General features: G+C 37.6%; 154 protein-coding genes, 1 tRNA gene, 1 riboswitch and 1 other annotated feature (1 of these 157 running past the window's edge). Of the genes, 37 read left to right on the forward strand and 118 right to left on the reverse strand.

Annotation, left to right across the window (positions count from 1 at the left end):
* The 3 genes from AB3I12_RS07095 to AB3I12_RS07105 form a co-directional block, all read left to right on the forward strand.
* Positions 1-517 carry the 3' portion of an Rgg/GadR/MutR family transcriptional regulator gene (locus AB3I12_RS07095; RefSeq protein WP_063626589.1) on the forward strand. Its footprint begins 326 nt before the window's first position, so only the last 517 of its 843 coding nucleotides appear in the window; its start codon lies beyond the left edge, outside the window; the stop codon is at positions 515-517.
* A gap of 221 nt (positions 518-738) precedes the next feature.
* Positions 739-2,091 carry a Mur ligase family protein gene (locus tag AB3I12_RS07100; RefSeq protein ID WP_063626587.1) on the forward strand — a complete coding sequence of 451 codons (1,353 nt, stop codon included), beginning with the start codon at positions 739-741 and terminating at the stop codon, positions 2,089-2,091.
* Positions 2,084-2,776 carry a type 1 glutamine amidotransferase gene (locus tag AB3I12_RS07105; protein WP_034699589.1) on the forward strand — a complete coding sequence of 231 codons (693 nt, stop codon included), beginning with the start codon at positions 2,084-2,086 and terminating at the stop codon, positions 2,774-2,776. Before AB3I12_RS07100 ends, AB3I12_RS07105 begins: the two co-directional genes overlap by 8 nt.
* A gap of 400 nt (positions 2,777-3,176) precedes the next feature.
* On the opposite strand, the gene AB3I12_RS07110 is transcribed toward AB3I12_RS07105, so the two are convergent.
* The 20 genes from AB3I12_RS07110 to AB3I12_RS07205 all read right to left on the reverse strand — a co-directional run bounded on the left by AB3I12_RS07110 (position 3,177) and on the right by AB3I12_RS07205 (position 26,897).
* Positions 3,177-4,229 carry a hypothetical protein gene (locus AB3I12_RS07110; protein WP_063626585.1) on the reverse strand — a complete coding sequence of 351 codons (1,053 nt, stop codon included), beginning with the start codon at positions 4,227-4,229 and terminating at the stop codon, positions 3,177-3,179.
* A 50-nt stretch (positions 4,230-4,279) separates the two neighbouring features.
* Positions 4,280-4,780, reverse strand: a complete 501-nt coding sequence (locus tag AB3I12_RS07115; protein ID WP_063626583.1) for a hypothetical protein — start codon at positions 4,778-4,780, stop codon at positions 4,280-4,282.
* Positions 4,781-4,821: 41 nt separating this feature from the next.
* Positions 4,822-6,732 carry a peptidoglycan amidohydrolase family protein gene (locus tag AB3I12_RS07120; protein WP_063626581.1) on the reverse strand — a complete coding sequence of 637 codons (1,911 nt, stop codon included), beginning with the start codon at positions 6,730-6,732 and terminating at the stop codon, positions 4,822-4,824.
* Positions 6,725-9,175: a VirB4-like conjugal transfer ATPase, CD1110 family gene (locus AB3I12_RS07125; protein WP_063626579.1), complete on the reverse strand. Its 2,451-nt coding sequence runs from the start codon at positions 9,173-9,175 to the stop codon at positions 6,725-6,727. Before AB3I12_RS07125 ends, AB3I12_RS07120 begins: the two co-directional genes overlap by 8 nt.
* Positions 9,114-9,491 (reverse strand): PrgI family protein, encoded by a 378-nt coding sequence (locus AB3I12_RS07130; protein ID WP_010720014.1) that lies wholly within the window; start codon positions 9,489-9,491, stop codon positions 9,114-9,116. The genes AB3I12_RS07125 and AB3I12_RS07130 overlap by 62 nt, the downstream gene beginning before the upstream one ends.
* Positions 9,492-9,524: 33 nt before the next feature.
* On the reverse strand, positions 9,525-10,367 hold the full coding sequence (locus AB3I12_RS07135) for a hypothetical protein (protein ID WP_010720015.1): 843 nt from the start codon (positions 10,365-10,367) through the stop codon (positions 9,525-9,527).
* Between the two features lie 4 nt (positions 10,368-10,371).
* Entirely contained in the window at positions 10,372-10,575 is a 204-nt protein-coding gene (locus AB3I12_RS07140; protein ID WP_010720016.1) for a hypothetical protein, read from the reverse strand.
* 1 nt (position 10,576) lies between these two features.
* Positions 10,577-12,274, reverse strand: coding sequence for an immunoglobulin-like domain-containing protein (locus tag AB3I12_RS07145; protein WP_063626577.1), 1,698 nt, complete (start codon positions 12,272-12,274; stop codon positions 10,577-10,579).
* Positions 12,275-12,350: 76 nt separating this feature from the next.
* The gene (locus AB3I12_RS07150; protein WP_063626575.1) at positions 12,351-15,383 is read right to left on the reverse strand and encodes a SpaA isopeptide-forming pilin-related protein; all 3,033 of its coding nucleotides are present in this window, start codon (positions 15,381-15,383) and stop codon (positions 12,351-12,353) included.
* Between the two features lie 96 nt (positions 15,384-15,479).
* Entirely contained in the window at positions 15,480-15,680 is a 201-nt protein-coding gene (locus AB3I12_RS07155; RefSeq protein WP_010720019.1) for a hypothetical protein, read from the reverse strand.
* A gap of 339 nt (positions 15,681-16,019) precedes the next feature.
* Positions 16,020-16,280 (reverse strand): hypothetical protein, encoded by a 261-nt coding sequence (locus AB3I12_RS07160; protein ID WP_010738415.1) that lies wholly within the window; start codon positions 16,278-16,280, stop codon positions 16,020-16,022.
* Positions 16,281-16,403: 123 nt separating this feature from the next.
* Positions 16,404-17,285 (reverse strand): ribose/proton symporter RbsU, encoded by an 882-nt coding sequence (locus tag AB3I12_RS07165; RefSeq protein ID WP_010720021.1) that lies wholly within the window; start codon positions 17,283-17,285, stop codon positions 16,404-16,406.
* 23 nt (positions 17,286-17,308) lie between these two features.
* The gene (rbsD, locus tag AB3I12_RS07170; RefSeq protein WP_010720022.1) at positions 17,309-17,704 is read right to left on the reverse strand and encodes a D-ribose pyranase; all 396 of its coding nucleotides are present in this window, start codon (positions 17,702-17,704) and stop codon (positions 17,309-17,311) included.
* Between the two features lie 17 nt (positions 17,705-17,721).
* Entirely contained in the window at positions 17,722-18,630 is a 909-nt protein-coding gene (gene rbsK, locus AB3I12_RS07175; protein ID WP_010720023.1) for a ribokinase, read from the reverse strand.
* A gap of 322 nt (positions 18,631-18,952) precedes the next feature.
* On the reverse strand, positions 18,953-19,912 hold the full coding sequence (manA, locus tag AB3I12_RS07180; RefSeq protein ID WP_063626574.1) for a mannose-6-phosphate isomerase, class I: 960 nt from the start codon (positions 19,910-19,912) through the stop codon (positions 18,953-18,955).
* A gap of 38 nt (positions 19,913-19,950) precedes the next feature.
* Complete coding sequence (locus AB3I12_RS07185) at positions 19,951-20,976, reverse strand: serine hydrolase (RefSeq protein ID WP_010720025.1); 1,026 nt, start codon at positions 20,974-20,976, stop codon at positions 19,951-19,953.
* 589 nt (positions 20,977-21,565) lie between these two features.
* Positions 21,566-22,414, reverse strand: coding sequence for a VOC family protein (locus AB3I12_RS07190; protein WP_010738419.1), 849 nt, complete (start codon positions 22,412-22,414; stop codon positions 21,566-21,568).
* Positions 22,415-22,623: 209 nt separating this feature from the next.
* On the reverse strand, positions 22,624-24,513 hold the full coding sequence (locus AB3I12_RS07195; RefSeq protein ID WP_063626571.1) for an ABC transporter ATP-binding protein: 1,890 nt from the start codon (positions 24,511-24,513) through the stop codon (positions 22,624-22,626).
* Complete coding sequence (locus AB3I12_RS07200) at positions 24,510-26,237, reverse strand: ABC transporter ATP-binding protein (protein WP_034699574.1); 1,728 nt, start codon at positions 26,235-26,237, stop codon at positions 24,510-24,512. Before AB3I12_RS07200 ends, AB3I12_RS07195 begins: the two co-directional genes overlap by 4 nt.
* 15 nt (positions 26,238-26,252) lie before the next feature.
* Positions 26,253-26,897, reverse strand: a complete 645-nt coding sequence (locus AB3I12_RS07205) for a TetR/AcrR family transcriptional regulator (protein WP_010720029.1) — start codon at positions 26,895-26,897, stop codon at positions 26,253-26,255.
* A gap of 218 nt (positions 26,898-27,115) precedes the next feature.
* Between AB3I12_RS07205 and AB3I12_RS07210 the strand changes: the two genes are divergently transcribed.
* A complete protein-coding gene (locus AB3I12_RS07210) occupies positions 27,116-27,736 on the forward strand; it encodes an NAD(P)H-dependent oxidoreductase (RefSeq protein ID WP_063626569.1) in 621 nt (206 codons plus the stop codon).
* Positions 27,737-27,909: 173 nt separating this feature from the next.
* On the opposite strand, the gene AB3I12_RS07215 is transcribed toward AB3I12_RS07210, so the two are convergent.
* A complete protein-coding gene (locus tag AB3I12_RS07215; RefSeq protein WP_010720031.1) occupies positions 27,910-29,064 on the reverse strand; it encodes an AI-2E family transporter in 1,155 nt (384 codons plus the stop codon).
* An 8-nt stretch (positions 29,065-29,072) separates the two neighbouring features.
* On the reverse strand, positions 29,073-29,426 hold the full coding sequence (locus AB3I12_RS07220; RefSeq protein WP_034699568.1) for a PTS glucitol/sorbitol transporter subunit IIA: 354 nt from the start codon (positions 29,424-29,426) through the stop codon (positions 29,073-29,075).
* Positions 29,427-29,562: 136 nt separating this feature from the next.
* On the opposite strand from AB3I12_RS07220, the gene AB3I12_RS07225 reads away from it, so the two are divergent.
* Both AB3I12_RS07225 and AB3I12_RS07230 read left to right on the forward strand, forming a co-directional pair.
* Complete coding sequence (locus AB3I12_RS07225; RefSeq protein ID WP_063626566.1) at positions 29,563-30,594, forward strand: lactonase family protein; 1,032 nt, start codon at positions 29,563-29,565, stop codon at positions 30,592-30,594.
* A 1-nt stretch (position 30,595) separates the two neighbouring features.
* Positions 30,596-30,757, forward strand: coding sequence for a hypothetical protein (locus AB3I12_RS07230; protein WP_010720034.1), 162 nt, complete (start codon positions 30,596-30,598; stop codon positions 30,755-30,757).
* A 404-nt stretch (positions 30,758-31,161) separates the two neighbouring features.
* Here the strand turns inward: AB3I12_RS07230 and AB3I12_RS07235 are convergent, their stop codons facing one another.
* The 6 genes from AB3I12_RS07235 to AB3I12_RS07260 all read right to left on the reverse strand — a co-directional run bounded on the left by AB3I12_RS07235 (position 31,162) and on the right by AB3I12_RS07260 (position 38,962).
* Positions 31,162-31,596 (reverse strand): hypothetical protein, encoded by a 435-nt coding sequence (locus tag AB3I12_RS07235; RefSeq protein WP_063626564.1) that lies wholly within the window; start codon positions 31,594-31,596, stop codon positions 31,162-31,164.
* 93 nt (positions 31,597-31,689) lie between these two features.
* Positions 31,690-33,540 carry an LTA synthase family protein gene (locus AB3I12_RS07240; RefSeq protein ID WP_196763509.1) on the reverse strand — a complete coding sequence of 617 codons (1,851 nt, stop codon included), beginning with the start codon at positions 33,538-33,540 and terminating at the stop codon, positions 31,690-31,692.
* A gap of 538 nt (positions 33,541-34,078) precedes the next feature.
* On the reverse strand, positions 34,079-34,903 hold the full coding sequence (nadE, locus tag AB3I12_RS07245; RefSeq protein WP_010720037.1) for an ammonia-dependent NAD(+) synthetase: 825 nt from the start codon (positions 34,901-34,903) through the stop codon (positions 34,079-34,081).
* 12 nt (positions 34,904-34,915) lie between these two features.
* The gene (locus AB3I12_RS07250) at positions 34,916-36,388 is read right to left on the reverse strand and encodes a nicotinate phosphoribosyltransferase (protein WP_010738428.1); all 1,473 of its coding nucleotides are present in this window, start codon (positions 36,386-36,388) and stop codon (positions 34,916-34,918) included.
* Between the two features lie 422 nt (positions 36,389-36,810).
* Complete coding sequence (locus AB3I12_RS07255; RefSeq protein ID WP_231105532.1) at positions 36,811-37,533, reverse strand: toxin Cry1Ac domain D-VI-related protein; 723 nt, start codon at positions 37,531-37,533, stop codon at positions 36,811-36,813.
* A gap of 1,060 nt (positions 37,534-38,593) precedes the next feature.
* Complete coding sequence (locus AB3I12_RS07260; RefSeq protein ID WP_063626561.1) at positions 38,594-38,962, reverse strand: DUF1827 family protein; 369 nt, start codon at positions 38,960-38,962, stop codon at positions 38,594-38,596.
* Positions 38,963-39,159: 197 nt separating this feature from the next.
* Here AB3I12_RS07260 and AB3I12_RS07265 point away from each other — a divergent pair, with 197 nt between their 5' ends.
* Positions 39,160-39,918 carry a MerR family transcriptional regulator gene (locus tag AB3I12_RS07265; protein ID WP_034699548.1) on the forward strand — a complete coding sequence of 253 codons (759 nt, stop codon included), beginning with the start codon at positions 39,160-39,162 and terminating at the stop codon, positions 39,916-39,918.
* A 226-nt stretch (positions 39,919-40,144) separates the two neighbouring features.
* Here AB3I12_RS07265 and AB3I12_RS07270 read toward each other — a convergent pair whose 3' ends face one another.
* From AB3I12_RS07270 to groES, 4 genes are all read right to left on the reverse strand, one after another.
* Entirely contained in the window at positions 40,145-41,068 is a 924-nt protein-coding gene (locus AB3I12_RS07270) for a LacI family DNA-binding transcriptional regulator (RefSeq protein WP_063626559.1), read from the reverse strand.
* A 16-nt stretch (positions 41,069-41,084) separates the two neighbouring features.
* On the reverse strand, positions 41,085-41,357 hold the full coding sequence (locus AB3I12_RS07275; RefSeq protein WP_010720043.1) for a hypothetical protein: 273 nt from the start codon (positions 41,355-41,357) through the stop codon (positions 41,085-41,087).
* A gap of 703 nt (positions 41,358-42,060) precedes the next feature.
* Positions 42,061-43,686, reverse strand: a complete 1,626-nt coding sequence (gene groL / locus AB3I12_RS07280; protein WP_010720044.1) for a chaperonin GroEL — start codon at positions 43,684-43,686, stop codon at positions 42,061-42,063.
* 39 nt (positions 43,687-43,725) lie between these two features.
* Complete coding sequence (groES, locus tag AB3I12_RS07285) at positions 43,726-44,010, reverse strand: co-chaperone GroES (RefSeq protein ID WP_010738436.1); 285 nt, start codon at positions 44,008-44,010, stop codon at positions 43,726-43,728.
* A 238-nt stretch (positions 44,011-44,248) separates the two neighbouring features.
* Between groES and AB3I12_RS07290 the strand changes: the two genes are divergently transcribed.
* Positions 44,249-44,920: a CPBP family intramembrane glutamic endopeptidase gene (locus AB3I12_RS07290; protein ID WP_010738437.1), complete on the forward strand. Its 672-nt coding sequence runs from the start codon at positions 44,249-44,251 to the stop codon at positions 44,918-44,920.
* Positions 44,921-45,847: 927 nt separating this feature from the next.
* Entirely contained in the window at positions 45,848-46,456 is a 609-nt protein-coding gene (bacL2, locus tag AB3I12_RS07295; RefSeq protein WP_063626555.1) for a BacL2 family protein, read from the forward strand.
* 508 nt (positions 46,457-46,964) lie between these two features.
* On the opposite strand, the gene AB3I12_RS07300 is transcribed toward bacL2, so the two are convergent.
* From AB3I12_RS07300 to AB3I12_RS07340, 9 genes are all read right to left on the reverse strand, one after another.
* A complete protein-coding gene (locus tag AB3I12_RS07300) occupies positions 46,965-47,444 on the reverse strand; it encodes a hypothetical protein (protein WP_063626554.1) in 480 nt (159 codons plus the stop codon).
* A gap of 241 nt (positions 47,445-47,685) precedes the next feature.
* Positions 47,686-48,495, reverse strand: coding sequence for an MBL fold metallo-hydrolase (locus AB3I12_RS07305; RefSeq protein WP_010720049.1), 810 nt, complete (start codon positions 48,493-48,495; stop codon positions 47,686-47,688).
* Between the two features lie 50 nt (positions 48,496-48,545).
* Entirely contained in the window at positions 48,546-49,418 is an 873-nt protein-coding gene (locus AB3I12_RS07310) for a two-component system regulatory protein YycI (protein WP_010720050.1), read from the reverse strand.
* Complete coding sequence (locus AB3I12_RS07315; protein WP_368015649.1) at positions 49,419-50,732, reverse strand: YycH family regulatory protein; 1,314 nt, start codon at positions 50,730-50,732, stop codon at positions 49,419-49,421.
* Positions 50,729-52,564, reverse strand: a complete 1,836-nt coding sequence (walK, locus tag AB3I12_RS07320; protein ID WP_010738440.1) for a cell wall metabolism sensor histidine kinase WalK — start codon at positions 52,562-52,564, stop codon at positions 50,729-50,731. Before walK ends, AB3I12_RS07315 begins: the two co-directional genes overlap by 4 nt.
* Positions 52,565-52,567: 3 nt before the next feature.
* Complete coding sequence (gene yycF / locus AB3I12_RS07325) at positions 52,568-53,272, reverse strand: response regulator YycF (protein WP_010720053.1); 705 nt, start codon at positions 53,270-53,272, stop codon at positions 52,568-52,570.
* A gap of 243 nt (positions 53,273-53,515) precedes the next feature.
* Positions 53,516-54,205: a hypothetical protein gene (locus AB3I12_RS07330; RefSeq protein ID WP_010720054.1), complete on the reverse strand. Its 690-nt coding sequence runs from the start codon at positions 54,203-54,205 to the stop codon at positions 53,516-53,518.
* A 581-nt stretch (positions 54,206-54,786) separates the two neighbouring features.
* The gene (locus AB3I12_RS07335) at positions 54,787-55,644 is read right to left on the reverse strand and encodes a DegV family protein (RefSeq protein ID WP_063626552.1); all 858 of its coding nucleotides are present in this window, start codon (positions 55,642-55,644) and stop codon (positions 54,787-54,789) included.
* The gene (locus tag AB3I12_RS07340; RefSeq protein WP_010720056.1) at positions 55,634-56,200 is read right to left on the reverse strand and encodes a DUF1836 domain-containing protein; all 567 of its coding nucleotides are present in this window, start codon (positions 56,198-56,200) and stop codon (positions 55,634-55,636) included. Before AB3I12_RS07340 ends, AB3I12_RS07335 begins: the two co-directional genes overlap by 11 nt.
* Positions 56,201-56,514: 314 nt before the next feature.
* On the opposite strand from AB3I12_RS07340, the gene AB3I12_RS07345 reads away from it, so the two are divergent.
* The 3 genes from AB3I12_RS07345 to AB3I12_RS07355 all read left to right on the forward strand — a co-directional run bounded on the left by AB3I12_RS07345 (position 56,515) and on the right by AB3I12_RS07355 (position 58,798).
* The gene (locus tag AB3I12_RS07345; protein ID WP_063626550.1) at positions 56,515-57,459 is read left to right on the forward strand and encodes a tocopherol cyclase family protein; all 945 of its coding nucleotides are present in this window, start codon (positions 56,515-56,517) and stop codon (positions 57,457-57,459) included.
* Between the two features lie 248 nt (positions 57,460-57,707).
* A tRNA-Lys gene (locus AB3I12_RS07350) sits at positions 57,708-57,780 on the forward strand.
* Positions 57,781-58,198: 418 nt separating this feature from the next.
* Complete coding sequence (locus AB3I12_RS07355; protein WP_063626548.1) at positions 58,199-58,798, forward strand: SOS response-associated peptidase; 600 nt, start codon at positions 58,199-58,201, stop codon at positions 58,796-58,798.
* Positions 58,799-59,066: 268 nt separating this feature from the next.
* Here the strand turns inward: AB3I12_RS07355 and AB3I12_RS07360 are convergent, their stop codons facing one another.
* The 6 genes from AB3I12_RS07360 to AB3I12_RS07385 form a co-directional block, all read right to left on the reverse strand.
* Positions 59,067-60,794: an ABC transporter permease/substrate binding protein gene (locus AB3I12_RS07360; protein ID WP_063626546.1), complete on the reverse strand. Its 1,728-nt coding sequence runs from the start codon at positions 60,792-60,794 to the stop codon at positions 59,067-59,069.
* Positions 60,787-61,980 (reverse strand): glycine betaine/L-proline ABC transporter ATP-binding protein, encoded by a 1,194-nt coding sequence (locus tag AB3I12_RS07365; protein ID WP_010720061.1) that lies wholly within the window; start codon positions 61,978-61,980, stop codon positions 60,787-60,789. Before AB3I12_RS07365 ends, AB3I12_RS07360 begins: the two co-directional genes overlap by 8 nt.
* Before the next feature lie 199 nt (positions 61,981-62,179).
* Positions 62,180-62,812 (reverse strand): GntR family transcriptional regulator, encoded by a 633-nt coding sequence (locus AB3I12_RS07370; RefSeq protein ID WP_010720062.1) that lies wholly within the window; start codon positions 62,810-62,812, stop codon positions 62,180-62,182.
* A gap of 192 nt (positions 62,813-63,004) precedes the next feature.
* Positions 63,005-63,127 (reverse strand): hypothetical protein, encoded by a 123-nt coding sequence (locus AB3I12_RS07375; RefSeq protein ID WP_053765766.1) that lies wholly within the window; start codon positions 63,125-63,127, stop codon positions 63,005-63,007.
* On the reverse strand, positions 63,128-65,263 hold the full coding sequence (gene feoB / locus AB3I12_RS07380; RefSeq protein ID WP_063626544.1) for a ferrous iron transport protein B: 2,136 nt from the start codon (positions 65,261-65,263) through the stop codon (positions 63,128-63,130).
* A 3-nt stretch (positions 65,264-65,266) separates the two neighbouring features.
* Positions 65,267-65,767 (reverse strand): ferrous iron transport protein A, encoded by a 501-nt coding sequence (locus AB3I12_RS07385; RefSeq protein WP_010720065.1) that lies wholly within the window; start codon positions 65,765-65,767, stop codon positions 65,267-65,269.
* Between the two features lie 408 nt (positions 65,768-66,175).
* Here AB3I12_RS07385 and nrdH point away from each other — a divergent pair, with 408 nt between their 5' ends.
* From nrdH to nrdF, 3 genes are all read left to right on the forward strand, one after another.
* Positions 66,176-66,400: a glutaredoxin-like protein NrdH gene (gene nrdH, locus AB3I12_RS07390; RefSeq protein WP_010738447.1), complete on the forward strand. Its 225-nt coding sequence runs from the start codon at positions 66,176-66,178 to the stop codon at positions 66,398-66,400.
* 146 nt (positions 66,401-66,546) lie between these two features.
* Positions 66,547-68,706 carry a class 1b ribonucleoside-diphosphate reductase subunit alpha gene (gene nrdE, locus AB3I12_RS07395; RefSeq protein WP_010720067.1) on the forward strand — a complete coding sequence of 720 codons (2,160 nt, stop codon included), beginning with the start codon at positions 66,547-66,549 and terminating at the stop codon, positions 68,704-68,706.
* A 54-nt stretch (positions 68,707-68,760) separates the two neighbouring features.
* Positions 68,761-69,729 (forward strand): class 1b ribonucleoside-diphosphate reductase subunit beta, encoded by a 969-nt coding sequence (nrdF, locus tag AB3I12_RS07400; protein ID WP_010720068.1) that lies wholly within the window; start codon positions 68,761-68,763, stop codon positions 69,727-69,729.
* Between the two features lie 223 nt (positions 69,730-69,952).
* Here the strand turns inward: nrdF and AB3I12_RS07405 are convergent, their stop codons facing one another.
* The 5 genes from AB3I12_RS07405 to AB3I12_RS07425 are packed head-to-tail and all read right to left on the reverse strand — an operon-like array spanning position 69,953 to position 74,571.
* A complete protein-coding gene (locus tag AB3I12_RS07405) occupies positions 69,953-70,657 on the reverse strand; it encodes an SIS domain-containing protein (RefSeq protein WP_063626543.1) in 705 nt (234 codons plus the stop codon).
* A gap of 44 nt (positions 70,658-70,701) precedes the next feature.
* A complete protein-coding gene (locus AB3I12_RS07410) occupies positions 70,702-71,496 on the reverse strand; it encodes a PTS system mannose/fructose/sorbose family transporter subunit IID (RefSeq protein WP_010720070.1) in 795 nt (264 codons plus the stop codon).
* On the reverse strand, positions 71,480-72,289 hold the full coding sequence (locus AB3I12_RS07415; protein WP_010720071.1) for a PTS sugar transporter subunit IIC: 810 nt from the start codon (positions 72,287-72,289) through the stop codon (positions 71,480-71,482). Before AB3I12_RS07415 ends, AB3I12_RS07410 begins: the two co-directional genes overlap by 17 nt.
* A 9-nt stretch (positions 72,290-72,298) precedes the next feature.
* Positions 72,299-73,258 carry a PTS mannose/fructose/sorbose transporter subunit IIAB gene (locus tag AB3I12_RS07420; RefSeq protein WP_063626542.1) on the reverse strand — a complete coding sequence of 320 codons (960 nt, stop codon included), beginning with the start codon at positions 73,256-73,258 and terminating at the stop codon, positions 72,299-72,301.
* The gene (locus AB3I12_RS07425; RefSeq protein WP_063626541.1) at positions 73,255-74,571 is read right to left on the reverse strand and encodes an alpha-L-fucosidase; all 1,317 of its coding nucleotides are present in this window, start codon (positions 74,569-74,571) and stop codon (positions 73,255-73,257) included. Before AB3I12_RS07425 ends, AB3I12_RS07420 begins: the two co-directional genes overlap by 4 nt.
* A 188-nt stretch (positions 74,572-74,759) precedes the next feature.
* Here AB3I12_RS07425 and AB3I12_RS07430 point away from each other — a divergent pair, with 188 nt between their 5' ends.
* The 4 genes from AB3I12_RS07430 to AB3I12_RS07445 are packed head-to-tail and all read left to right on the forward strand — an operon-like array spanning position 74,760 to position 79,458.
* Complete coding sequence (locus AB3I12_RS07430; protein ID WP_081248804.1) at positions 74,760-76,217, forward strand: rhamnulokinase family protein; 1,458 nt, start codon at positions 74,760-74,762, stop codon at positions 76,215-76,217.
* Positions 76,204-77,985: an L-fucose isomerase gene (locus AB3I12_RS07435; RefSeq protein ID WP_063626540.1), complete on the forward strand. Its 1,782-nt coding sequence runs from the start codon at positions 76,204-76,206 to the stop codon at positions 77,983-77,985. Before AB3I12_RS07430 ends, AB3I12_RS07435 begins: the two co-directional genes overlap by 14 nt.
* A 21-nt stretch (positions 77,986-78,006) precedes the next feature.
* Positions 78,007-78,645, forward strand: a complete 639-nt coding sequence (locus AB3I12_RS07440; RefSeq protein ID WP_010738454.1) for an L-fuculose-phosphate aldolase — start codon at positions 78,007-78,009, stop codon at positions 78,643-78,645.
* 54 nt (positions 78,646-78,699) lie between these two features.
* On the forward strand, positions 78,700-79,458 hold the full coding sequence (locus AB3I12_RS07445) for a DeoR/GlpR family DNA-binding transcription regulator (RefSeq protein WP_063626539.1): 759 nt from the start codon (positions 78,700-78,702) through the stop codon (positions 79,456-79,458).
* Positions 79,459-79,654: 196 nt separating this feature from the next.
* Here the strand turns inward: AB3I12_RS07445 and alsE are convergent, their stop codons facing one another.
* The 10 genes from alsE to AB3I12_RS07495 all read right to left on the reverse strand — a co-directional run bounded on the left by alsE (position 79,655) and on the right by AB3I12_RS07495 (position 87,957).
* Positions 79,655-80,371: a D-allulose 6-phosphate 3-epimerase gene (gene alsE / locus AB3I12_RS07450; protein WP_010720078.1), complete on the reverse strand. Its 717-nt coding sequence runs from the start codon at positions 80,369-80,371 to the stop codon at positions 79,655-79,657.
* A 70-nt stretch (positions 80,372-80,441) separates the two neighbouring features.
* Positions 80,442-81,539, reverse strand: coding sequence for a PTS fructose transporter subunit IIC (locus AB3I12_RS07455; protein ID WP_010720079.1), 1,098 nt, complete (start codon positions 81,537-81,539; stop codon positions 80,442-80,444).
* Positions 81,540-81,557: 18 nt separating this feature from the next.
* Positions 81,558-81,881 carry a PTS fructose transporter subunit IIB gene (locus tag AB3I12_RS07460; protein WP_010720080.1) on the reverse strand — a complete coding sequence of 108 codons (324 nt, stop codon included), beginning with the start codon at positions 81,879-81,881 and terminating at the stop codon, positions 81,558-81,560.
* Between the two features lie 21 nt (positions 81,882-81,902).
* Positions 81,903-82,355: a PTS sugar transporter subunit IIA gene (locus AB3I12_RS07465; protein WP_010720081.1), complete on the reverse strand. Its 453-nt coding sequence runs from the start codon at positions 82,353-82,355 to the stop codon at positions 81,903-81,905.
* Between the two features lie 19 nt (positions 82,356-82,374).
* Positions 82,375-82,686 carry a PTS fructose transporter subunit IIB gene (locus AB3I12_RS07470; RefSeq protein ID WP_010720082.1) on the reverse strand — a complete coding sequence of 104 codons (312 nt, stop codon included), beginning with the start codon at positions 82,684-82,686 and terminating at the stop codon, positions 82,375-82,377.
* Positions 82,683-83,123: a PTS sugar transporter subunit IIA gene (locus tag AB3I12_RS07475; RefSeq protein ID WP_010720083.1), complete on the reverse strand. Its 441-nt coding sequence runs from the start codon at positions 83,121-83,123 to the stop codon at positions 82,683-82,685. Before AB3I12_RS07475 ends, AB3I12_RS07470 begins: the two co-directional genes overlap by 4 nt.
* A complete protein-coding gene (locus tag AB3I12_RS07480; protein WP_063626538.1) occupies positions 83,113-84,597 on the reverse strand; it encodes a PRD domain-containing protein in 1,485 nt (494 codons plus the stop codon). The genes AB3I12_RS07475 and AB3I12_RS07480 overlap by 11 nt, the downstream gene beginning before the upstream one ends.
* Before the next feature lie 341 nt (positions 84,598-84,938).
* On the reverse strand, positions 84,939-86,078 hold the full coding sequence (locus AB3I12_RS07485; protein WP_034699501.1) for an AI-2E family transporter: 1,140 nt from the start codon (positions 86,076-86,078) through the stop codon (positions 84,939-84,941).
* 318 nt (positions 86,079-86,396) lie between these two features.
* The gene (locus AB3I12_RS07490; protein WP_010720086.1) at positions 86,397-87,110 is read right to left on the reverse strand and encodes an MgtC/SapB family protein; all 714 of its coding nucleotides are present in this window, start codon (positions 87,108-87,110) and stop codon (positions 86,397-86,399) included.
* 145 nt (positions 87,111-87,255) lie between these two features.
* A complete protein-coding gene (locus tag AB3I12_RS07495; protein WP_063626537.1) occupies positions 87,256-87,957 on the reverse strand; it encodes a glucosamine-6-phosphate deaminase in 702 nt (233 codons plus the stop codon).
* Positions 87,958-88,386: 429 nt separating this feature from the next.
* Between AB3I12_RS07495 and AB3I12_RS07500 the strand changes: the two genes are divergently transcribed.
* A complete protein-coding gene (locus tag AB3I12_RS07500; protein ID WP_063626536.1) occupies positions 88,387-89,916 on the forward strand; it encodes an ABC-F family ATP-binding cassette domain-containing protein in 1,530 nt (509 codons plus the stop codon).
* Positions 89,917-90,257: 341 nt separating this feature from the next.
* Here AB3I12_RS07500 and AB3I12_RS07505 read toward each other — a convergent pair whose 3' ends face one another.
* From AB3I12_RS07505 to rplK, 10 genes are all read right to left on the reverse strand, one after another.
* Positions 90,258-90,584, reverse strand: a complete 327-nt coding sequence (locus tag AB3I12_RS07505; protein WP_063626535.1) for a type II toxin-antitoxin system PemK/MazF family toxin — start codon at positions 90,582-90,584, stop codon at positions 90,258-90,260.
* Positions 90,585-90,818 carry a hypothetical protein gene (locus tag AB3I12_RS07510; protein ID WP_063626534.1) on the reverse strand — a complete coding sequence of 78 codons (234 nt, stop codon included), beginning with the start codon at positions 90,816-90,818 and terminating at the stop codon, positions 90,585-90,587.
* A gap of 403 nt (positions 90,819-91,221) precedes the next feature.
* Positions 91,222-92,406, reverse strand: a complete 1,185-nt coding sequence (locus tag AB3I12_RS07515) for an MFS transporter (RefSeq protein WP_010720091.1) — start codon at positions 92,404-92,406, stop codon at positions 91,222-91,224.
* Between the two features lie 176 nt (positions 92,407-92,582).
* Complete coding sequence (locus AB3I12_RS07520) at positions 92,583-93,260, reverse strand: TVP38/TMEM64 family protein (protein ID WP_010720092.1); 678 nt, start codon at positions 93,258-93,260, stop codon at positions 92,583-92,585.
* A gap of 395 nt (positions 93,261-93,655) precedes the next feature.
* The gene (locus AB3I12_RS07525) at positions 93,656-94,027 is read right to left on the reverse strand and encodes a hypothetical protein (RefSeq protein WP_231105531.1); all 372 of its coding nucleotides are present in this window, start codon (positions 94,025-94,027) and stop codon (positions 93,656-93,658) included.
* A 389-nt stretch (positions 94,028-94,416) separates the two neighbouring features.
* On the reverse strand, positions 94,417-94,632 hold the full coding sequence (locus tag AB3I12_RS07530) for a Spo0E family sporulation regulatory protein-aspartic acid phosphatase (RefSeq protein ID WP_063626533.1): 216 nt from the start codon (positions 94,630-94,632) through the stop codon (positions 94,417-94,419).
* A 145-nt stretch (positions 94,633-94,777) separates the two neighbouring features.
* The gene (gene rplL, locus AB3I12_RS07535) at positions 94,778-95,146 is read right to left on the reverse strand and encodes a 50S ribosomal protein L7/L12 (protein WP_010720148.1); all 369 of its coding nucleotides are present in this window, start codon (positions 95,144-95,146) and stop codon (positions 94,778-94,780) included.
* 52 nt (positions 95,147-95,198) lie between these two features.
* Positions 95,199-95,702, reverse strand: coding sequence for a 50S ribosomal protein L10 (rplJ, locus tag AB3I12_RS07540; protein ID WP_010720149.1), 504 nt, complete (start codon positions 95,700-95,702; stop codon positions 95,199-95,201).
* Between the two features lie 178 nt (positions 95,703-95,880).
* Positions 95,881-96,006: a sequence feature (ribosomal protein L10 leader region), on the reverse strand.
* Positions 96,007-96,085: 79 nt separating this feature from the next.
* Positions 96,086-96,775, reverse strand: coding sequence for a 50S ribosomal protein L1 (gene rplA / locus AB3I12_RS07545; RefSeq protein WP_010720150.1), 690 nt, complete (start codon positions 96,773-96,775; stop codon positions 96,086-96,088).
* 103 nt (positions 96,776-96,878) lie between these two features.
* Complete coding sequence (rplK, locus tag AB3I12_RS07550) at positions 96,879-97,301, reverse strand: 50S ribosomal protein L11 (RefSeq protein ID WP_010720151.1); 423 nt, start codon at positions 97,299-97,301, stop codon at positions 96,879-96,881.
* A 530-nt stretch (positions 97,302-97,831) separates the two neighbouring features.
* On the opposite strand from rplK, the gene sdaAB reads away from it, so the two are divergent.
* The 3 genes from sdaAB (at position 97,832) to AB3I12_RS07565 (ending at position 101,752) form a co-directional block, all read left to right on the forward strand.
* Positions 97,832-98,500 carry an L-serine ammonia-lyase, iron-sulfur-dependent subunit beta gene (gene sdaAB, locus AB3I12_RS07555; protein WP_010720152.1) on the forward strand — a complete coding sequence of 223 codons (669 nt, stop codon included), beginning with the start codon at positions 97,832-97,834 and terminating at the stop codon, positions 98,498-98,500.
* A 13-nt stretch (positions 98,501-98,513) separates the two neighbouring features.
* Positions 98,514-99,380: an L-serine ammonia-lyase, iron-sulfur-dependent, subunit alpha gene (sdaAA, locus tag AB3I12_RS07560; protein ID WP_063626532.1), complete on the forward strand. Its 867-nt coding sequence runs from the start codon at positions 98,514-98,516 to the stop codon at positions 99,378-99,380.
* Between the two features lie 326 nt (positions 99,381-99,706).
* The gene (locus AB3I12_RS07565; RefSeq protein ID WP_063626531.1) at positions 99,707-101,752 is read left to right on the forward strand and encodes an EndoU domain-containing protein; all 2,046 of its coding nucleotides are present in this window, start codon (positions 99,707-99,709) and stop codon (positions 101,750-101,752) included.
* 19 nt (positions 101,753-101,771) lie between these two features.
* On the opposite strand, the gene AB3I12_RS07570 is transcribed toward AB3I12_RS07565, so the two are convergent.
* From AB3I12_RS07570 to rpmG, 6 genes are all read right to left on the reverse strand, one after another.
* The gene (locus AB3I12_RS07570; protein ID WP_063626530.1) at positions 101,772-102,752 is read right to left on the reverse strand and encodes a hypothetical protein; all 981 of its coding nucleotides are present in this window, start codon (positions 102,750-102,752) and stop codon (positions 101,772-101,774) included.
* Positions 102,753-102,958: 206 nt separating this feature from the next.
* On the reverse strand, positions 102,959-103,939 hold the full coding sequence (locus AB3I12_RS07575) for a hypothetical protein (protein WP_063626529.1): 981 nt from the start codon (positions 103,937-103,939) through the stop codon (positions 102,959-102,961).
* Between the two features lie 419 nt (positions 103,940-104,358).
* Complete coding sequence (locus tag AB3I12_RS07580) at positions 104,359-105,243, reverse strand: alpha/beta fold hydrolase (RefSeq protein ID WP_063626528.1); 885 nt, start codon at positions 105,241-105,243, stop codon at positions 104,359-104,361.
* Between the two features lie 243 nt (positions 105,244-105,486).
* A complete protein-coding gene (gene nusG, locus AB3I12_RS07585; RefSeq protein WP_010720157.1) occupies positions 105,487-106,032 on the reverse strand; it encodes a transcription termination/antitermination protein NusG in 546 nt (181 codons plus the stop codon).
* A gap of 99 nt (positions 106,033-106,131) precedes the next feature.
* Entirely contained in the window at positions 106,132-106,302 is a 171-nt protein-coding gene (secE, locus tag AB3I12_RS07590; protein WP_010720158.1) for a preprotein translocase subunit SecE, read from the reverse strand.
* 18 nt (positions 106,303-106,320) lie between these two features.
* Positions 106,321-106,473 (reverse strand): 50S ribosomal protein L33, encoded by a 153-nt coding sequence (gene rpmG, locus AB3I12_RS07595; RefSeq protein ID WP_002294578.1) that lies wholly within the window; start codon positions 106,471-106,473, stop codon positions 106,321-106,323.
* 160 nt (positions 106,474-106,633) lie between these two features.
* Between rpmG and cbpA the strand changes: the two genes are divergently transcribed.
* Positions 106,634-107,275 carry a cyclic di-AMP binding protein CbpA gene (cbpA, locus tag AB3I12_RS07600; RefSeq protein ID WP_010738510.1) on the forward strand — a complete coding sequence of 214 codons (642 nt, stop codon included), beginning with the start codon at positions 106,634-106,636 and terminating at the stop codon, positions 107,273-107,275.
* 465 nt (positions 107,276-107,740) lie between these two features.
* Here cbpA and AB3I12_RS07605 read toward each other — a convergent pair whose 3' ends face one another.
* Positions 107,741-108,244 carry a QueT transporter family protein gene (locus AB3I12_RS07605; RefSeq protein ID WP_010720160.1) on the reverse strand — a complete coding sequence of 168 codons (504 nt, stop codon included), beginning with the start codon at positions 108,242-108,244 and terminating at the stop codon, positions 107,741-107,743.
* Positions 108,245-108,257: 13 nt separating this feature from the next.
* A riboswitch (PreQ1 riboswitch) is annotated at positions 108,258-108,304 on the reverse strand.
* A 366-nt stretch (positions 108,305-108,670) separates the two neighbouring features.
* Between AB3I12_RS07605 and AB3I12_RS07610 the strand changes: the two genes are divergently transcribed.
* Positions 108,671-109,648, forward strand: coding sequence for a diacylglycerol kinase family protein (locus AB3I12_RS07610; RefSeq protein WP_063626527.1), 978 nt, complete (start codon positions 108,671-108,673; stop codon positions 109,646-109,648).
* Positions 109,649-109,848: 200 nt separating this feature from the next.
* Here the strand turns inward: AB3I12_RS07610 and AB3I12_RS07615 are convergent, their stop codons facing one another.
* The 4 genes from AB3I12_RS07615 to AB3I12_RS07630 all read right to left on the reverse strand — a co-directional run bounded on the left by AB3I12_RS07615 (position 109,849) and on the right by AB3I12_RS07630 (position 114,953).
* Complete coding sequence (locus tag AB3I12_RS07615) at positions 109,849-112,431, reverse strand: ATP-dependent RecD-like DNA helicase (protein ID WP_063626526.1); 2,583 nt, start codon at positions 112,429-112,431, stop codon at positions 109,849-109,851.
* Positions 112,432-112,450: 19 nt separating this feature from the next.
* Positions 112,451-113,107: a histidine phosphatase family protein gene (locus AB3I12_RS07620; protein WP_010738514.1), complete on the reverse strand. Its 657-nt coding sequence runs from the start codon at positions 113,105-113,107 to the stop codon at positions 112,451-112,453.
* A 263-nt stretch (positions 113,108-113,370) separates the two neighbouring features.
* The gene (gene trmL, locus AB3I12_RS07625; protein ID WP_010720164.1) at positions 113,371-113,874 is read right to left on the reverse strand and encodes a tRNA (uridine(34)/cytosine(34)/5-carboxymethylaminomethyluridine(34)-2'-O)-methyltransferase TrmL; all 504 of its coding nucleotides are present in this window, start codon (positions 113,872-113,874) and stop codon (positions 113,371-113,373) included.
* 221 nt (positions 113,875-114,095) lie between these two features.
* Entirely contained in the window at positions 114,096-114,953 is an 858-nt protein-coding gene (locus AB3I12_RS07630; RefSeq protein ID WP_010720165.1) for a methyltransferase domain-containing protein, read from the reverse strand.
* A 140-nt stretch (positions 114,954-115,093) separates the two neighbouring features.
* On the opposite strand from AB3I12_RS07630, the gene AB3I12_RS07635 reads away from it, so the two are divergent.
* Positions 115,094-115,732 carry a copper homeostasis protein CutC gene (locus AB3I12_RS07635; RefSeq protein ID WP_010720166.1) on the forward strand — a complete coding sequence of 213 codons (639 nt, stop codon included), beginning with the start codon at positions 115,094-115,096 and terminating at the stop codon, positions 115,730-115,732.
* A gap of 103 nt (positions 115,733-115,835) precedes the next feature.
* Here the strand turns inward: AB3I12_RS07635 and mgtE are convergent, their stop codons facing one another.
* From mgtE to AB3I12_RS07655, 4 genes are read right to left on the reverse strand one after another with little or no spacing between them, the layout of a single operon-like run.
* Positions 115,836-117,197 (reverse strand): magnesium transporter, encoded by a 1,362-nt coding sequence (gene mgtE / locus AB3I12_RS07640; protein WP_034699476.1) that lies wholly within the window; start codon positions 117,195-117,197, stop codon positions 115,836-115,838.
* 17 nt (positions 117,198-117,214) lie between these two features.
* Positions 117,215-118,114, reverse strand: a complete 900-nt coding sequence (locus AB3I12_RS07645; protein WP_010720168.1) for an RluA family pseudouridine synthase — start codon at positions 118,112-118,114, stop codon at positions 117,215-117,217.
* A gap of 1 nt (position 118,115) precedes the next feature.
* Positions 118,116-118,913 (reverse strand): NAD kinase, encoded by a 798-nt coding sequence (locus AB3I12_RS07650; RefSeq protein WP_010720169.1) that lies wholly within the window; start codon positions 118,911-118,913, stop codon positions 118,116-118,118.
* Entirely contained in the window at positions 118,891-119,592 is a 702-nt protein-coding gene (locus AB3I12_RS07655) for a GTP pyrophosphokinase family protein (RefSeq protein ID WP_010720170.1), read from the reverse strand. Before AB3I12_RS07655 ends, AB3I12_RS07650 begins: the two co-directional genes overlap by 23 nt.
* 130 nt (positions 119,593-119,722) lie before the next feature.
* On the opposite strand from AB3I12_RS07655, the gene AB3I12_RS07660 reads away from it, so the two are divergent.
* Positions 119,723-120,298, forward strand: a complete 576-nt coding sequence (locus AB3I12_RS07660) for a CYTH domain-containing protein (RefSeq protein WP_063626525.1) — start codon at positions 119,723-119,725, stop codon at positions 120,296-120,298.
* 117 nt (positions 120,299-120,415) lie between these two features.
* Positions 120,416-121,087 carry a ClpXP adapter SpxH family protein gene (locus AB3I12_RS07665; RefSeq protein WP_034699468.1) on the forward strand — a complete coding sequence of 224 codons (672 nt, stop codon included), beginning with the start codon at positions 120,416-120,418 and terminating at the stop codon, positions 121,085-121,087.
* 897 nt (positions 121,088-121,984) lie between these two features.
* On the opposite strand, the gene AB3I12_RS07670 is transcribed toward AB3I12_RS07665, so the two are convergent.
* From AB3I12_RS07670 to AB3I12_RS07715, 10 genes are all read right to left on the reverse strand, one after another.
* Positions 121,985-122,497: a type 1 glutamine amidotransferase domain-containing protein gene (locus AB3I12_RS07670; protein WP_063626523.1), complete on the reverse strand. Its 513-nt coding sequence runs from the start codon at positions 122,495-122,497 to the stop codon at positions 121,985-121,987.
* 116 nt (positions 122,498-122,613) lie between these two features.
* A complete protein-coding gene (gene pheA, locus AB3I12_RS07675) occupies positions 122,614-123,459 on the reverse strand; it encodes a prephenate dehydratase (RefSeq protein WP_034699462.1) in 846 nt (281 codons plus the stop codon).
* Positions 123,431-123,961, reverse strand: coding sequence for a shikimate kinase (locus AB3I12_RS07680; protein WP_063626522.1), 531 nt, complete (start codon positions 123,959-123,961; stop codon positions 123,431-123,433). The genes pheA and AB3I12_RS07680 overlap by 29 nt, the downstream gene beginning before the upstream one ends.
* Positions 123,958-125,244: a 3-phosphoshikimate 1-carboxyvinyltransferase gene (gene aroA / locus AB3I12_RS07685; RefSeq protein ID WP_034699459.1), complete on the reverse strand. Its 1,287-nt coding sequence runs from the start codon at positions 125,242-125,244 to the stop codon at positions 123,958-123,960. The genes AB3I12_RS07680 and aroA overlap by 4 nt, the downstream gene beginning before the upstream one ends.
* A gap of 4 nt (positions 125,245-125,248) precedes the next feature.
* Complete coding sequence (locus AB3I12_RS07690) at positions 125,249-126,328, reverse strand: prephenate dehydrogenase (RefSeq protein WP_034866089.1); 1,080 nt, start codon at positions 126,326-126,328, stop codon at positions 125,249-125,251.
* A gap of 12 nt (positions 126,329-126,340) precedes the next feature.
* Positions 126,341-127,504 (reverse strand): chorismate synthase, encoded by a 1,164-nt coding sequence (gene aroC, locus AB3I12_RS07695; protein ID WP_063626521.1) that lies wholly within the window; start codon positions 127,502-127,504, stop codon positions 126,341-126,343.
* Entirely contained in the window at positions 127,505-128,569 is a 1,065-nt protein-coding gene (gene aroB, locus AB3I12_RS07700) for a 3-dehydroquinate synthase (protein WP_010738524.1), read from the reverse strand. It abuts the gene before it with no gap.
* A 15-nt stretch (positions 128,570-128,584) separates the two neighbouring features.
* Positions 128,585-129,604, reverse strand: a complete 1,020-nt coding sequence (gene aroF / locus AB3I12_RS07705; RefSeq protein ID WP_010738525.1) for a 3-deoxy-7-phosphoheptulonate synthase — start codon at positions 129,602-129,604, stop codon at positions 128,585-128,587.
* Between the two features lie 638 nt (positions 129,605-130,242).
* Positions 130,243-131,547, reverse strand: a complete 1,305-nt coding sequence (locus AB3I12_RS07710; protein ID WP_063626520.1) for a DUF438 domain-containing protein — start codon at positions 131,545-131,547, stop codon at positions 130,243-130,245.
* Positions 131,544-131,777 (reverse strand): DUF1858 domain-containing protein, encoded by a 234-nt coding sequence (locus tag AB3I12_RS07715; protein ID WP_034699449.1) that lies wholly within the window; start codon positions 131,775-131,777, stop codon positions 131,544-131,546. Before AB3I12_RS07715 ends, AB3I12_RS07710 begins: the two co-directional genes overlap by 4 nt.
* A gap of 384 nt (positions 131,778-132,161) precedes the next feature.
* Here AB3I12_RS07715 and AB3I12_RS07720 point away from each other — a divergent pair, with 384 nt between their 5' ends.
* The 3 genes from AB3I12_RS07720 to AB3I12_RS07730 are packed head-to-tail and all read left to right on the forward strand — an operon-like array spanning position 132,162 to position 134,315.
* Complete coding sequence (locus tag AB3I12_RS07720) at positions 132,162-133,550, forward strand: Y-family DNA polymerase (protein WP_063626519.1); 1,389 nt, start codon at positions 132,162-132,164, stop codon at positions 133,548-133,550.
* A complete protein-coding gene (locus AB3I12_RS07725; RefSeq protein ID WP_063626518.1) occupies positions 133,513-134,010 on the forward strand; it encodes a hypothetical protein in 498 nt (165 codons plus the stop codon). The genes AB3I12_RS07720 and AB3I12_RS07725 overlap by 38 nt, the downstream gene beginning before the upstream one ends.
* 59 nt (positions 134,011-134,069) lie before the next feature.
* Positions 134,070-134,315, forward strand: coding sequence for a hypothetical protein (locus tag AB3I12_RS07730; RefSeq protein WP_034699443.1), 246 nt, complete (start codon positions 134,070-134,072; stop codon positions 134,313-134,315).
* A gap of 264 nt (positions 134,316-134,579) precedes the next feature.
* Here the strand turns inward: AB3I12_RS07730 and AB3I12_RS07735 are convergent, their stop codons facing one another.
* From AB3I12_RS07735 to AB3I12_RS07755, 5 genes are all read right to left on the reverse strand, one after another.
* The gene (locus AB3I12_RS07735) at positions 134,580-136,160 is read right to left on the reverse strand and encodes a family 78 glycoside hydrolase catalytic domain (RefSeq protein ID WP_063626517.1); all 1,581 of its coding nucleotides are present in this window, start codon (positions 136,158-136,160) and stop codon (positions 134,580-134,582) included.
* Between the two features lie 18 nt (positions 136,161-136,178).
* Complete coding sequence (locus tag AB3I12_RS07740; RefSeq protein ID WP_063626516.1) at positions 136,179-137,510, reverse strand: MFS transporter; 1,332 nt, start codon at positions 137,508-137,510, stop codon at positions 136,179-136,181.
* Between the two features lie 302 nt (positions 137,511-137,812).
* Entirely contained in the window at positions 137,813-138,784 is a 972-nt protein-coding gene (locus AB3I12_RS07745) for an AraC family transcriptional regulator (RefSeq protein ID WP_010720188.1), read from the reverse strand.
* Positions 138,785-138,895: 111 nt separating this feature from the next.
* Positions 138,896-140,236 (reverse strand): MFS transporter, encoded by a 1,341-nt coding sequence (locus AB3I12_RS07750; RefSeq protein ID WP_010720189.1) that lies wholly within the window; start codon positions 140,234-140,236, stop codon positions 138,896-138,898.
* A gap of 17 nt (positions 140,237-140,253) precedes the next feature.
* On the reverse strand, positions 140,254-142,245 hold the full coding sequence (locus AB3I12_RS07755) for an amylo-alpha-1,6-glucosidase (RefSeq protein ID WP_063626515.1): 1,992 nt from the start codon (positions 142,243-142,245) through the stop codon (positions 140,254-140,256).
* A gap of 462 nt (positions 142,246-142,707) precedes the next feature.
* On the opposite strand from AB3I12_RS07755, the gene AB3I12_RS07760 reads away from it, so the two are divergent.
* Positions 142,708-143,673 carry an AraC family transcriptional regulator gene (locus tag AB3I12_RS07760; protein WP_063626514.1) on the forward strand — a complete coding sequence of 322 codons (966 nt, stop codon included), beginning with the start codon at positions 142,708-142,710 and terminating at the stop codon, positions 143,671-143,673.
* A 180-nt stretch (positions 143,674-143,853) separates the two neighbouring features.
* On the opposite strand, the gene AB3I12_RS07765 is transcribed toward AB3I12_RS07760, so the two are convergent.
* The 15 genes from AB3I12_RS07765 to AB3I12_RS07835 form a co-directional block, all read right to left on the reverse strand.
* Positions 143,854-145,233, reverse strand: coding sequence for an FAD-dependent oxidoreductase (locus AB3I12_RS07765; RefSeq protein WP_010738534.1), 1,380 nt, complete (start codon positions 145,231-145,233; stop codon positions 143,854-143,856).
* A 222-nt stretch (positions 145,234-145,455) separates the two neighbouring features.
* Positions 145,456-146,622 carry a pyridoxal phosphate-dependent aminotransferase gene (locus tag AB3I12_RS07770; RefSeq protein ID WP_034699425.1) on the reverse strand — a complete coding sequence of 389 codons (1,167 nt, stop codon included), beginning with the start codon at positions 146,620-146,622 and terminating at the stop codon, positions 145,456-145,458.
* Positions 146,623-146,651: 29 nt separating this feature from the next.
* A complete protein-coding gene (locus tag AB3I12_RS07775; protein WP_063626513.1) occupies positions 146,652-147,761 on the reverse strand; it encodes a M20 family metallopeptidase in 1,110 nt (369 codons plus the stop codon).
* Positions 147,721-149,070, reverse strand: a complete 1,350-nt coding sequence (locus AB3I12_RS07780) for an aspartate kinase (protein WP_053765847.1) — start codon at positions 149,068-149,070, stop codon at positions 147,721-147,723. The genes AB3I12_RS07775 and AB3I12_RS07780 overlap by 41 nt, the downstream gene beginning before the upstream one ends.
* Positions 149,067-150,068: an aspartate-semialdehyde dehydrogenase gene (locus tag AB3I12_RS07785; protein ID WP_053765848.1), complete on the reverse strand. Its 1,002-nt coding sequence runs from the start codon at positions 150,066-150,068 to the stop codon at positions 149,067-149,069. The genes AB3I12_RS07780 and AB3I12_RS07785 overlap by 4 nt, the downstream gene beginning before the upstream one ends.
* A 14-nt stretch (positions 150,069-150,082) precedes the next feature.
* Entirely contained in the window at positions 150,083-150,778 is a 696-nt protein-coding gene (gene dapD, locus AB3I12_RS07790; RefSeq protein WP_063626512.1) for a 2,3,4,5-tetrahydropyridine-2,6-dicarboxylate N-acetyltransferase, read from the reverse strand.
* Positions 150,779-150,792: 14 nt separating this feature from the next.
* Positions 150,793-151,500, reverse strand: a complete 708-nt coding sequence (gene dapB / locus AB3I12_RS07795) for a 4-hydroxy-tetrahydrodipicolinate reductase (RefSeq protein ID WP_034699411.1) — start codon at positions 151,498-151,500, stop codon at positions 150,793-150,795.
* On the reverse strand, positions 151,497-152,378 hold the full coding sequence (gene dapA / locus AB3I12_RS07800; RefSeq protein ID WP_063626511.1) for a 4-hydroxy-tetrahydrodipicolinate synthase: 882 nt from the start codon (positions 152,376-152,378) through the stop codon (positions 151,497-151,499). Before dapA ends, dapB begins: the two co-directional genes overlap by 4 nt.
* Positions 152,371-153,177 carry a diaminopimelate epimerase gene (gene dapF, locus AB3I12_RS07805; protein ID WP_063626510.1) on the reverse strand — a complete coding sequence of 269 codons (807 nt, stop codon included), beginning with the start codon at positions 153,175-153,177 and terminating at the stop codon, positions 152,371-152,373. The genes dapA and dapF overlap by 8 nt, the downstream gene beginning before the upstream one ends.
* A complete protein-coding gene (gene lysA, locus AB3I12_RS07810) occupies positions 153,174-154,421 on the reverse strand; it encodes a diaminopimelate decarboxylase (protein ID WP_063626509.1) in 1,248 nt (415 codons plus the stop codon). Before lysA ends, dapF begins: the two co-directional genes overlap by 4 nt.
* Positions 154,422-154,795: 374 nt before the next feature.
* Entirely contained in the window at positions 154,796-155,443 is a 648-nt protein-coding gene (locus AB3I12_RS07815) for a hemolysin III family protein (RefSeq protein ID WP_025480259.1), read from the reverse strand.
* A 98-nt stretch (positions 155,444-155,541) separates the two neighbouring features.
* Positions 155,542-156,369 carry a class C sortase gene (locus AB3I12_RS07820; RefSeq protein ID WP_063626508.1) on the reverse strand — a complete coding sequence of 276 codons (828 nt, stop codon included), beginning with the start codon at positions 156,367-156,369 and terminating at the stop codon, positions 155,542-155,544.
* A 33-nt stretch (positions 156,370-156,402) separates the two neighbouring features.
* Entirely contained in the window at positions 156,403-158,280 is a 1,878-nt protein-coding gene (locus AB3I12_RS07825) for a SpaH/EbpB family LPXTG-anchored major pilin (protein WP_063626507.1), read from the reverse strand.
* On the reverse strand, positions 158,277-159,686 hold the full coding sequence (locus AB3I12_RS07830) for a SpaH/EbpB family LPXTG-anchored major pilin (RefSeq protein WP_063626506.1): 1,410 nt from the start codon (positions 159,684-159,686) through the stop codon (positions 158,277-158,279). The genes AB3I12_RS07825 and AB3I12_RS07830 overlap by 4 nt, the downstream gene beginning before the upstream one ends.
* Entirely contained in the window at positions 159,686-163,192 is a 3,507-nt protein-coding gene (locus AB3I12_RS07835) for a vWA domain-containing protein (protein ID WP_063626505.1), read from the reverse strand. Before AB3I12_RS07835 ends, AB3I12_RS07830 begins: the two co-directional genes overlap by 1 nt.
* A 354-nt stretch (positions 163,193-163,546) precedes the next feature.
* Between AB3I12_RS07835 and AB3I12_RS07840 the strand changes: the two genes are divergently transcribed.
* Positions 163,547-165,037 (forward strand): helix-turn-helix domain-containing protein, encoded by a 1,491-nt coding sequence (locus tag AB3I12_RS07840; protein WP_063626504.1) that lies wholly within the window; start codon positions 163,547-163,549, stop codon positions 165,035-165,037.
* 53 nt (positions 165,038-165,090) lie between these two features.
* On the opposite strand, the gene efp is transcribed toward AB3I12_RS07840, so the two are convergent.
* Positions 165,091-165,654, reverse strand: coding sequence for an elongation factor P (efp, locus tag AB3I12_RS07845; protein WP_010720208.1), 564 nt, complete (start codon positions 165,652-165,654; stop codon positions 165,091-165,093).
* 358 nt (positions 165,655-166,012) lie between these two features.
* On the opposite strand from efp, the gene AB3I12_RS07850 reads away from it, so the two are divergent.
* The 4 genes from AB3I12_RS07850 to AB3I12_RS07865 all read left to right on the forward strand — a co-directional run bounded on the left by AB3I12_RS07850 (position 166,013) and on the right by AB3I12_RS07865 (position 169,445).
* Positions 166,013-166,930: a PLP-dependent cysteine synthase family protein gene (locus AB3I12_RS07850; RefSeq protein ID WP_063626503.1), complete on the forward strand. Its 918-nt coding sequence runs from the start codon at positions 166,013-166,015 to the stop codon at positions 166,928-166,930.
* Between the two features lie 55 nt (positions 166,931-166,985).
* Entirely contained in the window at positions 166,986-168,134 is a 1,149-nt protein-coding gene (locus AB3I12_RS07855) for a cystathionine gamma-synthase (protein WP_063626502.1), read from the forward strand.
* Positions 168,135-168,297: 163 nt separating this feature from the next.
* Positions 168,298-168,756 (forward strand): S-ribosylhomocysteine lyase, encoded by a 459-nt coding sequence (locus AB3I12_RS07860; protein WP_010720211.1) that lies wholly within the window; start codon positions 168,298-168,300, stop codon positions 168,754-168,756.
* Between the two features lie 218 nt (positions 168,757-168,974).
* Positions 168,975-169,445, forward strand: coding sequence for a glutathione peroxidase (locus AB3I12_RS07865; protein WP_034699391.1), 471 nt, complete (start codon positions 168,975-168,977; stop codon positions 169,443-169,445).
* The last annotated feature ends 11 nt before the right edge of the window (positions 169,446-169,456 follow it).

Genomic DNA, 169,456 nt, shown 5'->3' on the forward strand with positions numbered 1-169,456 from the left:
CGCTTTAACTAAAATTGGCCATGATCAATTGAGCGACCATCAAATAGACAATGAGACCTTGGAGTTCCTTGTTGATTATTTGAAATCCATCGAAACATGGACACTACAAGAAATCAAAATTTATACCAACACCTTGAATTACTTTTCAGAAGAACAGCAACAAATTTTCTATAAAAATTCATTAAAAAAAATTCAGATCTATCAAGAATATCCCGTTGGCAAAAAAATTTATTTGACGTTGCTTCTTAATAGTTGCGGTCATTTTATTTCCTATGGGAATTTCTTTTTAGCAAAAGATGCGCTTAGTCATTTAAAGGAATTAACCACCGGAACTGAAGATGCAATCTTTAAATTATATCGTATTTATTTTGAGAACATTCTGATTTACTGTACAGAAGAAAAAAGCAAAAGTGAAACAATGATCCACTTTATTATCGAAACCTTAGACAAACTGGATTATTCTTTTTTAAGCGAACAATGTACACTCTTTTTTCAGACGATCAAAAACAACTATTAATCCACTATAGTTATTCCTAAAAAATCAACTGTTATCCGTTGGGGCTATTCTTAGACTAAACGAAACTTCAAATAAACAATCAAGCCTAGTACCAATCGTTGTTAGACAAGAGAATCGCAACCATTTCTTAAAAAAAAGAAAAGCAATTTAACCTTTTTTTGAACATATGGTATGATTAATTGAATTTACTCGTCGTTAAGACGTTTTATGGAGGTTACATAATGGGAGTACGCAGTCAATTTGCGATTGCTGTTGGTAAAACATCACAATGGGCATTAAAAACCTTCTTTAAAGGAGGATCAAGTTTACCGGGTAAACTTGCACTTAAAATCGACCCACACATTTTAGACAGTCTTGCAAAAGATTATCAAGTGGTTGTCGTTACTGGAACAAACGGAAAGACATTGACAACTGCTTTGACATTTAATATATTACGGCAACAATTTGATGAAGTATTAACCAACCCAACTGGGGCAAATATGGTTCAAGGAATCGTTTCTACTTTTTTGCAAGCCAAACCTAAAAAAGGGCAAAAAAAATTCGCTGTTTTAGAAATCGATGAAGCAAGTTTGAGTAAAGTAACTGAATACATGAAGCCTGAACTATTTTTATTTACAAACATTTTCCGTGATCAAATGGATCGTTATGGAGAAATCTATACCACCTACAAAATGATTGTAGACGGAGCAGCGAAATCACCTGATGCCACAATTATCAGTAATGGAGATTCGCCAATCTTCAACTCTGTGGAAACAATCAATCCTCGCCAATATTATGGGTTTGATCATGAAGAAGACCATGAACAAATGGCTCATTATAATACGGATGGTGTGCTCTGTCCTAAATGTCATCATATTTTACATTACAAGATGATCACGTATGCAAATTTAGGGAAATACTATTGTCCAAACTGTGACTTTAAACGTCCTGAACTTGATTATCGACTAACGGATATGTTGCGCATGGACAATGTCTCAGCTGATTTTACGATTGATGGTCATAACTATGGAATTGAAGTTGGCGGGATGTACAATGTCTACAACGCGTTAGCTGCCACAGCGGTAGCTGAATATTTTGGGGTAACCCCTGAAAAAATCAAGCAAGGTCTAGGATACGACGAAAAAATATTTGGTCGTCAAGAAATCATTGATATCAATGGTAAAAAATGTACACTCGTACTTGTTAAAAATCCTGTTGGAATCAATCAGGTCATCGATATGATCGGCTTAGCCCCTTATCCATTCTCATTAGTTGCTTTATTAAATGCAAACTATGCAGATGGAATTGACGTTAGTTGGATCTGGGACGGGAATTTTGAACATTTTGCTGATATGGATATTCCTGCAGTGATCGCTGGTGGGGATCGTCATACCGATATGTCGTTACGTCTAAAAGTTGCAGGAATCCCTGAAGATAAGATCATCGAAACAAAGGAACTGAATGAAGTCATTAAAAATATCAAACAATTACCGACCGAACACGTCTACATCCTAGCTACCTATACAGCAGTTCTTCAATTACGAAAAGAATTAGCGAATCAAGGATTTATCAAAGGAGGGATGAATCATGCCTAATTATGAATTGAATATCGCCCATCTCTACGGTAATTTGATGAATACTTATGGAGACAACGGCAATCTATTGATGCTTAAATATGTCGCTAAAAAATTAGGTGTGACCTGTCATACCGAAATTGTCAGTCTGCATGAACCATTTGAAGCAGATAAATATGATCTAGTCTTTTTTGGTGGCGGACAAGATTATGAGCAACTGATCATTTCAAAAGATATCCAAGAAAAAAAAGCAGCACTAACAAACTACATTGAAAATGATGGTGTGATGTTAGCTATCTGTGGCGGGTACCAATTCCTTGGACACTATTATGTGGGTGCCAATGGAGAAAAAATCCAAGGAATCAGTGCATTAGACCATTACACCTTAAGTCAAGAAAATAATCGTTTTATCGGCGATATCGTTATCTATAATGAAGAGTTTAATGAAACCTATTATGGCTTTGAAAACCACAATGGGCGGACATTCTTAGGGGAAGGCGAACGACCTTTAGGAAAAGTCGTTCAAGGTCACGGAAATAATGGTGAAGACCAATCCGAAGGCGTCATTTATAAAAATGTTTTTGGCTCTTATTTCCACGGACCGATTCTTGCCCGAAATGAGAATCTTGCGGAACGATTGATTCGTTTAGCACTCAAACAACGTTATGGAACAGAACTTGACTTACCAGTCGAATCTTTAGCATAAAACATAACTTTTGTTACCATAAATATTTGCTGGATTGTGATTGTAAATGAATCAATAGTAACAAGCGCAACACCACAACAGAAATAGCAAACTTTAATAATTGAGCCAAAGAATACGAAAATCACTGCTCTGATTTCTGATATTCTTTGGCCTATTTTTGATCAAGTAATGATTATTACCTTGGGATACGATTGGAAAAGCAAATGACTTCACTGACGATAAGAAAGAATCGTTTGAAAAAACGAACTAACTTTTCTGCCGTTACCTCTTTTCATTAACACTTCAACACTATCTTTTAACTAATGATTTTAGCTAATTTGCCAATCAGTTTTTCTTTTTTATTATTTTATTCCCCTTAATTAGTTACCCTTCGACAAATAACAACTGAATCCAAGACCACTCATTCCCTATCATTGATATCTGATTGACCAATCATTTCTAATCGTTGTTCCCACAATAATTGATTTTCCGGATCTTCATTTTGCTGGTATAACTCAATAAAATCAATAATGATGGAAGCTTGTTCGATATAAGTTTGTAATATTTTTTTCACTTTTTCCTCTTGGATCAATTCTAAATGTTTCGTTGTTTCTGCAATCTTCTTCTGTTTTAAAAAAAACAGCCCTTTCTGTAAATAATTTTGGTCTAACTTTTTTGATAGTTCTTCACTTTCTAAATATTTATTTAATATCTCTGCTTCGGTCAATTGTTCTAATTCAATGTAAGCAAATGCAAGCATCACTTTTCTTTTGTCAGATAAATTTTCTGGGGACGTTTCAATAACTACTTCCCAATTTTTTTCAAAAAAAGCTAAATCAAATTGTGCATCTGCGGTGGGGTAATATTCATTGATCTCTTTCAACCATGTAAATTCTTGTTGCTCTGTCAAATAGTCGATCAATTCATGACGCTTTTCTGGATATTCCGCTGCTGCTTGAAGATAGGCTTGCGCTTCGATTAATTTTGCCCATTCCTGCTCCTCTGTCGTGGTAATTTCTTTTTGATCTACTTTCGTAATAAAATGTGGCCACATTACGCTAATGCCTATGAAAAGACTGAAAACAATCACCACAATAAACCAGATCCTTTTGATCGTGGGAATCAAAGATAGTAATTTTCCTTTGGTTGATCTGCTAGGTTCACCATACTTAATTGCTTTTTTCGTGCGTATTGCTGCTTTACTTTTTGTCGTCTTCTTTTTACTTCGGACTATCTGATATTGCCCACTGATTATTTCTTCTATGGCATCCTTTAACGGAAATTGTAATTCCATTGAATGAAGAAGGTGATTTTTATGATTGTAAATCCGAATACGACAACTACCTATGCTTTTATTAAGGATCGTTTGTTTATTGACCTCTTCTAATAAAATGAGGGCCTCGAAAATCGGTAGACGCTCTTCTTCGATTTCTAGCCTTTTGACATGATCAATCAGTACAGTTTCTCTTGCCATAGATAGACATCCTTTTCATTTACCAAAAGTGATGGACAAAACCGGTATTTTCATTCTTCGTATTCTTTCGATTCCTTTTCAGCTATCTCTATTGGTTGAAACCTTTCCACCAAAAAGTGTTTTGTAGCTGAATCAAACACATACCAAATTTGAAACAGCCCTTCATTCTCAAGTGTTTTAGTAGACTTACCTTCTTGATTCAAACTATCAATCCTCCTTGTGACGTTGGCAATCACTTCAATTTGTTGGTCATTCACGTGACGTATAAAATTCTTACTTTTTATAAAACGAGAATGACCAAAAAATTGTGGAAAAAAATCGCTTTGCTTTCTGCTTTCTTCTTCAGCAATTTTCGCTTGTTTTGCTAAAAATTTCTCATAATTCAAATAATTATCCCCGTACTCTGTGAAAGTAAAATACGAGCGTAAAAAATCATTGACCTGTTGTTCCGAGAAATGAGCAACAGGTATACGGTTATTTGCTTCTTGTTGTGTGTTCTTTTTACCAACAGTATATCCAATACTTACGGCTATACTGCTGCTGATAACCAAACAAGCAATCGTTGTAAATAATTGATGTTTATTTCTGATTTTTACCCGCTCCCTACGATTCGATAAAAGTAAACTGGTGCCAGTTGTGGATCACCATAATACCCTACAAATGGAGTAATGACGACATCACCATTTTGACTAAATCCTTTTTTCGTAGCAGGTGTACAGTGAATAATCGTTTTTCCACCAGCATCTAAAAAGAATCCTGTATGCCCAAAATCGCCCGACGAATTACCTTTTTCTCCCCAAATAAATAAGTCACCTGCTTGTACTTCGGAATAGTTGATCGGATAGAGAAGTTGTCCTTCCAAACCATAAAGTGTTTCTGTATTTCCCAACGGTACATTTAGTCCCATTTCATTCAACACCCAAATTACGTAAGACGAGCAATCGTGATAAGGAAATACGCCTCTTTGGTTTCCCTGAGAATAATACACACCTTTTTGATGAAGACTTTGTGCTTTAGCTAAAAGAGCCTCATGAAAGTCAGAGAATCGCTCCCACAGCAATCCCATCTCTTGCTTTCCACCCAATTGCACCATTAATTGTTTGATCGCAGGCACCCAATAACGATTGAGCCCCATGGGATCATTTGTCGCATCAATCGGGCAATAGACCGCTCCTAATTGTTCGACAGTTACTCGTTGCTGGTCAATAATCAGCTTTTTAAGTGTTCGACCAGTTGCTTCGATTCCTTCGTCTAACGTACGATATGAAATTAAACCTTGATCATTCATTAGACCAGCTGGGTTATTTTTTTCTAGGATTCCTTTACTAGTCCCCCAAGCACTTTCGTGAATCATGATCGCCGCTAAGATCACCGGTGAGATGCCGTTTCTTTTTGCTTCTTGTAAAATTTTATCTGCTCGATCGCTAAACGCATGACACTTAAGCAGAATTAATTGCCGAAATGTCCATTCATCAAATGACGTGTTTTGATTACCAGAGTCTAATTGGAATGTTTCCGAATATGCTACTTCTTCAAAATAAAAACTTGGATTTACTGATTGTCCATTTTTGGAATATTCAATGGTTAATTCATTTTCTTTCGCTACAGTTCCAATCAATTCTCCCGAAACGACTTCTTGGTCATGATTGACTAATGGTGAAACATTCTTTAAGACAAGCTGTCGATTATTGAATTGGATCACGATTGACTGATCAGTCACAGTCGTTTTCCCAGCCATCGGAGCATATAATTCTATATTTTTCTCAGCTTGTAATTGGATTCCCTGAAATAGCTTTTTTTCTTGGCCATCGAGAAAGTAACCATATCTTTGATTGACCATTAATCGATGATCTTCCTTAAATGGCGATTGTAGTTCCATCAATTGACGATAACGACCAATCGTTGAACCAGCATTCAATCGTTCTTTCAATTCTTCTGTCCATTCAATGATCTGAGTAAAATATTTTGTTGTTAATGTTGCTTCGTTCCCTTTTGCATGAAGGGACCATAAGTTATCATGGATCTCATGGATTTTCGCTTTGATTACTGGATTTTCGAGTTCCACATTCTCATAACAAATACCCAAATAAGACAATACTTCATCAATATTAGAAACCAAATTCATGTCTTGTGTCATCCCCATCTGTCCGTTGATTTTAATAATGTTATGCTGCTGACGAAGCACTCGATTTTTTTCAACATCCAAATGAGTCATGTACGTCCAAATATTTGTTAATTCAAATTCATTGATATTGGGTACACTCGAATAAATGACGCTGGTTATCCCTATCGTCAGTAAGAATAGTAATACACAACTAAGAACCATGAGTGATCTAAAAAAATGCCATTTATTGGGCTGAACAGCTAAGAACTTACGACGCTTTTTTCTGAAGGGAACTAACATTTTATTTGTAACGCTCCGTTTTATCGATTGATTCAAGCTACTTGATAGAAAAATTTTCCGATACTCGTTGTCTCGTTTGTTCCAATTAGATTTATTCATCGGATTGTTCCTGTTTTCTTTTTATCCGTTCCTCGGGATCAGTCGTGATTAATTCATATAATCTTGTGGTTGAATCAACGGTATTAGAAAAAGGCACGATTGCATGACCTGCACGTATCAACCCTGCACCTTTTGGCGGATGGATCAAGTGTTTTTGTTGTTGAGTAGAAAGACGAAAAAGAGTAGAAAGTTCGTCCAGATCACTTTTAGCCTGTTTTAGCATAATGATAAATTCAGTGTTGCTTAGCATCCTCCGTGCTTTATCTGAAAGCAGTAACGTCTCCACATTTTGCGTGATCCCTGTAGGAATTGCTCCCCACTTTCGGATACGACTCCATAATTCAAAAAAATAATTTTCACAGTAAGGATCATTTAGCATCAACTGCATTTCATCAATGTAAATCCACGTAGTGATCCCTCGATCCCGATTACGTACCACCCGATTCCATACTTGTTCTAAAACCACCATCATCCCAAATGTTTTTAACTGACTTCCTAACTCTTTGGTGTTGTAGATGATAAAACGCTTATTTAACTCAATATTTGTCGTATGGGAAAAAATCGCTAAAGAACCTTCAATATATAATTCTAAGTCTAATACTAGTGCCTGCGCTTCTTTTTCCGGCTGTTCTTTGAGCAACGTAAACCATTCCTTCGCTAATGTTGGCATTTGCTTGTCCTGAGAATGAAAATAGTTAAAATAAGTCAAGCGAGTCACACGATCAATGATGGAACGTTGTGCGGAATTCAAACCCGATTGTCCACCGATCAAAGCTTCAAATGCTGTTAACAAAAAGTCGGATTTTAATTTTACTGGATCAACTTCCCCACTTAAATCATCTGTGATATCCAATAGATTGATAAATGTATCGGTGTTTGGTGCAATTTTAACAATTTGCGCATCAAAAGTTTGCCCAATTAATGTATCTTCATCTTCAGGATCAATCGAGATGATTTCGTCTGTTGGATTTTTTAGTAGTGTAGTAATTTCTTCATATTTTTTGGCTACCCCTTTTCCTGAGCCTGAACTACCTAAAATCATTCCACTTGGGGTATTCAACCGTTTCCGATTGATCCGAACTACATTTTTCGTTAGCTCATTCATTCCATAGTATTTACCCTCCTCGTGGTCAAGTTCTTGCGCAGTAAATGGAATAAAGATAGCTGCACTTGCTGTAGTCAATGTTCGGCGAGTTGTTATCCAATTTTTTCCAAATGGAAGGACGGAATTCATCCCTTCTAGTTGTAGATAATCCAAATAATGAAAGCCACAACCATTTTTTCTGGCAATACTCAAAATTCGTTCGGCTATATCAGTCAATTTTTCTTTTGTGTTTGTTCTGAAATAGACAAAAACCGAAACGAAAAATAAGTTCTGTCCTTCTTTTAACAAATCATCTAATAATAAATTAGCTTCATTGATACTATTGGTTAATTCATATGGAATACTTGTATAAGGATCGTAGCCTTTTTGAGTTGCTTTTCTTTGAGCAGCAACTTTGTCTCCTTCCATATAGGCTTTTTTTATTTGAACTAGATGATTGGCTTGCTCAGCCCCGACTGGATCAATGTGGATCGATAACGTGATTTCTTCAGGTATTTCCATCAATTCTGCCATGAGTTTATCTGACAATCTAGCTGGATAGTCTTTTAGGTAAAGAATCTGGGCATATTCCTCATTGATTTCAAAATAGTTTTTCTTTTTAAAATTAAAACTGGAAGGAGCAATCACAGCTTTTGTTGAAAGATGATTAAAGACTAAATCGGAATAGTTAAATTGAAAGTGTTCCGATGATTTCAACAACTGATTGACCAATTTTAGACGCTTTAAACCGTCTAATGGGTCAACCGTTGAGCCAATTTCTTCCAAATTTCCGATTAAATTCTTTTCGATTCGTCCCAATAATTGTTTTGCCTGCTCTAAGTGATTGGCTGGAGTACTGAAAGTCAAATAGTTTTCTTTTGTAAAACGATTCTCCCCTTCATTGATTTTTTGAAGAAGCATCTGATTGACTTCTTCACGATAGCTATCATGTTGATCGCCTTTACTCTCATAAAAAAGCCTATCCGTCATCTCATCAAGCTCAACTCTTTTTTTTAAGATCGTGATTGTTAGATGGATCGTATCATCAAGACTGTTCAATAGTTCGCCATATTTTTGGAAAATCAACAATTGTTCGTCTTGTAGAGCAATTTGATAATTCACATCTGAAAATCGAACACTTTTGGAATAATAATTAGGCACAATTTCACAAATGCCACTTTCAAACATTTTTTCATAACGCAACAAATCTTGGACATTACGCTTTGGCGCTAACTTTTTTTGATATTGCCCTCTTTTTTTCTTTTGTTTTTGCATCAAACGAATAAATTTTTTATTATTAGTTTCCGTACTCAACTTGTTTTCTTTCGGCACGCTTACTCCTTTGACCCACCATGGCATTTGAATACAACTCCTCTACAATAGGATAAGTATAATAATTCGCCAACTGAAAATAATTCCATCGAATCTGCACATACTTTTCTAAAGGTAAGTGATTAGGTGTCAGCCAGCCCACTGACAAGATAGGGGCACTGAGTACCATAAAAACGATCCCGATATCATCAATCGGATACTTCCAACTGACATAATTTAAAATGCCCAGAGGAACGATCAAAAGCAACGTTACAACAGCAGAGATAAATTGTCTTAACGAAACGCCAAAAAACAATTTTTCTTGGTAGGTTAAAATTTCTTTTCGAATTGGTACTTCAATCATCGATTTTATTTCCCTCCAGTTAAAAATGATTCTCTAGGCAGTTGCAAGAATGATTTTTGCCCATTTATTGGTATAAAATAAACTAGCACATAATGTTAGACAATTCCCTGATATCCCACTGATCACTGCAATCATTCCCTGTTTTTCATCAATTGAAAACACAGAATGTACGAGCAGTGGATAAAAACTTAATATAATAAATAAGAGGATTCCTTGCAGGGAGGAAGCACAAACTAATTTCAAAAAATTTTTTCCAATCGAACTAACTTCTTCATTAAGAAACGTCACAAGAGGTAATGGAGAAATGCTAAAATACAAATAAATTTCAAAAAAACGCATGAAAATAACCAGTTTTGTTAGCACACTTGTTAGTACGGATAAAATCAACGGGATCAACAAAATAATTAACAACGTAAGTTTTTCAAAAAAGCCCCAATGGTAGATTCCTTCAATCAATGAAAGAACATCAACAGCCTTACTTCCACCTTCTCGAATCCCAATTTGACTGATACCATTACTGATTGTTGTACTAATTTCAACGATCATATGGATAAATATTGTTAAATGGCGCATGATCAACAGGCTTACTCCTAATTTAAGAAAGAGCGGAAGGAACAACTCCATGCCACCAAAACCGGAATAATTTCCATAAATCTTTTGTGCCATTTGTTGAAACTCCAGCAATAGTAAAAAGCCTAGTACAGAATAAGCAATTGGTTTGATCACTCCATTCATAATTAACTCACTGTATTGATAGATATCAGGTAGATAGGTTTCTAGATTTTGTAGTAGCATATTTTTAGGGTCGTTTGAAAAATTTAATTGATCAGCAATTGTTTGTAGTAAAAATTTGATTGCACCGTCCAGCTTAGCCACTTCCTTAGATTGAAATAGTTGCTACCCAAGCGCCAGCTGCAACGATAACAGCCCCACCAACGATCTGAAAAAGAGCATTTTGCATTCCGGGACCATTATGTTCTTTGATAGCCGCACCGAGTTGAATAATCCCCCATACAGTGAGCAGACTGCCAGAAGCAAGTACTCCTTTTGAAAACAACGACATCGCTTGCTCAAAATAGTCCATACTATTCTTTCTCCTTTTCTATCGCTTGTTGATTCATAACGGTTACTTGATAACTAGCATGTACCCGCTCAAAAGAATCACTGATACTCAAACTGACAGTGTAAGTTCCTGGTTTGTTGACATCGACGTTTTCAGTCACTTCGACATCTGTTAAAGATAATGTTTCTTCTTTGTCGTAAACCTCAATTCCGGCTAGCGGATCAAACGCCTCTCCAATAGTTAGCACCTTATCGGCTATGCCTATAAATCGTGGTGGTTCATTGATGACCGTGATTTTCCCATAACCACTGGTTGTTTTGCCATTTGTATCAGTGACTTTAAGAGGAAGCAAATATTTTCTTAATTTAGATGTATCGATCCGATTCCATGCTGCTTCATCTATTTCAATATTTAATCGTTCTAACGGATCTTCTCGATCTGAAACAACCAGTTGTGCAAAATAATCTTCTTTCTTCAAAGCAGAGAAAACATTGACTTGAAGATCCGCCTGGATGATTTTAGGGGCTTCATTCGTTACTTGTACGAGAAGTCGTCTCTCCTCTGCATATTTTCCATATCGATCTTGCACATTGCCAATTCTAAAGAAATATTTTCCTTCTTTATTGGAATCAAAATTAGTTTCCAAGATATTGGTTTTAGTTAATGAGATATCTCCGTCTTCTCTATCCCAAGCTTTCACATAGTCGAAAATATTCAACTCTTGATTTATCTGATGGTCAATCCATTCGGGTATATGGATTACCGGTGCATCATTTTCAATTTTGATAAACGCTTTCGTTTTCGCTTGAGCCCCATGTCGATCATTGACAGAATAAAGCACCTCATAGCTTCCTTCTTTGTTGATATCAAGATTTGTTTCGACTTCAATCTTTGCGGTTAAATCCCCATCTTCTTGGTCCATTGCGGATACTCCTGCTAACAAATCAACTGGTACACCGATCTGCTGGTACATTGTCGTCTGCTTCAAGTTGATTTTCGGTAAGCTATTAACAAAAAAGTAGATGGTGGCATCTGTAAACATTCCTGCCGAGTCGGTGACACGGATCGTAAATTTTTGCTCGCCTAGCTTCGACGTGTCAATAAAATTATGTTTGACTGTGGGAAAAGCGTCGTTACCCGTAAGAATCTCAAAATAGTCTGTTGGTTCAAATTTACTGTATTGCTCAATGACCATGTAAGTGGATGCTAGTGAAATTTGTGGTCTCTGCCAAGTCGTTTGGTCACTCTCACGATTCTTTTCTTTTTCAACAGAAACTGGAGGGGCCTCATAGACTGGGGCTTGTTTACTATCCGCTCTTTCTTTTGAAGTTTCTAAAGTTGTGACTTCTGTTTTCTTTTTTTCTTTAGCAAAGGCAACGACTAATTGCGCTACCTCATGCTCTAGTTGTTGAAGTGGCAATTCCGTTCCCTCAGTTTTAGAACTAAAATAGTCAAATTGTTCCATGACTGCGATTGCCGGATCATGATCCTCTTTAAGAAAATAATGAGTGGGTATTTCTTCTTTTTCTATGTTTTTTGTATCAATGATATTTGCTACTTGTTTTTGTTTACTTGCTACTGTTTTTTCCTGATTGTGACTTAGGTAGATGCTAGTAATTCCTGTGATACTTCCACTGATAAAAAGGAACAAAAGTCCATATTTTATCCTGCCTAGATTCTTTTTCGATAACTGATCTATAACGATTGAACGTTTCACCATTCTTTAGACCATCCTTTCTTTTATCTTCTAAACACTTTGATCATACTTTTAGTAAAAATAATCGAAATCAATTTTTTCACAACTTTACATGTTTCTGCTTTTTTTGAAGATAAAGATAACTGCTAACGATAATAATCAAGCTCAATCCAAGAAGAACCATCTCTAGCGAACGTCGTTCATTCGTTTTTGGCAATATGCTTTGCTTTAATAATAATTTTTCTTTTTTTAATGTAATTGTCTGATCTTTGTTCCTTAAATCATCCTCACGTCCTACTTCATTTTTTTGCTCTTCTTCGTAATATAAGACGTGGGTCGCTGTTAATTGATCACCATCTTTGAGGATATTTGCCTTCAACTCAAGAAATACTTCAAATGTATCTTCTTCGTTCTTTGGAGTATAAGTTGACGTTGATTCACTGACCACTTCTCCTGTTTTTGTATTCTTATATTGCGTAAAAACAGTATAAGTGTGTCCGATTTCGATTGCCTCGCCTTTGATCCACACCACATCTTTCAACTGATTGTCTACTGTTGGATCAAGTGTTTTTTCGCCAGCAATATCGGTAAATAAAGAGGTCAACTCTAATGGTTCCCGTTCATTGTAGGCTTCAAGAACAAGTAGCTCGCCATCCTTTTCAACCGTGACAGAAAAATCCATTGGTTCTTCTAATGGTAAATAGCCTGCCAAAGGTTCCACTTCAACAAATTTATAGTTGCCATAAGGTAGTGCCTCTACATTGATTTTCCCTTCTTTATCAGTCAAATATTTTTCAATTAAGGTTTCAGTCAATTCTCCATTTTCATCCGCTACTATGTTGTATAAATGAAATGGGACATTTTCTAATGGTTGTTCATTCAACCGATCTCGCTTGATCAATTGAATATTTTGACGAGCTAAACGGTTCGGAACTTCTAGGCGAATCAAGGCGCCAGCATTCTCTTCTGTGACACTAAAAATGAGTGGTTCTTCTAGTGGTACATATCCTTCTGGTGCTTTGATCTCATGGAGTTCATAGCGATCCACACCCCAAGGCAAACTTTCTGTGGTAATGATTTCGCCTTTGTCATTGGTTTCAAAAATATTGGTCTGCTCCGTGTCATTGGGTCGTACCATCGAAACAAATTCGCCTTCTCCTTCATTTGCCCAAGTATCAAAAATTTTGAACTGAGCGCCTGCGTAAGGTATGTTCTCGCCTGTTTCTTCATCCACTTTGATGATATGCAATCGAGATTCAATCACTTTATCTTCCAATAAAAAGAAATGGGTATAGCCGTCTTCCGTGATCGTCACTTCAAATGGTTCGATCAATAAATAGCCATCCACACCTTTGGTTTCTTCAATGGTATAAGTGTCATAAGGTAGATTCTCAAACTTGAAATACCCGTTCTTACCAGTGACTTGGACATATTCTTGTCCAGTGGTGTGGGAAGTAGCTGTCAGTTCAACACCTTCTAAAGGTGGCTTTAGCTCCTGTTGCTCTTTTTTCAGTCTGGCAATTACTTCAAAAACGGTTTGAGGAATCAAGGGGCGTGAACCAAACTTATAGCCTTCTACATTTCCTTTGATGACTCGATCAGTCACCGTTTTACTGTGAAGCGCTACGGTTTCATTTTGTCCAGCATACGTGAGATTAACGGTATGTTTTGTATCATCCAAATTGTAGCCTTCTGGCGGTTCGATTTCTTGGAGATAATAGGTTCCCAGCTTTAATCCTTTCACCTCTGCTTGTGCTACGCCATTGACATCTTGTATGGTTAGTTTACTAACAGAAGCCCCATTCTTATCGGTTAACTCGTAAACAGCTCCTACCAATTGAGAAGCCCCTTGTGGTTTACTGCCTGTTTCTTCATCTTCTTTGATCACTTTGAGATTTGCTAGTTGCTCTTTATTATCTAAACTGATCGTGGTGGTCTCATTGGCTTTGATGGTTACTGTCTGAGGTGTGGCATTGAGGACATATCCATTCGGTGCTTTGATTTCCTGGATCGTTACTTTTGTGTCGACTAACAAATCATTCCAGGCAGCATAGCCATCAGAACCTGTAGTGATTTCTTTGGTTTTTCCATCAGAAGTAGTAAAACGAAAAACGGCACCTGCCAATGGTTGCTTGGTCGTTTCATCTACTTTGCGTACACGGGCATTGCCGTTTTTTAAAACAGTTATGGTTAAAGAAATTTTTCTATGTTCATTTAATCTGCCAACTATCATATTTTGGGTATATGGGTGTTGATAAATTAGCGGAACACCTTGAAAAGTAGAGGCAATATCATAGTCAAATTCAACTCGACTAGTCGCTTCTGCATTTTTGTTGGCAAGAATCGTTAATTGATTTCCTTTTTTAGAAATACTTAGTCCTTGTGAGACGAAAGATGGTAATGACTGATAATTACTAAAGGCATGGGTCGTGTCAGTTAAGGTGATACTTTCTCCAACTTTTAAGTTTATCGTTTGTTTGTCAAAAGAAGGTGATGTATAAAAATAATTGACATTTTTCATGACAGCAGATTTAAAGGTTTGATAGTCCGTCATCGAAAATACCCCTGAAATACTCAACGGTGTAATCCCTTGTTGTTCCCATGCCAAAATTTGAGTCATCAATTCTTTTTTCAACGTGTGGCCCGAAACCATCAGCCCGTAATACTTAATCAAAGAAATTTTTTTCATCTGTTCAGTATTTCGCTCAGCGACTGTATAGCCAGAGTTATTTCCAAGATTAAGTGCAGCACCTGGTTCTATGCACAAGGCAATTTCATTGTTGATCCGTTTACCGTACCAGCCATATTCACGTACACCGTTCGATAAGCGAATATCAATATTGGAGATATGAGCATTGGGGTCAACATAAATCGTTTGATTGTTTCGTTGGTGGGTTTGAGTTTCTCCTAAAGCAGCATGAATCGAGTGAGTGATGTAATTCGAAGGAGTTGTCGTATATAATTTGCCGTCTTCAGTTTGAATCAACTGATTCTCTTGAAGAAAACTTATCTTACGATCGTCTTGATCTGTATTTTCTAAATTTCCTGCTAAAACAACAAGTGGTCGGCAAAACGAAACGGATAATAAATGAATGATCAAAAATATGCGTACAACTAACTGGTATTTTTTCATCGAAATTCTCCTGTTTTTTGATAATAAACCTGCTTATCTACAAAAGTTCTCTCATAAACATAGAATTACTACTGACACTAAAAATCAAAATATTCGCTACTGAATCAAGCGAATCACATATTCATTTTTAGTGCGGTCATACCTTAAAACGCCACTTTTTTGTATCTGATTGATCAATTTTGCTTTGTCTCCATTTGTCCATCCATCTTGATGAACAAGCTGTTCATATTCACGCAAAGTAATCTGTTTTCTTTTACTACTACGCATAAAAGTTAATAATCGCTGGAGTTCTGTCATCAAGTTGTCACTCCTTAAAAATTTTAAGGCCACACCATTTTTAGGATAAATGGAAACCTGACTTTTTTAGGAAAAAGCCAACCCATATCCTCACGGTCCTCGGAAAAAACATTACGTAAGAAATTTTTCTTCAAACCATTAATCACAGTTATTGGTTCCGTCCTCCGTAAGAGATTCTAGTCATACTTTTGCTGTTAGCATGCCAACACTAACAGGACTGTCATTTAGTTGAGCATCGATAAAGATTGACAGCAAATCATCGTTATCAGTTAGATTGCTAACCAGTAATGATGCTCACATATAACGTTTTCAACGAACAAATATGTTTTTTTGCAACGACTAAACTTGCCAAGCTTTTACTTTCATTGGTCGTTCCACGTACTGTAAGTTTTGTTTTGTGTTCCTTCGTTTAGCAAAGATAAGACCGCCAGAAGAAACGGCTGTTTTTATTTGTGGATAAATCTTGTAGTCAGGTAATTCTTTTTTTGTCTCTTGATTGATAAACTGTCCATTCCCTAAATTAGCCCACGTAGAACCATCAAATAATCGAATCGTTAGTGCTTTACTTCGAATTGCTTTTTTTGAACAGATTCGTAACACGTAAATCCCTCCTCACTCTATAATTACGATTTATTTGCGATTCTTCCAAAAAAAATAAAAGACATTGATCAACTTAAGTCAATCAATGTCTTTCAGTTCAGCTTATTTTGTTTTGGGGAAGAGTTAGATCATTACAGTGATCGTAGCAGCAGCTAAAATCAAGACTAGTCCAATAACTGTAACAGTCATTTCTTTCTTGGTTTTCTTTTGTCCTAGGAACCAAATACCAGTCAGTGTCGCTAATACTACGGATGTTTGAGAAAGAATAAACCCTGTTGCTAACCCATTCATATCTGGTTGAGCTGAAATTAAATAAGTTAAAGCAGCGAAGGCAAAGAAAAATCCTGAAAAAATATGTTTATAAGAGACAACTTCGACAAACGCTGATTTTTCTTTAAAACTTAAAACAGCTGAATAAACAACAGCAACGATTACCATACCAATTGCTTGAGGTAAAAAGGCATGCATTCCATCAATTGAAGTTGCTTGAGGAGCTGCGGAATAAGCCCAGTAGCCGATTTCACCTACTGCTAACAAAAGGACCGCTTTTTTCAATAAGTTACTGCCTTCTGTATTTTTCTTTTCAGTCCAAACAGTCATCCAAGCACCTAAAATAATCAAAACTAAAGCAAAGGCACCCAAGACTTTCGCAGTAGCGCCAGGCCAATTTCCTAAAGCAAACACGCCCCACAATGAAGCCCCTAATAATTGAAAAGCAGTAGTAATAGGCATTGCACGAGAAGAACCAATCAAGGTAAAGGATTGGAATGTAATGATTTGGGCGATTGCCCAACCAACACCAGATAAGATTGAAAAAGTCAGGTCAGATCCTGTTGGTAACTCCATTCCTTTATATAAAGCAAAAACAATTGCAAAAATCAATGTTCCTAATGTTGAACCTAAAATTTGATTGACCGGACGTCCCCCGATCTTAGATGCGATCGTAGGATATAACCCCCAACCAAGTAGTGGGCCTAAGCCAATTAAAAGCGCGGTAGTATTCATGGTAGACTATTCCTCCTTCTTTTTTAAAAAACGACGCCGCTTTCTAAAATAATATTAGCATAAGGTGTCATTTCCCCCGTGCGAATAAACGCATGACACTGATTCAAATCAGCTTTCATTTTACTATGAGGGATAAAAGTAATAGGTGTTTCAGGTAGCCGTTGTTGAATTTCCGATAATACTTTAGGGTTTTCTGACTTGATTTCTTCAGCTAAATAAATACGTTGAACTTCTAACTCTTCAAGCACATTGTTCAAGACTTCCATAAAGCTTGGAATACCATTATCTACAGCCAAATCGATTTTTTCAGTTGTCATCGGCACGGGCATACCTGCATCACCGATACTTAATGTGTCAAAATGTCCCATTTGTGCGATTACACGAGAGATATCTGAATTGATTACTTTTGATTTTTTCATAATAAAAACGTCCTTTCTTAATTCAATTCTTGTTTATATGGAATAGAAGGTTGTGCGCCAAAACGTTGAACAGTCAAAGAAGAAGCTTTATTTCCATAGGTAATTGCTTCCTCTAAATTACTAAAATCAGTTGCTAACATGCTACTCATCGCACCAATGAATGTATCACCTGCAGCTGTCGTATCGACTGCATTCACTTTGAACGCTGGCACGATCCCATTTTTGCTGTTTTTAATCGAGTAAAATGCGCCTTTACTTCCGATCGTGATAATTACAACTTCGATTCCTAATTGATGTAAGTGAGCTGCAGCCTGTTTTAAGCTTTCTTCGTCCGTAATCGAAATCCCTGTTAAAATTTCTGTTTCTGTTTCATTAGGAATAATCATATCTGTTACTTTCAATAACTCTTCAGGCACATTTTCTAATGCTGGGGCAGGATTCAAAATTGTTTTTACTCCAACTTCTTTTGCTAGGTTAAAAGCTTCAATCGTACTTTCTATAGCGCTTTCAAACTGTGCGATGATAAAATCACTTTTTTCGATGATCGCTTTGTTTTGTCTAACTTGTTCTGGTGTAAACGCATTGTTCGCTCCGGCATGGATCATAATACTATTTTCCCCAGCATCATCAACGATGATGTAAGCTTGACCAGTCGCTTGGTTTTCAAGAGTTGCTACACCTTGTAAATTGATTTCTTCTTGTTCTAAAAGCTCAGCCATTGTTTTGCCAGCTTCATCGGTACCAATCGCTCCAATAAAATGAGTAGTAGCTTCTGAACGTCTTGCAGCAACTGCTTGGTTTGCTCCTTTTCCTCCGCCAGCTGAAAATGTTTCTTTCGTGTGTATCGTTTCTCCTGGCTTAGGCATATGTTTGACTCGGATGGTCCGATCTAAATTAATGCTACCGATAACTGTTACAGTGTTCATTCCTTCATCACTCCATATTACGTATTAATTGAATCAAACGCCATTCATCAATAATTAAAACGTTTTAACTCTACACCGAAAATATACCACAGATTGAAAGCTATTTCAAGAACCTATTTTTCCTAATTTTTTATTAGCAATCAGCAGCTTCATTTTTACCAGCATTCTAAAACAAAAAAGCTGAACACTTGTGCTGACTTGCTTCAGTTAGATCTTGGTCTAACTTAAGACATTCACAACACAAGGCTCAGTTTTTTTTATTTCACAACACCAATCAGAAAAAATAACCATCTGCAAAGTTAACTAATAAATCACTGATTCTTTATTTCGATGCTTTACCTGGTTCAGAGGCAATGATTGATAACTCTCCTTGAACCGTCCATTCTGTCACATCATTTGGTAAAATAAAACTTGCCCCTTTAGTTAATGGGTAAATTTTTTCATTAACAACTAACTCTCCTGCTCCATCGATTACTGTCGCTAATGTATAAGGTGCTTGTTTTTTAAATGATGTAATTCCTTTGATATCCCATTCATAAACATTAAAAAACTCGGTCTCTAAATACGTAACGATCGAAGAATTCCCTTTACGTACTTCTTTCATTTGAATCTGTGGCGTAATAGCTGGAACAGTTGTCACATCAATTGATTGTTGGATATGCAATTCACGCGTATTGCCATTGGCATCTTTACGGTCATAATCATATACACGATAAGTCGTGTCCGAGCTTTGTTGCGTTTCTAAAATCATGATCCCTTTACCAATTGCATGGATCGTTCCACTAGGGACATAGAAAAAGTCGCCTTTTTTAACTGGGACTTTTTTCAACAAGTCATCCCAACGACCCTCTTGGATCATCTCAGCAAGTTCTTCTCTTGTTTTTGCATGATGGCCATAAATGATTTCTGCTCTAGGTTCAGCATCAATGATATACCAACATTCTGTTTTTCCTAACTCACCTTCGTGCTTCATTCCATAAGCATCATCTGGATGGACTTGTACTGATAATTCATCTTCTGCATCTAAGATTTTAATTAATAATGGAAAGACAGGCTCAGTTGGGTTGCCAAACAATTCCTTGTGGTTTTGCCATAACTCGTCTAATTTTTGTCCTTGGTATTCACCGTTTTCAACGACACTTACACCATGTGGATGTGCGCTGATCGCCCAATCTTCACCGATTTTATCATTAGGTATATCAAATCCAAATACTGATCTTAAACGGCTGCCTCCCCAAATTTTTTCTTGAAAAACTGGTTTTAAAAACATAGGTTCTTGCATAGTTCAAACTCCTCTCAATGTTCATAGTTATTATAGCATCATTTTTTTAATAACGCTTTCTCTTTCAAAAATTTTTCAACAATTTCATCACGACAACGAATATAAGCTTCACGATGATCAGTTGGATGGATACGGTTTGATAAGAAAATAAATGCTTCTTGTTCAATAATGTCAATTAGTAAGAACGTGCCCGTATAACCAGTATGAAAAAGAATTGGTTGCTGTTGTTCTAATCCTTTTTTTAAATCCCATCCTAAGGAACGATTGCCTTTTTTCGTTGGCGTATGATCTTGTAAAAGTGAGCGAATCGTTTGTTCTTCTAAAAAACGCCCATTTTCAGCTTTCCCTAAATTCAAATACATTTTTACAAAGGTAATACTGTCCTCTAAATCAAGAAACAACCCAGCATTTCCTGCATGCTCAGCGAGTACTCTCGCTTTAGGATCATGTGTAACGCCCCGCAAAACCTCACCTGAAGCGAGTTGTTGTGTGGGAACAATTCTTTTAGAAGGATAAGGTAAAAACGTACTGTGCATCATCCCTAAAGGCGCTAATACTTGTTCTTCAAATAATTCTGTGGCTGGCTCTTGGAAAATCTCTTCAAGCATCAATCCTAATAAAATCGTGCCTGCATCTGTATATTTCACTAATTTCCCTAACTGATCACCAGGTTGAAGCTTTAAATAGGCTTCGATCAGCTGTTCTTGAGAGAGTTGATCTCGATTAGGAATCCAAGTTTCAATATTTGATGTATGAGTCAGTAAATGTCGTATCGTGATTGTTTCATTTTCAAAAGCCGGTAAATAATGGTGTAACGGTTTGTCTAAGTCGATTTTACCATCTTCCCACAAGCGTAACACTAGACTGGTGGTAGCGATCACTTTTGTTAAAGAAGCCACATCAAATAATAGATCTGCTGTCATTGGTTGGGTTTCAGGTACGATCTGTGCATGACCTGCTGAAAAAGTTTCAACATGCTTATGCTTAATAAACGCACCAACAACACCAGGATAATAACCTTCTTCAAGTTTATTTAAAATCAACTGTTTCGTTTCTGGGTACATTTTATTCTCCTTCTCTGTCGAAGAAATCAATTTTTGTTCATCATGCTAAGTCAAATCATATAGCTTTCTCTAAGAGGATGCAAGTAGATAAAGGTCGTGAAAACATCGGGTAGCTCCGATGACAATAAGAAAGAATTTTTTGAAACAGCTCCTCATGTTTTGAAAAATTCAGGCTTATTTCAAGGAGCTGATGTTTGAACGCCGTGGATAAAGGTCGTGAAAAGAGCGTTTTGCCCTGAGTAATAAGGAGGAAAATCTCGAAACAGCTTTCCATGTTTTGAGATTTTTTGACTTATTACCGAAGGGCAGCTCTTTGAACACCGTGGATTAGGTCGTGAAAGAAGCGGTCAGCTCCAATGACAATAAGAAAATTTTTTAAATCAACTTTTCTTCTATCCTCTTGTATCTTAGAGAAACTTCTTTAGTTGAAGAGTTGTTTCTGGTATCTCTTTATATATTGAACAAAAAATCAGCTTTCGATTTCCGTTGTTGCTTGTGATGCGCTTTTCCAAAAATGAACAAAAGCAAAAGCCCCTAAACATCAAATCGTTAGGAGCTATTTCTACCTATTCAATTATTTGTCTTCGCTTTATTTTTTGGCTTTTTTTGTATCGATCACAAACCACCATTCGATACCAATCGCATCATAAATTGTTAACACAGTATGTCTTTGATCGATAAAGAAGTCAACTGCAGTTTCATTTAAATGCTGAATCAACTGTTCCATGCTTTCTTGATCAATCACGAATTTCAAGAAATCTAAACCTAATACTTCATGAGTCGGCAATGCTAATGCCTCACTATTTGCTTCTGAGATTCCTACATGGAAGTTCCCTTCATTTAAAACATGTAATCCGTTCTTTTCTTCCCGAACTTTTAGTCCCAGTAAATCACTTAAAAAACGGCGTTCTTCTTCGCTATCAAAAACGTTTAAATGGATTTTTTCAAAGTAAGAATTAGCGGATAATTTTTTGTAACGCTCTTCTGACTTACGTAATAATGACTCTTGATCCATTGCTTCTGGTTGATTTCGTTCTTGAACATTGTCCTCTTCGTGATAAATTTCTAATTCGTTACCTTCTGGATCCTTAAGTAAGATCCCCATGCGCCCTTGATCTTCTAACGCATCTTCAATTGGATAGTTTGTTTTACGGATACGGGAAAGGATATCAGCCATTTCTGCTACCGTTGGAATAATCAATGAAAAACGTTTCAGTTTTTTGATTTCCCCAATGTAATCATGCGCTCTAGGACTTTCTTCTAGCAATAGCATCTCACTATTTTGCTCTTGTGTCCCTAAAATAGCTAATTCATTTTCTTCCCGTTTCAAATCAAAACCGATCGTATTTTTGTAAAAATCAATCATTTTATCTCTATCTTTAACCCGGATTGCTACACTTTTTAGGTAAGTAGTAGACCCCAATTTAAATTCTTTCATTTTTCTTGCTCCCCTCTACGTCCAGCTTTATTTTAACGATGCTTCACATTTCTTTCAAGCAATAAATGGGTTTTTATTAAAAAAAATGTGAGAATTTTCGCATTTTCCACGCAATACTGCAATTATTTTTAAATAACATTCATTATAATAAATAAAACGCATGGAACGCTTCAGATGCTCTTTCCATGCGTTTTACTATTAATGAATTGTTAAGAAACAGCTTCTTCGGAAAACTGGCTATTATATAAATCAGCATAAAATCCATCTTTTTCCATCAATTGATCATGATTTCCTGTTTCAACAATTGAACCATGGTTCATGACAATAATGTTATCGGCATCTCGAATGGTTGACAGACGGTGAGCTACTACAAAGCTTGTTCGATTTTCTAATAAACGATTCATCGCTTTTTGGATCAAAATCTCTGTCCGAGTATCCACACTAGAAGTTGCTTCATCAAGTATCAATACATCCGGATTAGCTAAAAATGCCCGAGCAATCGTGATTAACTGTCGTTGCCCTTGGGAGATGTTGCTGGCATCTTCATTTAATACCGTTTGATAACCTTCAGGCAGTTTGCGAACAAAGTCATCAACATGGGCAGCTTTGGCTGCTTCAATCACTTGTTCGTCAGTTGCATCATCGTTTCCGTATTTGATATTGTCGTAGATGCTACCTGTAAATAGCCATGTATCTTGCAGAACCATTGAAAATTGAGCACGTAAGTTATCTCGAGATAAATCTCTCGTATCTACCCCGTCATAACGGATACTTCCGCCAGAAACATCATAGAAACGTTCTAACAAGTTGATCAAGGTCGTTTTACCAGCACCAGTTGGACCAACAATTGCCACCATTTCTCCAGGTTTCACATCCAGATTAAAATCTGTCATCAATAGTTGATCTTTGGTATAACCGAATTGAACATTTTCAAAACGAACTTTATATGGTGTGTTCTCTTCAACAGGTAACCCAGATTTTTTATCAGACATTTCCTCTTCATCCAGCACTTCAAAAACCCGTTCCGCAGATGCAACAGTTGACTGGATCGTATTCATTAAACTTGCAAGTTGAGTAATCGGCTGTGAGAATTGTGTCGTATATTGTAAGAACGCTTGAACGTCCCCAAGTGTCATATTCCCATTTGCAACTTTGACCCCACCTAATACAGCAACAAATACATAGCCAAGATTTTTAACGAAGTTCATCAAAGGCATAATGATGGCAGAGATAAACTGGGCTTTCCACCCTGCAGCATATAACTTATCGTTTTCTTCTTCAAAAACTTCTTGGTCTTTGGCTGTATGATTGAAAGTTTTGACGATCGTATGACCACCATAGGTTTCTTCTACTTGGTTGTTTAAGAGACCTAAACTTTTTTGTTGCTCTGCAAAAAAGACTTGGGATTTTGGTGCAATGATCATCACGACGATCAAACTCAATGGAATCATCAGTAAAGCCACTAACGTCAATTGCCAACTAATAGAAAGCATCATAACGATGACACCGATCAAAGTAACTGCACTTGTTACAAACTGTGTTAAGTTTTGTTGAAGGGTACTGGCAATATTATCCATATCATTGATTGCACGAGACATGATGTCTCCATTTGTATGTGTATCATAATAAGAAATCGGTACACGATTCATTTTTGCTTCTAGATCATGACGTAACTCATAAACTGTTCGTTGCGATACTCGTGTCATAATAAATTGTTGCAAGAAATTGAATACTGCAGAAATCAAATACATCACAATAACCGTGGCGATGATTTGAGCAATTTTATCAAAATCAATTGGGAATTTAGAAATTTGTTGCCCCGCTTGCATTTGTTTTGCTCCAGCCATCACCCCATTAAAAATCTCAGTAGTTGCTCTCCCTAATACTTTTGGTGTTTGGATCTGGAAAATGACTGCTGCGATCGCTAATACAAATACAGCAATGATCGCAACCGAGCGTTTTGACATATAGCCAAATAAACGTTTCACTGTGCCCCAAAAATTCTTTGGTTTTTCTCCTTTTGCTCCAATGTTTCGACCGGGTCCGTGACCGCCGCCAGGCATTGGTCGTTGAGAAGGTTTGGTCGTTCCTTTACTCATGCTAGATCCTCCTCTCTTAATTGTGAATGAACGATTTCCTGATAGGTTTCATTCGTTTTAAGAAGTTCATCGTGTGTGCCTTTGCCAACTAGTTTTCCTTCATCAAGGACTAAGATCATATCCGCATCCATTACTGTACTTACTCGTTGTGCAACTAAAACCGTAATACTTTCTTTCATATTTTGTTTTAAAGCTTGACGTAATTTTGCATCTGTTTTAAAGTCCAAAGCCGAGAAAGAATCATCAAATACATAAATGTCAGCTGGTTTGACTAATGCTCGAGCAATCGCCAAACGTTGTCTTTGCCCACCAGAAAAATTTCCTCCGCCTTGTTCAACATGGCTGTCTAAGCCCTCTTCCATTTCTGAAACGAAGTCTTTGGCTTGGGCGATTTCTAACGCTTTCCAAATCATTTCATCAGTAGCATCTGCTTTGCCGTACTGCATGTTTTCTCTGATCGTGCCAGAGAACAACATGGCTTTTTGTGGAACAAAGCCCATCAATTCACGCAAATTATACTGAGTCATATCGGTAATACTTACACCATCAATCTTGATTGTTCCTGATTCGACATCGTATAGTCGTGGGATAAGGTTGACTAAAGTAGATTTACCCGAACCAGTTCCACCAATAATCGCAACAGTTTCGCCTGATTTTGCTGAAAAATCAATATCTTCTAATGCCAGCTTCTCAGCTCCATGGTACCGGTAGTTGACATGTTCAAATGAGATTGTGGCAGCTTTACCTGCAGGAGTCACCTCAGTTGGGTTCTCAGGATCTGAGATACCTACTTTTTCATCTAATACTTCATTGATCCGATCAGCAGAAGCTTGCGCTCGAGGGACCATGATAAAAATAGCTGAAAGCATCATAAAGCTAATTAAAATTTGCATAGCATACGTCATAAATGCAATTAGGTTTCCGACTTCTAACGTCATATCTGCTATGTAGTGTCCACCAAACCAAGTAATTGCTACGTTGGTTCCACTCATAATCAAAGTCATCATCGGCATCATCAATGCAACGATCGTGTTGACTTTAATTGCTGTATTTGTATAATCTTTGTTCGCTAAATCAAAACGATTTTCTTCAAAACGTGTCTTATCAAACGCTCGGATTACCCTTACCCCTGTTAATCCTTCACGAAACACTAGGTTCAAACGGTCTGTCTTCTTTTGCATGCTCTTGAATAGTGGTACCGCAAAAAACATGATTCCGCCGATCACCACTAGCATGATTGGAATAACTACTAAGAAAATTTTGGTTAATTGATGATCTTTTTGATAAGCAAGAAAGCTTGCGCCAACCAATGTGATCGGTGCATTGATCATCATTCTTAAAAACATTTGCGTAACCATCTGGATTTGTGTCACGTCATTAGTTGTACGGGTAATCAAGGATGCTGTACCATATTTGTCAAATGCATCTTTTGTTAAACTTTCAGATTTTTTATAAACATCGGTACGTAATTGCTTTCCTAATTTTTGTGACTCACGTGTAGCAAAAAAGGTATTTGCGATTGCTGCGATGATACTAATCAAAGAAAAACCGATCATAACAAAACCTGTTTGCCAAATATAATCAACATCACCTCGTGCTACACCTTTATCAATGATATTTGATGTGAGCGTCGGCAAATAAAGATCTGATAAAACTTGGATAACCATGAACAACGTGGCTGCAATAGCTGAAGTCAGTGAAATCCGTTTGACGATTTTTAGCATGTAATTCCCCTCTTTCTATTGATATACGCCGTCTTTCAACCATGATAGTTTTAATTTAAATTCTTTAATGGCATGATCCACGGAGTAATTTTCGTTTTTTGAAAATGATTTATAGGCATGAGCAATCGTAGTAAAGACGATATTCATGATCAATTGGATCAGTAGTTCCAGTTCATGATCATCGTTTACTTTCAGTGTCGTTCGATCAATCAATCCAATTAATTCTTTTGCCTCTTTTTGATGTTTTGCATGTGAATGACGCTGATCATCTTTTGTATGCGGCACGACTTTACGAGAAGCACGATAGTCCAAGTTCATGAAAAGATTACGATAAAAAGAAGCATTTTCCCCGACTAAAATCTCCCGAATGATTTTAGTAAAATAAAGCTCGAATCCTTCGAATAAATCCCCATCGACATCTTTTATCAGTTGGAACATATCTTTTGAACTATCACGTCGAACAGTTTCAAAATAATAATAGTAAAGATCCTCTTTGTCTTCAAAATACTGATAAAAACTACCTCTAGGGATTTCTGCGATCTTCACGATATTTGCGATGGAAGCATCTTTTAATGGTACTCTAGAAAATTCAATCCTAGCTGCTTCTAATAAACGTTTCTGCTTTTCCTCTGGTAGATGAAAAAAAGTTTTCGTAGGCATCTTTTTCCTCCTTCCTAAAATGACACTCTGTCACATGACACTATGTCATTATAACACCAAGAAGATGTTTTGCAATGCTTTTCCATATTTTTTTCATGAAAAGACTAAAAAAATTCATAATTAAAAATCGAACCTTAAAAAAACTTGATAGCCTTTTCTCTTTCAAGTAAACTAGCTATGTTAGTCAGATAACAAGTCAGCTTAAAGGAGAGAATATTATGGCATCAGTTTTAGTAGTAAAAGGGCACCCATTAACTGCACAGGAATCACGTTCAGTTAAAGCATTAACAACTTTTTTAACTAGTTACAAAGAAAATCATCCGGAAGATGAAGTGACTGTTTTAGAGCTTTATCGTGATGATATCCCAGAAATCGATGAAGAATTACTTTCAGGATGGGAAACACTTCGGGCAGGTGCTGAGTTCTCTACTTTGTCTGAAAGTCAACAACAAAAAATTGCTCGTTTCAATGAATTGACCGACCAATTTCTTGCTGCAGACAAGATCGTTATTGCGAATGCTTTATGGAACTTGAATATCCCAACAAAATTAAAAGCTTGGTTTGACACCGTCAATGTCGCTGGCAAGACATTCCGTTATACTGAAAACGGACCAGAAGGATTAGTTTCTGGTAAAAAAGCTTTGCACATCCAATCCAACGGAGGCATTTATAACGGTCAAGACTTCGCTTCTCAATATGTCAAAGGCATCTTAAACTTTGTCGGTATCGATCAAGTGGATCAATTATTTATTGAAGGTATCGACTATACCCCTGACCGTGCAGAAGAATTGATGCAATCAGCTTTAGATAAAGCTGCAGCATTTGGTCAAACGTTCTAATAAAAGCTACTTGCAGGTTTACTATAAAGTTAGTCCCTTACTAACTTTGATTGCTGCATAGCGAGTACCTAAAAATTTCTTAAAAAATTAAAAAAAAACGAAGAATCTCGAAAATAGTTAAACTATTTTCGCTTTCTTCGTTTTTTAGTCATGTGTTTTTAGTGCACAATTGGTTAGTCACTTTGTTTTTCTTCATATAAACTAGAGATAGTTGTATACCATTCAAAAACATGTGAGATAACCACTTTTGCTGCAGCATATACTGGAATACCTAAAATCACACCGACGATTCCAAACAGCTTCCCAGAAGTTAATAAAACTAATAAGATCGTGACCGGATGGATCGCCAATTGATTCCCTAAGACTAATGGAGAAATCAATCGTCCTTCAATCGTTTGTTCTAAAGCAAATACGATCAATACTTTGATCAACATGATCGGTCCCGCCACGATTCCTAAGAATACGGCCGGAATCATTGCTAAAAATGAGCCTAGATAGGGAATCAAATTTAAAAAACCGGCAATGATCCCTAAGGTGACTGCATAATCGAGTCCAATGATCGCAAATCCAATCATAAACATGATCGCTACTGCAAAAGCCACCGTCAATTGTCCACGGATATAAGAAGAAACTTGATCGTTCATTTCACTTAATACTTTCAAAGTTGGTTTTCGCATACGTGTTGGTAGGAAATTCACAAAATAAGGGGCAAGTTGCTTGCCATCTTTCAATAAGTAGAAAAGGATAAACGGCATAGTTAGCAAAGCAACAATAATCGTAGCAACTGCTCCCACAAAACTTCCTAAACTTTGAACCGTACTTTTTGAAATATCTTGGAGCATATCACCTGCTGAACTCATGAACTTATCGCCAGTAGCTTCCAATTGTTCCCTAAATTGGTTGAATAGAGGATCTCTTAGTATTTCTGTCAATTTATTATCGATCGTATCCACATATTGAGGAAAATGATTGATAAAACTCACGGTTTGCTCTTGGATTTTAGGAATGATTACCACTGTTCCCCAAGCAATCAGTGCCACGACTAATACAAATAACCCGATGATGCTATAGAGCCTTGGAACTTGGCGCTTTTCCAAATAGTCAACAACTGGATTCATCAAATAATACAAAATTGCCGCTAAAATAATGGGTAAGCCAACGATCGCCAGGAATTGCCAGATCGGGGCAAATAGATAGGACACCTTAGTAAATAAAAAAACGATCAATAAGATCAAAAGTACTACTAATAACGCAGTAACGACTTGATTATTTAAAAACCATCGCCAAAACCAAGAGACTGGTTTTGATCGCTTGTTTTTTCCTTCCATAATCTCACCTACTTGTATTTGATTTGTGTACCGACATGAATCTCAGGTAACTGATGTGGTGTTAAGTAAAGACCGTTCACAATACTATTTTCCTCAGAATAATGATCAAAGATCAGCGTAACATGCCCTACTGTGTTTAAATTTTCATTTGCTAATCTTCCCACATGTTCAATCTGATATTCTTGTTGATCAAAAAAAAGTGAATCCCCTTTTTTTAATGAAAATTTTTCGGTAGAAGTAATCTTTTGGATCACTGAATAGTTACGTAGTGTAGTTGTTGCTGTTCGATCAAATAAAATCAAGATCGGTTCTTGTTCACTTACTGCATTTTCTCCGATTTCTTTGATGGTTGCATGAATCATTTTATTCTCTCCTTTGTTACAAATTCTGTCGCTCAATTCTATATTCAGTATAACATATTCTCATTGTTTAACTCTCCTGTTTGAAATGTGCTAAAATAAACAAGGAACCTATTTCATACATTCTAGGAGGGATAAAATGAAAGAAAAAATCATTTTAGGGACGTACACAAGACGTGTGAGTGAAGGAATTTATACTATTGAATTAGATACAGAAAAAGCAGAAGTCTCAGGATTGAAGCTAGCTGTAAGAGAAAATAGTCCAACTTACTTAGCAAAAAGTGAAGCTGGTAATCTTTATAACGTCACAAGTCTGGACGGTTTAGGTGGGATTGGGGCTTACGATCAAGAATTCCATTTTTTGAATGCGGTAACAGAATCAGGCGCTCCTTTATGTTACGTTGCAGTTGATGAATCTCGTCAATTAGTATATGGTGCTAATTATCATAAAGGTGAAGTCAATGTTTATCGTATTCTAGACGATGGAGGTCTCGAAGCAACTGATGCCGTTTTTCATCAAGAAGCAACTGGTCCTCATAAAAATCAAGACCATGCACATGTCCATTATACTGATTTAACTCCAGACAACCGCTTAGTGGTTTGTGACCTAGGAACGGATCGGGTCTATACGTACGATGTATCTGATCAAGGAAAATTAACTATAGTTTCTGAATTTGTGGCAGAACCTGGAACTGGTCCCCGCCACCTTGTCTTCCATCCTGCAAATGAAACCATTGCTTACCTATTTGGTGAACTTGATAGTACTGTTCGTGTGCTTTCGTATAATAAATCCCAAGGCAGCTTTGAAGAAAAACAAAAAATTAGTACACTACCAGATGATTTTCAAGGAGAAAATGGTGGTGCTGCAATTCGTATTTCAGATGATGGTCGATTTGTATATGCTTCCAATCGTGGCCATAACTCAATTGCAGTCTTTGCAGTTTCTGAAAAGGATCAACTGTTGGAATGTATCCAAATTATTTCTACTGAAGGCGATTTCCCTAGAGATTTCGCTTTAGATCCTACGAACGACTATGTCTTATGTGCCAATCAAAATACCGATAATCTTACGCTTTTCGCGCGAAATAAAGAGACTGGTTTACTAGAATTACGCCAAAAAGACATCTATGCACCAGAATGTGTCTGTGTTTATTTTGAAAAGGAGCAGTAACATGAACAAAGATGAAGTATTGGATCGATTACGGGAAGAGTTAGAAATCCCTTTTTTCCAAGGAAAGTTAGAAGAAAAAGAATATAGTGAAGCAGATTATCAAAAATTAAAACAAGATTTACTTCAATATTTTGATGATTATGTCAGAAATGTTGAAAATTAAATAAATAATCGGAAAAGTACTACTTGATTTGATCATGAAGAAAAAACTCGAAACAACTTTTTCACGTTTCGAGTTTTTTGGCTTAGTGCTGAAACTCCGCTGGGTATATTATTTGTTCATCTGAACTACATTGTTTTCGGTGAACGATTTGTTGAGAGCAGCCTCTATAAGTTGAACTTGAATATGGAGGGATTGAGTTGAACTGAGACAAACGATCGGTAAATAGCAAAAACCGTCAAGTTGGTTAGGCTTGACGGTAAAAGTGAATTATTCGATCGAGTAATTCAAAATTGTTGTTGGTATAGGTTACTTTCATATAATAAGTGATTGACTGATTTTTATCATAAAAAACATATGATAATTAAATTAAAACACTCTATTTTTCAATGAAACTTTATACTGTTTTATTTTTTCAACAATAAATTTGTCATTTTTTGGATGGCTGAAGAAATATTTTCTGTCGCTTGATCCTGTTTTTCTTCAGAAACATCAAATAAATCATGGTCAACTCCAGACTCTGGTTGGATACTTTGAGTCATTTCTTCACAACCAGCCACGTAGGAAGTATAGGCTTTTTCAAAACTTTTATGAATACCCATTACTTTTGCTGGTGGTCGCAACTGACTGATTTTTTTCAATATCACACGATATTTTTTTGTTCCTTCTTCAAACAAATGAACGATTTCAGCTAACTCTTCTGGAGACAAGTCTTCTGTTTTTTTCTGATCAATCGCTTCTCTGATCACTTGATATTTTGGATGCATCTGTTCACCGATCTCTTCCGTCTCTTTGACCATTCGATCGACTGATTGTACATAATAACCAATATTCGGTAACATTCTTTCTCCTACTTTCGATTTTATTTCTCTTTTATTTTACCTTTTTTTAGCACAATTGAATAGGCTTTCTACCCAGAGTAATAAAGTCATATGTTATTTTTCAAAAAAATTTGTTTGTAAACTGTATTTTTCCCCAGAAACAATATCATATTGAATCATCTCATAAGCTTGATAAAGTTCTGCTTGTTTTTTGTTTAATTGTGCTTCTCGATGCCATTGCCCCTCTTGGTAGTATAGTTCTCGCTCAAATGCTGGTAATTCATTTTGAAGTGCCAACAATAATTGATAAAAACCAGTTGTCTGTTGATTAGTCTGATTCATCAAGTCAGCAGCAAAATAAAAAGGACTTGTAACAGGAGCTTCGGTTTTTTCTAATTCTCCTTGACTATCAAACATCAAAAACTGTGTTTCGTGTAAGGTGTGTTTCTCATTACTATTTTGAATGGTGTCAGAATAGATCCCTGGTAAATGATCTCCCCAGAAAACAACTAGTGTTCTTCTTGATAACTTCTTCAGTTCTTCCGTGAACGCTTTTAAGGATTGGCTACTATACGAAATATCTTGAAGATAATTTTCTAAACTACTTATCCCACTATTATCCTCTGTTTTGGCTGTATATTCGAGCTGCTGATATTTTCCATCATAAGGCATATGGGTTTGCATCGTCACAAGATGGATAAATTGGGGTGTATCGTCCTCTTTTAAAAGATCCATCACTTCTTGATAAGCAGAAGCATCAGAAATGTAGGGATTATCTTCAATGGTGTCTGTATACGTCATCGTATTTTCACTAATAAATTCATCAAAACCTAAAACCTCGTAAACATCTTTTCTTTTGTACATCGAGGTGTTATAAGGATGGATCGCAGTCGTATGATAATTTTGATCTTTCAATGTTGAAACGATCGAAGGTAATTGATTCATTTTGGGTACTAGCATTGTGTAGGGTGTTGTTAATTGAGCATTGAATAGTCCCATTGAAAAACCTGTTAATGCTTCAAATTCGATATTGGCTGTTCCACCACCATAATTTTGAGAAAGCATCTGACCACTATAAGTCTGATCAGCAACCGCATAATAATCTGCTAAAGGATCACCGGTAATTTCCACCCCATTCAAACGACTAGGATCTGAAAAACTTTCGCTCATCACATAAACGATATTCGGTTGTTCTTCTGAGGCAGTTTTATTTTTTTCATCTGCCAGCTTTTGATAGTGTGATGTAATTTCCTTGATTTTTTCTTCAGAGTACCCTTTTGGTTTTTCCATTGGATCGATTTTTAAATTGTATAAGAAACCACCAATAAAACCTGTATTATAATAATTCATCTTTTGACTATAAGGAATCCACAAAGCCGTTTTGTTATATGCTTTACGTAATAAATTATTTGGGTTATTGAAATGACTAATATAAATAAGCGCAAAGATCGTAGTAAATAATGTAATCACTCGGATGGCTTGAAATTTCTTGTCTTTCTTAAAACTCCGATAGATAGCCCAGCAACCACCTGCTACCACCAATAGGATCATTCCTGCTAATAAATAAAACGAGATTGTGCCTGTCATATCTTTTAATAAACCAAACTCTTTGATCATCTTTAGGTCGTCGGGATAAATCGGTTCTTGTCGATAGGTCATTTTTAAATAGTTTGCGTAACCTAATATTCCAATGCCAACAAGATAAAAGAATGTTCCAAAGAGAAAAGAACCTAATACTGCCACTAAAAAAAGGAAGATCATTAATAACACTAAACAAGCTAATAAAAATTTTTCCGTATGCCACGAGAAAGCAAATTTTACAGCTAAATCAAAAGAAAGATCGTTTTGACACCATTGTAAATACAAATTACTTAGTCCAACGACAAAAACGATACTTATCGCCACTAATGTATATTTTAACCAATTTTTCTGTTTGACAGACAATTGATTGAGACTATCTTTTATATGTCTTTTCAAATGGATACTCCTTTAATTCATTTATTATTCGATACCGCTTTCCTTATTTTAATGATTTCCAGATAACAAGTAAAGAACTGTCTGCAAACCCTTATCTTTTTTTATTCGTTGTCCGATTTGATTGCTCACAAATTGTCGACCGTTCAATATCGTATTGTAAAAGCATAACAATAGTATGCAAGTAGCGACTTATAAAAAAGGCGTTAAAAAATCCTCCATGCGTTTATAATCTTAATTAATAGTACTTCATTGACGTACTACTACAGAATAGAACTGAAACCCAATGAATAGCTATTTTTAATCTTTTGTCTTAAATCTTGAAAAAGAACATGCGGTTCATATTCTCTTGATAATAGAAATAACCCGCTATATCCAGAAAATGCGAGAAGCTGTTTTCGGATATAGCAGGTTATTTTTCCATCTGAACTTTACTATGACAACCTTATTTTTTACTAAATGACGAGTTCATTAAAAACAAGCAATGCTACTTCATTCATTGGTGTGATCTTCAACAAAGTTTTTAGGCTTATTTCCAAAAATCATCTAACACTGAGATAGGTAAGTGTCGTTTATGCTGCGTTTTGTTCCACCAAGCTTCAATTTTTTGTTTGGCATCTGTTGGAACTTCTTTACCTTCTAAATAATCATCAATCTCAGTGTAAGTAACACCTAAAGCAACCTCATCGGCGATCAACGGCTTGCCATCTTCCAAATCAGCTGTTGGGATTTTGGTATAAAGTTTCTCAGGTGCCCCTAGTTCTTGTAATAATTGTTTTCCTTGACGTTTGTCCAAGCGGAATAATGGTAATAAATCGGCGCCACCGTCGCCATACTTTGTAAAGAAACCAGTAATGTTTTCAGCTGCATGATCCGTTCCCAGGACTGCGCCTGCATGCCCACCTGCAATTGCATACTGTGTAATCATCCGTTGACGAGCTTTGATATTTCCTTTATTGAAGTCACTGACTTCGATCCCTGCAGCGACTAATTCAGCAACTTGCGCATCGACAGCAGGTTTGATATTCACTCGTAGGCGAACGTCAGGCTGGATAAATTCAACTGCAGCTTTCGCATCCTCTTCGTCTACTTGTTCGCCATAAGGTAAGCGTACAGCGATAAATTGATAACGATCGTCTTGTGTTTCTTCACGCATTTCTTCCATTGCTAATTGAGCCAAACGTCCCGCTAACGTAGAATCTTGTCCCCCACTGATTCCTAAAACAAAAGTTTTTAAGAAAGGATATTTCTTTAAATAAGCTTTCATGAAATCAATACTAGTTCGAATCTCACCTTGTGGATCAATGGTTGGTTTGACACCTAATTCTTGGATAATCTCTTCTTGTAAGCTCATTCTTTTTCCTCCTTAATATTCATTGTATAAAGTAGCTACGTTTTTCTTCATCCGTTCCATCGTAGCCATTTTATGATTCCAACAATCTGTTGATAAATCAACTGGGTATTTTTGTGGATTAAGGTCACGTTTGTACTCTTCCCACAGTGAATCAAGGTTATCACGTGTATATGCTTTGATTTCATCTAAAGTTGGTAATTCATAGACCCGTTCGCCCTTCACGAAAATATCTTGTAAGATAGGTCGAGCTGTAAAGTCACGCACCGTTTTATTGATAAAGGTATGCACAGGATGAAACATAAAAATCTCTGCTTCCTCTCTAGGATCTTCATCCCAAAGCGTAACGTAGTCTCCTTCTGATTTGCCATCAAAATTGCGAGTGATTCGCCACACTTGTTTCTTGCCAGGAGTTGTTACTTTTTCTGCATTGCTGGAAAGCTTGATTGTATCGATCATTTTGCCCTCTTTATCTTCAATTGAAACCAATTTGAAGACTGCACCAAGCGCAGGTTGGTCATAGGCTGTAATCAATTTCGTTCCTACACCCCAAACGTCGATTTTAGCTTTTTGCATTTTTAAATTTAAAATCGTTGCTTCATCTAAATCATTTGAAGCATAAATTTTAGCCTCAGTGAAACCAGCAGCATCTAATTGTTCACGAACACGTTTCGAAATATACGCCATGTCGCCACTATCGATACGAACCCCAAGGAAATTGATTTTATTGCCTAATTCTTTTGCTACACGGATCGCACTAGGCACACCAGATTTCAAGGTGTCGTAAGTATCAACTAAGAACACGCAGTCTTTATGAGTTTTCGCATAAGCCATAAACGCTTCATAATCATTTCCATAAGATTGAACAAGTGCATGCGCATGCGTTCCACTTGCAGGAATCCCAAAGATTTTCCCAGCTCTGACATTACTAGTAGCATCTGCTCCACCGATGTAAGCAGCTCGAGTTCCCCAAACAGCAGCATCCAATTCTTGCGCTCTTCTAGTACCAAATTCTAACAATGGATCATCGCCGATCACTGATTTGATTCTTGCTGCCTTCGTAGCGATCAACGTTTGAAAGTTCACCATATTCAGTAGGGCTGTTTCAATCAATTGACAATGTGCTAACGGACCTTCCACTTGGATCAATGGTTCATTGGCAAACACTAATTCACCTTCACGCGCCGAGCGGACAGTAGCTTTAAATTTAAATTCTTTTAAATATGTTAAAAAACCTTCTGGGTAGATGTCCATTTTGCGTAAGTATTCAATGTCTGACTCACTAAACGTCAAATTTTCTAAATATTCCACAAGACGTTCTAATCCTGCAAACACGGCATACCCATGGTTAAATGGCATATCACGGAAATAGCATTCAAAAACAGCGTGGAGATCCGCACGACCTAATTCCCAGTACGTTTGCATCATGTTGATTTGGTATAAATCAGTATGCAACGTCAAACTGTCATCTGGGTAAATTTTATTCATCTTTATATTACTCCTCTTGGCAAGTTTTCATTTCTTATCCATTATAACAAAAAAACGCTAGAGTAGAAGAAATCTTGATTATTTTCTGAAAAAGGACAAATGAAAATAAATTTATAACCTAGCACAATAATGAACCAACCTCAAAAAATTTAGACTAAAAAGTGACCTTTTTGGTGGTCGATCTTTTTATGGTTACAGACAATTTTGAAGTGAAATTAAAAGTTGTCCAATCTTCCATGATTTTTCCGAAAAAACTGACTTTAATCACCGCTTCTCTCATAAAAGACTACAGACATTAGGCTGTTCGCCCTCCGTACAGCGCAGAGAACAAACAGCCTATGTCAATTTGTTTACTTCCCACTTTTAGGTGTCGTGCCTATAGGAATATTTCAAGAAGTGAAAGGTTATAAACTTTCTATTTTTTATAAATGAACAGATAGTGCTAATAAACTTTCCGCCTTCTTGCATAAATTACTTAAATGAACGATGTCGCATTTTCCTACAGCCTTAAGAATCAGCGTTCTAGATTCTTTGATCGTTTCAGTTGTTGTGTTTGGAGATAATGTGGTATATGTATTGTCGGTAAATAAATGATTTACAGCCTCTACAGCATTTTGGACAGCTGAATCTACTGAATTAGTACTTTCTAATAACAAGCTTTCTGCCTTCTTGCATAAATTACTTAAATGAACGATGTCACATTTTCCTACGGTCTTAAGAATCAGCGTTCTAGCTTCTTTGATCGTTTCAGTTGTTGTGTTTGGAGATAATGTGGTATATGTATTGTCGGTAAATAAATTGTTTACAGCCTCTACAGCATTTCGGACAGCTGAATCTACTGAATTGGTACTTTTTAATAACAAGCTTTCCGCCTTCTTGCATAAATTACTTAAATGAACGATGTCACATTTTCCTGCGGTCTTAAGAATCAGCGTTCTAGCTTCTTTGATCGTTTCAGTTGTTGTGTTTGGAGATAATGTGGTGTATGTATTGTCGGTAAATAAATGGTTTACAGCCTCTACAGCGTTTCGGACAGTTGAATCTGAGACAGTTACTTGTTGAGCTGCATTAACTGTCATGGTATTTATTGTCCCAGCGCTAATGCACAAAAACGAGGTTAATAATAATAGTTTACTATGTTTCATCAAATCAATCCTTTTATGTTTTATTTTTTATCATGACATCCTAAAGTTCATATTCTCTAACCATTAATAAATGTCGGTATTGATTTTTCTCCAAGTAATCGGATAATTATGTTTATTCAATAATAGATGTCTGAATGGGTTTAAATTTGATTATCATCTAAATAAATCATCCTTGGATTCAATAGAGATCTAATAATACATAGTTACATAAACTTAATTTTTTTTCCTAAATAAAAATATTACACTTTGCACTTTCTTATATATTTAACGACCTCCCTTTATCTATAGTAATAAGATTTATGTAACGTATCTCCCGACACTTAGCATTATATACTGATAAAGAGGTACCATCATAAATTTTTTTTTATATTTTAATAAGTATTAGGAAAGATTTATAGTTTAATGTTGGAATTGTTGTAATAAACTAGATAAAAAATGAAGGAAAATCGAGGATTTCTATTATGCCAAGAGATTCAGTTGATAAAGTAAGTAAAATTGTTGCCGTCAACCTGATGATCGAAGAATAATTTTTTGTGAAAGAAGTTAGTCTTTAGCAAAAAAAAACAGGCTCGCCGCTTGTATCGTTGGATTCAAGAAGTTAAAAAATATAAAGCAAGTGCGTTTCTTGGAAAAGGGAACGCACTTTTTGATGCTCATGATGACATGAAGAAGTTAGAACAAGAAAAGCATTACTTAAAAGAGGAACGAAGCTTATAAAAAAGTTCCTAGTTTTTTTGAAGTCAAACAAGCGTCCGATTCCAGTTCAAAAAAACAGAAAGAAGTTTTCTTCTTTCTGTTGAATTTATCCTAAGATTTCTCGTTACCAACATCGTGGGACAAAGAGACTCAATTCAGAGACATCACCTCAAACTCAGATGGAAATATTTAAATGTATTAAAACTTACTACAATACTAAAGGGATGCATTTTGCCTTTGGCCATCCATCCCTAGAGACCTGGAAAAAAATTTTTCTCTTATTCTCTGAACCAAGTATCTAGTTTTTCTTAACAGCTCCAATTTTGAGATCGGTACACAACTTACTCATTTGCAGAAGACTGTTTTATTTGTCCTCCACTGAACGACCTACTTTCTGTTCAACAATAACGATATCTTTATTTGGTCGTTTGAATTGGACACCTGCTCGTTCTAAGTCTTGTTTTACACCAATATGGACCTTGACGTCTTCACGTTCTGCTTTCAAAATACGACGGATTGCAAAATCAATTTCTTGCTTGGTGATTTTTTTCTTCGTATTAATCATCAATAATTGGGATTTTTCATACGTATCAATGTATAAAATCTGTGTTCGATCAAGCGAATAAAGTTTATAGTATTTGATGGCTTTGCTACTAAAGAAAAAATCTACTACTTTAGGATAAAACGTCTTAATATTTAAATTACTTGTAACTGGCGTTTCGATTAATTTCATCTTATTCCTCTTTTCTATTATTATTTATAACAAGCGCCCAACAAAGGAATCGCTTTCAACATGACATATTTAAAGCAGAAAAATTCGTTTTTCTACTTTACTTATTATAACATAAAAATAAACACAAAAAAATATTCAAAATTTCTTGACCTTCTAGTTACGTCAAGGAATAAGATCATTCTATAAGGAGGTTAAGCATGGAATATACTATAAAAAAAATGGCAGAAATTTCTGGTGTTAGTCCTCGTACCCTGCGTTTTTACGATCAGATCCACTTACTGAAACCATCACGGGTGACTGAGTCTGGCTATCGGATCTACACTAGCCAAGAAGTTGACCGACTACAACAGATTTTGTTTTATCGCTCCCTTGATTTTAAGTTAGAACAAATTGCAGAAATTTTAGATAATCCAGCTTTCGATCATCGACAAGCGTTGATCCAACATCAAGAAATGTTACAAGAAAAAAGAAAACAGCTCGACACACTATTAATGACTATTCAACATACACTGGAGAGTTACGAAGGAGGAAAACCAATGAAAGATCATGAGAAATTTGAAGGATTTAAAAAACAAAAAATAATGGAAAATGAAACAAACTATGGACAAGAAATACGAGAAAAATATGGAGACGACACCGTTGAGAAAGCAAATAAAAAATGGCAAAATATGTCTGAAGAAAAATTTGAAGAAATGCAGTCTTTAGAAAAACAACTCTTAGCTGATTTGACAGCTTATTTACAATCAGACTCTGATCAAAAACTAGCATTGAAACTATTTGAAGAACACAAAAAATGGCTTACTTTTAGCTGGCCTTCTTATAGTTCCGAAGCTCATCGTGGCTTAGGCTTATTGTATATTTCTGATGAACGATTCACCGCTTACTATGATGAGCGTTGTGGAAACGGAGCTGCCCAAGCATTGAATACGATCATTCAAACATACGCGGTTGAATAAGTTGTCTTTGAGTGGACGTTCATTTTAGGAAATAAGTAGCGAAGATCTCACTTTATGATCCATCCTGTCAGAATGCAGACACCACATTCTTTCATAATCCATTGACGTCAAAAAGAAACCGAAGCAATCACAAAAATAGGAGAAACTATTTTTGGCTATTCGGTTTCTTTTTTAGTTTTTTGCGTTACTTCGATCTACTTTTGATTCCGCATTAAAACCATTTCGACTATCGCACAATAAATCGATAAGGAATTTTGATTTGATCTTTTTTTTCTTCGATAAAAAGTAGAAAGGCCGTTTCTCCACATTCTCTTAAGCCATGATCAATCGTCGAAAAAGACATTAGCTCACTGATCAACAGATTATCACGACCAACAAGACGTTTTTTACTTTCTAAGATGGAGCTTTGCAAAATACCGGCAGCAACTGTATCTGAATTAGTGAAGACACCATCTACCTTTTTTTCTTTAAAATACGTCGCTGCATTCACCCCTTGTTCATAGTCAATACAGTTCCAAAAAACATTTTCCTCTTTGAAATCGGGAAATATTTTTTTACAAAGTTCCAACGTCACTTTTGTATTAAAACTAAGACGACCACTTCTTCCTAAAGTAACGCCAAGCTTTTCCACGCCTTGTTTTTTTAAATACAATAATGCTTCAGTAATAGATTGTTCACGATCGATAAACACGCAACCAGCTTCTGTTTCTTTTATTTCTTCACAAAAAATGATTGGCCCATACTTTTGATAAGAGAGCAATACATCTAAATTGTTGGCACGAGAAGTAACGATCAAACCATCAAATCGTTTACCTGCAAATTCTTCTAAATACATTCTCTCTCTTTCTGCCTGATAATTTGTTGGTAACAAGGTCACCTGATAATCTTCGTTGAAGGCGACTTCAATGATCCCACTAAGCAATTGATCGAAATAAGGATGATCCGTATAAGGCAGAATAACACCAATATTTTTTGTTTTTCCATAACTGAGCTGTCTGGCACTTGCATTAGGAACATACGATAACTCATTAATGACGGATAGAATCTTGGCACGTTTTGTTTCGTCAACATAAGGATGATTATTGATCACCCGTGAAACGGTAGAGACAGAATAACCCGTCAGTTTTGCAATATCTCTAATGTTTGTCATGCTTTACTAAAACCACCTATGCAAAAAGATTTTCTTGTAAATAGTCTACCACAGCATGCCCACATTCAAAAAATTGATAGAACGTTCCATCATATTCAAAGCTAATACGTTGCCCACCCAGATACGTATCTTTTGCCAATCCACTAATTTCATCTAAAGGAATTTTTTTCATTACCGTTTTATTTAACCCTTGAGGACTAGATAATTCAAGCATTGTTTCGTTAAATTCAACAAAAGCATAAAAATAGTCATTCGTAGCGCCATTGGTCGTTTTGATATAAGTATTCATCAGTAATTCCTCCTTTTTGATGAATTGAGTATAGCTTATGAAACGCGTCTCATAGCAAGATCTTTGCTTCACCTTCTAAAAAAACGAGCAATACGATACATACTTTTGTCTTCGAATCTTTAAACTTGTCTTTGAATTTTTAAAAGCAGAACTTTATTTTAATTATCTAGAAAAATAAGTTCAGGTTCCTCATTAAAACTCTGCTACTATGCATTTAAACCAGTAAATGAGAGGAGTTTTTCAATTGTATAAAAAGCAAAAAAAAGCAGGTATACTGAAAAGAATACTGAGACTAATAAAGAATAAAATAAAGGCCATACTACAACGCATAAGACTATTAAAAATATTGAGAAGAAAACATCGAATAAACGAACGAATGTCTAACCTAGTAAACATTAAAGAATACTGCCTAGTAGAGAAACCTATGCCATTAAAAAGTACAAAGGAAAATAATCACTCCTTGTTGTCTAAGAATGAGAATCTGAAAAATATGAAGAATATAAAGAAGAAAAAGAAAAAAAAAGACAAAAATAGTAGCACATCAAGATCCTCTAGCTTCACGTATATAGGTCGTTCTAGATCATAAGCAACTATCCGCATCGAATGATTGATTAACTAAATATCCCTTAATTTTTTGCCCCTTTTACTTAAAACAAAAAAAAAGAAGAAAGAACCCTTTTATATCAGGGTTCTTTCTTAATTACTACATCATGCCGCCCATCATTGATGGATCCATTGCTGGCGCTGCAGGTGCTGCTGGTTCTGGTTTGTCAGCAACTACTGCTTCAGTTGTTAATAATAGAGCTGAAACAGATGCAGCATTTTGTAATGCTGAACGAGTAACTTTGGTTGGATCAACAATCCCTGCTTCAACCATATTTACCCATTCGCCTGTTGCAGCATTGAAACCTGTTCCTAATTCAACATTTTTCAATTTATCAACGATGACTGAACCTTCATATCCCGCATTTTCTGCGATTTGACGAATTGGTTCTTCTAAGGCACGAACAACGATTTTCACACCTGTTGCAACGTCCCCTTGAGCTTCAACTGCTGAAACTTTGCTGATGACATTCACTAATGCTGTACCACCACCAGAAACCATACCTTCTTCAACGGCAGCACGAGTTGCATTCAATGCATCTTCAATTCGTAATTTCAATTCTTTTAATTCTGTTTCAGTTGCTGCACCAACTTTGACCACTGCAACCCCACCAGCAAGTTTTGCTAAGCGTTCTTGTAATTTTTCACGGTCAAAATCTGATGTTGTTTCAGCAATTTGGTTTTTGATCAATTGAACACGTGCTTCAATGGCTGTTTTATCGCCAGAGCCTTCAACGATTGTTGTGTTATCTTTGTCTACCACAACTTTTGAAGCATTTCCTAGGTTTTCGATTGTTGCATCTTTCAATTCTAATCCTAAGTCGTCCGTAATCACTGTTCCGCCTGTTAGGATAGCGATATCTTCAAGCATTGCTTTACGACGATCACCGAAACCAGGTGCTTTCACTGCAACAACGTTAAATGTCCCACGGATTTTGTTCAAGACTAATGTTGGTAAAGCTTCTCCATCCACATCGTCAGCGATGATCAATAGCGGACGAGATTGTTGTAAGATTTGTTCTAATAAAGGCAAGATGTCTTGGATATTAGAAATCTTCTTATCTGTGATCAAAATGTATGGATTTTCTAAAACAGCTTCCATTTTGTCATTGTCAGTCACCATGTATTGTGACAAGTAACCACGATCAAATTGCATACCTTCAACAACATCTAATTCGGTTTCGATTCCTTTTGATTCTTCAATAGTAATAACACCATCATTACCGACTTTTTCCATTGCATCAGCAATCAAATGTCCCACTTTTTCTGAACCAGAAGAAACAGCTGCAACTTGAGCAATCGCTTCTTTAGAATCTACGACTGTTGAAATGTTGTGTAATTCTTCAACGGCTGCTTTGGTTGCCAATTCGATCCCACGACGAATACCTAAAGGATTTGCCCCAGCTGTTACGTTTTTTAATCCTTCACGAACAATTGCTTGGGTTAAAACAGTAGCGGTTGTTGTTCCGTCACCTGCGATATCATTGGTTTTTGAAGCCACTTCAGAAACTAATTTTGCACCCATGTTTTCAAAGTGATCTTCCAATTCGATTTCTTTTGCAATTGTTACGCCATCATTAGTAATCAATGGTGAACCGTATGATTTTTCTAATACAACATTACGACCTTTTGGACCTAATGTTACTTTTACTGTATCAGCTAATTTATCAACTCCACGTAGCATTGCTGCGCGTGCATCTTCTGCAAATTTCAATTCTTTTGCCATGTCTATTCACCTCATCAAATTTTTTTCGTACTTTTTTATTTATTCAACGATCGCCATGATATCTTTTCCTGCAACGATCAAATATTCTTTTCCTTCAAATTTTACTTCTGTACCGGCATATTTTTCAAACATCACTTGGTCGCCCGCTTTTACAGCAGCAGGAACTTTTTCTCCGTTTTCCAATAAACGGCCTTCACCGACTGCAACAACTGTTCCTGTTTGTGGTTTTTCTTTAGCGGATGAAGCTAAAACAATACCTCCAACAGTTGTTTCTTCTTCTTTTGCGACTTCGATAATGACGCGATCACCTAATGGTTTTAACACGATAAATCCCTCCGATAACTCTTTTTTTGGATTCGTTAGCACTCTTACACATCGAGTGCTAACCTACATTTTTAATAATACTCATACTTTGATTTTTTTGCAAGCTTTTTAAATGAAAGTACACTAATTTTATCCGTAACCGTTAGAAGTCCCTTAGTAATAGCCTCTAAATTGATCTATGTTATAATTAATTTCTATTCTTGCAGTCTACTTCTGCCTATCTTTAAGGAGGTATTTTATGTCATTAAAAAAATATAGTTTCGCTAGTATCTTTTGCTATGGACTCATTTTTCTTTCCCCATTGATCCTTTCCTCTATCGGAATCGTCCATACTGTTACTGACGTGATTACAGCAACGACGATTGCCTATATCCTAGGAGCAATTGTTTTAGCTTTCTTTTATTTCAAGCAAAATGAACCACTACCACTAGAAGCAGCCATTCCTAGTGCTTCGACGCCAAAAATCATCTTATATGGGTTTGTTGGGATTTTCATTGCTTTGATCTTACAGGCGCTTGCAGTAACGTTGGAAACTCTTTTATTTGGTAACAGCGCTCCTTCTGAGAATACGCAAAATATTATTCAAATGATTCTTGAAGCTCCAGCCTTTTTAATAGCTACCACAGTTGCTGGTCCAGTCATGGAAGAATTCGTCTTTCGCCGCAGCATCTTAGGTATCGTTGGCAAATATACAAACTTTTGGATTGGGGCAATTGTTAGTTCCTTATTGTTTGCTTTTGCCCATAACGATGGCCACTTACTGATCTACTTTTTCTTAGGTTTTTTCTTTAGTCTACAATACAAAGCAACGGGAAGAATCTGGACCTCGATGATCACACATGTGGGAATGAATACATTGGTGGTAGTGGTGCAGATCGCCGTTCAAAAGGGCTGGATTGCTGCTTCATAAGCTACTAAACAACCCCTTATCAAAAAGACTCTTCTTATACCATCCACTGACCAGCAACTCTTAGTCGCTGGTCTTTTTTTGTGTCCTTTCCGATCCCGGCTCATTCTCTTAACAAATTTTCCCTTCATAGTCATGAAAAAGATAGATTTATTTAGAGCTATTCATTATGTTTTATCCGCTAGCTACTAGCAGTTTCCATTTATCGTGACACTCGCCATTTCCTCTGTTAACCTTCTCAAAACACTTTGATGGTCTTCTCTAATAGCACACTTATTTTAAATACGACAGAAAATAGCAGTCATTGCCATTTAGATTATTTTCAGATCTTATTAAAATCATGTTCATCTAGATCTAACTATAAACATTGAGTTAGATTGGTTCATGGAAATAATTTAAACACATCGTCTTATGAGCGCCCACAAGAGTTATCAACTTTGCACTAAACCAACTCGTTCCCCTTCTCTTCCAACTAAAGTGTCTTTGCTTTCGTTTTACAAAAATACGCAGTATGAGAGAAAAACAGCCTAACAAAAATGCGATTAAAAAACACTTTATTTATAAAAAGATAAATACAAAAGTGATTTTAAAACAATTAATATTGTTTTGTTTTTGTTATTAAATGAGGAACTTGCTAATTCATTACATACTTTAATTAATTTTATCAATCATTACTACTTACGAATGCACCATCTCTTAGAAAAATCATTTAAAAAAAGACATATCCTTTATATCAGACTGACTGCCGTCATTCACGATTTTATAAAGAATAAAACAAAAATAAAATTTTTTATTAAAAAACTGCTGTTTTTATTATATATCTATCAGACTATCATTTATTTAACTTTTACAAAAAAGTTATTTTATATGTCACAAAATAACATTTTTAGGAACGTATCTTTCAAAAAAATAAAGGTAGTGTGTTGCGAAATGAATATCTGGCAAATGATTGATGACTTATTGAAGAAATATTATCTGACAAATGATAAAGATATCTTAGATTTAATCATTTTAGATTTAGACCCTTATATAAAATCTTGTGCGCATCGTTTTGTATTTAAAGCACAATCTAACGGAGTATTTATTCCTTTTGAAGACTTCTACAGTAACCTTTGTTTAGCAATTTGGGAAGGCATTGAAGATTTCAAGAGTATCACAGGCTCCACGTTTAAAAATGTTACGTTGCGAAGGATTTATATTGCTGAAAAGAAGACTTGGAAACAATATAAAAAAACCGGAAGTAAGGTCTTCAATAAAGATGGGATTACTTATGACGTGACAAGATGGGAAAACATCGAATCGCTACATCATTCTAAAAATTGCACAGTTAAAAGTGCAGAACGTTCGATCGAGGAAAAACTTCTAATAGAAAATTTTAAAAAACAGGACTTTTTTAGAGGTACCTTCATCGAACTGCTTTATAACGGTTATTCTTGTAAAGAAATTTGTCTCCTTTTAGGAATCAGTAAGACTTACGATGCAAAAACCAGAAAAAAATGTCAACGAATCAAAGAATCATTCTGGAAATATATTGCCTAATCACTATGTTTTTCTTTCCCTATTCATCTACTTTGAAAAATAGCAAAGCATTTCAATGGTATGTCTATCGTCAATGAGGATCACATCTGATTATGTTTCCAACTTTGAGTGGTATCGTTATCCCGGATGGAGAGTACAAAAAGGTGAAACATTTGGAACGATTCAATAATTTTTCTAAAATAAACTTTTAGCTGGTTTCAACTTTTTGATTATGTAAAAGTAAGTGATACACCTATTAGGCGTAATAAAAATTTTCAATCTTTTCACTAATACAATAATAATGGGAAGCTAGTTTCACTTTGTATCTGTCTGTTTTGAGCAATGTTCCTCTTGCCTAGTCTTCTCTTTTATATTTTTCATTTACGGTCTAACTATACTTGATCTTTGAATAGCTGTTTCAGCATTTGTCAAAAAATGCCGAAGGGACTGGGACAAAACTTGTCTCAACCTCCTTCGGCTAATTTTTTCGGAAATGATCCTGTTAATCACAACTATTTTTCCTTATTTATTATTGACCATTCAGCACTTGTTTTAAACTAATTTGGATCAACTGAGTATCTGCTGGATTGTCCAATTCCAATTGGCTAGCTTTGGCGTTTGCGGCAGCAGACGGTGTTTGAACAGATTGTTTCACCTTAGGATCTGTTAACGAGTTGATATATTCAGATTGTTCTTGCCACGCCTGCTTGATTAAACGATAGTATTCATCTGTTTTCTCGCTTTCATTAGCAATCGTTTCAGTAGTAGTTGAAGAATCCTTTATTTCTTGCACATTTGAATCCTCTTCAGGATTATTTCCCGTCGATTCTACATTACTAATAGGTTGATTTTCTTTTTCCTTGGTAGTACTATTTTGTGCATTTTCTGTAGAAGTCTTGGTGATCTGCGTGGAAGTCTGATCCGTGCTGGAAGAGGTACGATCAACTCCTGAGTATGAACATCCCGCCAACAATAACAACCCTAAAATAATAAAATAACTATTTTTCATAAACACACCTCTATTAAACAAACATTTATATTTAATTAAATATAATAAAAAATCACTATCAATAACCAATGAACAATATATCTTATCTAAAATTTAAACTATTATAGCCTTATTGAAAGTACACCTCGTTGTTAATAAAACGTAACTGAATGAGACAAAAATCCTCTCTGCTTTAAATGAACAAAAAAAACACTCAAAACAAGTTGTTTGAGCGTTTTTTGGGTTATATAGTTGACTACGGCTAAATCGAAAATAACTCCGTTGCTTCTGAGGGATCGGTATCATAAATATCAAATTCATAACCGACACCTAGATCTTTTTCTTTTAGGACATTCTCCATCGTCAAGTGAGCTAGTTCTTTTAGATTGTTTTCTTTACTCAAGTGACCAAGGTAGATACGTTTGGTACGATCACCAATAACATCGGTCATGACTAAGGCGCCATCTTCATTGGATAAGTGCCCCCGATCACCTAAGATCCGTTGCTTTAAATTCCAAGGATAAGGGCCCATCCGCAACATCTCTAAATCATGGTTACTTTCCATCAAATAGCCATCTGCATTTTTGATGATTCCCCGCATATGATCACTGCAATAACCTGTATCAGTTAACATCACAAATGAACGGTTTTCTTTATGGAAACGATAAAATTGCGGAGCTGCAGCATCGTGAGAAACGCCAAAGCTTTCAATATCTAGATCCCCAAATGTTTGCACCTTCCCCATTTCAAACAAATGCTTTTGTTCAATAGGAACATTCCCAATTAATGGAGACATTGCTTCCCATGTTTTTTCATTGGCAAACACATCTAAATGATATTTCCTTGCAAGTACCCCTACCCCATGAATATGATCTCGATGTTCGTGAGTGACTAAAATCCCGTCTAATTGGTCAGGTGTCCGATCAATTTGAGCCAACAAAGAAGTAATTTTTTTCCCGCTGAGACCAGCATCTACCAAGAGCCTTTTTTTATCACTTTCGATATAAAGTGAATTTCCAGAGCTTCCACTGGCTAGGATACTGATTTTAAAAGCTGGTTTTTCTTCAGCCATTTGACTACTTCCCTTCTTACTTTGTAAACTTTTTTCATTATACTACTTTTTTAATGATCTTCCACCTTTGGAATCGTATTATTTGTTACAATCGTATTACTAAATGCATTGACCGACTCTACTTGGATCGATTTATCAGGCGTTTCTATCGCCACATACCAGACTGGAACATACACATTCTTTTCTCGCACTTTCAAAATACAAGAGTAAGCAAGCTGCCTCCAAAGGATTTTTGAACCTCGAGAAATCTTATTATTTACATACAATGTTTTGATTGCATCTTCTTCTGTGTGTAATTCTGTTTTTTCCCGCAATTGTTCAATATCGGATAAATGTGTCTGCGTGTACTTCGTGACAGCATAACTTTTATCTTGTTTATTCAGTGAAAACACAATTTTAGCTGTGTCATCATAAAAAGGTAGACCATCATATTTCTGACTCGCTTGTACTTCCGGCGTTGCACTGTCTAGATCAGAAAAATTCTTCATATAAACATAATCGCTACCAAAGAGTACATTGTTTTTTTTGTTTAAAAAGCTATTCACTGAACTTCCCATTTTATCAGGATCAAAAATACTATTTTCTGATTCTGTCTCAGATAAAGTTTTTGTTAAAACATTGTCATTGAAAACAATCCCACTACTCAACAGTCCTTTTTTACTTGTCCCATGACGTTGACTGTCCAGTTCCTTACTAAGATCCGTTTCCTCCGCACTTAAATAATACCCTTGTCTACTTTCTGAAGAGATTTTACCAGTATAAGAAATGTCATCACTAGAAAGTCGTTGTTGAATGGATTCGGTTTGTCCTGATCGGATCACATTATTTTCTTGGCTGATCGTTTCTTGATAACTTCTAAATAAAAAAACATTTAACCCTAAAAAAGCAACGAAAAAAATCCATTCAATTTTTTTGAAATCCATTTAATTCGCCTCCGTTTCAGGTAATCGTCCAAGCAAATCATTGACAGCGTACCATTGACCTTGGTATTTTACATACCACTCAGGTAATAAATCGACGACTCGATTCGTTTCCTTGATATTTTGCCACGTGTAGCCAACAATCAACGACTCGATTTTTTCTTTGTCTGCCCCTTTATCCAAAAGACTCTGGATGACTTTTTCTGTTTGTGGCAATTCAACTTCTTCATCAGATGGAATCGGTACTTGGATCGTATTCAAGCTGGTTTGGATCTTCACTTGTGAATCTACTTGATCCGCTCCAATTTCAATCTCAACTTTCCCTTTACTGTCTGAACCAAATACAGGAAATCCTTCTACAAATATTCGATAATCGATCTGATTGTTCTCTCGATCAAAATAACGCATATTTCCTAATGAATTGCCTAATTTACTAATATAAGGAAAACTTTGTGAGAAAATATTCGCTGTGACGTTGTCTTGTCCGATTTCTCCCCGAAAATCAACGATTTGTGTTTCTGAATGAATCCTCATCGTCTCATTTCCATCATAAAAAAGCAGTTCATTGCTCTCATTATTTGTTTTGACCTCATCTGGTTTTTGGAAAAAGGCATTTCTAAACAAAGTATATGGTTGTTGTGACAGGATATAACTATATTTTTTTAATTTGATTTTATCTTTCGTTTCATATTGTGTCTCAACAATCGAAGGCGTTTTTTCCATCTCTGTCCACGTACTATCGGTTGCCTTTAATTCTTTTTCCAACTCTTTCCAATCAACTGAAAGATTCGATTCGTAAATGGAATCCGTCTCAAAATCAAGGAATCGCACTTTGTTCTCATTTTTATCAAACTGGATACGCATAAAGTAAATAGAATCTGTCCGATTAGGAAGCGCTGAAAAATCCAAACTTAGATGAAAGGCTTCTTTATACTCACTAAGTAGCAGCGGCGCATTATAAGTAAGCTCAATGCCTTCTTGAATAGTTTTTAGCTTGTCAAATTTCTCTTTATCGCCATTGACGATTTCTGTTACTCTGCCAAATCGAGCGCCCTCGATGACTGTTTGGAGGCGAGAAACAAGATTTTCCCTATTTGTTTCCTTTATTTGTCCTGAATGCAACCAAGTCACATGTAATGGAAGAAAAACTTCAGATGCTTTTCGGTAGTTTTGTGAATCGATCATCTGTGAATTGGATTCGTCAAAATTAACCGAGGTTTTACCTGCTGGACTTAGCCAAATGGCATATGAGAGGTAGATACTTAAAGCAATCATTAGGAGTAATCCTATTCGAATAACTTTTTCAGAAATTTTCATTCCCACCATTCCTCCTCATATGGTTCATATGGCAACGAGATATAGAAGGTTGATCCTTTTCCTTCTTTACTCTCTGCCCAGATTGCGCCACGGTGGGCTTTGACTACTTCTCTAGAGATAGCCAATCCTAACCCCGTTCCACCTTGGGCTCTCGCACGCGCTTTATCCACGCGGTAAAATCGTTCAAATACCCGATTCAAATCTTTTTTAGGAATCCCAAGTCCTTGGTCAGTAATACTTAAAATCACATTATTGTGTGTTTCCAACAAACGACATGTGATCATTCCACCGTCTGGAGAATATTTGATCGCATTATTCATAATATTATCAATCACTTGGATTACTTTATCGGTATCAATCTCTACCCAAAGATCTCTTTGAGTAAATTCCCGTTTAATCGTATAGTTCTTTTCTTGGTTACCCACCATCATATCAAAGCGGTCAAGAACAAAATTGACTAATTCATTAAAATTGACGTACTCTAACTGTAATTGTGTATTTCCTGTATCCATTCGCGAAAGATTCAACAGGTCATTGATCATGCGGATCATTCGGTCTGTTTCATCTAACGTTACTTTTAGGAAATTAGGAGCAACTTCTTCATCTTTCCAAGCTCCCTCACTTAAAGCTTCAATATAACTACGCATACTTGTCAACGGTGTGCGAAGTTCATGAGACACGTTCGAGACAAATTCACGACGTTCTCTTTCTGTTTTTTCTTGTTCTGTTACATCATGCAATACGGCTACCAATCCACTAATAAAACCTGATTCTCTGCGGATCATGGAGAAATCTACTCGTAAAATCATTTGGTCGCTTTCCATTAATCCAGTTGAACGATCAAGTACCATTTCATTTGGGTCTTCTAGCAGTTTACGTAATGTATATTCTTCTTCAATATCTAACAAAGTCAAAATCGACTGACCGATTGCATCTTCATTTTTGACATCCAATAAAGAAACAGCCATATCGTTGATCGTAATGACTTTACCTCTTCGATCGGTCGCAATGACACCATCTGTCATATGTGACAGGACGCTATCTAACCGATTCCTTTCCGCTTCCATCGTGTCTTGAGCTTCTTCGATTCTTTCAGCCAGCTGGTTGAATGTATCCGCCAGTTGCCCTAATTCATCTTGTCCATGGACTTTAACTTTACGACTATAATCTCCCCGAGCAATCCTAATCGCCTGCTCTCGCATCTCGCCAATTGGCTGAGTGATCGACCGTGCGACTAAGACTGATACGACCATGGAGATCAGGGCTGCGATCAACGAAGCTGTGAAGAATATAATCGCAGTATTATTGATTTCAGAATATTTTTGCTCAATATTACTTTTGACGTAAAGAGCCCCGATAACGGCATCGCCGGTCGGGGACAGGATCGGTTGAATATTGATATTCACTCGCTTATCGTCACTATCTAATGCGACATACCTTTTTGTTGTGAAATCATTGATATCTACATAATCGTTTTTCTTACCGATTGAGCTTTGATCACTAACATCCGTTGTCCCACGTATAATCCCTTTTTCATCAATAACTCGAATCTCTAAAATGTCACTCGAGGCATTGTTTTCAATGAATCGTTTGATATTGGCATTGACTTCTTCAATGTCTGCGTTGTCTTTACGATTTAATTCGGGACTGATCGTGGTCGCTAAAGATTCAACTGTTTGATTCATATCTTTGATAAATGTATTGATTGTTGAACGCTCTAACCCTCGGATAAAGTAGGCACCAATAATCTCAATCGAAATCAGTAAGATCAAAATAAACGTGATCGCAATTTTGAAATTGACTGATCGAAAAAAGCGCACTTTTCCTTTCATCAATTACTCCTGTTCCTGGTTACGTAAATAGTAACCAACACCTCGCCGTGTCACTAAATAATTAGGATGACTTGGATTATCTTCAATTTTTTCGCGTAGACGTCTCACGGTTACATCTACAGTTCGCACATCACCAAAGTAATCATAGCCCCACACGGTTTGCAGCAAATGCTCTCGTGTCATCACTTGTCCGATGTGTTTTGCTAAGTAAAAAAGCAATTCAAATTCACGATGCGTTAATTCAATTGTTTCGCCTCGTTTCGTTACCATATAAGCATCCGGATGAATCGTCAGGTCACCAATCACGAGTTCAGAAGGGGCAATTTCTTCTACTTCTTTGGTAGCAGTTGCGCCACGACGAAGATTGGCTTTCACTCGAGCCACTAGTTCACGATTAGAAAAAGGCTTTGTCACGTAATCATCAGCACCTAATTCCAGCCCTAGTACCTTATCGATTTCAGAATCTTTTGCAGTCACCATAATGATCGGCATGTCGTAGGTTTTCCGTACTTCACGCGCGACTTCTAAGCCATCCATTTTTGGTAACATCAAATCTAGCAAGATCAAATCAGGTTCCACCTCAGTGACTTTTTCTAAGGCTTCTTCCCCGTCATATGCAGTATAAACATCATAGCCTTCCTTGGCTAAATTGAATTTGACGATATCCGAAATCGGCTTTTCGTCATCGACAACTAAAATCTTTTTCATTAAAGAGCCACCTCTTTTTTATTATTGTCATACTCTCCCATTATAACGTATTTTCCAAGATGTTTCATCTTTGTAAAAAAAGCCTTACAGAAAACATACACTTCTCACTTGAATCCTCATTTTGTTTATCCTTTATTTGTTTTTGGTGACAAAAAATAAACGAATCAAAAAATAGCATTTTTTTCGATTCGTTTTACTGATTGATAGGGCTATTTTATTTTTTATAGAAAACGACGGTATTCATCAGTTATCTACAACTTGTACCGCAATTAATTCTTTGACATCTTCAGGATTGCCAGTCGGGATCGAAACAATCGTTGCTTGATCAAGGATTTCTTGTTCCTGCTTTTTCACTGCTGCTTGATCTCTTGGATCACCTTGAAAATGACTCGGAACAGGATAACAAGTGATCGTACCGTTATGATTGCTTGAATAAACAACTAAACTTTGATAACCATATTCTCCTGAAAGAGTGACCGTTTCAGTTGGAAAAGTCAAACTCGTGCTATCATAAGGATTGACTGCTGCTCCAGCAGCTGAATGTGACACATGAAGTTTAAAATTCCCACTGGCTAAATCGGTTTTGTAATGTGTACCCATAACTGCTAACCAGACACGGGCATATTCAATTTGGTCGTTTGTATAGCCACTTAGCGGATCGGGAGTGACCATTGTTTCGGTGGTGCTGCTGATTGTCGTTGATGCGCTCGTTGTTTCATTTTGCGTAGTATTCGTATTTTTTGTGACAGACTGGGAGTTAGTCGTAGTAGATTGGGTTTGTGATGATGCTTGTTTGGCTGAACTTGAAGAGTTAGTCATTGTTTGAGTTTCACTGGATGAAGCAGCCTTTGATTCTTCTGCTTTATTTCCTTTTGTGCCACAACCAACAAGAAGAAAAGCTGAAATAACCATTACAAATCCTACTTTTTTCATTTATACCACCTCTTTTTATTAATAGTTCGTATTATAACATTTTACGCTGCCAAATACATCGCTACTTAAGCTATATAATATTTATCTTTTTTTGTTTAAGTTGTAAAATGTTGATTTTTATCTTTCCTATCGCTCAGAGTCATTCTTAGCTAAACGATCAAAAACGATCAAAAAGAGACTAAGGCAAAACTTGCCTCAGTCTCTTCTAGTATCTCTAAAAACGAATAAACGGTGAGACAAAAGCAGCATCTTCGGAAATAAGCCGAAATTTACCAAAAATTTGAGAAGCAATTTTCGGAAATTCCTTCTTATTTCTTGATGCTAAACACTTTTGTCTCAACCTCTTCTAGTATCTAGAAAAACAAATAAATGGTGAAACCAACATCTTCGAAAAATAAGCCGAAATTAACCACTAATTTGGGAAGCGCCAAGTAGGTAACAATTAACAGCAAACACTAGTATTTATACTTCTTTTCAATTTTCGAAAATCCCTTCTTATTTCTCGATGCTAAACACTTTTATTTCAACCTCTTCTTTGCTATTTTAAGCTGTTTGACTTTGTTGAATAGCTATTTTTCTGATTACTTTTCTAATACTTGAACCCCGACGCCTAACAAACCAGGACCTGTATGAACAACAAGTGCAGGGGATATTTGACCAAAATAGATTTGTTGCGCTTGTGGAAATTCTTCCTTCAATCTCGCCATCATCTCAGTTGCTTCTTCTTTAGCGTCTCCATGCGCAACGGCTAAGTTAAAGACTTTAGCTGTTCCAACTCGTTCTTTCACATAGGAAACAGTTCGATCTAGACTTTTTTTACGTCCTCTTGCTTTGCCCACTGTATAGTAAATGCCTTCATCATTACAAGAAATGATTGGATTTAATTTTAAAGCCGTTCCTAATATAGAAGCAACTAAACCAATTCTTCCCCCTTTTTGTAAATATTCAAGGGTTGCCACATTAAAGAATACTTTGGTCTGTTTGACTAATTCATGGAGCCTTTCAATCAATAATGACCATTCCATTCCTTCTTCTAACCATTTAGCTGCTTGGATTGCTGAAAAGCCTGCTCCGATCCCAATGTTCTTAGTATCTAGTACATACGCTTCCAATTCTTCTTGTTGTTGGGCAATCAACCGAACGATGTTATACGTACCACTTAATCCACTTGAGATTGTTACTGCTAAGATTTTTTCATAGCCGTCCTGTTTGATCTGTTCAAAAATTTTGGTAATTGTTTCGCCATCAGGTAAAGATGTTCCTGGAATCTCTTGAGGTAATCTTTGATAGATTTCCTCCGGAGTAATATCAACTTTATCAGTATATACTCGATCTTTATAAATAATCTTTAATGGAATCACATACATTTGATATTTTTCAATTAGCTCTTGTGGAACGTCTGTCCCAGAGTCTACTAAAATCGCCACTTTATTTTTCATTTTTTTTCTCCTCAATTAAATACTCAGTTTCTAGACTAATCGTTTTTTCTGCCAACAATTTCATCGCAAATGACAAGGTCGCCGATCGAACTGCGATATATTCTACGGGTATCTCTTGCTCCAATATCTGTGGATAGACTTCTCCTTGAGCCAATTGGCTAACCATTTTGATGGCTTTTTCTTGTTCGTGACAAAATAGATTGTAGGCTTCACGGATACCAACCGTTTTCCCTTGAAAGAGGATTCCTTCTTTAATTTCGGGAATTGTCAGGACTTGCTTCAATGATGTAATTGCAATTAAAAATGCAACATGCTCTTTGTTGTATCGTTTTTTGATGGGCGCTGGAACTAGCCCTAATTTCACATAATTATTTACCATTGAAGAGGTCAACAATGGATGTTTCTCACCTCGGATAACAGGAGAAAGATAGCGATCAACTAACGTTCTGACCTGATCCATATAAAGTTCTAAATCAGGAAGTTCATCCCACTGAGGTAAATGATAATTTTCCAGTTCTTTTCCCCATTCAATTAATTGTTGTCGCATTTTTTCCATTACTTGTTCTCCTTTGTTGTTTTCACAAACATCTTATTAGAGTTATTAAAAACATCCAATCTAGTTTTTTTAACTAGGTAATTCAATTATATTAAATTTCTCGAGAAAATAAAACAATTTTACTTGCGAATACCTAAAATAAAACAATCTTTCACTCCTTAAACAGATACCTTGGTTCTTTGTTTGCTATTTTTTCTTACTTTTCTGATTCCTTAAGACCTACGGATAGTAACTGGCTTACTTCTAAGCTTATTTGAAACCTTCAGTCCATTCGGCATGGTACACTGAATAAGAGTGAATGGAGGGAAATAAAGATGATTCCAACAGATAAATTTTTTCAAGGAGAAAACAAAACCCACCCTTTTTTTGAAGGATGGTATTTTAAACATCAAATCGGAAATAACGTTTATGCTTTCATTCCTGGCTATTCGATTGCGGAAAATGGCGAAAAGTCTCCCTTTATACAAGTAATCAGTCATGAACATTCCAAGATTTTTTATTTTGATAGTGCGCAACTCTTTATCGAAAAAGAACATTTATTCATAAAAATTGGTGAAAATATCTTTAGTGAAAAGGGTATTTCTCTTTCGTTAACCAATGACAATCTGTCGATTCATGGAACGATTGATTATGGCGATTTTACACCTATCCATCGGACCTACTATGCTCCTAGTATCATGGGCCCTTTTTCTTATTTCGCTTTTATGGAATGTTACCATGGGATATTAAGCATGAAACATTCACTACAGGGAGAATTAGTCTGGAATGATCAACCCATTGATTTTGATCAGGGGATTGGTTATGTAGAAAAAGATTGGGGTTCTTCTTTTCCTGCAACTTATGTATGGGCCCAGTGTAATCAATTTGAGACGTCCGATGCACGTTTTTTCTTTTCTGCAGCAGAAATTCCATTTCTTGGTGGACGTTTTTTGGGAATCATCGCAGTGTTGCAGATCCAGAGCGAAGAATATCGCTTTGCTACTTACTACGGAGCTAAAATTTTATCGATCGTCCAAGAAAAAGACTATTTAGTTATCACGATCAAACAACAACAGCTTAAATTAACACTGGCAGTCCTGCAAAAAGACGGACATCCATTAATGGCTCCTCACAAAGGATTGATGAATCGAGTGATTCGTGAAAAAGCCAGTACAGAAATCTATGTAACGTTACAAAAAAATAATGAAACGCTTTTGGAACAAAAAGGGATCGCAGCAGGATTTGAGGAAGTGGATCATTTGCATGGTTTTACCTACTAAAATAGGAGACCCGCCATTAAAAATGGCGGGAAGGAGTAAAAATGAAAAAGTGTTAGGGTTAGTTCTTTTGCAAGAACTTTTGTTGGTTGGTATGGTTATATCATACTGAGCATTTGTGAATAAACTATGAATGAATTTCTATAAAGACGTAAAGTTTTTTATGATTTTTTTTAAGCTAGTCTTGCATTTTAAAATCCACAGTGCTACTATTATTAAGTAATATTCAGTAAATATTTCATAAATTTATTGGGCCGTTAGCTCAGTTGGTAGAGCAGCTGACTCTTAATCAGCGGGTCGCGGGTTCGAGCCCCTCACGGCCCATTGGGTGCCAAACCCACGTCATCAGTACATTCTTGGCTACTTCGGTAGTTTCGAAAAGAGTGTACGTGATGACATTTTTTGTTTTTCGGATATATTCTTTTGATTGATCACTTAGTATTGTCCGGGGGAAAACTGCGAATGAATGAACTCCGCCAAACCTTCAATTCATTAAACCACATTGCTTCCTCTAACAGATCTCTTTATCGCAACCAAATGATAGCGTTTACTTTATTAATAAAGCATTTATCGTTACAATCTAATTAAAGTTTCAATGAAACAAAGTAAGTCTAGCCCTTTTGACGTATTACCAGAGAAATTCGTACACCTTGGGATCCTATTTAGTTGATGAGACAGCCTTTTGCCAACCATTAACTAACTATCGGATCGTTTTATCAACTAGTGATTGGAGGAAAAAATTATGTGTGGACGTTATTTTTTTGATTTAGCAACCGATGAGCTGAAAAAATATTATGAACAAGTAAAGCCACAGGCAGAAAGTCGGCAAATCCCCATCGGAAAAAATGAAATTTTTCCATCGAACCATGTAGTAACGTTAGGTCTTAATCAAGAATCCGCTGTTGTGCCAGGTATCACTCGTTGGGGCTTTACCGGTTTTAAAAAAGGACAGCTAATGATCAATGCTCGAGCAGAAACAGTCGAAGAAAAAAAGACATTCTCTCACCCTTTCAAAGAGACTCGTTGTGTTTTCCCAATGTCGAGTTTTTATGAATGGGATTCTGATAAACACAAAGTAATGTTCACTGACAGTCAAACGTCCGTCCTTTATGTCGGTGGTTTTTATCGAATCCATAAAAATGAAACTGGATTTGAAACCGAATCAATCATTTTGACCACTCAACCAAGTCAATCAGTGCTTCCCGTTCATGATCGCATGCCCTTAATCCTAGCAAAAGAACAGATTAAAGACTGGCTTAATGATTTAGATTTTGCAAGGAGTCAGCTGACAGCGAAGATGCCTGAGTTAATTCGACGCAATGTAGACGAAAACCATATATAGCCAAAAACAAACATGTACTGAAAAATACAATGAGTAAAATGCTTCTCAGATACTTCGGTTTATTTTCAAGTGTTGAAGCATCATAACACTATTCAAATATTTACAAAAAATTGAACGAGCACCTCAATACTAGCTGTCTTGCACAAAAATTTCTAATACATTGGTACAAAAAATGAAGCGTTCCAAAAATAGTAAAGACTATTTTCAGAACGCTTCATTATGATTTACTAGAGTTTGATCGAACTTTTCGTGATCAGTTACCTAAACATTATTCTTTCCAGCTATCGACTGTTTTTTGATTTTCTTTGATCCAGTCTTGCGCTGCTTGTTGTGGATCTTTTCCGTTATTGATTTCTAACATGACTTTTTCCATATCTTTTTCTGACCAGTGGAAATTATCTAAGACCTTATATGCTTCTGGTTGGTCTTCTTTTAATCCTTTGCGGACGATCGTATGGATTTCCTCAGCACTTCCCATGGCTTTTTTAGGATCTTCAAGATACTTCAAGTCATATTTAGCAAACATCCAATGTGGGGTCCAACCAGTAATAACGATTGGTTCTTTCTTTTTGATGGCTTGACCTAATGCCACTGTCATCGCACCTGAAGAAGAAGTTTCTACGGTCCAATCTTTTAAGTTGTCATATTGCTTGATTGTATTTTCAGCAGCATTGACGACTCCGGCACCAGGTTCAATACCGGTGATTTTCTTACCTGCTTGATTGGTTAATTCTTCAATCGAATTGACATCCATATAGCTTGGAACAGCTAAACCAACTTTAGCACCCGTTAAATTAGCACCTAGATCATTTATTTGGTCTTTGTACTGTGCATATTGAGAACCATGGGTTTTTGGTAACCACGCAGATACCATCCCATCTGATTCTCCCTTAGAAACAGATTCCCACATGATGGAATTATCTAATGGTGTGATCGACACATCATAGCCCATTCCTTTAAGTACTTCAGCAACTACATTCGTTGAAGCTACTTCAGTATCCCATTCTACATATGAAAGATTGATTTTTTTCGTTTCTTTGTTATTAGCTAAACTACCTAAGCCAATGGCACCTAAAATCACAACCACTACAGCTCCAATAATGATTCCTTGGCGTTTTTTACTTTTTTGTTTGTTCGCACCTGTCGCTTTTTTATTATTTGGTTGATTCAAATGTTGCGTAAAACGGTCAATGATGATCGCCAAGATAACTAAAGCTACCCCGTTAACAAATCCATTTCCGACTTGCGCACGTTGTAATGCTGACAAGACGCCACGACCTAATCCTGGCGCTCCGATCATTGAAGCAATCACGACCATTGAAAGTGACAACATGGTGGTTTGGTTGATCCCCGCCATGATCGTACTTTTAGCCAATGGTAATTCTAACTTGAACAGTTTTTGCCAACTGGTACTACCAAATGAATCAGATGCTTCCACCAATTCTTTTGGTACTTGGCGAATACCTAGATTTGTGAAACGAACAGTTGGTGGTAACGCAAAGATAACTGAGGCGAATACCCCTGGAACCATCCCAATCCCAAAGAATGCAACTGCTGGGATCAAGTAAACAAATCCTGGCATAGTTTGCATAAAGTCAAGGATCGGTTTGATGATACTTTGCGCTTTGCTGCTTTTTGCCATTAAGATTCCTAATGGTACACCAATAATGATGGAGATCATACTAGACAATAAGACAAGTGTCACAGTATTCATCAAATCAGACCATAACCCTTGATTGTAAATAAACCATAGACCGATCAACGTAAACAAGGTCAGTCCTGGACGTTTCTTAGAGATAAAGAATGCAACGACTGTTAATAAAAGGATGAACACTGGTGCTGGAATAACTAATAATAAATTAGTGATCCCAGACATCACTGCTTGCCCGATCGTTTGTAGAAAAGCAAATAATCCTGCAAACGTAGTCGTAAACCATTCTGTCAATTTTTCAACCCAATCTGCTACGGGTAATTGATAGTTTAATAAATTATTCATGTTCATTCACCTCACCTGATTCTGCTAATGCTTCAATCACACTTCCTCGAATGACAACCCCTTTAAGTTTACCGTTGTCAACGACTGCTAGTGGCGTAGGTGAATCATAAATAATATTGAAGATATCACTGACAATCATGTCTTTCCCAATGACAGTGACATTTTCATCTAAGAAATCAATCAACGGCCGTTTTTGGCGTCTGGCTTCTAGCGCTTGATCAGCTGTAATGATTCCTTTTAAGTTTCGTTTTCTATCGACTGCCATCAACATACTTACTTCTTCGTTGCGCATTCGAGTCAATGCAACATTCGGACCATCTGATTCAATATTGGTAGTCAATGCTGGAACCATGATATTTTGAGCTGTTAAGACTTTGGAGCGGTCCACTTCCTCCACAAATTCTCGAACATAATCGTTAGCAGGATTTGTTAAGATTTCTTCTCCTGTGCCGATTTGCATGATTTCACCATCTTTCATCAATGCAATACGGTCACCGATTCGCAACGCTTCGTTTAGATCATGGGTGATGAAAATGATTGTTTTTTGGACATTTGATTGTAATTCGAGTAGTTCATCCTGCATTTCACGGCGAATCAACGGATCAAGAGCAGAAAAAGCTTCATCCATCAATAAAATCTCTGGATCGTTGGCTAATGCTCGAGCTAGCCCTACACGTTGTTGCATCCCACCAGATAATTGATTTGGATATTGATCTTTAAATGAAAGCAAACTTGAGTTTTCAAGTGCTTGTTCTGCTTTTTGTTGGCGTTCTTCTTTCGGAACTCCTCGAACTTCTAAACCATATTCCGTATTTTCTAAGATCGTACGATGTGGAAATAACCCAAAGTTTTGGAAAACCATATTGATCTTGTGACGACGAACTTCACGAAGTTCTTCTTTACTCAATTTTGAGATGTCTTCTCCATCGATATAGATGTTTCCTGCTGTTGGTTCGATCAAACGATTCAATAATCGAATCAAGGTTGATTTCCCACTACCGGAAAGACCCATGATAACGAATATTTCGCCTTCTTGAACATCAAAGCTAGCATCGTACACACCGACCGTTGCGCCGGTTTTTTTCAATATATCTGTCTTCGGTTGATGATTCTTCATCATTTCTAAAGCTACTTGTGTCTTTTTACCAAATATTTTTGTTAAATTTTTTACTTCTACCTTTACCAAACAAATTTCTCCTTTTTTATGTTTATGTAAATTCATTTTACTTTCTGAAAAAAGTGACCACACTATACTAACATCGTGTAGTCACTTTGTCAAAAAGGAGACTTTTTTGTTTGCTTCCAAAATAAAAAAAACTTGAATAAAGCCCTAGCGGTTAGGCTTATTCAAGATTAAAATTTGATGATAAAAAATAATTGAAGGACTAGTTTTCTGGATAGAAGAAATTAGTCATTCTTTGTAAGGTAAATTCGTTTCCAATGAAATGTACAGTGTCACCCGCTGTGAATTTAGCATACGGTCCAGGTGAAACGAGCAACTCTTCTTTATGGGAAATCGCAATCACTGTCGCTCCTGTTGCTTGCCAAATATTCAACTCGCTGATGGAGCGGTCAAGATGGGTCGCTTCTTTCGTCAACGTTAATTCAAATGGCAATAAAGGATTCATCTTATGTATCCGTTTCGTTTGACTGACTAATTGATCTAATAATTGTGAAAAATGATCCAATTCTTCTTGTTGCTTTTCTACACTCGCCATAATTTCGGCTTTTGTTTCTTGGATCGATTGAACATCTTGGTATTGCAATAAAAAATCTTTGGCTTTCTCTTTTGAGGCAACGAATGCCCCACTGCCATGGCGAACCTCCATGATCCCTAGATCAACTAGCACATTGATTGCTTTTCTTGTAGTTTCAGGAGAAGCATTATATGTACTTGCTAAAGTGGATCTCGCATGGATCTTCTCCCCCACCTGATAACGGTTTTCCACGATTCGTTCAGCCAGATCAACTGCGATTTGTTGGTATCTTGGACGAACAATTTTTTTCTTTCCTGCCATTTATTCTCCTCTTCCTTCTCTTTTTCAGTTACATCTTACTATGGGAAATCAAAATAAGCAAAAAATCTTAAAAAGGTTTTAAGTCTGTTCCTTGGAGAAAAATCAAAAGAAGCAAAATCAACCACTCAAAAAAACAACGAACGATGAATTGTTTTTCGATCATCACTCGTTGTTTTTATCATCTCTCATCCGTTAGACTTTCTTTACTGGGCAAGCACTTTTACAGTCATCACACGTTTTTCCTGATTTGACACGTGAAAACACGATATAACCAGCACTGCCAAAGATCAATACACTTAATAAAAAAGTCGCCATTTAATTTCCACCTTCTAATGATAACGTCAAAATTTCTTGTTTCTTCTGCTGCTTTTTCAATAAAGCGTAACCTAATCCAATCAGAACCATACCTGCTAAATAAGTCGAAAATACGATAGAGCCGCCTTCTAATAAATGGGCGAACTGATAAATCATGAAGCTTACCAAGTAAGCAAACCCACATTGATAACCAACTGCGATCAGTGTCCATTTCCTTGAATTCATTTCACGATGGATCGCACCGATTGCTGCAAAACAAGGGGCACAAAGCAGATTGAACGACAACAAGGAATAAGCAGCAGCGGAAGTATACGTACCTTGTAATGCTTGCCAAATCTCTCGACCATTTTCCGCTACTTCTTTGTGCCCAAACAAAATACCAAAAGTCCCAATGACATTTTCTTTGGCCACTAATCCAGTGATCGTAGCTACTGTTCCTTGCCAATTCCCCCATCCTAGTGGTTGGAAAAGAGGAGCCACAATCCGTCCAACACTTGCTAGAATACTTTGATCTTCCGTAACAGGTTGACCAAAAAAGTTATACGAAGAAGTAAACCAAATCAAAATACTTGAAACAAAGATGATCGTTCCTGCTTTTTTGACGAATGATTTACTGCGGTCATAGGTTTGGCGTAAAATCGTTGTTCCTTGTGGAAAATGATACGCTGGTAGTTCCATAATAAATGGTGCGGTATCGCCAGCAAATAACTTCGTCTTCTTCAACATGATCCCTGATAAAACGATGGAAGACATACCTAGAAAATAAGCAGAGGGTGCTACCCAAGAAGTATGGGGGAAAAACGCTCCTGCAATCAAAGCAATGATTGGTAATTTAGCAGAACATGGCATAAACGTCGTGACCATGATCGTCAAGCGCCGATCTTGCTCATTTTCAATGGTTCGGCTAGCCATCACTCCTGGAACACCACAACCTGTAGCAATCAACATAGGAATAAACGATTTCCCTGACAAACCAAATTTCCGAAATAAACGATCCATCACAAAAGCGATCCGTGACATGTAGCCACAATCTTCCAAGAAACTTAAACACAAGAACAAGACGATCAGCTGAGGTAGAAAGCCCAATACTGCGCCTACCCCTGCTATGATTCCATTGAGGATCAATTGTTGCATCCACTGTGCCACTTGCCAGTTGACCAGTACCTGTTCGACGTGTTGTGGCAACCAGCTGCCAAATAACGTGTCATTGATCCAATCGGTTCCCATTGTTCCGATTGTTTGAATCGCTAAATAATAGATCAGCCACATGACAAAAGCAAAAATTGGTAAAGCGAACCAGCGATTAGTAACGATTCGATCGATTTTATCACTGATGGACAAGCGAAATGAATCTGTAGACACGACACAAAGTGCAGTAAGTTGCGTTAGCCATTCATATCGTTCATTAATAACTATCGTTTCGCTATCTTCTTCAAATAGTCTTTCTGTCAGACGAATCAGCTGCTCAATTTCTTTTTCTTGTTTTGTCGTTATTGTTTGTTTTTCCCATAACTGTGGATCACGCTCAAAATATTTGATGGCAGACCAGCGTTGAAAAGGCTGATCTTTTCCTAATATCTCTTCGATTTCATGGATTGCAGCTTCTAGTCGATCGTCATAATTAGTTAGTAAGGATACCTTCTGTTCTTTTGGCTGCTTGGAGGCATCAATGATTTTCTTCGTGAGTTTATCCAACCCTTCTTTTTTCAATACACTGATAGGAATCACAGGTATGCCTAAACCATAACTTAATTTTTCGACATTGATTTTTTTGCCATTTTTTTTAATGATATCCATCATATTCAGTCCGATAATGATGGGGATGCCTAGATCTAATAATTGTGCAGTCAGATAAAGATTTCTTTCTAAATTTGTGGCATCGACAATATTGATGATCAGATCAGGGCATTCGTTGGTCAAATAATCTCTCGCAATTACTTCTTCAGGTGTATAAGGTGACAGGGAATAGATTCCAGGCAAATCTTGAATCTTGATTATCGGATTCTTCTTCATTTTTCCTTCTTTTTTTTCCACCGTTACCCCTGGCCAATTCCCTACGTATTGTTTAGCACCAGTTAAGGCATTGAATAAACTACTCTTTCCACTATTAGGGTTACCAACTAAAGCTACCTTCATTTTTTACACCTCTTTTTGCACAAGGATCAACATTGCTTCTTCTTTACGAAGCGTTAACTCATACCCTCGCAAGGTAATTTCTAACGGATCTCCTAGTGGTGCTAATTTTCTTACGGTCAAAGGAACATTTTTCGTTACACCCATATCCATCAAACGCCGTTTAACAGCGCCTTTTCCATGTATCCCTACAACGATTCCTCGTTCTCCAACAGTCAGTTGATCTAATGAAGTCCAGTTATCCTTAGAAAGTTCGTTCTTTTTCACTAAAATTTGTTTAAACAACTCTCGATCGATCGCGATCCGATTATTTTTTAGCAGGACGATTCCATTACTTCCTGATCGATTGATAACAACGAGTTTACTTCCAACGATTATACCGAGATTTTGCAAATGTTTTTTGACTGCTTCACTCGTTTGCAATTTTTCAATTTGGTAAACAAGATTTAGCTTCGCTTCTTCTAAAGGGACAGTGGCATCTAAAGATAAAGTAGCATTCAAATTCATAAATCGATTTTCATCTCCTTCTTGTGAAAAACATCATGATAGTTCTTTCTATTTATTTTTCCTAGTATTTACTTCATTTATCAACATACATTGAGAATCATTCTCAATAAGAATACTCTCGTTACTTGATAAAGTCAACGAACGTTGTGATTTTATGAGCGAACTTTCATTTAATCACTTAATAAGGAGATAAAAAAATCTTTTCGGGGATTTTTCCACAACCTTCACTGTACTAAAACAAGTATTTTTTCCCCTGTTACTTGTTTTCAGCTGTTTTTCAAAAACCACAAAACATAGTATTCCACAGTTTCCACAACACAAGATGTAGTGTTTGTTGTTTGACTTTTTTACTAATAGTTTTATACTATTCATTATAGATAAACAAGAGCTGTGGAGGAGGCAATACACATGAATGTCAAAATATTTTCTAAAAATAATTGTATGCAGTGCAAGATGGTCAAACGCTTTTTAACTGACAACCAAATCGATTTTGAAGAAGTTAATATCGACGAACAACCAGATGCAATTGAATGGTTAAAAGCTCAAGGATTCCAAAGTGTTCCTGTCATTACGTCAGATGCACAAACGGTGATCGGGTTTCGACCAGATCAACTTCGCAAACTTGCTAGTTAGTCACCAGTCAATCGAAATGGAAAAGAACGTAGAATTGGATTTGATGGAATTGAGGCACTTGTTTTTGCCGTAAACTCCCCAAATCCTTTTTTACAGCACGAAACAATATTCACTATCAAAATATGGAATGAAGGTTGGGTGTACTTATGAGTCTTAAGCAGTTAAAAGATGTTAGTTACTTTAAATTAAACAATGAAATCAATCGACCAGTAAATGGTCAGATCCCGCTAAATAAAGATAAAGAAGCGCTAACCGCTTTTTTTGAAGAAAATGTCAAACCAAACACGATGACGTTTGCAACAGCAATGGATAAAATCAATTATTTGATTGAAAACGACTATTTAGAGTCAGAATTTATCCAACTGTACTCTGCTGAATTTATTGAATCACTTTATCAATTTTTAGCAGAACAACACTTTACCTTTAAATCATTTATGGCTGCCTACAAATTTTATTCACAATATGCGTTAAAAACGAATGACGGGACTGCTTATCTTGAATCTTATGAAGATCGAGTAGCTTTCAACGCACTTTATTTTGCTAATGGTGATGAACAATTGGCGCTGTCTTTAGCAGATGAAATGATCCACCAACGTTACCAACCTGCTACCCCTTCTTTCTTGAATGCCGGTCGGAAACGTCGTGGGGAACTCGTTTCTTGTTTCTTGACACAAGTAACTGATGATATGAACTCTATCGGTCGTTCGATCAACTCTGCTTTACAACTATCACGTATCGGTGGTGGTGTGGGGATCACTCTTTCAAACCTACGTGAAGCGGGTGCACCGATCAAAGGTTATGAAGGAGCAGCAAGTGGTGTTGTCCCTGTTATGAAATTATTTGAAGATAGTTTTAGCTATTCAAACCAATTAGGTCAACGTCAAGGTGCTGGTGTCGTTTATTTGAACGTCTTCCACCCAGATATCATTGCTTTTCTTTCTGCCAAGAAAGAAAATGCAGATGAAAAGATCCGAGTAAAGACACTTTCACTTGGTGTAATCGTTCCTGATAAATTTTACGAGTTAGCTCGTAAAAATGAAGAAATGTATCTTTTCAGTCCTTATAGTGTGGAAAAAGAATATGGCGTGCCATTTTCTTATGTCGACATCACTGCTGAGTATGATCATTTAGTAGCGAATCCTAATATTCGGAAACAAAAAATCAAAGCACGTGAACTTGAAAATGAAATTTCGAAATTACAACAAGAATCCGGTTATCCTTATATCATCAATATTGATACAGCGAATCGTGAAAATCCAGTTGACGGAAAGATCATCATGAGTAACTTGTGTTCGGAGATCCTACAAGTTCAAACACCTTCTGTTATCAATGGAAAACAAGAATATGAAGTATTAGGAACGGACATCTCATGTAATCTCGGTTCGACTAACATCGTTAACTTGATGGACAGCCCTGATTTTGGTCAGTCTGTGCGTACGATGACACGGGCATTGACTTACATCACAGATGCTTCCGATATCGATGTTGTCCCTCCGATACAAAATGGAAACAAATTGAATCATACGATCGGACTAGGAGCAATGGGCTTACACACTTTCTTTGCGAAGGAACAAATGGCGTATGGCTCTGAAGAATCCTTAGATTTCACAAATATTTACTTTATGCTTTTAAATTACTGGACATTAGTTGAAAGTAATACGATTGCTCGTGAAAGAAAACAAGTCTTCCATAACTTTGAAAAATCTGCTTATGCAGATGGAAGCTATTTTGATAAATATGTTACTGGAGAATTCCAACCAAAATCTGATAAAGTAAAAGCTTTATTTGAAGGAATCTTTATTCCAACTGCTGAAGATTGGGAAAACTTAAAACAAGCGATCATGACCGATGGTTTATACCATCAAAATCGTCTAGCTGTAGCACCGAATGGTTCGATTTCTTATATCAATGACACTAGTGCAAGTATTCATCCGATTACACGCATGATCGAAGAGCGTCAAGAAAAGAAAATCGGGAAAATCTATTACCCAGCGCCTTATCTGTCAAATGAAACAATTCCTTACTATACTTCAGCTTATGACATGGACATGCGAAAAGTCATTGACATTTACGCAACTGCTCAACAACATGTAGATCAAGGAATGAGTTTAACCCTATTTATGCGTTCTGAAATCCCAGAAGGTCTATATGAATGGAAAACAACGACTAAACAAACAACACGTGATTTGAATATCTTACGTCACTACGCTTTCCATAAAGGAATCAAATCAATTTATTACGTTCGGACGTTTACTGATGATGCAGAAGAAATCGGCAGCAATCAATGTGAAAGTTGTGTCATCTAAAACAAGTAAGCAAAAAATGAACAGACAGGTAATTTAAATAAAGGAGCATTTCTCATGTCAGAAACTTACTATGAAGCAATAAACTGGAATGAAATTGAAGATATCATTGATAAATCTACGTGGGAGAAACTAACTGAACAATTTTGGTTAGATACCCGTATTCCTTTGTCTAATGATTTAGATGACTGGCGGACACTGTCACAGTTAGAAAAAGATACGGTTGGCCATGTCTTCGGTGGACTGACTTTACTCGATACTGTCCAATCAGAAAGCGGAATGGATCAGCTGCGTAAGGATGTCCGTACGCCGCATGAAGAGGCTGTATTGAACAATATCCAATTTATGGAATCGGTCCATGCAAAAAGTTATTCTTCCATTTTTAGTACATTGAATACAAAAAAAGAAATCGAAGAAATCTTTGAATGGACGAATACAAATCCTTATTTACAAAAAAAAGCGGAACGTATCAATGAAATCTACAAAAATGGCACACCTTTAGAAAAGAAAATCGCTAGTGTGTTCTTAGAAACATTCTTATTTTATTCCGGCTTTTATACTCCTCTTTATTATTTAGGAAATAATAAGTTAGCGAATGTAGCAGAAATCATCAAATTGATTATTCGAGATGAATCTGTTCATGGGACTTACATTGGCTACAAATTCCAATTAGGTTACAATGAACTATCAGAAGAAGCACAAGAACAGCTAAAAGACTGGATGTATAATTTATTATATGAATTGTACGAAAATGAAGAACGTTATACCGAGGAACTGTATGATCCAATCGGTTGGACGGAAGAAGTAAAAACATTCTTGCGCTACAATGCCAATAAAGCATTGATGAACCTGGGAATGGATCCACTTTTTCCAGATACAGCGAATGATGTCAATCCAATCGTGATGAACGGTATCTCTACCGGTACCAGCAACCATGATTTCTTCTCACAAGTGGGAAATGGCTACCTCTTAGGGCATGTGGAAGCAATGCAAGATGACGATTATTTGATTGGTTTAGATGACTAAATAGGAAAGAGACTGGGACAAAACTTGTCTCAGTCTCTTCTAGTATCTCTAAAAACGGATAAACGGTGAGACAAAAGCAGCATCTTCGGAAATAAGCCGAAATTTACCAAAAATTTAAGAAGCAATTTTCGGAAATTCCTTCTTATTTCTTGATGCTAAACACTTTTGTCTCAACCTCTTTTATGTGCTTTTTCTCAGTCAATCATTTGATATGTTCATGAAACTAAATATGGAAAATTCTCTCTGCATACTGGTCTTCGATTTTTAGATTTCGTTCGTGTCCCCCATCGATATTCGCACTTAAATAAACTGGCGGTTCAAAACCTTGAGCAACCATTCGCTCAATGGCTTCTAACATCGTTTGTTGGAGTAACAATGTAGCCGCATATGTCGAAGTCCCGCATACTTTGGTCTCTAATCCATCAACAGGTAATACCGCATCACCATAAACAGAGTGGTTATCTAAAACAACATCCGCAAATTCATACAATAACTTTCCACTTTCATGTCGTGAAGTGGATGCTTTAGAGGTAGCCAATGCCGTGACCACGATCAATTTATTTCCACGCTTTTTGATTTCCTCAGCCATTTCAATTGCCATGGGGTTTCTCCCAGAATTAGAAATCAGGAAAAAGACATCATTGGGATGGATGGATACTTTGTGCATGAGCGTTCGTCCGACACCAGCATGTTGTTCGTACATGCCCCCCGCAGGATCTAAAATCAGTTTTGACGGTATCAATCCACCTGCACGCCCACTGATTTCTAGCGCTGCTGCATGGGAATGTCCGCTACCAAAAGCTTGCGTAATCCCACCGTTCATAATTCCATCGGCTACGATTTGGGCTGCTTTCGTTATATTTTCTGTTTCATACTTCTCTAATGTTTCAGTTAATTTTTTACATTCTTCAAAAAATGCGAGTGTCATAAGGCTCTCTCCTTTTTATGATTATTCCTCATTTAGTTAGAAAATCACATGATTCCGAATACTCTTAATAAGATCGATAACACCATGATCGCTAAAATCGCTCTTGTTGAATTAAAGTATTTTTTGCCTAACAACCAATAAATGACACCCACTAAAAGGGCTGGAATCATCATCGGCATGATCTGATCTAGTGTTTCTTGAAGGTTAAGTTCGACATCTCCCGTTTTAAAGGTCCAAGTAATTTGGGCATTGATAACCGATGGAATCATGGCACCGATCACCGTGACCCCTAATAAAGTGGCAGCATTGGTCAGCGCATTCAAATGTCCGGACATACTAGTTACTAATTTCACGCCTTGAGTATAACCTATTCTTACAGAGAAAAATCGAAAGACTAAAATCGCCAGATTTACTAATACCCAAACAGCAACTCCTATCGCGTTTCCTTGTAGAGCTAAATAGGAAGCCACTGAACCAAAAACAGTTGGGAACAATACCCCAAAAATCGTATCCCCCACACCAGCAAATGAACCCATTAATCCAGTTTTCAAACTAGACACCGTATCTTTTGATTGTTTGCCTTCAGCTTCTTCAGTAGCGATATCGATTCCCAAAATAAAACCGCCCATATGTGGTGTGGTATTAAAAAATTGACTTTGCATGTTCATCATGGCAATCTTGGTTTCTTCATCGTCGCCGTAGAGTTTTTCGATGATCGGTAACATGGAGTACAAATAGCCCCCACCCATCATTCGCTCATAGTTCCAAGACAATTGGCTACCATACAACCAATTGATACTTACTTTATCTAGGTCTTTTTGATTAATCTTCGTACTCATCAGCACTTAATCCTCCTTTTCCATTTGCATCAGCTTGAGCCACTTGTGTCAGATTGTTTTGCTTTCCAATCAAATTCTTAAATTGTAAAATGGCTAAAGCCAATCCTAATAAAGCCACGCCAAACATAGGCATCTTTAAGTAAGCAACTGCCAAAAACCCAATCATCAAGTACGTAATGAAATTTTTAACTGGTAAAAATCTTAATAAAATGGCGATACCGACTGCTGGTAACATGCCTCCTGCAACTGCCAACCCGCCAGTCAACCATTCTGGAATTACATCTGAAACAATTTGAATCACTCGGTCACCAAAACTAAAGACGATAAAAATAGGTACTCCTCGTGATAATCCCCAACTCATTGCTCCCAACAAGTGATAAATTCTTATTTTTTTAGTATCAGCTAAACGAATATTTTTATCGATTCTCTTTTGAAAGAACACATTGCAAAATCGAGCAAAAATATCTAACTGGATCATCAACAATGCTACTGGAACAGCTAATCCGATACCAAATTCCACACCTCTTCCACTCGTAATCGCAAAAACAGTTCCCACGATCGAAGCGGTCATATAATCTGGGACACTTGCTCCTCCATAAGCTTGAATACCCAATCCCATTAATTGCAATGTCGCACCTACTGCCAATCCAGTGGTCAGATCCCCCATTACTAAACCTGTAATAGTACCTACGATCAGTGCTTGGTTAGCAATCACATTGATCCCTAAATTTTCGATGATGACATAAAATCCTAACAGTGATAATACGATGATTTGCCAAATTTCTATATTCATTCGTTCCCCCTACTTTCCGTAAAATTGTGAAAATCGTTTTTCTTCTTCCATTGGTACCATTTGTGCCGTCACAACGACTCCTGCTTTTTCCAACTCTAAAATCTTCGCAATTTCTGCTTCGGTTAAAAAGACGGATTTTTTGATTTGAAGGGTTCCTTCTCTCGAACTGGCATTGCCTAAATTAAATGATTCAATTGGTACACCCGCATCGATCAAATCAAAGATCGTTTGAATCTTTTTGGTAAGCAACATGATTTTTTGATCTTGATAAATCCCTTCTTTTAACCGTTTTGCAGCGGTAACCGTTTTCAATATACTCAATTTGATACCACCAGGAACAGCAGCTTTTAAAGAGGCCTTAGCAATTGGATCATTGACCACTCCATCATCAACGATCATAACTCTTGTTGTTCCCATTTTCCCTAACCAAAGTGTCGCTACTTGACCATGGATCAACCGTTCATCCAATCGGACATGGCTGATCCCCAATTCACTCATTTTGTTGGAAACGGAAGCCACAACTGATGGCTCAGTCTCTGCTGTGTTCGATGGTAAATCCGCTGCGGTGCTTCCAAGGGACATTTTAATCCCTTGAACACCGACGGTCGAAATAGTCTGAACGATTTCATTCAGCGAAGCCTTAGGATTAAAGCGTTCGCTATAAGCTTGAAGCAGCATCGGAATATTCAAACCAGAAACAATTTCGATTTTTCTGCTTCCTTCTTCTTTCAGCTGGTTCAGCTGATTAAAAGGTGTCCCACTCCATAGATCAACTAAACACAACAGTTCATCATCAACGGAATACTTCGCTAACACCTGTTCCACTTGGTGGCGAAACTCTTCTGGACTATTTTCAGGCATCAATACACACACATCTACCTGTTCTTGTTCTCCAAAGATCATGTCTCCCGTTTGCTTTACGCCTAAAGCGAACTCGCCATGGCTTGCAAGAATAATGCCGATACTCATTTTTCTTCCTCCTTTAGTGTCAATTCAATCACTGGGATCAATTCATTTGGTTCTTTAATCGGAATGTTTAGCATCAACATGCTCGGGTCAAGCGCCTCCTTCACATGAACTTCAGTAATCTCTTTGTATAAATTAGTTGTCGCTTTTCTTTCTCCTCCTAAATGCTTCGTATCGACAAACCGAATCTCGGAACCATCATTGAGCAGTTTCGCAAACTTCACTTTCCCACCTAATTCTGGTAATAAAATCGTTCGATAAGGCCAACTAAAAATGTGAAGATATAATTTATTTCCTTTTTGAGTGTATCGACAATCTTGAGGTGGTGTAAAACTAGATAACCCCGCACCGTAAATCGCTTTTCCATGTTTTCGTAGCCATTGACCAACAGAACTTAAAATGCTATCGCTATTGTCATCCCACTCTCCTCGTGCGTTTGGTCCAATATTCATCGTGAAATTCCCACCTTTGGAGACAGTATCCACTAGTTGTTTCGCTACCATTTCACTCGTTTTGAAATTAAGGTTGTCCCGATCGTAACCCCAACTATTATTTAAGGTTTGAACGGTTTCCCATACCTCTTCTTCATTGTCCATTGCCTTACTTCTAGCAAATTGTTCTGGGGTAAGTACACCACGATGCAAGTCTAACCGGTCATTGATCAAAATATTAGGTTGAATCTCATGGATCATTTTTTCTAATTCAACACTTCCCCAATCTTGCGCCCCTTTACCGACCGAAGTCCCCCAATCTCTGCTTTTATAAGAAAAATCAAACCATAGATAGTCAATCGTACCGTAACTTGTCAATAATTCTCTGACTTGATTTGCCATAAATTGGCGATAATTTTCCATGTTGCCAGGATGTTGTTCGATATAGGTTGGATTATTTCTCATTGGATGATAGCCATCTACTAAGAAATCTGGATGATGCCAGTCTAATAGAGAATAATAAAGACCGATCTTGATTCCAACTTGACGAAATGCTTCAATCAATTCTCCTAACAAATCTCTCTGATATGGTGTTTTTCCTATGTGATATTCTGTTTCTTTCGTATGCCATAAACAAAAGCCATCATGATGTTTTGCTGTAATGATGACATACTTAAAACCTGCTTCTTTGGCTTTTTGAGCCCATTCATGTGGATCTAATAAATCAGGATCGAATTGATCCAGATATTTTTGGTAATCTGCTACACTGATTTCTTCTAAAGTCTGGACCCATTCATGTCTTCCTGCCACTGAATACAATCCGAAATGAATAAATAAACCATATCGACTCTCAGAAAACCATTTTCGTTCACTATTTACACTCATTTTTTTCCTCCGTTAACATTTCTATTTGATTTAACCAAAGTATAACGAGCAATTTAAAACGTTTCCATACTTGAATAATTTGTTGACATTTATTCAAAAAATGATTCACGCGAAAATATGTAAGCGTTCTATTATATGATTATAACCGAAGCAGATTTGCTATCCACTTAGAAAAGGAGGAAAAATCTATGAGTACGATCTTAGCCTTTGATTTAGGTGCTACCAGTGCGCGAGGTATCGTTTTTTCCTTAATGAATGGTCAAATCAAGGAAGAAAAAGTTTATCGTTTCACTGATTACCAAATGATTGATTCCAACAAAGATGAGATCCATTGGAATATTGAGAAAATCATGACGAATATCAAGGAAATCATTACTTTAGCAACTACAGAATATGTCATTGAAAGTATCGGCATCGATACATGGGGCTGTGATTTTGGTTTGATAGATAAAAAAGGACAGCTAGTGCTACCACCACTTTGCTATCAAACTATGCTGAAAGAACCTAATTTACATTATGGTGGGGATTTACCAACTCACTTTCACGAACGTACAGGGATTCCAAATGCATCGATCAATACCAGTTCCCAACTACTCTACTTGAAAGAACATTATCCTGAGCAGCTAAATAAAGCAAGTACTCTTTTGATGATGCCTGATCTGATCCATTTTTTATTAACAGGTACGATCTTAACAGAATCTTCAATCGCCTCAACCAGTCAATTATTCGATATCGATAAACATCAATGGGCATCCGACCTTATTGAACAATTAGGGATTTCCCCTTCCTTGTTCTCAATGATCGTTCTTCCATATACAAAAATCGGTTTGATAAATCTAGCCGAAAAACAACTTCCGATTCATTCGGTGATGTCCCATGATACTGCTAGTGCGATCTTTGCTTTACCAACCAACGATCACTCTTGTTTCTTTTTATCCTCTGGCACCTGGTCTGTTCTAGGAGAAAAATCAGAAAGAGGAATTTTGGTCAATCACCCATTAGATACGAACTATTCTTATGAACAAGCCGGTGATGGAAAAATATTAAAACTCAAAAACATGTTAGGAATGTGGTTCATTGAGGAAGCTTTAGCGTTCAGCAATCAAACCCAGTCAACCACGATCCAACAGATCCAAGACATGCTACTTACTGCTGAGCCGATTCATTTTTTCTTTGATAACGAACAGCCTGAATTTTTGAGTAAAGGTCAATTTGTAAAAAAATTGCAGCAATACGGAAACCAACATCATTTTTCATCAATTGAAGAGCCACAACAATTGTTTTTAGCCATCTATCAAAATCTAGCATTTAAATACGCTGAAACGTTCGATAAATTAGCAGGTTCCGCTCCTTTCACTAAGCTATATTTATTTGGTGGTGGGAGTAAATCACACTTTTTGACTCAACTAACAGCCAATTTAACGCAAACGACGATAGAAGTCTGCTATTCTGAAAATTCAGCTTTAGGTAATGCGTTAGCCCAATTTTTAGCGATCAAAGCAATCAAAAATAGAGAGGAATTGGTGACACTCGTCACAGAAAATTATCCACCAATTTCTTTTTTCCCAGAAGTTTCGACACCCTTTGAACAAACGTACATCAACTATAAACAATTTATGAGGAGGAACATCAATGAATTATCCTAAAATCGGCATTAGACCCACGATCGATGGCAGACAAGGAGGCGTCCGTGAATCATTAGAACAACAAACGCTGGACATGGCGCGTCGAGCAAAAGAATTGATCGAATCATCCCTTTATTACATGGACGGCACTCCAGTACAGTGCGTTTTACCAGAACAAACGATTGGCGGTTACGCCGATGCCAGCTTTGTTGACGATGGTTTTGCCCGTCAAGATGTAGTTGCTACCTTAACGGTGACACCTTGCTGGTGCTATGGCACAGAAACGATCGATTTACGGCCAGATACCTTTAAGGCGATTTGGGGATTTAATGGTACAGAACGACCAGGAGCTGTTTACTTAGCTGCCGCTATGAGTGGCTATGCGCAAAAAGGAATCCCTGCCTATAAGATCTATGGTGAACAAGTCCAAGATAGTGACGACAAGTCGATTCCAGCTGACGTCCAAGAAAAAATCTTACTCTTTGCACGTGCGAGTGTGGCTGCCGGGGAAATGAAAAACAAATCTTATGTGAACATTGGTGCTTCTTCGATGGGAATTGCCGGTAGTCAAATCAATCAAACCTTTTTTGAAAAATATCTAGGAATGCAAGTCGAATATGTGGATATGACTGAAGTCTTACGTCGGATCGAACTAAATATCTTTGATCCGAAAGAATATGACACCATTAGAACTTGGATCAAACAATATTGTCAGGAAGGAATCGATATCAATGCAGGCAAGTCATTCCCTGAAGTCATTACAAAATCACGCTATATCGCTGAAGAAGATCAGTGGGACTTTATTGCCAAACAAACACTAATCGTTCGTGATCTTTTATTTGGCAACCCTGAACTAGCCAAATTGGGTTGGCTGGAAGAAGCAAAAGGCAGAAATGCCATTGCTGGAGGGTTCCAAGGACAACGACAATGGACCGACTGGCTACCCAATGGCGATTTTATGGAATCTATTTTAACCAGTACTTTTGACTGGAACGGCCCTAAACAACCCGTCTCATTCGCTACTGAAAATGATACCTGTAACGCTGCTGCTATGTTATTTGGCTCTTTATTGACTAATAAAGCACCGATTTTTTCCGATGTCAGAACCTATTGGAGTGCGGAGTCAGTGGAAAGAATCACTGGGCACAAATTAACGGGTAAAGCACAACATGGCTTAATCCATCTACTGAATTCAGGTGCGAGTGCTTTAGATGGCAGTGGTGGAAGTATCGATCACGAAGGTAATCCAACGATGAAAGAATTTTGGAATATGACGAAAACCGATATCCAAGCCTGCTTAGAAAAAACAAAATGGTGTCGTGCTAATTATGAATACTTTAGAGGCGGTGGCTTCTCCAGTCAATACCATCTACAAGCAGAATTACCTTTAACGCTCATTCGTTTGAATATCGTTGAGGGTGTGGGACCAACTTTACAAGTAGCAGAGGGTTATTCCTGTTCATTACCTGATGAAGTCCATGACATCTTAAACGAACGAACCGATCAAACATGGCCAACACTCTGGTTTGCACCAAACTTAGGTGAAAAAGGCTTTGAAGATGTGTATACGATGATGAACCACTGGGGAAGCAACCATGGCGCTAGTGTCCACGGTCACGTAGGCGCAGAACTACTGACATTAGCCAGTATGTTGCGCATTCCCGTTTCACTTCACAACGTACCTAGTGAAAAAATCTTTAGACCCCACGCCTTTTCTGGTTTCGGAACAAAAGATTTAGAAGCAGCTGATTTCAATGCTTGCCAAACATTTGGCCCCTTTTATAAATAAGATGATGGAAGAAGGATTATGATGTATTCAATACAAAAACAAGAATTGATCGATTATGGAAATAAATTAATAGCAGATGGCTATACCTTAGGAACAGGCGGAAATTTAAGTACGTATATCCGTCAAGATGAAGTGATGCTCATCACGCCTTCTGGAATCCCATTTGATAAAATCGAATTACCTGACATCGTGACCATGCGATTAGATGGCACGATCGTTCAAGGTCATCGTCGCCCTTCCAGTGAATGGCGAATGCACGGGATCATGTATGAAAAGCGGGAAGATCTGGACTATATCATCCATGGTCACACGATTTATTCCACTGCCCTAGCGGTCCTCAGACAACCATTGCCTGCATCACATTACATGATTGCTGTTGCCGGTAAAGATGTTCGTTGTGCAGACTATGCTTCATTTGGCACGGAAGAATTATCTCTAAATGCCTATGAAGCCATGAAAGATCGAAAAGCCGTTTTATTAGCAAATCATGGCGTTTTGACTGGTGGAAAGACAATGACTGAAGCCTTTGCCGTTTTAGAAGAATTAGAATATTGTTCAAAAGTCCATATCATTGCTTCAAGTGTTGGCAAACCAACCTTGATGTCTGAAGAAGAAATGGCAAATATGGCGATTCGTTTTAAAACATACGGACAAAAATAAGTTTCTTGTGGTACACTTTAGTCATGTTAGACCAGTGGTTAAGGAGGGATAGCCATGACTGAGTCACGAAAAGAACAAATCTTAACTTTGCTAAAAAAATATAAAAAATTAGATAACTCAGAACTGCAAAAACAGTTGTTTTGCTCTCCTTCGACTTTAAGGCGTGAATTAGTCGCACTTGAAAAAGATGGGATCATCCGTCGTTACCGTGGTGGTGTCGTTTTAGAAGTCGAAAGAAATCACGTCATCTCAACAAATTATTGTGAAAATGTCATGGTTCAAGAAAAAGAAAAAATTGCGGAGATCGCTAGCACATTTATTGGACCAGGAATGAGTCTTTTTATTGACTCAAGTTCAACTGTGAAACAGCTGCTTCCCTATTTAGTTAAACTGTCAAATCTCGTTGTCATAACCAATGGCTTGAAAATCGCCTATGAGCTTTCTCAAGCTTGTACGGAAGATTCCAAAGTTTTTATGCTGGCGGGTGAAGTAATCAAGGATGCCGAGAGCGTTGTTGGGGACTATGGGAATTCTTTCTTAGACCTTTTTCAAATCGATTTATGTATTTTTAGTTCGACAGGAATTGATTTATCAGGGATCTATGAAGCTAATTTTGCTCAAGCCTTAGTGAAAAAGAAGGTAATGTCTAGAGGAGATAAAAGTTTGTTATTAGTCGACTATACAAAATTTGATAAAAAACATGCGTATAAATTTTCTGATTGGACCTCTTTTGAATACATCGTCACGGATCAACAACCAGCAGATGATTACTTACAACTTGCATTGAAACACGATACCGAATTTCTCTATTGATCGATCATTTTTGAGAGATCGTGACAGAGGTACCTAAACCTAAGTACGCAAAATAAACCAAAGAATCCAAAAAATAGATTTCCCTATTTTTGAAGTTCTTTGGTTTATTTTTTGTTTATATTCTCAGCATTTCTTACACGGGTATTGCAAGAAAAGCGTATTTATTCCCTAAAAGTAATTTTTGATTCTTGTATAGCTATAGACTGTACGCATTTATACTATTTGATTCGACTGTTTTTCCAGTCATCTCTTCAAAATCTTTTTTCATGATCTCCCAAGAAGTTTTGATATCCTCATCTAAGCCGAATAATCCGCTACGCCCAATAATATAAATATCTGGATTGGCTTGATCAATTCGCTTAAATGATTGACGGTTAGACGAACCATCCATTTCGATCAAATAATGATATCCTTTTTCTTGCCGTAATTGTCGTAATGCGGTGATTTTATCTAATGTACTTTCGATAAATCGTTGACCAGCAAATCCTGGATCAACTGTCATGATCGTTACTTTATCAACTAATTCGATATAAGGAAAAATCGTTTCAATTGGTGTTTCAGGGTTTAAGACTACTCCAGCTTTTAAGCCAGCATCATGGATTTGATCAATTAAACGAAAAGCTAAACCATCAAGTAATTCAGCATGCATACAAATCCACTCACATTTTTGTTGGATTAGTTGATTTACCCAAAAACTTTGATCGCTGACCATTAAATGAGCAGACATAGGTAATTGACTGATTTTACGTACTTCATCGATGAACCATGGCGATAATGTAATGTTCGGAACGTAATGGCCGTCCATGATATCGATATGGTAAGAATCAACATGTTCATTCAAAAATTCGATTTGTTCTTTGAATTTATCTAAATCCATCGTCATTAAGGATGGTGAAAAAGCTACTTTGCTCATTGAAAAAACTCCTTTATTCTATAATTTATCTACACTATAGCGACACCTTTTAACTAATTTGCTTTATCGCTTAAAAGATTTGAATGTCATCTAAACGAATGTCTTCCTCTTCTTTTTCTGGGACTGTTGTGACTTCCTCACCAACATCTTTCTTAATGATGGCTAAAACAACCGCTGTCACGATCACATTGACTAAAATGGCGATAACGCCTGCCCAAGGACGTGACATCGTTGGGATCATTAAAACGCCTCCAAAAGGAACCGTTGCATCTGCACCTAAGATCATAGTAGTCGCACCACCAGCAAAGCCCCCGATTGCAGTTGCTACAACCCCACGAACAATATCATTCATCACTAGCGGGATGACCCCTTCAACGATATTGATCACACCCATAGGAACTGCTGACTTTAAGGTTTCCACTTCAACCTTTGTATAAATGTTTTTGCGGAAAAGTTTAGCTATGAAATAAGCCAAGCCAAAACCGATTGGTGTAGCGGTATTCACAAGTTGTAAAGCTGTAATAGGACCGTTCACGCCTTCTGCTTGCATCGTTAACACAAAAGCAAAAACTGTCTTGTTGATTGGTCCACCATAGTCAACACCACTTAGTAAACCGATCACTCCCCCAAAGATCAACAAGGAAGAGTTTCCTAATCCATCCAAGAAGTTCGTTAGTAAAGAAGTGAATGCTGCGACTGGAGCTCCAATCACATAGACCATCACTAATCCACCAATAAATGAAGCAACAAAAGGAATAATCAATGTTGGCATCAAGCCTTTTGCCCAATTTGGCACTTTGAAATATTTTAAAATTGCTAAAACAAGATAACCAGCTAGATAACCACCTAATATTCCACCAATAAACCCTGCACCGATCGCATTAGCTGTTAAACCAATAATAAAGCCAGGAGCAATACCAGGTTTTCCAGCAATCGAGTAAGAAATCCCCGTAGCAATCACGACTGGTAATAAGCCTAAACCAGCACCACCCATCGTTGCTAAGGCATCAAAAAATGAAAATTCGCCTTGCACCAAAGTTCCTTGGCTCGTTCCACCAAATGCCATCCCAATCGCAATCAGAAATCCCGCACCACACACAATGGGAATTAAATAAGAGATGGCAGTTAACAAATGCCCTTTCAGATTCAGCTTCTTTATCTTTTCCATCAGTCTTCCTCCTTATTTTTATGAAATACTTTGCTGTACTAACACTTCTTGCGCTTTTTCAATCAATTTATTGGGTGATTTCACCGCAATCTCAGTTGGTACTTGGATGATTCTTTTCCCTTCAAAGCGTTCTCGACCACTGATTTTCACGTCAACTGCTAAGATTACCAAATCTGCTTCCTTGATTTGTTCGGGCGTTAATTCATTTTCGATCCCGATGGTTCCTTGAGTTTCTACGTGCATCTCATGTCCTGCTTTTTTTGCCGCATTTTCTAGTTTCTCTTGGGCAATATAGGTGTGGGCAATCCCCACAGTACAAGCTGCTACTCCAACGATTTTCATCTTTTTATCCTCCTTTGATTTTTAGCTGAATGCTGCGACCACTTCATCTGCATCTTTTGCTTGGATCAATTGCTCGATTACTTCATCATTACCTAGTTTCCTAGCAAATAGCGAAAGTAACTTCAAATGTTCTTGTGCCCCTTCGTTATCATCCCCCACTGCAAATAAAATAATTCCTTTGACTCCCTTACCATCTAATGATTCCCACGGAATTTCATTTTCTGTAACACCGATTGCTACACCAATTCTATCTACATAAGGACTTTTCCCATGAGGAATGGCAATATAATTGCCGATCCCAGTTTGTCCTTCTTCTTCTCGCGCATAGATATCTGCCATGAAGCCATCTACATCTGTAATATAATGATTTTGCAATAACACCGTTGCCAATTCTTTGAGTACTTCATCTTTCGTTTCCCCCACTAAATTGGTCTTAATATTATTTGGATCAATGATTTTTGCTACTTCTACCATCAAATTTCACTCCTATTCTTTACTGTTTTACGACTTCCATGGCTTTCTCAATCAACTTATTTGGTGATTTGATCGCAATTTCAGTCGGTACTTGGATGATCCGCTTTCCTTCAAACCGTTCTCGACCACTGATTTTTACATCCACTGCTAAGATCACCAAATCTGCTTCTTTGATTTGTGCAGGCGTTAGTTCATTCTCGATCCCGATGGTTCCTTGGGTTTCTACGTGTATCTCATGCCCTGCTTTTTTAGCTGCATTTTCTAATTTTTCTTGAGCAATGTAGGTGTGGGCAATCCCCACGGTACAAGCTGCTACTCCAATGATTTTCATTTGTCATTTCTCCTTTCGTTTCCATCGATTGTTTCCAGTCTTTTTCCTTCTTTTAAAGTTTCGATTACTTGTTCATCTGCTAGTAGGCGCATAAAGTTTGCTATTTGACGCTTGGTTTCGATTTTTTCTTGCGGTGCCAGAAATACCGCAAGAATCAACTCGACTTGTTGGATGGCTGGGTTCCAGTTCGCCATTCTTTGTTTCAATGGTAAAATAATGACTTTTGTTGCTTTGACTAATTGGTTTTCAATATGAGGTAGAAGTACCCCTTCATCAATTTGAATATCTCCAGTTTCCTCGCGTTCCAACAATGCTTGTACGATTTGTTCTTTTTTTATTCCCGTTTCTGAATCGACTTGCTGTGCTAGCCATTCATAGACTTCATTTCGTGAATGGAATACTGTTGGAGGAACATATTCGAGCCAATCATCTTTCATTGTATATTTCCTCAATCTTTCGTTGGATTCTTAACTGATCATCTGCTGTTAACATGCCACTAACAAGTAGTGTACGTGCAGGTAACGAATCTTTGATTCCAATGGTGGTTAAAATCAATTCAATTCCGGGATTTTTTTCTAATGCCGATTGGTAATTCTTGGTGGCAATTACATCAACGACCGCCAGTTCAGGAAATTTCTTATTGATTTTTGCTCTTAATAATTCTGAAGTACCGATCCCTGTAGTACACATGATCAGTGTTTGAATCGGTAGTTGCTGTGTTTCCAACATCCGTGCAAAATATAATGTGATAAAACCGATTTCATCTTGATTGATCAAAGGCAGCTGATACTTTTTGCTAACATCTTTAGAAACAACTGATACATTTTTATAAATCTCTTCATAGGTCAATTGAATTTGTTCTAACAATCCGTTTTTGACATGGATATGATTTTTTAACCGATTGAGCATTGGTTTGATGTGATTGGCTAGATCAACAAAAATCGCTTCATTCGCCACCTTCAGATTGATTTTGTCGCCCACCTCTTTCAGGTAATAAGAGGTAATTTCTGATACTTTATCTGGAAAAACCTGTTTCTTTTGCGTTGTTTTTTCCATCCGTGAGGATACTAGATATTGATACAAATAATAGACTTCGTTCATCGGTAAGCGAGTAACGAGATAACGTTCCACGTTTTGGATCACGATCATCGCCATCTCATAAATTGGACTTTCGTGGTCTAACGATTGAAGTTGTTCGGTAGATAATTCGATTTCTTTGATTTGGTAATTCGTCTTTCTGGAACGGCTGATCATGATGTACAGATGTGAAAAAATATTGACGTTATAAGGATAAGGGATTCCACCGCCTAATGTTTTTTCAATCAATTTCAATTGTTCTGATACAAACAACACATCGTAACGATTAAAATTCAACTCTTTTGTTCGATTGATTTCATCAATATCAAGAATATTCATCCGCCAGATGACTTCGGCGATCCCTCGCCGAATATTTGTTTCTGATCCTTGGATCGCAAGCGTGCGATTTTTACGGATCAGTTCAAGATCAAACTTTTTTATTTTCTTAGCTATCTGCTTTTCATCATTGGCAATAGCAGAATCACCAACATAATAATCTCTGAACAGCTCAGTGATTTTAAGTGCTTTAGGTGAAACCATTAGCAATTCTTCCATTACTCGATCTTGACGTTCAGCAGGCGATAGCTCTACAGAGGGTTTATTCAGCTCATTGGTTTGTTCGATAAACTTCCCATAATCTAATTTGTACCCCCGACCTTTTTCGGCTAGGATCAAGTGACCGTTAGGAAATTCAAGATTGATTTTCTTTATCAAACGGTAAATTGTTTTGGTCGAAGTTTCTAATAGAATGGCTAGTTCTTCTGAAGTCATATAATCTTTTTGTTTTGATAACAAAAGGATCAACTTATTTTCTCGATTCATCTGACTAGTCATGTTTCATCCCCCCTGTGTATCTTTATCATAAGACACATTATTTATTTTGTTTCACTGGACTTTGTCCATTGCAACAGACAATTTTGTATGCGTTTTCTTTAACTTTGTTATCCGTTACTTACTTTTTACGAAAGTGTAAGAAAGATTTTGTTTATTATAGTCTTTTTTAACTTATTATGGGAAAAAATTACTCATTTTCAAACAATCCCAGGATCCCATAAGAATTTTAACAAAAAAAGAGAGTCTAGGACGTTTTCCTAGACTCTCTAATAAATAGTGAATGGTGTACAAAATTACTTAGTGACTACTGTTGTGCTACCTTCTACTTCTTTATAGTACCTTTAATTTTCACGTCCATTCGTTTTTATCTCTTGGATCGTTGGTTCCACACCAGAATCAAACTTTCGCAATAAGTAAATTTTTCTGATATTCAAGACTAATGTTTTAATGACAGCATACACCGGAATACAAATCAACATTCCTAGAATCCCTGCGACACTGCCAGCACCGATCAACACTAAGATAATCGTTAATGGATGCATATTCATGTTTTTCCCAAATAATAACGGTTTGATTACATTTCCATCTAATTGTTGGATAACAAGGATCGAAAGCGCCATGTATAATGCTTGGAATGGTGAAACAAATAGACCAACGATCACTGCCGGGACAGCACCAATAAAAGGTCCCACATATGGAATAATATTGGTGATACCACAAAATACAGCTAACAATAAACTATATGGTTGTTTAAAGATGGTCATAGCAATAAAACTCATGATACCAATGATAACCGCATCAACGATCGTACTACTGATATATGCCGATAACGTCTCATTTAGTTCTTTGACCGTTTGACGTACTTCACCTCGAATCCCTTGTGGAAAGAATTTTGCTAAAGCATCGATAAATTTGTGTCCGTCTTTAAACATGAATAATAGAATAAAAGGCACGGTAAACAGTAAAACAAAAAACTGCATCATAAATGAAAAAACTTTAGAGACACTGCTGGATAAGCTTACCAATACAATATTGAACAAATTACTCAACGAAAGATTAGCCGAAGCTAATTGTTCTTCAATATTGAAATTTTTGATTTCCTCACGCTGTGCCAATTCATTGAGCCATTTACTTGTCTCTTCCGCATACATCGGCAAACTTTTAGTCAACTGGATCGTCTGTTCTGCCAATTGAGGAATCACATTCATTATCGCTAAAACCGCTAGTACGACTAGAACAACTAGCGTTAATATGTATCCATAAACCCTTGGGATTTTTCGTTTTTCCAAAAAAACAACGACCGGATCAAACATATAATAGAAAAATCCAGCAACCAGCAATGGCAATAAAATCGCTGATAACATTTTTAACACTGGACTAAAGACATTTGGCATCTGTAAAATAAAATATACCCCAATAATCGTCAGTACCAACTCAACAGTCCAAAATAATAATTTTGAATTTTTAAACTTTTCTTGCATACATCTCCTCCAACTCTTGATACTTTCATTTTATCATTTTATTAGAATTAAAGCGCTCTTTTCTGATAAACAGCTACAAAAATATTCTTTCTTTTTCTAATTACTAGTAGCTAATTTTCAAATTTAAAAAACTTCTAAGCTTAATGACTGAAATCATTATCTAAACAAATGCAAATAAATCAAAAAAAGACACCAAAAACGCTCATTGGCTAAAATAGGAAATACTCTCTTAGCGAAGGAGCGTTTTTTCTTTTGTAACCGACTCTTCATAAAACCAATGTGTGAAAAGCCTTATATTACCAACTGAAAGGAATTGTTTCATTGTGCCACACTAACTAAATGAAGCTTCATGATATTTTTATGGACAGATAACTCTTCAATGACATCTGCATACGTCATGTCCTTTGGTAAGTCAATTGTATAAATATTTTTATATACCCGATAATCCTCCACGAAATCCACGTCAAAATTTACGTCTTCAATGATAATTCCTCGTTGTTCAAAATACTCGGTCAAGAAATCTTTGGTTTCTTTCCGATGAATATATTGGATTTCTAGTTTTTTGGTCGTTGGTACGTGGATAATTTTTTTGACAACCGTTAATGCAATCACGATCCCGATAAAACTAATGATCGCAATCCAATAAAATCCCATACCAATGGCGATTCCTAGTCCAGCAATCGCCCACAGGGAAGCAGCTGTGGTTAGCCCGGTGACTGATTGTTTCGTCACAATGATCGTGCCAGCTCCTAAAAACCCAACGCCACTAACGACTTGTGCAATCAAACGTGCTTCATCTGAGCGAATCGTACCAACTAGTTCTGGGTATTCTAACGCATCACGTAACGCTTTACTTGCAATTTCCACTTGGATCAACGCAATGATACAAGCACCCATACATACTAAAATATGCGTCCGCATCCCTGCTGGACGATTTTTATATTGCCGTTCAAATCCAATCGCCCCGCCAAAGATCAATGCAATCCCTAGTCGTAAGATGATTTCTGGGACCGATAAGATCATCTCATCCATATAAATCCCCTCCAAACCAATATAGCATGTTTCGCAACTTCAAACAAAGCAAATCACCCCATTGCTTTGTGCGACAGATTAAAAATCTTATTCGATCAAAAAAGGGAGCTGAAAACGAGCAGCCCCCCAAAATTTTTATTTATTCTTATAGTTTGCTTCCTGCTGCATCATCAATAATCACGATCACGTTGTCGTGTTCTTGTAAAGCACTTGCTGGCAAATCAGTGGTCATTGGTCCTTGAATCATTCCTTTGATTGCATCTGCTTTGTTTTCACCATAAGCAAGTAAGACAATCTCTTTTCCTTTTAAGATCGAACCAATCCCCATTGAGACAGCTTTTGTTGGAACATCTTCTGCCTTTTCAAAGAATCGTTTATTCGCATTGATCGTTGATTCTGTTAAGTCCACTACTGAAGTTGTGCCATCAAATGGTGCACCAGGTTCATTAAATCCGATATGTCCATTTTGACCAATTCCTAGAATTTGGATATCGATTGGATGTTGTTCAAGGATTTCATCGTATTCTTGACAAGCCGCTTCAAGATCAGCAGCTTTTCCATCTGGTACATATGATTCTTTAAATGGTTTTTTATCAAACAATTGGCTATTCATAAAATGACGGTAACTTTGATCATCTGAACCGCCTAGTCCAACGTACTCGTCTAAGTTTACAGAAGTCATGTCACTGAAATCCAGATCGCTTGAAGTCATTTCTTTGTATAAAGTAATTGGCGTACTACCTGTTGCAAGACCTAATACTTTTGCCCCATTTTCCATGCCTTTTTTAATAAATTCAAAAGCTTTTTTTCCGCCCTCTTCAGCATTTTTCACTCGAATGATTTCCATAACGACTACTCCTTTGTTTTTGGTATAGCCCAATTATAGCACGACTTGTCTTTTTTTACAATATTAGTATAGACCAAAACCGACGATTTTCGTTTTCTTGACAATCTTGTCCCTTGCATGTTAGGTTGCATAAGATAACCTATCGCATGTCCTTTAAACTGATACTATTAGTATACGTTTTTTATAATTAAAACATTAAAGACCAAGAAATTTAGAAAACAATCGCTACTTCTCATTAACTGAGAAACGATTTTCTAAAAGACGAGCAACTTATTTAAAAATTTTAACTGACATGTTCTCCTAGATTCGTTCGATCATGTCGAATGATCCTATAGTATGTTGAACAACTTCAGATCAGCTTTTTTATTTGTTTTGCTTTCTTCTATTAGTCTTCTTAACATGCATAACATTATTAGAAAGGAACAGAACATGAGTCTTTTAACATTAACAAATATCACGCAACAATTTGGAGATAAAATCTTATATGAAAATGTACAACTCCAAGTCAATGCTGGAGAACATCTAGGATTGATCGGACAAAATGGAGCTGGCAAAAGTACGTTGATCAAGATCATCACAGGAGAAATTCTACCAGATGATGGACAAGTCCATTGGCAAAAAAATATCCATAGAGGCTATTTAGATCAATATGTAGCGGTGGATGAAACATTAACCATCGAAGAATTTTTAAAAACAGCCTATTCTGATGAATTTAAAAAAGAAGCATTGATTACCCAACTTTATCAAGAATATAGCGAAACAATGGAAGAGGCATTACTCGAAAAAGCGGGAAAGCTTCAAACAGAATTAGACCAAGGAGTATTCTATCAAATTGATACCTTAGTCGCTGAGATGAGTAGTGGTCTAGGCATTGACGTTTTAGGATTGTCCACTCCTCTAAAAAAACTGAGTGGTGGTCAACGTTCCAAAGTGATTTTGGCAAAATTACTCTTAGAAAATCCCGATGTTCTGATCTTAGATGAACCAACCAATCACTTAGATGACCAACATATCCAATGGCTTACTCAATTTTTACAATCATTCGAGGGCGCTTATATCGTGATTTCTCATGACCAAGAATTTTTAGATAAAATCACAACCCATATCGCTGACATAGAATTTGGTAAAATCACCAAATATACGGGTCATTTAAAACAAGCATTACGACAAAAAGAACAAAACCGTGAAAGTTATCTACGCCAATTCCATGCCCAACAAAAGCACATCGAAAAAACCGAAGCTTATATCCGAAAATATAAAGCTGGTTCTCGCTCTACCATGGCAAAAAGTCGCCAAAAACAATTAGATAAAATTGAGCGATTGACTCCGCCTGCCTCAACAGCTAAGCCAATCTTTGATTTTCCTTATTCTCCGATCGTAACGACATTGGCTGTTGAAACGACCGATTTAGTTATTGGGTATGACCGACCTTTGCTTTTGCCGATCAACCTAACCATCCGCTTTGGTGAAAAAGTGGCGATTCGTGGATTTAACGGTATTGGTAAATCCACACTTTTGAAAACCTTGATTGGTGAAATCGAACAACTAGCCGGCGAATATCACTTTCCCGACAACACAGCGATCAATTATTTCTCACAAGATCTCATTTGGGAAAAACCTTTAGAAACCCCCTTACAATATCTAGGCGCACAGTTTCCTAAAGCAACCGTTAAAGAATTAAGAAGACAACTAGCCAAATCTGGTTTAGTCAATCAACTAGCTAGTGAACCACTTTCTACTCTTAGCGGTGGTGAACAAACCAAAGTAAAATTGGCACAACTCACGATGAACCAAGGAAACTTATTAATTCTTGATGAACCAACGAATCATATCGATCATGAAACAAAAGATAGCTTACAAACCGGTATCAAGCATTTTCCTGGGACGGTGATCATCGTCTCTCATGAACAAGAATTTTACCAGGATTTAGTCGATCGAGTCATTGAAATCGAGGGATAAAATTGACTAAATTCTCTAAAAATAGATTATGTACATCATTTAACACCAGCCTGTCTCCTCTACACAAGAACCCTTGTGTGGATGGGGGCTATTGCTGTTTAGATCATCGTTTTTTACAATCTTCTCTCTTTTCTTAATTGTCCAGGTAAACATCGCCCCAATTTAGAATCGTTAAAAAAACGGTAGACTCATTAAGTGTCTATTGTATCTTCATTCGCCAAAGTTCGAAGATGGTTACTTTTTTCTACATGGTCAATTATTAGCAAAACCAACGTCGTAAAAGCGGTGAGTAATCTAACTTTTTCTAAAATGGAAATTACTACTTTACCCGTTATCTCCTACTAAATAAACATCCCTATCACTTCCACCACTTCAATCCACGTCAACAAATCACATTGTTCAATTTTTTCAATATTTCTTGTGGTATAATCAACCGATCTTAATTGGTGTGTAGCTACTTCACCCACTATTTTCTGCGGGTCTTTTATTTCAATATATGTTGCAAAGTTCCTCTTTGTAGAAGTGATAGGACAAACTAAGCAAAAACCTGTACGCTCATTAAACTCGTCTCTACTAACTACTAACGCAGGTCTACGCTTTCTTATCTCTTTACCTTTAGAAGGGTCAAAGTCGATCCAAATAATATCCTTTTGTTTTGGATATTTCATCTAGTATTCCTCGCCTTCAAGTTTCATGCTCTCCCATTCGGATTCTTCGGCTGTAATCGATTCTCTAAAACCTTCCCAAGCCTTTTCGTTTTTAAAAATATCTTCTTTCTTAGGTTTCAATATATATGCTTCTCCTACTTTCAAAATAGTAAATAATTCTCCCACTTTTGGAGATATATCCTTCGGGAAAATTGCCCCCACAGAATTACCTATTTTTCTTGCTACTGTTTCCATATCTTTCATCTCCAATCCTTTTGTTAAATTAAGTTTAACTCAGTTTAACGAAATTATCAAAACATATTTTTCAAGTGAATAGATTTTTATGGAAACAACTCATTTTCATATGAAAATGTTATACAAATTAAATATAAAAATTTCTAAGTAGTCTACTAAATATTTTTTTGGATTTTTCATAATATAACTGGTACTAAACAAAGTGATTTTATACTATTGAACGTATCCATATTATTTTTTCGTTGGAAGTTGCACGAAATTTTCTAATAACTGTGGTTGATCGCGAAATCAGTTATAGAAACTCCCAAATAAAATAGGATAGAAGTATATTAAAAAAGTAAGCGAAAGAATCGAAAAACGACTTTCGAATCCTTCAGCTTACTTTTCAAGTTGGACACTTCTATCATGACCGCTTTTGAAAAATGATGTATTGACAAATATAGGCACATAATTGAAAGGCTAAACCAGTAAGTGTTACGCCGAGCCAACCAAATTGTTGCCACATCGTTGTGCCTAGTAATGAACCAGTAGCACCACCAATAAAATACATAAACATAAATACTGTATTATTCCGATTACTTGCTGCTTCGCCTAGTCCTTGTACTCGTGTCTGATTTGCCACTTGCCCAAATTGATTCCCGACATCTAACAGAATAATTGCCACTAACAAAACGACTAAATGACTCCCTGCAACTAATAAAGCAACAAAACTGAGCGTTTGCATCGCAAGTCCCATTCCGACAATCTTTCTCTCGGAATAAGAATCAGACAACCGGCCAACAATCGGTGCAGCTACTGCTCCTGATAGTCCAAAAATCGCCAAAATTCCTGCTTCAAATGTTCCCCAATGGTACACCGGACTACTGATATAAAAAATCAATGTTGACCAAAAAATCGAAAAAGTTCCAAACATAAAAAAGCCACTAATAGACGCTTCTCTCAATAAGCGTTGTGTTTTCACTAAATAAGGTAAACTTTTTAAGGAATCAAGATACGATACAGATGAAGTTGTTTTTATTTGCGTTCTTGGCATTTTCCAATACAATAATCCGGTCAAGATAGCCACTAACACTAAAGCAAAAAGATAAATCATCCGCCAAGAAAAGAGGCTTGCTACAATGCCCGAAACCGTCCGTGAAAGTAAGATCCCCACTAATAAACCGCTTAACAAGGTCCCCATCACTTTTCCTCTAGCCTTGGGCCCTGCCAATACTGCTCCATAGGGAATAATGATTTGGGGCACGATCGATAATAAGCCGATCAAAAAAGAAGCACACGCAAATAATGTAAATGACGGTGCAAAAAAGGCCGCTAACAATGAAATCGCAGAGAGTGCAGCCATTCGGATAATCAACTTCGGACGATCGACTACATCCCCTAATGGCACCAAAAACAACAAACCTAACGCATAACCAAGTTGAGTCAACATCGTCAAAATACCAATCGCACTAGTGCTAACCGATAAACTGGTTGCCACTTTCGTACCGATCGGTTGGATATAATACATATTCGCTACTACCACACCACAAGTAATTGATAAGAGCAAAATCAGTGAAGATGTTAACGTCGTTTTTTCATTTTTATCCATTTATCTCCCTCATTTCCTTTATTAGTTTACAACTTCTAAGAAAAATTGGGAATAGGAAAGTTCAGTGTTTTACTACTTTATGAAACATAAGTTATCGTGAAATTAAAATAAAAATGAATCTTAAAAGTATAGAACGAAATCAAAGGGATATTTCTTTTAATCATTGATAATATCAATTATTTTACATGTCGTTTTCTACGATCCTTGTAAATAATTACCACTAGAAGTGTCAAAATAAGGACACTAGCTACTAACAACAAAGCCGTCTTACTATAGCCATGAAATAACGCTTCGCCTCCACAAGCATAAAGAATTGAGGAAGGAATCACGCCAATCACGATTGATAAAATGATGTCACGAATTTGTAGATTTAACGTCATCGCTGCAAAGTTGATAACGGAAGAAGGGATCACAGGAACCATGTACCCCACCATTACGCCAATTTTGGGATGTTTCATATTGCGGATCGCAGTTACCCAGCGATTGGATTTTTTTGAATGATCAAACAGCTTTAAATGTTGCATTAAAAAAATCGATAACATATTCCCAAAAGCATTACCAGAGACATTGATTAAAGTTCCTAGCAACGGACCATAACTTAAACCTACCAATACACCGATGACAGAAGTAGGGATACCTGGAACAGCACACATCACGCTGATCAGTAATATCAAAAAGAGCGCTGTCCGAAAGCCATGTGATCGAATCTGATCCAGTAATGCTTGTCGACTGGTCTTGGGATCCAAAAACATTTGGATATCCGTCTGATACTCCAAATATAAACGATAACCAATAAATAGAATCAAAAGGAGTCCAATAATGATTAAGAAAACACGTAGTTTTTTTGTTTTCATTTTTTCACCTGCCTAAAATAATCCATCTTCTATTAGAGTATCACAAAAATAACCATGAGTCTTTTTTATTCATTTTACGCTTTTTATCACATTGGTAATTATTCAGAAGTATGAGAAAAAGAGTCTGGGGAATCACTTTAAAAACGGGTAAACGGTATTCAAAGAGCTGCCCTTAGGCGATAAGTCAAAAAATCTCAAAACATGGGAAGCTGTTTCAAAAAATTCTTTCTTATTGTCATTGGAGCTACCCGATGCTTTCACAACTTCATTTTCGCGGTATTCCAAATTCTATCAGAAAATAAGCCGAAGAACACCAAAAATAGGGGATGCTATTTTTGGATTCTCCGGCTTATTTCTCAGAGCTAGACACTTCTGTCACAGTCTCTTCTGTTCATTTATTTTCCTTTTTTATGTGTTTGAAAAAGTCTTTTTTTTATCGTTAATCTGGCAAAGAAAATAACCAAAAGGATTCCTAAGATAATTAGATAGGGTATGAATGTAAGTGTTATTTCTTCTAACCCAAAATGATCGAATATTTTTTTTAATAAATAATCACTCAAAAAAACGAGGAAAAGCACACGAAACGTTCCCCAAGCTTTAGCATTTGGTAGCATCTCAACCATACCGACAACAACAATAGGTACTCTAAAATAAATTTCATTGAGAGTAAATGAGTGATGCCCTTTCAAAATGAATTCTACACTTCCTATTAAAATAAACAATACAAGAAATACACCTATTATATATCTGGAATCGAACTTTTTCATCATTACACCTTACTTACATTGTTTTATATTCTGTTCCAATAAAAACAGTCTGCGAATCATTCCACATTTCCCGAACGTATAATCCAATCCAACCGTTCCCATTTGTATCTAGTGCTGCTCTCCAGTTCTTAATCTATCATGATATCTGGCGGGCTATGAGTTGGCAATATGCTGAAAAATAAACGACAATGGTCTTTCTCGGCTTCAATTACAATGATAACATACGCAAAAGAACGAAATAATAGATATTTAAGACTTCGAGACCGCTAAAACAACCTCTCATTCCTGCCTCACTATCATCCCACTCCTAAAAAATGAGCTTTTTCTTTCGGAAAATCTTTAATGTTGGAATAAAAAATAACACCTAATCATTAGCTGATTAAGTACTATTACCAAATATCTAAGTACAAAATATCTAATGCGTGTCTACCGTCTTCTGAAAGATTATAGTTCTCATCAAAGGATTGAAGGATATGAAAATCTTCAATTTTATCGTAAATCTGCACAACTTCATCATCCGTATAATTACGATCTTGAATAATGACGTTCAATTTAGTTTTCAAAAACTGGATATCTGCAGGGCTTAGCATTTTATAAAGTTCCATCTTTTACTCCTTATTTCTTTTTTAGAGACATTGGATAGACTGTCATCCTTCAAACATTATCAGTCCCATAAATTATAGAGCCAAAATAAAAAAGCATTGAAACCCTATCATATCAAGGGTCTCAATGCCAACTAATTTCGAAAAATTATTTAACAGTTACAGATGCGCCAACTTCTTCAAGTTTAGCTTTTAATTCTTCAGCTTCTTCTTTAGATACGCCTTCTTTAACTGGTGCAGGAGCTCCGTCAACTACAGCTTTAGCTTCTTTCAAGCCTAAGCCAGTTGCTTCACGAACTGCTTTGATAACTTTAACTTTTTGGTCTCCAGCTGCAGTTAATTCTACAGTGAATTCTGTTTGTTCTTCAGCAGCAGCAGCGCCACCAGCAGCAACTGCAGCTACAGGAGCAGCAGCAGATACGCCAAATTCTTCTTCAATAGCTTTAACTAAGTCGTTAAGTTCTAGGATAGTTGCTTCTTTTAACTCAGCAACAATGTTTTCAATGTTCATTGCCATTATAATTTCCTCCGTTTTAGATGTTCGTATTTTTATTTATGCTATGCGGCTATTAAGCTGCATCTCCATCTTCTTTGTCTGCCACTGCTTTGACAGCGTAAGCCACGTTGCGGACTGGCGCTTGTAGTACAGATAGCAACATAGATAGAAGTCCTTCGCGGTTTGGCAATTTTGCCAATGCTGTGATTTCTTCCAATGAAGATACTTTACCTTCGATGATACCGCCTTTGATTTCTAATGCTTTTGCTTCTTTAGCAAATTCGTCCATGATTTTCGCTGGTGCTACAACGTCTTCGTTACTAAATGCAACGGCTGTAGGTCCAGTGAATACTTCGTCTAAGCCTTCTAATCCAGCTTTTTTAGCGGCACGTGAAAGGATTGAGTTTTTGATAACTTTCATTTCTACGTTTGCATCACGAAGTTGTTTACGTAAACGAGTCACTTCATCAACAGTTAAACCACGGTAGTCAACTACGACTACAGAAGCTGCTGCTGTAAATTTTTCGCTCACTTCATCAACGATTGCTGCTTTTTTTGCGATAATTGCTTCACTCATTTTTGAGTTTCACCTCCTGAATTTTGATGGAAGAGTTTTTACACTTGATCATTGACCAAGTATTGTTCATCATCTACTCACTTCGTTCTTAGTGATTCATCATGCTTCGCTTGAGAGGGAACTTCGCTCACTCTGTTCGCCAAGTATTGTTCATCATCTACTCACTTCGTTCTTAGTGATTCACAATAAAAAAACTCTATGCCACCGTAGACATAGAGGGACTATTGAAAGTATTCAATAAACGTCCTCGGTAGGAAATTAAGGCTACGCCACCTACTGTCTTCGGTACAAGTTAATTATTAACCTCAACTAGCTTAGCATGCTAAACTAGTTGAGTCAAGAATTATTTTTCAGTTGGATCAATCAACGTTCTAATTCAAGAATTAGAAAGAAGCTTGGTCTACATGGATACCAGGTCCAAATGTTGTTGTAACTGTGATATTTTTCATGTATTGACCTTTAGCTGCTGATGGTTTAGCTTTCACTAATACATCATGGATTGTTGCAAAGTTTTCAACTAATTTTTCATTGTCGAATGATACTTTACCGATTGGTACATGGATGTTTCCAGCTTTGTCTACGCGGTAAGTAACTTTACCAGCTTTTACTTCGTTAACAGCTTTTGTTACGTCCATTGTTACAGTACCTGTTTTAGGGTTTGGCATTAAGCCTTTAGGTCCTAAAACACGTCCTAGACGACCAACAGTTGCCATCATATCAGGTGTAGCAACAACTACGTCAAAGTCAAACCATCCGTTTTGGATTTTTTGAACCATGTCGTCGTCACCAACGAAATCTGCACCAGCTGCTTCAGCTTCTTTTGCTTTGTCTCCTTTAGCAAAAACTAAAACAGTTTGTGTTTTACCAGTTCCGTTTGGTAATACTACAGCACCACGAATTTGTTGGTCTGCTTTTTTAGGGTCTACGTTCAAACGGTATGCAACTTCAACAGTCGCGTCAAATTTTGCAATGTTTGTTTCTTTTGCTAAAGCTACAGCCTCGGCAACAGGATAAACTTTACTTGAATCAACTTTTTTTAATGCGTCTTGCATTTTTTTGCTCTTTTTAGCCATTTTGGTTCCTCCTTGATTGTGGTTATAACGGTTGTACCTCCCACGTGTTCTATATCTTTCAATACAGAGCCAACTGAGAAGCTACTTTCTTAGGGTGTAGCGATTATTCTACAGTGATCCCCATGCTTCGTGCAGTTCCTTCAACCATGCGCATAGCTGCTTCGATATCAGCTGCGTTTAGGTCTTCCATTTTTAATTCAGCGATTTCTTTTACTTGATCGCTAGAAACTTTAGCAACTTTAGTTTTGTTTGGTTCGCCTGAACCTTTATCGATTTTTGCAGCTTTTTTCAATAATACTGCAGCTGGTGGTGTTTTTGTAACGAATGTGAATGAACGGTCTTCGTATACAGAAATAACAACCGGAATGATTAAACCTGCTTGATCAGCTGTACGAGCGTTGAATTCTTTAGTGAATCCCATGATATTGATACCCGCTTGACCTAGTGCAGGACCTACTGGTGGAGCTGGAGTTGCTTTACCTGCAGGAATTTGCAATTTAACGATTTTTTCTACTTTCTTTGCCACGAGACATACCTCCTTAAGTCCGTGATGTGGTTAATTGGAGATGCATATTTCTCCTCCCACGTTTTCACTCATAATCCTTCGATTATCAGTCAAAATAATGCATATGACAATGCACACTGATACAGTATAGCAAATATATTCTATTTTTCAAGATTTTTTTCTGATAAATGTTTAATTTATTGCTTGAACCTCTAAAAAAAACTAAAAATCAACAGGAAGTCCACCTCATCTTCCTTCTTTTGTGATACACTTACGCTGAAAAGAAAACAAGCGAAAATACATAAGGTATCACTACCGCTCACTCATTAGTAATTTATGCTTTCTTCTATTTAAAAATATAAAAATATTGTTCGATATATTTTCATAGCTATCATTGATACGTTCCTTAGATTAATGCACACTTGTGAAATATTTATTTAATTTAACTAATGTAGTTTATGGTTCAAAAATGATGAGGAAACGAGTAAGTGAGCTATACACAGTTCACTTACTTTTGCTGGGGTGTTTATCTATTTTAAAGAGGTGGAAAAATGAAAGAATTAAGATATCGTAGTGTTTTTGACATTATTGGTCCAGTCATGATCGGTCCAAGCAGCTCTCACACTGCTGGAGCTGCTCGAATCGGCAAAATCGTCCGTAGTATTTTTGGGGAACAACCAGATTCTGTGGATATCTATCTTTATGAATCATTTGCAAAAACCTATCGGGGACACGGAACAGATATCGCCTTAGTTGGTGGTTTGTTAGGCATGGAACCAGATGATGAGCGTCTGGCAGATTCACTGCAGTTAGCTTATGAAGCAGGAATGGAAGTTCTCTTTGTGCCTAAGGGTGAAAAAGCTGAGCATCCTAACTCCGTTAAACTATTGTTGAAAAAAGGAAAACGGAAACTTTCAGTCACTGGTATCTCGATTGGTGGCGGAAATATCCAAATCTCGGAATTAAACGGCTTCAAAATCTCATTAAGCATGGGAACACCGACCTTTATCATCGTTCATCAAGATGTACCTGGGATGATTGCTAAAGTAACGAATATCCTTTCAGAAACAAATACAAATATCGGTACAATGACTGTTACACGAGAATCAAAGGGTGAAAATGCCATTATGATCATTGAAGTAGATGATCCACAAGTAGATGATACCATCAGTAAACTAACGCAATTACCGAAGATCGACAGCGTTAATTATTTTGATTAAAGGAGGAAGAAAGATGTTTTTCTCTATTGAAGAGTTGGTTCGCCAAGCAGAAAATTATCCTAGTGTCGCAGAATTAATGATTGCTGTTGAAATGGAAATGAGTGGTCGTCCACGGGAACAAATCATTGCAATCATGGAAAAAAACCTCAGTGTCATGGAACAATCCATCACTGAAGGAAACGAAGGTGTAACGTCTGTGACTGGAATCACTGGCGGTGATGCCCAAAAACTAGCTCGTTACTTAAAAGAAGCCGACTTTTTAAGTGGTGAAACCATTTTGTCAGCAGTCCGCAACGCTATCGCTGTCAACGAAGTAAATGCAAAAATGGGGTTGATTTGTGCCACCCCTACAGCAGGAAGCGCTGGTGTTGTACCTGGTGTCCTCATGGCTGTCCGTGACCGATTGTCTTTGACCCACGAACAACAGATTGAGTTTCTTTTTACCGCTGGTGCCTTTGGATTAGTCATTGCCAATAACGCCTCCATCAGTGGTGCAGAAGGCGGATGCCAGGCAGAAGTTGGTTCAGCAAGTGCAATGGCCGCTGCCGCCCTAGTCTGTGCAAAAAATGGCACGCCCCATCAAGCAGCCCAAGCTATCGCAATTACGCTGAAAAACATGATGGGTCTGATTTGTGATCCTGTCGCAGGCCTCGTTGAAGTCCCTTGTGTTAAAAGAAACGCCCTCGGCTCTTCTCAGGCATTCATCTCGGCAGATATGGCCCTAGCAGGAATCGAAAGTGTCATCCCACCAGATGAAGTCGTCGCAGCGATGTATCAAGTAGGTCGTCAGATGCCAGCCATCTTTAAAGAAACGGCTGAAGGTGGTTTGGCGGTTACACCGACAGCAAAACGTTTAACAGCCGAACTCTTGAATCACTAACAATAGTTTCCTTATAAAAAATGAATAGTTATTTGTTTCATGTGAGGGTGTGTTGATTCCCCTCATTTTGAGCAATAAAAAGAGGCTCTTTTAAAATCGTTTTTCGCATTTTAAAAGAGCCTTTTTTTATTGTCAAAGAGTATTTCTATTTATAAGCCATCGTAAAAACACATGATTTACACCACCTTGCTCATGTTTGCTCATTATAGAAGAACTTTTTTTCTTTTTTTTTGGAAAAATAAGGTGTTAGAGAACATTCATTTTCAAATAAAACGCTTTCTTTGTTTTGTACACTTGTGGTACCAAATACAAAGGAGTGATAAAAAATGAAAAACAAAAAATTAACTTGGGGCTGTTGGTGGCTTGTCCTCTATCTCTTACTAACAACGATACTTCCACCTAGTATCATAGCTTTTGCGACCGATCATACCCTTCATTCTGCAAGTAGAGAAGCACCAGTGACGTTCACACTACCTAATGCGCTTTCGTCTCCCGAGGAACCACAAAAAATAACAGAAATAGAAAAACTCAAATTTGAAAAAGACCCATCTTCTTTATCGAGTCAACGAAACGTCTTCGATAATTTGATCTTAAATGACTACTTAGATTTAATGTATGGCCCAGCGTTCCTACCGTTAAGTACTCGTTTCAATCTCGCACCGATCGCACCAATTATTCAAGCGGTCACCTTAGCAGAGTTTACTACCCCGTATCTCAAACCCGGTGCACAAGAAACCGCCCTTAGTCAAGCTTATCGTCTCACACAAAAGAAGTTGTTACGACATACCCTTGCTGTTTTTGACGAAATCATTGATCATCCAGAAAATCCTACCGATTTAGACGAATTTAGCAAAATGGAAATGGCTAGCTGGATTGCTTTACAAAACCAATTTATCGATTACTTAAATGTCAGTCCCGATCTGTCAGGCTATCAACTCATCAAAACCAAAGAAAAATTGACTTTTCGACCAAAAACAACTGATGGACAAAGTTTATTAGTTTATCTAGAGAATTCGATCAATAATTACTACCCCGGGAACATCAAAATTCCACCTAGGATCGGCTCATTACAAGAAATCACGTTTGTTCCTTCGATGTGGACCGATAAGCAAGTGAATGCTACTTTTGCATTTACTGCCTATGATCATGAGAAACAAACCTACAATAACTACAGTTCTAATACGATCAATATTGCCATCGAAACAGATTTTGATACCTTCCTTAACCAAATGGACACACCTGAGACCGTACTACAGTTCTTTTTGAATCATGCAACCGTTCAAATAGGTGCGATCCCACCAACCGATGTCGATACCGTCAATCGGACAGGAAAAGACATCACTGGAGCAATGATCAAGGAACGTGACCAGCTGATCAGCCAATTTCCAGAAACATTTTATACTAATTTCTTCCGAATCGTTGCACAAGCCAATGGGCAGGATTTAGTACTCAATCGAGAGGGCGCATTTGTTTATCGCGGGACACAAACCGTTGTGCCGATGGAACAAATTACCATCGGCTATAACCAACAAGTCATCTATTCTTTACGGAAAGTCCAGAAATTTTTTGGTATTTACGCTACATACTACGCATTAGCTGATGGTCTTTATGACGAGGAACGAACCGACGCCTTACCTAAAACCTTAAATGACGACACGGTAAATGTCTTAGAAGAAATTGGTGGCAACGTCTTAAAGAACCTACCGAATTACGAAAATACCGAATTGCGCATCAAGCAATCTGAGATGAAAATTGAACCACTGGATGTGCTTTTAGTGGCCATGTGTTTGCCGTGGAGTGAGATGCGTTCCTTATTGACCACGGTCGAACGAGGAGAACTCATCGGTGCTGTTGAAGTCGAAGAAGCACAAGCCAAAACCATTTTAGCAGCAGAAGAAGAAATCCTTCTCAAAGGGTGCCCAAATAAAGGCATCGTAGAAAAGATCCAACCGACGAAATATTTTAAACGAAAAACTCTCAATCATCTAGCGGGTGAGGTCAAACCAGGCAAAGATGGTGTTCCTAATCTGTCAGGTGCGCATTCAAGACACCCAGATTTTTATAGAAAAGAAAGTGGCATTATCTACGAACCAATCGGAGAAGTAAAAAAAGGTATGCCTTATGAAGCGAAAGTAAAATACGCAGGAAAATATAAAGAAGCTAATTCTACTGTCTTTCCCGATGATTGGGATGCAGAAAAAATCATGAAAGAAGTCGAACAAATTATTTCCGAAACGACCTTTAATGGCACCGGAAATAAACCATTCAGCGGAAAAGCAAGCAACGGTCTTTTTGAGATCCAAGGTCATGTTAACATCAAAGAAAATGGAAAAATAACGATTTCCACCGTCTATCCTCTTGTAAAAAAATAGAAAAAAGTTGGGACTTTGCTTACTCTAAGTCCCAACTTTTTTGATAGCGCCTTATTTCTGTTTGAAATTCTGCAGGAGTATATAGATGTCGCCAATAATACTTATTATAAATTTTAAACGTATGAAGGATTTTTAGGATTTCTGCCGTCAATTCTTGAGATAGTCCTAAGTATTCCGTGCTAGGGATTCCTCCTCGAAAATAGTCCCCATGGTACCCATAACCTAAGGAATAAGGGGTTGAAGCATATAAGATCGTATCCTCATAATAGACGGTATACTCTGTATCTGCTAGCCCCGCTCGTGGATCATCAGAATCATCCTCTTCTGGATCAAAAGGACACTCGGATAAAAACAGCCCATCTTCTGGGCCAAAATCAATAAAGTCCTCATGGTAGACCACGGACAAGTGCGGATCAAGCTCAGCTAATTCTTGAGCCATTTGTTCTGTGGTTCGTCGGACAAATTCAGGGTCTCGTTGTTTTGGATCAATAAAAAGGAGTGTGCGCGCCTCGTTATTTGTTTTTTCGGGGATCAAGGATACTCTACTATTGATTTTATTGATTTCTGCTTGAAATTGGGTTACTGAATAAAGATCCCGCCAGTAATGAAGATTTTGGATCTGATAATCATGGATGAGCGATAAAATCTCAGGATCAATACGTCTCATCAAAGACCAAAAGGGATCTTTATCTCTCCCTTTTCTTGTATAAGTTTTATCTATGACCTCACTATACGGTGTGATCACATAAATAGGAAACCCATTTAATCTCAAAACATATTCATAGTAAACAAAGTGTTCCATTGGGTGATTCGGCACTCGTGGATCCCAATAAAGCGGAGCTAATTGAGGAAACACTTCAGGACCGTAATCAACAAAATCATCAAAATGTTCTAGTGTTAATCGTTCATCAATTGCTTGAAATTTTTTAGTTAGCTTTACAGTCATTTCTTGGATGGCTTTTTGTGGTCTTCGTTGAGGATCAGGGAAAAAAACTCTCATGCTCATTTACTCCTTTCGCTAGCTTCTATCTTTTATTATTTCATAGAAAATGCTGAAACACGGGTACATTTTTCCTTATTTTTCGAAAAAAAAGTTTCTTAGAGGCTGAGCTTAAAATGTTGATTATCCAAAGATAAGCAGAAAGTTCTCGAAGGTGCTCCTTTTGTATCTCTGTTTATTCGTTTTTATCCATGCTAAAGAACTGTTTACTCTAAGTCCCAACTTTTTTGATAGCGCCTTATTTCTGTTTGAAAGTCTGCAGGCGTATATAGATGTCGCCAATAATAGTAGTTATAAAGGCTAAATTTATTCATTATTCTTAGGATTTCTGCCGTAAATTCTTGAGATAGTCCTAAGTATTCCCTGCTAGGGATTCCTCCTCTAAAATAGTCCCCATGGTACCCATAACCTAAGGAATAAGGGGTTGAAGCATATAAGATCGTATCCTCATAATAGACGGTATACTCTGTATCTGCTAGCCCCGCTCGTGGATCATCAGGATCATCCTCTTCTGGATCAAAAGGACACTCGGATAAAAACAGCCCATCTTCTGGGCCAAAATCAATAAAGTCCTCATGGTAGACCACGGACAAGTGCGGATCAAGCTCAGCTAATTCTTGAGCCATTTGTTCTGTGGTTCGTCGGACAAATTCAGGGTCTCGTTGTTTTGGATCAATAAAAAGGAGTGTGCGCGCCTCGTTATTTGTTTTTTCGGGGATCAAGGATACTCTACTATTGATTTTATTGATTTCTGCTTGAAATTGGGTTACTGAATAAAGATCCCGCCAGTAATGAAGATTTTGGATCTGATAATCATGGATGAGCGATAAAATCTCAGGATCAATACGTCTCATCAAAGACCAAAAGGGATCTTTATCTCTCCCTTTTCTCGTATAAGTTTTATCTATGACCTCACTATACGGTGTGATCACATAAATAGGAAACCCATTTAATCTCAAAACATATTCATAGTAAACAAAGTGTTCCATTGGATGATTCGGCACTCGTGGATCCCAATAAAGTGGAGCTAATTGGGGAAACACTTCTGGGCCATAATCAACAAAATCATAAAAATGTTCTAGTGTTAATCGTTCATCAATTGCTTGGAATTGCTTGGTTAATTTAGCAGTCATTTCTTGAATATCTTTTTGTGGTCTTCGTTGAGGATCAGGGAAAAAAACTCTCATGCTCATTTATTCCTTTCGCTAGCTTCTATCTTTTATTATTTCATAGAAAATGCTGAAACACGGGTACATTTTTCCTTATTTTTCGAAAAAAAAGTTCCTTAGAGGTTGAGCTAAAAACATTTATTATCCAAAGATTAGAAGGAAATTCTCGAAGGCGCTACTTTTGCATCTCTGTTTATTCGTTTTTATACATGCTAAAGAGCTCGGGACGACCTTTTTGTCCCAAGCTCAGCGACTATCGAATAATTAGAGGTTACTGGACTGATCTTCGTAACAAGCGCTACTTTTCTAAAAAATAGAAGGCGACTGAAAATCCAACATGCCATTCCTGCCGATTGTCATAGTTTTTTTTATGTTATATCGATAGTTAAAAAATATATTTATAGATATTTATATACTTTAACAACCTATTTTTTTCATTAGTCGATGTTCCAAAGAAACTGGCGCGTGAGGGCATCAACTTCTTTATCCTCATGAAGCATACTATGCGTTACGTTCTCCCCTGTGATCACTTTTTCTTCCACTTGATTTCCATGTTGCTTCAATAACGCATACACTGCTAAAGCGCTGCTTAATGGCACCGTCCCATCACTTAAATCCGTCTCACTCACTTGTCCTGCAATCAGCAGGATTTGTGTAGTGGTTGGCACATTGCCAATAAGTCGTTGGTAGTCTTGATAACGACTAGAAGCTATCGCTGGACCATTAGCTAATTCATCGCTGATACTTTGCCCATTATTTTCTTCAAAGTCATTGAATGGTGCGGCAATTGCCACGAATTTATCCACTTTAGGCAACGTTTGATCTTGTCCATAAGTAGCTAAATACCGAAGACCACTGACGCCCCCCATCGAATGTCCTACCAGATTCACTTGATTGATTCCATACGTCTGTTGCAAATAACTTAAGCAGTCTTTGATCCATTCTGTTTGGTTCCATTCATTATTTTTATTATCTACAAATAGAACTTGGATCATTGGATTATCTGCTTCTTTTGAAAGTTCTCCTTCTGCCTGTACATTGCCATTGACATCAACCGTCAATGTTAATTCTTTTTTCCCACTCTCTGATGATTCCAGGCGCTGGATCATTCCTTTGAATGAATTAACTGTCCCACTATATCCATGGAAAAACAAAGTAGGGGTAGTCGATTGCGTTTCCTTTTCTTTCGTTGCTTGCGTTGTTTCAACTGTTTTAGCAGCTTCAGACGACTGACTTGTTTCTTTTGTCTGACAGCCACTTATAAAAAGAACACTGACCATCAATAAAAAGCCGACGATTCCAGACTTTCTCCAATTTTTCATTGTTTCTCCTTTCTAATTTGATCGATTCTCTGACTAGCATTCTCAATTTTCCACTGACAAATCGGCTCAAATTCCCAACCTCTATTAGTGGTTATTCGTGAACGACTTGAAAAAATAAACCGAAATATTGCAAAAATAGGTTAAACAATTTTTGCAAATCTCGGTTTCAATCTTTTAGTCGTGATGCTATCTGATTGTCGCATAGATTTCTATTTAAAAATCCATCCTCAGATAGTTGAATACTTAGTCGATTTTATCTACTTGTTCAAAATCAAGTTCAGTACTTGTTTCACGACCAAACATATCAATATTAACTTTTAGTTTTTCTTTTTCTTCATCTACTTCAGTTACTTGACCTTCTAAGCCTGCAAAAGCACCTTCGATGATCTTGATTACTTCGCCAACTTCGATCTCTAGATCTGTTTGACGAAGACTCATACCGATTGAACGTAAGATGTGACTTACTTCTTCTGGCAATAATGGAGCTGGCTTACTACCTGCACCATGTGACCCTACAAACCCTGTTACACCAGGTGTATTACGTACAACATACCAAGAAGCATCTGTCATAATCATTTCTACTAAGACATAACCAGGAAATGTTTTATGAACGATTTCTTTTTCTTTTCCGTTCTTTACTTCTTTCTCAGTTTCTTCAGGAACAACTACACGAAAAATAAAGTCAGCCATTTTCATACTTTGCGCACGTGATTCGATATTTGCTTTTACTTTGTTTTCATAACCAGAGTATGTATGTAGTACATACCAATTTTTTTCAAAAGATTCCATTAAAGGCTCCTCATTTCGTTGTAAAATAAAAAAACCCCAGTTTCCCGAAGTTTTTCTTCACGTTGATTATAGCACGATATCCTTGCTTTTACTAGCGACTTATTTTAGTAAGTAAGCAAATAAGCTTTGGATCGCTGTGTCCATTACGAAAAACATCACACCAAAGATGATTGATGTTTCAATGACAACTAGTGTGTCTTTGCGTAATTGTTTGCCACTAGGCCAAGTCACTTGTTTCATTTCATCTTTTACACTTTTAATGAATTTCATTGCGGGCCCTCCTGTCCTCTATTTTGTTTCTTTATGTAATGTGTATTGATTACAATATTTACAAAATTTATTGATTTCCAAACGTTCGCCACTTTTTCCTTCACTAACCGATTTGGTATAGTTTCTAGAACCACAAACGGAACAAGCTAATGCTGCTTTCTTCTTTGCCATCCGCTCCTACCTCCTCACTGAAAATCAAAATTATACTCATTTACAGTATCATGGAAAAGATTTTCTGTCAATTCGAGATTGAATAACCTATTGTTTTATAATTAATTATGATATGATTAATTTGAAATTAAGTAAAAATGAGATACATGGAGGTAACTTTATGCTACTAAAAACACTCGTATATAAGAAAAAAGATTTAACAACTGTCACAGAAACTAGTACCTTGGAAGAAGCCTTAGCGATTCTAGAATCCTCTGGTTATCGTTGTGTGCCAATTTTAGATGCTTCAGGAAATATTTTCCGTGGAAATATTTACAAAATGCACATTTATCGTCACAAAGCGAATGGTGGAGATATGACTTTACCCGTCACCCACCTCTTGAAAAATGCAACAAAATTCATTTATTTAGATACTTCATTCTTTAAAATATTTTTTACGATCAAAGAGTTGCCTTATATCGCTGTTCTTGACAATGACAATCATTTCTACGGTATTTTGACCCACAGTACATTGCTAAACATGCTTTCACAATCTTGGAGCGTAGAACAAGGCAGCTATGTTTTAACGATTGCTTCTACTGGAAAACAAGGAGATTTAGCTACGATCGCTAAAATCATCGCAAAACATAGTAGTATCGCAAGTTGCATCACGTTAGACATTGAAAAAGAAGAATACATCCGTCGTACACTGATCACGTTACCTGCACATACAGATCAAAAAGTTTGCGACACGATCGTGAACCATCTTGAAAAGAAAAATTACAAAGTGATCGAAATCGAAAATTTACAAAACCCTGAATAAATGTGTAAAGGATCAGTCAACTTTACGACTTTACGATAGAAAAAACATACTAAGATTAGAGACTGGGACAAAACTTGTCTCAGTCTCTTCTAGTATCTCTAAAAACGAATAAACGGTGTTCAAACATCAGCTCCTTGAAATAAGCCTGAATTTTTCAAAACATGAGAAGCTGTTTCAAAAAATTCTTTCTTATTGTCATCAGAGCTACCCGATGTTTTCACGACCTCTGATTCACGGTGTTCAAGAAGCAACTCCTCAACAATAAGCGATGATTTTCTAAAATATGAGGAGCTATTTTAAAAAATCCTCTCTTATTCGCTCGGAGCTAAACGCTTCTTTCACAACCTCTAATTTTGTGTAAATAAAAACAGTAGCTAAAGATGAATTTCTTTTAACTACTGTTATCCCTTTTTATAAATATATTTTAACTGATTAACAGGTTTTCCTCTATCTACCTATTGATCGCTATACTCTTTTTTCAAAGTCTAGGGAACGATCCAAGTAATACATCAATGGTGCAGAAATAGCCATAATGATGAACTCACTCAAAGCTAGCGTACCATAAGTTGTCCAAAATGCTTGTCCACCAGTTGGTACCAACATGTACGCAATCAATCCCATACTAATTGTAAAGAAAAGCGTGTTTAATGCTAATCTTATTTTGACATTCTTTACTTTATTTTGTAGCAAAGCAGTCAACCCCAATGAAATCAAGGTTTGTCCCCCACCATAGACCACATCTAATATACCAAAACCAAAAAATGCGTTATAGACAATGACGCCACCTAACACGCCCCAAAGTAATTTCCGGTTGAAGACTACTAAGTGATTCAAGCTTTCAGAAATACGAAATTGAATAGGTCCAGAAGAGACTGGTGCCACTAAAATCGTAAGTGCCAAATACAAAGCCATAATGATTCCATTTACTACAACGACCATCAATCGTTGGCGTTCCACCGTTTTTTGCATAAAATATTCCTCATTTCTCCTAGTTTTTTTAATGCGGGATGGTTGATGAACCGCAGCTGTCATAAGCAAGGATTCATTATAGCAGATATCCCCGCGATTTGAAACTGCTCCTACAAAAAACGTTCTCTAAATATAAGTCTTTTGCTTCCATGCTATTTATTCAAATCAGGGTGAACTTTACCTCTTATTTATGCACGGTGCTTTTTCAAAATTCCTCTTCTCTGCTATAATAGCCAAGGATAAAAAATAATGTTTGTTTTCTTAGTTTCGCTAAGACACAAACCATGTAAAATTAACGATAGAAGTTTCAGTTGCTTGTTCACTAAATGACTAAGCAAAAAATAGTTTGATCATTTTTTCTATTTTAATGAATGAGTGGAATGAGTGAGATTTACTCATCTTCTGAATCAGATGCAGGAGGTAAAAATGAATTTCCATTATTACTTATTGATCAATCCAGCTGCTGGAAGTGGTGCTGGTAAAAAAGTAGCAGAAAAAATGATTCCGCTATTTGCCGAAAAAAAGCTTCACTATTCGATCCAATACAGTGAGTATCCAGGGCATGATGCTAAAATTGCCGAAGAGTTAGCGAAAGAAACATTAGTTGAATGGACAGACGAACCACAAGAAAGCGAGTCTGAATTTCCCCTACTCGTGATCATCGGTGGTGATGGCACACTGCATCAAGTGTTAAATACCTTTTATCAACTAGATGTGGCATTTCCAGTAGCCTATATTCCCGCAGGCTCTGGCAATGATTTCGCTCGAGGGATTGGGTTACCTAGAAATGCCGAGAAAGCATTAGAAAATATCCTAAAGACGAACAAACCTCAAGAAATCAACCTCTTAACTTACGAGGAAAAAGTGAGTGACAAACAAGGTGTAGTAGTAAACAATTTTGGCATTGGCTTAGATGCGGCAATCGTCCATGCTACAAACCACTCTACTTCAAAAACAAAATTAAATAAATATAATTTAGGTTCTTTTGCTTACCTATTTTCTATCCTACGTGTCTTTTTTTGGCAAAAAGGGTTTCCAATCTTAGTGGACATTGGCGGAAAACAAATCAGTTTTGACAAAGCCTTTTTATGTACTGCAACGAACCATCCTTATTTTGGTGGCGGTGTAGCGATTGCGCCGACAGCAGAAATTGCCAAACCAACGATCGATCTAGTTGTTGTTGAACGAGTGAATTTATTCAAAATCTTAGGAATTATCTTCTTATTACTACAGAAAAAGCAAATGAAATCAAAAAATTTCCATCATTTTACTACTAGCAGATTGCGCATACTATCAACTGTTCCTCAGTATGGTCAAGAAGATGGTGAAGATAGCCAAAAACAACCTTTTGATTTGCAATTAGCTACCAAAAAGCAACTGTTTTGGTGTAACGTGTCACATTGATTTTGCCTATTTTATATACATTTTCTTCCATGGGTAAGATAACCCCATAAAAAGAGCTGGAGATATTGAAGAGACCGCAAAAGTCAGACTTGTTGGGCTAACTTTTGCGGTCTTTATCTATCTCTTGGCTCTTAAAAAATAAGTAACATTCTCATTAGGAGCGATTCAAGTGAGCCTGAGCCAAAACTTGCCTCAGGCTCTTACTCCATCCCAATCATTGGATCAATCCACTGTTTTTCAATCGCTTCGGTTGTTAAAATATATGTTTTTGGTAGTTGCTCTGTTGGTGCTTCTTCCATCGCTTTTGATTCGACAGACGTTTCGGTTGTGTCTTGTTCTACTGATAAAGTAAAGAGATCATCGCCAACATTTACCTCCGTTGAATCTACGACATTTTCTTGAGTGGCTTGTTGACTTGTCTCTGTTTTTACGGAATGAGCAGTTTCTCCCGCCTTGGTATAATTTCCTTCTTCAAAAGGATCATTACCTACAAGGGAATCTTCATAAGCGACAAGCTTCGTCCGTGTAACAAGACTCATACTGTCATTTTCTTCGATCCGCTTCTTCAATGTCGTCATTCGACTAGCCGATTCATTCGCAACGCAGGTAACGTACGCTTGTTCTTCTCCAAGTAGAATCAATAGTTCTTTACTTCTTGTGACAGCCGTGTAGAGAAGATTTCGTTGCAACATCCGTTGGTACTGATGAACCATCGGCAAAATGACCATCTTAAATTCGCTTCCTTGAGATTTATGGATCGAGCAACAATAAGAAAGAGTAATTTTATTCCATTCATTGCGTTTGTAAGTCACTTCATTCGCATCAAATTGAATCACTAATTCATCCACTTTATCTTCTGAATCTTTCGCTAACACGATCCCCGTGATCTCACCCATATCACCATTAAACACATTGAGTTCAGGTGTGTTCACTAATTGTAATACTTTATCACCGATTCGATAAACAGTTTCATTCCAGTGGACTTCTTTCCGCCCTGCACCTCCAGGATTAAAAATCGACTGCATCATTTTGTTTAACGCATCGATTCCAGCTGGTCCACGGTACATTGGCGCTAAGACTTGTATATCTTGTGCAGTGAAGCCTTTATTTTTGGCTTTTTCAACAATCTTTGCGATTAAAGGTTCGATACTATAGGCATCGCTTCGAAAGAAAGAACGATCTTTTTGATTTTGCAAAAAATCACTTGGTAAATGACCTTCTTTGATTTCATGAGCAAGGGGGATAATACTTGATCCGTCTCCCTGCCGATAAATTTGATTCAATTCCACTTTCGGGATTTGGTCAATTCCTAATAAATCATGCAAGACTTGTCCCGGTCCGACAGAAGGTAATTGATCTTTATCTCCTACTAAAATCACTTGCATGTTGGTAGGGATGGCTTTAAATAGTGTATTAGCTAGCCATGTATCGACCATCGACATTTCATCGATGATCAACAACCCACCTTCTAATTCTTTCGTACTTACTGAAGGAGATTTTTCTCGACCATTCAAACCTAGTAGTCGATGGATCGTGCTGGCAGGTAATCCTGTCGTCTCATTCATCCGTTTGGCTGCTCGACCAGTTGGTGCAGCCAGTAGGATCGGAAAAATTTCTTGGGTATATTTGTTTGGATCTAATTCTAAGCCATTTAATTCTGCAAACAAGTTGACGATCCCATTGATAACTGTTGTTTTCCCTGTGCCGGGACCCCCAGTTAAAATAAATAAAGGTGATCGGATTGCTTCCGAAATTGCTTTTTCTTGCGATTCTCCATATTGGATACCAAATATTTTTTCAATTCGCCGAATGTTTTTCTGCACTTCTTTTTCGTCATAGTTGATTTCTTTTTTCCGACTAAGTAACCGTTGAATCGAGTTACCGATCCCCCATTCTGAGAAATACAGACTATTTTCATAGAGATTGGTTTCTTCTTGTTGGATCTTACCTTCTTCCACAAGTTGAATAATGACCGTCGCCACTTGATCAGGTTGGATCTCAATTGGTCGACTGGTTTCCAGAATTTTGATTGTTTGATGAAGAAGCGTTTCAGCTGGTACATATGTATCGCCAGTTTGAACAGCATGTTGAAAAATCTGATGTAAAACTGCAGCTCGAATCCGTCTTGGTGAATCAGCCGCGATCCCTAATTGTTCTGCAAGATTATCTGCTCTTTTAAAGCCGATTCCTTCCACATCTTCGACTAACTGATAGGGGTTTTCCTGGATGATATCTAAAGCTTCATTTTTATATGCTTGATAGATACTAAAAGCTAACTGACTACCAAAGCCATAACGATTCAAGCCCATGATCACTTGATCCATCCCATGGTTCAAACGAATCGTCTCAACGATCATGTCTCTTTTGGCTTGATTCAAGCCTGCGATTTGTTCTAATACGGACGGTTCTTCGATGATTTTTTCAATCGCTTCTTCACCTAGTTGCTCCACGATCTTCTCAGCTGTTTTCTTGCCAATCCCAGGAAATTTTTCACTGGATAGATAACCCACGATCCCGTTGACTGTTGTTGGTTTCTCCTGCTCATAACGTTCAACCTTTAACTGTCGCCCATATTTAGGATGATCGACTAATTCGCCGTAAAAACGATAAAGCTCATTTTCTTGGATCTCACCAAAGCTTCCAGTGACCACAATTTCTTTTTCACGATAGTCAGCTGTTGTTTCAGTGAGCCGAACCAACAGTACTTTATAAAAATTACTTGGATTTTGAAAAAAGATTGCGGCAACTGTACCAACAAAATAAGGCATTTCTTCTGGCTGCATCTTGCCGCCTCCTTTCCAATTAGAGTAATGGTTCTGGTTTTGTCTCTTTTCCTAAGAAGTCAATTTCGTTCCAAACTTTTAATTCATAAGGCAACAAATTGTTGGGTTCTCCTGTTTCTAAAATCGTCAAACTACTATTATATAAGCCACCCATTTCTCTTAGTTGACTCAGTTTTTTTCCTGTCAACCATTGGATCGCCGCAGTTAATGATGCCCCATGCCCAACAAACAAGATCGGTCCATCATGTAAAGCAACGGCATCAGCCACAACTGTTTCAATACGAGTAATGGCACATTCGATCGCTTCTCCTTTAAAAGGTGTCGGATCATAACGATCTAAGTGGTTACGTAGATTGGGAAGGTTTTCCGGATATCGTTCGTACATTTCATCAATTGATTGACCTTCTAATTCTCCTAAACCCAATTCTCTTAATTTATCAGTATAAATAATTTCGACTGGATGCGCTAATTCTTGGTTGATCCCTTCGGCTGTGTCACGGGCACGCTTAGCGGTACTTGAATAGATTGCTTTAAATGGTACATACTTCACTTTTTTACCAAATGCTTTGATTTCCTCATAGCTTTCAGGTAAAAGTGGTGAGTCGCCTTGGCTTCCTTGAAAACGGCGTTCGAGATTCCATTGTGTTTTTCCATGTCGGGTAAAATATAATTCCATTTATATCGGACTCCTTATAGGCTCATTTAGACAAAGATGATGCTACTATTTTATAAAATTTGTTCCTTAAAAACAAAGAACTCCTTCAATAAAAAGTCCTTGTGATTATTCGTATTGAATCAGAATACTTGATAAATGACCTCTTGATAAACGGTATTTTCCAAGTTGATTCTGTGCATTAAGTCCAAACCAAGTAAAACATGAAAAGCTGTTTTTCTTTGTTTCTCCTTAATGCTTGAATCAGAGCACTTGGAAAATGACCTCTAGTCTAGTTTATCATTTTCATAATGGTGCGTTAACTCTAAATTAGGAAATCCTTGTTGGCGCAATGCTTCATAGACGATCATTGCAGCCGTATTTGAGAGATTCAATGAACGGACATGTTCGTCATTCATTGGGATTCTTAAACATTTTTCTTCATTTTCACGCATAAATTCTTCAGGTAACCCTGTTGTCTCCTTGCCGAATAAAAAGAAATGGTCTTCTCCATCAGCAAAATTTTCGTCACTATATACTTTATGGGCAAACTTCGATACCAAATGAAGTTTACGTTCCCCTAAATAAGCCATAAAAGCATCTAAATTTTGATGATAGGTAATATTGACATCGTTCCAATAATCCAATCCTGCACGTTTTAGATGTTTATCATCTGTTGAAAATCCTAACGGTTCAATCAAGTGCAAGGGCGTATTGGTTGCTGCACAAGTTCGGGCAATGTTTCCAGTATTTGCTGGAATCAATGGTTCAAATAAAACGATATGGTTCATTAAGATCCATCCTCTCATCTATATGTTAACTAACTAGTAGTGATTTTGGCATAAAAAAAAACGTATCAACTCGGTGTCAGTCACTGCGAGTCGTTACGTTAGTGAAGCTCTTCTCACTAACTTTTATCAGAACAGGAACCTGATAAAAACCAATGAAAAAACAACTTGTCGTTACTATATCATCAACAAACTCTTTTTGCAACCTTTAGAAATGAATAATTTCATTGCAATCGTTTTCTCTTATTTCCTTTTAATAATTCTACGTCAATTGTAATCTTTTTCAAAGGATTCTGGTACACACGCTCTTTGACGTCTTGACTGACTTGCCATTCGAGCGGAGACATCGCTAACAAATCTTGCCGATTTTTTTCTGGGATATCAAATTCGTAAGTAACACGCCGACGTTCAGTCAATTCTAGGGACTCCGCAAACTTAGCCACCACTCGTTCATTTGAATACTGTTGTTTCTCAGGCTGATCTGGATAGAACGCTTGGCGTAATTCTTTTAAATAATCTTGTTGCGGAACGATTTTCAAGACTTCCCCATCATCGGTTAGCACACGTTGAAATTCTTTATAGTGAGAAGGCGAAAAAATATTTAGAATCGTAGTAAATGTTTGGTCTTCAAAAGGAAGATTGGTTAAATCTGCTACACACCAAAACGCCTCGACCGGCTGAGCAGTAGCCGCATAAACACCTTCTTTAGAAAGATCAAAACCTACGGCCTTTTTCAACGGTTGCAGTCGTGCTAATTCATTTAAAAAGCTTCCTTCGCCACAGCCAACATCTAAGACCTCTGATCCCTGCGATACTTGTTGCGCTAACAAGTCGATCACTGGCTGATACATCCCGGCTTGGATCATTCTACGTCTGGGATCAAACATACTCTGATCATATTCCGTTTTTACCCCATGGGATAAAAAGTAAAGCGTGCCTTTTTTGGATAAGTCGAAGCGATGGTTCTGATGACAAACCAAACCGTTCTCAGTGACTGCTACTCCAGCATGGCAAAGTGGGCATCGGAACAGCTGTTGATTTCCCTTTAAAAATTGGCGACCTTGATCAATTTTTTTTAACATTTTTTTTGCTCATTTCTTGTTTTAATCGTTGAATATTGCTTTATTCCCTTTTCATCTTACCGTTAGAAGAAAACTTTAGCAACTACAAAAAATATGGTACAATTTTAGAAGAAGAAGGCGAATGATAAAGGAGCAGGCAAATGATCAAAGAATTTTGTGCAGAAAATTATACTTCCATTCCTCTAGCAATTGCTAAGGGAGCAAACCGGATCGAATTATGCGATAACTTAGCTGCTGGCGGAACCACACCTAGCACCGGAGTGATCGAAGAAGTTTTAAGCTATGCCAATGAAAAAGAAGTACCTGTAATGACAATTATCCGACCACGAGGTGGCGATTTTGTCTATAATGATATTGAATTAAAGATCATGCATACTGATTTAATCGAAGCGAAGAAATTAGGTACAGATGGCGTAGTTATAGGCTGTTTGACTCCTTCAAATTGGATCGATGAAGAGGCAATGGAATTATTGATCGAAACCTCAGAAGGTCTACAAATCACGTTCCACATGGCTTTTGATTGTATCCCGCAGGAACGGCAATTTGAAGCGATTGATTGGCTGGTTGAACACGGTGTAGACCGGATTTTAACTCATGGTGGAGATGCGAACGCACCAATTGAAGCCAATTTTGACCATTTAAAAAAATTGATTGCTTATGCTGACGGACGTCTGATCATCTTACCTGGTGGCAAGATCGATTACAAAAATGCAGAACATGTTGCCAAAGAACTAGGCGTGAATGAAGTTCATGGAACAAAAATCGTTTCATTCGACTAAATTTTTTTAGTAATAATAAAAACGTAAGAAGCAAGTTGATTACTTTGCTCCTTACGTTTTTTATTTTTATCACAGACTTGTTGCACCATCTCAAAAGGAATGGCTACATAAAATACCCCATAAACAATGAAGCGATGTTGAAATAGATCAAGACACTAGTCAAATCACTCAAGGTGGTAATAAAAGGACCACTAGCCACGGCAGGATCAAACCCTAAGCGATCCATCAACATCGGAATCAAGCTTCCTGCCAAGTTGGCTACAGTAATCGCAAATAACATGGCAATCCCAATCACAAAGCCTAAAATAAAGTTATGCTTCCAAATTCCTACAATCAAAAAGATCGTCAAGCCAGTGATTGCCCCTGTCACAAGTCCTGTGAGTACTTCAGCTAGAATCAAACGGACAAAACCAGCATCTTTGTCGTCAGAAACAGCCAAACGGCGAACTGCAACCGCCAATGATTGGGTGCCAGCATTCCCCGCAGTTCCGGTGATCAACGAAATGAAGACGGCTAAAATACTTGCTTCACTCACCAGTTCTTCGTAATGGCTGATCAACGAAGCCGTAGACATCCCTAAAAATAATAAGGTGATCAACCAAGGAAGACGTCTAGCAGCTGACTTCACGGGATTTTCATTGATTTCCTCAACATTGACCCCTGCCAAACCAGAATAATCACTTGCAGCCTCATCATCAATAACATCAATAATATCATCAACTGTTACGATCCCCAGTAGATGGTCATCGTAATCTGTTACGGGTAATGCTAGAAAGTCATAATCACGAAAGGTTTGCGCGACATCTTCTTGGTCATCCCCCACATGGACGGATAACACACGTTCGCTCATCAAGTCAGAGATCATTGCATCATCATCATTAACGATCAAATCCCGCAATGAAATAACTCCAACCAATTGTTCTTCTTGATTGACGACATAGATATAGTAAATGGTTTCAGCTACATCTGCTTCGTTTTTTAAGACATACATCGCAGAACGAACCGTTTGATTCGCCACGATCGAAACAAATTCTGTCGTCATGATCGCGCCAGCTGTTTCATCTTCATAGTGTAACAACTCTTTGATTTCACTAGCATCGTCAGCAGTCATTAAACTTAAATATTTAGCGACTTGTTTTTTATCTAAGGTATTTAGCAAATCTACCGCATTATCGGTATACATCTCTGAAAGCATTTCTGCAGCATAACTCGGACGCATTTCAGCTAAATACTCTTTCATATATTCATTGTCTTCTTCAATCACATCAAACATATCTGCCAATTCTTTAGGAGATAAGTAGGAATAGATCAGTTGACGATCCTCTTCGTTCAGAGATTGATAGAATTGCCCCTGCTCGTAAATATGCATTTCCAGGAAACTATTTCTAAATTCCTGTAGGTTATTTTCTCTTAAATCCTGTAGTAACTGGGCAAATCGTTCCTCTAGTTCTTGATTTTCATCCAACTCTATCTCACCTCACCCTAACTTTCAAAATGCTGGAGAACAGTCGCCATATCTTTAGCCAAAGGCTGTTTAAATTCCAATCGTTCCTGTGTAAAAGGATGATCAAAACGCAGGTCGTAACAATGTAAAGCTTGTCTTGCTATTCCAAGATCCATACGCCCACCATACATTTCATCTCCTAATAGCGCACAGCCAATTTCTGAAAAATGAACTCTGATTTGATGGGTTCTCCCCGTATGCAGTTGGATATCTACCAAAGCAACCTCTGCGGTGTTTTTCGTTAACCAATATTCGGTTTGTGCGCTTCGCCCAGCTGTCGAAACCATCCGTTTCAGTAAAGAAGATTGGTCTCTCGCAATTGGAAGGTCAATCCAGCCGTGGGGTGCCAATTTAGTTATTTCGCCACTCACAAGTGCTTGGTATTTCTTCACAAATCGTTTTTCTCGAAGCTGTACATCTAACTTTGCATGAGCAAAGCCATGTTTGGCAAACAACATCAACCCAGAAGTATCCCGATCTAGTCTTGTCACCACATGAATGACTTGATTTTCGTAACCTTGTCGTTTGTAATAAGCTTTTACTCGATTAGCCATCGTATAGTTTGGATGATATTGTGCTGGAATCGAAGAGACGCCAGCTGGTTTATTCACAACTAAAAGATGTTCATCTTCGTAAACGATCTCGATCGGTGTTTCATCTAAAAGCACCGTTTCATGTTCGCCTTCTGCTGGAATGACAATCGTTACCTTATCATTGTACGATAGAGAAAACAAGACATTTTCAGTTTGACCATTTACTTTGATCTCGCCACCTTGAAATTTGATTTTCGCTAACAAACCTTTAGAAATTCCTTTTTCTTTTAAAAAATATTTTATCTGCTGCGGATGATTTTTTTCATACGTCCACACAAATTCCATGTTATCCCTCACCAATAAAGGAATCTTTTACACGATGCCAAAAATGCATATGGCGATAAGAAGCAAAATGAATTCGCTCTTTTGCAATGCGATAATAGATGGAACGAATATTCGATTCCTTAATATCCAATTGGTCGACTGTAACAAGATAATCCTCTGTATTTTCTAATTTGATTTCCAGCCATTCGTCTTGTGCGATGACCATAGGCGAACCGAGTGTACGAAAGACTCGATTATTTAATGAAGCAATTTCAGTTAACTGAAAGGCATTGATACTCGGATGAATAACTGCCCCGCCGATACTTTTATTATAAGCGGTTGAACCTGTTGGCGTAGACACAGCCAATCCGTCCCCTCTGAAACTTTCAAACAATTCATTTTTGATATATACATCGGCAACCATCGTCCGATTTGATCGTTTAATCGTGGATTCATTCAAAGCCAAGAAATGTTTTGCCGGCTTATCATCTAAATAACTGATCTTTATATCGAGCAAAGGATAACTTACACTTTGTTCTTGATTGGTCTGTAAGCTATTGACTAATTCTTCCAATTCATAGTCACGCCAATCCGTATAAAAACCTAAGTGCCCTGTATGGACCCCTAAAAAACGAACTTCATTTAATAGATGGCTATACTTGTGAAAAGCGGACAATAACGTCCCATCACCACCTACGGAAATCACTAAATCGGGGCGTTGTCCGTCGATTTGAATAGCCGATTGTGTCAAAAGAGCTTTCAATCGTTCGGTAACTTCAATTGTTTTCGCTTCTTGGTTATGAACGATCGCTACTTTCATCCGTGACCTCCTCTTTTTTCTCTCGATTTAATACGGTACGATAGTAAACGTCATCTCGTTTTCCTCTTCCATGGGAAAATAGACGTTGAGCTTCTTGGATTTCTTCCCGAATATTGGACATTTCTTCGTCCAATTGATAAGCCGCTTCTGCCGCACGTTGGAGTCTTTCACTCATTTCTTCAGGAAACACGCCTTGATATTTATAGTTCAATGAGTGTTCGATTGTCGCCCAAAAGTTCATAGCTAACGTCCGGATTTGAATTTCAGCTAAAATTTTCTTTTCGCCACTGATCAACTGAACAGGATACTCAATCACTAAATGATACGAACGATACCCACTGGCTTTTTTATTTGTAATATAATCTCTTTCTTGAATCACTTTCATATCTTTTCTTTTACGAATGATATCTACTACTTGGTGGATATCTTCTACAAACTGACACATGATTCGTAATCCAGCAATATCAGACATTTCTTCTTCTAAACGGCTCATCGGAATATGACGCAGCTGTGATTTTGTCACAATGCTATCGACTGGTTTGACTCGTCCAGTAACAAACTCAATCGGAACATGTCGGTTTTGTTCTCTGAATTGCTTACGGATCCCGCGTAACTTTACTTTTAATTCTGATACTGTTTGTTCATACGGTGCTAAAAACTCTTCCCAATCTCGTTCCATCGCTGATCCCTCTACTTCGTTAACATTCTTTTCTATTTTAACATATAAATGAAGTTTTTTTGTACCTCTCGGCTTTTTGTATTGACCAAAAAGGAAAAATTAGGCAGAATGAATGAAAGGGGCGATCATTATGTCTGAAATGTTAGAAATTGAATACAAGTCCATGCTGACGCAACAAGAATATAGTCAATTGATCCAGTATTATCAACTAAAACCAGAAGATTTTACGGTTCAAACGAATATCTATTTTGATACACCAGATGGACAGCTAGCACAAAAAAATTGTGGATTACGCATCCGATTACTTGAAGATCGGGCAGAATATACACTAAAAACACCTGCAAAAGAAGGAAAACTTGAAACCACTGATACTTTAAGAAAAGAGGAAGCACTCTCTTTCATTGAGCAACGTCAATTACCACGTCAGGGTGCTGTTTTTCAAAAATTGTTAGAATTGGCTGTTCCTTCGGATGAATTGGGCAAAATTGGAGACATTACTACCAAACGTGCGGAATTTCACATTGAGGAAGGTCTTTTAGCGATTGATGAAAGTTTTGGAGAACAATTACATGATTTTGAACTGGAGTTAGAAGTATCTGATGCTACTCTTGGTAAATCTGCCTTTTTAGCGTTTTTGGAAAGACATTCTTTCCCTTATCGACCAGCTAAAAATAAAATTCAACGGATGCTAGCAGCGAAAAATTAAAGTTCTATCATTTTCACAAGGCACTTGAGTTCATTTTTTATCGTTTTTCTGTTAAGTTATACGTTGTGAATAAAAGAATTCACGAGTTGTATAGAATCTATTTTGGGGGAGATTCATATGATCGAAATCTATTTATTTGTTAATCCTTTGGGGAAACATTGTTTTACACTAGAACAACAGTTATTACAATTTATTGAAGAAGAGTACGGAAAAACATCCAAAGAAAAGATGCAATTTCGTTTTCTGCCTTTAGTTAATTTGCAGACAATTGGGGATGTCATGCAACGTAACGGAATTTCTCAAAACGACCTCGTTACGCGTAACCACTTATTTTCAACTACCTATTCTGCTGCGTTAGACTGTAAAGCGGCACAGTTTCAAGGTAAGAAAAAAGGACGTCAATTTTTGATCAAAATGCAAGAAGCTGTAGGTTGTAATAAAGTACCGTATTCTCCAGAACTTGCTGAATCACTTTTTGCAGAAGTCGGCGGCGATATCGAGATGTTCAAAGAAGATCGTCAATCCGAGTTTGTTAAAGAAGTTTTTTTCTCTGATCAAAAAATTGCTCGAGAAATGGGCATCACCAAACATCCTTCTGCTGTAGTGTATAACTACTCCTGTGAACAAGACTTTGGTGTCTTAATTGAAGGCACAAATACAGTCCGAAAAATAAAAGAACTTTGTAAGACTAAAAATGATTCTTATCAAATTTTTGATGGTGAACATTTACATACAAATGATTCTCGCTTACAACCAGGAAGTAGCCATTTATATTTACTCTCTAACTAATCATGTCAAGAACCATTCGTTTCACTAACTAACCGTTTTTCAAGTACTTAGATCGCTAAGTATTCGAAAAACGGTTATTTGGTGCTTGTAGAAAAATATGGGAATCTTTACCAACATGGACTAATAGCATCGCATCGTCTGAGGTTGAGATAAAAGTGTGTAGCATCAAGAAATAAGAAAGAGTTTTTCGAAAAACGACAAAAAGCAATCGCATCCTTCAGAAAATAGCTGATGCCATTTTCGACCGATACGACTGCTTTTTTTAATGAGACTGGGACAAAACTTGTCTCAGTCTCTTCTAGTATCTCTAAAAACGAATAAACGGCGTTCAAGAAGCAACTCCTCAACAATAAGCGACGATTTTCTAAAATATGAGGAGCTATTTTAAAAAATCCTCTCTTATTCGCTCGGAGCTGAACGCTTCTTTCGCAGCCTCTTGCTAAACGGTGTTCAAACATCAGCTCCTTGAAATAAGCCTGAATTTTTCAAAACATGAGGAGCTGTTTCAAAAAATTCTTTCTTATTGTCATCAGAGCTACCCGATGTTTTCACGACCTCTGATTCACGGTGTTCAAAGAGCTGACCTTCGGCGATAAGTCAAAAAATCTCAAAACATGGGAAGCTGTTTCGAGATTTCCATCCTTAATGCTCCTGCGATTACTCGTCGCAGTTTTTACTTGGTGAGCGCTCAGGTCAAAACACTCTTTTCACGACCTCTTGTTCACGGTGAGACAAAAGCAGCATCTTCGGAAAATTTGCCGAAATTTACCAAAAATTTGAGAAGCACCAAGTAGGTAACAATCAACATCAAAAACTAGTTTTTGTGTTTCTTGTCAATTTTCGGAAATTCCTTCTTATTTCTTGATGCTACACACTATTCTCTCAACCTCTTTCAGATTAGTTTGCTAGTGCTTCAACGATTGCTTCGTTAAATGCTGGAATATCATCAGGATTTCGGCTAGTAATCAAGCCTCGATCAATTACCACTGGCTCATCCTTCACGACGGCACCGGCATATTCGATATCTGGACGTACCGTATCATAAGCTGTCATTGTCCGTCCTTCAGTTAAACCTGTTTGAATAAATAATTGTGGACCGTGACAAATTGCAAATAACGGTTGATCATTTTTTAAAAAGTAAGAAACAAAATCAACGAATCGTTGATCTGCTCGTAATTGATCCGGTGAAAATCCCCCTGGTATCAATAGCGCATCGAAGTCTTCAGGAGAAACATCTGCAATACTTTGTTCGACTGTGAATTCTGCGCCTTTTTTTCCTTTGATTGCTTGATTTCCTTCAAACCCAATCAAAGTCACTGTATGTCCAGCTTTTTCTAGTGCTTCTTTCGGTGACGTTAGTTCCACATCTTCAACTAAATCTGTAACGATTGCTGCAACTTTTTTTGCCATTTGTTCTCTTCCTTTCTTATCGCTTAATTCAAGCCTAAAGGAATTTATTCAAGTGTGCAAATCATCTGTTTGGACTAAAGATCGGTTTTTGTCTCCATCCATCTTGTTTCTTTTAGTCATTCATCGATGTGATAAACCGGATAACAACCAACCAAATGCGTAGGATAGCCTTGCTCTTTTAGCACTTCAATCAGCTCATTCACCTTGTCGATCTTGTCATCGATAGCAACATCGATAACAAAAAAGTATTCGCCTAACCGCGTTTTTTGTGGGCGTGATTCGATTTTTGTTAAATTCACTTGATTATTAGCAAAGACCGAAAGAACTTGATAAAGCGCCCCTGGTTTATTTTCTGGCAAATCCACAAAGAATGTCGCTTTATGACTGTTTTTTTGTAATTTTGCATCAACAGGCGCGGCACTTAGAACCCAAAAACGGGTCTCATTAGTTGCAATGGACTGGATATCTGATTGCACGATGGTCAACCCAAATTCGTTTGCAGCTTCTTTGGAGCCAATCGCACCTAGACATTCTTCTGGATGGGTTGCTACTTGCTGGGCTCCTTGGGCAGTGGAACCTACTTGTTCAATCTCGACCTTTGGAAAATTTGCCCGTAGAAAAAGTTGTGATTGGGCTAATGCTTGCGGATGACTACAAATCTTTGTGATATTTCGCCAGTTGGCTTGTTGGGTCGGATGGACCATCAATTGTTGTCGGATCGGCAGAACGATTTCTCCTTGAATAGAAGGTAATGTCTCATACACATGATCAAGTGTTGGCAAAACAGAACCTTCAATCGTATTTTCGATTGGCACCATTGCATAAGTAATCTCTTTTTCTAATTGTGCATCGATCAAATCAATCAAGGAATCATAAGAAAGAAAAGTACCTTGTTTGAAATAACGTGTGGCTGCACTATAAGTAAAGGAACCTTTAGGACCTAGATACCCAATTTTCATCATTATTTTCTACCCACTTTATGATTTCTGTGATAATTTCGTCTGGCGATTTCTTAGACGTATCTATCGTGATTTTTGCTAAACTTTTGTATATTTTTTCCCGTTCCCACATGATCTCACGTAGTTTTGTGTCACTATTCTTTAACGCTAACGGTCGAATATTTGTTTGATCTTGTCGTATCCGTTCGATCAAGATATCGGCTTCTCCTTTTAAATAAATGACTTGTTGCTGTTTTAATAGTTCCTGATTTTCTTTCTGTAAGACAACCCCGCCACCAGTAGCGATCACTGCCTTTTTTTGTAAAATTTTTTTTAAAAGAGCGGTTTCGTGGTCGCGAAACGCGGCTTCTCCGAAGGTAGCAAAGTATTGCTCAATGGAACAGCCTAATTGTTGAACTAAATAGTCATCCATATCGATGACTGGTTGATCCAATCGAGCCGCTAGTTTCTTACTGATCGTCGTCTTACCAGCGCCCATAAAACCGATCAATACAAGTGACGTCATGATGGGTCCTCCTGAACCAATTTGGCTAGATCCGTAAAAAATTCAGGATATGAAATATTGACTGCTTCAGGATTGAGTAATTCGACAGGTTCTGCGGTTAGTAAAGCGGCGATTTGTAACATCATCCCAATTCGATGGTCCCCATGGCTATCCACTGTCGCTCCATGTAAAGGTGTTGGTCCGTGAATAATCAAACCATCTTCTGTCGGTTCAATGTTCGCACCCATTTTCGTTAATTCTTCCGCAGTTGCATCAATCCGATTTGTTTCTTTGACTTTTAATTCCTGAGCATCACGAATGATGGTTGTGCCTGTTGCTTGAGTAGCAGCTAATGCAATGATCGGTAACTCATCAATCAAGCGTGGGATGATTTCTCCTTGGATCTCACAAGCATGGAGTTGCGCAGAACGGACAATCAAATCTGCTGCTTGATTTTGCTCATCCAGCTGTCTTTCTTCAATATTAGCACCCATTTGCATCAACACATCGAGAATCCCTGTCCGTGTCGGATTGATTCCTACTTGTTTTAAGAGGACTTCACTGTTTGCTAAAATACTTGCTGCGACGAGATAAAACGCAGCCGAAGAAATATCCCCTGGGACAGTGACTTCTTGTCCGATCAACTGTTGTGGTCCAGTGACTATAATTTCTTTTCCTTCCACTTGGATCTTCCCACCGAATTGTTTGATCATCTCTTCGGTATGGTTCCTTGACTGTTCTTTCTCGATGATTTTAGTGGTTCCTTCGGCTTGTAAAGCTGCAAAAAGGATAGCAGACTTCACTTGCGCACTAGCAATGGGCATGTGATACTCGATCCCGTGCAATGTATTTCCAGTTACTTTTAGTGGAGGAAATTCAGCTTCGGCCGTTCCTTGTAAATCAGCACCCATCTCACGCAATGGCTTCATCACACGTTCCATCGGACGGCGATTCAAAGAAGCATCCCCTGCAATCTCAGAAGTAAATGGACAGCCTGCTAAAATTCCTAATACTAAGCGCATCGTTGTGCCAGAATTTCCTGCATCTAGCCTAGAAGATGGTGCTGTTAATCCTTCAAATCCTTTTCCTTCAATCATGATTTGTTCATTTTTTTCGGTAATACGTACCCCTAATTGCTTAAAAACTGCAATCGTACTTAAACAATCTTCAGCTTTTAAAAAATTGTTGACGATCGTAGTTCCTTTGCTGATCGCACCAAACATGATGCTGCGATGGGAAATCGATTTATCAGCAGGAATCACTAATTCTCCATTGATCCCATTTTTAGCTGTCAATAGTTTCATGACTTCAACTCCTTATCCAACAATGAAATTTTTCGGCTTCGATCAGCTTCTGTCCTTTAAGTAAATCCGCTTGATTTTTAAAAGACAACTCTAACACACCAAAAATATCTTCTCTTGTTTCTTGGATGCTCAAATTAATAATGGAAAGATTTGCCTGACTTAGTACGTTAGTAACTTTTGCGACAGCACCAGCGATATCGGGAATATCGACATATAAATCATAAAAAGCTGGAATCGCTCCTTGTTTTTTCCGGGGCAACTGATCCCGTGTTTGTTTTGCCTGCACAAAGAACTCTTGAATTGCCGATTGGTTTTGATCAATCAGTTCCTGTTTTAACGTTTCCATTGCGCCTTGCCAGTCTTCCATCAACTGAATCATCATTTCTTGGTTCGTCATTAAAATATCCGTCCACATTTGGGGATCTGATGAAGCAATCCGTGTGATATCCCGGAATCCGCCAGCGGCTAATTGTGAGGCACGTGGATATTTTTGATTCAGCTGCTCACTGATTTGTACTAATCCTGAAGCGACAATATGTGGCAAATGACTTAGCACCCCAACGATCTCATCGTGATCTTTGGCAGTTAAGCGAACAAACTTTGCTCGAGTAGGACGTAGTAAAGCGATCAGTTCTTCTGTACGTTCACTTTGACAGTCATCCGTTACGATATAATACGCTTCTTCAAATAAATACGGATTGCCTGCTTTTACTCCTGATTTATGTGAACCAGCCATCGGATGCCCACCAATAAAATCAAATGGGAGTTGCTTCGCTAGCGCCATTATCGTCGCTTTCGTACTTCCGGTATCACTTACTAATACTGTTTCTTTCAAGGGAAGTGTCGCCAAACAGTTGAGATACTCCAAGCTGACTTGAACTGGAACGGCAAGGATAATCACATCCATTTGACTAGCTGCCTCGATCCCTGTGACAACCTGATCGACTAACTGTGTTTTTTCCGCTATTTCTCTTGTTTCTTCTGAATGATCCCAGCCATAAAGGGTAATTGCTGACCCTTTGATCGCTCGGCATAAGGAAGCGCCAATCAGACCCAATCCTATGACAAACACCTTTTTTTTCATTGCTACCTCCGATTAGAATTCTTGGGTCATTTGGCGGTGATTTGCAACGGCTTTTTTTAATTCTTGCATATTATCTGCTGGAAAATGCTCAAGTATCTCGCGAACAAGAGTGGTCGCAATCACATGCTCTGCGACGACTGAAGCTGCTGGAACTGCCGTACTATCGGAACGTTCCACACTAGCTTTATAAGGTTCTTTAGTATCGATGTTCACGCTCATGAGAGGTTTATATAAAGTAGGAATTGGTTTCATCACGCCCCGAACAATAATCTGTTCTCCGTTGGTCATTCCACCTTCAAAGCCACCTAAATGATTACTTGCTCGGTGATAGCCGCTTTCGTCCCAAGTGATTTCATCCATCACCTGTGATCCTGGTAACGAAGCAGCTTCAAACCCAATTCCAAATTCGACTCCCTTAAAAGCATTGATGCTTAACATCGCTTGAGCTAACTTACCGTCTAATTTTTTATCCCACTGTACATAGCTCCCTAACCCTGCTGGCACATTTTCGACCCGAACTTCCACTACACCTCCCAAAGTGTCTCCTGCTTTTTTAGTAGCATCGATCAAGGCTTTTACTTCCTCTTCAATCATTAGATCTACCATGTTCACTTCGGAGATAGTCGTCTTTTCTTTGATTTCTGTCACGGTCAAATTCTCTGGCACATTCGCTTTGATTCCTCCAAGGATCGCTACATGACTAGCAATCTCTATATCTAAAGCAGCTAAAATCTGTTTTGCTAGTGCCCCGATTGCTACTCGCATCGTCGTTTCTCTTGCGGAAGAACGCTCTAATACATTTCTAAGATCATGGTGTTGATACTTCATACCACCAACTAAATCGGCATGACCTGGTCTTGGTTTAGCCACTCGTCGTAGATTTTCTTCTTTTTCAGAAACTGGAGTAACTGACATCACCGTTTGCCAGTTCTTCCAATCTTTGTTCGTGACAGTCATTGTGATCGGTGAGCCTAATGTTTTGCCGTGACGAATACCCGACGTGATTGTCACTTGATCTTTTTCAATCTTCATGCGCCCACCTCGACCATAACCACCTTGTCGTCTAGCTAATTCTTGATTGATTGCCTCAATCGATAAGGTTAAACCTGCTGGAACTCCTTCAATAATCGCTGTCAAATTAGGCCCATGTGATTCTCCTGCTGTTAAGTAACGCATTTACTCACCTTCTTCTAAATAATTTTTGATTGCTTCGATTGGGATCGATTGGATTTTTGCCTGACCGATTTTTTCTAATAAAATAATTTTCAACTGTTTTCCCCGGGCTTTTTTATCATGAGTGATCGCCTGGAACAACGCCTGTTCATCCCATGGTTCGTAAGAAATGGGCAACTGATACTTTTGGATCATCTTGATAAGTTGTTGCGTCGTTCCTTCAGGTGTTTCTTTCCTTTTTTCAGCATTCCGACTGATTTGTACCATGCCGATCGCCACTGCTTCTCCATGACTAATCTGTCCATATCCTGCTGTTTGCTCGATAGCGTGTCCGATTGTGTGACCAAAGTTGAGGAACAAACGACTGCCTTGATCAAATTGATCTTCTTCTACCACTTCTTTTTTTACACGTAAAGCTTTTTCGATCACTAGCTCGCTATGTGCTACTAAATCAGCTACATCAATAAAACGAGCTAACTCTCTCCAAAGACTTTCATCCTTGATCGCACCACACTTGATGATTTCTGCAATTCCTTCTTGGATCCTTTTTACTGGTAATGTCGTCAGCGTTTCTGGATCAATCAACACACCGTCTGGCTGTGCAAATGTGCCAATCATATTTTTGGCGTTTGGTGCATTGACTGCTGTTTTGCCACCTATGCTTGAGTCTACTTGTGCCAATAAGGAGGTAGGAATCTGTACAAAAGAAATTCCTCTCATGTAAGTTGATGCCACAAAACCAGCTAAATCGCCTACAACACCGCCACCTAGAGCAATAATGCCATCACTTCTCGTCAATTGTTCAGTGGCTAGAAAATCATATAATTTAGCAGCCATCGACAGTGATTTACTTTCTTCGCCAGCCGGAATAACATAATTCACAACCTCATACCGATCGGCTAATTGTTGTTGTATCTTTTGACCATAAAGCGGAAAGACATTTTCATCACTAATGATCGCAATTTTCTTTTCTTGCCATAAACCGGAAAGCCAATCTGCGACTTGATCTAGTGCGTTTCGCTGGATGATGATCTCATAGCTTTTTTCGGGTAAGACAACTTCTAACATCCGTGTTTCTCCTCTCTATAAAGCGTTGATTTTCTTCATCGCTTCTACTAAGATGTCCACTTCATTCATCATTTTCAGGTAGTTTTTCTCATTCAATGACTGCTGTCCATCAGACCAAGCATGAATCGGATCAGGATGGATCTCTACAATCATTCCATCTGCCCCACTAGCAACACCTGCTCGTGCCATTGGTGTCACTAAGTCCCAGACACCCGTTCCATGACTTGGGTCAACGATGATCGGGAAATGACTTAATTTTTTGATCAGTGGTACGGCACTTAGATCGAATGTATTTCTAGTAGCTGTTTCGTAAGTGCGGATTCCGCGTTCAATGAAGATGATGTTTGAATTGTTTTGAACTGCAATGTATTCAGCGGCATTTAACCACTCTTCGATCGTACCTGAGATGCCACGTTTTAAGCCAATTGGTTTTCCTGTTCGTCCTACAGCTTCTAATAAACGGAAATTTTGCATATTTCGTGCGCCGATTTGAATGATATCTGCGTATTCACTGACCACATCGATATGCGCTTCATCCATCACTTCGGTAATCACTTTCAAGTCATAATGATCCGCAGCTTTACGCATCATTTTCAACCCTTCTTCACCTAATCCTTGGAAAGCGTATGGTGACGTTCTTGGTTTGTAGGCACCACCACGTAAGATTTTAGCACCACCAGCCTTAGCCATTCGTGCTGTCTCCATGATTTGCTCTTCCCCTTCGACAGAACAAGGACCAGCCATTGTCACAAAACTCCCATCACCGATTTTCACTCCAGCTACATCAACGATCGTATCTTGAGGATGAAATTCTCGTGACGTCAATTTGTACGTATTGGTAATCGGTACGGCACGTTCTACGATATCGTAGCGTTCAAACGGAACATCCCGAATTACCTTTGGATCTCCTAAAAGCCCTAAGACAAAACGATCTTTACCATGGTTGATCTGTACATCTAGCCCTTCTTCTTTAATACGTTCAATCACTTGTGTTAACTCACTTTCTTGGATACCTGGTTTAATGATTAGAATCATACAATAACTCCCTTTGTTTTTTATTTTGTGTTTCGCTTCATCGATTTCCTCGCTGTTTGATTGGATTACATAAATTCTTGCAAATCAATCGTTACTTTGCTTATACCTTGTTTGAATGCGTTTAGTTCCCCCTTTATGTAACAAAAAAAGCCCACCGTAGAAAATCCATCTACAGTGAGCCCCTGAATCAATCAAATAAAAAAGCCACTATAGATTTTTCATCTATGCGGCGAGCAAGTCATCTCAAACATCCTTAGCCATCATAGATACAAACAAACGCTGATGTTTGCACCCATAATCGTATGAATACAAACTTATCTAAAATAGCTAAAGTAATAATTATTCAGTTGTGAACTATGTGTGATTTTCATAATAATCGCTCCAAACTGATATAAGATTGAGTTTAAGTATAGAGATGTTTTTGAAAGAAGTCAAACAATTTCTTGAATAAAATGATCAAAGGGTATGAAAAAAGAGCTTTTACCTGATAAAAACTCCAATTTACCCACTAAATAGTCGCAGGAGAATGCTGAAAATACCATAGAAAAGTATCAACAGCATGTCCGACTTCTACTTCTATAATCAAACGAGCCCAAAAGTGAGCTGAAATTGTTCTTTATTTGGAAATTTGCCCGCTCTTACAATCGTTTTTGTCCGTCTAACTTTTGGATCTCAGTAATATCTTGCGTGACTTCTAAGCACCCAAGATAATCACCTGTCTCATTTTTTAAAGCAAAGTAGCGAATATAAATTTTCCGTCCTCTCATATCAATCCAAAATTCTGCTGAATCCCTTGTTCCTGTACGGAAATCGTCAAGTATTTGTTGGACAAGATGCATGCTTTTTGGTGGATGACAGTTGACGACTTCACGACCAATGACAGAAGTAGTTCTTGGAAAGACCCGTTTCTTTCCTTCTGAGAAGAAACGAACCCGATCCTCATGATCAACAAATGTCAAATCCACAGGCAACACTTGAAACAAGGCAACTAATTGCTCCAACTGTAACGCTCCTGTCGGAAATTGCACAACTAAATCAGTCATAGGTGCTGTTTCGTCTTGAATTGCCTCTGACGTAAACTCTTCGATCCCAAGACCAGCAGCAATACCATCGGTCGTTTCTTTAGCTTTTTTAATGGCTAATTGACGAGCTGGTTCCCGTTCGCTTTCTTTTTCGAGTGATTCTTGGCTTGGCTTCCATGGAAGTGGTTCAGGGATAAACGCAAAACCGATATCAAAGCTGTCATGAGCGATTTGTTCCCAATCTTTAAGGCTAAACACATCTAAGGTCATGGGTACCATGATCTCCTCTTCCTTAAAAATCATCTCTTCAATTTCTGTTTTTACTGCTTCCCATTTTTCGGATAGCGGATTATAAGCCGCTTTGTCTGTAGCTAAATAAGCATTCAGCGCTTTGATCATTTCACGGATATCATCATCTACACCCCACATCACTTTAGGTGGAGCTGAGATCCCGTATTTTTCCATATAAGAAAAGATTAACGTTTCTTTTCGTGCATAATGCTTGTCGATCTGCAATAAATCAGTCAAAGCGTGTTGCAATCGTTCCTTTTGTGACCAATCTCCTTTAGCCATTTTTGCCAATAACCCGTCAATTTCATCTGTCAATAATGATTGCAACACTTGATTTTCTAACTTTAAGGTATGGATCGGGTGTCCTGGTTGTGCGTGTTCATAATTGGAATGATGGATCTCATTGATCGCTCCTTTAAAAACAGCTGCATGGATATTACATAACTTTTGGATTTCTGACGGATCAAGACCGCTTTGAATCAATGCTTTTTCCGCAGCAGTGATTTCTGTAACATCGACTCCCTCAAATTCTTCATTGAACAATCGTTTTGCTTCTTCAAAAGAACCACCTTTATGTAAAAGTGACAGGATTTCAACAATCCGTTCTTGTCGTTGATTCGTGGGTTTCATTTTACCAATCCTTTCACAATAAATCCTGATGTTTCAAAGGCCGTAACAATTTGTTCTAAAGGGATTTTTTTCATTTGAGCCCCTTTAGGAATCGTCATATAGCGACCAGCAGTTTGCAACATCCCAGGTTGGTTGATGGCATTAAATCCTAGCTCTGCCATGATTTGTTTGACTTCTGGATATTCAGTAACTAATTCAAATAATGTTTTGGAAAAATCGATCTCTCTCATTTTACTTCCTCCTTCATTGAGAATCGTTCTCATTCGATCGGATTCATTATAAACGATTTTGTGCACTTTTACACGATAATTTCAAAGCAAATCTTTTTTTACCATTCTAATGATGAGTATATCTAGGCTCATTCTTTTTTTCAGTGTAAAATTTCCTAATGACTTTCTGATCAGCAAAAAATAAAATAACTTTTTTTATTAACTAATGAGGTCATCCAGCTGTTTTTTCTTTCAATTAATTTTGCTTCAGATACTACCCATTTCTCTAAACGATAAAAAGACAACAATCTTCTTCTCCACTGTTTTTTTACCCATTCCATCACGTTTTTTTCGTTGACACAAAACACGAACATGTGTTCTAATCAATAAGAAGAGGTGACGAATATGATTCGAAATCAAAATCCAGTCTTTGATTACACAAAAGAACCTTCGAGAGATATTCTTTGCATCGATTGTAAGTCGTTTTATGCTTCTGTTGAGTGTGCCGAACGTCATTTAGATCCTCTAACAACCAAACTCGTCGTCATGTCCTATCCGTCAGGGAAAACCGATGAACGTGGGAGTGGCTTGATCTTAGCTGCTAGTCCAGCCGCAAAAAAAGCCTATCATATTACAAATATCAGTCGAGCAAGAGATTTACCCTTTCCCTATCCCGACGATCTTTATATGGTCCCTCCACGAATGGCTTACTACATGAAAAAAAATACCGAGATCAATGCTATTTATAAAAAGTACGTGGATGAAGAGAATCACCATGTCTATTCTGTCGATGAAAGCTTTCTTGATGTCACCAACAGTTTGAAACTTTTTAAAGTCAAAAGTGCTTGGGATCTGGCTGAAATCATCTATCAGGATGTCTACCAACAAACAGGAATCCATACAACTATTGGGATTGGTGATAATCCACTACTAGCTAAGTTAGCGTTGGATAACGGTTCTAAAGGAAAAGAGCGAAAGGCCGAATGGCGCTATGCAGATGTGGCAAACAACGTTTGGCGTATTCCTTCTCTCACCGATTTTTGGGGAATTGGACATCGGACAGCCAAACGGCTCAAACGACTGGGGATTCATTCTGTTCATGATTTAGCTCATGCGGATTATTACCAACTAAAAGAAAAATTTGGAGTGATTGGCACCCAGCTTTTTGCCCATGCTTGGGGAATTGATCGAAGCTTTTTGGGAGAAGACTATACCCCCAAATCAAAAAGTATTGGGAATAGTCAAATTTTGAATCGTGATTATACAAGGCGTGAAGAACTTGAAATCGTTCTTAAAGAAATGGCTGATCAAGTCGGAACTCGTCTGCGGCGTGAACATGCGAAAGCGCAAGTTGTTAGCTTGTGGATGGGCTACTCTTTAGGTTATCGAGATCGTCTAGGGAAAACTGGATTTCATCAACAACTAAAAGTTGAGCCGACAAATTCTAGTCATGAACTCAGTCTCATTTTATTGAATCTTTTTCGTAAACATTACCAGCATCAAGACATTCGCAGTGTCGGTGTCAACTGCTCCAAACTAATTTACACAGACAGTCTGCAATTGAATCTATTTGCAGATCCCGATGAACAAGTCAACGATGCCAAAATCGATTTTGTCGTTGATCGTATTCGCCAAAAATATGGGTTCAGTGCAATTGTCCATGCCCATAGCTTATTAGAAGGTGGCCGTGCGATCGCAAGGAGTTCACTCGTTGGCGGACACGCTGGTGGTCATGCCGGTATTGAAGGTGAGGGCTATGCGTCGAACAAAAAAAGAATTTCTCGACTACAATGAATACCGAGATCGCCCATTCGGATTAAAATGGGGCACCGCATTCGCTATGGAAGAGCTAGTCACTGGGATCAAAAAAAATGAAGCGTGGGCAGTGAAAGAGATTCGTCCGTTGGAACAAATGTCTCGAGAAGAAATGGATAGTGTTTTATTAGAGGCTTTTCTTTACCATAAAAAAGTAAGTCTGCAATTAAATACCAAGGATGAATTTGGCCGCTACTTAGAAAGCATCGATGGTTTCTTTACTGGTGAAGCTTATCACGACTATTTTATCCTTGAAGAACAGACCGTTCACTGGTGCGACGTCCGACATGTTCAAATAAAACAGGAAGATAAGTGGTTTGATGTTTCCTATTTTCCCCAGTCAGTCACACAACATGAAACGTTAAGTAACCGAAGTCTTAACGAAGAGATCGTTCCGATCAAAGATGAATTTTACCAAAGTTTTCCTGAAGAAGAGTAGCGTTTTGCCATTGATCAGCATAAAATGCCTATTTCATTAAACTAGAAAGAAGTGATTTTTTGAAAACAGTCCATCAACATTTTGAAACGATCGCTATCACTGCGTTTATTGCCAAACAAGAAATCATTGTCCGCTGTAAGGATAACAACTCTTATCGAGGATTTGTCCAACGAGACATGACAGAAAAAGGATTTTCCTTAGATGAGCAATTGATTCATTGGGTGGACATCGTTGAAATCCAATTGACCGATCAATACTTTCACTTTTGGGAAGATATTTTACATCTAAAGGAACCGACATCCTAACAAAGCCATATAATTGGAACACCTAATCCTATTATATGGGACGCATGGACTCCCCCAAAAAAACGTACAAGTCTTCTCGTAAGCGATAAACCTTTGATTATACGGATAAACTGCTCGTCCGTTTCATACTACAGCAAAAAATCTCAAAACCGCAAAAATGGTTTTGAGATTTTTTGCTTATGTCTAGGATGAATCAGTGAATCATTACTTAACGATCCAACTGTCTTTTTTTCAGTTGACAATGTAAAGTAACTGACTGCTTTTTCAATTTAGATATTTTTCGATCAAGTACGCTGGCGTACAGCTCCACGCATGGCAATAACTACTGATGATCGGGCTGCCATAAGGAGAAAAATCTGGTTCTTCTGGTTTAAAAGCTTCCCAAAAAGTGTCTGCTCCCAGCTGAATCATTTTGCCCCAATAGTTTTTCATTAACTGGATAGCTTCTTCTTGAAGTCCAGCTACAAATAGCGCTTCGACTACATGATGATACATATAAGGTGTAGCAATCCCTGTGATTGGAAAATGATGCGCAATCATCGTCTCCAAAATTTCTCGATTCATTGGTTGATCAAAGACCTCTGCTAAAACCATCCAAACTTGACTCGCCACATTGATTTCTCCGGTTGTTTCAATAATGAACTGCTTTTTTTCTTCATCAAATAATTGTTGTTTCGCAAACGCAATCAGTTTCTCTGTTGTTTCTTGGTAATGACTCAGTTGTGGATCTTTCATTTGTTCTGCCAACTGGTTGAATCGTTTCATCGCATAGATCAACACTGCTTGCCCTGCTGTACTCTTTTCAAACTCATTCGACCAGTCAATAAATACTGGCCACTCTTCTAACAAATTCAAGCGTCCCTCTTCATCGACACATGTCAGTGCTAGTTCCATCTGCTTTTTCGCTACTGGATATAAATCCTGCAAGACAACTGAATCTTTCGTCTGTTGATAAAAATCAGCTAAGATCACTGCAAAAAACAAACTATAGTCGAATAAAAACGTATCATCTGGCGTCAATTGCGGGGCTGTGAAAACATTGGCTGGAATCTTCCCTTCACTGGTCGTCATCCCACCAAATAAATAAAGACAACGTTTCATTAAAGCTAAATCACCGAAAGTCGCATAATTCGCTAACGCTTGTAAACGTAAATCACCAATCCATAATCGGCGATCTCGTTTGGGCCCATCTTCAAAGACTTCTTGCATGCAATCAAATAATGTTTTAACAGAAACTTGGTAGATGGAAGCAAGTTCTTCATCAGCAATCACAGGCTTTGGTAATTGGTCGAGTGACACACAACTTTCTGCGATAAAAAGCGGATCAGAAAAACTAGCTTGCCACTTGGGTGAAGTATCTAACACCTTTAGCTCAATATAACGACAGCTATATCTTCTTGGTAATTCTAAACGTGCCGGTAAAACATCTAGATGGATAAATTCTTCTTGGATCCAAGACTTTGACAACCAACCATCATATACACTAGAATCTGCCGCAAGTTCAGCGGGTACTTCCGCAAATTTCAGTTGTAAATATAAGGGCGCATCCATTGGCGAACCAACCGAGTCAATGGACAGACTAAAATGCCCAACATAATGATCCCCTAAATCTAAGATAATCGCTTCATCCCTTTTTAAGGTATAATCAGCTAGTTGTTTGATTTCTTTGTCACTGTTAATTGCTGAATACCCATTCAAACCATGTGGGTCTTCAACGACTTCAGTGATTGCTACTGGTTCGATCTTCGTTTTCAGAAGATTTGGTACATGTTGTTGTGCTTTGGTTAGCAGTGCCTCGTCTTTCTTCCAACGCACATCTTGATTGATTTGAAAAGTAAATGCCATCTTGCTTTCTCCTCTTCTTTACTTGGTGAACGATGCAGTCATTTCTCCTTCAGCCAGCTCTTTATCCACGGGATCAATCACTGGGTATTTTTTCTGTAGACGCATCATGATTACTCCAGCAATTGTTGCTACTAAAACGATTCCCGCAAAGCCAAACATAGACGTCTGGATACGATCAGGAGCAACTAAGTAAGGGGTAACAAAAGCAAATAACCCACAACACATTCTTGAAAAACCATTGATGAACCCTTGAAGTGAAGCTCGTGTTTCTGCTGGGAAAGATTCTTGTGTCCATACTTTGTAGATTGCTTCTCCGGCTAGTGGATTCCCAAAATTATAAAAAGCAATTGTGATCGCTAATGCAATAAATCCTGCACCACCACCGATCAATGCCATACCTAACATTGCGCCAAATTGAACGACTGCCCCAATAAAGAAAGCTTTGTTTCTAAATTTACCACCTGCAACAGAGGCAAATGCAATCGTTGTTGCTAAAGAAATCACATTCAACCCGATCCCTAATCCTGTAGCTTGTGCTTGACTAGCTCCGGCATTTGTCAAAGCATAGGTTTGAAATTGTCCCCAAGTATTCGCTAAGAGGTTCCAACACACATAAAAAATCAAGATAGCGGCGAAAAAGCCAAGGTATTTTTGTTTGTTTTCCCCAAATAGTACTGTCTTGAAAGAAACTTCTTTCGAGTCGCTTGTCACTTTGGTCATTGCTTGTCGAGCAGCTCCGGCTTCATGAAATTGTCTAAACTTAGGTGAAAGTGTCCGCCATAACCAAGTGATCACTGCAAACGTAAATAAGATGGCAAAAACAATTCTTGCTCCTAACACACCTTCGATTCCCGATAAAAGAAACGAACAGATGTAAGAAATGAATATCCCCACTTGCCAAAAAATCTGTGTGGAAGAAATCAAACGAGCAGAAGTATGCTCATCAGGTGCATCATGAGAAACAACGGTCAAACTTAATGGTAAGTCTGCTCCAGATGCTACGCCCATGATAATCACGCCTAATAAGAGCATTGGGAAACTTGTGGCTAGAATACAGACCGCAGCTCCGATCGCGTAAAACAAATTGATCCAGTTAAATGAACGGATCAAGCCAAATGCTTTTGATATCTGTCCAGTAAACAGCGATCCGAAAGCGATTGCAAAAGTTAGCCCGCCAGAAACGATCCCGACTTGTCCAGTTGTCAGCTCTAGTCCCTTTTGCCAAACGGGAATCGTCGCTGAGAGTCCAACAATACAGCCAGATCCAAGCATGGAGCCAATTCCAGCAGCGACAGCTAGAGGCGAATACTCTTTGACCGTGGTAGTAGTTGATGCCTGTTGTTTCTTCATAAAAAACACTCCTTAAAATAAGTTTTATAAGTTCGAACAGTTAGAATTGTAAACGTATGAATTACTCAGGACTATAGCAAAAAAAGTGTTCTTTTTATCCAAATCACATTCGTATGCTTCAGCGAATCAAACAAGCGATTCTTTTTCGAACATTCAGGAAACGAAAAGAAGTTTCACACTTATCCAATACATTTGGAATACGCTTTCGTTAATCTTCGCTTTTCATTGCCAGTTCATGATTGGTCAAATCTTTTTTACAGATCACCTGAGAAAAAGGACTCGTTGCATCACAACTGCCTATTCTATTTTTTTAACAGACTATCTTTGAGTTCTTTAGGTGTCAGTTCTGTGTATTTTCCGACTAATTTATACAAAGAAGCAAGAGTTTCAAAACCAAGTTCATACGAGATTTCTTCAAAAGTTTTATTCGTTTCTCTCATCAACTCGATCATCGTTTTATACCGCAAAGAATTGATCAATTCTTGGAAAGAACTCCCTGTTTCTTTTTTCAATTTATTACTTAAATAATTTGCATTATAACCAAAATGTTTCGCTAGATTTTTCAGTGTCAGTTTTCGAAAATGAAGATCGATATATCGTAAAATCTCTAATAATTCCTGATTCTCACGTTGCGTAACATATTCTTCTAAATCACGGGTAAGTTCGATCAATAGTAAAGACAATCTCAGATTCAGTGCCCGCATATAATAGTCTTGTTTGTTGTAATATTCCAAAATCATTTTGTGCAATAACCCTTGCACTTCTAAGTTATCACCACAATGAAAATGGATAAATTCATCATGTTTTCCTTTTTCCTGCGAAGCATTTAATAGAAATTCATTGACCAATCCACGTGACTTCACCATATTGATCACGATGTCAGTCGTAATCGATTCCCCTTTCAATAAAATATTGATCAAAAGGTCTTCCTCTTCTAAAGGATCGATACGCTGAACGATTTCTTTGTCTAATAACAGCAATTCACCTTCTTTCAAGTGAATTTTCTTATCGTTGACATATTGGACACATGAACCAGACAACATATAGTTAAATTCAACAAATTCATGCGTATGTGCAGGCATTTCAGCGTAACGATGATGTTTATTGATAAAGATATTACCCTCTTTGAAAAATTGGTTTTTGGGCATTTTAGGTACTGCGACTGTCTCATAGGGCAACTGTTGGTCATTGATATTTTGACCATCAATTTGTTGTCGACATTCAATTTCGTTATTTTCCATCAAAAATGTTTTTAGTTGCTCAAAGGTAAACACTGGCATCCTCCCCTTTTTCTTCATTTTCAGTTAGCTTTTCGTCAATAGCAACCAGAGCTTTTAGGTAATTAGGTAACTATCTTTCAGTCTAACGAACGAAAAAGCAGCAAATCAACCAATGGAAGGTTTTTCCTTAGTCGTAACAAATAAATAGTTCGCTGGATAACCGATTTGGAAAACACCGAGCGTGATTAGGTAAAAAACAAGTGGTACTACAAAAGTAGAGAAAATAATGCCAAATGATGCGCTAGATAATTGCGCCTGATTCGCTACATAGCCTGTATAGCTCAAAACAAATCCTGGGATAGCTCCACCAATCGCCATCGCAAATTTCATGATAAAAGAATTCAATGAAGCGATCAGCGCTGCTGTTTCAATTCCCAACTCGTGTTTTATTTGATCCACATTATCAGCAGATAAACTATACTGCAAAGTATTGGTCAGCCCTAAGCCAACTTGGACAGCAAGATAAGCCCCTAAGAAAATCATTTTCGATTGATGCACGCCGATCATCACGATCATCGCTAAACAGAGTAAAGATAATGCGCCAACATATACTTTTTTCTTCCCCCATCGCTTAGATAAACTAGGGACCAACACACCTGCTCCTAAAGCACCAAACAGTCCTAAAAAACTAGCGAAACTTAGCAATTTTGTGTCATTCAAAATATAGTTCAAATAATACAAAAGCGATCCACTAAAGATATTGCTTGCGGCGGTAATAAAAAGCATACTGATAAATAGGGTCATCACTGGACGAATTTTTAAGATAGCAAGCGCTTCTTTATAAGAATAGCCGCGCTCTTGCGATAATTCAGCGGGCTCTTCATTCCCTCTTTCTTTCAGTGCTAATGTACCAAAAATCGTGAAGAACAAGACGACTAGTACCGTTCCGACAATCAACAAGGTATACCCAGAAAGCCCATTATTGTAAGCGGAAAGGATCAACGGTGCCAAAATATTCAAACAAGTAGGTCCTACTGTATACGACACACCTTTTATGGACGACAAGATGTTTCGATCGGCTTCTTGATCGGTTAATACGGGGATCAAACTATTTAATGGGATATCCATTAAATCAAAAGTGATACCTAACAAAATATAAGAAATATAGATAACGACGATTTTTTGACTAGTAAAAAGTAACGGCGCAAACCAAACAAGTAAATAGTTGATACAACAAATCACTGTTCCTAGCACCAAAATCGGGCGATATTTGCCAAAGCGCGTCACTGGGAAACGATCGATCAAAAAACCTAATAAAGGATCACTGAAACCATCAAGTAGTCTGGAGACTAGAAAAAGCGTACTAACTACAGCAGGATTAATGCCAATTACATCGGTATAAAAAATCAAAAGGTACGTATTCAACAACGTCATCACTGGGATATTTCCGAGATTTGTTAAAGCAAAACCAATTTTTTCCTTTACACTGATTCGTGTTTGTTGCATTCCAATCCTCTCCTTTTTCAAATCAGTTGTTTGCTCTTAGTTGTTTCAAGGGAGATATCATAATTTTTTCCTGGCTCTAAATGAACCTCTTGCTGGTTGATACGGAGAATCCCTCCTTCTCGCGTCGTTGAAATGTGTAGCTGTTCTTGTTCTTTATTGATTGTGACAAGTCCATTTTTGATTGGTATTTGCATGTTTAGACTTTCAAAGGCAGCTAGATTAGGTTCAACGATGAAAGTTTGATATCCTGGTGAAAGTGGTCGGACACCTGCGAAATATCTGCCTAATAGATAGATTGGGCTTGCTCCCCAAGCATGGCATAAGCTTTTGCCAAAAGGATCCCCATACATTTCATACACTTGTTCGCCCGTTTCCTCAGGGATATATTCTTCCCAGAATGTCACTGCCCCTCTTTCAACCATTCCGCCCCAGTAATCACAGATGATTTGATACACTTGGTCTGTTTGACCCATTTTACATAGAGCATCTTGCTCGAAAAATTTGAAATAAGGTGTCGTGATCTGGGTAATTTCAGGGTTTAACAATACATGGGTTAAAATCTGTTCTTTCTTTTCTTGTTCCACTAAATCGAATAAAATGGCAAAGATATTGGCATGACGAGTTACGTGGCGCTTTTTCGATTCATAGGAATCAATAAATGCCTGCTTTTCTTCGTCCCAGAAATAGCTCATGACATTTTCTTTTAGTTGTTGATACTTCTGCTCGTAGTCATCTACCTCACCCAAAACAGCTCCACAAGTCATCATCGTTTGATAAGCTTTAAGCAATAGAATTTGTTCTGCTGCCAAGGTTCCTTCTCGATCCATCTCCGTCCAATCAATAAACAACCAATCTTTTTCTCGCCCATAAATAAAGCCAAGTTCATTCGTTTGTGCTTGGAGATAGTCCATCATCGTCTTCATCTTAGGATAGATTTGTTTCAAGAAAACCGTGTCGCCCGTCATTAAATAGTGATTCTCAACAGCGATGATCCATAAAATCGAGTAGTCAACGATCGTATTCATGTGTTGCTTGATCTCATTTTGCCCACGAAGCGCTAACATCGTTCGGGTATTGATTTCTTCATCGAAAAAGAGGTATTGATTGATAAAGTAGCTTTGGTAAGCATCGCCTGACCAGATCCACCGATCTCGCTTGATCCCATCGATAAAGAACAATCCGCTACATAGGGTAAATGTTTCCACAGAAACTTCCCAAATCTTGTTTAAAAGGACATTGTCTGAAGAAAAAGCAGCATGATTGGTTAAAGGAAGGGATTCATGGATTGCCTCGATCTCAATTTCTTCCTTCGCAACATCTGGAACAAACAAATACCGAAAAGCACGCTTTCTTGGGATTGTTTCAACAGTAGCTGCTTTTTCCTTGTAATAGCACATCTCCACATCTAATGCTTCTGATGCAGATTCACCATAGCAAATCATGATCGGTTGTCCATGTGTCATTTTTTTGATTGCCAGTGTTCCGTAAACCGCACGACCATAATCGATCAATACCCCATCATTCTGTTCGTTGATTGAAACAGGTGTAACCACTTTTTTTTCAAAATAGACATGATTTGGATCGTTTGCTTTATCCAAATAAAGTGAGCTCCAACCAGCTGGTAGTTCTTCAATAAAGTTACTTGCTCGCCAACCTAAATCACTCTTGATAACCTCTCCTTCGACAAAGACAGCGGGTAATCCAGTTGCGTTGCCTACAAAAATCCTGATTTTATTCTTTCCAGGCTGACAATTGATTGTTTCTTTAAGTGGATACTTTTTCCCATTCACTTCCACATAGCCAATCCCTGTTGCATAAACAATAAAAGAAGTTGGTTCTGTCAGTTCGTAGTAACGTTTGAATTTCACATTTTTATGACAATCATCAACGTTCCAATAAGCAGGCCAGTCATAGCCTCTTTCTTCTCTTGAAAAATTTTGTAATAATCCTTGTCTGATTTCAAAATCTCCTGGGTACCATAACCATCTTGTTTGTTTTTCACTATTCATCTTCCACACTCCTTGGTTTTGGATCGTAGCAATGGTAATCATGCACGATTCTTTTTTCTCATTGTCAATAACTGATAATCTAAATCTTTTGAACGAATGGCTCAATAACGAATGAAACAGCCCCGTACGTCTCACCCAAACTAGCGAAAGTTAAGCCAAATGAACACATTTGTTTAGTCATTTTGATAGCTCACTCTTCCTCAAAAATAGGCTAAAATTTTCCATTTTTCGCTTTCTATCACTTAAAAAAAACAGGAACAGTCGTTAACAATCAACAGCTAAAAGATTTAAGTTCTCCTTCCTAAACACTTATGCTTTTTCTCCCTCTACATATTAACCGCTTTCATATTCGGGGAACAATTTCCAAAATCCAGAATGTTTATATCAAATCTACAGGTTTTTTGGTTAAGAAGTTGTGTTACATTAATAGCAAGGTAAGATGATCATTAAGAGGTGAAGTTCATGGAGAAATGGATCGCAGAGTTATTCAAAGAAACGGAAATCGAAAAATTGCAAAAAAAATCAGGTAAAAATATTAATACGATGAACCTCAACTATCATCGTTCGATCGTTCCAGAAATTCCTAAAAGTAATTTCTTTGAGTTTGGATCAATCACAATTAATAAACATCCAAGATTTTCTTACACACCCGCGCATACCCATCATTTTATTGAGTTGAATTTTTTATTCAATGGGCACTGCACCCAGCGTTTGAACGGTGACGTTTTTCATTTAGAAAAAGGACAGTTACTTCTGTTAGATAGTAAGGTTATCCAACAAATCGATTATGTAGGAGCAGAGGATATCTTGATCAATTTCCTCCTTGATATTCCAGCTATTCAAAATATTCTATTGCCTAATCTACCAAAATCCAATAATCTAATCACAGATTTTTTCTTTCAAGCAACTCGTTCGCCTACTGAACATACTAGTTATATCCTCCTAGACTTATCAATGAGTCCCTTAGCGAATCAGCTAATTAAAAGTTTGATGTTGACCACTTATCAAAAAGAGTCTGTGCATAAGCAACTTTTGCTGAATTTATTATTTTCTTCACTGATGGTAGAAAGCGCCCAAGCACCAGTGATTATCACGAATAAAAAAACGATTCGTAATGAGCCGCTGATTCAAATCTTAGATTATATCAATGATCACTATGCAGAAATCACCTTACAGCAATTAGGAGAAACTTTTGGCTATAACAAAAACTATTTAAGCAACTTGTTAAAAAATAAAACCGGTAGTAGTTTCCAAGAGTTGATCGATCAAAAACGCTTATCTGAAGCAAAGCGACTCATGCTAGAAACAAACGATAGTTTAAGTACGATTGCCTTAAAAATCGGCTATAAAAGTGTCCCTTCGATTTTCAAACTTTTCCAAAAAGAAACCGGAAAAACACCTGATTATTTCCGAAAAAAACGGATGTAAAAAGAGTAGTTTAAACATGAATGGTGCATCTTACTAATTCCAGCTATAAAATAGTAACTAAAAGTTATTAATACAAAAAAATAACAAAAACCGCCTGAAACAATTGAAGTGTTTCAGGCGGTTCATTTATATTTTACGTAAAATACAACATGTCTAACGAATGTCTCTAATTGTTTGATTTTATTCTACAAATGGTTCTTCTCCCAATGCTTGTTGCGCGGCTAGATTGATCATATTCCATTGGCGATCAAAACCTGGTTGGAAGAAAAAGTCAGCTTCTGCTAAATCTTCGATCGTCAGTTTTTGTTGGATCGCTAGCGCTAGTACGTTGCCTTGAGCAGTCACATCATAAGTAGATAAAACAGCTCCGCCAAGGACTTGATGTGTCATTGGGTCAAAGAATAATTGGATTGAAACTTTCGTGTTCCCATATTCTTCAGGTACATATTTAGGACGAATAGTATCTTCATAATAAGCTGTGCGAATAGCTACGCCTGCTTTTTCTGCTGTAAAACTATTCAAACCACTAGCTGCAAAGTGATAATCAAAAACACTTAATGCCGAAGAACCTACAACGCCTCCAAATGGTTGGCTTGGTGTATCCTCAAATAGATGTTTGACTACATATCGTGCTTCTCTTCTTGCCACTGTTGCTAGTGCAATCGGCATTTTTGAGCGGGCAGGTATCGAATAAGCAAGGGTTGCATCCCCTACTGCATACACATCAGGTAAATTGGTTTGCAAATATTCATCGGTAACGATCCAACCACGATCATCTAAATCTACGACTCCTTTTAGCCATTCCGTATTCGCTTTGACTCCAGCTGCTTGAATCACAAGATCTGTCGCGATTTCTTCATCTGCTGTTTGAATCGCAGCGACTTGTTGTTCACCAGTGAAAGCAGTGATTTTCGCACCCGTCACGACTTTGATACCCTTTTCTTTTAAATGTTCGGTTAAAATATCCGTCATTTCCGGATCTAAATAAGTGCCTAATGGTCGATCAATCACGTCTAATAACGTCACTTCTTTCCCTGCTTTTTGAAAAGCTTCAGCGGCTTCGATCCCGATATAGCCTGCACCGATAACAGCTACATTTTTGATTGCTGGATCAGTTAATTTATCTTTGATTCTAGTAGCCCAATCGTACCCACGCATCAAATAAACGTTCTCTAAATCTGTTCCTGGTACTGGCAATGAATTTGGTTTTACTCCTGAGCTTAAGATCAATTTATCATATTCATACTCTTTGGTACTCTTATCTAAGATACTAGTCACCGTTACTGTCTTTTGGTCTGCATGAATCGCTTTTACTTCATGATTGTTTAAAATGTGAACATTGGGTTGTGGAAAGTTTTCTGGTCTGAAATTTCGTACATCATTAACATCTGTCACTTGGTCCTCTAAATATAATTCCATGCCACATGACATGAACGAAACATAATCCCCTGCTTCAAATAAGGTGATATCGACATTTTCACCATATCTAGATAGCAATTCTAAAATCGATTGATGTCCGCCATGAGATGCGCCGACAATAATAACCTTTGTTTTCTCCATTGATGAAACCTCCTTGTTCAATTATTTAGAATAACTCTAAACAATTCAAACATAACACTCGATTTTTTATAAATCAAAAGAAATGCCCAAATATTGGACAGAAAAAACAAGACTTTCTCTATTAAGATTTTGACTTAAATGTTCCTCTTTCAATCAACAAAACAAACAAAAAAATGAAAAACTTCGTTCAATAAAACGAACGCAGCTTTTCATTTTTTTTGATTATATATCAGCTAAAAAAAGGCGAATCCGTTGGCAAGCTTCCGTAAGTTCTGCCAAACTACTTGCATAAGAAATCCGAATATAGCCTTCACCCTCTGGTCCAAAAGCTGAACCAGGGATACAGGCGACTCTGCCTTGTTCTGCTAACTGTAAGCAAAACTCCCAAGAATTTAGGGTAACTTCTTTTGGCAGTTTACAAAACAGGTAAAAGGCGCCATCAGGTGGTATGACTTCAAACCCTAACTCACTTAATTGACCTAAAAGATAATCTCTTCTCTTCGCATACTGTTCTTTCATTTTTTCCCCATCATACATTCCGGTAGTAAGTGCCTCAACCGCAGCTTTTTGAGCCATTGTAGTGGCTGAAGTGACTAAATATTGATGGACTTTGATGATTTCATCAATCACATATTTTTGAGCAAAAATAAAGCCGATCCGCCAGCCGGTCATCGCATGAGATTTGGATAAACCGCTAATCACAATTGTTTGCTCCGGAAGATAAGACGCTGGCGAGACATGGTCTCCGACATAATTCAACTCTGCATAGACTTCATCACTGATCACGAAGACCGATCGTTGTTTGATGACTTCAGCTAATTTTGCCATTTGTTCTGAAGTTAACAGTGTTCCTGTTGGATTGCTTGGATAGTTCAAGATAATTGCTTTGATCGAGTCGCCATAAGTAGCAAAGGCTGCTTCTAATTGTTCTGGTTGGCAGATAAAGCCTGTTTCTGACGTATCGATTGTGATTAATTCCGCTCCAGCAAGATCCACTATCGGCTGATAGCCAGGATAAGCAGGCGCAGGAATCAATACTTTGTCGCCTTCTTCCAAAATCGCTAGTAAAGAAGCAGCGATTGCTTCTGTGGCACCAACTGTCGTTAGTACTTCAGTTTGAGGATCGTATACCAACCCATAACGTTCTTTTTGAAATAAACAAGCAGCTTCACAAAGTTCGGGTAGTCCCCTCATCCCCGTATAATGGGAATAATTTTCTTCAATAGCAGTAATCCCCGCCTGTTTGACATGTTCGGGTGTTGGAAAATCAGGCTCACCTAAGGTTAACTTGATGACATCGGGGATAGCAGAAATTTGTTGGTCAAAACTTCTGATTTGTGACACTGCTATTTTTGCAAGCCTGTGATTAAAACGATTGGTTAAATTCATGTGGTTTTCTCCTTTTTATCACTTCTTTGTCACTGATCCTTTTTTAGCAAAAGTCCTTTTGTATGAAGGATCGTTTGATACCAAGCGACACCCTTTTCTAACACAGCCATATCAAAATCAAATCGTGCATCATGAAGTGCTGGTGTATCACCGACACCGAGAAAGAAAAAAACACATGGATACTTCTGGGTATAAACACCGAAATCCTCTGCTTGCAAGACCGGTTGTTCAAGCTCATGTAATTTTTCTGATTGCTTCAAGGCTGTATATAAGTGAGGATCATTGATGACCGCTGGATATCCATCATTATAACGGAATTGGATCGATACCTGCGAATTTTTTTGAAATTTCTCTGCTAAATCAGCCAGTTGTACTTTGATCGAATCTTGGATTTGCTGATCATAAGAACGGATGCTGCCTGAGATAGTCACTTCATTTGCTAAAACATTTCGAATCGTACCACCAGTGATCTGTCCAAACTTTATTAAACGTCGCCATTCTTTAGGTAAAGATTGTTCCAACTCGTATACTTCATTCATAAAACCAATGGCTCCTCGGATACTGTCGATCCCTTGTTCACTAGAGGCAATATGAGCAGATCTCCCTTTGACAATGATATCTGTCTCACTACTTTGTGCCATAAAGGCGCCCGATCGTGAATAGATCTCGCCTATGGGAAGACCTGGCCATAAATGAAACCCGAAAATCGCTTGGACTTGATAGTCCTCTAACAAACCTGTTTGAATAACACTTTCCGCTCCGCCAGATATTTCTTCCGAAGGTTGAAAAATCAGAACAACGTTGTACATTAACTGTTCTTTATGATCTGCGATATATTCCGTTAACCCTAATAACATTGCCATATGTCCATCGTGACCACACGCATGCATCATCCCTTCATGAGTAGAAGCAAAGGGAAGATTTGTTTCTTCTTGGATCGGTAAGGCGTCAATATCTGTCCGAAAAGCAATCGTTTCGTTTTGTTGATGATCAAAATAAAGCAATAAACCAGTCTCGCCGATTTCATGCAGGACTCCCCCAAGATCCTTGATTTGTTCATGCAAATACGCTTTGGTTTTAAATTCATGAAAGCCGATTTCAGGAATTTGATGTAACGCCATGCGATGTTTTGCTAACATCGACATTCACCATCCCTTCATAGAGCCCTTTAACGACTGTTTCATATTCTTCATTTTTTACCCCAATGATCAAGTTTAATTCTTGTGCCCCTTGGGATAAGATCGATGTCCGAATCTCTAGTTGATTTAAGATGGATAAGACTTTGCCAGAAAGTCCAATCAGTTCTTTATGTGGTCCGCCAACAACTGAGATCAATGCCAGATTCTCGATAATTTCGACTTCCTCGACACCCAAATTTTCTTTTAACTCTTTGGTAATCAAAAATAATTGATCTGCAATGGCTTCTGCTGAAACGACTACTCCAATATTGTCGATCCCCGAAGGAATGTGTTCGATCGAGATACCATGATTCGCAAAGACACTCATTGCTTTCCAAATAAACCCGATTTCATCAGACATATGTCGTTTAAATAGTGTTAGCGAAAGAAAATCTTTTTTTCCAGCAATCCCTGTTAAGCCATTTTCTTTTTCGACTTCTTTGCTGGAAATTCTAGTGCCTTGCGCCTCTGGATCGTTCGTATTTTTTATTTGAATCGGGATACCTGCTTCTTGTACTGGGAAAATAGCTGATTCATGGAGAACATTTGCCCCCATATACGCCATCTCTCGTAATTCTCTAAATGAAATTTCTTTGATGATTTTTGGCGTGTCAATGATTCGTGGATCAGCCATCATAATCCCGGAAACATCCGTCCAATTCTCATAACAGTCGGCATTCAATAGTTTGGCTAAGATTGCGCCAGTGATGTCGCTCCCACCTCGCCCCATCAATTTTTCTTTTCCAACTGGATTAGCACCATAGAATCCTGGGACTACTAGTGGGCCTTTTTCTTGATAAATAGTTATTATTGCTTGTTTCGTCCGTTCTTCATCGATCTCACCCGTATAATCAAAGAAAATCAGTTCTTTCGCATCTATAAACGTATAACCAACATATTCAGCTAATAACTTCGCAGTGAGATATTCTCCCCGACTGACCAAAAAATCCTGTGAGACTTTTTCTCGCTGTAATTTTTTTTGGATCTCTAACAATTCATCTTCAATCGGAAAAGTCAACGACAAGACATCTCTCACTTGAATGAATCGTTCACAGATCCTTTCCCACAAAGGTGTCCAATCGACTCCATGATGAAGATAGGCATGGATCAAATACAAGAGATCCGTGACTTTGTCATCTTCTTTTGTTCGTTTTCCTAAAGCGGAAACAACGATCACACTTCGTTCAGAGGCAGCTAAAATAATAGATTTTACCTTTTTGAATTGTTCTTCATGAGCCATCGATGAGCCACCAAATTTTGCGACTTTCATTGGATCACCTCCCTGATTGGTGATAACAAGGCAGAGGCGATTTGTACAGCATTCGCAGCTGCGCCTTTACGGATATTATCCGCTACGGTATACAGTAACAGCCCATTTTCCAATGTAGGATCATGCCGGAGTCTGCCGACGTATACCTCATCTGTTCCTTTAGCAAGGATACTGGTCGGGTAACTATGGTTGGGCAAATCATCCACGACTGTTATTCCCGGAAAATGTTGTAGACATTGACGGACTGCTGCAAGTGAAAATGGCTGCGCCAACTGGACTGCGATTAAAACACCATGACCAACTTCGATGGGGACACGTACACAAGTAGCCGAGACAGGTAAGTTAGGCAAATGTAGGATCTTCCTTGTTTCAGCCATCATTTTGTGTTCTTCTTTCGTATACCCATCAACCAACGGTGCATCAATTTCGGGGATGACTGTTTGACTGATATCATGCGGATAAAGCGAAGGTTCCTGCCCTTTTTGAGTGGCGTGAAGATCAGTTAGCCCTTGTTGCCCCGAACCAGAGACCGCTTGATAGGTGGAATAGTTCACGCGGTTGACACCAAATGTCTGTTGCAATGCCTTTAACGGTAAAACGGCTTGGATCGTGGAACAGTTTGGATTGGCAATCAATCGGTTCATTTCATGATCTGCTAGATTGACTTCTGGAACGATCAACGGAATCGTTGGATCTTCTCGCCAAGCAGAAGAATTATCAATGACGACCAACCCATGTTCTCTAGCAAGTGGCGCAAATTCAAGTGAAATTTCTGCTCCGGCTGAAAAAAGCGCTAAATCATACCCGTCAAATGATGTCTTTGTTAATTCTTCTACTGTGTATTCTTTTCCCTTAAACACACAGATTTTTCCAGCTGAACGCTTGGATGCTAATAATTTCAAACGACCTACTGGAAAATCATATTCTGCTAACACGTTCAACATCGTTTGACCAACTAAACCAGTTGCTCCAACGATACAGGTATCTATTTTGCGCATCTTTTTCATCCTCTCTATAATTCCCGTAATGCAGCGATCAATGCGGTGTTCTCCCTCGTTTGTTCGTCTTTGATCTTTAATACTCGGGCAGGCGTTCCACCCACTACGGTATCAGCGGCTACATCTTCTAAAACAACTGCTCCAGCCGCCACGACTGCATTTTTGCCAATACGGACACCTTCAACAATGACAGCATTCGCACCAACCAAGACACCGTCTTCAACCACCACTGGTTGAGCGGAAGCCGGTTCGATCACACCCGCCAACACTGCACCCGCACCAATGTGACAATTTTTGCCGACAATCGCTCTTCCGCCTAAGATTGCCCCCATGTCGATCATCGAGTTTTCCCCAATCTCCGCACCGATATTGATGATCGCTCCCATCATGATGACCGCATGATCACCGATCGTTACTTGATCCCGGATAATTGCTCCTGGCTCGATCCGAGCATTGATTTCTTTTAAATCAAGCAGAGGTATGGCACTATTTCTAGCTGTTTCTTCTATTTCGATCTCAATGATTTTAGCGGATTCTTTTGCGAGGATTGGTGCGATTTCTTGGTAATCACCGAAAACAATTTGGCTATTCCCCTGACCAAATACTTTACACTTTTCAAATTTAATTGGTTCAGTGACATTTAAATACACTTTAACCGGTGTTTTTTTATCAGCTGTTTGAATCAAACGTATAATTGCTTGTGCGTCCATTTGCTTTCTCTCCTTTATCCACCTAAAGTATCTGCTAATTGATAGTATCCAGCTGGTTGATTGCTTAACCAAAAAGCTGCACTTACTGCTCCTTCTGCAAAAATCTGATTGGAAAACGATTCATGTTTGATTGATAATACTTCATCCGTAGATGCAAATAAAACTTCGTGCTCTCCAGGTACAGAACCAATACGTAAACTGTGTACTCCGATTTCATCGGTTTTTCTAGGTTGATCTTTCCATTGGAAAACAGGAGATAGTTTGCGGACTTCTTGCATACTAGCGAGTAGTGATTGAGCCGTTCCAGAAGGCGCATCTTTTTTTTGGTCATGATGTTTTTCAATCAATTCGATTTGCCATGTTTTCAATAATTCAGCAGCCTGCTTCACTAATTGATTCATGACAAAAATCCCTAAAGAAAAGTTCGCACTGTATAAAATGGGGAAACGTTGCCCAAACGCTTCGATTGCCTGGAATTGTTCCTCACTATAGCCAGTCGTTCCGATCACGACTGGAAGTTGGTGTGCTGCTCCATAATCTAGCACTTTTTCCAAATTATCTGCGTGAGAAAAATCAATAAGGAGTGAGATATTACTCGGAAAAGATAAAGTAGTCGCTTCTTTAAGGGAGACCTTTGGAAAAACGACCTCATGTTCATAAGATTCAATGACTTCTTGGATTTTTTTGCCCATTCGTCCATGTCCGACTACACCAATTTTCATACCTGTTCTCGTCCTTTCATAGGTAATAATTCCTGTAATACTCCTCGCTTGTCCTCAGACAGAGGAACAAGTGGTAGCCGTAACGCACCTGAAGGAAGAGCCATCATCTCCATTGCGGCTTTTATTGGGATCGGATTTGTTTCACTAAACAAGGCATGGATCAATGGTAAGGCAGTTAATTGGATTTGTTGCGCTCGTCGAAGATTCCCTTGCTCAAACGTTGCGACTAATTCATGGACTAATCTAGGCTGGATATTGGCCCAAACACTGATAACCCCACTTCCACCCACACTTAATATCGGCAAAATAGCATCATCGTTGCCACTATAAAGGACAAACGAGTCTGTCAAAAGACGACCAACTGCCATCACATAAGCCAGATCACCTGATGCTTCTTTGATCCCGCTGATTTGTGGATGTGTCGCTAATTTTTCCAGGACTGGGATTGGGATCGTCATTCCAGTTCTAGATGGTACATTGTATAAAATGATCGGTCGTGGTGATTGGTCAGCAATTGCAGTAAAATGCGCCAACAAACCTGCATCACTTGTCTTATTATAATAAGGCGTGATCACTAACAATTGATCCGCCCCAATCGCTGCTAAACGTTGGACTCTTTCAATTGTTTTTTTCGTATCGTTTGTTCCTGCGCCTGCGATGACTGGGATTCTTTTATTTACTTTTGCTACTGTAAAACGTAGAATCTCCTCTTCTTCTTCTGGCGTTAACGTCGAAGATTCCCCAGTTGTTCCTAACACTAACAGGCCATCTGTACCTTCTGAAAGATGAAACTCAATTAGTTTCTCTAATCCTTGATAGTCAATTTCGCCAAGCACATCCATCGGTGTAATCAATGCAACGATCGAACCTTTAATCATACGACATCTCCTTTTGTGACCATTCATGAACAGCTGGTCCCGTCATTTGTATTTGTGTCTCCCCAGTAATCATTAACTCTCCTTGCTCTAAGTGAATCATGGCCTTAGCACTTGCTAAGTATCCATGATCTCTAGCTACGACATAAGCCGCACAACAGCCAGTACCACAAGCCAATGTCCAACCAACGCCACGTTCATACGTGCGTACGATCAGTTCCTGTTCATTGACTCGTTGGACAAAATTAACATTGGTTTTTTCTGAGAATAATGGATGGTGACAAATCTGTTCCCCTAACGCTTTCATTTGTTGCGCTTTTGCATCCTCTACAAAAACAACGGTATGGATCGTGCCCATAAACAAACTAGTTAGCTGGACATCCACTTGTCCAATACGTACTATTTGATCCACGATGGGTTCTGTTTGATTGACCGCTAACTTTTCTGTCGAATAATCGGGTTGTCCCATCTGAGCGGTACAATAAAAAGGTTCTTCTGTCAAAATTTCAATGGAAATCACACCCGCTAATGTGTGTACGTCGAAAAGTGAAGTTTCTACCATAGCTTTATCCCATACATGCCGAGCAAAACAACGAATCCCATTCCCACACATCGGCGCCTGACTGCCATCTTTATTGAAATAAAGCATCGTTAAAGGTTGCTCTCGAACGACAATCAACCCATCTGTATCAAATCGATCCTGTCCACACCACTTGCTGGCTAATTGGTGATAATCGATTCCTTCTTCATAGTCCATTAAGATAAAATCATTGCCGCAACCATTATATTTATGCAGGATCATTGAACTTCACCTCGCAATAAATCCTCATATTCTTGCCTACGTACCACTAATCGAGCAGTTTCACCGTTGACGAATACCACAGCAGGCGTCAAGGCTCGGTTATAGTTGCTACTCATTGAATAACCATAAGCGCCTGTGGCATATACCGCTAAAATATCTCCGGGTTCAGCGATAGGCAAAAGAGCTTCTTGAATAACCACATCACCTGACTCACACATTTTCCCAGCGATCGTGACTTTTTCGGTTTTCTTTTCCCTTAATTTGGTTGCCAGATCACATTGATAGCTCGCTTGATAGAGTGCTGGACGGATATTATCGGTCATTCCCCCATCGACAAAATAATATTTTTTATTTGGCGTTTGCTTAATAAATCCTACCGTATAAAGCGTCGTTCCTGCTTCCCCAACGATACTTCTTCCGGGTTCGATCAACAATTCATTGATTACTAATCCTTGTTTTTTTAAAGCTTCCTCCGTAAAACGTACTAATTCTCGAACAGATTCTTCAATGGGCAATGGCTGATCACTTTCGGTATAACGAATACCGAATCCTCCCCCAAGATTTAGCGAAAGTACTTCATCAAAATCTTTAAGATAACCAATCAGTTTATGGATCTCTGCTATCCAGGCCGATAATTCAAAAATCTGCGAACCAATATGGGCATGAAAGCCTTCTAATTGTAAAAATTCACTATCCTGAATAAATTGGATCGCTTTTTGACACTCTTCGCTTTCATAGAGTAGACCAAATTTTGAATCAATATGAGCGGTAACGACATATTCATGCGTATGTGCTTCGATCCCTACATTCAACCGGATCATTACCTGGAGTTCTTTTTGATATTCTTGGCTAAGTGCGACTAACAATTCAACTTCCATGAGATTATCCGCTACAAAATGAACAAGTCCATTTTCGATAGCATAACGGATTTCCGCAGGTGTTTTATTGTTTCCATGAAAATAGACCTCTTCCATTGGAAAGTCAGCACACACAGCTGTATAAATCTCGCCACCACTAACTACATCTAAACCTAATCCTTGTGATTGAATCAGTTTTAACATGGCAACGGTCTGAAATGCTTTTGATGCATATAAAATCTTTGTCTTAAAATGATCTGATTGAAATCCTTGTTTAAATGCCTTGATGTTCTCCACCATTTGCTTCTCGTCGTAAACATAAAGGGGTGTTTGATATTGTTTTACTAATTGACTAACAGGAATTTCACCGATCATTAATTCTGACATTCGAGACTACCTCTTTTCCGCAATGTTTTTTAAAATTTCTCTCATTAAGATTTGAATTTTATTTGAATAATATTAAACAAATTCTCAGTGATTGTCTACTATATTCATAAATTTAATAAAAAAAAGTGCATTCATACATTTTTTTGTATAAATACAAAACTAGCGAATAAAAGATTAAAAAACAATGGATATGCTCATAAATCTCACTATTTCAATCATACAATCTAGTGAAAGCAACTACTCCATCAAATAAAAATACGTTTGGTTGCGATCATTCCATCGAAACCAAACGTATTTTTTAATTTAATCCTTCGTTGTAAAAAGGAGAGCTATTCCTTTGTTCATCAGAAAATTCATGCTTAAATTGATTTTATTTAAACCACATACCCAAAGTAAACGGCTAAAAACATCAATGATGCACCTAACATCACAAATAAGTGCCAAATAACATGTGTGAATCTCTTACTTTTCATGCTATAAAAAATTGAGCCGATCGAGTAAGCTAACCCACCAGCGACCAATAAAAGTAAACCGGTCAAATTGATGTTTTGATAAAGTTTTGGTAAAACAATCACGATTCCCCAGCCCATCACATTATAAATAATCGTTGATACTTTAGAAACCTGACTGGCTTTCGCTAAAGTCAAACACTTGTAAATGATCCCGATAACTGCTGTTGCCCAGATTACACTAAGTAATAGTACACCAGAAAGTCCCTGAACGATTAACAGGCAAAAAGGCGTATAGGTCCCGGCAATCAGTAAATAGATCGAACAATGATCGAATATTTGAAACACTTTTTTTGCTTTTGTAAAAATCAAGCTATGGAACAACGTAGAACTGAAAAAAAGCAAAAACAGCGAACTGCCATAAATGATAAACGCAACATAATCGAGGGTTGAATGAGCTTGTTCCATCAGCAAGTCAAAACAAATGAGACTTAAAAACGCTGCAATTCCATGGGTGACGGCATTCAACACTTCATTCACTATTTGATACTTCCGACTAAATTCTACTTCCATTTTTGTATTTCCTCCAATCATTGATGCCTTCTTCTTATAAACCTATTATATACTGTTTGTAAGACTTTTACATCTAGTTTTCAAAACTATATTAAAACTTAATGTTTAAAATAGCAAATGAAACACACTATCCCGACCACTAGCAATCCAATCAATACGAATCCAAGAATCAAAAGAGATCGTTTTTTTTGGCTATCGATTTTCTTGACTTCTTTTTCAATGTCTTGATTTTCATAGGGAATACGGTGTCCTCGTACCAGCAACCGGTGACTATTGACCATATAAGGGGTACATGTTAATAATGTAACTAAATCCTGCCCTTTTTCAATCATCAGATCATCAAGATCTGTAGGCTCAATAATTTTGATTTGATCCACTTGATACGCTAATTTACCATTCTGACTTTCGATAAAAAACAAATCGTTTTTCTCTAGTTGATCTAAATCCGTAAATAGTTTGGCTTTGGGTAATCCACGATGACTAGAAAGAACGGCATGAGTACTTTCACCCCCAACTGGATAAGAGGTTCCTGCCAATAAAGAGGCACCTTTTTCCAGAAAAAAAGAAGTCGTTTGGTCAAAAATCGGTAGTCGCACATTGATTTTCGGGATTGATAACACACCAATGGTATGTTTTTGGATCGTTGATTGTGTTACCTTCTCCGGTTCTTCTTCGGCGAATGGGTCAGAGCCTGGGGAAGAATTACTTTTTGCAAGTTCTCGATTTTTTTCTAGATATTCTTGTTGGATTTTCTCTAACTCTTCTGTCTTTAGTTGTTGTGCTTGTTGTTGGTATTTTCTAATGATTTGCTGATCCAAGTAATCATTGATACGATCACTAACAAAAGGATACATAAAAATTACGATTCCTGTGATGAATAACAAGGTCATGAAACTATCCAAATATCGCCGCTTTTTGTTACTCATTGATCGTCATCCTTTTTTGACTCGTTTTTCCTTTTATTGATGGGATTTTTTTACTTTTACAAAATAACCAATTCCCATGATTAATAAGACTGTACCAATTGTTAGGTAAAGGTAAATCCCTTTGCCACCTGTAGAAGGTAATGTTCCTTTATGCTTGTTTGGTACCTTTTCTGGTGAAATGACTTGTCCAGACAAATGATAAGATTGTTCATCGACTACAAATGAAAGGCGGTTGGTCAACTGTACATAATTTTCTGGTGCCTTGATTTCTTCTAAATAGTAGGTTCCATAAGCTAATCCAATGATGGTAATCAACCCATCTTTTTCAGTAGTAAAAACAGTCGCTTTTCCTTGCTCTTTCGTCCAATTAACGGCTTTCGTTTGAGGATCAATCAACAAATAGTTCGCCTCACTTGAATCTTGGTCTCGAACGACAAAGCTAGCACCTGCTAACGGTTGGTTTATTGAAACCGCTCCATCAACTTTGATAAACTGCTTACCACCTGTAACTACTTCAACAGTTGGTGGTGTTTGGTCTTTCGTATAGTCGTTTTCTACATTTGCTTCATTTTGGTATCCTGTAGTTGGATTTGCTTGGTCATTCAAATACATATAATAAATAAATTTCAATGTTCCTCCAGGCGTCAAAGAAGGAATGTACGCTGGATCAACTGCCACCGTAAAGCCATTTTCTTGCTCAATCACTGTATAATGACTTGGATCGATTGTTGTTTCTCCATCGTAAAGTGCATAGCCATTGGCGCCATTGACTGCATGATGAAAAGTCAATGCTGCATCGTGTTGATCGATTAAATTGAATTTCGTGTATTTGTTCATTGAACCTTCTTTATCAGCAATTCCTTCGGGAAGATTGACCTTGATTTCATACTGGATCATTTCGCCAATTGCTACATCTTTGCCATTTAATTTTGGCGTACTTTTTTCAACTTTTGATGTATCATTTTTAATCGTTTTTTCAACAGGTGTTTGATTATTTTCGGTAATTTCAAATGCTGTTTTCGTTTGACTCTCAATCAATGCGGCGTTATCTGGTGCCTTCACTTCTTCCAAAAGGTAGTGACCAACTTCTAATCCGTAAATTTCCATCTGACCTTTTTCACTGTTTTCTTCAATGAAGTCAGCTGTTCCGATATGATACGTTTTCCCAGTCAAAAAAGATTTAGCAGCGGTTTGATCAGTTGTCCAAGTATAAAGCCCGTCTTTCACACTATGAAGGTATTTTTTTACTGATCCTTCGGTTTTTGAAATGTTAAAGACTGCGCCATTCAATGGTTCATTTTCGGCTGTCCCCACTTTTTTGACTTGCAATACCCCATTATTAGAAACAAGATTTTTAGGATATAAATGAATCGTGTCTAATTCTTCTGTACCATACTGATAAGAGCCGTCTGGTTGTTTGATCATTTCATAAACAGGAAAAGCCAATACCATATTGCCAGCTGCGACTACCCCTGCTTTCGGTTCTTCTTTGATGACATAAACCGCATCTTTTCCGTTTTGAGATTTTGGCAATTCCAGCGTTACGCTTCCTTGTGCATCTGTCGTTCCCGACGTGATAGGTTCTCCAGGAGTCAGCTCTTGAACTGCTTGTTGCGCTTCTTCGACTGATTTACCATTATTTCGTTGTTCATAAAATTGATTCGTTACATTATAAACAGTAAATGATACATCTCCTAGACCTTGATATTGGTCAAACTCTGTCATCTCTTTCCCACTGTTTTGAATAACATTGGGTAAAGAAAGTGCTTTTTTCTTATGCAAGATCACTTGTGCAACTTCTTGATCGGTAGCTGCAAAGACAGGCGATTGCCCTACCCAGCTACCTAAAACAGCTGATAACACGAATAATATTCCCCAACAAATGTCGATTGCTTTCCACTCTTTTTTCATTTATTTTCACCTTTCTTTCTCCATTTCCACAGACTGATACTAACTAGCATTAGCCCAACGATGACATAAAACTGGCTATTTTTTTCATTTGTTTTAGGCAGCAAACCGAAATCTGCTTTACGATTCTTTACCTTCAAAGGATCCTCCTGTTGTCCGTTTTGCTGAAACGAATTTTTTTCAACTACAAAAGGAATTAGCTCTTCACTTTTGATATAACCTTTCGGTGACTGGATCTCTTCAAGGTAATAATTCCCGTCGGTCAACCCTCGAACTGAAAAATTCCCTGATTGGTCAGAAGTTAGTCGATACGCTCCTTCACTACTCATTCGCCAAGTAACGCCTTCCTTCGTTTGATGAAGGTATTTACCTCTTTGATTTCTTACTAGAAATACAGCGCCTTGTAGAGGTCTTTGATTTCGACTATCAATTTTCAAAAAATGCTTTCCTCCCGTACGGATCGCAGTTGATCGTTGGAGGTACTCACGTTCTGTAGTGACCGTGACGTTATTCTTCAATTCCTCGTCTGGAATTGCTGTCGCTGATACTTGCATCTGATAGGTAATCGAAAGTGGTTGTCCAACCATTTTTTGGAGTGTCTCTTTAGCCAATGTCAATTCAAAGCCATTTTGATGAGAAACCATCTTATACCCGGAATGTATTTCTTGTCCGCCAATTTTGAGTTTCCATGTATCAGGTAAGAAGAGCAAATGATCATCCGCTTCATCAATGAGTTGATAGCTTTGACAGTCAGAAACAATGGTATCTACTGTATAAGTGACGATTTCACCAAACGAAACACTGGAATCTCCTTGGATCTTTTTTTCCAAAAAAGAAAGTGGAGTCGTTTCTTCGTTCTTAGGATATAAATGAATCGTCTTCAATTCTTGACCTTGCTCATTATTAATTGGGAGTACCACAACTAAATTGGCTGATTTTTCTTTGACGTTTACTGGCGTCTTCGTTTCTTGAAAAAGATACACTTGATCTCTTCCTTGTGCATCTTGCTTTGGTAATTGAAATTGAGCGATACCAGCTTCGTTACCAACGGTTTTGGTGATTTGTTCTGTTACAAACGTTCCGATCTCTTGTCCCTTTTTTGCTAACTGTTGTTGCGCTGTTGTGACATCGATCCCTTGTTCTCTCAATTGATAGAAAGAAGCTGTGACATCATAAACCGAAAAACTCACCTCATTTAGTCCCTGAGCCTCTTGGAAGAATACTTGCTCTTCACCCGTATTTTTTTGTGGATCAGGTAAATTCCCTTCCGTAAACAGAAGTTTATGCAAGATAATCTGTACTTGCTCATTCGAAGATTGATTCGGAATATTTTGAGCCGCACTTCTTTGCGATCCAATCGTCAACAACAGCGGAATGAGGAACAAGATATACCAGATTCTTTTTTTCATTACGCCACGCCCTTTCTTTGTTTTTTGAAAAAGGCAACGAAACATGTGCTGCTTATCGCAAGGAAACCAGCTAAATAGAACCAAATACGACCCATTCCGCCAGTCTCAGGTAAAGGAACTTTGACTTGATTGGTAATCGTTAACGTAATTTGATTATTTTCGTCTCCAGCTACTAATCCACTTTCTTGTTTGGACCCATCCACGGTCACTGTTCCATCTTCCTTCACCACGATCAAGACTGGCTTTTTCAATCCTTGATACCCATCTGGTGTTTTGGTTTCCGTTAACGTGTAAGAACCAGGTTGAAGGTTTTCAAATGTAAATGTATCCGTTGATTCACCTGCTTGAGGTAGTTCGACACTTGACCCTTCCCCCTCTAGTTTAAAGCTAGCCCCTTTTAATGATTGCCCGTTATCTTGTTTTTTATAGACCGTAAGATTAAAAGGTTTGAGATGGTTTTGATGCTGTAATGTCCACTGCGGATCTACCTCAACATTTTCATGTTCATAGTTGATCCTGCCATATTGATCAATCGTCCATTCATAATTTCCAGCAATCGTATCATAGCCAACGGGCCCTTTCGTCTCTACCATTCGATATTCTCCTGGTTCCTCTACTGTAAAATGAGCCAATCCCGTTAGTTCCGATACGTTTGTCGCTACTGTTCGATAACTATCGGCAGCATCTTTTTTCTGTAATTCAAAAGTAGCACCTGCTAAGTGGACTTTTTCTGACCCATGAAGCGTATATTTGTGAATCGCCAAAGGAATTTTTTTGAAAGGATTTTCGATCGTTAGAAGAATCGCCTGTTCCTCGATTTTTGCGGATTGTCCGTCGATCGTTACCTTTCCTTCGGCTGATACCGCAATCTTCCAGGTGTTTTTTTGAGCAAGTTCATGTCCGTCCGGTGCCTGTACCTCTGTAAGCGTATAGGTTTCCCCTTTCATTAATCGAACATCAGCAGGCAAGTGATAACTGCCATCTTTGTTATCGATCAAGCGGATCGTTTTAGATTGACCAGTTAATTCGAAAACTGCTCCTACAAGATTTTTTGCTCCAGATGAAGAATGTTTGGTGATGTTCAAATCAAATGGTGTAAACTTTTTAGTATTTTTCCAAGTCGTATCGTTGACTTTAGCAGCCTCATAGCCTTCAACGGTCATTTCGTTACTTGCTTGATAGTTAAACGGTTGTCCTTGGTTATTAAATTTTGGCAACATCATGTTTTCATGATAGTCAGCGCCATTACTTGCTGAGAGTAACTTGATGTCTTCACGTCTCCAAGTTCCCTCGGTATCATTAGTTGGTTTATTTAACTGGATAAATCCCGTTTGCCAACTATTTTTATCTGTTGTTGGCGTTCGTTTTATTTCATAAGTGATTTGATCTGGTCGTAGGCTAGTATCATGATCATATTCTTCCCATTCTTTTGTGAAAGACAATGTTACGCCTGGTGCTTTTGCAGAAGGAACGCCAAATTCAACAATTGTTGAAGCATCCGCCGTCGGTTGCAAGGTTGTTTTTTCATTCATTTGGTACCATACATCGGGTTTAAACGTTTTACTTTCAGTTTGGATTCGTACCTGATAATGGATTTGAATTTCCTGATCTTTCCCTAAATATAGCTGATTGCTTTGGATCGTTGAACCAGAAATACCAATCGTAGGCATTACTGCGACAGCATTTTTCCCTACATCTTTGATCGTGAGGGTATTTTCTTCGTAAACAAAGGGTTGAGCAATCGGATCAATCACTTTTCCATTACTGATGGTTCCAGCAATATGAACCGCTTTTTTCGCTAAATAATCAGAAATATCTGTGGCACGATCAGCCGATTCGTAATAGAATTGACCAGATTCATCCGTTGATACCATTTTCTTCATATTTGTTTCCACATCAACTTTTGATAAGCCAGCTGGAATATCTGATTGCAATTGGATTCCTAAGCCATGGATCTTGATTCCTCGTTCTTTCAACGCTAATGCTTCGCCAATCGTCGCTATAAACGTACTCCGAATTTGCTTCTCTCGATTGTTTTGATCTGGAACATCGTAATATCTACTTAAAAGAGAAGTATTTCCGGCTCCTTCTCGTACATCGCTAAATTCAGTTCCATAATAACTACCATCTTGTTCTGTAAACACTTTGTTCACATGATAGGAGTAGGTTGGCACACCATCCGTTAATAACACAATCACTTTTTCATGATTATTTTGTTCAGCCAACATCTCACCAGCTTCTCTCAACGCTTTTTGAGTAAAGGTTCCCCCTTGTGTCGTTGAAGGAGTGATCGCTTTAATCTGATTTTTTACAGAATTGAATGAACTTAGTGGGATTGAACCGTTGTTATAACCCACACTAGAATACCCAATATAGCCAAGATTGATTTTTTCAGCTATACCACTATGGTCAAGGGTATCTACAAAACTATTGACCCCTCGTTTCACTTCTGCCAAACGATTGTCTTCATTCATACTGCCTGACCAATCAACTACTAATACAACGTCTACAGGTGAAAACTCTTTTTGAACGTTCCCACGTACATTTAAAAAAACATCGTATAATCCTGGTGTAGCCGTTTCTCGTGCATATTTACGAATAGCATAAGAGGATTCTTCTCCTGTTCCCCCGTATTCAATATAAGAATTTGACCGATTAGATGGGTCGCCATTCCATGACGTCACACCATCCCACTGACCATTTTGATTTCCTTGATGATTGAGAACCGTTTCGTTTCCTGTCGGCTGCCACGCTGCTTGTGGGTAGACCCCAGTAGAATCGTTGGTATAATTTGGTACGATAGGTGTGACAATTTGTTTATTATTTCCAGCAGAAAAGAGAGCGGGAAACTCAAACGGACGTACAACCTCTTCTTTTGTCTCTTCTTCAAGATCTTGTTCCTTTTCTTGCTGTTCTTCATTTCCTCTTTCTGTTGATCCCTTTGTGTCTGCTTCGTTAGATTTAGTCGATTGCTCCGTTGTTTCCAGCGAAGTTTCCTTATTACTTTGTTGCTCTAATGTATTATTTTCCAGAAACTTAAATGATTCCTTCACAATCGGCGTGAGTGCTTTTCCTTGCTCATTTTCTGCCGTTTGTTGTTCCACTAAAACTTCTACGTCAACTGACTGATTCTGCTTGATGCCTGCAAAAATCCACTTCTCGTGATACTCTTGCTTGAAAAATTGGCTAGTTGTGAGCCATTTTCCACTAGTTTCATTAAGGTATTCCGTATATTCAGTTGTTGGAATTGGTAGAAGCATTTCTTTTGTTTCTGAATCAATAACCCGTACCAAGTATCTATGTCCTTGGTCATTCTCAGAAAGCCCTAATTCGATGGTCAATTGTTCCGCAGATTGATGAGCTTGGACTTGGCCATATTCATTAGCCATTATTTCCATAGTAGCCTCATTACTTGCTTCGACAAGTTTCCTATTCTGAAAGAAAAAATTGAGTACAACAATGATTCCTAAAGACCCTAACAAAAAGAATAATTGTTTCTTTCTCATAGATATCCTCCTTAAAAATTATTTAAAATTCAGTTAGATAATATAAAAAAAGAGAAAAAACCTCTATTTTTTCTCTTTTTATTCTCATTCAATTTTTAAGTGGATTTTTTAGTTATATTAAATCTATAGAAGATATGTAAATAAGAAATATATCTATAAATGTTCTGTTATTTTTATATAATGATATAGTTTATATTTTCAAAATAACTGATCGAATAGACTTGGATTTGAAACACTCACTTTATTTTCATTTCTACAATTATTGAAAAAATATAAAAATCTGAGATACATATTTACAAGATGATAAAGATGAGTTAATAATAATAATACTAAATTAGAAAAGATGGTGATTTATTGATCGAGCAATTATTGTTAGATGATCATTCGCGAGGAAAATTAGCTGTTTATGGTCAACTATTGACGTTATCTCCAGGAGAGCACTTGATCGATAACCTAAGAGAAAACTTAGAAACAACAATCAGTATGGTTAAACTAAAAAAAATCCTTGTTTCTATTCAAGAAGACTTGGCAAAGATAAGTAATAAACAATTATTAACGGCTAAAAATAAGTTGATCATTCGTGAAAGAATGATCCATTACAATCAATATCAAAATTTTTTAACCACACAAAGTATCCCTTATCAGTTATTGCTTAGTATCATCAAGAAGCAAGATGAAGATCTTGCTTCTTTTTGTCAACGCAACTATATTAGTCGTTCCACTTGTTTTCGCCAAACCAAAAAATTAGCGCAGTATTTTAAAGACTATCATATCACTTTGAACTTAACGAACTTAACACTAACAGGTTCGGAAATGCTGATCCGGATTATGTTTTTTAACTTTTTTTGGTTTGTTTCATTAGGTGAAAGTCTAGATGATCTCTATTTTAGCGATGATTTAAAAGCACTATTTGAGTTATACGAAGCGGAACATCTGAAAGATAAATATGCAATCGGCAAGAAGCAAGCTATGCTCCATTGTAAAATCAATCTTTTACGAATTAAAGAGGGTCATTTCACTGATATTTATGAATTAACTCCCACTTCTTTTATCCCTAGTGGAACAGATCTTGAATTTTTTTATGATTTCTTTCAACTTGCTAATTTGAAGCTCGATATTTTAGAAATCAATTCCCTTTTTTATTTGTTCTATTATTGGCCTTTTCTAAATTCCAAATCAGATGTCCAATTACCAATCGTGGAACATTCTTATCTGCAGGCGAACAACCATTTAAAAAAAGTCTTGGAAGAGTTTGAAACGCATTGTCAAAAATATATTAGTAATTTCAACTTTCATGAAGAGCCTTCCCTTCATGCGAATATCTACCTTTCATTGTTGAATTTTACTGTATTCAAACAAAAAATCCCTTTAACAACCTTTTTTATTTCTACGTATATCCAAAAGAAATATCCTATGATCCAAATTTTAGCTACTAAAATCGAAAGTTATTGGAAAAAGATTGCGAATCGTAAAAACTTCCTTTGGTTAAAAAATTGTAGTAGTGAATTAGCTTTCATCCAAGCTTGTTTACTTTATCCGTATTATACCAAGCTAGAAGAAGACTATAAATTGAAAGTTGGCTTTATCAACGTTTCAGAATACTTGATCACTTATGAGATATTTAATCTAGGTGAAAAGATTCCTTTTATCGAGATTGAAAAAGCCCATCTGCCACTCACGAAACAGTATGATTTTTATATTATTGGTTCACCCTTGCTTATTCCTCCAGAGCTAGACCCAGCAAAATATGCGGTCATTGATTTTTGTCGTTACAATGATTTTGAAACGGCATTGTATCAACGACTTTCACATGCCCACCATGAAAAATTAAAAAAACAGCTATAAATAAAGGCTTTTGCTCAAGTATCCTACTGGATCTTGAACAAAAGCCTTTATTGTTATTTTGATGCACGTTTTACGTATGTGCCTTCTGTTGTATTGATTTCAAGTAGTTCATCTGTTTCGATGAAGTCTGGAACGTTAACGACTAAGCCTGTTTCCATTGTAGCTGGTTTACCAGAACCAGTCACGGTTGCTCCTTTAATTGAAGGTTGTGTTTCAACAACACGCAAAACAACCGTTGTTGGAAGTTGAACACCAATCACTTCGCTGCCGAAGAATTGAATTTTTACTTCCATATTTTCTAAAATATATTTCATTTCTTCTTCTACAGTCTCTACTGGAATTTCATATTGTTCATATGTTTCAAGATCCATAAAGAATGCTGTGTCGTCCATTGTATATAAATATTGTACTGGTTTCGTATCAATATGTGCTTTTTCAAACTTTTCTTCTGGTCGGAAAGTTGTGTCATATGTTGCTCCTGAACGAACATCTTTTAGTTTCATACGCATCACAGTGTTTCCTTTACCAGGTTTGTGGTGGCTTGCGTCTAAAACTTTAATTAATTTACCGTCTTGAACAAATGTCATACCGGCTCTTAAATCACTTGCTGAGATCATTATTTTTGCTCCTTCTTAACTTAATCATAATCAACTTTATTGTATCAGACAACCGCTTAGAAAACTAGGGAATTATCTATTTTTAAGTTTTACTCTTTGACTTTCTCGTTTAATCATGCTATTTTTAATGAAATTCATTTTTTGGAGGGACTTCACATGACAAACAGCAAATCAAAACAAATGAATATTTGTTGTTGTATGGTGCATAAAAGCAGCATACGATTTGTCATGTCTATTAATAGCCCTTCATAAATTGGTATTGCCTTCTTCCGTTTTCCAATACTTATTTCATGATTTTTTCAAGGAGCTGATTTAATAGTCAGCTCCTTTTTATATTCTATTTTTTTAGGAGGGAATTATGATCATTACAACAATCACCGAAGCAATTGGTTCCACCCCGTTTTTTAAATTTACTGCTAAAGATTATCCTATGCCCCAACATTCAGCTATTTATGCGAAATTAGAGTATTTGAACCCCGGCGGAAGTATCAAAGATCGACTCGGTCATTATCTGATCCAACAAGGGATTCAAACCGGACAGATCACAAAAGAGACAACAATTATTGAACCTACTGCTGGTAATACTGGAATTGGTTTAGCATTAACTGCTTTAAGTTATTCTATCAAAACAATCTTTGTCGTTCCTGAAAAATTCAGTATGGAAAAACAACAAGTGATGAAAGCATTAGGCGCAACAATCATCCATACACCAAGTGAACTCGGCATCGTTGGTGCGATTGAAAAAAGTAAAGAATTAGCAAAAACTATTCCTCACAGCTTTCTACCAATGCAATTTGAGAATTGGGCAAATCCCATGGCCTATTATCAGACGATTGGTCCAGAAATCAGTCGAGAACTTACCGAACCAATCACTAGCTTTGTAGCGGGGATTGGTAGTGGCGGTACGTTTGCGGGCACCGCTAAATATTTAAAGGAACAAAATGCAGACATTCGTTTAATTGGTGTCGAACCAGAAGGCTCAATTTTGAATGGTGGTACTGCTCATAGTCACAAAATCGAGGGAATTGGCGTTGAATTTACCCCACCATTTCTTGCTGGTATCACCATAGATGGTTTTGAAACGATTTCCGATCAAGAAGGCTTTGCTTACACGAAACAACTAGCCAAGCAACAAGGAATACTAGTTGGCAGTTCTAGCGGCGCTGCTTTTGCGGCAGCCTTACATGAAGTCCAACGATTACCTTTAGGAAGTTCAGTGGTAACTATTTTCCCAGATGGAGCAGACCGTTATTTATCAAAAGGAATCTATTCATAAAACAAATAGTCGTTTTGACCGAAATACAGATATAAAAAATTAGGAGGAACAAATAATGCATATTCAAACAAAACTAATACATGGCGGAATCAGTGAAGACCCTACTACTGGAGCAGTTAGTGTTCCGATCTATCAAACATCCACTTATCGACAAAATAGTGTGGGAAATCCCAAGCAATATGAATATTCTCGCTCTGGGAATCCCACACGTTTTGCCCTTGAAGAATTGATTGCTGAGTTGGAAGGTGGAATCAAAGGATTTGCTTTTGCCTCTGGTTTAGCCGGTATTCATGCAGTCTTCTCTCTTTTTCAATCAGGAGACCACATTTTATTAGGCGATGATGTTTATGGTGGTACTTTTCGACTCTTTGATCAAGTCCTAACCAAAAGTGGTCTGGAATATACAATTGTCGATACGAGTGATTTGGCACAAGTAGAGCAAGCCATTCAACCCAACACAAAAGCACTTTATTTAGAAACACCAAGTAACCCGTTATTAAAAATCACTGATCTCCAAAAAAATAGTCAACTAGCAAAAAAACACCAACTGATAACAATTGTTGATAATACTTTTGCCACTCCTTATTTCCAGAGACCACTTGACTTAGGGGCAGATATCGTCTTACACAGCGGGACAAAATATCTCGGAGGACACAGTGATCTCGTTGCAGGTTTGGTTACTACAAATAATGAAACCTTAGCGGATGCTATCGGCTATTATCAAAATGCCATTGGCGGTGTATTAGGGCCACAAGACAGCTGGCTACTTCAAAGAGGAATCAAAACATTAAGTGTACGAATGGCAGAACATCAAAAAAATGCTTTTGCGGTCGCACACTTCTTAAAAGAACGCCCTGAAGTTGAACAAGTCTTTTATCCTGGTTTGGTCACTCATAAAAATCATGAAATTGCGCAAGCACAAATGAGTGGTTATAGTGGCATGGTTTCTTTTACACTAAAAAATAAACAGGCTGCGATTCCTTTCGTTGAATCTCTCCGATTGTTTATTTTGGCAGAAAGCTTAGGTGGTGTGGAAAGTTTAGTCGAACTTCCCGCAGTGATGACTCATGCTTCCGTTCCTAAAGAAAAAAGGGAAAAAGCAGGTATCAAAGATGGATTGATCCGCTTATCCGTGGGAATTGAGTATGAGGATGATCTTATTGAAGATTTAACTCAAGCATTTCAGCAATTAAAAGAAAATTAGCGAATGAAAGAAAAGATAAATTTCATTTCAGATTGCTACACCTACAAAGCAATAAGTGTTAGAATCTAATTGGAAGCACTGTGTTTATCGAAGTTTCTTCTAGTAGATGTGTACTTGATTCCGATAAACAAAAATGATTACCAATAGTTAGGAGCCTTAAGTCATGAAAATGAACGTAGAAAGTTTTAATCTTGATCACACAAAAGTAAAAGCACCTTATATCAGAGTAGCTGATAAAAAAACTGGGGAACACGGCGATGTCATTATCAAATATGATGTTCGCTTCAAACAACCGAATAAAGAGCATATGGATATGCCAAGTTTACATTCTTTAGAGCATTTAACTGCAGAATTGATCCGTAACCATGCTGATTATATTGTTGACTGGTCACCAATGGGTTGCCAAACAGGTTTTTACTTAACTGTTTTGAACCATGAAAGTTACGAAGATATTTTAGATGTTTTAGAACAAACAATGAAAGATGTACTTGAAGCGACGGAAGTTCCTGCAAGCAACGAAACGCAATGTGGCTGGGCAGCTAGCCATACATTGGAAGGTGCGCAAGCACTCGCTCGTGAATTCTTAGAAAAACGTGATGAATGGTCTCAAGTAGAAGCATAATTGACACAGCTATTGAGAAATCCATATATTCTCAGGTATGTCATTTCAATGTTCTATAACAAATCGTTTCCTTATAAGTGATAAGCGAAACTTTTGACAAATAGTTACAAAATAACCATATTTATCAGTAGAAGATAATTTTTAGCTAAGCTCTAAACGAAAACAAGTGATTTTGTTTGATGTTTGGAGCTTTTAAACTATCCTGAGGAGGAAAGATGATGAGTATTTATAATTTTACGGTTACTTTAGAAGATGGAACCTCTTATTCATTAGATAAGTACAAGAACCAACCGATGATCATCGTGAATACCGCAACGAAATGTGGGTTAGCTCCGCAATTCGAGCAATTAGAAGAACTTTATGAGCGTTATCAATCTCAAGGATTAATTATATTAGGGTTTCCTTCTAACCAATTCAAACAAGAAGTTGCTTCTGCCAGCGATGCCGCTCAAGCCTGTCGAAATACCTATGGCGTTACTTTCCCAATGCATCAAATCATTGATATCAACGGTCCAAAAGCAGACCCTCTTTTCGACTATCTAAAAAAACAAGCTCCCGGCACATTATCAAATGCTATCAAATGGAATTTTACTAAATTTTTGATTGATAAAGAGGGGAATGTCGTTGAACGTTTTGCTCCACAAACGACACCTATGAAGATGACCAGTGCCATTGAAGCTGTTTTATAATATCGAATAAC

Origin of the sequence: Enterococcus sp. C65, assembly GCF_040887165.1 — a bacterium.
GTDB classification, from domain to species: domain Bacteria; phylum Bacillota; class Bacilli; order Lactobacillales; family Enterococcaceae; genus Enterococcus_B; species Enterococcus_B hirae.

What these genes read in the sequence shown, in the direction of transcription:
- AB3I12_RS07100 (WP_063626587.1), top strand. Translation starts at nt 739, where the DNA reads ATGGGAGTACGCAGTCAATTTGCGATTGCTGTTGGTAAAACATCACAA.
- AB3I12_RS07105 (WP_034699589.1), top strand. Translation starts at nt 2,084, where the DNA reads ATGCCTAATTATGAATTGAATATCGCCCATCTCTACGGTAATTTGATG.
- AB3I12_RS07110 (WP_063626585.1), bottom strand. Translation starts at nt 4,229, where the DNA reads ATGGCAAGAGAAACTGTACTGATTGATCATGTCAAAAGGCTAGAAATC.
- AB3I12_RS07120 (WP_063626581.1), bottom strand. Translation starts at nt 6,732, where the DNA reads ATGAATAAATCTAATTGGAACAAACGAGACAACGAGTATCGGAAAATT.
- AB3I12_RS07125 (WP_063626579.1), bottom strand. Translation starts at nt 9,175, where the DNA reads ATGCCATGGTGGGTCAAAGGAGTAAGCGTGCCGAAAGAAAACAAGTTG.
- AB3I12_RS07130 (WP_010720014.1), bottom strand. Translation starts at nt 9,491, where the DNA reads ATGATTGAAGTACCAATTCGAAAAGAAATTTTAACCTACCAAGAAAAA.
- AB3I12_RS07140 (WP_010720016.1), bottom strand. Translation starts at nt 10,575, where the DNA reads ATGGACTATTTTGAGCAAGCGATGTCGTTGTTTTCAAAAGGAGTACTT.
- AB3I12_RS07145 (WP_063626577.1), bottom strand. Translation starts at nt 12,274, where the DNA reads ATGGTGAAACGTTCAATCGTTATAGATCAGTTATCGAAAAAGAATCTA.
- AB3I12_RS07150 (WP_063626575.1), bottom strand. Translation starts at nt 15,383, where the DNA reads ATGAAAAAATACCAGTTAGTTGTACGCATATTTTTGATCATTCATTTA.
- AB3I12_RS07155 (WP_010720019.1), bottom strand. Translation starts at nt 15,680, where the DNA reads ATGACAGAACTCCAGCGATTATTAACTTTTATGCGTAGTAGTAAAAGA.
- AB3I12_RS07165 (WP_010720021.1), bottom strand. Translation starts at nt 17,285, where the DNA reads ATGAATACTACCGCGCTTTTAATTGGCTTAGGCCCACTACTTGGTTGG.
- rbsD (WP_010720022.1), bottom strand. Translation starts at nt 17,704, where the DNA reads ATGAAAAAATCAAAAGTAATCAATTCAGATATCTCTCGTGTAATCGCA.
- rbsK (WP_010720023.1), bottom strand. Translation starts at nt 18,630, where the DNA reads ATGAACACTGTAACAGTTATCGGTAGCATTAATTTAGATCGGACCATC.
- manA (WP_063626574.1), bottom strand. Translation starts at nt 19,912, where the DNA reads ATGCAAGAACCTATGTTTTTAAAACCAGTTTTTCAAGAAAAAATTTGG.
- AB3I12_RS07185 (WP_010720025.1), bottom strand. Translation starts at nt 20,976, where the DNA reads ATGTACCCAGAAACGAAACAGTTGATTTTAAATAAACTTGAAGAAGGT.
- AB3I12_RS07190 (WP_010738419.1), bottom strand. Translation starts at nt 22,414, where the DNA reads ATGAAAGAATTTAAATTGGGGTCTACTACTTACCTAAAAAGTGTAGCA.
- AB3I12_RS07195 (WP_063626571.1), bottom strand. Translation starts at nt 24,513, where the DNA reads ATGAGTAAAGGAACGACCAAACCTTCTCAACGACCAATGCCTGGCGGC.
- AB3I12_RS07200 (WP_034699574.1), bottom strand. Translation starts at nt 26,237, where the DNA reads ATGCTAAAAATCGTCAAACGGATTTCACTGACTTCAGCTATTGCAGCC.
- AB3I12_RS07205 (WP_010720029.1), bottom strand. Translation starts at nt 26,897, where the DNA reads ATGCCTACGAAAACTTTTTTTCATCTACCAGAGGAAAAGCAGAAACGT.
- AB3I12_RS07210 (WP_063626569.1), top strand. Translation starts at nt 27,116, where the DNA reads ATGGCATCAGTTTTAGTAGTAAAAGGGCACCCATTAACTGCACAGGAA.
- AB3I12_RS07215 (WP_010720031.1), bottom strand. Translation starts at nt 29,064, where the DNA reads ATGGAAGGAAAAAACAAGCGATCAAAACCAGTCTCTTGGTTTTGGCGA.
- AB3I12_RS07220 (WP_034699568.1), bottom strand. Translation starts at nt 29,426, where the DNA reads ATGATTCATGCAACCATCAAAGAAATCGGAGAAAATGCAGTAAGTGAA.
- AB3I12_RS07225 (WP_063626566.1), top strand. Translation starts at nt 29,563, where the DNA reads ATGAAAGAAAAAATCATTTTAGGGACGTACACAAGACGTGTGAGTGAA.
- AB3I12_RS07230 (WP_010720034.1), top strand. Translation starts at nt 30,596, where the DNA reads ATGAACAAAGATGAAGTATTGGATCGATTACGGGAAGAGTTAGAAATC.
- AB3I12_RS07235 (WP_063626564.1), bottom strand. Translation starts at nt 31,596, where the DNA reads ATGTTACCGAATATTGGTTATTATGTACAATCAGTCGATCGAATGGTC.
- nadE (WP_010720037.1), bottom strand. Translation starts at nt 34,903, where the DNA reads ATGAGCTTACAAGAAGAGATTATCCAAGAATTAGGTGTCAAACCAACC.
- AB3I12_RS07250 (WP_010738428.1), bottom strand. Translation starts at nt 36,388, where the DNA reads ATGAATAAAATTTACCCAGATGACAGTTTGACGTTGCATACTGATTTA.
- AB3I12_RS07255 (WP_231105532.1), bottom strand. Translation starts at nt 37,533, where the DNA reads ATGAAACATAGTAAACTATTATTATTAACCTCGTTTTTGTGCATTAGC.
- AB3I12_RS07260 (WP_063626561.1), bottom strand. Translation starts at nt 38,962, where the DNA reads ATGAAATTAATCGAAACGCCAGTTACAAGTAATTTAAATATTAAGACG.
- AB3I12_RS07265 (WP_034699548.1), top strand. Translation starts at nt 39,160, where the DNA reads ATGGAATATACTATAAAAAAAATGGCAGAAATTTCTGGTGTTAGTCCT.
- AB3I12_RS07270 (WP_063626559.1), bottom strand. Translation starts at nt 41,068, where the DNA reads ATGACAAACATTAGAGATATTGCAAAACTGACGGGTTATTCTGTCTCT.
- AB3I12_RS07275 (WP_010720043.1), bottom strand. Translation starts at nt 41,357, where the DNA reads ATGAATACTTATATCAAAACGACCAATGGCGCTACGAATGACTATTTT.
- groL (WP_010720044.1), bottom strand. Translation starts at nt 43,686, where the DNA reads ATGGCAAAAGAATTGAAATTTGCAGAAGATGCACGCGCAGCAATGCTA.
- AB3I12_RS07290 (WP_010738437.1), top strand. Translation starts at nt 44,249, where the DNA reads ATGTCATTAAAAAAATATAGTTTCGCTAGTATCTTTTGCTATGGACTC.
- bacL2 (WP_063626555.1), top strand. Translation starts at nt 45,848, where the DNA reads ATGAATATCTGGCAAATGATTGATGACTTATTGAAGAAATATTATCTG.
- AB3I12_RS07300 (WP_063626554.1), bottom strand. Translation starts at nt 47,444, where the DNA reads ATGAAAAATAGTTATTTTATTATTTTAGGGTTGTTATTGTTGGCGGGA.
- AB3I12_RS07305 (WP_010720049.1), bottom strand. Translation starts at nt 48,495, where the DNA reads ATGGCTGAAGAAAAACCAGCTTTTAAAATCAGTATCCTAGCCAGTGGA.
- AB3I12_RS07310 (WP_010720050.1), bottom strand. Translation starts at nt 49,418, where the DNA reads ATGGATTTCAAAAAAATTGAATGGATTTTTTTCGTTGCTTTTTTAGGG.
- AB3I12_RS07315 (WP_368015649.1), bottom strand. Translation starts at nt 50,732, where the DNA reads ATGAAAATTTCTGAAAAAGTTATTCGAATAGGATTACTCCTAATGATT.
- walK (WP_010738440.1), bottom strand. Translation starts at nt 52,564, where the DNA reads ATGAAAGGAAAAGTGCGCTTTTTTCGATCAGTCAATTTCAAAATTGCG.
- yycF (WP_010720053.1), bottom strand. Translation starts at nt 53,272, where the DNA reads ATGAAAAAGATTTTAGTTGTCGATGACGAAAAGCCGATTTCGGATATC.
- AB3I12_RS07330 (WP_010720054.1), bottom strand. Translation starts at nt 54,205, where the DNA reads ATGAAAAAAGTAGGATTTGTAATGGTTATTTCAGCTTTTCTTCTTGTT.
- AB3I12_RS07335 (WP_063626552.1), bottom strand. Translation starts at nt 55,644, where the DNA reads ATGAAAAATAAAGTGGCGATTTTAGTAGACTCTGGGACAGACGTTCCA.
- AB3I12_RS07340 (WP_010720056.1), bottom strand. Translation starts at nt 56,200, where the DNA reads ATGGAAAAAATGCGACAACAATTAATTGAATGGGGAAAAGAACTGGAA.
- AB3I12_RS07345 (WP_063626550.1), top strand. Translation starts at nt 56,515, where the DNA reads ATGATTCCAACAGATAAATTTTTTCAAGGAGAAAACAAAACCCACCCT.
- AB3I12_RS07355 (WP_063626548.1), top strand. Translation starts at nt 58,199, where the DNA reads ATGTGTGGACGTTATTTTTTTGATTTAGCAACCGATGAGCTGAAAAAA.
- AB3I12_RS07360 (WP_063626546.1), bottom strand. Translation starts at nt 60,794, where the DNA reads ATGAATAATTTATTAAACTATCAATTACCCGTAGCAGATTGGGTTGAA.
- AB3I12_RS07370 (WP_010720062.1), bottom strand. Translation starts at nt 62,812, where the DNA reads ATGGCAGGAAAGAAAAAAATTGTTCGTCCAAGATACCAACAAATCGCA.
- AB3I12_RS07375 (WP_053765766.1), bottom strand. Translation starts at nt 63,127, where the DNA reads ATGGCGACTTTTTTATTAAGTGTATTGATCTTTGGCAGTGCTGGTTAT.
- feoB (WP_063626544.1), bottom strand. Translation starts at nt 65,263, where the DNA reads ATGAAGGTAGCTTTAGTTGGTAACCCTAATAGTGGAAAGAGTAGTTTA.
- AB3I12_RS07385 (WP_010720065.1), bottom strand. Translation starts at nt 65,767, where the DNA reads ATGAATTTGAATGCTACTTTATCTTTAGATGCCACTGTCCCTTTAGAA.
- nrdH (WP_010738447.1), top strand. Translation starts at nt 66,176, where the DNA reads ATGAATGTCAAAATATTTTCTAAAAATAATTGTATGCAGTGCAAGATG.
- nrdE (WP_010720067.1), top strand. Translation starts at nt 66,547, where the DNA reads ATGAGTCTTAAGCAGTTAAAAGATGTTAGTTACTTTAAATTAAACAAT.
- nrdF (WP_010720068.1), top strand. Translation starts at nt 68,761, where the DNA reads ATGTCAGAAACTTACTATGAAGCAATAAACTGGAATGAAATTGAAGAT.
- AB3I12_RS07405 (WP_063626543.1), bottom strand. Translation starts at nt 70,657, where the DNA reads ATGACACTCGCATTTTTTGAAGAATGTAAAAAATTAACTGAAACATTA.
- AB3I12_RS07410 (WP_010720070.1), bottom strand. Translation starts at nt 71,496, where the DNA reads ATGAGTACGAAGATTAATCAAAAAGACCTAGATAAAGTAAGTATCAAT.
- AB3I12_RS07415 (WP_010720071.1), bottom strand. Translation starts at nt 72,289, where the DNA reads ATGAATATAGAAATTTGGCAAATCATCGTATTATCACTGTTAGGATTT.
- AB3I12_RS07420 (WP_063626542.1), bottom strand. Translation starts at nt 73,258, where the DNA reads ATGAGTATCGGCATTATTCTTGCAAGCCATGGCGAGTTCGCTTTAGGC.
- AB3I12_RS07425 (WP_063626541.1), bottom strand. Translation starts at nt 74,571, where the DNA reads ATGAGTGTAAATAGTGAACGAAAATGGTTTTCTGAGAGTCGATATGGT.
- AB3I12_RS07430 (WP_081248804.1), top strand. Translation starts at nt 74,760, where the DNA reads ATGAGTACGATCTTAGCCTTTGATTTAGGTGCTACCAGTGCGCGAGGT.
- AB3I12_RS07435 (WP_063626540.1), top strand. Translation starts at nt 76,204, where the DNA reads ATGAATTATCCTAAAATCGGCATTAGACCCACGATCGATGGCAGACAA.
- AB3I12_RS07440 (WP_010738454.1), top strand. Translation starts at nt 78,007, where the DNA reads ATGTATTCAATACAAAAACAAGAATTGATCGATTATGGAAATAAATTA.
- AB3I12_RS07445 (WP_063626539.1), top strand. Translation starts at nt 78,700, where the DNA reads ATGACTGAGTCACGAAAAGAACAAATCTTAACTTTGCTAAAAAAATAT.
- alsE (WP_010720078.1), bottom strand. Translation starts at nt 80,371, where the DNA reads ATGAGCAAAGTAGCTTTTTCACCATCCTTAATGACGATGGATTTAGAT.
- AB3I12_RS07455 (WP_010720079.1), bottom strand. Translation starts at nt 81,539, where the DNA reads ATGGAAAAGATAAAGAAGCTGAATCTGAAAGGGCATTTGTTAACTGCC.
- AB3I12_RS07460 (WP_010720080.1), bottom strand. Translation starts at nt 81,881, where the DNA reads ATGAAAATCGTTGGAGTAGCAGCTTGTACTGTGGGGATTGCCCACACC.
- AB3I12_RS07465 (WP_010720081.1), bottom strand. Translation starts at nt 82,355, where the DNA reads ATGGTAGAAGTAGCAAAAATCATTGATCCAAATAATATTAAGACCAAT.
- AB3I12_RS07470 (WP_010720082.1), bottom strand. Translation starts at nt 82,686, where the DNA reads ATGAAAATCATTGGAGTAGCAGCTTGTACCGTGGGGATTGCCCACACC.
- AB3I12_RS07475 (WP_010720083.1), bottom strand. Translation starts at nt 83,123, where the DNA reads ATGAAAGATGATTGGCTCGAATATGTTCCTCCAACAGTATTCCATTCA.
- AB3I12_RS07480 (WP_063626538.1), bottom strand. Translation starts at nt 84,597, where the DNA reads ATGACTAGTCAGATGAATCGAGAAAATAAGTTGATCCTTTTGTTATCA.
- AB3I12_RS07485 (WP_034699501.1), bottom strand. Translation starts at nt 86,078, where the DNA reads ATGCAAGAAAAGTTTAAAAATTCAAAATTATTATTTTGGACTGTTGAG.
- AB3I12_RS07490 (WP_010720086.1), bottom strand. Translation starts at nt 87,110, where the DNA reads ATGGATGAGATGATCTTATCGGTCCCAGAAATCATCTTACGACTAGGG.
- AB3I12_RS07495 (WP_063626537.1), bottom strand. Translation starts at nt 87,957, where the DNA reads ATGGAAATCATTCGAGTGAAAAATGCTGAAGAGGGCGGAAAAAAAGCT.
- AB3I12_RS07500 (WP_063626536.1), top strand. Translation starts at nt 88,387, where the DNA reads ATGAGTCTTTTAACATTAACAAATATCACGCAACAATTTGGAGATAAA.
- AB3I12_RS07505 (WP_063626535.1), bottom strand. Translation starts at nt 90,584, where the DNA reads ATGAAATATCCAAAACAAAAGGATATTATTTGGATCGACTTTGACCCT.
- AB3I12_RS07510 (WP_063626534.1), bottom strand. Translation starts at nt 90,818, where the DNA reads ATGGAAACAGTAGCAAGAAAAATAGGTAATTCTGTGGGGGCAATTTTC.
- AB3I12_RS07515 (WP_010720091.1), bottom strand. Translation starts at nt 92,406, where the DNA reads ATGGATAAAAATGAAAAAACGACGTTAACATCTTCACTGATTTTGCTC.
- AB3I12_RS07520 (WP_010720092.1), bottom strand. Translation starts at nt 93,260, where the DNA reads ATGAAAACAAAAAAACTACGTGTTTTCTTAATCATTATTGGACTCCTT.
- AB3I12_RS07525 (WP_231105531.1), bottom strand. Translation starts at nt 94,027, where the DNA reads ATGAAAAAGTTCGATTCCAGATATATAATAGGTGTATTTCTTGTATTG.
- AB3I12_RS07530 (WP_063626533.1), bottom strand. Translation starts at nt 94,632, where the DNA reads ATGGAACTTTATAAAATGCTAAGCCCTGCAGATATCCAGTTTTTGAAA.
- rplL (WP_010720148.1), bottom strand. Translation starts at nt 95,146, where the DNA reads ATGGCAATGAACATTGAAAACATTGTTGCTGAGTTAAAAGAAGCAACT.
- rplJ (WP_010720149.1), bottom strand. Translation starts at nt 95,702, where the DNA reads ATGAGTGAAGCAATTATCGCAAAAAAAGCAGCAATCGTTGATGAAGTG.
- rplA (WP_010720150.1), bottom strand. Translation starts at nt 96,775, where the DNA reads ATGGCTAAAAAGAGCAAAAAAATGCAAGACGCATTAAAAAAAGTTGAT.
- sdaAB (WP_010720152.1), top strand. Translation starts at nt 97,832, where the DNA reads ATGAAAGAATTAAGATATCGTAGTGTTTTTGACATTATTGGTCCAGTC.
- sdaAA (WP_063626532.1), top strand. Translation starts at nt 98,514, where the DNA reads ATGTTTTTCTCTATTGAAGAGTTGGTTCGCCAAGCAGAAAATTATCCT.
- AB3I12_RS07565 (WP_063626531.1), top strand. Translation starts at nt 99,707, where the DNA reads ATGAAAAACAAAAAATTAACTTGGGGCTGTTGGTGGCTTGTCCTCTAT.
- AB3I12_RS07570 (WP_063626530.1), bottom strand. Translation starts at nt 102,752, where the DNA reads ATGAGAGTTTTTTTCCCTGATCCTCAACGAAGACCACAAAAAGCCATC.
- AB3I12_RS07575 (WP_063626529.1), bottom strand. Translation starts at nt 103,939, where the DNA reads ATGAGAGTTTTTTTCCCTGATCCTCAACGAAGACCACAAAAAGATATT.
- AB3I12_RS07580 (WP_063626528.1), bottom strand. Translation starts at nt 105,243, where the DNA reads ATGAAAAATTGGAGAAAGTCTGGAATCGTCGGCTTTTTATTGATGGTC.
- nusG (WP_010720157.1), bottom strand. Translation starts at nt 106,032, where the DNA reads ATGGAATCTTTTGAAAAAAATTGGTATGTACTACATACATACTCTGGT.
- secE (WP_010720158.1), bottom strand. Translation starts at nt 106,302, where the DNA reads ATGAAATTCATTAAAAGTGTAAAAGATGAAATGAAACAAGTGACTTGG.
- rpmG (WP_002294578.1), bottom strand. Translation starts at nt 106,473, where the DNA reads ATGGCAAAGAAGAAAGCAGCATTAGCTTGTTCCGTTTGTGGTTCTAGA.
- cbpA (WP_010738510.1), top strand. Translation starts at nt 106,634, where the DNA reads ATGCTACTAAAAACACTCGTATATAAGAAAAAAGATTTAACAACTGTC.
- AB3I12_RS07605 (WP_010720160.1), bottom strand. Translation starts at nt 108,244, where the DNA reads ATGCAAAAAACGGTGGAACGCCAACGATTGATGGTCGTTGTAGTAAAT.
- AB3I12_RS07610 (WP_063626527.1), top strand. Translation starts at nt 108,671, where the DNA reads ATGAATTTCCATTATTACTTATTGATCAATCCAGCTGCTGGAAGTGGT.
- AB3I12_RS07615 (WP_063626526.1), bottom strand. Translation starts at nt 112,431, where the DNA reads ATGCAGCCAGAAGAAATGCCTTATTTTGTTGGTACAGTTGCCGCAATC.
- AB3I12_RS07620 (WP_010738514.1), bottom strand. Translation starts at nt 113,107, where the DNA reads ATGGAATTATATTTTACCCGACATGGAAAAACACAATGGAATCTCGAA.
- trmL (WP_010720164.1), bottom strand. Translation starts at nt 113,874, where the DNA reads ATGAACCATATCGTTTTATTTGAACCATTGATTCCAGCAAATACTGGA.
- AB3I12_RS07630 (WP_010720165.1), bottom strand. Translation starts at nt 114,953, where the DNA reads ATGTTAAAAAAAATTGATCAAGGTCGCCAATTTTTAAAGGGAAATCAA.
- AB3I12_RS07635 (WP_010720166.1), top strand. Translation starts at nt 115,094, where the DNA reads ATGATCAAAGAATTTTGTGCAGAAAATTATACTTCCATTCCTCTAGCA.
- AB3I12_RS07645 (WP_010720168.1), bottom strand. Translation starts at nt 118,114, where the DNA reads ATGGAATTTGTGTGGACGTATGAAAAAAATCATCCGCAGCAGATAAAA.
- AB3I12_RS07650 (WP_010720169.1), bottom strand. Translation starts at nt 118,913, where the DNA reads ATGAAAGTAGCGATCGTTCATAACCAAGAAGCGAAAACAATTGAAGTT.
- AB3I12_RS07655 (WP_010720170.1), bottom strand. Translation starts at nt 119,592, where the DNA reads ATGGAACGAGATTGGGAAGAGTTTTTAGCACCGTATGAACAAACAGTA.
- AB3I12_RS07660 (WP_063626525.1), top strand. Translation starts at nt 119,723, where the DNA reads ATGTCTGAAATGTTAGAAATTGAATACAAGTCCATGCTGACGCAACAA.
- AB3I12_RS07665 (WP_034699468.1), top strand. Translation starts at nt 120,416, where the DNA reads ATGATCGAAATCTATTTATTTGTTAATCCTTTGGGGAAACATTGTTTT.
- AB3I12_RS07670 (WP_063626523.1), bottom strand. Translation starts at nt 122,497, where the DNA reads ATGGCAAAAAAAGTTGCAGCAATCGTTACAGATTTAGTTGAAGATGTG.
- pheA (WP_034699462.1), bottom strand. Translation starts at nt 123,459, where the DNA reads ATGATGAAAATTGGGTATCTAGGTCCTAAAGGTTCCTTTACTTATAGT.
- AB3I12_RS07680 (WP_063626522.1), bottom strand. Translation starts at nt 123,961, where the DNA reads ATGACGTCACTTGTATTGATCGGTTTTATGGGCGCTGGTAAGACGACG.
- aroA (WP_034699459.1), bottom strand. Translation starts at nt 125,244, where the DNA reads ATGAAACTATTGACAGCTAAAAATGGGATCAATGGAGAATTAGTGATT.
- AB3I12_RS07690 (WP_034866089.1), bottom strand. Translation starts at nt 126,328, where the DNA reads ATGAAAAAAAAGGTGTTTGTCATAGGATTGGGTCTGATTGGCGCTTCC.
- aroC (WP_063626521.1), bottom strand. Translation starts at nt 127,504, where the DNA reads ATGCGTTACTTAACAGCAGGAGAATCACATGGGCCTAATTTGACAGCG.
- aroB (WP_010738524.1), bottom strand. Translation starts at nt 128,569, where the DNA reads ATGTTAGAAGTTGTCTTACCCGAAAAAAGCTATGAGATCATCATCCAG.
- aroF (WP_010738525.1), bottom strand. Translation starts at nt 129,604, where the DNA reads ATGATTCTAATCATTAAACCAGGTATCCAAGAAAGTGAGTTAACACAA.
- AB3I12_RS07710 (WP_063626520.1), bottom strand. Translation starts at nt 131,547, where the DNA reads ATGAAACCCACGAATCAACGACAAGAACGGATTGTTGAAATCCTGTCA.
- AB3I12_RS07715 (WP_034699449.1), bottom strand. Translation starts at nt 131,777, where the DNA reads ATGAGAGAGATCGATTTTTCCAAAACATTATTTGAATTAGTTACTGAA.
- AB3I12_RS07720 (WP_063626519.1), top strand. Translation starts at nt 132,162, where the DNA reads ATGATTCGAAATCAAAATCCAGTCTTTGATTACACAAAAGAACCTTCG.
- AB3I12_RS07725 (WP_063626518.1), top strand. Translation starts at nt 133,513, where the DNA reads ATGCGTCGAACAAAAAAAGAATTTCTCGACTACAATGAATACCGAGAT.
- AB3I12_RS07735 (WP_063626517.1), bottom strand. Translation starts at nt 136,160, where the DNA reads ATGGCATTTACTTTTCAAATCAATCAAGATGTGCGTTGGAAGAAAGAC.
- AB3I12_RS07740 (WP_063626516.1), bottom strand. Translation starts at nt 137,510, where the DNA reads ATGAAGAAACAACAGGCATCAACTACTACCACGGTCAAAGAGTATTCG.
- AB3I12_RS07750 (WP_010720189.1), bottom strand. Translation starts at nt 140,236, where the DNA reads ATGCAACAAACACGAATCAGTGTAAAGGAAAAAATTGGTTTTGCTTTA.
- AB3I12_RS07755 (WP_063626515.1), bottom strand. Translation starts at nt 142,245, where the DNA reads ATGAATAGTGAAAAACAAACAAGATGGTTATGGTACCCAGGAGATTTT.
- AB3I12_RS07760 (WP_063626514.1), top strand. Translation starts at nt 142,708, where the DNA reads ATGGAGAAATGGATCGCAGAGTTATTCAAAGAAACGGAAATCGAAAAA.
- AB3I12_RS07765 (WP_010738534.1), bottom strand. Translation starts at nt 145,233, where the DNA reads ATGGAGAAAACAAAGGTTATTATTGTCGGCGCATCTCATGGCGGACAT.
- AB3I12_RS07770 (WP_034699425.1), bottom strand. Translation starts at nt 146,622, where the DNA reads ATGAATTTAACCAATCGTTTTAATCACAGGCTTGCAAAAATAGCAGTG.
- AB3I12_RS07775 (WP_063626513.1), bottom strand. Translation starts at nt 147,761, where the DNA reads ATGTTAGCAAAACATCGCATGGCGTTACATCAAATTCCTGAAATCGGC.
- AB3I12_RS07780 (WP_053765847.1), bottom strand. Translation starts at nt 149,070, where the DNA reads ATGAAAGTCGCAAAATTTGGTGGCTCATCGATGGCTCATGAAGAACAA.
- AB3I12_RS07785 (WP_053765848.1), bottom strand. Translation starts at nt 150,068, where the DNA reads ATGCGCAAAATAGATACCTGTATCGTTGGAGCAACTGGTTTAGTTGGT.
- dapD (WP_063626512.1), bottom strand. Translation starts at nt 150,778, where the DNA reads ATGGACGCACAAGCAATTATACGTTTGATTCAAACAGCTGATAAAAAA.
- dapB (WP_034699411.1), bottom strand. Translation starts at nt 151,500, where the DNA reads ATGAAAATTGGTGTAGTCGGACATGGACGAATGGGCAAAAAAATCCAA.
- dapA (WP_063626511.1), bottom strand. Translation starts at nt 152,378, where the DNA reads ATGATTAAAGGTTCGATCGTTGCATTGATTACACCGATGGATGTGCTT.
- dapF (WP_063626510.1), bottom strand. Translation starts at nt 153,177, where the DNA reads ATGATCCTGCATAAATATAATGGTTGCGGCAATGATTTTATCTTAATG.
- lysA (WP_063626509.1), bottom strand. Translation starts at nt 154,421, where the DNA reads ATGTCAGAATTAATGATCGGTGAAATTCCTGTTAGTCAATTAGTAAAA.
- AB3I12_RS07815 (WP_025480259.1), bottom strand. Translation starts at nt 155,443, where the DNA reads ATGGAAGTAGAATTTAGTCGGAAGTATCAAATAGTGAATGAAGTGTTG.
- AB3I12_RS07820 (WP_063626508.1), bottom strand. Translation starts at nt 156,369, where the DNA reads ATGAGTAACAAAAAGCGGCGATATTTGGATAGTTTCATGACCTTGTTA.
- AB3I12_RS07825 (WP_063626507.1), bottom strand. Translation starts at nt 158,280, where the DNA reads ATGAAAAAAGAGTGGAAAGCAATCGACATTTGTTGGGGAATATTATTC.
- AB3I12_RS07830 (WP_063626506.1), bottom strand. Translation starts at nt 159,686, where the DNA reads ATGAAAAAAAGAATCTGGTATATCTTGTTCCTCATTCCGCTGTTGTTG.
- AB3I12_RS07835 (WP_063626505.1), bottom strand. Translation starts at nt 163,192, where the DNA reads ATGAGAAAGAAACAATTATTCTTTTTGTTAGGGTCTTTAGGAATCATT.
- efp (WP_010720208.1), bottom strand. Translation starts at nt 165,654, where the DNA reads ATGATCTCAGCAAGTGATTTAAGAGCCGGTATGACATTTGTTCAAGAC.
- AB3I12_RS07850 (WP_063626503.1), top strand. Translation starts at nt 166,013, where the DNA reads ATGATCATTACAACAATCACCGAAGCAATTGGTTCCACCCCGTTTTTT.
- AB3I12_RS07855 (WP_063626502.1), top strand. Translation starts at nt 166,986, where the DNA reads ATGCATATTCAAACAAAACTAATACATGGCGGAATCAGTGAAGACCCT.
- AB3I12_RS07860 (WP_010720211.1), top strand. Translation starts at nt 168,298, where the DNA reads ATGAAAATGAACGTAGAAAGTTTTAATCTTGATCACACAAAAGTAAAA.
- AB3I12_RS07865 (WP_034699391.1), top strand. Translation starts at nt 168,975, where the DNA reads ATGAGTATTTATAATTTTACGGTTACTTTAGAAGATGGAACCTCTTAT.